This is a genomic window from Psychrobacter pacificensis (genome assembly GCF_018336615.1).
In the GTDB taxonomy this organism is placed as follows: domain Bacteria; phylum Pseudomonadota; class Gammaproteobacteria; order Pseudomonadales; family Moraxellaceae; genus Psychrobacter; species Psychrobacter pacificensis.
The window spans coordinates 1960828-2191513 of sequence record NZ_CP048752.1 but is presented as its reverse complement, the minus strand read 5'-3'; the positions used below and the strand labels follow the sequence as shown (position 1 = coordinate 2191513).

179 protein-coding genes, 6 tRNA genes, 1 other RNA gene and 2 pseudogenes (2 of these 188 running past the window's edge) are annotated in these 230686 nt (G+C 44.0%); 110 read left to right on the top strand and 78 right to left on the bottom strand.

All coding sequences use genetic code 11. The annotated features are described in order from the left end of the window. Window positions 1-836: the 5' portion of a D-alanyl-D-alanine carboxypeptidase family protein gene (locus GYK50_RS09180; RefSeq protein ID WP_212563751.1), read on the bottom strand. The gene continues 331 nt to the left of window position 1, outside the view; only the first 836 of its 1167 coding nucleotides appear in the window; it begins with the start codon at window positions 834-836; its stop codon lies beyond the left edge, outside the window. 512 nt (window positions 837-1348) lie between these two features. Next, window positions 1349-1783, bottom strand: coding sequence for an MCR_0457 family protein (locus tag GYK50_RS09175; RefSeq protein WP_058025084.1), 435 nt, complete (start codon window positions 1781-1783; stop codon window positions 1349-1351). Between the two features lie 786 nt (window positions 1784-2569). Here GYK50_RS09175 and surE point away from each other — a divergent pair. The 12 genes from surE (at window position 2570) to modB (ending at window position 13176) form a co-directional block, all read left to right on the top strand. After that, entirely contained in the window at window positions 2570-3415 is an 846-nt protein-coding gene (gene surE / locus GYK50_RS09170) for a 5'/3'-nucleotidase SurE (protein WP_212563750.1), read from the top strand. Window positions 3416-3598: 183 nt separating this feature from the next. Next, the gene (locus tag GYK50_RS09165) at window positions 3599-4378 is read left to right on the top strand and encodes a peptidoglycan DD-metalloendopeptidase family protein (protein ID WP_212563749.1); all 780 of its coding nucleotides are present in this window, start codon (window positions 3599-3601) and stop codon (window positions 4376-4378) included. A 68-nt stretch (window positions 4379-4446) separates the two neighbouring features. Next, on the top strand, window positions 4447-5745 hold the full coding sequence (locus GYK50_RS09160; RefSeq protein WP_212563748.1) for a lytic murein transglycosylase: 1299 nt from the start codon (window positions 4447-4449) through the stop codon (window positions 5743-5745). A gap of 438 nt (window positions 5746-6183) precedes the next feature. Then, window positions 6184-7479: a molybdopterin molybdotransferase MoeA gene (locus GYK50_RS09155; RefSeq protein ID WP_212563747.1), complete on the top strand. Its 1296-nt coding sequence runs from the start codon at window positions 6184-6186 to the stop codon at window positions 7477-7479. A gap of 122 nt (window positions 7480-7601) precedes the next feature. Then, window positions 7602-8702: a GTP 3',8-cyclase MoaA gene (gene moaA, locus GYK50_RS09150; RefSeq protein ID WP_071003389.1), complete on the top strand. Its 1101-nt coding sequence runs from the start codon at window positions 7602-7604 to the stop codon at window positions 8700-8702. 111 nt (window positions 8703-8813) lie between these two features. After that, window positions 8814-9344, top strand: coding sequence for a molybdenum cofactor biosynthesis protein B (gene moaB / locus GYK50_RS09145; protein WP_212563746.1), 531 nt, complete (start codon window positions 8814-8816; stop codon window positions 9342-9344). A gap of 115 nt (window positions 9345-9459) precedes the next feature. Continuing rightward, window positions 9460-10131: a molybdenum cofactor guanylyltransferase gene (gene mobA, locus GYK50_RS09140; RefSeq protein WP_286708443.1), complete on the top strand. Its 672-nt coding sequence runs from the start codon at window positions 9460-9462 to the stop codon at window positions 10129-10131. A 42-nt stretch (window positions 10132-10173) separates the two neighbouring features. Continuing rightward, window positions 10174-10680 carry a cyclic pyranopterin monophosphate synthase MoaC gene (gene moaC, locus GYK50_RS09135; RefSeq protein ID WP_212563744.1) on the top strand — a complete coding sequence of 169 codons (507 nt, stop codon included), beginning with the start codon at window positions 10174-10176 and terminating at the stop codon, window positions 10678-10680. Between the two features lie 77 nt (window positions 10681-10757). Beyond that, entirely contained in the window at window positions 10758-11039 is a 282-nt protein-coding gene (locus GYK50_RS09130; protein WP_212563743.1) for a MoaD/ThiS family protein, read from the top strand. A gap of 53 nt (window positions 11040-11092) precedes the next feature. Continuing rightward, window positions 11093-11584 carry a molybdenum cofactor biosynthesis protein MoaE gene (locus tag GYK50_RS09125; RefSeq protein WP_071003399.1) on the top strand — a complete coding sequence of 164 codons (492 nt, stop codon included), beginning with the start codon at window positions 11093-11095 and terminating at the stop codon, window positions 11582-11584. After that, on the top strand, window positions 11577-12428 hold the full coding sequence (gene modA, locus GYK50_RS09120; protein WP_212563742.1) for a molybdate ABC transporter substrate-binding protein: 852 nt from the start codon (window positions 11577-11579) through the stop codon (window positions 12426-12428). The genes GYK50_RS09125 and modA overlap by 8 nt, the downstream gene beginning before the upstream one ends. A 46-nt stretch (window positions 12429-12474) precedes the next feature. Further along, entirely contained in the window at window positions 12475-13176 is a 702-nt protein-coding gene (gene modB, locus GYK50_RS09115) for a molybdate ABC transporter permease subunit (protein WP_071003402.1), read from the top strand. 289 nt (window positions 13177-13465) lie between these two features. Here the strand turns inward: modB and GYK50_RS09110 are convergent. Both GYK50_RS09110 and GYK50_RS09105 read right to left on the bottom strand, forming a co-directional pair. Continuing rightward, window positions 13466-13542: transfer RNA gene (locus GYK50_RS09110), tRNA-Asp, on the bottom strand. 50 nt (window positions 13543-13592) lie between these two features. Next, window positions 13593-13668: transfer RNA gene (locus GYK50_RS09105), tRNA-Val, on the bottom strand. Window positions 13669-14087: 419 nt separating this feature from the next. Between GYK50_RS09105 and GYK50_RS09100 the strand changes: the two genes are divergently transcribed. The 7 genes from GYK50_RS09100 (at window position 14088) to GYK50_RS09070 (ending at window position 24720) form a co-directional block, all read left to right on the top strand. Next, window positions 14088-15728, top strand: a complete 1641-nt coding sequence (locus tag GYK50_RS09100; RefSeq protein ID WP_286708426.1) for a cardiolipin synthase — start codon at window positions 14088-14090, stop codon at window positions 15726-15728. 109 nt (window positions 15729-15837) lie between these two features. Then, window positions 15838-17337, top strand: a complete 1500-nt coding sequence (locus tag GYK50_RS09095) for a tetratricopeptide repeat protein (protein ID WP_212563741.1) — start codon at window positions 15838-15840, stop codon at window positions 17335-17337. A gap of 119 nt (window positions 17338-17456) precedes the next feature. Further along, window positions 17457-19019 carry a 3-deoxy-D-manno-octulosonic acid transferase gene (locus GYK50_RS09090; RefSeq protein ID WP_212563740.1) on the top strand — a complete coding sequence of 521 codons (1563 nt, stop codon included), beginning with the start codon at window positions 17457-17459 and terminating at the stop codon, window positions 19017-19019. Then, window positions 19016-19738, top strand: coding sequence for a 16S rRNA (uracil(1498)-N(3))-methyltransferase (locus tag GYK50_RS09085; RefSeq protein WP_212563739.1), 723 nt, complete (start codon window positions 19016-19018; stop codon window positions 19736-19738). Before GYK50_RS09090 ends, GYK50_RS09085 begins: the two co-directional genes overlap by 4 nt. Window positions 19739-20294: 556 nt before the next feature. After that, window positions 20295-21428, top strand: coding sequence for an extracellular solute-binding protein (locus GYK50_RS09080; protein ID WP_093071313.1), 1134 nt, complete (start codon window positions 20295-20297; stop codon window positions 21426-21428). Window positions 21429-21603: 175 nt separating this feature from the next. Next, on the top strand, window positions 21604-23280 hold the full coding sequence (locus GYK50_RS09075; RefSeq protein WP_212563738.1) for an ABC transporter permease: 1677 nt from the start codon (window positions 21604-21606) through the stop codon (window positions 23278-23280). Between the two features lie 114 nt (window positions 23281-23394). Then, entirely contained in the window at window positions 23395-24720 is a 1326-nt protein-coding gene (locus tag GYK50_RS09070) for an ABC transporter ATP-binding protein (RefSeq protein ID WP_071003793.1), read from the top strand. A gap of 33 nt (window positions 24721-24753) precedes the next feature. Here the strand turns inward: GYK50_RS09070 and GYK50_RS09065 are convergent, their stop codons facing one another. Both GYK50_RS09065 and GYK50_RS09060 read right to left on the bottom strand, forming a co-directional pair. Further along, on the bottom strand, window positions 24754-25605 hold the full coding sequence (locus GYK50_RS09065) for a methyltransferase domain-containing protein (protein WP_071003429.1): 852 nt from the start codon (window positions 25603-25605) through the stop codon (window positions 24754-24756). A 56-nt stretch (window positions 25606-25661) separates the two neighbouring features. After that, the gene (locus tag GYK50_RS09060; protein ID WP_058025545.1) at window positions 25662-25943 is read right to left on the bottom strand and encodes a hypothetical protein; all 282 of its coding nucleotides are present in this window, start codon (window positions 25941-25943) and stop codon (window positions 25662-25664) included. A 572-nt stretch (window positions 25944-26515) separates the two neighbouring features. Between GYK50_RS09060 and gyrA the strand changes: the two genes are divergently transcribed. The 6 genes from gyrA to GYK50_RS09030 all read left to right on the top strand — a co-directional run bounded on the left by gyrA (window position 26516) and on the right by GYK50_RS09030 (window position 33749). Then, complete coding sequence (gene gyrA / locus GYK50_RS09055; protein WP_212563737.1) at window positions 26516-29257, top strand: DNA gyrase subunit A; 2742 nt, start codon at window positions 26516-26518, stop codon at window positions 29255-29257. A gap of 141 nt (window positions 29258-29398) precedes the next feature. Further along, window positions 29399-30469 (top strand): EamA family transporter RarD, encoded by a 1071-nt coding sequence (gene rarD / locus GYK50_RS09050; RefSeq protein ID WP_212563736.1) that lies wholly within the window; start codon window positions 29399-29401, stop codon window positions 30467-30469. Window positions 30470-30706: 237 nt separating this feature from the next. After that, window positions 30707-31333, top strand: a complete 627-nt coding sequence (locus tag GYK50_RS09045; RefSeq protein ID WP_212563735.1) for a hypothetical protein — start codon at window positions 30707-30709, stop codon at window positions 31331-31333. A gap of 201 nt (window positions 31334-31534) precedes the next feature. Beyond that, window positions 31535-32203, top strand: a complete 669-nt coding sequence (locus GYK50_RS09040) for a glutathione S-transferase (protein ID WP_212563734.1) — start codon at window positions 31535-31537, stop codon at window positions 32201-32203. A 101-nt stretch (window positions 32204-32304) separates the two neighbouring features. Further along, the gene (locus tag GYK50_RS09035) at window positions 32305-32577 is read left to right on the top strand and encodes a hypothetical protein (protein ID WP_075106295.1); all 273 of its coding nucleotides are present in this window, start codon (window positions 32305-32307) and stop codon (window positions 32575-32577) included. A gap of 32 nt (window positions 32578-32609) precedes the next feature. Next, a complete protein-coding gene (locus GYK50_RS09030; protein WP_212563733.1) occupies window positions 32610-33749 on the top strand; it encodes a ribonuclease Z in 1140 nt (379 codons plus the stop codon). Window positions 33750-33808: 59 nt separating this feature from the next. Here GYK50_RS09030 and GYK50_RS09025 read toward each other — a convergent pair whose 3' ends face one another. Then, a complete protein-coding gene (locus GYK50_RS09025; protein ID WP_058025551.1) occupies window positions 33809-34753 on the bottom strand; it encodes an ATP-binding protein in 945 nt (314 codons plus the stop codon). An 81-nt stretch (window positions 34754-34834) separates the two neighbouring features. Between GYK50_RS09025 and GYK50_RS09020 the strand changes: the two genes are divergently transcribed. Further along, window positions 34835-35857 carry a serine/threonine-protein kinase gene (locus tag GYK50_RS09020; RefSeq protein WP_228724611.1) on the top strand — a complete coding sequence of 341 codons (1023 nt, stop codon included), beginning with the start codon at window positions 34835-34837 and terminating at the stop codon, window positions 35855-35857. Between the two features lie 91 nt (window positions 35858-35948). On the opposite strand, the gene GYK50_RS09015 is transcribed toward GYK50_RS09020, so the two are convergent. The 3 genes from GYK50_RS09015 to GYK50_RS09005 form a co-directional block, all read right to left on the bottom strand. Next, window positions 35949-36033: transfer RNA gene (locus tag GYK50_RS09015), tRNA-Leu, on the bottom strand. Window positions 36034-36252: 219 nt separating this feature from the next. Then, on the bottom strand, window positions 36253-38013 hold the full coding sequence (locus GYK50_RS09010) for a sigma 54-interacting transcriptional regulator (protein ID WP_212563732.1): 1761 nt from the start codon (window positions 38011-38013) through the stop codon (window positions 36253-36255). Between the two features lie 82 nt (window positions 38014-38095). Next, on the bottom strand, window positions 38096-39466 hold the full coding sequence (locus GYK50_RS09005; RefSeq protein ID WP_212563731.1) for a two-component system sensor histidine kinase NtrB: 1371 nt from the start codon (window positions 39464-39466) through the stop codon (window positions 38096-38098). 135 nt (window positions 39467-39601) lie between these two features. Here GYK50_RS09005 and rimO point away from each other — a divergent pair, with 135 nt between their 5' ends. The 12 genes from rimO to GYK50_RS08945 all read left to right on the top strand — a co-directional run bounded on the left by rimO (window position 39602) and on the right by GYK50_RS08945 (window position 54723). Next, entirely contained in the window at window positions 39602-41197 is a 1596-nt protein-coding gene (gene rimO / locus GYK50_RS09000) for a 30S ribosomal protein S12 methylthiotransferase RimO (protein WP_212563730.1), read from the top strand. Between the two features lie 172 nt (window positions 41198-41369). Further along, a complete protein-coding gene (gene pyrH, locus GYK50_RS08995; protein ID WP_071003450.1) occupies window positions 41370-42095 on the top strand; it encodes a UMP kinase in 726 nt (241 codons plus the stop codon). A gap of 111 nt (window positions 42096-42206) precedes the next feature. Next, entirely contained in the window at window positions 42207-42761 is a 555-nt protein-coding gene (gene frr, locus GYK50_RS08990) for a ribosome recycling factor (RefSeq protein WP_075106244.1), read from the top strand. Window positions 42762-43034: 273 nt separating this feature from the next. Next, window positions 43035-43793 carry a polyprenyl diphosphate synthase gene (gene uppS / locus GYK50_RS08985; protein ID WP_071003453.1) on the top strand — a complete coding sequence of 253 codons (759 nt, stop codon included), beginning with the start codon at window positions 43035-43037 and terminating at the stop codon, window positions 43791-43793. A 176-nt stretch (window positions 43794-43969) separates the two neighbouring features. Continuing rightward, a complete protein-coding gene (locus tag GYK50_RS08980; protein WP_071003455.1) occupies window positions 43970-44779 on the top strand; it encodes a phosphatidate cytidylyltransferase in 810 nt (269 codons plus the stop codon). 189 nt (window positions 44780-44968) lie between these two features. Next, complete coding sequence (gene ispC / locus GYK50_RS08975; RefSeq protein ID WP_212563729.1) at window positions 44969-46177, top strand: 1-deoxy-D-xylulose-5-phosphate reductoisomerase; 1209 nt, start codon at window positions 44969-44971, stop codon at window positions 46175-46177. Window positions 46178-46294: 117 nt separating this feature from the next. Next, a complete protein-coding gene (gene rseP / locus GYK50_RS08970; protein ID WP_093068839.1) occupies window positions 46295-47671 on the top strand; it encodes an RIP metalloprotease RseP in 1377 nt (458 codons plus the stop codon). Between the two features lie 262 nt (window positions 47672-47933). Next, window positions 47934-50348 (top strand): outer membrane protein assembly factor BamA, encoded by a 2415-nt coding sequence (bamA, locus tag GYK50_RS08965; RefSeq protein ID WP_093068841.1) that lies wholly within the window; start codon window positions 47934-47936, stop codon window positions 50346-50348. A gap of 146 nt (window positions 50349-50494) precedes the next feature. Then, window positions 50495-51511 carry a UDP-3-O-(3-hydroxymyristoyl)glucosamine N-acyltransferase gene (gene lpxD, locus GYK50_RS08960; protein WP_212563728.1) on the top strand — a complete coding sequence of 339 codons (1017 nt, stop codon included), beginning with the start codon at window positions 50495-50497 and terminating at the stop codon, window positions 51509-51511. A gap of 52 nt (window positions 51512-51563) precedes the next feature. After that, entirely contained in the window at window positions 51564-52100 is a 537-nt protein-coding gene (gene fabZ, locus GYK50_RS08955; RefSeq protein ID WP_058023665.1) for a 3-hydroxyacyl-ACP dehydratase FabZ, read from the top strand. Window positions 52101-52273: 173 nt separating this feature from the next. Beyond that, window positions 52274-53053 carry an acyl-ACP--UDP-N-acetylglucosamine O-acyltransferase gene (gene lpxA / locus GYK50_RS08950; protein WP_212563727.1) on the top strand — a complete coding sequence of 260 codons (780 nt, stop codon included), beginning with the start codon at window positions 52274-52276 and terminating at the stop codon, window positions 53051-53053. A gap of 317 nt (window positions 53054-53370) precedes the next feature. Beyond that, on the top strand, window positions 53371-54723 hold the full coding sequence (locus GYK50_RS08945; protein WP_071003465.1) for a sodium-dependent transporter: 1353 nt from the start codon (window positions 53371-53373) through the stop codon (window positions 54721-54723). 124 nt (window positions 54724-54847) lie between these two features. Here GYK50_RS08945 and tgt read toward each other — a convergent pair whose 3' ends face one another. Then, window positions 54848-55999: a tRNA guanosine(34) transglycosylase Tgt gene (gene tgt / locus GYK50_RS08940; RefSeq protein ID WP_212563726.1), complete on the bottom strand. Its 1152-nt coding sequence runs from the start codon at window positions 55997-55999 to the stop codon at window positions 54848-54850. A 99-nt stretch (window positions 56000-56098) separates the two neighbouring features. Between tgt and GYK50_RS08935 the strand changes: the two are divergent. Beyond that, window positions 56099-56410: pseudogene (locus tag GYK50_RS08935) on the top strand (SOUL family heme-binding protein). Between the two features lie 109 nt (window positions 56411-56519). Here GYK50_RS08935 and asd read toward each other — a convergent pair. Continuing rightward, a complete protein-coding gene (gene asd / locus GYK50_RS08930) occupies window positions 56520-57653 on the bottom strand; it encodes an aspartate-semialdehyde dehydrogenase (protein WP_212563725.1) in 1134 nt (377 codons plus the stop codon). A 471-nt stretch (window positions 57654-58124) separates the two neighbouring features. Here asd and GYK50_RS08925 point away from each other — a divergent pair, with 471 nt between their 5' ends. Next, window positions 58125-59255: an endonuclease/exonuclease/phosphatase family protein gene (locus GYK50_RS08925; RefSeq protein ID WP_212563724.1), complete on the top strand. Its 1131-nt coding sequence runs from the start codon at window positions 58125-58127 to the stop codon at window positions 59253-59255. Between the two features lie 534 nt (window positions 59256-59789). Here the strand turns inward: GYK50_RS08925 and GYK50_RS08920 are convergent. Then, the gene (locus GYK50_RS08920; protein ID WP_212563723.1) at window positions 59790-61184 is read right to left on the bottom strand and encodes a peptidylprolyl isomerase; all 1395 of its coding nucleotides are present in this window, start codon (window positions 61182-61184) and stop codon (window positions 59790-59792) included. A gap of 156 nt (window positions 61185-61340) precedes the next feature. Then, the gene (locus tag GYK50_RS08915; RefSeq protein WP_212563722.1) at window positions 61341-64385 is read right to left on the bottom strand and encodes an LPS-assembly protein LptD; all 3045 of its coding nucleotides are present in this window, start codon (window positions 64383-64385) and stop codon (window positions 61341-61343) included. Between the two features lie 379 nt (window positions 64386-64764). Between GYK50_RS08915 and GYK50_RS08910 the strand changes: the two genes are divergently transcribed. Beyond that, window positions 64765-65880 carry an aminoglycoside phosphotransferase family protein gene (locus GYK50_RS08910; protein WP_414706357.1) on the top strand — a complete coding sequence of 372 codons (1116 nt, stop codon included), beginning with the start codon at window positions 64765-64767 and terminating at the stop codon, window positions 65878-65880. 49 nt (window positions 65881-65929) lie between these two features. After that, window positions 65930-66673: an N-acetylmuramate alpha-1-phosphate uridylyltransferase MurU gene (murU, locus tag GYK50_RS08905; RefSeq protein WP_212563720.1), complete on the top strand. Its 744-nt coding sequence runs from the start codon at window positions 65930-65932 to the stop codon at window positions 66671-66673. A 194-nt stretch (window positions 66674-66867) separates the two neighbouring features. Here the strand turns inward: murU and GYK50_RS08900 are convergent, their stop codons facing one another. The 7 genes from GYK50_RS08900 to GYK50_RS08870 form a co-directional block, all read right to left on the bottom strand. After that, window positions 66868-67017: a hypothetical protein gene (locus tag GYK50_RS08900; protein WP_156770998.1), complete on the bottom strand. Its 150-nt coding sequence runs from the start codon at window positions 67015-67017 to the stop codon at window positions 66868-66870. 92 nt (window positions 67018-67109) lie between these two features. Beyond that, window positions 67110-68126: a cytochrome d ubiquinol oxidase subunit II gene (gene cydB, locus GYK50_RS08895; RefSeq protein WP_212563719.1), complete on the bottom strand. Its 1017-nt coding sequence runs from the start codon at window positions 68124-68126 to the stop codon at window positions 67110-67112. Continuing rightward, window positions 68126-69604: a cytochrome ubiquinol oxidase subunit I gene (locus GYK50_RS08890; protein ID WP_212564536.1), complete on the bottom strand. Its 1479-nt coding sequence runs from the start codon at window positions 69602-69604 to the stop codon at window positions 68126-68128. The genes cydB and GYK50_RS08890 overlap by 1 nt, the downstream gene beginning before the upstream one ends. A 467-nt stretch (window positions 69605-70071) precedes the next feature. Beyond that, window positions 70072-72543, bottom strand: coding sequence for an esterase/lipase family protein (locus GYK50_RS08885; protein ID WP_212563718.1), 2472 nt, complete (start codon window positions 72541-72543; stop codon window positions 70072-70074). A gap of 530 nt (window positions 72544-73073) precedes the next feature. Then, window positions 73074-74270 (bottom strand): tetratricopeptide repeat protein, encoded by a 1197-nt coding sequence (locus GYK50_RS08880; protein WP_212563717.1) that lies wholly within the window; start codon window positions 74268-74270, stop codon window positions 73074-73076. Between the two features lie 198 nt (window positions 74271-74468). Then, window positions 74469-75107 (bottom strand): 2-polyprenyl-3-methyl-6-methoxy-1,4-benzoquinone monooxygenase, encoded by a 639-nt coding sequence (gene coq7 / locus GYK50_RS08875; protein ID WP_197496799.1) that lies wholly within the window; start codon window positions 75105-75107, stop codon window positions 74469-74471. 209 nt (window positions 75108-75316) lie between these two features. Next, window positions 75317-76648, bottom strand: coding sequence for an MFS transporter (locus tag GYK50_RS08870; RefSeq protein WP_212563716.1), 1332 nt, complete (start codon window positions 76646-76648; stop codon window positions 75317-75319). A 452-nt stretch (window positions 76649-77100) separates the two neighbouring features. Here GYK50_RS08870 and GYK50_RS08865 point away from each other — a divergent pair, with 452 nt between their 5' ends. Beyond that, a complete protein-coding gene (locus GYK50_RS08865) occupies window positions 77101-80532 on the top strand; it encodes an autotransporter assembly complex protein TamA (protein WP_071003494.1) in 3432 nt (1143 codons plus the stop codon). Between the two features lie 100 nt (window positions 80533-80632). Continuing rightward, window positions 80633-85627 carry a translocation/assembly module TamB domain-containing protein gene (locus GYK50_RS08860; protein WP_212563715.1) on the top strand — a complete coding sequence of 1665 codons (4995 nt, stop codon included), beginning with the start codon at window positions 80633-80635 and terminating at the stop codon, window positions 85625-85627. A gap of 142 nt (window positions 85628-85769) precedes the next feature. On the opposite strand, the gene hemP is transcribed toward GYK50_RS08860, so the two are convergent. Continuing rightward, on the bottom strand, window positions 85770-85928 hold the full coding sequence (gene hemP / locus GYK50_RS08855; protein WP_379542873.1) for a hemin uptake protein HemP: 159 nt from the start codon (window positions 85926-85928) through the stop codon (window positions 85770-85772). A gap of 328 nt (window positions 85929-86256) precedes the next feature. Here hemP and GYK50_RS08850 point away from each other — a divergent pair, with 328 nt between their 5' ends. The 19 genes from GYK50_RS08850 to GYK50_RS08760 all read left to right on the top strand — a co-directional run bounded on the left by GYK50_RS08850 (window position 86257) and on the right by GYK50_RS08760 (window position 108992). Beyond that, on the top strand, window positions 86257-87369 hold the full coding sequence (locus tag GYK50_RS08850; RefSeq protein WP_286707766.1) for an NUDIX domain-containing protein: 1113 nt from the start codon (window positions 86257-86259) through the stop codon (window positions 87367-87369). Between the two features lie 433 nt (window positions 87370-87802). Further along, window positions 87803-88996: a lipocalin family protein gene (locus tag GYK50_RS08845; protein WP_212563714.1), complete on the top strand. Its 1194-nt coding sequence runs from the start codon at window positions 87803-87805 to the stop codon at window positions 88994-88996. A gap of 343 nt (window positions 88997-89339) precedes the next feature. Further along, a complete protein-coding gene (locus GYK50_RS08840) occupies window positions 89340-90782 on the top strand; it encodes a glyceraldehyde-3-phosphate dehydrogenase (protein ID WP_212563713.1) in 1443 nt (480 codons plus the stop codon). A gap of 288 nt (window positions 90783-91070) precedes the next feature. Beyond that, a complete protein-coding gene (cgtA, locus tag GYK50_RS08835; protein ID WP_058024205.1) occupies window positions 91071-92273 on the top strand; it encodes an Obg family GTPase CgtA in 1203 nt (400 codons plus the stop codon). A 78-nt stretch (window positions 92274-92351) separates the two neighbouring features. Beyond that, window positions 92352-93524: a glutamate 5-kinase gene (gene proB / locus GYK50_RS08830; protein ID WP_058024204.1), complete on the top strand. Its 1173-nt coding sequence runs from the start codon at window positions 92352-92354 to the stop codon at window positions 93522-93524. 129 nt (window positions 93525-93653) lie between these two features. Continuing rightward, window positions 93654-94790 carry a uroporphyrinogen decarboxylase gene (hemE, locus tag GYK50_RS08825; RefSeq protein ID WP_212563712.1) on the top strand — a complete coding sequence of 379 codons (1137 nt, stop codon included), beginning with the start codon at window positions 93654-93656 and terminating at the stop codon, window positions 94788-94790. Window positions 94791-94950: 160 nt separating this feature from the next. After that, the gene (argC, locus tag GYK50_RS08820) at window positions 94951-96018 is read left to right on the top strand and encodes an N-acetyl-gamma-glutamyl-phosphate reductase (RefSeq protein WP_071003502.1); all 1068 of its coding nucleotides are present in this window, start codon (window positions 94951-94953) and stop codon (window positions 96016-96018) included. 220 nt (window positions 96019-96238) lie between these two features. Further along, on the top strand, window positions 96239-96988 hold the full coding sequence (locus GYK50_RS08815; RefSeq protein WP_284719219.1) for a hypothetical protein: 750 nt from the start codon (window positions 96239-96241) through the stop codon (window positions 96986-96988). A 157-nt stretch (window positions 96989-97145) separates the two neighbouring features. Further along, window positions 97146-97541 carry an ATP-dependent Clp protease adaptor ClpS gene (locus GYK50_RS08810; protein ID WP_083328960.1) on the top strand — a complete coding sequence of 132 codons (396 nt, stop codon included), beginning with the start codon at window positions 97146-97148 and terminating at the stop codon, window positions 97539-97541. 627 nt (window positions 97542-98168) lie between these two features. Continuing rightward, a complete protein-coding gene (clpA, locus tag GYK50_RS08805) occupies window positions 98169-100715 on the top strand; it encodes an ATP-dependent Clp protease ATP-binding subunit ClpA (protein WP_212563710.1) in 2547 nt (848 codons plus the stop codon). Between the two features lie 167 nt (window positions 100716-100882). Continuing rightward, complete coding sequence (locus tag GYK50_RS08800) at window positions 100883-101620, top strand: uracil-DNA glycosylase (RefSeq protein WP_212563709.1); 738 nt, start codon at window positions 100883-100885, stop codon at window positions 101618-101620. A 12-nt stretch (window positions 101621-101632) separates the two neighbouring features. Continuing rightward, window positions 101633-102193 (top strand): tRNA adenosine(34) deaminase TadA, encoded by a 561-nt coding sequence (tadA, locus tag GYK50_RS08795; RefSeq protein ID WP_420070452.1) that lies wholly within the window; start codon window positions 101633-101635, stop codon window positions 102191-102193. Window positions 102194-102381: 188 nt separating this feature from the next. Further along, window positions 102382-103149: a (d)CMP kinase gene (gene cmk / locus GYK50_RS08790; RefSeq protein ID WP_212563707.1), complete on the top strand. Its 768-nt coding sequence runs from the start codon at window positions 102382-102384 to the stop codon at window positions 103147-103149. A gap of 300 nt (window positions 103150-103449) precedes the next feature. Continuing rightward, complete coding sequence (gene rpsA / locus GYK50_RS08785; RefSeq protein WP_071003507.1) at window positions 103450-105138, top strand: 30S ribosomal protein S1; 1689 nt, start codon at window positions 103450-103452, stop codon at window positions 105136-105138. 308 nt (window positions 105139-105446) lie between these two features. Continuing rightward, window positions 105447-105752, top strand: coding sequence for an integration host factor subunit beta (locus GYK50_RS08780; RefSeq protein ID WP_058024195.1), 306 nt, complete (start codon window positions 105447-105449; stop codon window positions 105750-105752). Window positions 105753-105809: 57 nt separating this feature from the next. Next, the gene (locus GYK50_RS08775) at window positions 105810-106217 is read left to right on the top strand and encodes a lipopolysaccharide assembly protein LapA domain-containing protein (RefSeq protein WP_071003508.1); all 408 of its coding nucleotides are present in this window, start codon (window positions 105810-105812) and stop codon (window positions 106215-106217) included. Window positions 106218-106290: 73 nt separating this feature from the next. Next, complete coding sequence (pyrF, locus tag GYK50_RS08770; RefSeq protein WP_093068898.1) at window positions 106291-106989, top strand: orotidine-5'-phosphate decarboxylase; 699 nt, start codon at window positions 106291-106293, stop codon at window positions 106987-106989. A 214-nt stretch (window positions 106990-107203) separates the two neighbouring features. Further along, a complete protein-coding gene (locus GYK50_RS08765; protein WP_071003510.1) occupies window positions 107204-108001 on the top strand; it encodes a metallophosphoesterase in 798 nt (265 codons plus the stop codon). 154 nt (window positions 108002-108155) lie between these two features. After that, complete coding sequence (locus GYK50_RS08760) at window positions 108156-108992, top strand: histidine phosphatase family protein (protein WP_212563706.1); 837 nt, start codon at window positions 108156-108158, stop codon at window positions 108990-108992. Between the two features lie 142 nt (window positions 108993-109134). On the opposite strand, the gene rpsT is transcribed toward GYK50_RS08760, so the two are convergent. Continuing rightward, window positions 109135-109401, bottom strand: coding sequence for a 30S ribosomal protein S20 (gene rpsT / locus GYK50_RS08755; RefSeq protein WP_071003512.1), 267 nt, complete (start codon window positions 109399-109401; stop codon window positions 109135-109137). A 464-nt stretch (window positions 109402-109865) separates the two neighbouring features. On the opposite strand from rpsT, the gene GYK50_RS08750 reads away from it, so the two are divergent. The 5 genes from GYK50_RS08750 to GYK50_RS08730 all read left to right on the top strand — a co-directional run bounded on the left by GYK50_RS08750 (window position 109866) and on the right by GYK50_RS08730 (window position 117459). Then, window positions 109866-110567: an NAD-dependent epimerase/dehydratase family protein gene (locus GYK50_RS08750; protein ID WP_212563705.1), complete on the top strand. Its 702-nt coding sequence runs from the start codon at window positions 109866-109868 to the stop codon at window positions 110565-110567. A gap of 96 nt (window positions 110568-110663) precedes the next feature. Further along, the gene (gene rraA, locus GYK50_RS08745) at window positions 110664-111179 is read left to right on the top strand and encodes a ribonuclease E activity regulator RraA (protein ID WP_212564534.1); all 516 of its coding nucleotides are present in this window, start codon (window positions 110664-110666) and stop codon (window positions 111177-111179) included. A 206-nt stretch (window positions 111180-111385) separates the two neighbouring features. Further along, entirely contained in the window at window positions 111386-115096 is a 3711-nt protein-coding gene (mfd, locus tag GYK50_RS08740) for a transcription-repair coupling factor (RefSeq protein WP_212563704.1), read from the top strand. Between the two features lie 168 nt (window positions 115097-115264). Continuing rightward, entirely contained in the window at window positions 115265-115696 is a 432-nt protein-coding gene (locus GYK50_RS08735; RefSeq protein ID WP_212563703.1) for an HIT domain-containing protein, read from the top strand. 338 nt (window positions 115697-116034) lie between these two features. Continuing rightward, window positions 116035-117459: an adenylate/guanylate cyclase domain-containing protein gene (locus tag GYK50_RS08730; RefSeq protein ID WP_212563702.1), complete on the top strand. Its 1425-nt coding sequence runs from the start codon at window positions 116035-116037 to the stop codon at window positions 117457-117459. Between the two features lie 102 nt (window positions 117460-117561). On the opposite strand, the gene fdx is transcribed toward GYK50_RS08730, so the two are convergent. The 8 genes from fdx to GYK50_RS08690 form a co-directional block, all read right to left on the bottom strand. Next, window positions 117562-117900 carry an ISC system 2Fe-2S type ferredoxin gene (gene fdx / locus GYK50_RS08725; protein ID WP_058024187.1) on the bottom strand — a complete coding sequence of 113 codons (339 nt, stop codon included), beginning with the start codon at window positions 117898-117900 and terminating at the stop codon, window positions 117562-117564. Window positions 117901-117986: 86 nt separating this feature from the next. Beyond that, on the bottom strand, window positions 117987-119867 hold the full coding sequence (hscA, locus tag GYK50_RS08720) for a Fe-S protein assembly chaperone HscA (RefSeq protein ID WP_212563701.1): 1881 nt from the start codon (window positions 119865-119867) through the stop codon (window positions 117987-117989). A 210-nt stretch (window positions 119868-120077) separates the two neighbouring features. Next, a complete protein-coding gene (hscB, locus tag GYK50_RS08715; RefSeq protein ID WP_071003518.1) occupies window positions 120078-120659 on the bottom strand; it encodes a Fe-S protein assembly co-chaperone HscB in 582 nt (193 codons plus the stop codon). A 138-nt stretch (window positions 120660-120797) separates the two neighbouring features. Further along, the gene (gene iscA / locus GYK50_RS08710; protein ID WP_071003519.1) at window positions 120798-121118 is read right to left on the bottom strand and encodes an iron-sulfur cluster assembly protein IscA; all 321 of its coding nucleotides are present in this window, start codon (window positions 121116-121118) and stop codon (window positions 120798-120800) included. Window positions 121119-121341: 223 nt separating this feature from the next. Further along, on the bottom strand, window positions 121342-121752 hold the full coding sequence (gene iscU, locus GYK50_RS08705; protein ID WP_058024183.1) for a Fe-S cluster assembly scaffold IscU: 411 nt from the start codon (window positions 121750-121752) through the stop codon (window positions 121342-121344). Window positions 121753-121920: 168 nt separating this feature from the next. After that, window positions 121921-123147, bottom strand: a complete 1227-nt coding sequence (locus GYK50_RS08700) for an IscS subfamily cysteine desulfurase (protein WP_212563700.1) — start codon at window positions 123145-123147, stop codon at window positions 121921-121923. After that, window positions 123144-123653, bottom strand: a complete 510-nt coding sequence (locus tag GYK50_RS08695) for an Rrf2 family transcriptional regulator (protein WP_212563699.1) — start codon at window positions 123651-123653, stop codon at window positions 123144-123146. The genes GYK50_RS08700 and GYK50_RS08695 overlap by 4 nt, the downstream gene beginning before the upstream one ends. A gap of 469 nt (window positions 123654-124122) precedes the next feature. Beyond that, the gene (locus tag GYK50_RS08690) at window positions 124123-124767 is read right to left on the bottom strand and encodes a hypothetical protein (RefSeq protein WP_071003522.1); all 645 of its coding nucleotides are present in this window, start codon (window positions 124765-124767) and stop codon (window positions 124123-124125) included. A 476-nt stretch (window positions 124768-125243) separates the two neighbouring features. Between GYK50_RS08690 and GYK50_RS08685 the strand changes: the two genes are divergently transcribed. Together GYK50_RS08685 and GYK50_RS08680 are read left to right on the top strand one after the other, a co-directional pair. Next, entirely contained in the window at window positions 125244-125564 is a 321-nt protein-coding gene (locus tag GYK50_RS08685) for an HU family DNA-binding protein (protein ID WP_161808411.1), read from the top strand. A gap of 344 nt (window positions 125565-125908) precedes the next feature. Then, window positions 125909-127783, top strand: coding sequence for a SurA N-terminal domain-containing protein (locus GYK50_RS08680; protein ID WP_212563698.1), 1875 nt, complete (start codon window positions 125909-125911; stop codon window positions 127781-127783). 464 nt (window positions 127784-128247) lie between these two features. Here the strand turns inward: GYK50_RS08680 and purH are convergent, their stop codons facing one another. The 6 genes from purH to mrcB form a co-directional block, all read right to left on the bottom strand. Then, a complete protein-coding gene (gene purH, locus GYK50_RS08675; RefSeq protein ID WP_212563697.1) occupies window positions 128248-129828 on the bottom strand; it encodes a bifunctional phosphoribosylaminoimidazolecarboxamide formyltransferase/IMP cyclohydrolase in 1581 nt (526 codons plus the stop codon). Between the two features lie 149 nt (window positions 129829-129977). Next, entirely contained in the window at window positions 129978-130340 is a 363-nt protein-coding gene (fis, locus tag GYK50_RS08670) for a DNA-binding transcriptional regulator Fis (RefSeq protein ID WP_212563696.1), read from the bottom strand. A 148-nt stretch (window positions 130341-130488) separates the two neighbouring features. Further along, window positions 130489-131745, bottom strand: a complete 1257-nt coding sequence (locus GYK50_RS08665) for a DUF3426 domain-containing protein (RefSeq protein ID WP_212563695.1) — start codon at window positions 131743-131745, stop codon at window positions 130489-130491. Window positions 131746-131904: 159 nt separating this feature from the next. Next, window positions 131905-132831 (bottom strand): 50S ribosomal protein L11 methyltransferase, encoded by a 927-nt coding sequence (prmA, locus tag GYK50_RS08660; RefSeq protein WP_212563694.1) that lies wholly within the window; start codon window positions 132829-132831, stop codon window positions 131905-131907. 68 nt (window positions 132832-132899) lie between these two features. Further along, entirely contained in the window at window positions 132900-133712 is an 813-nt protein-coding gene (locus GYK50_RS08655; protein ID WP_212563693.1) for a tetratricopeptide repeat protein, read from the bottom strand. A gap of 46 nt (window positions 133713-133758) precedes the next feature. Next, window positions 133759-136263, bottom strand: a complete 2505-nt coding sequence (gene mrcB / locus GYK50_RS08650) for a penicillin-binding protein 1B (protein ID WP_414706355.1) — start codon at window positions 136261-136263, stop codon at window positions 133759-133761. A 437-nt stretch (window positions 136264-136700) separates the two neighbouring features. Between mrcB and GYK50_RS08645 the strand changes: the two genes are divergently transcribed. Continuing rightward, window positions 136701-139499 (top strand): heavy metal translocating P-type ATPase, encoded by a 2799-nt coding sequence (locus GYK50_RS08645; protein WP_212563692.1) that lies wholly within the window; start codon window positions 136701-136703, stop codon window positions 139497-139499. Window positions 139500-139599: 100 nt separating this feature from the next. Here GYK50_RS08645 and GYK50_RS08640 read toward each other — a convergent pair whose 3' ends face one another. Next, a complete protein-coding gene (locus GYK50_RS08640; protein WP_071003531.1) occupies window positions 139600-140322 on the bottom strand; it encodes a Bax inhibitor-1/YccA family protein in 723 nt (240 codons plus the stop codon). A gap of 272 nt (window positions 140323-140594) precedes the next feature. Here GYK50_RS08640 and GYK50_RS08635 point away from each other — a divergent pair, with 272 nt between their 5' ends. Both GYK50_RS08635 and GYK50_RS08630 read left to right on the top strand, forming a co-directional pair. Then, the gene (locus tag GYK50_RS08635) at window positions 140595-141599 is read left to right on the top strand and encodes an NAD(+) kinase (RefSeq protein ID WP_071003532.1); all 1005 of its coding nucleotides are present in this window, start codon (window positions 140595-140597) and stop codon (window positions 141597-141599) included. Window positions 141600-141682: 83 nt separating this feature from the next. Next, window positions 141683-141994, top strand: a complete 312-nt coding sequence (locus GYK50_RS08630) for a YeaC family protein (RefSeq protein WP_071003533.1) — start codon at window positions 141683-141685, stop codon at window positions 141992-141994. Window positions 141995-142075: 81 nt separating this feature from the next. Here GYK50_RS08630 and GYK50_RS08625 read toward each other — a convergent pair whose 3' ends face one another. The 5 genes and pseudogenes from GYK50_RS08625 to GYK50_RS08605 all read right to left on the bottom strand — a co-directional run bounded on the left by GYK50_RS08625 (window position 142076) and on the right by GYK50_RS08605 (window position 149253). Next, the gene (locus GYK50_RS08625) at window positions 142076-142450 is read right to left on the bottom strand and encodes a HopJ type III effector protein (RefSeq protein ID WP_058024168.1); all 375 of its coding nucleotides are present in this window, start codon (window positions 142448-142450) and stop codon (window positions 142076-142078) included. Between the two features lie 164 nt (window positions 142451-142614). Continuing rightward, a pseudogene (gene csrA / locus GYK50_RS08620) lies at window positions 142615-142782 on the bottom strand (carbon storage regulator CsrA); the annotation flags it as partial. Between the two features lie 411 nt (window positions 142783-143193). Continuing rightward, window positions 143194-144480, bottom strand: coding sequence for an aspartate kinase (locus GYK50_RS08615; protein WP_058024167.1), 1287 nt, complete (start codon window positions 144478-144480; stop codon window positions 143194-143196). A gap of 316 nt (window positions 144481-144796) precedes the next feature. Next, window positions 144797-147469, bottom strand: coding sequence for an alanine--tRNA ligase (gene alaS, locus GYK50_RS08610; RefSeq protein WP_212563691.1), 2673 nt, complete (start codon window positions 147467-147469; stop codon window positions 144797-144799). 146 nt (window positions 147470-147615) lie between these two features. Continuing rightward, on the bottom strand, window positions 147616-149253 hold the full coding sequence (locus GYK50_RS08605) for a DUF389 domain-containing protein (RefSeq protein ID WP_420070451.1): 1638 nt from the start codon (window positions 149251-149253) through the stop codon (window positions 147616-147618). Between the two features lie 364 nt (window positions 149254-149617). Between GYK50_RS08605 and GYK50_RS08600 the strand changes: the two genes are divergently transcribed. After that, a complete protein-coding gene (locus GYK50_RS08600) occupies window positions 149618-149830 on the top strand; it encodes a hypothetical protein (RefSeq protein WP_058024164.1) in 213 nt (70 codons plus the stop codon). 159 nt (window positions 149831-149989) lie between these two features. On the opposite strand, the gene GYK50_RS08595 is transcribed toward GYK50_RS08600, so the two are convergent. Then, on the bottom strand, window positions 149990-151393 hold the full coding sequence (locus GYK50_RS08595; RefSeq protein WP_212563690.1) for a L,D-transpeptidase family protein: 1404 nt from the start codon (window positions 151391-151393) through the stop codon (window positions 149990-149992). A 341-nt stretch (window positions 151394-151734) separates the two neighbouring features. On the opposite strand from GYK50_RS08595, the gene prmB reads away from it, so the two are divergent. After that, a complete protein-coding gene (gene prmB, locus GYK50_RS08590; protein WP_212563689.1) occupies window positions 151735-152910 on the top strand; it encodes a 50S ribosomal protein L3 N(5)-glutamine methyltransferase in 1176 nt (391 codons plus the stop codon). 103 nt (window positions 152911-153013) lie between these two features. Next, complete coding sequence (aroC, locus tag GYK50_RS08585) at window positions 153014-154117, top strand: chorismate synthase (protein WP_212563688.1); 1104 nt, start codon at window positions 153014-153016, stop codon at window positions 154115-154117. Window positions 154118-154251: 134 nt separating this feature from the next. Here the strand turns inward: aroC and GYK50_RS08580 are convergent, their stop codons facing one another. The 4 genes from GYK50_RS08580 to GYK50_RS08565 form a co-directional block, all read right to left on the bottom strand. Beyond that, window positions 154252-154452 (bottom strand): hypothetical protein, encoded by a 201-nt coding sequence (locus GYK50_RS08580; protein ID WP_212563687.1) that lies wholly within the window; start codon window positions 154450-154452, stop codon window positions 154252-154254. Window positions 154453-154582: 130 nt separating this feature from the next. Further along, entirely contained in the window at window positions 154583-156358 is a 1776-nt protein-coding gene (creC, locus tag GYK50_RS08575; protein ID WP_212563686.1) for a two-component system sensor histidine kinase CreC, read from the bottom strand. Window positions 156359-156374: 16 nt separating this feature from the next. Beyond that, window positions 156375-157154 (bottom strand): response regulator, encoded by a 780-nt coding sequence (locus tag GYK50_RS08570; protein ID WP_212563685.1) that lies wholly within the window; start codon window positions 157152-157154, stop codon window positions 156375-156377. Window positions 157155-157380: 226 nt separating this feature from the next. Then, window positions 157381-158751 (bottom strand): glycerophosphodiester phosphodiesterase family protein, encoded by a 1371-nt coding sequence (locus GYK50_RS08565; protein ID WP_212563684.1) that lies wholly within the window; start codon window positions 158749-158751, stop codon window positions 157381-157383. A gap of 431 nt (window positions 158752-159182) precedes the next feature. On the opposite strand from GYK50_RS08565, the gene GYK50_RS08560 reads away from it, so the two are divergent. The 9 genes from GYK50_RS08560 (at window position 159183) to GYK50_RS08520 (ending at window position 168616) form a co-directional block, all read left to right on the top strand. After that, on the top strand, window positions 159183-159854 hold the full coding sequence (locus tag GYK50_RS08560) for an alpha/beta hydrolase (protein WP_212563683.1): 672 nt from the start codon (window positions 159183-159185) through the stop codon (window positions 159852-159854). An 85-nt stretch (window positions 159855-159939) separates the two neighbouring features. After that, window positions 159940-160298: a transfer-messenger RNA gene (ssrA, locus tag GYK50_RS08555) on the top strand. A 376-nt stretch (window positions 160299-160674) separates the two neighbouring features. Beyond that, window positions 160675-160926: a hypothetical protein gene (locus GYK50_RS08550; RefSeq protein WP_058024156.1), complete on the top strand. Its 252-nt coding sequence runs from the start codon at window positions 160675-160677 to the stop codon at window positions 160924-160926. Window positions 160927-161002: 76 nt separating this feature from the next. Next, complete coding sequence (locus tag GYK50_RS08545; RefSeq protein ID WP_212563682.1) at window positions 161003-161248, top strand: hypothetical protein; 246 nt, start codon at window positions 161003-161005, stop codon at window positions 161246-161248. A gap of 666 nt (window positions 161249-161914) precedes the next feature. After that, a complete protein-coding gene (locus tag GYK50_RS08540) occupies window positions 161915-163543 on the top strand; it encodes a long-chain fatty acid--CoA ligase (RefSeq protein WP_212563681.1) in 1629 nt (542 codons plus the stop codon). A gap of 329 nt (window positions 163544-163872) precedes the next feature. Beyond that, window positions 163873-165297, top strand: a complete 1425-nt coding sequence (locus GYK50_RS08535; protein WP_212563679.1) for an aminotransferase-like domain-containing protein — start codon at window positions 163873-163875, stop codon at window positions 165295-165297. Between the two features lie 365 nt (window positions 165298-165662). Continuing rightward, complete coding sequence (locus tag GYK50_RS08530) at window positions 165663-166952, top strand: CitMHS family transporter (RefSeq protein ID WP_212563678.1); 1290 nt, start codon at window positions 165663-165665, stop codon at window positions 166950-166952. Between the two features lie 21 nt (window positions 166953-166973). Further along, the gene (locus GYK50_RS08525) at window positions 166974-168320 is read left to right on the top strand and encodes an acyclic terpene utilization AtuA family protein (RefSeq protein ID WP_212563676.1); all 1347 of its coding nucleotides are present in this window, start codon (window positions 166974-166976) and stop codon (window positions 168318-168320) included. Then, window positions 168317-168616 (top strand): AtuA-related protein, encoded by a 300-nt coding sequence (locus GYK50_RS08520; protein ID WP_071003550.1) that lies wholly within the window; start codon window positions 168317-168319, stop codon window positions 168614-168616. Before GYK50_RS08525 ends, GYK50_RS08520 begins: the two co-directional genes overlap by 4 nt. A gap of 83 nt (window positions 168617-168699) precedes the next feature. Here the strand turns inward: GYK50_RS08520 and GYK50_RS08515 are convergent. The 10 genes from GYK50_RS08515 to GYK50_RS08470 form a co-directional block, all read right to left on the bottom strand. After that, window positions 168700-168786 (bottom strand) — tRNA-Leu (locus GYK50_RS08515). Between the two features lie 124 nt (window positions 168787-168910). Next, window positions 168911-168984: transfer RNA gene (locus tag GYK50_RS08510), tRNA-Cys, on the bottom strand. 177 nt (window positions 168985-169161) lie between these two features. After that, entirely contained in the window at window positions 169162-169296 is a 135-nt protein-coding gene (locus tag GYK50_RS08505; RefSeq protein ID WP_208855952.1) for a putative transporter small subunit, read from the bottom strand. 94 nt (window positions 169297-169390) lie between these two features. Further along, complete coding sequence (locus GYK50_RS08500; protein WP_093068989.1) at window positions 169391-171058, bottom strand: sodium:solute symporter family protein; 1668 nt, start codon at window positions 171056-171058, stop codon at window positions 169391-169393. Between the two features lie 911 nt (window positions 171059-171969). Continuing rightward, window positions 171970-172932 (bottom strand): formate dehydrogenase accessory sulfurtransferase FdhD, encoded by a 963-nt coding sequence (locus GYK50_RS08495; RefSeq protein WP_071003567.1) that lies wholly within the window; start codon window positions 172930-172932, stop codon window positions 171970-171972. Window positions 172933-173022: 90 nt separating this feature from the next. Then, on the bottom strand, window positions 173023-175353 hold the full coding sequence (locus tag GYK50_RS08490) for an FdhF/YdeP family oxidoreductase (RefSeq protein WP_212563675.1): 2331 nt from the start codon (window positions 175351-175353) through the stop codon (window positions 173023-173025). A 190-nt stretch (window positions 175354-175543) separates the two neighbouring features. Next, on the bottom strand, window positions 175544-176338 hold the full coding sequence (locus GYK50_RS08485; protein WP_071001262.1) for an ABC transporter ATP-binding protein: 795 nt from the start codon (window positions 176336-176338) through the stop codon (window positions 175544-175546). Window positions 176339-176402: 64 nt separating this feature from the next. Then, window positions 176403-177302, bottom strand: coding sequence for an ABC transporter permease (locus GYK50_RS08480; protein WP_071001263.1), 900 nt, complete (start codon window positions 177300-177302; stop codon window positions 176403-176405). 442 nt (window positions 177303-177744) lie between these two features. After that, window positions 177745-178776, bottom strand: coding sequence for an ABC transporter substrate-binding protein (locus tag GYK50_RS08475; protein WP_212563674.1), 1032 nt, complete (start codon window positions 178774-178776; stop codon window positions 177745-177747). 133 nt (window positions 178777-178909) lie between these two features. Beyond that, window positions 178910-179974, bottom strand: coding sequence for an ABC transporter substrate-binding protein (locus GYK50_RS08470; protein ID WP_071001265.1), 1065 nt, complete (start codon window positions 179972-179974; stop codon window positions 178910-178912). Window positions 179975-180711: 737 nt separating this feature from the next. Between GYK50_RS08470 and GYK50_RS08465 the strand changes: the two genes are divergently transcribed. Further along, window positions 180712-181122: a hypothetical protein gene (locus tag GYK50_RS08465; protein WP_071001267.1), complete on the top strand. Its 411-nt coding sequence runs from the start codon at window positions 180712-180714 to the stop codon at window positions 181120-181122. A 107-nt stretch (window positions 181123-181229) separates the two neighbouring features. On the opposite strand, the gene metG is transcribed toward GYK50_RS08465, so the two are convergent. Both metG and GYK50_RS08455 read right to left on the bottom strand, forming a co-directional pair. Continuing rightward, window positions 181230-183329, bottom strand: a complete 2100-nt coding sequence (gene metG / locus GYK50_RS08460) for a methionine--tRNA ligase (RefSeq protein WP_212563672.1) — start codon at window positions 183327-183329, stop codon at window positions 181230-181232. Window positions 183330-183700: 371 nt separating this feature from the next. Next, window positions 183701-185116: a GntP family permease gene (locus tag GYK50_RS08455; protein ID WP_212563671.1), complete on the bottom strand. Its 1416-nt coding sequence runs from the start codon at window positions 185114-185116 to the stop codon at window positions 183701-183703. Between the two features lie 357 nt (window positions 185117-185473). Between GYK50_RS08455 and GYK50_RS08450 the strand changes: the two genes are divergently transcribed. From GYK50_RS08450 to dcd, 7 genes are all read left to right on the top strand, one after another. Beyond that, entirely contained in the window at window positions 185474-186187 is a 714-nt protein-coding gene (locus GYK50_RS08450) for a CoA transferase subunit A (RefSeq protein WP_071001269.1), read from the top strand. Window positions 186188-186312: 125 nt separating this feature from the next. Then, window positions 186313-186942, top strand: coding sequence for a 3-oxoacid CoA-transferase subunit B (locus GYK50_RS08445; protein ID WP_093068991.1), 630 nt, complete (start codon window positions 186313-186315; stop codon window positions 186940-186942). 42 nt (window positions 186943-186984) lie between these two features. Next, window positions 186985-187785 carry a 3-hydroxybutyrate dehydrogenase gene (locus GYK50_RS08440; protein ID WP_071001271.1) on the top strand — a complete coding sequence of 267 codons (801 nt, stop codon included), beginning with the start codon at window positions 186985-186987 and terminating at the stop codon, window positions 187783-187785. Between the two features lie 209 nt (window positions 187786-187994). Further along, window positions 187995-189227 (top strand): iron-sulfur cluster carrier protein ApbC, encoded by a 1233-nt coding sequence (apbC, locus tag GYK50_RS08435; protein ID WP_212563670.1) that lies wholly within the window; start codon window positions 187995-187997, stop codon window positions 189225-189227. Between the two features lie 93 nt (window positions 189228-189320). Then, the gene (locus tag GYK50_RS08430) at window positions 189321-189746 is read left to right on the top strand and encodes a hypothetical protein (protein ID WP_212563669.1); all 426 of its coding nucleotides are present in this window, start codon (window positions 189321-189323) and stop codon (window positions 189744-189746) included. 39 nt (window positions 189747-189785) lie between these two features. After that, the gene (locus tag GYK50_RS08425) at window positions 189786-190892 is read left to right on the top strand and encodes a DUF2804 domain-containing protein (protein WP_212563668.1); all 1107 of its coding nucleotides are present in this window, start codon (window positions 189786-189788) and stop codon (window positions 190890-190892) included. Between the two features lie 112 nt (window positions 190893-191004). After that, window positions 191005-191580, top strand: coding sequence for a dCTP deaminase (gene dcd, locus GYK50_RS08420; RefSeq protein WP_058024138.1), 576 nt, complete (start codon window positions 191005-191007; stop codon window positions 191578-191580). A 104-nt stretch (window positions 191581-191684) separates the two neighbouring features. Here dcd and GYK50_RS08415 read toward each other — a convergent pair whose 3' ends face one another. From GYK50_RS08415 to GYK50_RS08390, 6 genes are all read right to left on the bottom strand, one after another. Further along, the gene (locus GYK50_RS08415) at window positions 191685-192119 is read right to left on the bottom strand and encodes a ClpXP protease specificity-enhancing factor (protein WP_212563667.1); all 435 of its coding nucleotides are present in this window, start codon (window positions 192117-192119) and stop codon (window positions 191685-191687) included. 132 nt (window positions 192120-192251) lie between these two features. Next, entirely contained in the window at window positions 192252-192866 is a 615-nt protein-coding gene (locus GYK50_RS08410) for a glutathione S-transferase N-terminal domain-containing protein (protein ID WP_071001275.1), read from the bottom strand. A 197-nt stretch (window positions 192867-193063) separates the two neighbouring features. After that, on the bottom strand, window positions 193064-193777 hold the full coding sequence (locus GYK50_RS08405) for a cytochrome c1 (RefSeq protein ID WP_071001276.1): 714 nt from the start codon (window positions 193775-193777) through the stop codon (window positions 193064-193066). Then, the gene (locus tag GYK50_RS08400) at window positions 193777-194982 is read right to left on the bottom strand and encodes a cytochrome b (RefSeq protein WP_197496753.1); all 1206 of its coding nucleotides are present in this window, start codon (window positions 194980-194982) and stop codon (window positions 193777-193779) included. The genes GYK50_RS08405 and GYK50_RS08400 overlap by 1 nt, the downstream gene beginning before the upstream one ends. Before the next feature lie 22 nt (window positions 194983-195004). After that, window positions 195005-195589, bottom strand: a complete 585-nt coding sequence (gene petA, locus GYK50_RS08395; protein ID WP_071001278.1) for a ubiquinol-cytochrome c reductase iron-sulfur subunit — start codon at window positions 195587-195589, stop codon at window positions 195005-195007. Between the two features lie 515 nt (window positions 195590-196104). Then, window positions 196105-198045, bottom strand: coding sequence for an ATP-binding cassette domain-containing protein (locus GYK50_RS08390; protein WP_071001279.1), 1941 nt, complete (start codon window positions 198043-198045; stop codon window positions 196105-196107). A gap of 240 nt (window positions 198046-198285) precedes the next feature. On the opposite strand from GYK50_RS08390, the gene GYK50_RS08385 reads away from it, so the two are divergent. The 3 genes from GYK50_RS08385 to GYK50_RS08375 all read left to right on the top strand — a co-directional run bounded on the left by GYK50_RS08385 (window position 198286) and on the right by GYK50_RS08375 (window position 201701). Next, window positions 198286-198543, top strand: coding sequence for a SlyX family protein (locus tag GYK50_RS08385; protein ID WP_058024131.1), 258 nt, complete (start codon window positions 198286-198288; stop codon window positions 198541-198543). A gap of 219 nt (window positions 198544-198762) precedes the next feature. Further along, on the top strand, window positions 198763-199974 hold the full coding sequence (locus GYK50_RS08380) for an OmpP1/FadL family transporter (protein ID WP_071001280.1): 1212 nt from the start codon (window positions 198763-198765) through the stop codon (window positions 199972-199974). A gap of 371 nt (window positions 199975-200345) precedes the next feature. Then, complete coding sequence (locus GYK50_RS08375; protein ID WP_212563665.1) at window positions 200346-201701, top strand: outer membrane protein transport protein; 1356 nt, start codon at window positions 200346-200348, stop codon at window positions 201699-201701. A gap of 464 nt (window positions 201702-202165) precedes the next feature. On the opposite strand, the gene putP is transcribed toward GYK50_RS08375, so the two are convergent. Continuing rightward, window positions 202166-203665, bottom strand: a complete 1500-nt coding sequence (gene putP, locus GYK50_RS08370) for a sodium/proline symporter PutP (protein WP_093070984.1) — start codon at window positions 203663-203665, stop codon at window positions 202166-202168. 475 nt (window positions 203666-204140) lie between these two features. After that, complete coding sequence (locus GYK50_RS08365; RefSeq protein WP_071001286.1) at window positions 204141-205013, bottom strand: LysR family transcriptional regulator; 873 nt, start codon at window positions 205011-205013, stop codon at window positions 204141-204143. Between the two features lie 472 nt (window positions 205014-205485). Here GYK50_RS08365 and leuC point away from each other — a divergent pair, with 472 nt between their 5' ends. From leuC to GYK50_RS08340, 5 genes are all read left to right on the top strand, one after another. Further along, window positions 205486-206904 carry a 3-isopropylmalate dehydratase large subunit gene (gene leuC / locus GYK50_RS08360; protein ID WP_071001287.1) on the top strand — a complete coding sequence of 473 codons (1419 nt, stop codon included), beginning with the start codon at window positions 205486-205488 and terminating at the stop codon, window positions 206902-206904. A 141-nt stretch (window positions 206905-207045) separates the two neighbouring features. After that, on the top strand, window positions 207046-207696 hold the full coding sequence (gene leuD, locus GYK50_RS08355) for a 3-isopropylmalate dehydratase small subunit (protein WP_071001288.1): 651 nt from the start codon (window positions 207046-207048) through the stop codon (window positions 207694-207696). Between the two features lie 155 nt (window positions 207697-207851). After that, entirely contained in the window at window positions 207852-208571 is a 720-nt protein-coding gene (locus GYK50_RS08350; protein WP_071001289.1) for a hypothetical protein, read from the top strand. A gap of 39 nt (window positions 208572-208610) precedes the next feature. Continuing rightward, window positions 208611-209714 (top strand): 3-isopropylmalate dehydrogenase, encoded by a 1104-nt coding sequence (gene leuB, locus GYK50_RS08345; RefSeq protein ID WP_071001290.1) that lies wholly within the window; start codon window positions 208611-208613, stop codon window positions 209712-209714. A 294-nt stretch (window positions 209715-210008) separates the two neighbouring features. Then, window positions 210009-211274: a L,D-transpeptidase family protein gene (locus GYK50_RS08340; protein WP_071001291.1), complete on the top strand. Its 1266-nt coding sequence runs from the start codon at window positions 210009-210011 to the stop codon at window positions 211272-211274. A gap of 256 nt (window positions 211275-211530) precedes the next feature. Here GYK50_RS08340 and infA read toward each other — a convergent pair whose 3' ends face one another. The 7 genes from infA to dinB form a co-directional block, all read right to left on the bottom strand. Continuing rightward, window positions 211531-211752, bottom strand: coding sequence for a translation initiation factor IF-1 (infA, locus tag GYK50_RS08335; protein ID WP_021814850.1), 222 nt, complete (start codon window positions 211750-211752; stop codon window positions 211531-211533). A gap of 111 nt (window positions 211753-211863) precedes the next feature. After that, window positions 211864-212703, bottom strand: a complete 840-nt coding sequence (gene truA, locus GYK50_RS08330) for a tRNA pseudouridine(38-40) synthase TruA (protein WP_071003569.1) — start codon at window positions 212701-212703, stop codon at window positions 211864-211866. Between the two features lie 43 nt (window positions 212704-212746). Then, window positions 212747-213832: an asparaginase gene (locus GYK50_RS08325; RefSeq protein WP_071001292.1), complete on the bottom strand. Its 1086-nt coding sequence runs from the start codon at window positions 213830-213832 to the stop codon at window positions 212747-212749. A 173-nt stretch (window positions 213833-214005) separates the two neighbouring features. Next, entirely contained in the window at window positions 214006-215688 is a 1683-nt protein-coding gene (locus GYK50_RS08320) for a FimV/HubP family polar landmark protein (protein ID WP_071001293.1), read from the bottom strand. 51 nt (window positions 215689-215739) lie between these two features. After that, window positions 215740-217524 (bottom strand): FimV/HubP-related protein, encoded by a 1785-nt coding sequence (locus tag GYK50_RS08315; RefSeq protein ID WP_212563664.1) that lies wholly within the window; start codon window positions 217522-217524, stop codon window positions 215740-215742. A gap of 113 nt (window positions 217525-217637) precedes the next feature. Continuing rightward, window positions 217638-218840, bottom strand: a complete 1203-nt coding sequence (gene queA, locus GYK50_RS08310) for a tRNA preQ1(34) S-adenosylmethionine ribosyltransferase-isomerase QueA (RefSeq protein WP_071001295.1) — start codon at window positions 218838-218840, stop codon at window positions 217638-217640. A gap of 177 nt (window positions 218841-219017) precedes the next feature. Continuing rightward, window positions 219018-220103 (bottom strand): DNA polymerase IV, encoded by a 1086-nt coding sequence (gene dinB, locus GYK50_RS08305; RefSeq protein ID WP_071001296.1) that lies wholly within the window; start codon window positions 220101-220103, stop codon window positions 219018-219020. Window positions 220104-220611: 508 nt separating this feature from the next. Between dinB and GYK50_RS08300 the strand changes: the two genes are divergently transcribed. After that, window positions 220612-220857 carry a hypothetical protein gene (locus GYK50_RS08300; RefSeq protein WP_071001297.1) on the top strand — a complete coding sequence of 82 codons (246 nt, stop codon included), beginning with the start codon at window positions 220612-220614 and terminating at the stop codon, window positions 220855-220857. Window positions 220858-220932: 75 nt separating this feature from the next. On the opposite strand, the gene GYK50_RS08295 is transcribed toward GYK50_RS08300, so the two are convergent. Together GYK50_RS08295 and GYK50_RS08290 are read right to left on the bottom strand one after the other, a co-directional pair. Then, window positions 220933-221019, bottom strand: a tRNA-Leu gene (locus GYK50_RS08295). 138 nt (window positions 221020-221157) lie between these two features. Next, window positions 221158-221931 (bottom strand): ferredoxin--NADP reductase, encoded by a 774-nt coding sequence (locus GYK50_RS08290; protein ID WP_071001298.1) that lies wholly within the window; start codon window positions 221929-221931, stop codon window positions 221158-221160. 427 nt (window positions 221932-222358) lie between these two features. Here GYK50_RS08290 and tsaA point away from each other — a divergent pair, with 427 nt between their 5' ends. From tsaA to gspK, 8 genes are all read left to right on the top strand, one after another. Continuing rightward, on the top strand, window positions 222359-223216 hold the full coding sequence (gene tsaA, locus GYK50_RS08285; RefSeq protein WP_071001299.1) for a tRNA (N6-threonylcarbamoyladenosine(37)-N6)-methyltransferase TrmO: 858 nt from the start codon (window positions 222359-222361) through the stop codon (window positions 223214-223216). Window positions 223217-223274: 58 nt separating this feature from the next. Continuing rightward, on the top strand, window positions 223275-225062 hold the full coding sequence (gene tfpB / locus GYK50_RS08280; RefSeq protein ID WP_071001300.1) for a type IV pilus assembly ATPase TfpB: 1788 nt from the start codon (window positions 223275-223277) through the stop codon (window positions 225060-225062). Window positions 225063-225236: 174 nt separating this feature from the next. Further along, window positions 225237-226025: a TatD family hydrolase gene (locus GYK50_RS08275; RefSeq protein ID WP_071001301.1), complete on the top strand. Its 789-nt coding sequence runs from the start codon at window positions 225237-225239 to the stop codon at window positions 226023-226025. 234 nt (window positions 226026-226259) lie between these two features. Further along, window positions 226260-226943, top strand: a complete 684-nt coding sequence (locus tag GYK50_RS08270) for a TetR/AcrR family transcriptional regulator (RefSeq protein WP_071001302.1) — start codon at window positions 226260-226262, stop codon at window positions 226941-226943. A 166-nt stretch (window positions 226944-227109) separates the two neighbouring features. Then, on the top strand, window positions 227110-227934 hold the full coding sequence (locus GYK50_RS08265; RefSeq protein WP_083328789.1) for a prepilin-type N-terminal cleavage/methylation domain-containing protein: 825 nt from the start codon (window positions 227110-227112) through the stop codon (window positions 227932-227934). Continuing rightward, window positions 227934-228437: a type II secretion system minor pseudopilin GspI gene (gene gspI, locus GYK50_RS08260; protein WP_227517161.1), complete on the top strand. Its 504-nt coding sequence runs from the start codon at window positions 227934-227936 to the stop codon at window positions 228435-228437. The genes GYK50_RS08265 and gspI overlap by 1 nt, the downstream gene beginning before the upstream one ends. A gap of 2 nt (window positions 228438-228439) precedes the next feature. Continuing rightward, window positions 228440-229267, top strand: a complete 828-nt coding sequence (gspJ, locus tag GYK50_RS08255) for a type II secretion system minor pseudopilin GspJ (protein ID WP_071001303.1) — start codon at window positions 228440-228442, stop codon at window positions 229265-229267. A gap of 48 nt (window positions 229268-229315) precedes the next feature. Further along, window positions 229316-230362, top strand: a complete 1047-nt coding sequence (gene gspK, locus GYK50_RS08250) for a type II secretion system minor pseudopilin GspK (RefSeq protein WP_420070450.1) — start codon at window positions 229316-229318, stop codon at window positions 230360-230362. Between the two features lie 21 nt (window positions 230363-230383). On the opposite strand, the gene GYK50_RS08245 is transcribed toward gspK, so the two are convergent. Continuing rightward, window positions 230384-230686 carry the final stretch of a TetR family transcriptional regulator gene (locus tag GYK50_RS08245; protein ID WP_058023818.1) on the bottom strand. Its footprint extends 378 nt past the window's final position, so only the last 303 of its 681 coding nucleotides appear in the window; its start codon lies beyond the right edge, outside the window; it ends in the stop codon at window positions 230384-230386.

The window sequence follows — 230686 nt, the reverse complement described above, 5'->3', positions numbered from 1 at the left end:
AAGTGGCCAAAGCCCCAGTTGAGTAGTTCACGCGACTGATCAGCACGAGCCTGCTGGCTCTTGGTGCCCATGATGACAGAGATGAGGCGCATACCGTCGCGGTTACTCGAAGCGACTAAGCAATAACCTGCCGCATCAGTATGGCCCGTTTTTAGACCATCAACGGTAGGATCGGTTGCGAGTAGGGCGTTGCGGTTGCCCTGAGTGATACCATTATAGGTAAACTCTTTTTCGGAATAAATACTGTAGTAATCACCGCTGTTTTTGACAATAGCGCGAGCAAGTTTGGCCAGATCCAGCGCTGATGCCTGATGCCCTTCAGCAGGCATGCCAGTAGAGTTGACGAAATGAGAGTTTTCCATACCAAGCTTTTGCGCTTGCTCATTCATCAATATTGCAAATGATGCTTCGCTACCCGCGATATGCTCAGCCATGGCTTTTGACGCATCATTACCTGATTGAATGATAATACCGCGTAGCATGTCGATGACGCTCGCCGTCTTATTGACTGGTACATACATGCAAGACTGACTGCTGCTACCACGGCACCATGCATTTTGGCTCATGAGTACTTGGTCGTCTTCTTTGAGGTCGCCTGATGCTAAGCGCTGTTCGATGATATAACTGGTCATCATTTTCGTCAGAGACGCTGGCGGTAATGACTCATTCGCATTTTTTTGAGCCAAGATCTCACCAGTATTATAGTCCATCAATACATAGGCGGTATTATCCATCTCAGGTGGTTGTATGGCTGCGTTTGCCATCACTGCACTCATTGAGATACTTACACCAACGACCAGCTGTACTAGCTGATTTTTTACACGCTTTACTGTCATATATCATTACACCGCATCATGGAACCAAATGTATCTATCGCTTGTATTCACTGTCAATTTTCATACATTATTTTAAGCAGCATGCCTTAAACATCATGTCTAAAATAATGTATTAATCAAAACAAGAACGACTGTACGATAGACATAAAATTAACGCCTTATCTTAGCAAAATGCCAACCGATGGGGAATCGATAAATGCAAAAAAGTAAGGCATGAATAAAAAGAAAAGCGAGTAGGTATTAAGTGTTTGCTCTTACTAACCTATAGATAGCTTTTGATCAGTATAAATTCAACGACCACAAAAAAGCCTGCTGTACCGCTTGTGGTTTATAAGCGCAATGACAGCAAGCTTTTTTGTTCATTAAACTTAATGGGTAAGTGTAGAGTATTGTTCTTAACGATGATGAGAGTAGAGCTCCAGAAAGAACAAGGCCATGGTTTATTGTCGTTAATTATGACGGGCTTTTCTAGCGCTCAAGACGGCTCTCTACGCTTACACGCTTTTTAGCGATTAATATTCTGCGTTTGCAAGATCTTCGCATAGCGCTTTATTTTCTTGCTTTGAAAAGCCCATTGTCCAGCTACGAATACCTTGCAGTATCTGACGATAGTCTTGCTGCGTTGACAGATATTGAATCGCTGCTTTTGGATCTTCTAACGAAGGCATCAGCTCATGCAATTGCACGGTATAAGACTTATAAAAACGTTGTTTTTGATTGCCGTTCAGCATTGATGGACAGATCTCTGATAGTACCTGCATCACAGCAATTTCATGCTTTGTGATATTAATGCCAGACATATCTAGCGGAATAGTAGTCGCAGGATTGTTTGCAGCATTAGACGCTTGAGACAGCATGGCAACAGACGTTATCAGTCCTGCCAGCCCGATTTTTGAGGCGGTCTTTGCTATCACAGAAGCTATAGATAATATCGATTGATTCTTCATTCAGTATTACACTCGCTTATCTTTATTTGATGGTGATATGTTAATGGGTAAAAAAACAAAAGTCACATAAAATATTGATTTATGTGTAGATATCTTGTGAGCCAAAGGCATTTTACAGCAACATATCAGTAGCATATACCAATGAAGTCACATCAGTATAAACGCATCAGTTTGTATTGTTGTACGGTGTTGCATATTGTAACGCGTTGCCTTATTTCTCTCATTTCGACTCCGTTTGAGGCAAATAATATAACAATAGACAAAAATGCCAGACAGTTTTTGGTCAAAGACTGAGTTCGGGATTATCTATTGTTCAGGTATAATCGCTCGGGCTATCAAGATAATTTAGTTTTAATGTACTGATATCACAAGGCTTTCAAGAGTAATCGCCAAATTTTTTATTTTATATACTAGGGCGTGTTGAACATTCGACCATGGCACTGACAGCGACTATTTTTTAGGCGATTCGATGTTAAAAATAATAAGTTTAGTCACTCTAAGCGCTTATTTTTAACGATGAAGCGGCAAAAAAGAGTCCTGTCCCCTGCTTTTATCGTTGGGGCTGATGCTAAAATTGCCCCATACTGCGTTACAAATCTCGCTAAGGCATCTGCATTATCGTCGCTTTGTGCCTTGTCTGGAACAATTTTAGCGATCAGCAGTGCCTATTTGCGAATGTTCAACACGCCCTAGCCTTTGGTTGCTATTTTTATACGAATAAAGATATGGTACGGTAGCAAAACTTTCTACTAGAAAGACGGTTTGACACAAACATACTGAGCTGACATGAAGATTTTAATTAGTAATGATGATGGGGTGTATGCGCCAGGATTATTGGCACTGTCTCAAGCACTATCGACCATCGGTGAGGTCGTGGTAGTCGCACCAAACGAGGAGCAGAGTGGCTATGCTAGTGCATTGAGTGTATCAAAGCCATTGCATACGCATCAATTGCCATCGGGATTTATAGCGGTTAATGGTTCACCAGCTGATTGCGTTCATTTGGCGCTGCATGAGCTATACCGTGACGTGGATTTTGACTGTGTCATTACAGGTATCAATTCAGGTGCAAACTTAGGACAGGACGTGATGTTTTCTGGTACCTTTGGCGCGGCATTGACCGCGCAGTTATTGGGCATACCTGCTATTGCCACGTCTTTGGTAGGTGGCGGCGTAAAAAATGGTGGACAAGAATCAGCCAGTGATTATCAAGTGGTGGCAAATGAAATTGTCAAATTGCTCACTGATACCTCGATTTTAGAGTTTCTCAAAAGTTTGCCCTATCATGTATTAAACGTTAATATTCCTGATATGGATAGCAGCAGTGATATCAAAGGGCGAAAGGTTACCTCGTTGGGACACAAGCAGATCGCCCGGCCCGTGCGTCATATGATTGACCCGCGCGGCCGAGATGCGTACTGGCTGTCTCTACGAAAATGTAAAAACAGCAAGCACAAAAATGAGCGACCCTTAGACAGTTCAGCTAAATCAATCAATCAAAAAAATGTTGTATTAACATCGGGCATGACGGATGATCAAGCAGTGGCGGCAGGATACATCAGTTTGTCGCCAGTACGTCTACATCATACCCCAGCGGGGGCATTGGATAAGCTTTTGGCACTAGATTTATAAGTTCGATAGGTTATGATTATCAATGACATAGGTGATAATCACCATATCGCTTGCTGTACGAGTGATATAAATCATCTGCTAGATCGCTAATTGTAGTAACAATATCTGGAGGCTTTTGAGTGATATCAAGCGCTTTTGGATGATAAAACAATAGATAAGCAACACAAAGAACAGGAACCTTGTATGAAAAGAATCATGACCGGATCGCACCTTGCTAAGGCGGCGTTGATTGGCACTATGGCAGTTGCTACCTTGTCTGTAGTCGGCTGTGCAACCAAGCCTACTTATCAATCACCAAACCAAGTAGGTCCTAAGATTATTACCAACGCACAAGGCGTCCCTAACTACCATCGCGTACAACGTGGCGATACGGTCAGCCAAATTGCGGCGCGCTATCGTCTTAACTATCGTCAGATTGGCGCACTAAATAATCTGGACAGTAAATATACGATTTATAGTGGGCAATGGCTCAAGCTATGGCAAGGTAACACGGCTAGAAGTAATAACTATAGTAGACCTGCACAGCCGCAACCAACTTATACCCCACCTGTAACCCAGTCTCGAACGCCAGCATACGAGGCAACTGCCAATTCGACCTCTGGTTATGATTATCCTACTCGCAATCCAGTCACGCGTAACATTGATCCAGCCACAGGCAACATGGGTATGTGGTTTGCTGGTAATGTCGGTGATCCAGTGCTTGCTAGCCAATCAGGAACGGTGCTTTACTCAGGCAACGGTCTACCAGAATATGGCAACTTGATTATGATCCGCCATAGTGATGATTACATCACGGCCTACGCACACAATAGCCAATTGCTGGTAAAAGAAGGGGATACGGTACAGCGTGGCCAGCGTATCGCGACGATGGGTAGCAGTGGTCAGACCAATCAAGTGGGGCTGGAGTTCCAAGTTCGCTTAAATGGCAATCCGATTGATCCACGTACGGTACTTGGGCGTTAGTATTGAGCCATGTCGCTGATGGCTGGGCGGCTTTGGTCCATTTTATTTATTTATGTTTGAGACTTTTTATGAGATTAAAAAAACAATACTTCACTCTTATGCCGGCATTAGTGATGGTCGGGTGTACAAGTCAGCAAGCCATGCAAAAAAAGCCTGTGCGTCAAGGTGGCGTTGAGATTACTCAAACCCAAACCGTACAGGTCAAGCCAACACCAGCACCAGTTATTAAGCCGCAGCCCGTCCTAAAGCCAAGCTATAGCAGCTTTTCTGATTGGAAGTCAGACTTTTCTATGCGTGCAATATCTTCAGGCTATGATGCGGGAGTCATTCGCCGATTACTCGATTCCGCTTATCTGAATCAGCAAGTTATCTCATTAGACTCAGGACAGCCTGAGTTTTCTAAGATGCCATGGGAGTATGTGGACTCTGCTGTCTCTAGTGGGCGTGTGAGCGTAGGTAAGCGCAAGTTTGCAGAGCAGCGTGCGTTTTTGTCTCAATTAGAATCGCAGTATGGTGTTGATGCAGAGATTGTCGCAGCGATATGGGGTATGGAGTCATCATATGGCGCGGTCACGGGTAGCAGCGATTTGCCAAGTTCGCTTGCCAGTCTGGCCTACGATGGGCGTCGTCAAGAATTTGCAGAAGCTCAGCTATTATCCCTAGCGACGCTACTCCAGCGTGGCGACGTATCATGGTCGCAATTAGATGGTTCTTGGGCAGGCGGCATGGGACAAACGCAGTTTATTCCTGAGACTTGGCTCAAGCAAGGCGTTGATGGTGATGGCAACGGTCACCGTAACCCTTGGGCCACAGGTGATGCACTCGCTTCTACTGCCAACTATCTGAGCAACTCAGGCTGGGTGCGCGGTCTAGCACCTTTTTATGAGGCGACTGTACCTGCTTCGTTTGATTATTCACTGATGGGGAGTAAGCAACCTGCAGCCAGATGGGCGGCGATGGGTGTCGATACGATAGATGACGTCTATTTAGATGCCAATACCGAGATGGAGCTATGGTTGCCAGCGGGTAAAGATGGTCCCGTATTGCTGCTAAGCCCAAACTTTGATGTTATCAAGGTTTACAATAACTCGTCGAGTTATGCGCTAGGGGTGAGCCTATTGGGCAAAACGATTGATGGACAAAGTGGTCTGCGAAAATCATGGCCCCGCTATGAGCGTCCGTTATCAACCACGCAAGTGATCAACTTACAGCGCCGTCTGACGAGCATGGGTTACGATACCAAAGGGGCTGATGGCATTGTAGGTACCAATACGCGCATGGCGTTTCAGCGCTGGCAAGCAGATAATGGGCAAACGCCAGATGGATTCATCACTCAAAATAGCGCCTCTTCATTGGCTGGCTGGTGAGGTAAGCTGACGGTATTTATACACCGTATGAAGGTCACGATTCATAATCGCTTTTAGCTATTATAAATCATCATTAATCATCAATTAAGCATGTTACCTTGCTCTACAAAAAGCACCTTGCCAAGGTGCTTTTTTTGCCTCAGGCTATGTCTGATTTTGCTGAAATTTATTGAATGGATAAATATTGTGATAATCATCAAATATTTGAGTTGGCTTGATCTCGCAATCTTCAAAACTTATCAGGACAAGGTTAATACAACAAAATCGATACTGTGAATGATAGACTCTAGAGAGTATGGTTTCATAAGCAGTTTTTGATGGCTGACTTTAACCATTGATGATTAATATCAGTTTTCAATAGCAACTTTTTTTAATAGCAACTGTGAATAATAGCTACTCAAGAATAAATAATTAGAACGATCAAAAGAGCATACCTTTATGATTACCATGGAAGAATTACAAGCGGCAATAAAGCTGCGTATCAATGATTATAATGATGTGGATTTTCCGCTGCACAAAAGAGCCGTCAATATCTGTGATCTATTAGACAGCCGTAACCACATACTCGCGCAAGATATTGCATCACCTTTTGATGTGCCAAGACAGAATCTATCTGCTATGGATGGTTATGCCATTGCAAAAGGAAGTGAGCTGTCAGAAGGCAAGACGATTGAAATCATTGGTGAGTCTCAAGCAGGCAGTGCCTATGCTGGTGAGACAAAAGCAGGGCAGGGTGTGCGTATTTTTACTGGCGCGGTCATCCCTGACTGTTGTGATACAATCATTATGCAAGAGAATACCAATTTTGCTGATATCAAAGCGACCATTGATAAGACTCAGCCGTACAGCATCACTCTCACGCAAACGGCCGAAACCAATGATAATATCCGTGCGCAAGGCGAAGAGGTTGAGTCTGGCGAAGCTGTGCTAAAGATAGGAAAACGAATTAATCCCGCCGATATCAGTTTACTGGCAAATTTAGGTATCAGCGAAGTGAGCGTGTTTCAACCACTCGTCGTCGGTGTGCTCGCGACAGGCGATGAGCTCGTCGCTATTGGCGATGCGCTGGAACATCTAGCCCAAATATATAATTCAAACACCCCAACGCTCAAAAGCTTACTGTCGGATTTACCTATAATCATTCGTGACTATGGCATCATTCCTGATGATTTGGATAAGACGACAGCTGCGGTCAACGAAGCCATGCAAGACTGTGATGTGCTCATATCGACAGCAGGCGTCTCAGTCGGCGATTATGATTTTCTGACGACGGTGATCGAAACGCTTGGGCAAATCAACCACTATAAAGTGGCGATGAAACCTGGTAAGCCTTTCGTATTTGGTGAATTAAATAAAGACCTCGATAAGCCTGTGTTGTATTTTGGTCTACCGGGTAATCCGCTCTCCACAGTTGTGGGCGCGCTACAGTTTGTGATACCCGCATTATGGCAGATGTCAGGTGCGAGTGTGTCCGAGCAGCCGATGGCGCTAACGATCAACGCTAAACTCACAAATGACATCAAAAAGTTCCCTGGCCGCAAAGACTTTCAGCGCGGCGTATTGTCACAAGATGAGGCGGGTCATTACCAAGTTGAATGCTTTTCAAGTCAACAATCACACAGAATAAAACAGCTGAGCCGCGCCAATTGCTTTATTGTATTAGACAAAGACAGTGGCAACGTAGTATCTGGTGGTGAGGTTACCGTACAGCCGTTTCCTTGGTTGCATCGCTAATTCACCGTTTGCCAATCTGCTATAAAATGATGGAACTAAATTAAAAAGCAATCTAGCAATGGGATGCTAAACACGAATAATAAAGTAACGCTTATGGCAAGCAATACTGATGGCAGTAATATATGAATGACAACAATATCAAAATAGACAGCCCAAAACTGTATTCTCCTGCGTCAGCACCTGTGCTGTCTGACAGCTATATACCGTCTAATTTAGTGATGCCGATTGATCAGGCAACCCAAATCCATCAGCCCTTAACGGATGGGTTTGCACGGCGTCTGACATATCTGCGTCTATCTATTACGGATTTTTGTAATTTTCGCTGTGAGTACTGCTTGCCAAATGGTTATCAGGGCAAACGTCCTGACGATGAGTTGAGCGTTTCTGAAATTGCGACATTGGTGCACGGCTTTGCCCAAGTAGGTACCAAAAAAGTGAGAATTACAGGCGGTGAGCCATCTATTCGCCGTGATGTTGTCGAGATTATCGAAACGATCAAGCAAACGGACGGTATTGAAACAGTAGCGATGACCAGCAATGCTTATAAGTTGGGTAAACACTTAGCCAGCTGGCAAGCGGCTGGACTTGATCAGCTCAATATCAGTATGGACAGTTTTGATGCGGCCACTTTTCACAAAATGACAGGTTTTGATACTTTACCGCAGATACTGGCAGATATGGATACCTTGCTAGAAACGACGGATATCAAACTTAAAATAAATAGCGTCTTGATGGCAGAGACTGCCTTTGAAAACCTGATCGCCGCGATCGACTACGTCAAAGACAGGCAAGTAACGTATCGTTTTATTGAGTTTATGCAGACCAGTGACAATAGCGACTTGTTTTTTGCCCAACATGCTCAGTCTGATATCATCACGGATTATTTGTTAGACCATGGTTGGCAGCCACACGAGCGTGGCAGTGCCGATGGTCCAGCGGTCGAGTACAGTCACCCTGATTATGTCGGCCGTGTTGGTATGATTGCCCCTTATGCGGCGCACTTTTGTGATACTTGTAACCGCTTGCGAGTCAGTAGTCAGGGCAAGGTGCATCTGTGCTTATTTGACCAAGGTAATTACGATATTCGTCCATACTTACAACAAAACGATATCCAAGGACTGGTAAACACTTTACATAGCTTTATGCCGATTAAGCCTGAGCATCATCATCTGCATGACTCGAACAGTGGTATCATGCACAATCTCTCGATAATCGGTGGTTAAGGCATTCTGAGTCTCTAATTCTGATGATAACTGATGCTGTTTTTGCTATCGCTTTTCCGACATAAGCTTTTTTTAATACATTTATAAAATTATATCTATAAAGGATCTTTTATGAGTAAGCCTGCTGCACCATTTACCCCTCTTAATATTGCGGTATTGACTGTTTCTGATAGCCGTACGCTGGCAGAAGACACGTCAGGTCAATATCTAGCCGATAGCTTGACCGAGGCTGGACATCATTTGGCAGACCGTCAGCTGATCACTGATGATATTTATCAGATTAGAGCGGTCATTAGTGGCTGGATTGCCAGTCCAGACGTGCACGCGGTCATTACAACAGGTGGTACAGGGTTCTTTATTAGAGATAGCATGCCAGAAGCTGTCAGCGTACTATTTGATAAGTCGATTGATGGTTTTGGTGAGATGTTCCGTTTGATCTCAAAAGACGAGATTGGTATGTCTACGGTGCAGTCGCGGGCAGTGGCTGGTATGGCCAATGGTACCGGTATCTTTTGTCTACCAGGTTCATCTGGCGCGTGCCGCACAGGGTGGGAAAATATCCTAAAAGAGCAGTTTGATAGCCGTACTCGTCCATGTAACTTTGTGCCGCATTTTTTGGCACAAAACCCCAGTCATGACTGATTTATAAACAATTGATGATAAATGATTGATGATAAATGATTAAGCCATAACGGCTATTTAACCAAAAATGACAGGCAATGGCATAATGATGGGTTGCTCGAATAGGCTGGACAACTTGGCAGGTATAGTTATTTTAGCTGGCGGAGCATCCAAACGTATGGGAACACCAAAGGCGACGCTCACTCTGCCGACAGGTGAGCAGCTGCTAAATTATCATGTTCGTCATGCCAGCGAGTTGCAAGTTCCTATTTTGATTGCGGATAATGGGCGAGGCTTTTATGTTGATTCAGATGCTACTTTGAACAAACCCAGTTCGCCCGTTATGCCTATTGCTGACTACGTTTCTGATTTTGACGCGGATAATGATGAGCAGATTCGTACAGGCGGTGCGTTGGTTGCTATCGAGTCAGCATTGCAAACATTGACTGGCTCGAATAATCTGTTTACAACTAACAATCAGCGCGCATCGTGGCTACTGGTGATGAGTTGTGACAGCTTAATACCTGCCACTGATCTATGGCAGAAATTGCAACAAGCAATTAATACAGCGGCTAATAGGCGCGTCATTTGCTTAAAAGATGACAGTCATTTATATCCGTTACTAGGGCTGTATCATTTAGCTATTGAACCCGATTTGAAAGCTTATATTGATAGTGGTCAGCGCCGAGTCATGCCCTTTATTCAGCCGATGGTAAAAACCTTGCCATTTACTCAGGACTGGCAGCATTTGACCAATTTTAATATGCCTCAAGAGTTTGAACAGGCGTGTGCCGCGCTACCAACATAATAAAAATACTGATAAAGAGATTACTAAGAGAAGGCGATATCAATGAGTAACAGCGTTCAGACAAATCATCAATCTGCTTTATCACACTTAGATGGTAATGGTGACATCACGATGGTTGATGTCAGTGGCAAGACCGCAACGACGCGAGAAGCGAACGCGACTGGGCAAGTTCGTTTTCCGAGCGAGATTTATGCGCAGATCAAAGCGGCTGATGGGATGACCAAAAAAGGCAGCATTACGCAAACGGCACATATTGCCGGTATTATGGCTGCCAAACGCACGCATGATATGATACCGCTTTGTCATCCGCTGCCGCTAGATAAGATCGGCCTCACCTTTGTGTATAATGATGCGCTGAGCAGTATCACCGTCAGTGCTATAGTCAAAGTCACGCACAAAACGGGGGTTGAGATGGAAGCGCTAACCGCCGTGAGCGTTGCCTGCTTGACCATCTATGATATGACTAAAGCACTATCACATGACATCGTTATAAATGATATTCACCTGATTAAAAAAACAGGTGGCAAGTCAGACTATACTCATGCTTAGTGTGATAAAAAACCTAATCAATGACTAAAGATATATTGGATATCAAGCAAGGACGCTTGCAAAGAAGGGAGAGATTTATGGGTACTATCGATGTGACAACCGATATCGAATCAACGATGGATATCAATGTCATGTATTTCGCCAGTTTGGCAGATGAGGCCAACTGTCAGCAAGAGACTGTCAAACTACCCCAAGACACCTCATTGACTGAACTATATGAACAGCTTAGCCAAAAGCATCGTTTTAGCCGTCCGCAAGCAGAGCTACGGGTGGCAGTGAACGATTATTTTGCTAAATGGACAGATCAAATCAATGACGGCGATAGCGTAGTATTTATCACGCCAGTCGCTGGTGGTTAGGTATATATTTATAAGCGGCTATAGCGCCACAATTAGTGTAAATAGAGAAAAAAATGACAGATAACATCCATAACCATTCAATGACCATCAAACGTAGTACCGATGAAGCGTATCTTATTGCTGAGCGCGACGGTTTTGCGTTACTCGATATTGCAATTGACGAAAATAAGCTCAAAAGTACATTGGACAATGACAGCTGCGGTGCGTTTGTTTGCTTTGAAGGGCGAGTGCGCAATCATAACAATGCCACGAGCGTTGATCGACTTACTTATTACGGTTATGAAGACTTAGCAATCAACCAAGGCCGCGCCATTATAGAAGAAGCCAAAAAGCGTTTTGAGATCACTCATGCCATAGCGATACACCGCATCGGAGCGCTAGAGATTGGTGATGTGGCAGTGTGGGTGGGGGTAGTGTCAGCGCATCGTTATCCAGCATTTGATGCGTGTCGCTGGATATTAGATACCATCAAAGCCGACATTCCTGTGTGGAAGCAAGAGTATTACGAAGATGCTTCATCTAAATGGCTCAGCAACAATGGGTAGGTCACTAGCTGCGATTAGTACCTCTGCGTGTTTGCTACTGGCATTAAATGCTTGTACAGCAGATAAAAGTACGAATGTAGAATCGGCGACTGCCACAACTGAGCACCAAACCTTACGGATCGCTGCGGCAGCCAACTTATCTGATGTCTTACCCAGCATTATTGACAGTTATCAGGTGGATCATAGGGTTTCTGATAGTACCTCTGACAAAAGTGACTTAGATATCGAAGTCACTTACGCGTCTTCTGGCAAGCTATATGCTCAAATCAAGGCAGGAGCCCCTTATGATATATTCTTGTCCGCCAATCAAGAGTTTCCGGCAAAGCTGTCTGATGACAAGCGTGATAAATCTGTACAACCGTTTACCTATACCAGAGGTCAGTTGGCGCTCTATAGTGTCACAAAACCTTTGAATGATTTTACGCCAGCATCGCTTCTTGACGCGTTTACAAGTGCTAGTTTCACAGATGATAGCAAGATTTCTATTGCCAATCCTGAACTTGCTCCTTATGGTGCATCTGCAAAATCCTATCTACAATCACAAAAGCTATATGACAAATTAAGCGCTCAGAAGAATCTGATACAGGCAGAAAATATTGGTCAAGTATTTCAGTACGCCCATACAGGTAGCGTGGATTATGGGTTTGTGGCGCAGTCTCAACTCGTTGCGATAAAAGCCAAACCTGAGCAGTTTATTACTGTGCCAAAAGCATCCTATCCAGCCATCTTACAAGATGGTATCGTTATCAATAATACAGTCCTAGCAGCGGCGTTTACTGATTACTTGCGCTCGGATGCAGGACAACAGCACTTCGCGCAAGCAGGCTACCTGCCCATTCAGTAATCCGTTAGCCTAGACACGCTACCTATAAAACGAGCCGTGACATTATATGATCGACCAGTCTCTTATGTCAGATATGCTCAGTCCATTTTGGGTAAGTATTAAGCTCGCTTCTATCACGACCTTGTGCTTACTGTTGTTTGCAACTCCTATGGCTTATTGGCTTGCCAAGCCAAGTCAAAAGAAGGCAGTTGGGCGTTTCAAAATTCTGCTCATGGGCATCATTGCCATGCCTCTGGTGCTCCCGCCTACGGTTATTGGCTTTTATTTATTATTACTGCTAAGTCCAAGTATGGGTATCGGTCAATGGCTGATTGAGCACAATATTAGTCCGCTTATTTTTACCTTTGAAGGTCTAGTGGTTGGGTCTATTATTTACTCACTGCCTTTTTATATACAGCCAGTGTATGCACAGTTTTTGCGTATTCCGCAAAGTGTCACAGAAGTCGCGCATCTGTTAGAACCCAGTCGCCTGCGCCGCTTCGTCAAGGTAGCCTTACCGCAAGCGCGCGTGGGTATTATTTTGGGTAGTTTGATAAGTTTTGCTCATACCATTGGTGAGTTTGGTGTGGTGTTAATGATAGGGGGGAGTATCTCAGGTGAGACCAAGGTAGTGTCGATTGCGATATATGAGCAAGTTGAAGCGCTCAACTATGAGGCAGCGCATATGATGTCTGGTATTTTGATTATCATGGGCGTAGTGATGGTGGCGTTGATTGCTAGTGTGAGTCGCATGAGTCAGCGTCCATAATACTAAAATACCTGCACGCCCGTTAGATGATTATAACTATTGCGAATACAAAATAGATGCTTATCGAGAGGTAGTTATATTAGAAGGAACATATAGTCGAACCACTATTAAAGTGTTACAGCGTTAGACTCGTTTAGCCTACCACTGTAGTACTTGCACTCGTCTGCCTTGTACCACTTTTAATATTGATTGACTATAGACAAAAAACACAGACACAAAAAAACCTCAAGTAAACTAATACTTGAGGCGAAACTTGCTTAAACTTAACCGTTTAAATTCGTTTTAAATATGGCGCAGCGGACGGGACTCGAACCCGCGACCCCCGGCGTGACAGGCCGGTATTCTAACCAACTGAACTACCGCTGCTTAGGTCGTCTTAGCTTCTTGCCTTTATAAAAGGCCCACTTGCTAGTAAGTGGTGGGTGATGACGGATTCGAACCGCCGACATTCTGCGTGTAAGGCAGACGCTCTACCAACTGAGCTAATCACCCTGAGCGAGGAGAAAACAAAGCACTGCTTCGTCCGAGCGCAAGAGAATTTACATTTTCGTAAATCCTAGGAGCTCAGTACCCAATATAAGGTATAACTTCTACTACAAGAGAAATTCTTTAAATGGAATTTCTGTATTGCTTCATTAACATTAGCTGTCACACTCAATGTTGATTTATCAGCTGGGCTTATCTAAGTAAGTCCCCTTGCTGTGGGTGTGTATTATATAGATTTACACTTGGCTGTCAAACGTTATTTTGACTATTTTATGAAATAATCGGAAATAAATTTTTAATGGTATTAAAAACAGTAGTATATGGTAGATACTTACTTGTATTTTTTAGAGGCAAGTTATGATTGTTAGCAGTTGTTTGACAGCGAAAAGCTACTATACTACGGATACTTTGTTTTTTGAGCATGATTGAGGGAGGCCAGCATAGATATTTTTACGATTGGGCAGATCTTTACCAACTGGACGTGGGGAGAGTACGCAGGTCTAGGTCTGATATTTCATATTATACTGATGATTGTTATGACGTTACGCGTTGTATCAGTGCAGCGTAATATTGGTGTATCCATTGCTTGGATTGCAGTGCTTTATACCGTGCCCGTGTTCGGTCTGATTGCATACATACTACTAGGCGAGCCGATGATTGGACGACGCTACCGTGAGCGCGTGGATCAAGCAAGCATCATGATGAATGACATGGCACGGCGCGAGCATCTGGTGTTTGATAAAGGACAAGATCTGCTACCCATCAAATACCGCGGTGTGAGCCAAATAGGAACGCGCTGGACAGGGCTAGGAGTATTTCCCGATCATCAAATGCAGTTGTTAACAGATCCTGCATCGATCTTTCAGCGTTTGATTGAGGATATCCATGCAGCGCAGCGCATTGTCTTTATGGAGTTTTATATTGTATATCCCAGAGGAAAAGTACTCGATGTGATAGAGGCGTTGTCGGTAGCCGCTCAGCGCGGCGTTGAGTGTCACGTATTGGCAGATAGTGTAGGTAGCTTTAGTTTTATTAATAGTAGTGCCCATCGTAAATTAGAAAAAGCCGGTGTGTTTGTCCATCAGTCGCTGCCAGTAGGTCTATTAAAGACACTATTTAAGCGCTCTGATTTACGTAATCACCGTAAGATGGTGGTCATTGACGAATATATTGGCTATATCGGTAGCTTTAATTTGGTTGATCCGAGGTTTTTTAAGCAAAATAAAAATGTCGGACAGTGGATTGATGTGGCGATTAGAACCACCAGCCAGCACTCTATTAGTATCAATACCGCCATGGCCAAAGTTATTGTTACTGATATCGGCGCCGAAAACAACGAAAACCTAGATGCGCTCAATCAGCGAGTCAATAACTATACGCGAAAGCTCTATGTGATGGATCCGACCATCAACGATCTGAATAGTCGAGTAAAAGTATTGAACGATCACATTGATTATCACGAGCAGCCAGATATCGGTAGCACTTCAATTGTGATACCAAAGATGCCTGTCGTAGACAAGGTGATGGCACAGCTCATACCGTCAGCACCGCAGCTGACAGCGCATGTGATTTACAATACGTTAGTGACTGTGATTCACCGTGCCAATAAGCGTATTCGTATTACCACCCCATACTTTGTACCCGATGAGTCGCTATCAGGTGCACTGACGATAGCGGCAAAGCGCGGCGTTGAGGTGACGATTATTGTTCCTGAAAAAGTCGATTCGTTTTTGGTGCAGCATGCTTCACAAGCTTATTATCAAGAGCTACTCGATGCTGGCGTGACCATTGCGCTATTTCGAGGGGGGTTGCTACATGCAAAAACCGTGGTTATCGATGACGACTATTGTCTGTTTGGTACGGTCAATATTGATATGCGCAGTTTTTATTTAAATATGGAAGTCAGCTTGGCGATTTATACGCCAGAGATGGTCGCTCAAGTGGCTGACTGTCAAGAAATATATTTACAAAGTTGCCGTATTTTGGGCAATGAAGAGTGGCAGCAGCGCCATGGATCAAAACGCTTATTTGATAATGTTGTACGCTTGTTTAGTCCTTTATTGTAGCACGCTCAATTTTAGGTTAAGGTAACCTGTCCGTGTTTTTTATGCTCATATTTTTAATCATTATCATTGTCTCTATAATCAACTTATCTAAAAAAGGACACGCCTGTCTATGTCTGCCTCGCCCTTAACACCACTTGACTATATTGCAGAAGGCTACTGGCAAGATTTTTTAGCTAGGCGTCCTATCGCAGGTGGTATCGCATATGAGACAGAGCTACATAATTGTGCGCTAGATGAGTCGCTTGAGAGTTTACAGCGTATTGATACACTATTGTCTCAGGTGCGCCGTGACATGATGAAAGGCGGTATATGGGAGGAGGCGACGTTACTGGTCGATGAGCACTATCGCAACTTTATGGTGTTTTTGGCGTTTTATGCAGGTCGCGTATTGGCACAGCAGTGGCAAAATAAGCCCCATTGGTATGGGCAGTTTGAGCTACGCAAACGCTATCCTGAGCTGTCATTGATTACCGATGACTTTTATCAGCATATGGCCGTTGGCTATGGTGATAATAATGCGGCTACTGATGCGCTGCCTTTATTTTTTCCTTTAGAGCCAATAGGGCTGCGTCTATTTGGCAATATTGATCGGCCATTTGAAGCGGTACAAGGGGGACAGGCGGAGAGTGGACTATACCAAGCAGTCAGCGCAAGATTGCCAGATTTATCGGATCAAGCGAGTAATACAGATACACTTAGTTATTTAAAGACTGAGTCAGCAACGCATAATACGACCCAAAGCATACACTCAACGATAGATTCGAGTACGACTATCAGTACAAGTCAACCTGCTAGTCATTATGAGGCATCAGAGGACGTACCGGTAAATAATGAATTGGCTGATGTTAATATAGTATCAGCCAATATCGAGCGCCCTTCTGCTGCAACTACTGTATCTAAACCATTAGTGAGTACCGCGCCGCGCCAACCAGAGCTTCAAGCAAAACCTGAGCTGACGAAGACAGAGTCGCCAGCCACCAAGCCTATGGCGCCTGTAAAAACCCCACCGACACCAGAAATGTTTACGCAGCTGCTCATAGAGTTAGACGAGATTGAGGTGCCGCAAACAGCAGGCGTGACTGAATATCAGCAAGCTTGCAAAGTCCTCGATCAGTTTGAGCAGCACATTGCCAAGCAGGACAAACCGCGTGGCCAAGTTGTGTTTTCAGACAATCATAGAGCAGCAAAAAATAAAGCATTGCTAGCATTACAGGCGGCTGCAGAAGCGGGTAATACGGCTGCCATGCTACGCTTAGCGATGTATGAGCTGCTTGGCGAAGGACTCACGGCAGATGATGAGGAAGCTAAAAAATCTGGCGTGGAATGGGTGAAGCAAGCCGCTAGCAAAAACGACAGCCGTGCCCAGCGTTTACTTAGCAAGCTGTACTATCAAGGGGTAGGCATGCCGCAAGATATTGATAGTGGTAAATACTGGCTAGAGCAAGCGGCAGATAATGGTCATATAGAGGCGGCAAACCTTGTGTCTCAATGGGAGCAAGCGCAAGCGCTGATCACGACGCAAAAACAAGAGCAGCACAGTATCAAGCGCTATCAGTTACTGTTTGGTGCAGTGATCGTGGTTGCGGTACTGATACTGATTATCGTCTAGGCGCTATTGACTCAGTAAACTTTTAAAAGTTTATGGTTACGCGCTGATTTCAGGTAGAATTGGCGCGTTTTTATATTTACCTTTCTGCTGTTTGATTCATTACTAATCTGGGCTACTCCATGCCATCATCTCATACTCCATCTGACACCTCTTCCCATTCGACTGACACTAGGTTGTCAGGTCATAATTTATTGACTGATCGTGCGGTGTATCAGACGCCATTTTATTATCAATTTCTGATCGGTGTGTTAAAACCGCTATATCGCCTGCAAGTATGGCGGCGCTCTCACAAACGTGACAATTATCAGCAAGAAGTGGCGCAGCGTTTTGGCAAGCAATATCCACCGCGTCCAGCGATTACTGGTCACAGTAATAAAGGTGTGATTTGGTGTCATGCGGTATCGTTGGGTGAGACCAATACGGTTGCACCTTTATTAGACGCATTACTGGCTAGTGGCTATCAGATATGGTTGACCAACACCACGCAGACAGGTTTTGCTCGCGGTGCCAGTCGGTTTGCAGATGCAATCGCTCAAAACCGCATGAGCCACAGTTATGTCCCTGTTGATACTCCTGCCGTGATTGAGACATTTTTGACGCACGTACAGCCTATCGCCGCGCTGTTTGTCGAAACTGAACTATGGGCGAATATCTTGACCAAGCTTGCTGAGCATCAGATACCAAGTATCTTAGTCAATGGTCGTCTCTCGGCGTCTTCTTTTAAAAGTTATCAAAAAATCGGTGCGGTGAGTACCAGCATGATGAAAAACCTTGCGCTCATCATTGCGCAAGACAGCGATTCTGCCAAACGCTTTCGTCAATTAGGGGCGGATAGCGCACAGATCCGCGTAGCAGGGTCGCTAAAGTGGGTCATCAATACGCCTAAATTTGATGTGGAAGCTATCGATTCCGATAATTTAGCTGTTGATGCAAAAGACTCAGGTGCGCAGCTGGCAAAAGCGTTTGCGATAGCAGGCCGACCAGTTTGGGTGGCAGCAAGCACTCATAATGGTGAAGAAGAGACGGCGCTATCGCTACATCAGCAGATCTTGTCGCAGACAGCACTAGCCAATACGTTACTGATCATCGTGCCTAGGCATCCTGAGCGTTTTGATGAAGTTGCAGCATTGATCGAAAAGACTGGTCTAACAATGGCACGGCGCAGTTTTGATGAGGCCATCAATGCAGACACGCAAGTCTATCTGGCGGACAGCATGGGTGAGATGATGACTTGGTATACACTGGCAAATGTCGCATTGGTTGGAGGGTCGCTAGTAGACATAGGCGGACACAATCCCGTTGAACCTGCGAGCGTGGCAACGCCTATTATCATGGGTCGTTACACCCAATCGTGCCAAAGCGTGGTCGATAAGCTGGCCGAGGTGGGCGCTTTATATCAACCAAACAATCAGTTTTATCGTCCAATGACGATAGATGGCTCAAATGAGTGCGCTAAAAGTACAGTAAATCATCAGTATGGTACTGATAGCACTGATGACATCGCACTTATTTGTCAGCAGCTAGAGGCTTGGTTAAATGATTTGCCATTAGCGACGCAGGCAGGACAGGCGGGTGAGACAATAACCGTACAACAGCAAGCGGTATTGACTCGTCAACTGGCCATGATTGAGGACGTTATTGAGCAATATTTTCCTCAAAATTTAGGGCAAGAGATATTATGAATTGTATATTACTGCCCGTTGAAAACTTCTCTGCAAACACGGTAAAGATCAATGATGCGGTGCAAGTCGACCATGTCAATAACATACTGGGCGCAAAAGTCGGTGACACGCTCAAAATTGGGCAGCTAGGTGGCAATCTTGGTACGGCTGTCATTGAGGACATTGCTGCTGATAGTATTCAGTTATACGATGTTCAGCTCGGTATTACCCCGCCAGCCAAACTGGATCTGACCGTGGTTTTGGCATTGCCACGGCCCAAAGTATTACGGCGTTTGATCATGGATATGACGGCGCTTGGCGTATGCGATATTGTGCTTGTTAACAGCTATCGCACGCAAAAAAGCTATTGGCAAAGTCCGCTGCTTGAGCGTCTTGATGAGTTTGTATTAGAAGGGTTGCAACAAGGGGTTGATACGATTGCACCTCGTATTACGCTACAAAAACGTTTTAAGCCATTTGTCGAGGATACGCTTACCAGTTTGGTGAGTAATCAAGCCATCGTTGCACACCCTTATGCTGAGCAGTCATTTTCTGAATTTCGACAATTAGATACAACATTAGAATTGCCCAGTTTGGTCTGCATCGGTGCTGAAGGCGGTTGGATCGATTATGAGATAGCGCTACTCGCCGCACACGGGTGCACGTCAGTACATATAGGGCCGCGTATATTGCGTACAGAAGCGGCGGTCAATGTTATGTTAGGGCAATGGCTGCTCTAAATTGGTGTGGTATTCGTTAATATATTTGCCATTCCCAAGAGTGCAGGAGTACAAAAACACAAGAGCCGTTTTGGGTACAACTTAGCTTTAGAAAATGACTAGGGCGTGTTGAACATTTGCAAATAGGCACTGCTGATCGCTAAAATTGTTCCAGACAAGGCACAAAGCGACGATAATGCAGATGCCTTAGCGAGATTTGTAACGCAGTATGGGGCAATTTTAGCATCAGCCCCAACGATAAAAGCAGGGGACAGGACTCTTTTTTGCCGCTTCATCGTTAAAAATAAGCGCTTAGAGTGACTAAACTTATTATTTTTAACATCGAATCGCCTAAAAAATAGTCGCTGTCAGTGCCATGGTCGAATGTTCAACACGCCCTAATAAGCCAAATAATTTCAGCATCTTGGGTTAGATAAATGTATTGATAGTTAATCTCATTTCTATTAGTATGTTGTTTCCATGATTATGGTCCAACGAATCCCAACAAATAGGGGCTTTGACCATTTTATCTCACTATCTGTCGTCTCTTTTTTATCGCATTACTATGGGGAAAACCATGCCACTGAACACCATCCGCACTAATCTAGTCACCACCAAGCCTGTATTGTCTGCTGCCATATTTGGCCTGATGTTGGGAATGGTTGGCTGTAGCAATTCTTCTACAACCGAAGACAGCGCGGAGACAGAGACAACAGCAGCTGGTACTGAAACTGAACAGCAAGCAGCTAATGATGACGGTGCGACCAGTGCAGATGGTCAAACAATTACTATTTATTCTTCACGTAATGAGCAGCTGATTAAGCCATTGCTAGACCGCTATACTGAACAGACTGGTGTCAAGATTGAACTTGTCACAGACAAAACTGGCCCACTGATGGCGCGCTTGCAAGCGGAAGGTCAAAACACTCCAGCTGACATGCTACTGACGGTGGACGCGGGTAACTTATGGCAAGCGGCTCAGCAAGGGTTGCTACAGCCAGTAGCGTCTTCCGTGCTAGAGGCCAATGTCCCTGCAAAGTATCGCGATCCAAAAGGTCAGTGGACAGGTCTATCACTGCGCGCGCGTACGATTTTTTATGACCCAAGCAAAGTTAGCGCCGATCAATTATCGACTTATGCAGATTTGGCGGATCCAAAGTGGAAAGGCAAACTATGCTTGCGTACTTCTAAAAAGGTATACAACCAGTCACTTGTGGCCAGCATGATAGAGCATTTGGGTGAAGAAAAAACAGAAGCTGTCATCCGTGGTTGGGTTGATAATCTTGCCACTGACGTGTTCAGTGATGATACCGCCATGCTAGAGGCGATTGCTGCTGGTCAGTGTGAAGTCGGTATCGCCAACAGTTATTACTATGGCCGCCTATTAGACGAAAAACCAAACTTCCCTGTGAAAATATTCTGGGCAAACCAAGGCACCACTGGCACACATGTAAACGTTTCAGGCGCGGGCGTGGTTACAGGGTCAGATAATCCAGACGGTACGCTTAAACTGATTGAATGGTTGTCATCTGATGAGGCGCAAGGCCTTTACGCTAGCTCAGACAAAGAATTCCCAGTCAAAGAAGGGGTGGATGAGTCAGAAATGCTCAGATCTTGGGGCGAGTTCAAAAAAGACGATATCAACGTACAGAAATTTGGTGAGCTACAAACTCAAGCCATTCAAATGATGGACAAAGCGGGTTATAAATAAAAGACTGCCAGTCATCGTGATACCAAGCTCAAAATCATCTTTTTTAAAGGACAGTTTTTAAAGAACAGCCTTTAAAAATAAGTCATTAAGAGTTAGTTGTTAAAGTAATGACGGTTTTGAGTTTGGTCTATGCTTAAAAAGCCTCGATGAATGAGTATGACACGGTAATGATACTATGATCACAACGCCAGATGCGTCTGTTAGCGAGCAAGATCCAATCAGTAGCAGAGCTGATGACAATCAGACGGTCAGTCAAGACTATGCCCTTCGTAAACGTATTATCTCGAAATCAGTCTTAGGGCTGATTTCGTTGTTTATGCTGGTGCCGATTTTGATCGTGTTGTTGTCGTGGACGCAACCAGTCGCAGACATTTGGACGCATATGGCAGAGTATGTCCTGCCGCAAGTGCTCAAAAATACGGCGATTTTACTGTTTATGGTGACGGTTATATCGGGCACTATCGGTACCGTTCTCGCTTGGGTAACCAGCATGTACCGCTTCCCTGGTCAGCGGTTTTTTTCGTGGGCGCTCATGTTGCCGCTTGCCATACCGGCTTACGTATTGGCGTTTGTCACCATTGGTATTGTGGATTTTAGTGGGCCGTTACAGACAGGACTGCGCGATTTTGGTATCACGACAGCGATTCCCTCAATACGCAATGTATGGGGCGCTGGCTTAATTTTATCGTTGGCATTTTATCCCTATGTGTATTTGCTGGCGCGTCAGGCGTTTTTGTCACAAGGTCGACGGGCTATTGAAGCAGGGCAGATGCTAGGTTTGAGCCGTAGCCGCGTGTTTTTTCGGTTGGCATTACCGCAAGCACTGCCTTGGATTATCGGTGGCTTATTGCTGGCAAGTATGGAGACATTGGCAGATTTTGGCGCGGTTTCGGTATTCAATGTCGATACGTTTACCACCGCTATTTATAAGGCGTGGTTTGGCTTTTTTAGTTTGACCACAGCGGCTCAGTTAGCAGCCTTGCTCATCGGTGTGATCTTTATCGTAGTACTGTTTGAGCAGTATTGGCAGGCCAAGCGCGGCAACTCGATTACGCAAGGCAGCAACCAGCGTTTCGACGCCAGTACTCCTGCCAAAATAGGGATGAGCTTGCTATGTACGTTTGTATTTTTGCTGGCTTTTCTAATACCGTTCTTGCAGCTGATTTATTGGACTGCACTGAATTTTCGCCAAGATTTTGATGCGCGCTATATTGATTTTGTGACTAACAGCCTCATGATTGCTAGTATGACCACAGTTTTTATTGCCTTTTTGGCAGTGATTATTGCGTGGATCAAGCGGCAATATCCTGATAAATCGACTAAACTGATGACCACGCTCGCTAATTTAGGCTACGTCGTGCCAGGTACAGTATTGGCAGTGGGTATTTTTATTCCTATTGCGTGGCTAGACAATCAAATGATTGCTTTTGGTATCACCTCGCAGCAGGTGCTCTCAGGCAGTGTGATCGTTATGCTATTGGCATTGTCGACGCGTTTTATGACGGTGAGTTTTCAGCCAGTGGATCGGCAGTTACAACGATTGACCGTCAATCAAGAGGCCGCAGCGAAACTGCTTAGTGACAGTGCGTACCAGCGTTGGCGTCATGTGATGCTACCTGTGCTTAGCCCTGGGGTACTAACGGCATTGTTAATGGGATTTGTCGAAGTGATGAAAGAGATGCCGATCACATTGATGACACGCAGGCAGGGCTGGGATACACTGGCGGTGCGCGTGTTTGAGATGACAAGCGAAGGCATGTGGGGGCGGGCAGCATTACCAAGTTTATTGATTGTACTGGTCGGATTGCTTCCTGTTTGGATACTATTGCGTCAAAGTGACAAACACAGCTAACCGCCATTGCTGCTTATAAATGTGTCATGTTTAATGGTGCTTGATCCAACTTATATTATCATTTTTACTGCTTTATCCAACATTGTATTTACTAATAGCGAACTGGGATTGTCTATGTACACTGATTCAATGAACGACTCGTCAGACGCTCAGTCAGTAAAGACTGGAGCACGTAGTACTCCTGTCAAAAAATCACCAGTCGTGCAAACTCGGACAACCCAGTCTCAATGTAGCAAGCCTGTAGAACAAGCCGATACTGCGCGCCAAGATACTGAGAGCACTATCGCGACCAATCCATATTTTAGTGTACAAAACCTAATTGTCGGCTATGACGATACTATTGTAGTTAATGGCATGTCGTTGATGCTTGAGCAAGGAGAGATTGGTTGCTTCTTGGGCTATAGTGGCTGCGGCAAGACCACGGCATTGCGAGCGATTGCAGGACTGGAGCAAAGCCGCGGCGGTACTATCCATTTAAACAATCAACGTCTAACGGAAAAAACAGCTCGGGACTCTTTTGCCGTGGCACCAGCCAAGCGCGGCATGGGGATGGTGTTTCAAGATTATGCGCTTTTTGGTCATTTGAGCGTGGCAAAAAACATTGCCTTTGGCCTCAATAAATGGTCAGCGGCTGACAAAAAAGCTCGTGTGGCTGAGATGCTAAGCCTGGTCGAACTGACGGAGCATGCGGATAAACGTCCAAATGAGCTGTCCGGTGGTCAGCAGCAGCGTGTGGCACTTGCAAGGGCGCTTGCACCGAAGCCTAAATTACTACTACTTGATGAGCCATTTTCTAATCTGGACGTGGTATTACGTGAATCCTTGGCAATGAATGTCCGTGACATTCTCAAACGTACCAATACTACGGCAATCTTGGTCACTCATGACCAAAACGAAGCGTTTGCGTTAGCAGATAAAGTCGGGGTAATGGATAAGGGCAGATTGGTACAGTGGGCAACACCAAGCGAGCTGTATCATGAGCCTGTCAGTCCTTTTGTCGCTGAGTTCGTCGGCGAAGGCGCGATGATAGACGGTATCATCAAAGAAGGTCGTGTAGAGACGGCGCTTGGCAATATCTATCGCCGCATGGAAGTCTATGATCAATCAGGACAACCACAGTACTGCGAATATGATTATCCAAATGGTACCCCAATCAAGGTACTCGTGCGCCCTGATGACATCATTCATGATGATGATAGTACGCAGACAGCCTTGGTGATTGGGCGAGTGTTCCGCGGTGCCAACTATTTGTACCGTCTACAGTTAGATGACGGACAGTCCATATTATCACTGGTTGCTAGCCATCATAATCATGAAATTGGTTCACATATTGGTATCTTGCCGTTATTGGAGCATGTGGTCGTGTTTGACGAAAAAGAGGTCAATGCCACCACTTGGTCAGAATATGACAGATCATCGAGAGTTGATGAAGACGTTTAGCAGCCTTCACAGCTTTTGAGCGGTTGTCTAAGTTTACCGTTTAGCCAGAATATGCAAATACCGTCCAAGCCATTTGTATGGCTCTAATTGTGAGTAGCGCAGCTCCATCCTTATCACCGCCTCTGGATCGTTATGCCCGCCACGCTTGAGCGGTGCATAGTCATGAAATACCCGTAGACCACTGCTACGTACCGTCTGATAGTCATGCGCCTTCAACCAAGACTCCACTTCTTCTTTAGCAACGGGATGATTGGGTGTGAGGCTTTTCTTATTGTCCGCCTTATAGTCCGTATTATCGAGTAAATTAAAATTTCCCATGATGAGGTTGCGATAATCAAAGCTTGCAGGGTTATAAAAGCACAAAGATAGCGCGCCATCATCGGTTAGATATTGATCAAAGAAGTCCATGACGGCAGCAGGCTCTGCCAACCATTCAAGTAGCGCGTGCGATAGGATCAAATCAAACTTATCGTTTTCTTCTTTACCTAGCGTTTCTTCAAGTGTTTGGTATGGACAGACGTACCATGTGATATCCAGCGCTTGATCGATTTGTTCAGCGTTTGCTTTTGCCTTCTCAAGCATATTTGCTGAGATATCGTTGATGACGACGCTATGACCTTGAGTAGCAAGCTCTATGGCAATTTGTGCAAGCCCTGCACCCACATCTAAGATACGCAGCGGTCGTCCAAGCGCTTCACTCATTTGTGTACTATATTCAACAATATCACGGCGTAATACCGCCAATCGGATTTCACCTTTTAAACCGCCATAGACCTTTTTTTCAAAATGATCGGCAATGGTATCGAAGCTACGATCTGCTCGTGTGTCTTCTGGTGCGGTGGCTTGGTTTAGGCCAAGTTGGTTGTTTTGATGTTCAGTGGTCATAAGGCGTTCAGATCAATAGCGGAGAGGTTGAGAGCAACAAAAATATTCAGTATAGCTTAGCGTTTCAAACGTCTATTAATGACCCATTTAAAGACGATCTTGGCTAAAACAATAATGACAAATACGACGATAACAAATACCCACATACCGTTGCCTTGTAGGTTTTCTTGATAGGCTTTTGCTAAATATGCTGACAAAGCCATGGCGACTAAAAGTGCTCCCCAACGGACATAGGGTACAGCGCGATTGTTATGGTTAGGAAAACTAGCAACATAATCGCTCGAAAAGCTATATAGCACCATTGCTAAAATCCAAACAATCGCAAGAATGATATCCATAATAAAAGTAGCCTGTTAGGTCGTTATTCGAGTTCTATAAAAGATGAGTTAGTGTAACGCTTAGGATTTTTTTGTCCAGCGTCACTAAAAAAATAGCCTCATTGACCTAATTTAAATCATCATATACTTATGAAACCCATTAGCTCATGTTAGAACAATTGGTAGGCTCTGTTCAGCTAAGATGGACGGAGTATCTCTTTGCTCAGCAGGTTGTAAGTTCGTCTGTAAAAATGGCAAAATCAGCCAATCAAAAAAAACCTGTCATTAGAATTATTTTAGAGTGTATGGGTAATTCAAAATATCACTGCAAATGAACCGCCTAGCTTGATTTTAATGGTGGTCAGAACCCCCTAAATCAGCAAATTTGTGCTAAAATAGCTTCTTTTATTAAACATTGTTTTTAACAAAAACCGTATCACTATTTTCCTATTGTTTTGCATGTGTAGCAGTGTTTTTTTATGGTATGTATTTTGATCATGACTGCCCATTTATGTGGCAGTATTTTTATATGATCTGTGGGTGCCATAAGCGATGTGTCAACGTTAGAAAAAAATGTGAGTGAAGGAGTGTATATGAGCGAATCGGTCAGTCCTATTGGCATCGTAGATGAACTAAAGCAATCCTATCTGGATTATGCGATGAGCGTGATCGTCTCGCGTGCGCTGCCTGATGTGCGTGATGGGTTCAAACCTGTACACCGCCGTGTGATGTATGCCATGCACGTGTTATCAAACGACTATAATAAGCCGTACAAAAAGTCTGCCCGTGTGGTTGGTGATGTGATCGGTAAGTACCATCCACATGGCGATAGTGCTGTCTATGATGCCATCGTCCGTATGGCGCAGGATTTTAGCTTGCGCTACCCAATGGTTGATGGTCAAGGTAACTTTGGTTCGATCGATGATGATCCTCCGGCAGCGATGCGTTATACCGAAGTACGTATGACCAAGCTGACTCATCAGATGCTGGCAGATTTGGACAAAGATACGGTCGATTGGGAAGACAACTACGACGGCTCTGAGCGCATGCCAAGCGTGATGCCAGCGCGTATCCCTAACCTATTGGTCAATGGCGCGACAGGTATTGCTGTTGGTATGGCGACCAATATGGCACCGCATAACTTGACCGAAGTGATCAATGCTTGTTTGGCGTATGCCGAAAACCCACAAGTTTCAGCCGAAGAGCTGATGTCACATATTTCAGGTCCTGATTTCCCTACAGGCGGTATTATCTATGGCCGTGCAGGTATCTTAGATGCTTACCGCACGGGTAAAGGCCGTTTGCATATTCGTGGTCGTTATCATATTGAGCCGATGAGCAATACTGGCGTCAACCGCGATCGTGAGCGCATCGTATTTACCGAAATCCCTTATCAGGCGAATAAAGCCAAATTGATTGAGCGTATCGCAGAGCTTGTTCGTGATAAAAAAATCGAGGGCATCAGTGAGATTCGTGATGAGTCTGACAAAGACGGTATGCGTATCGCTATTGACTTGCGTCGCGGCGAGACTGCCGAAGTTATTGTCAATAACTTGTTCTTGCAGACGCCGCTTGAGTCTAGCTTTAGCATCAATATGGTCGCGCTAGACAATGGTCAGCCAAAGCTATTGACCTTGCGTCAGCTTATCGCTGCATTTGTCCGTCATCGTCAAGAAGTGGTGACGCGCCGTACGATTTATGAATTGAACAAAGCCCGCGTTCGTGGTCATTTGCTAGAAGGTTTAACGGTTGCATTAGCCAACATCGATGAGATTATTGCGACGATTAAAGCGTCTGCAAACCGTGGACTCGCACGCGAAAGCTTGTTGAATAATACATGGGGTTCAGGTAGTGTCGTTGCGATGCTCACGGCTGCTGGCAGTCAATCAGTACGTCCTGAGTTTATCGAAGGCGAAGATCCTAAAGCGCCGTTTGGTCTGATCGAAGGCGAAGAGCGTTATCGCTTGTCACTTGAGCAGGTCAATGCGATTTTAGACATGCAATTACATCGTTTGACGGGTCTTGAGCAAGATAAATTGACCGAAGAATACCAAGACTTACTACGCGAAATCACTCATTTAGAGTCTATTCTGGGTGATTTTGATAAGCTTATGAGCATTATCTCTAATGAGATGATTGAGATTCGTGATAACTTTGGTGATGAGCGTCGCACCGACATCATCGATTCACGTATGGATTTCAGCCGTGAAGACCTGATTCCTGAGCAAACCGTTGTGATGACGGTGTCGCGTACTGGCTATGCCAAGACTCAGCCAATTGATGACTACGTCGCACAAAAACGTGGCGGCAAAGGTAAGTCTGCAACGGCAATGAAAGAAGATGATGTGATTGATCATCTGGTCGTGACCTCAACGCACTCTACGGTATTGTGCTTCACTGACAGTGGCCGCGTCTTTAGCTTACGTGGGTTTGAAGTGCCGATTGCCAGCCGCGGTGCTCGTGGTCGTCCGTTGGTCAATCTAATTGGTTTAAATAGCGACGAAACCGTTACGACGATATTGCCGATTCCGCAAATGTCTGAGGAAGTTAGCGGCCGCTTTGTCTTCTTTGCAACCGCCAATGGCACAGTCAAACGTGTTGAGCTTGAACAGTTCGCCAACATTCGCTCAAACGGCCTAATTGCAGTGGGTTTAGAAGAGGGTGACAAATTGGTCAGCGCTCGTATTACCAACGGCAATCAAGAAGTGATGCTATTTGCCTCTAGTGGTAAAGCGATTCGTTTTGATGAGAATGATGCTCGTGCGATGGGCCGTACAGCGAAAGGCGTCCGCGGTATGCGTTTGGCTACTGATGAATTTATCAAATCATTGGTCGTGATCGAAGATGATGTACATGAAATCCTAATTGCTTGTGAAAACGGTTTTGGTAAGCGTACCCTTATCGAAGAGTTTAATACGCAAAACCGTGGCGGTGGTGGTGTCATCGCCATTAAGACCAGTGAGCGTAATGGCGCATTGGTGCGAGCGACTAAGGTTGACGCTACCGATGATATTATTTTAATCTCTGACAAAGGAACGCTAGTACGTACGCCAGTTGAGCATGTCGCGAGCTCTGGTCGTAACACCCAAGGTGTCACGCTCATTCGTCTGCCAAAAGATGAAAAATTGGTCGCTATGGCGCGTGTTGAGCACGAAGAGGGTGATGATGAATTAGTCGATGCGATGAAAGAAGATGGCACGTTTGAGGTGGAAGGTCAGGAGCAGATAGATATCGATACCGCAACTGACAATACTGCTTTGAGCGATGCCAACGACGCTATCGATATTGCCAACGATTACACATTGGATAATGATGCAGTAGACGATGACGAGTAATAGTCTTGGTAGTTAGCTTTTCAGTCTAGTTTCTGATCATTGTCCTAGAAAAAAGCCTCTGACGTTGTCGTCGGAGGCTTTTATTTTTTATTCACTTTTTCTTAATAATGTACACAGGGTTTTACTTTTAAGGCTGTTGTTATGCTTACGACCAATCAAACTTTTCAGGGAACTGTCGCAGCGGTATCGTCGAGTTTTTTATTCTCGATGATGTTTTTGTTTGGACTGTTTATGCTGCCCTTAACGGGGACACAGGTAGCCTCATGGCGCGTGCTGATGATGTTGTTAAGTTTGGTCATCTTGCTCAGTTTGACCAAGCAATGGCAGCATGTCTTTGATTATATAAAGACGCTTAAGACCTTGAAAGAATGGCTGATATTTATATTGCCTGCTCCGATTTTGGGCGGCCAGATTTGGTTGTTTATGTGGGCACCTGTGAATGGATTTGGACTGGATGTCACCTTGGGCTATTTTTTATTGCCACTTGTGATGATTGTGCTTGGTCGGTTTTTTTATCGTGAGGATATGAGTGTCTTGCAGTATGCGGCAGCAATACTGGCAGCGCTCGGTATTGGCTACGACATTTTTCAATATGGTTCGGTGTCTTGGGTGACGCTATTTGTATGTTTGGGCTATCCGCCGTATTATCTATTGCGCCGCACACTTGCTGTACCGCCCGTTACTGGCTTGTTGTTTGATTTGACATTGCTGACGCCAGTGGTATTGATCATGCTTTATTTCACTGGTGGTTTTAGTGTGGCGGCACAAAATATGAAGTTTTGGTACCTACTGCCATTGCTGGGTGCCTTTAGTGCACTGGCAATGTCGCTAACGATGATTGCGAGTAGCAAGTTGCCGGTCTCGCTATTTGGGGCGCTGAGCTACATAGAGCCGCTACTGTTATTTGTGTTGTCCATTACCGTTCTGAGTCAAAGTCTTGATGAAGGTGGCTCGCTCTTTATGTACGGCATGATTACACTTGCCCTAGTGGTCATGATAATCGATAGTGTGATAGGCTATCTCGTTCGTCAGCGTAATAACCGCTTGCATGGCTATAGAGAGCCGCAGGTCGGCGGCTTTCCGCCGCGCCGTCATTTTATCAATCAGCGTATTGATGGTGTGCTAAAAGCGCATCGCTTTCGCAAAATCCGTCGCTATCAAAAAAAGATGGATAAGATACAGCAAAAACTCGAACAACTTGATGCAAAATAAGCACTTATATACATTAAATTTACTGGATGTAGAAATTAATGCACTAGATGCACAGTAGCATTGCTTATCTATTCCGACTTTGACATCATGCCGCCCATAATGTAGCAAGATACATTAAAAGCGTTTATCTTAGATTGTGCGACGACCTTATATGCAAAGGCCTCAGACGTTATCGTCTGAGGCTTTTGTTTTTTTAAAATTGCAAAGGATGTGCCCCAATCTCTAAAGGCTGTTGTGATGTTGACTACTAACCAAACTTCTCAGGGTGCGATCACGGCTGTGGCTGCAAACTTTTTATACTCATTGCTGTTCCTATTTGGCTTGCTGCTGCAACCGCTATCAGGAACACAAGTGGCTTCGTGGCGCGTGCTCACGATGTTTTTTGGTCTGGTGCTGCTGGTGGGTGTGCTAAAACAGTGGCAGCATATTTTTGATTATCTAAAAACCTTAAAAAATGCCAAAGAGTGGTTTTTATTCATACTACCCACACCGATTTTGGGGGCGCAAATCTGGATGTTTATGTGGGCGCCAGTCAATGGTTTGGGTCTTGAGGTGACGTTGGGCTACTTCTTATACCCGATGATCATGATCGTGGTCGGTCGCTTTCTTTATAATGAAGATATGAGCTTGCTACAGTGGGCGGCCATTATATGCGCAGGTCTCGGTATCGCTTACGATATCTTTGAATATGGTGCGATCTCTTGGGCGACTTTGTTTGTCTGTTTGGGCTATCCGCCGCGCCGCCGTCTCAAAAATCGCCATATCAAAGGCGTGCTAATTGCGCACCGCTTTCGCCAAATCAAAAAATATCAGCAAAAGATCGATAAGATGACGCGCAAGATTGAAGCACTACATGTAGAATAATGCGGATGATGACCGTGTCCTAGATATATGTAGAGCTGACTTGTCAGGCCGTACTTTCGTCACAGTTCTACAAAGTTGCAGTGTCAAAGGGGCAAAAATTACGCTATTATCGAGAACAGTGGTGTCATGTTTAATTCAAAACGTGGCGCCATATTTAAGAGATTATGGCTGATTTAAAACAATATATCACTAGGACGGTTTATGTTAACTCTGCATCATTTAAACAATTCGCGCTCGTTTCGTATTTTATGGCTACTAGAAGAGTTGGAGCTGGATTATGAGCTGACAACCTATGAGCGTACGAAGGCCTATCTTGCACCTGAGAGCTTAAAAAAAGTGCATCCGTTGGGACACACGCCGGTGCTTGAAGTCGGCGATCGCGCTTTGGCTGAGTCCGGTTTTATCATTGAATATTTGCTCAGACACTATGATAAAGAACATCAATTTAAGCCTACTGATGATAATGAAGCGGCATGGGAAGATTATACTTTTTGGTTGCATTTTGCCGAAGCCACGGCGATGCCACAATTAGTCATGCGTCTGGTATTTAGTAAAGTCGTTGAACGATCGCCTATGCTCATCAAGCCGATCAGTAAAGGTATTCGCAAACAAGTTGAAGATGGCATGATCAACAATAATATTATCAACAACCTAAATCTGATGGAGCAGCATCTCCAAGACAGTCATTGGTTTGCAGGGGAGACGTTTAGTGCCGCTGATATTCAAATGTATATTGTGGTAGCCGCCTCTAATGCGCGTGCAGGTATGGATCAATCTAAATACGCCAATCTATTAAATTGGCTCAAACGCTGTCAAGAACGCCCCGCTTTTAAGCGTGCTGAGGCAAAGGGCGGAACACCGCAGTTTTAAAAGATACTTGTATAAACACTTAAACACCTCTCAATACTTGAGGTGATATTAGATAAAAGGTTTTGTTTATTTATAAGCAAAGCCTTTTTTAGGATAAAATAATGACAGACTTGAATACATCGCATCATGCAAAAACAAAGAAAGACACAGATGCTAAGCAGTCGCTAGATCATAACTTGCAAAATAGGCAACTGGTTGATAATCAGCAAGTATCTATCAAATCTTGGTCACAGAAGCTGCTGGTTGTGATTCTGTGCGCCGCTAGTTTTTATGGTGGCTGGAAATCTTATGAATCTAATATGGTTAATGAATGTACAGCCAATGGTGGACAAATGGTTGACGGTCAAAAAACCATGATATGCCAACGGTCCTAACCCGTGCCTCTAATAAATAAAAGACATGACCTATGCTGAAATTAACCTTTTTGGGCACCTCCGCAGGCGTGCCAACTAAGCAGCGTAATGTAACGGCATTGGCAATCGAGTGCTTGAATCCTCATGCGTCTGGTTCATCAAAAGGCAACCAGCCGCATAGCAACAGTCAAAATAAAAAGTCGCGCCCGTGGCTACTCATCGATTGTGGCGAAGGCACACAGCAGCAATTACTGCATACCAAGCTCTCCTTACGTCAATTGACGGCTATTTGTATTACCCACGTCCATGGCGACCACTGTTATGGCCTGCCAGGGCTGCTGGCGAGTGCCGCGATGTCAGGTCGCCGTGAGCCATTGACGCTCATTGCACCAAAAGCCATCTCGGCGCTGCTTGATGCCTTTATCCTACATACTGAACTATATCTGCCATTTACCCTCAACTTTGTGTCGATAGAGGATCTGTTGTCGCAAGAAGTTAATAAAGGTAAAGTAAAAATCGACTTGGATAATCAACATCAGCTGATGATAGAGGTTTATCCGTTATCGCACCGCGTGCCATCTCATGGGTTTGGTATCACGCAGACCATTATCCGTCGCACGCTCAATACAGGTAAACTCATAGCGGATGGTGTTCCAGCAAGTGCGCTGTGGGGCAAGCTACAACAAGGCAAAAATGTCATCACTGAGGATGGTCAGCACTTACATTCGGCAGACTATGTTCATGATGATGTGCAGCGGACAAAAGTAGTAATAGCAGGGGACAATGACACGCCAGAGTGTTTGAGTGAAGCAGTTATGGATGCGGATTTGTTGGTGCATGAGGCCACTTATACGCATGAGGTCATGATGGCCATTCAAGCCCGCAACCCTGACTTTGATCCTATGCATAGTAGCGCGCACATAGTGGGCACATTCGCGCAAAAGATGAGCTTGAAAAACATCATTTTGACTCACTTTAGCGCTCGTTATCAGAGCTTTGATAATCCAGATAGCGAAACGCCAAATATGGCCTATATTCGCTTAGATGCGCAAAGTGTCTACCAAGGCAATATATGGCTGGCAGAAGATTTTGCTCAATATAGCGTCAATGGGGCTACCGACTTGGTAGACAATCAAGCGGGTAGTCAAAAGGAGAGTCGCGTGCAGTATGTAGGCTCTGCACGCAGCAATTAGGCATAACTGTAAAGAGATAGTTTCAAAGATATGGCTTAGCGGCTGATATGGCTTAGCAGCTATGATTTACGGTCTTCAATAGCCAATTGTGTTTTGCCACTCCAATAACGGCTGAATTGATAAGCCACCCGACCTGAGCGTCCACCGCGTTCAGATGCCCAGCGCAAGGCGTCCATTCTGATTTTGTCAGGTAGATTTTCACCGTCCACATCCATTTCAATATCAGTATCAATGCGAGCTGAAATTTTCCGTTGCTCTAAATTTAGATAATGCTGCACAATCTGTAAGTATGTCTGCTGATCCATAGGATGAAAGGTCAAGGATAAGCCAAATCGATCTGATAACGACACGGTCTCGTCAATGGTCTCGTAAGGATTGACTTCATCCGTCTGCCCATTATAAATATCAAGATTGTCCTTCATCATTTGTGGTAGCAAGCGACGGCGATTACTGGTGGCATAGACCAGTAGCTTGTCTTGCTCAGAGTCTAGCGCGCCATCAAGCACGCTTTTTAGCGCCCGATAACTCTCATCTTGACCGTTAAATGCCAAATCATCACAGTAGACGATATAGCGACAAGCGCAGTCCGCTGGCAGCGCATTAATCGCGGCACGAATCTTGTCTAGCACCTGTAGATCATCACGCGCAATCTCGATAATGCGTAACCCTTCACTGTGATAGGCTTGTAGTAATGCGCGAATCAGCGAGGATTTGCCGGCACCACGTGTCCCTGTCATCAGGACGTGATTGGCAGGATAGCCTTTGAGAAACTGGCGGGTGTTTTGTACCAGCTTTGCTTTTTGCACATCAATACCTTGCAAATCATCCAAACTCAAAAATAAATTGACAGACAAAGGCTGTAGGTGACCAGTACGTCCACCGACCCAGCGATACGCAAGCTGGCTTGGGTCAATCTCAATGGTTGGTGTGACGTGCTCTTGCAGATACTGGCTAAGCAATGCTAATAAAGGGGCGGGCAGGGCATAATTGTTAGACTGTGACATAATGACTCTAGCGGTAAAGTGGCGGTTGGGTAAAACGATAGTGCGCGATTGCGACTCTATAATATGATGAGAGATAACACTGTGAAAAATAGTGCCAGTAATTTGCCTATTAAACAAGCCTTGCAAGCGCAATCTGGACAACTATTGCCAATCATTACCCAAGTATTGTCAGAGTTACAATATGCCCAAATAGTGCATCAGCGTATCAGTCAACAACTCAGAGAGGGAAGCACAGAGCAAACCCAAGAGAGCAAAACGCAAATTACCAAACAACGCAGCAAGCAAAGCTGCTATCAAGGTATAACGCGTGCACGCCATGTAGAGTATGGTAGCGTGATAATTAAATGGGAGCTATGTGCCACTTCAGTTAGACTCCAAAGTGTCTCAGATTTAACTCATGAAATAAGCGTGTTGCAAGCGTTATATAATTCGCAGAAAATCCAAGTTAGCTCTATTACGCCACCTCTATTGGCCTATCACAATGTAGAGGTCGACACATTAGAACAGAGCCAGCAGTTAACGGTATTGGTCATGCCTTATTATGAAAGCGGCAGCTTAGCCAAGCTGTTGAATCACCATGTGTCATTAACAGACAAGCAAAAACATGATTTGATTAAAGAGTCTGCTCATTTAGTCTGCAACCTACACAACGCTGGCTGGCTTCATAATGATATTAAACCTAGTAATATTTTGCTCAGTGATAATCTAACAAGTTACGCCGATAGTGATTGTATAGTGCCTGACTTACTATTGACAGATTTTGCATTAGCCCAAAGAAATGATCGACCAAACGCAATAAATTTTTCTGGCGGAACACCAGCATATTTGGCACCTGAGCGTTGGCAAGGACAAAGAGCAACGAGACAAAGTGACATCTATGCCTTCGGTATCATGATGGTTGAGATATTGGTAGGGAAGCGACCATTTATTATAGACCCTCAAAGTAATCAGTCCATGACAGATTGGGCCATTCAGCACTGCCAGCAGCCTATTCCAAAATTACCGTTAGGGTATGTTCGCTATCAAAGTATTGTTGATAAAGCATTGGCAAAGCGAATAGAGAAAAGGTATCAGAGTATGGATGAGGTGATAGCAAATTTATAAAGGTTATAACTAGAAATGCTAAATGACAGACACAAAAAAACCTGCTAAAAAGCAGGCTTTAATATTTGGTCTAAGATGTACTATCCGAAAATGGTGGGGCTGGAGAGACTCGAACTCTCACACCTTGCGGCGCCAGAACCTAAATCTGGTGCGTCTACCAATTCCGCCACAGCCCCATTTTCCGTTACTCTATCATCAAAAGCGATTAAATTCAAACGCTATCTAGACAGTTAACTGATTCGGTAGTGCGTCTCAGTGGTTGGCTATTATATAGAGTTTGAATTTTTGGTCAACCCCTATTTGCGATTATTTTTAGTTATTTTGCATTTATTTTTACCTGATTTTATAAATAATTGATATTAATGGCTTTTTAATATTGCGTTTTAAGCCTTTATTTACTCTTTAGACGGCACTCTGGGTGCAGAGATATCTAACTGCTGTAATTTACGGGTTAGGGTATTGCGACCCCAACCAAGTAAGCTTGCTGCTTCTATCTTTTTGCCACCACTATGGTTGAGTGCTGCTGTTAGCAAGACCCGCTCAAACTCAGGCGTGGCCGTTTGTAGAATATCAGTTTCGCCTGTATTGAGAGACTGCTCAGCCCAGATAGCAAGAGCTTTTTGCCAATTTGGACTGGCAGGAGTGTGAGTGACTTGATTATTTTGGCTGTGATTATTCAAGTCATCGTTATTTTGCAGCTGAGGGTTTTCTGCATTTGCTTGTGGTGACGAGTCGTGTTCTTGGTCTAGCTCTGAGTCTAGAGGCGTGTTTTCTAATAGCTCTGGTGGCAAATCTGTCGCCATCACGGTGTCGCCCGTGGCCATCACTGTCAGCCATAGGCAGACATTCTCAAGTTGACGCACATTGCCGCGCCAGTCAAAGGTCTGCATCATCTGTAAGGCCGCAGGATGCAAATGTTTCGGTGTTGTGTTCATTTGCTCAGCTGCCGACTGCATAAAGTAGGTCGCTAATGCAGGAATGTCTTCGGGGCGTTTACGCAGTGGTGGCAGCGGTAGACGAATGACATTGAGACGATAAAACAAATCTTCACGGAAACGATTTTGTTTGACTAATTCTTCTAAGTTCTGGTGAGTAGCGGCGATGATACGGACATCTACTTGGATCGGCTGCTGTCCACCAACGCGATAAAACTCGCCATTGGCCAGTACGCGTAACAGACGTGTTTGGGTACTAAAGGGCATGTCGCCAATTTCGTCCAAAAATAACGTACCGCCATTAGCCTGCTCAAAACGTCCTTGACGAGTTGTCGTTGCACCAGTGAACGCGCCTTTTTCGTGACCAAATAATTCAGACTCAATCAAATCATGTGGTATGGCTGCCATATTAAGTGCGATAAATGGTTGCTGTTTGCGCGGTGAGTGCTGATGCAAGGCACTGGCAACCAACTCTTTACCTGTTCCTGACTCTCCAGTAATTAAGACTGAGATGGGGGACTGCGCCAATCTACCAATGGCACGAAACACAGTTTGCATGGCTTGTGACTGACCGATGATACCGCTCGGATTGCTATTAGCTTTAGAGGCAGTTGTCACCTCAGCTTTATTTTTGCTGTGTTTAGAGTGTGTACTGGTAGGTGCTTCAGGTGTTATCTCACTGTCAGCGAGCGCGTCAGTCGCGATATGGGTATCAGACTCATTCGAATAATGGGCTATCGCCATATTTGGCTGGTAGTTGATCGCTTTATAGATAGTGGCAACAGCATCATCTAGGTCAAAGGGCTTTGGCAAGTATTCAAACGCACCGGTCTGATAGCTATTAATCGCAGAGGTGAGGTCTGAGTGCGCTGTCATAATGACAATCGGCATGTCCGGAAAGTGCTGGTGTACCCAGTCACTAAATGACAATCCATCCATCATTGGCATACGAATATCAGTCAATATTACGTCTGGCAGCTGTGTGGCTGATTCTTGCTGTTTTAGCGCATCATTGAGCCGAGTCCATGCTGCCTGCGCTTGGGTAAAACTGATAACGGTCAATCCAGCATCTTCAAACGTATCGGCCAATACCATACGCAGCGCTGCATCATCGTCGATTAACCAGAGCGTTGCAGGCTGATCGCTGGGTGCATTATTGACGGTGACTATTGGAGAGTGTGCATCGCTTTTAGGGTTTTGGTTGTCACTGTATTGGGTCATGTATCGGGCCTAATGAGCAATTGTTATTGTCGGTTTGGGATTGGATGCCTTACAATTTAGCAGTTTTATGCCGCCATGTGTTCTATGATTCAGTGACGGGCTGGGTAAAAGGCAGATATAGTGTAAAGCGTGTTTGCTTGCCGTTCGCCTCCTCTGTAGAGCTCACATCAATCATACCATGATGATGGCTGATAATATCTTGTACGATAGATAAGCCAAGGCCAGTACCTGCTGCACGGCTGGTCACCATCGGAAAAAATATTTGTCCGATAAGTGCCGGATCAATGCCCGAACCATTGTCAGTGATAGTGATTTGCAGCACTTGCTTGTGCTGCTGCCCAACAATCGTATGCTGAAAGGCAACGCGCGTTTGAATGTGCAAGGTTGGCTGATAAGCAGTCTCTCTATCGGTCTGCACATCGGTTAATGGTAACTCCTTAGACGCAGAGAGCTTGTTCTGCTGTAGCGTTTGCTCAAACTCAGTCATAGACTCACACGCATTATTCATAATATTTAAAAATACCTGAATCAATTGGTCTTTGTCAGCACACAACTCAGGCAATGACAAATCATAATCCCTCTGTATCGTCACTTGTGGGTATTGACTGACTACCAAGGTCAAAACATGCTCTAGTGGTTCATGGACATTCAGCGTTTGCCAGTTTGGCAGCTGATTTGAGCCAAGCAGTTGAGCAATCAGATGTGTCAAACGGTCAGTTTCTGAGATGATAATATCGGTATAGTTACGCAGCTTTTGATTCATTTTTTGCAAATCATCGTTTGTGCCAGCGCTAGTGTCCTGTGAGATACTGAGCGCGTTAGAGTGACTGTTAGCCGCCGTCGTATTCGCATCACTGAATTTAATAAACTGTCGCTGTAATAACTGCGCTGCACCCCGAATGCCCGCAAGTGGGTTTTTGATTTCATGCGCGACCGACCGTAGCATGTGACGAGCAACCGCATATTGCTGCTGCTGGCGCTGCTCCTCTGAGATGCGACTTTGGCGGTCTTTGCCCCACATCTCGATAATAAAATACGACTGCTGCTCGTAGATAACAGGCGTCACGCTATAATCGACCGAAAGTAGTAGGTTGCCATTCAAAGGCGTCTGGATGACGTGATCATGGTCAATGAAAGGCTGTTGGTAGTTTTGTGCTTGATTGAACCGCTCTGTCAAAGAATAGAGGGGTTCATCCAGAGGTTTGTTTTCATTATCATCACTGACATTGTCGATAGAAGCATTTTCTTTTAGTTTTAATTCATCGGGTGCCAATAGCGTCAAGATAGACTGGTTAATTAACCTCCCACTACTAATAGCCAGTAATTGCTCCGCTTGAGCATTTAAACGGGTTATCGATAACTGATCATTGACCCACAAAATAGCGGTGAATAGATGCTGTGATACGAATGCTAAATCAGGGGTGGTTTTGGTGGTGATAAAATCAGCAGTCATGGATATTGCCCAGAAAAATAGGATGTTTGAATCAATATTTAACCATAAATCAAGACTATAGAGAGGCAAAACTGGTGATTTTTGCAAAAAAAACGTACAATGCGCTCAGCCAATTTATCTCTAGCAAGGTCAGCCATGTCCAAAACTTCTACCGAGTCAGTGAACACGACAACGACAGCCCCTACGTCAGCCGTAAAAGACACTGCCACTATCTTTAATCCTGCAAAGCCATCAATACCGCAAGAGCAGAGTCAGACAGATGTCAGTCAAACACATACTGACCAGCCTTATCATCATAAAGCCAACCACAATCAAAACCGCAGCATTACTCAAAGCAGCCACGCTACTTCAGCCTCGACGGCTAATGCAACTGCCACGATGCCAGTGAGTGCAGCGCCAAAGATTGGGTTTGTGTCACTAGGTTGCCCCAAGGCCTTGGTCGATAGTGAGCGTATCATCACTGAGCTTAGCCGTGATGGCTATCAAGTTGCAAGCGACTATGACGGTGCAGATTTGGTCGTGGTCAACACCTGCGGCTTTATTGAGTCAGCGGTGCAAGAGTCACTTGATGCGATCGGCGAGGCCATTAGCAAAAACGGTAAAGTAATTGTCACCGGTTGCCTGGGCAAAGAGGCGGACAAAATCCGTGAAATGCATCCCGCTGTACTCGCAGTGACAGGCGCGCATGCCTATGATGAAGTGATTACAGCCGTTGCACAACACGTGCCAAAGCCAAATCGCAGCTTGGATGCCAATTACGACCCAAAAATAGACTTGATCAATGAAGCGGGGGTCAAACTGACGCCCAGTCATTATGCGTATCTAAAAATCTCAGAAGGCTGTAACCACCGCTGTACGTTCTGTATTATCCCAAGTTTGCGCGGTGATCTCGTGTCGCGCCCGATCGATAATGTCATGAACGAAGCCATGGCGCTCAAAAAAGCGGGCGTGAAAGAGTTGCTTATCATCTCGCAAGACACCTCAGCGTATGGGCTGGACCTCAAATATAAGACCAGCTTTTGGAATGGCATGCCGCTCAAGTCTAAGTTTTATGATTTATGCCAAGCCTTGAATGATCTAGGCATTTGGGTGCGTCTGCATTATGTTTATCCATACCCACATGTAGACAAAGTCGTTGAGCTAATGGGCGAAAAGAAACTGCTGCCTTATCTCGATATTCCGTTTCAGCATGCCAGTCATCGTATTCTAAAAGCAATGAAACGTCCTGCACACAGCGAAAACACCTTGGCTCGTATCAAAGCATGGCGTGATATCTGCCCTGATATCGTGATTCGTTCAACCTTTGTGGTTGGCTTCCCGGGTGAGACTGAAGAAGATTTTCAGTGCTTGCTTGATTGGCTAGTAGAAGCGCGACTTGACCGCGTGGGTGCATTTACGTATTCAGAAGTAGAAGGTGCTGTCGCCAATGATTTGCCAAACCATGTGCCTGAAGACGTCAAGCAATCTCGCTACGAGCGTTTGATGGCGCTGCAACAAGAGATCTCAGCGCAAAAACTACAAGAAAAAGTCGGCAAAACCTTAATGGTATTGGTTGATGAGATTGATAGTGATGAGAATATCGCTATTTGCCGCAGTTATGCTGATGCGCCTGAAATTGATGGGCATGTCTATGTTGATGATATTACTGCTCAAGTCAAAGTTGGGCAGTTCCTGACCGTGACGATTGATGATGCCAGCGAATATGATCTATTTGCCAGTTATCAAGGTTAAGTGTTCGACAAGATATACGAGTGAAAATTGCCCAATGGCGGGCAGTTTTTGCTACAATTAGCGCAATTTAGCCTGTTTAATACGCTTGTCCTTAAGTGCAGCGTTACGGGCAAACTTGATTTGTGTTTTACCCATAATTTTCTTTATAATTTCATGATAATAAGGTGACCTCATGTCTGACAAAAACCCGCGTTACGCCCGTATCTTGCTAAAACTCTCTGGTGAAGCCTTGGCTGGTAGCAAAGACATGGGTATTGATACCGAAGTGCTCGATAAAATGAGCTTGTCTATCGCTCATTTGCGTGGACTAGGTGTTCAGGTTGGTATCGTGGTTGGCGGTGGCAACTTATATCGCGGCGCACAATTACAAAAAGAAGGTTTGGTTGGCCGTGTGACGGGTGATCAGATGGGTATGCTAGCCACTGTCATGAATGGTCTGGCGATGCGTGATGCGCTTGAGCGTCGTAATATCAAAACGCGTTTGATGTCTGCATTGCCAATTGGTGAGGTCACCGAAAGCTATAGCAGTCGTAATGCGATTCGCTATCTCAAAAATGGTGAAGTGTGTATCTTTGTTGCTGGAACAGGCAACCCATTCTTCACCACTGATACGGCTGCTTGTTTGCGTGGTATCGAGATTGAAGCCGGCTTGATTTTGAAAGCGACTAAGGTTGATGGCGTTTATGACAAAGACCCAAGCCTCCATACTGATGCCAAAAAATACGACGGGCTCACCTTTGATGAAGTGTTAGAGCAGAAACTTGGCGTGATGGATTTGACGGCTATCGCGCTATGCCGCGAGCATAACGTACCGCTACAAGTGTTTGATATGACCAAACCTAATGCATTGCTAAATGTCATCATGGGTGAAAACGAAGGCACACGCGTTTTTCATTAATTAATTCCCTGAATTGATGTAGCGTTGATCGGTCACTTCAGAGAGTAGCTAATAACAAATATCCCAATAGCAAATAAAAAATTTGTCGATAGCGATAAATAAGGACACACAATGATTAAAGAGATTAAGCAAGACGGCGAAGCACGCATGCAAAAAACGTTGGAAGCGCTTGAGAGCACTTTCAGTAAAGTTCGCACTGGACGTGCACACCCAGGTATGTTGTCAGGCGTGATGGTCAGCTACTACGGTGCACCAACCCCCCTAAACCAAGTCGCCAGCGTCAACGTTGAAGACTCACGTACGTTATTGGTTCAACCGTTTGACCGTACGATGGTACAAGCAGTAGACAAAGCCATTCGCGAAGCAGATTTGGGCCTAAACCCAATGACAGCGGATGTGATTCGTGTGCCCATGCCAGCGTTGACCGAAGACACCCGACGCGATATGCAAAAACTTGCTCGCGGAGAAGCAGAGAGCAGCCGTGTGTCTATCCGTAATATTCGCCGTGATATGATGAATGACATCAAAGATCTAGCAAAAGAGAAAGAAATCTCAGAAGATGATGAGCGCCGTGCTAACGATGACATTCAAAAAATCACTGACAAGTACATTGAAACTATCGATAGCCGCCTCAGCAAAAAAGAAAGCGATTTGATGGAAGTTTAATACTGATCCATTTGGTATTTATAGCAAGAATCAATTCGGTAGATTATCTGTAATTTAGCAGCCAATACCTTGTAGTTATTGGCTGTTTATTATGACATGGATAATATGATTTATTAATGTGAGTGCAGTTTACTGATATTTCTCAAATATATTGTAAGCTATAAAAATTTTCATCGCTAAATTATGATAAATTTGTGAATTATTTACATGGCGCTTTTAATCGTCACTGCACACGTTATTATTATTTTACCTTAACAATAAGCAAGTTTGCCTATGTCCACTTCAGCCGTTACGGCTCCTAACATTCTTCCTCGTCATATCGCTATTATCATGGATGGTAATAACAGATATGGCAAAGCCAATAACCTGGGTAAAGGTCAAGGTCACATAGCTGGTAAAACTGCTTTAGACCCTATCGTAGAATATTGTGTCGAGACCGGTATTGAAGTACTGACTGTTTTTGCTTTCTCTAGCGAAAATTGGCAGCGACCACCTAGTGAAGTTGCACTATTAATGCAGTTGTTGGCATCGACCATTGATGAGCAAATGCCGCGTATGAAAAAATACTGTATTCGCTTACGTTTTATCGGTGATCGCAGTCAGCTTAGTGAAGAATTACAAGCGTTAATGGCGGATGCCGAAGCAGAAACTGCAAGCTTTGATGCCATGACATTAGTCATTGCGATTAGCTACGGTGGACAATGGGATATTGCTCATGCAGCAAAACAGCTGGCACAACAAGTGCAGGCAGGTGAGTTGAGGGCTGAAGATATTAGTGCAGAAATGCTCGGTGAGCAAGTACAACTGGCAGACGCTCCAGCAGTAGACATGCTGGTTCGTACCGGTGGTGATTATCGAATATCGAATTTTTTATTATGGCAAGCGGCCTATGCAGAGTTGTTTTTCACGCCAACTTTATGGCCAGATTTTGTTCCAGAAGAGCTGGCTTCGATGATGGCTGAGTTTGCACAGCGTCAACGCCGTTTTGGTAAAACCAGCGAGCAGGTAGGGATAGAGCAGCATAGTCGCTGATGCAATAGTAGCCATAAAAATTCAGACAGTATTCTCTAGGTCGCTAATACCGCTTGCTTACGAGATGATAAACCGTTTTAATGAGGGTCAATGCTATTAATGGGCACAGGTCTATCAACTGTTATAATGCATTTTTTTTGACTGTACCTTCTTCATTATTATAAGGCTCGATAAGTATGTGGCAACGAATTAGAACGGCAATAGTTCTCGTTATTATCGTTGGTATTGCAATGTTTGCGAGCCAAACCCCTATTTTATTCGCACCGCTTTTAGCCGTTGGCGTCATTATCGCAGCTCATGAGTGGGCGAAGTTGATGCCGAAGTGGCGTCAACCTATTGTCTTTGTGCTATTAGTTTTAGTGATAACTGTCGTATCGCTTATGTTGAAGGTGACTTGGTTATTCTGGTGGACGGCCTCGCTTGTCATATGGCTGATGGCATTGTCTTGGGTACGTGCATTCCCAACACAGACAAAATGGTACGGAAAACATCTAGCGTTGTTGGGTGTGGTTATTTTGACAGCCTCTATTACTGCGATTTTTTACCTCTGGCAGCTATCAGCATGGTGGCTACTTTATGTGTTTTTATTGGTCTGGTGTGCTGATAGCGGTGCTTATTTTGTTGGTCGTAAGCTTGGCCGTCGAAAAATGGCACCCAATGTCTCACCCAATAAGAGTATGGAAGGATTGGCCGGTGGTTTGATTACAGGTCTACTGGTAGTCGTTGCGATCAGTGTGTTTAAGCTACAACTGACGGGCGCATCGCTAGTCGCCTTTGTGGCACTATCGGCGCTAACGATTCTGGCTTCTGTGCTTGGTGATCTTTTTGAATCAATGCTCAAGCGCCGCGCTGATGTCAAAGACTCTGGTACCATCTTACCAGGACATGGTGGTGTACTTGATCGTATTGATTCATTGCTATCTGCAACTCCGATATTTGCACTTGGCTTTTGGGCGATACAGCAGCTAGGTTTGATTGTGGTATAAGACTTTGATTGTGGTATAAAACAAAGTCACTTAGCTGATTTTATGATGTGATAAGTAAGCGAAGTGACCGTTTTGATTAGTCTTTTACAACGGTCTTATTTGTTACTACATAGTCTTATTATCCTTTATATTTTTTAAACCTCATTTATTCTTTTCTCCTTCTCTAAATATTAAATATCATAGGCATTAATGGTTATGACGCAACGCATCGCCGTACTAGGCGCGACAGGCTCGATTGGCGATAGCACGTTAGCAATATTAGCGGCGCAACCGCAACATTATGAAGTTTACGCATTGTCAGGCTACCACCGTTTAGATAAGCTGTTTGCGCTTTGTCAGCAGTTTTTGCCTAAGCGTGTCAGCGTGCCAACAGCCGCTGTGGATGATTTTGCCAAAAAGCTTAAAGCAGCAGGGGTTGATAGTGATGTAGTAGGGGGCGAGGAAGGTCTAGTAGATATAGCCACTGATTCACAAACTGATACGGTCGTTGCTGCCATCGTAGGCGCAGCAGGACTGCCTTCTACCTTAGCCGCAGCACGCGCAGGTAAGCGTATTTTGCTCGCCAATAAAGAAGCGCTGGTGATGGCAGGGCAGGTCATGATCAATGCGGTCAAAACACATAATGCTACGTTGTTACCCCTCGACTCTGAGCACAATGCTATTTTTCAGTGCTTACCACTCGCTATTCAGCAAGACAACACCCAAATTCATCAGCCAAATCATGGTGTACGCAAACTGTGGTTGACGGCTTCAGGTGGCCCATTTTTGCAGCAGTCTTTTGAGCAGATGCAGCAAGCAACTGTCGCAGAGGCAGTCAAGCACCCTAACTGGTCAATGGGCCAGAAGATATCTGTCGACTCAGCCACAATGATGAATAAAGGGCTTGAGTTGATCGAGGCTTGTCATTTGTTTGATCTGCCTGAAAATAAGATAAATGTGGTCATTCATCCACAAAGTATCATTCACTCAATGGTAGAATATAGCGATGGTAGCTTTTTGGCACAGCTTGGCAGTCCAGATATGAAAACCCCAATTGCCCATGCGCTCAGTTACCCGAGCCGTATTGATAGTGGCTCACAGCCATTAGATTTATATGCACTTAGTGGTTTGGAGCTCATTGAGCCTGATCTGCAAAAATTTGCCTGTCTACGCCTTGCTCGTCAAGCAATGCAAGCAGGTACGCAGGCGACTATTGTACTAAATGCAGCCAATGAAATTGCAGTGGCGGCTTTTTTGGATGGACAAATTCGTTTAACTGACATTGCTGATATCAATGAGCGTGCCTTAAACGATATACAGCTGCCACCATTAAACGAAACGGCTGACATAGAAGATATATTGGCCATTGACAAGATAGCGCGTCACCTTACTGATAAGCTTGTGGCAAAATTGGCATAATCGTAGCAATCATTAGCCATGAATAGCCTCTTGGTTAAAAAATGGTACTAATAAACGATATCAGTGAAGATGTTGATGTTGATAAAAGATACTAAGCAACAATACTGAGAAAAGATCATGACGTTTTTATTAACGCTTCTTGCGGCAATATTTGTCTTAGGTCCACTCATTGCCTTACATGAGTGGGGGCACTATATTGTGGCACGGATGTGCGGCGTCAAAGTATTAACATACTCTATCGGTTTTGGCCCTAAACTATTTGGTTGGACCAGCAAAAAAAGTGGCATCGATTATCGTATCTCAGCATTGCCACTCGGCGGCTATGTCAAAATGCTTGATGAGCGTGAAGGCAATGTCGCAAAAGATGAACAGCATCTTGCGTTTAATTATCAGCATCCGCTCAAGAAGATTGCGATTGTCGCCGCTGGGCCTATCATGAATTTCATCATTGCTATTGCGCTCTTTTGGGTGTTGTTTATGACGCCGTCTGAGCAATTGGCTACCAAAATTGGGCAAGTACTGCCAGATACCCCAGCTGCGATGGCGCAGTTACCTGTCGGTGATAAGATTGTTGCGATTGATGGGCACGATGTACAGACGTGGGAAGGTATCAATTATCGCCTTGCAGGACGGATGGGTGAGACAGACAATGTGAGTATTACACTACAGTCAGATGCTCAAACCAATCAGTCGATCAAAACCTATCAAGCACCAGTCACACAATTTATGCAGGGTGATGCACAAGGTAAAGATGCATTGACCAGCTTTGGTATGTTACCGTGGCAGCCACAGATTGCCCCGATTGTCGGTGAATTGGCGCCTGATGGTGCAGCTAGCCGTCAAGGTCTACAGGTGGGCGATCGTATTACCGCCATCAATAATCAAAACATTGACGATTGGATTAGCGCCACGCGTATTATTCGTGATAATCCCGAGGTGTTACTTGATTTTACCGTATTGCGTGATGACAAAACGGTGCAATTGCAAATTATGCCGCAAGGTAAAAAAGACAATTTGGGTAATAATTACGGTCAAATTGGCGCCATGGTTGATCAGACTGAGATTGTTATTCCTGATGCCTACAAAACCACCGTGGTTTATGGCCCTGGCGAGTCATTGGTCAAGTCGTTCGAGAAGACTGAGCAGCTAGCCGTGATGACGGTAAGCTCGATGGGAAAAATGCTCTCAGGTATGATTGGTCTGGATAACTTGTCAGGTCCGATTACCATTGCCAAAGTCGCCAAGCAAAGCTTTGATATCAGTTGGCAGATGGTATTATCGACGGCTGCATTGATTAGCCTGAGTCTTGCTGTATTGAACCTGTTACCGATTCCAGTATTGGATGGTGGTCATATCGTTTATCATTTTATCGAACTGATTCGCGGTAAACCGCTCTCTGAAGGGGTGCAAATGGTGGGGTTAAATATCGGTTTACTCTTACTGGCAGGTTTCATGGTGTTAGCAATTGGTAATGACATCAGTAGGCTGTTTTGATCGGTTAATGAGTAATATAATCAATAAAGCACAATATACTAATGGTTTAATAGCTCTTACGCTTTGATTGTTGCTATTATACGCAAGATACTTTGTGTCATAGCCTCTGTACTAATCGTAATTTTTAGTTTATTTTGTGATTCTTTTTATATAAAGTGTTCTGAGTCAGCCATGCATGGAGTTGCGACTTTGTGCAAATGGGCTGGACAACATATGCTTTTTAACTTAACTTTAGCAAGTTTTTTATTGACGGATAGTGTTTATGCGTACGCCTTTATTTATGAGCGCGGCTGGGTTGCCGTTAGTTGTAGCGATGATGAGTATGCCGGTACAGGCTGCAGAATTTGTAGTGACTGACATCGGTTTCAATGGCTTACAACGCCTAACCCCTGATAGCCTCTATCCGGTTCTACCTATTACGGTAGGAGATACGGTCAATGACAGTAGCTTAGCGGCCAGTATCAAGGCACTGTATGCCACTGAAAACTTTGCTGATATTCAAAGCCGTGTCGAAGGTGGCAATCTAAGGTTTGATGTTATTGAACGTCCGACTATTGCCGAAGTGAATTTTGAAGGTAATAAGCTCATTCCCAAAGAAGGGCTTGAGCAAGGACTTGGGAATGCTGGACTGTCTGTCGGTAATGTACTGAAGCAATCGACCCTGCAAGGCGTTGCTAATGAGCTGCAACAGCAGTATATCAGCCAAGGTTACTACAACAGTAATATTGAAGTAGATCAGACGGTACTTGATGGTAACCGCGTCAAACTTGATGTGCGCTTCATCGAAGGTAAGCCTGCCAAAGTTGTTGATATTAATGTCATTGGTAATAAGCACTTTAGCGATGAAGAGATCAAAGATGTCTTTGCGGTAAAAGAGTCTTCATGGACACGCTTGCTATCAAAATCTGATCGATATGCACAAGAAAAACTGGCCGCCAGTTTAGATAATTTAAAAGCATTGTATCAAAACGATGGTTATGTGCGTTTCGCAGTAGATAACGCGGTACTCAATATTAGTGAAGATAAACGTAGTGTGTTCATCGAAGTCAGTTTGAGTGAAGGTGAGCAGTATCAGTTTGGTGACGTCAATTTCTTAGGTAAGCCTACTTTTGATAACGACGAACTAAAAGAGTTGGTGACTTTTGCGCCTAATGAAAAATATTCACAGGCCAAACTGGATGACACCACAGCTGCGCTCAAAAGACGCTATGGTAACGAAGGGTATTATCTAGCTCAAGTTAGACCCGTACCACGCATTAATGACGACACCAAAATGGTTGACGTGGATTATTATATCGATCCTGCACGTCCTATTTATGTTCGCCGTATCAACTTCACAGGCAATCTCAAAACTCAAGATGAAGTATTGCGCCGTGAGATGCGTCAGTTAGAAGGCTCTCTTGCCTCTAGCGAAAAAATCCAGCTTTCACGTACACGTCTTATGCGTACCGGTTTCTTTAAAGCTGTTAACGTTGATGTAAAACCAGTACCCAATCAGCCAGATCAAGTAGATGTCAACTATACAGTAGAAGAGCAACCTTCTGGTAGTTCAACGATTGCAGCAGGTTACTCGCAGAGCGGCGGTGTTACTTTTCAGTTGGATTTGACCCAAAATAACTTTATGGGCACTGGTAACCGCGTTAAAGCCGCACTATCACGTTCAGAGACACGTGATTCGTATAGCTTAGGATATACCGATCCATACTTTACAGAAAATGGCGTCTCACAAGGGGTGAGTGCTTATTATCGCGAAACCAAATACGACGACAGAAACGTTAGTAAATATGTCACCGACGCTTATGGTGCCACGCTGAACTACAGCTATCCTGTTGATGAAACCAAGCGTGTCAGTGCTGGTCTAAATGTCGACAACACGACAGTACGTGGTGGTCGTTTCCTCGGCATATCAAACGCACAAGAAATCATCGATGATGGCGGTACTGTTGAAGACTTCACTGGAGATTTCGAAGGTCGTACTGGCTTTAAAAATGATTATCAGACCTACAACTTATTACTGGGCTGGGATTATAGCACCTTAGATCGCCCTGTATTTCCAAATAAAGGCATGAGCCATACGGTCGATGCGACCATTGGTCTTGGTGATGCCAGTTATCAGAAACTGGTTTATCGCGGCAATATCTACTATCCGATTTATAAAGATTGGGTGGCGCGTGGTTATACCAAGCTTGGCTATGGTAATGATTTGCCATTCTATGAAAACTTCTATGCTGGTGGTTATGGTTCGGTTCGTGGTTATAAATCATCAAGATTGGGTCCTAAGTCGCAAAGCTATAATGATGCCATCAATGATAGTGTTCGTTATAAGGACGAAAAAGTAGGTGGTAATGCGTTAGTTACTTTTGGTACCGAATTGATTTTACCGATGCCGTTTAAAGGCGATTGGGCAGACCAAGTACGTCCAGTACTATTTGCTGAAGGTGGTCAGGTATTCGATACAAGTGACAAAGAAGACCGTACCTTCGTTAATCCTGGCACTGGTGAGGATACAGGTGTACCACTATTGACCCAAGACAACGAATTCCGCTTTAGTGCAGGTGCAGGTGTGACATGGTATACACCAATTGGTCCAATTTCACTCAGTTATGCCGTACCTTTTGGTGATAAAGAAGGCGACGAAACTGAAAAGGTCCAGTTCCAGATTGGTAATACATTCTAGATCGCTAATATTATCTAAATATATCTAATCGTTCTCAAATATTTGTCTAAGTAAGTTAGAATGTCATTAGTTTCCAGTAGGTCGTCAAAACACATTGTTATTTTGACGACCGTTTTATATATAACAATAGTCTATTAATAGTCATTATGATAACGATTGAGCAACTTATCACTCGGATTGAGCAGCGTCAGCCCATTATCAATAAGGCTGATATTAGTGCTGAGCAGTTACGTCACCCATTCAACAGTGTTGGAAGTTTAACTACTGCTGACCAAAAGCAGCTAAGCTTTTTGGCAGACCCTCACTATATCTCTAGTTTGTCCGGTAGCCAAGCAGGTGCAGTATTGGTCACCCAAGCGTATCGTGACCAAGTACCTGAGTCGGCCTTAGCGTTGGTTGTCTCTGACCCATACCTAGCTTATGCCAGCGCCAGCCAACTATTTGCCCGTCAGTCACTATCTGCTGGAATCCATCCTAGTGCTGTGATCTCTGATAGCGCTGTGATTGGTGATGAGGTTAATATTGGTCCTTTTTGTGTCATTGGCGACTATGTGCAGATAGGAGCGCGTAGCTCACTTGATGCCCATGTAGTGATTGAGGCGCATTCTGAGATCGGTACTGACAGTGTTATCAAGTCGCAAGTGGTTATTGGCCATGATTGTGTCATTGGCAATTATGCAAGATTGCATATGGGTGCGAGCATTGGTGCCGAAGGGTTTGGCTTTGCTCCTACCAACAACCCTAGTGTTTCAGGCTGGGAGCGGATCGCTCAGCTAGGCCGTGTGATTATTGGTGATCATGTACGCATTGGTAGTCACACCTGTGTCGATCGCGGCGCCATTGATGATACGGTTATTGGCAATCATGTTATCATTGATAATTTGGTTCAAGTTGCTCATAACGTACGTATTGGTGACGGTACTGCCATTGCCTCCCAAACGGGTATTGCCGGTAGTACGACGATAGGTAAACGCTGCATTATTGGCGGTGCTGTTGGTATCACAGGGCATATCGAAATTACAGATGATGTGGTTTTATCAGGTATGACCATGGTTACCAAATCTATAAAAACTGCTGGTTCTTACTCTTCTGGAACTGCTGCTATGCCAACTGCTAATTGGCGCCGTGCAGCGGTACGCTTTCGTCAGCTTGGTCGTGATTAATGCGAACACATACAAACAATAAACATCCAAAACATAGCAAGGAAGCCTCATTATGAGCAATGACCATATAGATATCCCAACTGATGAAGACATCAAAAGCTTGGCTGAGCAAGGTCTTACCCTGCCACTAACGTATCATACGATTAAGCATTATTTACCACATCGTTATCCTTTTATGTTGGTCGATAGAGTGGTCGCTTGTACACCAGGAGAGTGCATTACGGGTATCAAAAATGTGACCATTAATGAAGAGTTTTTTAATGGGCATTTTCCTGACGAGCCAATCATGCCAGGGGTATTGATGGTAGAGGCAATGGCACAGGTTTCAGGCATACTTGGGTTCATTACCGCAGGTCTGACTTCAGAAGATGGCTATCTGTATTTGTTTGCTGGTGTGGATAAAGTGCGTTTTAAGCGCCGAGTCATTCCTGGTGATCAACTCACCATTCGTGCCAAGACAGTGATGCAGCGCCATGGTATTTATAAGTTTGATTGTACGGTGCATGTCGAAGACGAACTTGCTGCGAGTGCTCAAATCATGATTGCGCGTCAAGAGCAGCAAAAAATCAAAGACAGTAAAAGTGCCTAAGTTTGTAATAAGTTAGCATTCATAAAGCGCTATATCGAATCGATCTTCACAATTATAATGAGCTATTATATTGATATTTAACAAAGCAGCGGATATTGGCCTCATTCATGAAGCCAAACTGGCTGTATTTGGCTGACTATTTATTTGCATTAAATGATACAAGGGCCCACATCATGAGTCAGATTCACCCTACAGCACTCATCTCACCATCTGCACAGATTGATGAGACTGCCATCATTGGTCCCTACTGTATCATTGGTGATGAAGTGTCAATTGGACCACATACTGTGTTGCATAGGCATGTCGTTGTCACAAAGTTGACGCGTATCGGTGCACACAATCAATTCTATCAGTTTGCGAGTGTTGGAGAGGATCCTCAGGATCTAAAGTATGCAGGTGAGCGTACTTGGCTTGAGATTGGCGATCACAATACGATTCGCGAAGCTTGTAGCCTACATCGCGGTACTGCACAAGATAGTGAGCTAACCAAGATAGGTAGTCATAACTTGTTGATGGTCAATACTCATGTGGCGCATGATTGTGTGATTGGCGATCATAATGTGCTGGCAAATAATGTTGGTGTTGCAGGTCACGTGACTATCGGCAGCCATACAATCATCGGTGGCAATTCAGGTATTCATCAGTTTTGTACAATAGATGATTACAGCTTAATCGGCGGTGCTAGTTTGATTTTAAAAGACGTCGCAGCGTTTACGATGGTGTCTGGTAATCCAGCAAAAGCTCATGGTCTAAATATCGAAGGCATGCGCCGAAAAGATTGGTCGAAAGAAACCATTGATGTCCTACGCCAAGCGTATCGTACTATTTTTAGATCGGGTCTGACGACAGCGCAAGCTTTAGAGGTTCTGCAAGGTGAGCTACTATCTCAAGAGCCAAAAGTTCAATTGTTGATTGATTCACTACAAAAAAGTCGTCGCGGGGTGGTGCGTTAAACGCATATTGAGCTACGATAGAAGCTAGGCTAGATAGTCGTTTTTTACAGTTTTAATCTGCCTAAATTTTATTAATAAAAGATAATATTGCTAAAAGCCATAACCAATTGTTATGGCTTTTTATATTTATGAGTGCTTGACTTTTTTGGTCGCTTAGCAGAAACTGAGCGTTTATGATATTGTAAACAATTCTTTCTTAATGTTACGGGGCACTCCATATTGAAGTGTTTACTAAATAGTTTGATAGTAGTAGTGACTATTTATGATGATCAAGGAGGATTGTCAGTAGCGTTATTTGAAGTACGAGGACGCAAAAAATGGCTATCAATAAACAAGAACATGCGCAATGGAGCTCAAGTTTTGGCTTCGTGTTAGCGGCAGTAGGTTCAGCAGTAGGTTTGGGAAATATATGGAAGTTTCCATATATGGTGGGTGAGAGCGGTGGTTCAGCTTTCGTTATCGCTTATTTATTCTGTATCGCGCTAGTCGGTTTTCCAATATTAGTTGCTGAATGGCTCATTGGTCGCCGTGGACAAAAAAACCCAGTCAACACGTTTGCGGATGTGGCTGCTAGCGAAGGTAAATCTCGTAGCTGGACCATCGTTGGTGCTACTGGTATTTTGGGTGGCTTTTTAATTCTATCCTTCTATAGTGTGATCGGTGGTTGGGCACTTAACTATATCACCAAAGTGGCGTCAGGCAGCTTTACAGGTCAAGATAGTGATTCTGTGGCTGCGACCTTTGATGCGATGCTAGCATCAGCCGGTACATTGACGATTTGGCACACTGTATTCATGATTTTAACGGCCGTTATCGTTGGTATTGGTGTAACGAGTGGTATCGAAAAAGCAGCCAAGATTTTGATGCCACTGTTGGGTGTGATCCTTTTCGTTATCGTTGGTTATAACATAATGAATGGGGGTTTTGGTGAGGCAGTTGCTTATTTGTTCACGCCAGACATGAGCAAGCTGACGGCTGACGTTATGCTTGCAGCATTAGGTCATGCCTTCTTCACGCTATCGATTGGTATGGGCATCATGGTTGCTTATGGTTCGTATTTGGGCCGTGAAGTGAACTTGCTAAAAACTGCACGTACCGTTGTTATTTTGGATACGGTTATCGCTTTGGCGGCTGGTTTAGCCATTTTCCCAATTATCTTTAGTAACGGTCTAGATCCTGCGTCGGGTCCTGGTCTGATCTTCGTCAGCTTACCGATTGCTTTTGGTAGCATGAGTGCGGGTATTATCATTGGTGCATTGTTCTTTTTGCTTATTACCTTTGCAGCTGTCACCTCATCTATCTCATTACTAGAGCCAACGGTTGAGCTACTAGAAGAGCGTACGTCGATGAGCCGTACCGTATCGACTATCGTTGCCAGTACTGTGATTTGGCTATTAGGCATTGCCGCATTGCTATCGTTTAACCTATGGTCTGAATTTACTATTATGGGTAACGGTATCTTTGATGCCCTAGACAAGATTACCAGTAAGTTCCTGTTACCTCTAACAGGTCTTGCGGCTATCGTATTTGTTGGTTGGAAAATGGATCAGCGTAGTATTCAGCAAGAGCTTGGTTTATCTAATGCGACATGGCAGCTTTGGCAAATTGTTGCAAAATTCATCGCGCCAATCGCTGTGATCGTGGTATTTGTTACCTCACTGATGGGCTAATAGTTATTTACAATGATTTAGACATGTAAATCATTGAGTGATAAAAGCAGCACACATAAAAAGGGCTTAAGAATTATCTTAAGCCCTTTTTATGTCTAATAATATCAATAAATACTAAAATGGATTAACGCAAGTTTAACTCAGGAATGGTTTGTCCACGCTTATTATAAAATTCGCTAACGAATTCATCAAACTGGTCTTGCTCGATGGCATCTCTGATACCTTGCATCAAACGCTGGTAATAGCGTAAGTTGTGAATGGTGGCTAGCTGAGCACCCAGCATCTCTTTACATTTATTAAGATGATACAAATAAGCACGGCTAAAGTTTTGGCAAGTGTAGCAGTCACATTCAGGATCTAATGGGCCTTCATCATTGCGGTATTGGCTATTGCGGATACGTACCACACCAGCATTGTCTGCATCGCCCGTCACAAAGTAATGGCCATTACGCGCGTTACGAGTTGGCATCACACAGTCAAACATATCGACGCCGCGGCGTACGCCTTCAACTAAATCCTCAGGCTTACCAACGCCCATTAGATAGCGCGGCTTATCTGCTGGCATATCATCAGGCAGGTAGTCTAGGACGTCCATCATCTCTTCTTTTGGCTCACCAACCGAAAGACCGCCGATAGCATAACCATCAAAGCCGATATCTAGCAAACCTTCGAGTGATTGCTGGCGCAAATCGGGATACATACTGCCTTGTACGATACCGAATAATGCGTTGGTGCTACCCAGTCTATTGTGCTCATCAACGCAGCGTTGTCCCCAGCGTAGTGATAGCTCTAGAGATTTCTTTGCTTTATCATGAGTCGCTGGATAAGGGGTGCATTCATCGAACTGCATGACAATGTCTGAGTTCAAGCTGTACTGGATTTGCATGGATTTTTCAGGAGAAAGAAATACTTTGGCGCCATCGATAGGCGATTTGAAGTTAACACCTTCTTCGGTAATTTTACGCATGGCCCCCAGACTGAATACTTGGAAGCCGCCTGAATCCGTCAAAATAGGCTTGTCCCAATGCATGAACTTATGCAAGCCGCCAAATTTATCAATCACTTCCGTGCCTGGACGCAGCCATAGATGGAAGGTGTTGCCAAGGATAATATCTGCACCGATGGCTTCGATATCACGTGGCAGCATACCTTTGACGGTACCATAAGTGCCAACTGGCATAAAGGCAGGCGTCTGCACGTCGCCATGATTGAGATGAACGGTGCCGCGGCGTGCACGCGTTGCACCGCTGGCTGTTTTATGTAAGACAAATTGCATATGTTAACCGATATATGAGCTATGAAAATGGCGCTAATTATAGCATTGTTAGGGATTTTTTGGATATTGATATTCATTCTGTCAATATAGTCAGTCAGTATGCAGCAAGATGACGGAAAGTGGCGCGTACAATTCGCGATGCCCAGCAAATATACGATGGAGACGTCACCAAAACCAAATAACCCAGAAGTCGAAATCGTCGAAGTACGAGCTCAAAATGATGACATTATCAAATTCTCAGGATTTACTGGAAGTGATAAAGTAGATAAAAGGACATAAGAACTGCGAAATTGGATGCAAAGCAAACATTTAACGCCTACAGGTGAGCCAGAATTGGCACGTTACGATGAGCCATGGGCATTGCCATTTTTACGTCGTAACGAGGTAATGATTGCGTATGAGCAAAAGTAATACAAGGATACTAGGGCATATAGTCATTGTTCTTAGCCATTTAGGTTCTTGACCGCACAAAAAAGACAGCACTTGCTGTCTTTTTTATCTGATATTTTGGTTATTCCATTTAGTTATTTTGCTCACGAATGATATTCAGCATACGGCGCAATGGTTCTGCTGCGCCCCACAGTAGCTGATCACCAACGGTAAAGGCACCTAGATATTCAGGGCCCATTTTAAGCTTACGTAAGCGGCCTAATGCAACTGTTAATGTACCAGTCACTGCGACTGGCGTTAAGCGATTCATAGTGGCTTCTTTGTCGTCTTCGACCAAGTCTAACCACTCGTTGCCGCTATTTTTTAGGGCGGCTTCAATCTCTTCTAGAGGGATATCTTTTTTGAGCTTGATGGTTAGACCTTGCGCATGGCAACGCATTGCCCCGACACGTACACACATACCATCGATAGGAATCGTGCTAGCTTCGTCATTACCAAGAATCTTATTAGTCTCAACACCGCCTTTCCATTCCTCTTTTGACTGCTTATTTTCTAACTGTACATCGATATAAGGAATCAAGCTACCGGCAAGCGGCACACCAAAGTACTGTGTAGGGAAGTCTGCTGAGCGCTGAGTTTGGGCGATTTTCTTATCAATATCAAGAATGGCGCTAGCAGGGTTAGCCAGCTCATCTTGTACAGCGTCATGCAAAACACCCATACCTGAGATAAGCTCACGCATGTTATTGGCACCAGAGCCACTAGCCGCCTGATATGTCATCGCGCTGACCCATTCGACCCAGCCCTTATTGAACAGCTCACCAATAGCCATCAGCATCAAAGATACGGTACAGTTGCCACCGATAAAGTCTTTTTTGCCACTCGCTAGGGCGTCATCAATGACGCTGCGATTGACTGGATCAAGAATAATGATGCTATCGTCTTTCATTCGCAGCGTACTTGCCGCATCAACCCAATAGCCAGACCAGCCGCTATCACGTAGTGGTTGGTGAACTTTTGACGTATAATCACCACCTTGGCAAGTAATAATCACATCACAGGCAGCGAGTGCTTCAATATCATGAGCGTCTTTTAGTTGGCCAGTTTTAATACTGTCGAATTTTGGCGCATCACCACCAGCATTACTGGTTGAAAAGAAGACAGGCGTAATACCGTTAAAGTCATTTTCTTCTTGCATACGTTGAATCAATACTGATCCTACCATGCCGCGCCAGCCTACCAAGCCTACTGTTAAATTACTCATGAAATTCAGTCCTATTTACAATTATTTGTTGCATCACCAACCGATAACAATGCCGTGAATGGTACAAAAAAGCAAGGCGTTTTGGCTATTATTTACTCGTTTTCCATACACTATTAACTATGTGTACTATAACTTTACGTTATTATTAGAGTCGCGCTTAGGTATTGGCAAAATGTATTTGGTTGCCTATAAAGAATAAGGCTCTCGATAAAATAGTTATTATTTTGATTGGGTAGGTATTGTAAATTTTTATGGCAGTTGTTGCAGAATCACGACTCATATATAGGCGAAAATCTTATGAAATGCTAAAGTAAGCTTCTAGCATTCATACTTGACGTCAGTTCAGTTAGAACTCAGTTCATTTAAAACTCAGTTCAGTTAAGATAATGATGTGCGTTGTCATGGAATGAATGGCACAGCACATGTCATTATTGGCCCCATTATCATCTCAATAAACGGTTATCACATACTATGGATCTCTCACTATTATATTACAGCTTACAATGGCTAGCAGGATTCATCGCGTTTGTAACGATCTGGGGTTGGGTGCCACTGGATAATTGGTGGGTACGTGGCGTCGAATTCCCACGCATTCAGATAATGGTACTGGGCATTATTGCTTGGATTGGCATGATCATGTTTTTCTCAGAGTGGCAACTGGGACAATGGTTGTTATTTATAGTGCTTAGCATCACGTTAGCGTTCCAGTTAAGAATGGTATTGCCGTATACTAAGCTATGGAAAAAAGAAGTTCAAAAAGCGAAAAATAAGCCAGAAGGGGAAGCACATCAATTAAAAATCATGGTGTCAAATGTATTAACACCCAATAATGAAACACAAAAATTGGTTGATTTGGTCAAGCATAGACAGCCCGACATTTTAATTACGCTTGAAACTGATAAAAAATGGGAGAAAGCCTTACAGCAAATTGAGTCTGATTATCCATATACAGTGAAGGTTCCGCTGGATAATCTATACGGTATGCACCTGTACTCTAAGCTTGAGCTCATAGATCCTGAAGTGAAGTACCTAATGATTGATGACATACCTTCTATTCATACGCAGTTACGCTTGCAAGGTGGTCGAGTGATTTGGCTATACTGCTTGCATCCTATGCCTCCAAGTCCAACTGAGGCTGATAAATCTACCACGCGTGATGCTGAGCTGTTGATGGTTGGCAAACACATCAAAAAAAATAAGCAAACCGCGATATTGGCTGGTGATCTCAACGATGTGGCATGGTCAAAAACCACGCGCCGCTTTCAGCGTATTTCTGGGCTGCTAGATCCTCGTATTGGTCGACACTTTATCAACACCTTTCATGTCAAATATCCGTTTCTGCGTTGGGCATTGGATCACATTTTCCATAGTGCTTGCTTTACAGTAGTTGATATCAAACGTATGCCGTCTATAGGATCTGATCATTTTCCTGTCATGACGACTTTACAATATGAGCCAGAAGAAACGAGTAAGCAAGAAGGTAACGCTCCTACTGCAGAAGCAGAAGATGTAGCAGAAGCAGATAGCAAGATTGAAGAAGGTAAAAAAGAAGGCAAGAAAATGTCAGATGAACGCAAACAAGCGCAAGGCAGTTTTAGTTGATAAGAAGTGCGACGTATAGGTTAAAGTTTACTCTTATAACGTAAGCATATGCTTACGTCAAATAAGGTCTTTAGCTTCTATTCGTACCAAATTGATTGTCCTATAATACATTCATCAACACAAGGATACGCAAGGATGCAGTGTTGAGACGGTATCAATAAAAGAACAGGTCAGCCCGCTGTCTTATACGTTACTGTTTATGACTTAGGATGAGTCAACATGGAAGAGAGATAATAACAATAACATGAAGCACTGAAGCCCCGAACCAATCGCCCTAGGTTCGGGGCTTTTCTTTGTGCATCCTCTATCGATTTGTAATATTCTTGCTATAAACAGCTAAATAGATTGGTTTAACCGTCTGTTAAGTTAATTGTACTTAGGCGGTTTGCTATCCATTATTCTAATTAACTGGCAGTTAATTTCTAAATAAAAAAAGGGTATATGCATTGGCATATACCCTTTTTCTGTGCAAGCTAATTAGTATTATTAGCGTTCAGTGTATTAACTTATGACCAAGCAGTTGAACGTAAGTCTTTAACCGAGTACTTGGATGTAAGCACCTGCACGCAATTCTTGCAACCAGTCTTCTTGTGCTTGAGGCGCTAGGCGTTGATACAAAGCTTGGCGTGCCATATTGCGACGATATTGCTCGCTCACATCCTGCTGACGCTTACCGTCAACCTTTAAAATATGCCAGCCGAATTGAGTTTTGAATGGAGCAGAGTAGTCACCAACGGCTGTGTTTTTCATTGTGGCTTCAAATGGAGCCACCATATCTTCTTCACTGACCCAATCAAGATCACCACCGCGTCCAGCCGATCCTGGATCGTCTGAATAGGTTGATGCTAAGGCAGCAAAATCAGCGCCATTACGCAGTTGCTCATACAAATCATTAATTTTCTGTTCAGCCAGTGCATCTGTCTGTAACTCATCGACTTTTACTAAGATATGACGAGTGTGCCACTGCGGAATCAGCATGGTATCACTGGCTTTTTTATCAGCCAGCTTAACGATATCGATACCTTCAGGCGTTAGTAACGGCTCACTAACTGCACCAATATCGAGATTGGTAATTTTGCTTGATAGCTCTGTCGGCAGGGAGGCCGCTTTGTGAAAGCCCATATCGCCACCTTGAATAGGGATAGGATAGCTACCTTGGCTTGCAGCAACAGCTTCAGAGACATTGACATTTGGTTCAAGTAAACGAGTACGCAAATCCTGTGCAACTTTTAGCGCTTCCTCACGTTGAGCTGCTGACAGACGGCTGTAGTCATCTATATAAGGAACGCGTACATGCACAGTTTGGTATTCACTTTGGTTCAAACGTTTTGCTTCAGGCGACGCCAAAAATGCATCAATATCTTGCTCGCTAATGCGTACTCGGCGACTGATTTGACGCTGCTGCAGCTCTTGAATAGCAGCATCTTCGATCAGTTGAGCACGTAATGCGGCATAACTACCAAGACGCGCGGCATCTAAGCGTTGCTGTAATGCTGAGATGCTATTAAGCCCTTGAGATTGAGCAATTTGAGCAAGGCGTTGATTGATCTCGGTCTCATCAGGAGATAGGCCGACACGTTTTACCATTGATAGTTGCAATTCACGCAAGATAAGCGCGTTTAGTACCTCAGACTGTAGTTGTGCTGAGTTTGCAATTGGCTCGCCTGCCGCTTGTGCACGGGCTTGGGTTTGTGTAATGGCATCAACCAATTCGCTCTTCAAGATAGCGTTTTCATTGACCAAAGCCACGATGCCATCAGTACTATTGGCAGGTGTCAAACGATCGACGGTATTTTGTCCAGCCGGATTCGACGTTTGTGCTACTGCAGGTGCCACCGTGGCTGCTTGAGCGCTCAAAGTGAGCGTAAGGCTGACCCCTATAGACAGTAGTACAGCGCGGCTGGTTTGACGTAAAGAAAAAAATCTCATGATGCTCCTCATCAATGTCATCGCATCGGATGGTAGTTGGTCAACACGATCCAATACTTTTAATCATTAAATACCCGACAGTGTTGTCCATAATTGGATTGTAGATAGTGCTTTATACATTTTTATATAAATAATATTTTACTTCAAAAAATCTCGTTAGTCTTTCCATGCAGTTTGGACAGGTTCAAAGCCTAATATCTTATCAGAGAGCAATCGTGTTAAGCGGCTACTGCCACTACCAAGCCCATTCAACCGTATCTCTGCCATAACCGCTTGTGTTGGTTCATCTTTGACGTTTAAGTCATTATAGTAACGACGACCATAAACTGCAAAACCAAAGCAGCAATCTTCATAATCAACGCCGATAAGTGAGTCGAGCATCTTATTACTATTATAGTCATATTGACCTTGAGCCAATATCCGCCAGCTATTGTTGATAGGGAAAACAGCAGAGGCGGTAAATGCGGACAATGGCAACTGATCCGTATTTTCATCACGCTGACGCTTGACATAGCCCACATTGAACAAGCTATTGTCTGATGGCTGATAACGTAGCTCAGTCGTGATATAGCTCAAATCATAGTCGTTAGTCAGCGCACCACTCACATCAACCCAAAAATTATTGTAAGGTTGGGTGCTGGTATCCCATACCATGCCTGAGGAAGAAGAGTTGAAAACTCGTTGTTCATCATCAAGCGTGACACGACCATCATCTATATAGAACTGTTCTGCAATGCTACCATCAAAACGTGTCACACCCGTTGCATCGATGTAACGATAATTGACACCAGGCGTAATAGAGTGCAGATCCTGCAAGCGGTCATGGCCTAAAAACCAACTGTCTGAAAATAGCTGCTCATAGTTAATAGACGCAATACGAGTATTAAAGTTAGGAATATCATTTTGGTTTTTGTACGGTGAATACGTGTATTTCACCCGCGGGCTAAGCAGACGATAGCCACCCATGGTGTCATCAAAAGCGCCAAAGGGTGAGCCTGCTTGGTAGAAATTCAGACCTGCATCAATACTGGCTTGTGGCACAAATACGGATTGGCTACCATCTTCTTCACTGATGTTATTGTCTGCCAAGCTGTCTTCATCATAGGAAGTATAAAGGTGCTGTAGGCTTAGCTTCGGTCTAATATAGCCCCAAGACTTCTCCATCGGATAGACGGCACTTATTTTGTTATAAATGCGTGCGCCGCTCTTTTCATCCTCAGAGCCATCATCAATAGACTTCTTAAAATAGGCAGAATCATGTACACCAGTGATGTCAAAGTTCTTCGCCCACGGCAGTCGATAGTTGAGCTTTAGTTGTGGTAGGCGTGAATAGGGTTTGTCTTTATCCTCTAGAGCCTCACCATTATCAGTAAACGCATCTAACGTTTGAAAGGTTTCTACTTTTAACTCACCATCGACGTAATCATTATAATAATTAACTCGAGCACGCCTTGGTAGGTTGATGGTGTTATCTGATAAACCTAAGGTATCAAAATCATCAAGATAGTCTGCATCTGATACATAGCTATATTTGGCATCACCACTTAATCGCGGAATACTTTTCGATGACCAATAATGATCATAAAAAAAGCTTTTACGATCTTCGTCATTATATTCTTTGTCATTAGGCAAGTATGAACCGTTAAAAATGCCTTCTCCATAGTTTTCGGTCAAATAACGAAACTCACCTGAGAGCATAGGATTACGATCAGTATATACATGCGTATTGAGCGTGGCATCGTAGTTGGGCGCTAGGTTGAAGTAATAAGGAACATCAATCTCAACACCGCTCTTACTACTCACGCTCGCACTTGGTAATAAAAATCCGCTGCTACGACGACTGTCTATTGGGAAGTTAAAGTAGGGCAGATAAAAGACCGGTACGTCAGCAATGCGAAAAGTCGTATTATAGGCTTCACCGCGCCCTGTATCAGTATTCAAATCGATACTTTTGGCATCAAGTTGCCATTTACGGTTGGTGGGTGGACAGGTGCTAAACATCACCTCGTCCAACTCGTACTCACTATCATTGGGCTTATTCAAGCGTTTAGCGTAGCCGTGTGCTTGTAGCCCAACACTAGCAAAAGCCACATCGTTGGCTGTTGATTGTCCAGTTTCAGTATTATAATTTAAGCTGTCTGCAACCCCAATCAAACCATCTTTTTTTGCTCTTTCATTAAAGCTGGCTTGAGCGTTGCTCGGTGCATTGCTACGTTGCAGTGATTGTCCTGTCGCCTGATCGGTAAACATGACTCTACCTTGTGCAGCAGCCACGCCATTGCTTAGATCAATCACAACTTTCTCTGCTTCGATATGCTGGGTGCCCTGATCGACTTTCACATTACCTGATAGCTCAGCATAGTTGATATTATTGTAATAACCGTAGTCTGACTCTGTGAATAAAGGTGCTTGATTGTTGGGAATACTGTCGACATCAGGTACGGGTTGTCCATTTGCACCGCCAGCTTCATTCACAGCACGCTGATAATTAGGGTTGCTCTTTGGATAGACCCATTGACCTTCACAGCGTTGTGCACTATCTATAGCGTTTGGCAATAATCGTAAGTTTTTACCGACTTTTGTAATGGTCTGCGCTGTAGGCGCTAAAGTACTCTGTATGTTATCTGACTCAGCATCTTCTATATTATCCACGTCATTTGAGACAGGAGTCTCTGGTGTAAGCTCATAGAATTCTGCCAAACGCACTAGACTGTCTTGAATGCTCTCATCATTGATATCTAGCTGGCGGTTATCCGCTACGGTATTTTCAGGTGTAGCTATAGCATTAGCGCGTGTGTCGCGGCTTACCTGATCGCTATCTGGCATATTTGATGGTTGTGTCGAGGCGGTATCAGAAGACTCATTAATCTCTGTGATATTCAAAACATCATCGGAGGCGCTGTCTTCTAACTTAGCATCGCTTGCGAAACGGGTGTCATCAAAATCAGAGGCAGGAGTCGCTCTTTGAGAATTATCGAGCTGTGAGCGCGCGTCTTTATAACGGATATCGTTGTAATCACTGCTTTGAGTGACATTACTGTTATTGGTATCAGGAAGGTAGCTGCTCGTACTACCAGCACTTGATGGCTCAGTTGTCTGTGTGTCAGCATCGTTGATGGCAGCATTAACCGTTAGGCTAGATAAGCCTAAGGCACCAAATAAGATCAAACGAATGCTTTGGTAAAGCGGAGAATATAACAAGGGCACACCTATGATTGCAGAGCCTATTGGATTGCGATACTGAATTGCATAGTCGTATTATTCAACAAGACCAAGTTGTTAATGAACGGCTAAAAAATCACTCATCGATAGCGTCATCTCAAGAATTTGGCTGTTTTACATATAATGACGACTAATCATAGTCAAAAAAAACCAAATCAGCTACACTATTTACCAAAATTTATAATATAGCCAAGCTGCTTTTAAATGAGCTAAAAATTTCAGCTTATCGTTAAATTACTGAATGATATCTTGATATGTCTACTAACGCAGTTGTTGCGGCTTAAGATATGACCATTTTAGCAAGTATTTGCCTGACTTATCACTACTTTAATTATTTATGATTTATATTTAACCTGTGATGCCCATTATGACTGATAAAACCACTATAGAGCCTGACATGACCGATAACAATAACGACAATCGCCAACAACAACTCGAGCATTGGTTGCAGCAAGTATTTGTAGATAAGCCCTTTGATCTAGACAGTTTACCGGGTGACGCGAGTGCGCGCCGCTATCATCGCATTCAACTGCTAGAGGCTGACGGATCAGGAGATACGCGTCATATCGTCATGGATTCTGCTGATGAGCAAGATGCCATGCGGCAGTTCATCAATGTTGCCAAACTCATGTCGCCTGCAATCAATGTGCCGACGCTCATCGCACAAAATTTAGAAAAAGGTTTTTTGGTGCTACAAGACTTTGGTGCAGTAGAGTTTGCTCATTTGCTGAATGATGCAACACCAGAGCAAATCAATGACTACTATCAACTTGCCATGCAGACGTTAGTAGCGCTGCAAACGGTACCAGTCGAGACTGCAAAATCTCAGTATCAGCTGCCAGATTACGATACGGCGTTATTAGATCGCGAAATGAATCTGTTTAGCGAGTGGTTTATCCCTTATATCGGCGTAGAGCTGAATGAGGAGGTGTGGGAAAACTTAAAATCGGCACTCATCAATGAAATCCTGCTACAGCCACAAGTCATTGTGCATCGCGACTATCATAGTCGTAACCTCATGCAAGACCAAGCGGACACATCGCGCTTGGGTGTGATTGATTTTCAGGATGCCGTCATCGGCTCTTATACTTATGATTTAGTATCATTGGTACGCGATGCTTATGTTGAATGGCCAGAGCACCAAGTATCTGCATGGATTAACGACTTTTGGCAGCTACAAAAGCAACAATTTCTAACCACAGCCGATAATGTGGTTCAGCTTGAAAACGACGTTAATGTAATGGGCGTACAGCGTCATTTAAAAGTACTAGGGATTTTTATTCGATTATCTGAACGCGATGGCAAAGATCGCTATTTGGGTGATATTCCCAAAGTCATGCGTGATTTAATTATTGAATTAAACTGGCTGGCTGAACAAGGTAATGACGCGACCAAGCATGCCGTCCTACCTTTTAATCAATGGCTAAAAGATGCTGTTCTACCTGCATACAAAGGTAAGTTTGCTTCAGCCTAGATGATGCTTAATCAAATTGATAAACTAAATAATAAAAATAGGAGTAAGCATGTCTAACTCGACGATTACACAAGCCATGATTTTGGCTGCTGGTAAGGGCACACGTCTGCGACCATTGACACTAGATACGCCCAAGCCTTTGGTCGAAGTGGGCGGTCAGCCACTTATTGTCTGGCATATTAAAGCACTAAAAGCGGCGGGTATTACCGATATCACGATCAATGCGTCATGGCTGGCGGATAAGCTGATGGATACCTTGGGCGACGGTGCGCAATATGGAGTCAAACTACATTGGTCAGTAGAAGGTGATGAGCCGTTAGAGACGGCAGGTGGCATTTTTCAGGCATTACAGTCAGGCAAGCTGCGAGACGAGCCATTTATTCTCGTCAACTCTGATGTTTGGACGACCTATGATTTTGCTCAGTTGCGAGACTATACATTAGGCGCGGATCAGCGCGCACACCTGTTGTTGATTGACAATCCAGAGCACAATGATGGTGGTGATTTCGCTATTAATAATGGTCTTGCCAGCGAGCAGCCAGTTGGCGATGCAGTCAAGTTTACTTTCGCTGGTATTAGCGTGATGTCTCCTACGTTGGTAGAGGGATTGGTATCAGGACAACCTGCCGCATTGGCGCCACTACTTAAGCAAGCGATGATCAAATTCCAGATTACTGCTGAAGTGATTACTGATAACTGGATCGACGTCGGTACAGCCGAGCGCTTGACACAAGTGAATGAATTTATTGAAAAAAACGATATCGATAATCATCAAGGTCGAGTAAATTCATAAGATAAGCAAAAATACACTGGTAAACACAAAAAAGCAGCGTTGATCGTTCAACGCTGCTTTTTTACACAGATGATTTCTATATCTTGTTCAATCTTTACCAATAGAAATGAAGAGTGAATACAAGGGCTGGTAAATTGAGCGCGTAGCACATAGGTAACGACATTGTCTGATAACCGTATTGTCTGATAACCGTGTTAAACGCCCATTGCCAGCTTAATCAATTGGGCAATCGTAAAGATCGTCAAAAATCCTGCGGCATATAAGCCCAGAAACCAAGCCCATTGTCTTTGCTTTTTACTCAGTCTTTGCTTTTTACTCAAATGTTTTTTACTGAGATTTTTCATAAAGACCTCTTATCTGACAAATTGAGCACAGGTGCCACAAAAATGTGTAGCACCTGCTTATCTCACTACTAGCTGCTTGTCATTTACAATGACTAGTACATATGTTCGTGATCAGTTTTACCCTTGAACACATAGTACGCATAAGCAGTATAACTTAAGATGATAGGTAACATGATGACCGCACCCACCAGCATAAATGATAGTGATGTATCAGTCGCTGCCGCCTCGTAAACCGTCATCTGATACGGCACAATGTATGGGAATATGGCGATACACACACCAATATAACCCAATAAAAAGAGCAATACCGTCAATAAGAACGGACGATATTCACGCTCAGTGGTCAAGTCTTTACGCATAATAAAGAACACAATCAGCGCAATAATTGGCATCGGCGCCAGATAAGGCAAGCGTCCGAGTGTAAACCAATCTTCTAGCGCATCGATGTCTGAAAAATACATAAAGATGGTCACGACAATCATCGCAGCAACCAACGCCATCAACAGCCAGCCTGAAACCTTACGCGCCCACACTTGCAAATCGTGCTCGGTCTTTAAAATGAGCCACGTTGAGCCAAGCAGTGAGTAGCCGATAATCAAAGCTACGCCGCTGACCATAGAAAATGGGGTCAACCAATCAAATGGGCCGCCAGTATACAAGCGATTGCTCGCCTCAAGACCATGTACTAAAGAGCCGAGCATCACGCCTTGGAAGAAAGCGGCCAGCAATGAGCCAAAGAAAAAGAAGCCGTCCCAAATGTAGCGATGGGTGCTCGATTTAAAGCGAAACTCAAAGGCAATACCGCGTAAAATCAAGCCCGCCAGCATTAAGAATACAGGTAGATATAGCCCTGTCATAATGATGCCATAGGCCACAGGAAAGGCAGCAAATAAGCCGCCGCCGCCCAGTACCAGCCACGTCTCATTACCGTCCCAAAAAGGCGCGATAGAGTTCATGATACGACTGCGGTTTTTGTCTGAGCCTGCAAAAGGGAACAGCATGCCACAGCCCAAATCAAAACCGTCCAGCAAGACATAAATGAATACGGCCAAGACAATCAAGCCACCCCAAATCAGAGGCAAATCCAGTACATCACCAAAGTTAAACATTAGCGTAGGCCTCCGTCATCAACGTCATCTGCGGGTTCATCGGCATCTGTAACATGTCCTTCAGGATTGCTATCGCCACTCAGCGTGCGTCCTTGACCTTCGGTTACCGAGTGCTCATAGAAGTTATCATCACTAGGATCGGTATACGGTTTCGGCCCTTGTCCAATCAAACGCAAGATATAGAAGCTACCTGCACCAAAGACAAAGGTATAGACCACAATAAAGCCAATCAAGGTGGTGGCAACTTGCTGCGCTGCCAGTGGTGACATACTCTCAGCAGTACGGATAACACCATAAACGGTCCACGGTTGGCGCCCTGTTTCAGTCACAAACCAGCCTGCCAATAGCGCGATAAAGCCAAGCGGTGTCATCATCATCCAAGCACGGTGAAACCACACACTATCAGGATTGAATTGCTGTTTTTTGAAGTATTTATAGACACTAAATAGACCCACAAGCACCATTAACATACCAATGGCAACCATAATACGGAAGGCCCAAAATACAATAATAACGTGTGGTTGGTCTTCTGGTGCCCAGTTTTTGAGACCCTTCACTTCACCATCTAAAGAGTGAGTGAGAATCAAACCTGTGACATAAGGGATCTTGACCTCATATTTATTGGACTGCGTTTCTTGATCAGGAATCGCAAAGAGACGTAATGCTGCCCCGCGCTCATCTTCCCAAATGCCTTCCATCGCAGCAACTTTAGCAGGTTGATGCTCAAGGGTATTTAGCCCGTGCTCATCACCGATTAATACCTGCGCAGGTGCCACAAAAATCGCCATCAGCATGGCCATACCCAGCATCACGCGCCCATGCTTACGATGTTCAATATGTTTTTTGGATTGCAAGTAATACGCGCCAATCCCGCCGACGACAAAGGCCGTGGTTAAGAATGCGGCGGTCATCATGTGCGCGTAGCGGTAGGGGAATGAGGGATTAAAAATAATTTCAAGCCAGTTGGTAGGATATAGCAGACCATCAGCACCAACGATAAAGCCTTGCGGCGTCTGCATAAAGCTGTTGGCCGATAAAATCCAAAAACCTGAAATCATCGTACCAATAGCCACAATCGCTGTCGAAACAAAGTGCATGCGTTTGCTGACGCGCCCCCACCCAAACAGCATAATGCCCAAAAAGGAGGCTTCTAAGAAAAAGGCCGTCAATACTTCATAGGCAAGCAGTGGCCCTAAAACGTTACCTGCCTTGTCAGAAAAGACCGCCCAGTTGGTACCGAACTGATAGGACATGACCACGCCTGAGACCACACCCATCCCGAAGACCACGGCAAAGATTTTTACCCAGTGTTTGTACACTTCAGCAAAGATAGGATTGCCCGTTTTTAGCCAACGGAACTCAAGCACCGTCAGCCAGCTGGCAAGTCCAATAGAAAAAGCGGGAAAGACAATATGAAAGGAGACAACAAAAGCAAACTGGATACGCGCAAGCGTCAGCGCATCCATTTGATCGATCATAAACGTAGCAAACATAAATGGTTACTCTTATCTGTTAGCTTCATAGCGCTGTCTTCCGTACAACGCTCAAGTAACTGTCCGTAACGGTACATAAATCAAGGTGACAATGATTACGGGCAATGGCTCTTAGTGGCGTAAAACTTTAACGACATCAGGCATAAATTGTGGCTAAGGTTACGACTCACTGTTTAGCTGAATTGAATAATTTATGTCCCTATAAACTCATATACTACAGGTATGTGCTATGCATATATTATGCGCTTCCCTAGATATACACGCAACCCATCGTATTTGGAAGCAGTATACCTTGTGGTCAACAATATCCGTCACCCTCACCCTTAAAAATAAAATTAACTTTATGAATAACAATGACTTGGGAATAGCGAGTATTTTTTCATAAAACATCTGTTCTGTTTATTACTTGCTTGCCCATGCATTAAAATGTTCCCCAATAACAAAAACACACATCATTCTTGTAACTGTTTATGCAAAATCCGTCGCAGTGTCAAAATCGTTTGTGGATTGGTTTGAATACTATGACCGCCATTGATAACTGTTTCAGAGGCGGCGCCATCTAGGTGAGCACTGGTATAGGGAACAATGCCATCTGATAAACGTTGGGTTAGGGCCTGACTGATATTTTTATCAACAGTGACGGCAGCGACCAGTGGCTCAGGAGGCAGCTCTGATGTGTCATCTGACACGCTGACACTTGCGCGCTCGTCTTTAGCGTCTTCTTCTAGCGCTTGCGATAAATCAATTTTGGCACCGTCAGGCTGTGCTTGAGCCAGTCCTTTGGTGATATCAGCATCATTGTTGGCAATAATTGAATGATAAGTCACACGGCTATTAATCGTCAGATCTTTGGTTAATTCGATGAAAGAAGATTTGTCACTGAGCTGACTGGCACCGTTTTGCAAATACAAAGCGCCCAACGGGTTTTGTGCCAGATCGCCTTGCGTGGCAATCGTTGCCAAGTTGTCAGTCACTGTTTTTACCAAACCGACTGGCAGATAGACAATGCGGCGCAGCGCACGAGTGAACCAGCGATCGGCATAATCTGTGCCACGAAATGGCGCAGACAAAAATACGGCAGTGTCTACTTGGGGCAATGAGTGAAGCTCAAACCGTTTTCTTAATTCCTTTTCACCAAACGATTCTTTGAGGGCGTCGCGTATTTGCCGCTTTTCACTGTTTGAGAGAATGTCTTGGTCATCCAGTCGGTCTAAGTCTTCAACCAGATTTTCATCGGATAGCATCATACGCGCGATGAGCGCGCCCATACTGTGGCTGACAATCACGCTATTTTTGCTGGCGCGATTTTGTCCCGTTGGGTCTGTTTGCTCGTAAGTTGTGTTGATTAATTGCTGAATCTGATAGCGACTTTCTAAAATAGGCAAATTGGTTGGATAAAATATTTGCCAAACCTGGTAATTGTCGCGCAGTTTGGGATCATTGAGAATATCGTTGGTGAGATTGACCCACGTGGCTGGGCTAGAGGCCAAACCATGCAGCATAATGATGACACGCTTGTCAGGGTCATAAGGTTCGAGCATAAACAGTTTGGGTAGACGAGCATCTGGCTGGCGCGTGATGAGGTTCAGATAGCCCACACTATCCAACTGGTTTTCTGCCAGCCACATTCCATAACCTGCCGAGAAATTAGCGGCTAATGGATAGTTATTGTCCAAAATATTAACAGTTTCAGTGCGATACGGGTTGTATAAGTGGATGTCGAGCTGGCGACTGCTCAGCACGTCCAGTACGCTATCACCACTTGGTTTGATCAAACCAGTCAGCAGTAGATGACCAGTAGGATAAATGCGTGAGCTTGGCTCGCTATCCTTTGTATTGTCACTTTCATTGGCGAAGCGACCCGATAGTGATGATGATAATAATTGGCGAATCGTGGTGGTATAGCGATCATCCAGTGAGGCAACTAAGCTGATACCTAAACCGGGACGTTTGCTAACAGAGTTCAGCCCAGAGAGACGTAGCTCGTAAGTAGAAACTAAGTCAGCAAGCGCAGAGTCTTGCTTATGAGCATTTTGCAAATAGTTGTTTTCATTGGGCAAATAGATGCCGAGGTCATAATCATCTACTTGTACTTTCATGACCTTGACTTGGTCGATCGCTTTACCTTTTAGCGGGGCTCGGTTGGCAATCGCTGCTTGATCGCTACTATTGCGCTTGGTAGAAGGGATGGTTAAGTATTCTACTTTTTTGCCATTCATCAATTTATCTGAGTTTTCGGTCGATCGATAAAGCTGTGTGATGACATCATTGCTGGCAGCGTTATAGATATCTTGGGTCTGAATATCGTTGTCAGTTGGGATGCGGGTTTGCGTGTGAGCACTACTATAACTTTCATCAGCACCCTCAAAATCATGAGTCAGACTGTCATAAAACAAATAGGTATAGCTATATTTAACCGCATCAAACAGTCTGTCCTGATAATTGTTTAAGCAAAGGTCGGTCTCTTCTTGCTGCGTTTTGGCATCGTCGTCGCTCAAAGGCGCATTGGCGTAGTATGGGTCAAGTGGTGGGCGGGCAAGTGCATTGCGGCAGTTTTGTGAGTCAGCAAGCTGGCGCGCTTTTGCGTAGTGCAGTTCTGCAAAAATTGCCAGTGCAGGTCGATAGTGTTTATTTAAAATACTGTCCGTGAGCTGAGTCAAGCACAAATCAAACCGCTGCATACAAGCTTGCTCATCAAGACCTGCTGATAGCAAGGCAGATGCCGTATCGCTGCTTAGTTGATTATCAGTGACGATATTACCGCGCTGTGCTGAGATGGTCTTGGCCGATGCTTGTTTTTCCACCGAGACGACACTACAGGCTGGTAACAGCATTGCCGCTGTCAATAATGCGACTGAGGCGATAGGCCGCATTTTTTTATTGGCTTGCGTTACCGTGTTTTTGCTAGGGCTAGCAGAAGTCATAAGTCAGTCCGGTAAAAAAAGTAGTTATGAGAAAATCAGCAATGGAAGTACTTTTGGTTATAGTAGAGTTTAGCGTAACTTTTGATATTAGACTATTTTATTTGAAAGGTTATAACCAAGCGCTATATATCGAATGACTTCTTCAAGTGATGGTTATAGTGAATTCAGTATAAAAATGATACAGTGGGACTGGGATAAATTTTTCGCAGTCTCTGTCTGCGTAGGCACAGCACGCAAGGAAAATTTAGACCAGTTCCACCTTGATATATAATGTATCTGTTTTATTTAGGATTGACTATATTGTTTTGAGATACACTTAAATTTTTGGTTAAAAAGGGCATTTATTTAGACAAAGAAAAAAGAGGTAAAGTAGAAAAAGATGAGGCTCTGTGCAGGCAGGTTTCTATTAGGCACAAAAAAGCCAGACACAAAAAAGCGCCTTTGCTTTATATTCATAAAAACAAAGGCGCTAGGTATTCTAAGGCTACAAAATTATTTGTTTATCTTTAGCATAGACAAACAGTGCCAATTTAGGCACCTGGTTTGACATTGATATCTGGTGCAGGGATGTCCCAAATGTAGAATTTGCCATCTTCCACCAGTTTGATTTGTTGAGGAATCACGGTGTTGTTAGGGTATTTTTCTTCAAGACGACGTAGGCGCTCTAGGGCGCTGGCACGGCGATCACTGAGTAGATCTGCCTGTGCCAAGCTTTGTTCTGCTTCGGTGTAGCCAAGAGAGACCGCTCGATCTAGATATTTTTGACCTTCTTTAAACCCACCGCCCTCTGATAGCATCATGCCATACAAAAAGTTGGCTTCACCGCTATCTGGCTGGATTTTGAGCGCACGATCAACATACTGCCCGCCGCGTACTGTATAGTCTGATCCCAAGTCCAGATTACGGCCCATACCATTGAGTTTGGCTGCGCGAATTAATACATCATAAGACGCATCTGGTGATTTGGCATAAGGCTCGATCCAATCAGCCAATACTTTGATTTTTTCGCGCGTGTAATGGCGCTGAGTGCGGTTAGGGAAGTTCGGTGGATAGTGACGAGCATTCGGTGAGACGTCTGCGATAAAATCATCAAGCAAGCTTACGTCAAGTTTATCAGTACCTAGGCCTTTTTGTTGTGGGATCAAGACGGTTTTGATAAAGCTCACATCTGAAAGCTGTACTTGTGGCGTTGGAATATTTGAGAGCTGACCACTGCGCAGATCAATACCAGTCGCAGTCATCGGGCCTGGCTTATAGATGCGAGTGGTACCGCTGATCACAGGGGCGTTAGCTGGATTCATCATTTGCGATGCTGGTGGCTGAGCGGCGCTGACAGGTACACGATTTGGTTGAGTACTGTTTGATTGCATCATCTGCGCTGCCTGTGCCGTGCTCAAAGGCGTACGGTTAGGCTGAGTGTTGCTTGACGGCATCATTGGCTGAGTATTAACTGACTGAGCGCTATTAGCAGGCTGAGCGCTATTAGCAGGCGTAGCATCTGTTATGCTTTGAGCTGTGCTGGTCGTTGCACCTGGCCTTGCTAGACGAATCACGCGTTTACTGGAATCTATAGCGCTCGGTACAGCAGGTGCTGATGTAGCAGCAGTGTCAGCTTCTGCAGCATTCACAGGCGCAGAAAGCATCATTGCACAGGCGGCCGCGAGCGCGGTCAAGGTTGCAAGCTTTGGCGACTTGGAAGACGCGCTATTAGAGAGAGTTGCTTTCATAAAAATCATTACCTTATTTAGTCGTTATTTATTTATTAATCGGTTGATAGTCAGGATATATGTTTGCTGCAAAATCGTACAAATTTTTAATACCCTAGCAAATTAAGCTTTGCGCTATCTGTGGTAGGATTGTTACTCGCTTGGGCTGAGCAAATCGAGTATTGCTCGTCATCTCAGACATCAAATTGCTATTTGCCTTTATAAATGATAAGCGGTCGCCTTCATACGGTTGGCCATCCAGCGCATTGTCTGACGTACAGGTGGTGACAACGCAGCGCCGCCACTTGCCAGTGCTAGCTCGCGATGATGTTGCTCTTCGATATCCATTTGTGCCAGTATTTCTCTTGAGCGTTGATCATGTTCGGGTAGTTGATTGATATGATCTTGCAGGTGCTCGCTAACTTGTGCTTCTGTCTCCGCGACAAACCCCAAACTAAACTCATTTGAGATGGCGCCTGCGACTGCACCTAGGCCAAAAGACATCCCATACCAAAGCGGGGTAAACACACTCGCATGGCTACCCAGCTCATTTAAGCGCGTCTCGCACCAGACCAGATGATCGACTTCTTCTTCAGCAGAGTTTTGCATGGCTTGCTTGACGCCACTATCTTTGGCAGCAAATGCTTGTCCATGGTAGAGACCTTGCGCGCACACTTCACCGGTATGGTTGATACGCATCAGCCCTGCGACATGGCGCGCCTCTGTGATAGTCAGTTCAGGAATCTCGTCACTACTCACTGGCAATGGGCGCGTACTGGGGTTTGAGTTTGGCACGACAGCTCGTAATGCTTTGTCGACCCCAAGCAATAGCTGATCGATTTTGGATAAGGGACGCAGGGCCATGGTTCACTCCTGATGGCGTTAAATTCTATCAATAAAATAAGACTAGTGACTGCTCTAGGGTAATAATCCTGTGCACAGCTCTTATGTACATTACTATAACAAACAATCCAAATTATCGGCATCAATATTATTACCTTGATAACCTATCGATTGCTATCGATTGCTATCGATTGCTATCGTTATTTGAGCTCAATATGGCTCATTTATATAACCACTTCATCATTGGTTTGGATAACCGCCTGTTTGATATGCCTATTTAGCTTAAGGTACAAGAAGATACCAAAAACAATATTGAGCACACCTGTTACCAAAAATAGCTGCGGTAGACTTAGCCCTAATGCATTTAAGATGACAATCGCAAAAATCGCTGATGTGACCATAAATATCGCATTGAATATGTTGTTGGCACCCACGATACGCGCGCGATGGCTCTTCGGCGCATAGGCCTGCATTGAGGCATATAAAGGCACAATATATAAACCGCCACTGAATCCCAATAAGAACAAATCAGCAAAAACGCGCCAGCTCCCACTGACACCGAATAAATCACTGATGCCAAGCAATGTGTCATTATTCACATTTATGTTTAGGCTTGAAAGTGAAACGTACAAATCAATAGCAAAGATACTCAATCCAGCAATACCAAAAGGCAATAGGCGCAGGCTGACTTGGTTTTTGGTCAATGATTTGCATAGGAGCGAACCTATCGATACCCCTACTGAAAATAGCGTCAATAGAAAAATCACCACCGACTCATCACCGTGCAAAATGACTTTGCTGAACTCTGGCACTTGAGTCAAAAACGTCGCCCCATAGAACCAAAACCAGCTGTTGCCAAGAATGACAAAAAACAAGAATGGCAGAGAGTAGAGATAGCGTACCGTAGACAAGCTGATGGTAACGATATTCCAGTTAATCTTAAGATCAGGCTGCATGGCTGGCATGTTAGGGATATAGCGCGCTGCCAGATAACCCAGCACAGCAACGACCAATACGGTAGCGCTAATCCAATATAAGGAGTGTGACAGCTGAGTTAAGATGCCAGCGACAATCATACCAACAAGAATGGCTAGAGAAGTGCCCATTTGAAACAGACCGTTGGCACCGACCAGCTCATCTTCTTTCATCGCCTGTGGTAGATAAGCGTACTTAATTGGGCCAAAAAAGGTCGAATGCGTGCCCATCAAAAACAACGCGACAAATAAAAGGGTGTACCATTCAAAAACAAAACCAACCGCAGCGATTGCCATGATGACCAGCTCAAGCACTTTGATAAACTGCGTGAGCTTGGATTTTTCATACTTATCAGCGATTTGTCCTGCCAATGCCGAAAACAAAAAGTAGGGCAATATGAATAACATCGCGGCCAAATTATTTAAAATACTGACTTCCACACCCAATTGACTGGCAGCGGTATAAGTCAGAACCAGTATAAGTGCTTGTTTAAAGATATTGTCATTAAACGCACCCAAAAACTGAGTGAAAAACATGGCGCTAAAACGGCGGCGCTTAAATAGCTGAAACTGATTGGACATGAATGTTCCTACAGATGAGAAGCGGCTGATAAAGTAAGAAGAGGCGCTGAACGCAGCTTATAATGCGATAGCAATTATCAATATTATCAAAAACTTATCGAAATACAGCATAGGTTTTATCAATATTAAGCCGTATAATAGCAAGGCTTAGGTAAAAATACATGAAACCTGCGCTATGATTTCATAATTAACTAAGTTATGATTTGTAAATTTTATATGGTTGCATTAAAAGGTGCGAGCGACGGTAAAGGTGAAGGCTTGCTATCAATCAAGACTGTTTGTATGGTGTCACCCATCGAGTGCTGAATAATATGCACCAGAGACTTCCATCATGACAAGCAACGTAGTAAACCATTAATTTCAGCCCACTGCTATAAGTTTATTCACCGGTCAGACTTGGCGATAATCAATCGTTAATAATAGTATGCCGCGTGAAGGGATAGGACGTAAACATGACCCAGCCGCCTTCAACTCGAGCACGCAACATATTAATGAGGCAGCGTGACAGCGTGAGTATTCAGAACGATATCAGCATCCAAAGCACTCATGTCGGTACTCCCCGTATTCATTTTAAGCGCTCAGCGCTCTGTACCGCGCTAGCTACTAGTCTAGTTAGTGTCGCACCTGCGGCATTGGCTGAGACAATCAACACAAATATCACCAATGCATCGACCAGTAATCAAGTCGCTAAGACTCAATCAGCTAACAATCAAACAGCCAATAATACATCAGGCGCACTATCAGACGATGATACCCAGCTCGATGCTGCCCTAGATGCACTACGTCTAAAAAAAGCAGTGGAGCAAGGCATTATTGATCAGTCGGTCTTGGACGACTATAGCGAACAAACACTAGGTATCAAAAAATCAGGCGCTAACTCGTCATCTTCTCAGAATGACAGTGCCCGAAATAATAATCACAATAGTGGCCTGCAAGATTCAAATCGTTTCGACGAGGATATGTACGTAGAAGGCATGCAGGCAGATCTATCTAATGATGATTTGTTGCAGCAAGCAACAGCGATACAGCAGCAAGGCTATCAGATGATGACGCCTGAGCAGATTGATCGTGAGCTGGCGGCGCTCGATTTACAAAACACCCAAGATATCGACAGCATTAACAACGACAGTGCCTTTGATGCGCCAATTGCCACATTGAACGACACAGCGCCGCCCATCGGCTTAGATGTTGACTTAGATGCGACCAACTTGCCTATGCCTAGCAATCTTGACACACTGGGTAGAAGTGAGGCCGCAGCAGAACAGGCAGCCACAGCTGAAATTATGTCACGTCCCATTAACGTGAGTGACTCTGTCAGCAGTGGCAATGTCAATGCGGCAAATGGCATTAATGATGAGATAATAGCAGGTAATAGCGATATAACTGATGGCGGTAACATGCCCTCAGATGTGATTGATCCTGAAGACTACCTACCGGATTATCAGAATGATACTCAGGCCGTCAATCAAAGCATCGAGCAAGCTGACCAGTCAAAACCACTTGCACGTAATAAAAGCAACATTGTCAAGCGTCTCTATAATCGCTTTTTCAATGGTGGTGTGATGGCGTTACCAAGTGTGGAGACCACAGTTTATATACAACAAGCTGGCGCCGAAGATACGGCAAATGGTCAACCAAAACTCATCAAAGCTGACGACGATATTCAGCCAATGAAGAATATTAAAGCGGCCCTTGATGATACGACAGTACAGTCGGTCATTGATTTTACCGCAGCGCTACCACGTTTGCGTCAAACGGCATTGGATGCTGCCAAAGCAGTGGGTTACTATGATGTGACTCTCAGCCTGCGTCAGCCTACGCGTGATACGATCAATGTGGTGATCGAAGAGCTGGGCGAGCCTGTTATTGTAGACAGCCGTATCGTTGATATCCGCGGTGAGGGCGGTGAGCAAGCAGAGTTTGTCGCGCTTGAAAAAGAATTACCGCCGCAAGAAGGGGATATTTTTAACCACCGTGTCTACAAGAGTAGTAAAGCGGCGCTTGAGTCTTTGAGTAATACCTATGGGTATTTTGATCAGTATTGGTTAAACAAATCTGTCGATATTATCTTACCAGACAACAAAGCGGACATGTCTTTGGTCTACAACACAGGCGACCGCTACGAGTTTGATGATGTTGTTTTCTTTACCTATGACAAAGAAACCAACACGCTGACACAAGACCCTGACAAACTCCCAGTAGAATTGTCGTTATTGCAGCAGTTGTATGAGTTTGCGCCGGGTGACCCATTCTATCGTCCATCAGTGACAAAGTTTAGTAATGACTTATCAGCGACTCGCTATTTCAACGCTGTCAACGTTGAATCGATATTACCGCCAGATGACCGGAGTGAGGCCAGTACATTGGCATTTGATAATGCACCTACCAATAGCAATGCTATATTGGATGAGGATGTTGATAAGGATGGCATCTCAGATATGACTGGAGATAATGCTACTCTAGCAGCATCCAATAATCGTTTGGCTAGTACAGAAGATACGGGTAGTAGTACTGGCGTAGAGCGTGAAAGTGCGCTTAGCAATGGTAGTGGCGAGACGGTCAATGAAGCTGATATTGCTGCTATCGAGTTTGAGGTTGATGAAGAAACGCTTGATAAGCTACAAGCGGTTAAGCAAAAAGCAGAGCGTCTAAGCCGCCTGCCGGATGACCGCGTGCTGGATGAAAAAGACCAAGAAGCGGATAACTTATTAGGCAAAATCAGTGACTCTATCAGTAATGTGGCCCAAAAAATATTCCCTGATGATGCAGACTTCACCGTTGATGAGGATTTCGTACCGCCAACGCTCGCAGGACGTAAAACACCGCAAGACGTTGCCACAAGCAAAAAAGTACCGTTGTATGTCTTTGTATACGCTGATAAGCCGCGTGATGCTCAGGTTGGTTTGGGTTACGGTACTGACACAGGCGTGCGAGCAACCGCCAAGATCGATTATAATTTGCTTAACCGTCAGGGCTATCAAGCAGGCGCAGAAACCGAAGTGTCCAGAATCAGCAAAAACGTCGCTGTCTATGCGAGCCGCCCTTGGAATCATCCACTCAATGATAAATTAGATGGGCGTCTTACTTATGAAGAAGAAGTCATTGACCAAGGCAAAGGTAACTTTGATTTATCTACCACCACTTTAAAAGCGGCTTTGGCACGTAATATTCGCCGTGATAGTGGTTGGAATCGTAGCTACTCTATGCGTTATCGTTTAGATGAGCTAGAGACTGGCGTTGACGGCGCTGCGCGGGATGATTTACCTATCCGCTTTACCTCGTCAAACCCCAAGCAGCAAGCATTGCTGTTTGGCTATGGCATGAATAAAACCGACACGGATAGTGCGACTAATCCAACGCGCGGTATGCGTCAGTATTATTCGATTGAAGCAGGTGCTGACAAAGCGCTGAGTGATACTGATTTGGCCATCGTGCGTGCTGGTGTTAGCGGTATTTATAGCTTTGGCGATGACAAAAAACATCAAGTGCTTGGTAGTTTGAATGGTGGTTATATTTGGGCAGATGATTTCTATGATGTGCCTTATAAATTGCGCTTTTTCGCAGGTGGCGACCAAAGCATCCGTGGCTATGACTACGAGAGCTTATCGCCACTAAACGATAAAGGCTATCTGACAGGCGGGCAAGTACTAGCGGTTGGTAGTGCAGAGTATAACTATGAGTTCAAACCGGGCTTTCGCGGTGCATTCTTTACCGATGTTGGTAATGCGTACGACAAAGACTTTGATGCTGAAACCAAAGTTGGCGTCGGCGTCGGTGTGCGCTGGGCCTCTCCTGTTGGGATGGTGCGTGTCGATGTCGCCGCAGGGGTGACAGAAGACAATATTCCTGTGCGATTACATTTCTTTATTGGCTCGCCGTTGTAAAAGCTTACTTCCTACATATGAACACAGATCGCTTGAACCGTTTTATTCATTACTTATCGTACCGATTGCTGGTCATCACTTTTTAACGTAGTTGAGTGTCATGCAGACAAAAAATACCCCGCCTAACAATGCACCAGATGAAGACCCAGCACAGCGCGATGCTCGTGCCGTTAGGCGCTGGTATCCGCTATCATTTTTACTCAAGCTGCTGGTGCTGGTCATTATCGTACTAGCGATTATGTTTGCGATATTTTTTTATGCAGCAGGTACTGATGCGGGTACTAAATTCATTTTAGAAAAAATCAGTGCTGAGACGGGTATCGGTTTCAAATATGGGCGCGGTAATTTGCGTGATGGTATTTGGGTGACAGATATCGATATTGAAGCCACTGAAGACCTTGAGGTATTAGTAGACAAAGCTTATGTCAAGATAGGCTGGCGTGCGATATTTGCAAAAGAAGTACACCTGAGTGATGCCGATATACAGACCATCGAAATTCTCAATAAGAAACCACCGACTGGCGAGCCGTTTGATTATAAGACGCTAAAGCTACCAGTCAATCTACGTTTTGATCACGCAAAAATCAATAAAATTATTTATAAGCAAGTGACCAAAGAGCCTATTGTTATCAACAATACTACGGCTCGCGATCTGACATGGGTTGGCAGCACTGTGACGGTCGGTCGCGGCAGCTTGCAATATGCTGATATTGTAAAAGTCAGTGCCTTACAAGGTGAGGCAGATTTACAAGGCGACTACCCACTGGATCTGAGCGCGATTGTAGAGGTGAGTGCACTTGAAAAAGCTTATATCGATCCATTGAATATCACGGCAACTGGTACGCTAAAACGTACGGTTGGGCAGGTGCGTAGCCGCTATAACGACAGCGACGTTAGCGGCGATTTTGTGGTTCAAGGCCTAGATGCAGGCGCACCGTTTCAGGCAAAACTGAAGTGGGATGATATTTTAGTCCCTTATGCAGATGACCAAAATATTCATCTAAAAAGTGGTATGGCGACTGCATCAGGGGTTATCTCTGAGATACAACTGCGCATCAACACAGAATTGACTGCCAAAGACATTCCATCCGGTCATTATCAAGGGCGCGGCGTCATTGCAGACAGTCAATTGCGTATTGACCGCTTAGAAGCCGACGTTCCCTCTGGACGTTTGCTGCTTCAGGGCATCTTAGGCTGGAAAGAGAGCTTTAATGCGACAGTGCGTGCGGCTGGTAGTAACTTTGACATTCGACGTGCGATTCCTGATGAGTATGCTGATTTTAAAGCGTATGCTCCGCAAACGCTCAATGGTAGATTATCGTTACGCTATCAGCAGCAAAACAGTACAGGTAATACAGAGATTGATGTAGACCTACGTCAGCGTGACGGCGAATATGTCAACGCCAACCTAGTGCGCGGCAAGACGTCTGCTAAATCTCAACAGACAGCGCCTTGGTATATTGATGCAAGATGGCAAAACTTGACCCGCCGTGATGTGCCTAATATTGGTAACATCAATAGCCCGCGTGGTCAGGCCGATGTGATCGTCCGTGGCTCCAATGTCTCAGTAGATGCCAATGCAGTGATCAATGAGCTCAATGCGGCGCCCAAAGGCAACTATGATGTGCGCTTGCGTAAAGCAGGTGACGTCATTGATATCAACCGCCTCAATTATGATGGCATCGTAGGCGACCTATCAGGAACTGGGCAGATTCGGCTAGCAAATAAAAACCGCCCACTGACATGGCAGATTGATGCAGCGACCAAAGGTTTATTGCCTAAAGAGTACCGTAGTGACTTACCACTTGAGCGCCTGACGGGCCGCCTAAGTGCTCGTGGTCGCCTGTTAAATATCACCAAAAACGGCGTTAGCGGTCAACGTCACATCATCACGGTTAATAGTACAGACCTGCAAGCACAACTGGATGCCACGCAAAACGGTCGCGCAATCGGTATAACAGGTAGCGGTGATGCCAGTGTCGATATCGTGGGTGGTGAGTTGTCCGTATTTGATGCACGTTTTGATGGTCAGATCGATACAGCGGATGTACCAAAAGGTCGTCTATCAATCGACGCAGCGGGTACGCCAAAATTAATTAGTATCCGTAAATTGAATTATGATGGCGAAGCTGGTGCGGTGAATGCCAAAGGTGTCATTGACTTGCGTCGTAATATTGGCTGGACGGTCGATGGACGTTTCGATCAGTTTAATTTAGGGTATTTTTTGCCAAATAATTCAGCAATCATCACAGGTGATCTAAAAACCAGTGGCGAGTGGCAGGCTGCGCCTAAAAACAGCCCAAATACCGCAGGTAAATTACAGCGTTTTGCTGTGAATTTCGATGGGGTTTTGGATGCCGAGCAGTTACCAGCAGGTAAGCTGAATATTAACGCGAGCGGCGATAGTCAGCTGATCCGTATCAACCGTCTGCGGCATGTGGGCGCGGCAGGTAGTATTGATGCCAAAGGAGAGGTTGATGTGCGTCAAGGCATTGCATGGGACATTAGTGCCGTGATGGATCGCTTCAATATCGGATATTTCTTAAAGGATACACCAAGCCTTATCACGGGTAACATCGATACAGATGGACGTTGGGGCGATACGCAGCAAACAATCAATATCAGACAAGTCAATCTGAGCGGTATGCTGAAAGGCCAGCCACTTAGTGCTAAAGGCAGCTTGGCTGCAAAACTGCGCTTGCCAAAAGACTTAGCCAGCTATTTCAAACGTCTACAAACACAAGATGCCCAAGCACAGTATAAGCAAGTGAATGCATTGATCGATAGTTTAAACGCTGACAACTTGATACTACGCTGGGGTGACAACTATGTCACTGCTAATGGCAATGCCAAACAGCTACAGACCAAAATCAATATCATAAGCCTAGATCAACTGTCAGATAAGCTTGCTGGTAAAGTCACTGGTGGAGCGACTTTGTCTCAACCAGTAGGTCAGGCACTACCGACGATCTATATCGACTTGGTGGGTGAGCGAATTGCACTACCGGGCTTTATTTTGCGTCAAGGTCGTATACGTGGCAAGCTGGTTAATCTAGCCAATAGTCCAAGCCAGCTTATCGTCAGCGCTGAAGGTCTGGATGCTGCGGGACAAAGCTTCGATAGTGTAAAAGCCTCCTTTAATGGGACTGAGCAATCTCATATCGTTGATCTAAATGTAGCCAATCAGCAGCTTGATGTTGGCGCTAGGCTTAAAGGTGGGTTTGATCGCGACAAGCTTCGTTGGTCAGGAGTCATCGGTAAAGGCCGCGTTAAATCCAGATACGCTACCTTAAATCAATTACAGCCAGCACAGCTGATTGTGAATTTGCCCAATAATCAACAGGGCAATAATACAGATCTCAAAGTACAGTTGGCTGCACATTGTTGGCAAGCCACGGACCAAACGGGCAAGCTATGCTTACGCAAGAACTTAGTGGCTTCTCCAGCCAGTGGTGAAGTCGATGTGGCATTGCAGAATTTAGATACGTCATTATTTTCAGTATTTTTACCAAAGGATATTGATTGGCACGGCAAGATTAATGGTAAAGCCATTGTCGGTTGGCAACGTGGTCGTCCGCCAACTATTAACACGACACTATATTCAGACAATGGCAAAATTGGCTTGATTCAAGACGGGGATAGCACGCCTGTGACACTGCCTTATAAGCGTGTTTCACTAATCGCCTTGTCGGTGCCAGAAGGTATCAAGCTGCGTACCGACATCAATACGGGTCGCGGTGCTCGCGGTTATGCTGAAGTCGTTGTTGATCCTTACAAAACACCGAAACCCATCTCTGGTGCACTCGTGTTAAATGAGCTTGATTTGGCGATATTTAAGCCTTTCTTCCCAGGTATGAGAGTACTAAAAGGCAACGTTACAATGGCAGGAGGACTGGGCGGTACGCTAGATAAGCCGCAGTTCTATGGTGATGTGAAACTCTCTGATGGCCGTATCGCTATGCTGGATTTGCCAGTGAATCTGACCAATGTCAACACACAGGCCAAAATTCGCGGTACGCAGGCGACCATTGATGGTACGTTCAAAAGCGGTACAGGAACAGGCACACTGACCGGCACGGTCAATTGGCAGCAAAAGCTACAAGCCAAATTGAGTATTGTTGGTGAAGGGCTCGTGATTACGCAGCCGCCACTACTCGTGGCTGAGATCAATCCTGATATTGACATTATTGTACGTCCAGGCGATCGCTATGTGGATATTAAAGGCGCTATCAGCGTGCTAACCGCTACCATTCGTCCACCAGAAGCCAGCGAAGATATTGTGACTCAATCTGAAGATGTGGTTGTGTTGGATCGGCGTTTGATTGGTAACATCGATGAGGTATTGGCAATATCAAAACCTTGGTCTATCAATGCTGATATTGGCGTTGATTTGGGTGATGACATCAATTTCCGTGGTTTTGGTGCTGTTATTCCATTGGCTGGTGCGATTAACATCAACCAAAATGGCACGGGTATCATGCGTGCCAAAGGCGTTGTTCAAGTATCACGTCGTACCAATATCAATGCTTTTGGTCAAAGCCTAGAGCTAAATTATGGTCAAGTACGCTTTAATGGCGATGTCATGAAGCCCAACTTGAGTATTGAAGCGGCAAAAACCATTGATGGTAAAACAGTGGGTCTGCGTGTGAAAGGTACGACTGAAAGTCCAAATATCATCGTCTTTAATAATGCAGGATTGACCCAGCAGCAAGCGATGAATGCGCTGGTGACAGGGCGAATCGATAACAAGAGCGCCACTCAAATCAGTGAGCAAGGGTTCAAATCACAAGTGACCAATAACCTAGCCGCTGCTGGACTGAGCTTTGGTCTGAGTGGTACGCGCAGTCTGACCAATCAAATCGGACAGGCCTTTGGTTTACAGAGTTTGACCGTTGATGCATCGGGTAGCAGCGAAGATACCAATGTCAATGTCACCGGTTACGTGACCCCTGACTTGTATATCCGCTACGGCGTGGGTGTCTTTAATGCTCAAAATAGCTTATCTGTTCGCTATCAATTGACTCGTCGTATTTACGTAGAAGCCAGCTCGGCTGCTGAAAATGCGGTAGACGTGGTCTATAGTTGGCAATTCTAACGCTCTTACTTGACCGAGTGGGTATCTGATTAGCTTTATGGATTGTATGCATTGAGACGGATTCTTATAATTATTGCTTTACAAAAAAAACGCCTCGTAATGAAGGCGTTTTTTTTGTAAAAAATGTAGTCTACTCATACAGTTATTTGGTCAGAATCAACCGATTGTTGCGAGTGAGGCGTAAGCGATACTCTTCGCCTTGATGCTCGATACGTACTTCTTTGGTCAGGGCAAATAGATGCTGCGACTGTAGCGTTGGCAGACGGTTTTCACGGCAGTTTAGATAACGAGAGATAACCATACTCATGGTAAATTCCTTTTGATAAGAAGTGGCTTAATAAATTAGCTATGTTCTAATGAACCTTAACGATAATCATTATCATTTAGATTGAATGAATTTGCAAGGTAATTGATAAAATAAAATGCAGTTATTGTGTAAATTTATCTAAGGCTACTGTCACAAAGTGAGAATAGGGGGCTTTCTCCTTGTAGAAACACAGAATTTATAAGATGTATAAAAACGATAGGGACCATAAAGACAGTCGCCACGTTGTTATAGCTGCCAAGTTATATACGCAGAATCAGGCGATTAAAAAGTCATAATGAAGAGAGAAGTGAAAGGTAGAGTTATGCCAAATGAGATGAGTGGCCAATCAAAAACGAAAAACATCACCCCCGTCAATGTTGCAGTTGCCGTTATTTATTATAAAACCAAGTATTTGCTTGGGTTCCGAGATGCAGCTCAGCATCAAGGCAATCGCTATGAATTTGTAGGCGGCAAAATAGAGGCTGATGAGTCAGCAGAGCAGGCATTGATTCGGGAGGTTGCTGAAGAAACAGGGATCGATATTCATCAAAATATGATGGTGAAGCTTGGGCGTTTGCATCACGACTATGGTGACAAGCAGGTGAGCTTGCAGGTTTATCAGGTTGAACTGACCGCACAGCAGTATGAACAGCACAAGCATTGTGAGTATGGATTAGAAGGCCAAGCAATGACGTGGGTTGAAAAATCTAAGCTACTAGCAGGAGAGTATCATCTGCCCGCTGCCAATAAAACTATTTTGGAGTGGCTAAAGCTTCCTACAAAAATAGCGATTACGTATCCACTTGCGCATTTTTCTGCCCAGCCAAATTCAGCAGCAGCATGGGTGCACTATCATCGAGAACAGTTGGCAACAGAGTCTTGGGTTTATATCCGACTAAAAGCATCTGAGTTAGAATATATTGCCCAGCAGCTAATGGATGTGCGTCCAGATATTCTAGCGATTTTGCCGTACGACAACGACTGTCAGCGCTCCAAGACGACAAGTACCGATGCAATGGTAGAGGCAAAAACGACTGGTTCGATTGTCGCTAGACACCTGACGCATTCGGTATTAATGGCATGGTTCAATGGTACTCAAGATATTACAGAGTCTGAGCAATTGGCCCACATCTCGAGTGAGCATCCACTAATAGTCAGCTGTCATGATATTGCCAGCATTCGTGCCGCTAATAAACTTGCGAGTATGCGCATACAGCAGCAGTTGTCGCCAGTGATTGGCGCTTTTTTGTCTCCTGTACTTACAACTCAGACGCATCCTGAGACGGTGCCACTTGGCTGGGAGGCGTGGTCGGCTTTGGCACAGTTAGCTGACATGCCAGTCATTGGTCTGGGAGGTTTGGCTCCTAGTATGATAGATCAAGCATTGGCGCACGGCGGTGTCAGTGTCGCAGGCATTCGTCAGTTCCACGAATGAAAAACTAGAAAATGAGTGCTCATTAAGCAGCAATATCATTCACTTGACTATGTTTGCTTATTAAGATAGGTAAGTATAAATAACTGATTTTTAAGTTATTTATCCAGTCAGTAACTATGTGATTATGATGTGTGTGTACTAACGCATAAACCCATCGTTATTTACAAACCGTTGCGTTTCCCTACATTGCACTACTGTTTTAATAGTCCAGCTGCCCTTAATATATATTCCATATCTACAACGCATTGATTCTGGTTTTTATCAGTAAACTAAATATTAACGCATCTATCAAAACTTATAATAAAAAAGAGCGTTTGTAGCAGTAGAGTTTGGGTCGATAATTAATTCTGAAACTCAGGCTCATTATAAAATCAATTCGGATAAATGATGCAGATAAGGTATTTTAACAGTCACTATTAATAACGGTATCCCTATGAAAACCAATAAGTTACCTGATTCAGCATGGACTGACTCACAGGCAGCTGGTTCTCAATCTCAGCAGACTATACAGTCAAACAGCTATAACAATGGTCGTCATGCGCAACAAACAATAAATGCCAGTAATGATGCAAACTATAGCCATAAAAAACTGAGCAATGAAAACCTGAACGGCGAATATTCGCACCATCTGGCAGACGACATGTCTTCACAAGACAGCTATTTTGGATACAAAAGCGCCGACAAAAGCCTTACTAAGGTCAAAGAGTCCGCTATGAGTAACAGTAAAAACAGTCAACATCTGAAAAATAATGATAAAGAACAATTCAACATTGCTAATGGATACAAGCGATCAGCAACGTTGAATAAAGACGAGCCGCTAATCTCTGAGCTTGTAGATGACCAAGCAAGTAATTTGCAAGACAGCACCAAGCAAATCCTTGATACTTCATCAACCACTATCAACTCGTCATACAAAGACATACCGGAGCGTATATTTATGAATGGACTTATCAAGCATACAGGCATTGCGTTAGCGATCATCATACCGCTAGCGGCATTTTCAGCCTATGCTGCAACGCCGCCCATTAATATGGCTACTACCAGTAATATGCAAGATAATGTGATGAGCGAGAAGATTACGACCGATATGCTATCAGTTAAGCCAAACGATATTATCTATAAGCCTGCAAGCACACCAACGACAGTGGATAGTGTCGATCTCAATGAATACGCTGGGACATGGTATGAGATTGGACGTCTACCGATGTATTTCCAGCGTAAATGTGCAGGCGATGTCACGGCAAACTATACGCAAAAGACCGATGGGTCAGGCATGGTCGTCACTAACAAATGCGTGAGCGAGGATGGTTTAGGTATTACGGCAGAAGGTTTGGCTAAGCCAGTCGATGAAAGTGGTAGCAAACTAAAAGTGACGTTTTTACCGAATTGGATTCGCTGGATCCCAGTCGGTCGTGCTGATTATTGGGTACTAGCACGTGATGCAGATTATAAAACTGCGCTAGTAGGGACACCTAATAAAAAATACTTATGGCTTCTAGCACGGTCGCCGAATATCAGTCAGGAAACGTATACTAAATATCGTCAGGTTGCTCAGCAGCAAGGATATGATTTGAAAGAGTTTACATTGACGTCGCAGAGCAATCAAACAGTGAATCTAGCACCATAATAGATATAATGAAAATTATTGCTTCAATTAATTAAGCGCTATGGCAATTATCATGTAAACGACGTCCTAATAAGGCAGCATATATGGCTGCCTTTATTTTTATACTTGTTTATATATGAGTTTGTATATAACGACAAAACCTATTATGCACACTAGCTAATCGGTTATTACTGGCAAAATGAGGCATTTTAGGCTAAAATCTAGGCGATTTGAATACTCTGACGTCAAGAACTGATATTGATAGTGGTTGATTATCCTATTACAGTCACCACCTAGAGCATACACGACCTATCTTATTTATATCTCTTCATATTTTATCGATCATACATTACTGACCATAAGGATGTTTCTCGTGAGCAACGCTGATACCTTACGCCAATTACATCAAGACCACTTAAAAAACTACAACAATCAAGAGCAACAAGCCATTGAGCTTATGGGGCTATTGAGCAAGCTCTATAATGAGCAAGACGTACAAGTGACTTTGTTTGGCGAAACGCTAGACGCTACTTCAGTTGGTCAAATACTTGGACTACATCAAAAAGCAGCATTGCGCGACAACGATGCCAACGCTATCGATATCGCTGATACTCTAGCGATGGTAAAAGTTATCTCAGAAAACACTGATATCCAAGCTACTCGTATTGATGTTGGTCAATTGATTGCTAATGATACCGATGTACAAGCCGCTCTACAGTCTATCAACAACGCTGGTGCCGTGAATGGCGCAACAGACGTCGTACTATATGGCTTTGGTCGTATCGGTCGTATCTTGACCCGTCTGTTATTGTCACAAGCGTCAAGCGCAAAAGGTTTGCAGCTAAAGGCAATCGTCGTACGTCCAGCCGCTGCTGGTGACTTGGCTAAGCGTATCTCATTGCTTGAGCGCGACTCAATTCATGGTAGATTCTTAGGTGGCATCAGTATCGATGAAGACAATAACGGCATGATCGTTAATGGTCGTTTCGTACAAGTCATCTATGCCAAAGACCCAAGCGAAATCGATTATACTGCTTATGGTATTAACAATGCGCTAGTTATCGATAACACCGGTATTTGGAAAGACGAAGCGGGCCTTGGTAAGCACCTACAGTCTACTGGCGTGAAAAAAGTACTCCTAACAGCACCTGCTGGTGGCGATATCAAAAACGTCGTTTATGGTGTGAATAACGACACCGTTGGTGATGACACAATCGTGAGTGCTGCGAGCTGTACGACCAATGCGATTACACCGACGTTAAATGTACTAAACGATGAGTACGGTATCGTAAATGGTCATGTAGAGACTATTCACTCATTTACCAATGATCAGAACTTGGTTGATAACTATCACAAAGCAGACCGTCGTGGTCGTAGTGCGGTGATGAACATGGTTATCACCAGTACTGGTGCTGCAAAAGCAGTGGGCAAAGCATTACCAGAATTGAACGGTAAGCTGACGGGTAATGCTATCCGTGTACCGACACCAAATGTCAGCCTAGCAATCTTGAACTTGAATCTAAAGACCGCACCAGCAAGCGCTGATGCGTTGAATGAGTTCTTGCGTAAGATTGCTAACAGCAGCACGTGGCAGTCGCAAATTGCTTATACCGATTCTACAGAAGCCGTATCTACTGACTTTGTTGGTACGACCCATGTTGGTATCGTTGATGCCCAAGCGACTATTTTGACTGACAACCAAGCTATTGTTTATGTTTGGTATGATAATGAAGTCGGTTATAGTACTCAGGTATTGCGTTTGGCGACGCAGATGGCAGGAATCAGCTACGCTCAGATTCCAGCATAGATTACTAAATACAGTAGCGCAATAACGTTATACTAAGCCTCTCAAAGCATGGTCACTTTAAAGATTATGCTGCAATAGACTCTACTTTGCATAGCTTGGTATCACTTTAACTGTCATACTTAAACACCCGATAGTCCGATTGATTATCGGGTGTTATTGTCATAATGGGCATGACGTAACATAGCTTCTATAGATTGCTCATTTTGTCAGAACGATATAGCAAAACCTCAAAATACAACCGCTGGTTGTCACCAGTCATAGACTGGATTGTGAATTAAGGAACGTAAGATGCGATTTATTGATGAAGCCGTCGTAACGGTAAAAGCAGGTGACGGTGGTAACGGAATCGCCAGTTTTCGCCGAGAAAAATATGTCCCACGTGGTGGACCGGATGGTGGCGATGGTGGCAAGGGCGGAGATATTTATGTCATTGCAGAGGACAACACCAACACTCTAGTTGACTATCGCTATACGCGTCGTCATGATGCCATGCGCGCTGAAAACGGTCATAGCAGAAACTGCTCAGGCAAAGGATCAGATGATTTGTATTTACCAGTACCAGTTGGTACAACGGTCGTGGATACCGAAACTGATGAAGTACTCGGTGATTTGATTGAAATTGGCCAGACGCTATTGGTCGCTAAAGGTGGTGACGGTGGTCTGGGTAATACCCATTTCAAAAGCTCAACCAACCAAGCACCGCGTAAAGCCACGTCTGGTTTTGAGGGTGAGTTAAAAGTTCTTAAGTTTGAGCTAAAAGTTGTGGCTGATGTTGGCTTGATTGGTTTGCCTAACGCGGGTAAGTCGACCTTTATCCGTCAAGTCTCTGCTGCTAGACCAAAAGTGGCTGATTATCCGTTTACCACGCTAGTACCAAACTTGGGTGTGGTCGATATTGGTCGTCATCGTTCGTTCGTGATGGCAGATATCCCTGGTCTTATTGAAGGCGCATCAGAAGGCGCAGGACTTGGTATTCGCTTCTTAAAACATGTTGCGCGTACGCGTCGTCTGTTACACTTAGTCGATGTCAAGCCTGTTGATGGTAGCGACCCGGTCGAGAACGCCCGCGTTATCCTAAATGAGCTTGAGCGTTTTTCACCTGAATTGGCCAACTTACCACAAATTTTGGTATTGAACAAAATCGATCAGGTCAATGATGAAGACTTGAACGCGCTTTGTACACATATCGTGGCAGAGCTTGGTTGGACAGGTATGGTTTTCCGTACAGCAACCCTGACTGGTGAAGGTGTTGATGCAGTAAAATATCATTTAATGAATGATATTGAACTTGAGCGCGAGCGTGAAATAGAAGATCCTATATTCGCTGAAGCACAAAAAGAACGTTTTGAGCGTTTAGAAGCCGAAGTGCGTCTAAACACTGAAGCACAGCGTGAAGCATATCGTGCAGCTCGTAAAGCCGCGCGTGAAGGCTTAGATTTGTCCGATTTGGATGACGACGACGATGGTGTTGAGGTAATGTACGTTCCTTAAGCTAGTATGCTTAAGCGGTTATACTTGAATTGTGAATTTAATCCCTACAATCAATTGATATGAAAAAAAGGAGTTTATATGGCAGATGACATAGCAAACACGACCGAAGAAGCAAGATTTGTTAAACAATCTCGCAACTTTGATATTCAGCGCGTTATTGTCAAGATTGGCTCATCATTATTGACAAATAATGGTCGAGGGTTGGATCGTACTGCCATATATGAGTGGGCAAAGCAGATTGCTAAGCTGCACAAAAAAGGTGTTGAAGTGCTGCTGGTATCGTCAGGTGCCGTTGCTGAAGGTGTGGTACGTATGGACCTTGAGGAACGCCCTAAAAAACTGGCAGCATTACAAGCCTGCGCTTCTATTGGCCAAATGGGACTGATTGAAACATGGTGGTCAGCACTTATTCAGCATGGAATTCAAAGCTCACAGCTCTTATTGACTCATGATGACTTGTCCAATCGTAGCCGTTATCTCAATACCACAGGCGCGCTCACGCAACTATTAGAATGGCGTGTGCTACCGGTCATTAACGAAAATGATACCATTACCATTGATGAGATTAAATTTGGCGATAATGACACGTTGGGTGCGATGGCAGCCGCGATGGTTAATGCAGATTTGTACATCATCTTAACCGATCAAGAAGGCGTGTTCACTGATAACCCACGTGACAATCCTGATGCCAAGATGATTCGTCAAGAACGTGCCATGGCCGATTATTTATTTGATATTGCAGGTGACGGTGGTAAGCTTGGACGCGGTGGTATGTTAACCAAAATTCGTGCTGGTCGTCTTGCAGCAATGGGTGGTTGTCCAACCGTTATTGTGAGCGGTGCTATCGATGATGTGATCACTCGTGTTGTCTCAGGTGAGGCAGTCGGTACATTATTGACCACCAACGAAGAAGATAAAATCATCGCTCGGAAACAATGGCTTGCCGCGCATTTGCGTATGTCAGGTAGCTTGGTCGTTGATGCAGGTGCCGCAAAAGCATTGACTGAGCATAACAGAAGCTTACTGCCAGTAGGCGTTGTAGAAGTTCGTGGCGGCTTTGATGAAGGTGATGTGGTAGAAATTGTTCATCAAGACACTGGCGAGCGTATAGCCGTTGGGCAAGTAAACTTCTCATCGCATGAGGCGCACCGTGTTGCCCGTGAGCGTACAGAGAAGTTTGACAAAATCTTTGGTAGTAACGAAGACCGTGTGGTGATGGTGCATCGTGACAATCTTGCGATAACTGTATAACGTATTCATGATATAGCACGGCTGTTTTTTATAGCTTATAAATATTTATTGTTATTTTATTCAACCTATTTTATCCAGCACAGTATCTATTTATAAATATGGATACTATGTTGTTTTGGAGATTTGTACATGAGTGCTTCAGACAAGAGTGACTCGATTCAGCAGCAATTTGCACCACTAAAAAATGACAGGCTGCTACGTGCATTACGCTTTGAGCCCATCGATACCACGCCAGTTTGGATGATGCGCCAAGCTGGTCGTTACTTACCAGAGTACAAAGCCACTCGTGCTGAAGCCGGCGACTTTATGAGCCTGTGCAAAGATACAGATCGTGCTACTGAAGTGACGCTCCAACCGTTACGTCGTTATGACTTAGATGCCGCGATCTTATTTAGTGACATCTTGACCATTCCTGATGCCATGGGATTGGGTTTGTATTTTGAGACTGGCGAAGGTCCTAAGTTTAAGCATCCAATTCGCAAGCAGGCTGATCTTGATAGATTGCCAGTACTTGAGCCTAATGATTCTCTTGACTATGTAATGCGCGCCGTGACCAGCATTCGCAAAGCGCTAAATGGTCAAGTGCCTTTATTTGGGTTTTCTGGTAGTCCATGGACGCTTGCGACGTATATGATAGAAGGTGGTAGTTCAAAGGATTATCGTTATACCAAAGGCTTTTTGTATAGCGATCCTGATTTTTTACATCAGCTATTAGATAAGCTTGCGACTTCGGTCATTGACTATCTCGATGCACAAATTGTGGCCGGAGCTCAGATCGTACAAATATTTGACAGTTGGGGCGGGGCGCTTGGTCATCGTCAATTTATCGAGTTTTCGCACAATTACAACAAGCGTATCGTGGCTGAACTAAAGCAACGCCATCCACAAGTACCAGTGGTATTATTTACCAAAGGTGGCGGATTATGGCTTGATATTCAGGCTGATAGCGAAGCTGACGCTTTAGGTTTAGATTGGACGATGCCGCTTGACCGCGCGCGTCAAGTACTGACTGAGAGTCAGCGCGAGTTAACCAAAAAGCATAAGAAGCTACAAAGCAGCAAAGCCATTCAAGGCAATTTAGATCCGGCAACGTTATACGGATCACCCGCCACTATCCGCTCTGAAGTGAGTGCGATGCTTGATCGCGCCTATGCTAATGGCGAAAAAACTGGCTACATTGCAAACTTAGGTCATGGTATTACCCAGTGGGTGAATCCTGACAATGCCAAAGTCTTTGTTGATGCGGTACATGACTACAAGATCTAAAAGCCACGGTATTTAAAGCTATGCTATGGTATTCAAAGCCATAATATTCAGAGACGGTAGGATTGACAGACTGGTTTTATGTCTATATGGCTTTGTAAGCTAGATAAAAATATAGAATTTATTAGATATAATGAGTGCTTACTAAGAATAAGGATAATTTATGATTTCAGCAGCGATTGTCGGTGGTACAGGTTACACAGGTATTGAGCTTATTCGCTTACTATCTGCTCACCCTGAAGTGTCTATTGATTTGCTAACCTCGCGTAGCGAAGCTGGCACTCGCGCTGATGAAATCTTCCCAAGCTTACGCGGTATCTCAGATATTGTTTTCAGTGACTTAGGTGACAATACGCTTGGGGCATTGCAAAAATGTGATGTTGTATTTTTTGCGACGCCGCATGGTGTTGCGATGAAGCAAGCAGAAGCGCTGACCCAAGCTGGCGTAAAAGTCATCGATTTGGCAGCTGATTTTCGCCTGCAATCATTGACGGAGTTTGAGCACTGGTACAAACAATCTCATGCTTGCCCTGAGCTGTTGAAGACAGCAGTTTACGGGTTGCCTGAAATCAATCGTGATAAGCTTGCCAGCGCTTTATTAGTTGGCAACCCTGGCTGCTATCCGACTACTGCGATTTTGGGTTTAAAACCTGTTATCGAAGCACAAAATGAGCAAGCAGAAAGACTAGTCGAGTCTCGCATTGTCATCGATGCCAAATCTGGTGTATCAGGTGCTGGTCGTCAAGCGTCACTGGCACTTAATTATGCGGAAACAACGGATAATTTTAAAGCTTATAGCGTTGAAGGTCATCGCCACTTGCCGGAGATTGAGCAGGGTGTGGCGCAGTTACTAGACAGTCAGTTTACACATCGCATTCGCTTTTTACCGCACTTAGTGCCTATGATACGCGGTATGCTGAGCTCAATTCATATGGAGCTGACCGATGCAGGTGCGGCTATCGATTGGCAGCAAGTGTTTGAGGACAGCTATGCATCAGAAGGTTTTGTTGATGTCATGCCAAAAGGTGTTTATCCAGACACGCGCAGTGTGCGTGCTAGTAATCGTCTACGTATCGCAGTACATCAAGACAACGAGCGTGCTGAGCTGACGGTCATTGTGGTGCAAGACAATTTGGTAAAAGGTGCCGCAGGGCAAGCTGTCCAGAATATGAATGTGATGTTCGGCTTTGATGAGTCGATGGGACTCAATTTTGCACCTATCGTACCTTAATGCTGGCTTTTTTGTCGCTAAGTCATTCATATTTATGGTACTAGGTATTGATTATAAATTCCGCTATAATAACTTGCCTTTACTCTTAAGAGATACCATCTAAATGCGTGTTAAACTTGAACGACGCTTTTTTTTAAAGTCATCACGTCTATCGTGTCAAGATTCTGTTCTATATGGCTTGGCGTGCAAAACGCATTCCGATAAAAATAGTAATGGCTTTATGAGTGATATCGGTAGCACTCAACGAGGCGCGTCTACATTAGTATTGGCTTTATTTGTAGTAGTGATATTAGTGACTGCCGTGGCTGGATTGCTATTCGGACATAAGCTGGGCTATCAGCGTGGTTTTCATTCGATGGAAACGCAAGCTCAGCAAGCGATTATCGATGGTAAAGAAGCGACAAAAGCGCTAGAAGATTTGCGTCTTAGTAATAAAATCGCGACCAATCAAGCCGCGACAGCCAAGCAAGAGCTGGCCATAAGTCTCGCAAATCTAAAAGAGCTGCGTGAAAATCAACAAGCTCTGACGGTAGAAAACAGGCAGGTCTCACAGCTTAATGAGATATATGCTGATGTGATTGCTGAGAAAGGTGGCATGCCGCTACAAATATTGGGCGCTAAGATTGAACCGCTGCCCGAAAATGCTTTTGAGTATGGTTTTGATATTGGTATGCTCAGTAGCGACGGTCAAGCCAAACGACTCCAGCCAACCTTGACGTTACTCAATAATGATGACCTTGTAGAAGTTCCCTTAGATCCTGCAAGCTATGCGATCGAAGGTATTGTTCGTATACGCGGTCGTTTTATAATGCCCTCAGGTTTTAAACCTTTACAAGCAAAACTAAGCTTGCAAGCAGGTGGCCAAACAGTAGAGCAATTGTACGATTGGAAGCTCGGTGATAAGGTTGATAACATGCTACCATCACTTTTAGACTTGCCAGAAGTTGATGAAAGCCCGATTGTTCCCTAGATACAAGTCTTAATAAATACCAAACAGCGATGATATAGTTGAAAACAAAGCACCATGTCTATATATAGTCATAGTGCTTGATATTTCATCGCCTGCCTAGCTAATCTCTCTTATTCCAAACTTACCTTATAATTATACTTTGATTATGATGAAAAAAATGATATTACAAGCTACGCCAACGGTTGCTGATTGGCATTTTCCAAATATGCCTGCTCATCGCGCACAGGACGGTGATACAGAAGGTGAAACGTCACCGCAAGCAGATGTGCTGGTTGCTGAGCCAGAAATTGCTAAACCGCCTATGTATGCGGTGGTTATGTATAATGACAATTACACGCCAATGGAGTTTGTCGTCTATATTTTGCAGTCAGAGTTCCGCCATAGTATGGACTCTGCGGTCGAAATTATGCTAACGATTCACAATAGTAGCAAAGGTATTGCTGGTATTTATCCCAAAGACATCGCTGAGACCAAGGCCAAAAAAGTAAATAGTTTGGCACATCGTGAGGGCTATCCACTATTAACCCAAATTGAGCCACATCAAGGCGAGTAAAAGGATAGCAAGACACTATATCTTATTCTCACATCAGCTCTCATTGCCATACCTAATCGTTTTTTGTTCTCATCCAGTTGTTATAGCAGCTCACTCTCAAAGTGAGCTAAGCCATCTATTTTTACAGCCTCGCTTTAGATACCCGTATTTGATTAAGCATGTCAGTGATTATATCGCTCTTATAGTCTTGATTTTATTGTAATATATCCTTATATACTAACTAGGCTTCTCAATAATTTTTATAACCTTTCGATCACTCGTTATTAATATCCTCGTTCATCTACTTATTTTTTATCCACATTAGCTCTTTAAGCTTCTCGTCGCTCTCACATTCTTCGTTATGTACTCGTAGTATGCTTTGATACACTTTAGTCTGCGTTAATAGATTGACTCTGTCGAAGTATCGTGTTGATATAAAGAAAAGCGACTATGAATTATCACAATCACTGCTAACTGATAGATAGATTACAGCATTCGTCACACAGTCTATGGTCCAAATGATATATCCATGATTTTTTAATTATACGAATCTTACTCTTGAACAATCGATCTATCGCCCTGATTTACTTACTAACTCATTCATAAAACTATCAATTATAAAGATAGATATAACCGTAGGAAGTTGTTATGTTAAGTCGTCATCTTGAAGTTTCTCTACGTTTAGCAATGACGCTTGCGCGCCAAAAATCGCATGAGTATCTTACTGTTGAACATTTATTATTGGCGCTATTAGAAAATACTCACGCTGCCAATACCCTAACTGCCTGTAATGCCAATATATCGGCACTGCGTACTGAGCTTGAAGCTTATATCAATAAGCACACGCCAACTGTTGATGCAGATACAGATCAGTCACCGCAGCCAACGCAAAGCTTTGATCGTATTTTGCAACGCGCTATTTTTCATGTGCAGTCTATAGGCGGTGGTCGATTGGTAGAAGGCTCTGATATTTTGGTTTCTATGTTCTCAGAGCATGATACTTATGCCGTTTATCTGCTCAAAAAACAAGGTATTAGCCGTCTTGAGCTGACCCAATATTTATCACATGGTCAAGACAAAGAAGAGCCATCTGAGCAACGTGCTTCTATGACTGGTGAGCGCCGCAGTGCGTCTGAAAAAACCAGCAAAGATCCACTGGTTGAGTTTGCAACCAATTTAAATCAGCGTGCTGCTGAAGGCGAAACAGACCCACTCATTGGCCGCGCTTCTGAAATTGAACGTGCCGCTCAAGTTTTATGTCGCCGCCGCAAAAATAATCCATTATTGGTCGGTGAACCAGGCGTTGGTAAAACCTCTATCGCCGAAGGTTTGGCGTGGTTGATTATCAATGATAAGGCACCCAAGCCACTTAATGGTTGCGTGATTTATAGCCTTGATATCGGCTCGCTTATTGCTGGGACGAAATATCGTGGTGATTTTGAAAAGCGTATGAAATCGCTTCTTGATGCGCTGAAGAAAAAGCCCAATGCTATTTTATTTATTGATGAGATTCATATGATCATTGGTGCAGGCTCGTCAATGAGCAGCAATATGGACGTATCTAACCTTATCAAACCTGCCTTGGCTAATGGTGAGCTGCGCTGCATTGGTTCAACGACCTTTACTGAGTACCGTCAAGTGTTTGAAAAAGACCATGCACTATCACGTCGCTTCCAAAAAATCGATGTGAAAGAACCAAGTGTAGATGATGCCGTCGATATCTTGCGTGGCCTCAAGCCTCGCTACGAAGAGTTTCATAATGTGGAATACACGGATGAGGCATTAGTGACTGCTGTACAGTTATCAGCCAAGCACATTCATGAGCGTTTTTTACCCGATAAAGCCATTGATGTGATCGATGAGGCAGGTGCGTACAAACGTCTGGGTGTGGTACCTGATGTAGAGGATATTGAAGCTGAAGAGAGCTTTATTGCAGATTTAGAGCAAGACTTTGATGTACAGATTGATGCTGATGTCGAAGGTATCGATAGCGATGCAGACAGTGATAATGAGATGCAAGACGAAGCAGAGACGGCAAAGGCAAACGACCGTGCTCAGTCTGCCGATGGCCTAAAATCTGCTAAAGCGCAAAAGCCACCGATGAAAATCGATGTCGCTGATATCGAAGCCATTATCGCTAAACTGGCACGCATTCCGCCCAAGTCGGTATCGAGTGATGACAAGAGCATTCTTGAGCACTTGGATCGTGATCTTAAGCACTTAGTGTTTGGTCAAGATGAAGCGATTACCACGCTTGCTGATGCAATTAAGCTGTCTCGTGCAGGACTAAAAGCACCAGATAAACCGATTGGCTCGTTTATGTTTGCAGGGCCGACAGGGGTGGGTAAAACGGAGGTCTCTCGTCAGCTGGCCAATCTGTTGGGTGTAGAGCTGGTACGCTTTGATATGTCAGAGTACATGGAAGCGCATACGGCATCACGTCTGATCGGTGCGCCTCCAGGCTACGTTGGTTACGATCAAGGTGGATTGTTGACTGAAAAGATCAATCAACATCCGCATTGCGTACTGCTACTTGATGAGATTGAAAAAGCGCATCCTGATGTCTTCAACTTGCTATTGCAGGTGATGGATCATGGTACATTGACTGATAACAATGGCCGTGTTGCTATCTTTAAGCAAGTCATCATTATTATGACAACCAACGTTGGTGCTGATAGTATCAGTCGCTCTTCTATGGGCTTTACTCAGCAAGATCATAGCCGCGACAACACTGAGGCGCTCAAGCGCGTCTTTACGCCAGAGTTCCGAAATCGTCTAGACGCGATTATTCAGTTCAATCCACTAGATACTTCAGTGGTTGTGTCAGTTGTTGACAAGTTCTTGGTTGAGCTACAAGTACAGCTTGATGATAAGCAAGTCACATTAGAGATTGATGATGATGTGCGTGATTATCTGGCTGATAAAGGATACGATCGCCTTATGGGTGCACGTCCAATGCAGCGCCTGATTCAGGACGAGATCAAAAAGCCACTGGCAAATATGATTTTATTCGGTGACTTGGTGAATGGCGGCGTCGTTCATTTGACTTTAGCCCCTAAAGCCGACAATACGCAAGACGATGATACAGTGAAGTTAGATAAATCTTCGCAAAAAGGTTCACCGGATAGTCGGATTGTTTTGACTGTGGTCGAGACTCATGAGCCACGTTCAGACTCTGAGTCAGTGGCTAGCTAAAACATTTAGTTTGGATATAAGAGTAACGGCTATCGCAACATTACGGTAGCCGTTTTTTTGTTGCTATAATTCATCAACAAAGCTCATAAGGTTTTTTGTTACTATTAGTCTTTAAAATAAGCCAATCACTAAGCATTCATTTCATAATAAATATAAAAGGATATACCATGGAGCTGTTTGACGAGCCGACAACCAAAACACCAGAGCAAAAACAAGCCATTTTAGACAATGTCCGTCTGCCAGAGGACTGGAAGGCGGCATTAGCAGATGAGTTAACGTCCGAAAATATGGACAACCTACGCGCATTTTTGAAAGAAGCTTATCAGTCAGGGGATAGCATTTATCCGCCCGCGCCGTTGATGTTTAATGCGCTTAATCTCACGCCTTTATCGCAAGTTAAAGTGGTGATTTTAGGTCAGGACCCTTATCATGGGCCAGGGCAGGCCATGGGATTGTCATTCTCTGTTCCTAAAGCGATTCCTAAGCCGCCATCATTAAACAACTTGCTTAAGGAGATGGCAGATGACATCGGTATCGCACCCTCAAAACATGGTGACCTAACTTACTGGGCGCAGCAAGGTGTTTTGCTACTAAACAGCTCACTAACTGTGCGAGAAGGCGAACCAAACAGTCATCAAAATAGGGGCTGGGAGCAGTTTACCGATGCAGTCATTGACGCGGTCAACGAGCAGACAGAACATACCGTATTTATTTTGTGGGGCAGTAAAGCACAAAAGAAAGGTAAGTATATCGATACCGACAAACATCTTATTTTGACCGCCGTGCATCCTTCGCCGTTGGCTGCCAACCGCGGTGGATTTTTTGGGACAAAGCCATTTTCTAAAACCAATGACTACTTGGTGCAGTATGGCCGAACGCCCATTGACTGGCAGCTACCGCAATAAATGCTAAATACTATGAATACAACTTTAGCGCCTTATTTGTCAGCGGCGAGCGAACTTGAGGGTATACCATTTGCATCCCTTATGTTTTGGACACTGCAAGATGGTAAATGGATGCAAGAAGCGCTTAGACTAGCAAGCCAAGGCGCTAAACTGGGTGAAGTGCCAGTAGGCGCTATATTGGTGCATGATCAGCAGATCATTGGTCAAGGGTTCAATCAACCGATTGGCTGCCATGATGCGACGGCACATGCTGAGATAGTTGCGTTAAGAGAGGCCTGTCAGCGTCTACAAAATTATCGTCTGCCACTACAGACAACTTTGTACGTGACACTAGAGCCTTGTACGATGTGTATTGGCGCGCTTATTCATGCACGTGTTGATAGGCTAGTATATGCGGCGAGTGAGCCACGTGCTGGCATGGTAGGCAGCCAGATGGACTTATCAATGCAGCCTTTTTATAATCATAATATCCAAGTTCATAGAGGATTGTGCAGTGAGCATAGTAGTCAATTGCTAAAGACGTTTTTTCGTGAGCGTAGGCGATTAGCGAAACAGAATAAAAGCAGCGTTTAATCCAAAATGATTAATAAATAAGATATCAGTTTGGGCGCTAGTGGTAGCGATGATTTTTTGCTATAATATCGCCCTATTTGGTAGCGAATTTTTTAGCCTGCTATCAAGCATTTGATATACTAGTAAATATTGCTTCATTGCTATTGCATGACAGCTATACGGGTAACAACTATTATTGAGTAAGTATTATGACCGTCTCCGTATCTGATAACGATCTACTCAATAAAAACGATAGTGTAAACCATTCAGCACGCTATCCGGTTATCTGTATCGATGGGCCTAGTGGCGCTGGTAAAGGTACGGTCACATGGCGTTTAGCTCAAGTGTTGGGCTATCAGCTATTAGACTCTGGGGCGCTATATAGAATCGTAGGACTCAAAGCATTCGAAGCTGGATTGATCACAGCAGATGCCAGCCATCCAATCGATGAGTCGGCAGTCTTAGCGCTTACTAAGAGCTTAAAGATAGCTTTTGTCCCAAATAATGAGTCAGGGCGCGTAGATATCATCGTAAATGGACAAGCGGTAGGTGATCAGGTACGTAACGAGACCGTAGGCGGCTATGCTTCACAAATCGCGGTGTTTCCAACAGTCCGTCAAGCGCTGCTTACGTTGCAACAAGATATGGCGACACGCTCAGGGCTTGTCGCTGATGGTCGTGACATGGGAACCGTTGTATTCCCAGATGCCGATGTGAAAGTATATTTGACGGCGAGCGCGGAAGCGCGTGCTGAGCGCCGCGTGACCCAGCTAGTTAATGCTGGGCAAGCAGCAGATTTTGACTCGATTTTGGCGACGATTAAAGAACGTGATGATCGTGATGAGAACCGTAGCACCGCACCATCGAAACCTGCAGCAGATGCTTTGTTACTTGATAGCTCAATGCTCGATGCTGATGCGGTTTACGAGCAAGTAAAAAGACATTGTCAAGATAAAGGGCTGTTTTTTAATAGTTAATAAAAACAACATATTAAGTACTAAAAAATTTCCTATAGTCCCTGTTTTTAATGTAGAATTGTACAGTTGGAAGTTAGTGTTTTTTAACGATTAGTTATTTATTAGGCTAGGTTGATAAAATTTTGTTTGATAGAATAAAGTAAGACAGTTGTTGTTAGTAAGTTTAAATATGCGCTTATTAACAACAAACGTTTTTATATATGATTGCATAAGATATAAAACCAGTATTCTCGTTTTATGCAATCATAAATTTGATCCGTACTGTGCTGGACAGGATACGGCTATACAAAGGTAGACATAATGGAATCATTTGCTGAACTATTTGAAGCGAGCATCGAAGAAACAGGCCTAGATATCGAGCGTGGCTCGGTGATTAACGGTACTGTTGTGGCCATCGATAGCGATTGGATCACAGTAGATACTGGTCTAAAATCTGAAGGTATCGTCGCTCGTGAAGAGTTTTTAAGCGAAGAAGGCGAACTTGAAGTTGAAGTTGGCGATAGTGTTGATGTCGTAGTTGAAGCGGTTGATAACGGCATGGGTCAAACCTTGCTGTCACGTGAAAAAGCTAAGCGTGTTGAAACTTGGAACTTCCTTGAAAAAATCGCTGACAATGATGAGATCGTAAAAGGTATCATCTCAAGCAAAGTTAAAGGCGGTTTCACTGTAGATATCGGTTCAGTACGCGCGTTCTTACCAGGTTCATTGGTAGATGTACGTCCTATCCGTGATACAACGCATCTTGAAGGCAAAGAGCTAGAATTCAAAGTCATCAAACTTGATCAAAAGCGTAATAACGTTGTTGTTAGTCGCCGTGCAGTTATGGAAGCTGAAAACTCAGCTGAGCGCGAAGAGCTATTGAACAAGCTTGAAGAAGGCATCGAGATCGAAGGTATCGTTAAGAACCTTACTGATTACGGCGCGTTCGTTGATCTAGGTGGTATCGATGGTCTATTGCACATCACTGACATGGCATGGCGCCGTATCAAGCATCCATCTGAAGTTGTTGAAGTTGGTCAAGACCTAAAAGTTAAAGTATTGAAGTTTGACCGTGAACGCAATCGCGTAAGCCTAGGTCTAAAACAACTTGGTACTGATCCTTGGGACAACGTTAGCGGTACTTACCCAGTGGGTAGTGTTGTTAAAGCTCGCGTAACCAACTTGACTGATTATGGTTGTTTCGCTGAGATTTCTGAAGGTATCGAAGGTCTAGTACACGTATCAGAAATGGATCACACCAACAAAAACATCCACCCATCTAAAGTAGTTCAAGTGGGCGATGAAGTTGAAGTAATGATCCTTGATATCGATGAAGAACGTCGTCGTATTAGCCTAGGTATCAAACAGACTCTAGCTAACCCATGGGATGAGTTTGATAAGAAACATGAGCGCGGTGATAAAATCACTGGTACGATCAAATCAATCACTGATTTTGGTATCTTTATTGGTCTAGACGGTGGTATCGATGGTCTGGTTCATTTATCTGATATCTCTTGGAACGAAACTGGCGAAGATGCTATCCGTAATTACAACAAAGGCGACACCGTTGAAGCAATGGTATTGTCTGTAGATGCAGAAGCTAACCGTATCAGCCTAGGCATTAAGCAGTTGAGCTCTGATCCATTTAACGAATACCTAGTCGCTAATGACCGCGGTGCTATCGTTAATGGTAAAGTGAAAGAAGTAGACGCTAAAGGCGCTACTATTGAGCTTGCTGACGAAGTTGAAGCTTATCTACGCGCTTCTGAAATTCAACGTGACCGCGTTGAAGATGCAACTAAGCATCTTTCTGTCGGTGATGACGTTGAAGCAAAAATCATCAGTGTTGATCGTAAAACACGCAACATCAACTTGTCTATCAAAGCGAAAGACGAAGCTGAAGAGCGTCAAGCGATTAAAGATCTTGGTAGCACGAACACAACTGCCGCTGCAGGTTCTGATGCACAGCCAAAAACGATTGGTGATTTGATCAAAGAGCAAATGCAGTAAGTTGTAAGTTATTGATATAAAAGTAATATAAAAAAAGCGACTTCGGTCGCTTTTTTTATGATTAAGTTTTGATATTTGTATTAATAGGTAAGATTTTTGGCTAAATAAGGAAACTCTTATTCCTATTTTCCTCAATATCCGCTATCATTTGCAACATTGAGTAACGAGATGTGAGCGACAGTGTATTTAGAGTTGCGATATGACTCGTGCAAATAGACTATTCTGATATGAGCTATTAGTGTTTCTGTTGATAATACTGTTTTGACTTATTATCAGTTTATCCATCAATCAACAAGGCAAGCGTAATAATGCAGCAAGCGATTAACAAATCCGAATTTATCAGTAATTTGAGTGCGAATTGTGACAACATGGCAGATACCATCGTTGATGACGCCGTTCGCGAAATATTAAATTTGATGACCCATACTTTAGCCAATGATGGCCGAGTCGAGGTTCGTGGGTTTGGCAGTTTTTGTCTACATCATCGCCGCGCTCGTGTCGGACGCAATCCTAAAACGGGGGAGAGCGTACCAGTTCCTGCCAAAGCGATTCCACACTTTAAGCCAGGTAAAGCATTACGTGAAGCAGTCAATGATAAAGTAGCACACAGCTAATATTCATTAATGATTGACTGACCAAAAACTATCATTCCAACCTGAGGTAACTGTCTCATGCGCTTTTTATTATTCGTATTGCTGTTTTTGAGCTTTGCTTACTCGCTTGGTCTGGTATTGGCAAATAATACCGAGGTCGGGGTCAATTTACTGTTTTCGCAAGCGCCTACAATGAATTTGGGACTACTGCTCATTCTATGTCTAATACTCGGCATCATTATTGGTATTCTATTATCATTGCTTATATTCCGCGTACTACAGAATAAGTGGGAAATCTCACGTTTGCAAAAGGCAAATGCAAATCTACAAGAGCAATTGAATCAAGCCAATGTGGTGATTGACCGTCAGGCTAATGCGCCAACCGTAGATGAGGCTGTCTATGGTGCCAGATCGATTGATATGCAAGACAATACAGACACGCATCTAAATGAAGGTGGTACGTTGTCTAAGCGCAAGCGAGATTAAATTGCTCGGCCATAGAAATGGTTGTTGATTTTGAAAATACAGTGCTCGAATAATTCTGATATGCGGCAAAACCATGAATAATATGATTAACTCTCCCGTCATTGTTGCTTTAGACAATATGACTCTGCAAGCATCGTTGGCATTAGCTGATCAATTGGATCCAGCGTTATGCCGGCTCAAAGTAGGTAAAGAGCTATTTACACGCTGTGGTCCCGATATTGTAAAGGCACTGCATCAGCGTAACTTTGAGGTATTCTTAGACCTGAAGTTTCACGATATTCCTAACACTACTGCTCAAGCGGTACTAGTTGCTGCCGAGCTTGGTGTATGGATGGTCAATGTTCATGCTAGTGCAGGTCTAGAGGCTATGTCTTTGGCAAAACAGCGTTTAATAGATAATAACCTTGATACATTACTCATCGCGGTGACTGTATTGACCTCTATGGACAGTGACGCATTGATGCAAACGGGTATCACTGATAGCTTAGACGTACAGGTGAGCCGATTGGCACAATTGACCAAGCAAGCTGGGTTAGATGGGGTAGTATGCTCTGCTCAAGAAGCGAAAACGCTTAAAGCGTTATGCGGTCAAGATTTTAAATTGGTCACACCAGGCATTCGACTAGCAGACGACAATGCTGATGATCAAAAGCGTATCTGTACGCCAAGTCAAGCATTGTTAGATGGTTCTGATTATTTGGTGATTGGACGCTCAATCACTCAAGCCAAAAACCCTGCCGAGAAGCTAAATAGAATATTACAAAGCATTTAAGTTTTAATAGCAATACAATAAAAAAGACAGCCTAAATCGCTGTCTTTTTTTACTTTTTTCAGACAGAAAAAAGCTGTTACACTACCTGAGAGGTTTTATAAGTAGGCTGATCTGCAACCAATTATGCAGCCTATTAAAAGGAGTGCTGGCCTATTAAAATACGCTAACGTTACCGATTGGCTGATAATGATACTATTGGACGATATTGAATTATATGAAATTACAAATACTAAGTGACTTACATATTGATAGTTATGCACGCCAGTCACGCCCTATTGGGCATATTCCTAAAACTGACGCAGATATCGTGTTAGTAGCGGGAGACACTGCCAACAGCGATAGAGGGATGCCGTGGTTACAAGAGCAGGCAGCACGCTTACAAGTTCCTCTGATCACAATCTCAGGTAATCACGAATATTTTGACGAAGATGTGCTAAGTTTTGACCAAAAGTTGGCGACTTGGGACAATTATGATGCTGCCTCTAACAAAGGGGTTTGTGTCTTACAGTGCCAGTATATTGATATTGGTGATATACGAATCTTAGGTTGCACACTGTGGACGGATTATCAATATCATGCCAATGAAGATACTATGGCTGCTGCTAGGCATTTTATGCGTGATTATAAGCAGATATATGCAGGTAAAGAGATGTTCTCACCTGAAGTTTCCATGCAAATTCACTCAGAGCATCGTCAGTGGTTGCAGCAAGCACTAATCACTGCCAAAGCACTGGGCAAAAAAACGGTCGTCATGAGTCATCATAGTGTCAGTGCATTATCGGTGTCTGAAAAATATGCTAATTTACCAAGCAATGCTGCCTTTGTTAGTGATTTGTCTGGGTGGATGCATGAGGACTGGGCACCGACTTTGTGGGTGCATGGTCATACCCATGAAGCATTCGATTATCGAATAGGTAATACGCGAGTGATTGTCAATCCTAGGGCTTATCCTAATGAGATTAGCAGTACGGCGTTAGCATTTGCGTGGGATAAAGTTATTGATATCGGTTAGTTGAGGATCTATGTAGATAAGCCATGTTACTTATCTTCGCTTAGTTCTCTTAAAAACAAGCTCACTCCTTGTATGACAAGATATTTACAAGATATAGTGCAACTAGACTTGTCAGTTGTTCATTCCTATCAAAAAATCTGCTACGCTTGCTACTATGAGTAAATATCTTAATAGCACCTTATCAAAAGTCTCTGCTGACAAGCTTGCGAGTCACACACCAAGTGCGCCTGCGCCTTCACATCTGCCAGATAGTATGATTTCTTCGGTCAGACTATTACCTGAAAATGAGCGGCTGATTTTATTTACCAGACACTCTTTGCGTGAGCGTTCTGACGGCAATGGTTTTGCCAGCTATCAGTTGCCGCTGACGCCTAAAGGCCGCGTACTAGCTAAGTCTTGGGGTCGTTGGTTAGCAGGTCACCTCCCATACTCACTCGATGTTGATAGCATCTCAAGCCCCATTAAACGCTGTATCGATACGGCGCAGCTCATGCAGGAAGGAGCAGGTCTAAAGCGTGATATTACGCATCAGTCACTGCTGGTTGAGCCTGGTAGCCTCGTTACTGAACCTGAAATAGCGAACCCAATATTTAAAGAGATTGGTGTACTCAATTTTATCAATCGCTTTTTGCAAGGCAATCTTGAAGGCACCAAAAATGCTTATCAAGGTGGCCTTGATATTCTCTCGCTCTTTTATCAAAACCAGCCACAGCATGGGCATCTGATGCTGGCTGTCAGTCATGATACTTTGTTGTCTGCATTCTTAGCCGTGATGTTCGATGTGGAAGAGATCGATTGGAATGATTGGCCAAAAATGATGGAAGGGGTGTTCTTGTGGTTTGATGATAAACCTTTTGATCAGGCAAATGCGCATTTTATCTGGCGTGGTCAAGTATATACACGTCCGATTAGTTCATTGTTGAATGGGTATCGTGCAGCAGGGTATCACCCAAGTAAACTGCTATTACCACCAGGGGTGCAATGGACATAAGATTTCATCAAAAAATGGTAATGACGCTCCACTAGATATATATCGAGTAGGCATAAAAAAACCTTGCCCCAGTATGAGAACCAGTAGCAAGGTTTTAGTCATGACGCTATAAAAGCGTCATGCGGTCTAGACAAGACAAATCTTAAGCTTGTAGGCCTTTGATTGTTTTGTTTAGGCGGCTCTTACGACGAGCAGCTTTATTCTTATGAATAATACCTTTGTCAGCCATACGATCAATAACTGGTACCGCTCTGTTGTAAGCTTCGGTAGCCGCGTCATAATCTTTAGCTTCGATAGCCGCATCAACACGTTTTAAGTAAGTACGAACCATAGAGCGTTGTGACGCAGAGTTCTGACGACGTTTGGTGTTTTGACGGGCGCGTTTACGAGCTTGTGCAGTATTAGCCACGCGTATCTCCTTGATAAAGACAGATAAAAATATGAATGTTGATTGCAATAATGGGTTTAACAATCATCGGTGACGAGCAGCCGTCTCGTCAAACATGATGTCGATGTCTAATATTAAAGTATCTAATACAAATAGATCATCGCAAGCGCCAGAACTGTTTGGAATAATTAAACAGCGTTGACGTGTAAAGCCGGTTATCTTAGCAAATTATTGCGCTAAGGACAATATATTTGATGATTAATGCGTAAAGAAGTACTGTAAACTCATGAATTTTGGTTTATTAAGGTATCTAAATCAATAGCAGACATCAATAGGCGCAACTGATTGATAAAATCTCTTACAATATATCATACATAATAGCGTCAGTTATTCATGAACTTAGGTATGATATCCTAATGGTAGGCCTTGATATAGGTTACTTTTCATCAATATAGAACCTCTAACGTTATATAAGTGGATAGGGTATGCAGCGAAAAGCAATTGTGATTGGCGCAACAGGATTGGTAGGGCAGCATTTGGTAAAACAGCTGAGTGAGCTCTATGATACATTGATTGTGATCGCTCGGCGCCCGCCACGCTATATTAATGCCAGCATGCGTTTTTATCAGGTTAATGACTTTGATAATCTCTCTGAAGTGTTTGCGAGCGTTGGTGCGGATCGAACGACAGATGCCTTTAGTTGTCTTGGCACCACCAAAAAACAAGCGGGCAGTGATGAGGCTTTTCGAAAGATAGACCATGATTACAATGTTAACTTTGCTAAGCTATGCCGTGACAAAGGGGTAGAAAACTTTTTTCTACTTTCATCCATGAATGCCGATATTGACAGCCGCTTTTTGTACAATCGAGTCAAGGCAGAGACGGAGCAATCTATTACGGCACTAGGCTTTGGTCAACTGGTGATATTTCGACCGTCGTTATTACTAGGCAAGCATAAAGGGCGTCCACTCGAGAGCATTGGTCAAAAAGCTTTTAAGCTTATCTCGCCTTTAGTCTCAGAGTCACTCTCATTACATCCTATCTCGGCTAAGCGCGTCGCTAGTGCAATGGCGATGAGTGCTCATGAGCTCTATCATCGTCGTAAATACCGTACAGAACCCCAGATTGAACATACAGAGATCATTGAAAATAAGAAGATGCTTGCAATGACTCGCGTGAAAAAATAAAGCATTATTTTTGAGTCAAGACTACAGCCAAGTATGACCATGTATTACAAGATCAAGCAGCTTAATCACTCATAATAAGGAGTAAAAAGGATGGAGATGAATAAAGAGAACTTTGTCACATGTGATTTACTGGACGCCAATCCTGAGTCGCAAGTATGTCTACCAAATATTGAAGGTAAGGTATTTCGTCATTTTGGTGCAAAAGATAAATTCTGCGGTGAAATCGTGACGGTGAAGTGCTTTGAAGACAATAGCCGCGTCAAATCACTATTGAATAGTGATGGCAAAGACAAAGCTGGCGATGGTAAGGTGTTGGTCGTCGATGGTGGCGGCTCTATGCGCTGTGCCTTGCTCGGCGATATGATTGCACAGTCGGCCATCGACAATGGCTGGGCGGGTGTTATCGTATATGGCTGTGTCCGAGATGTTGATGACATGGCAGCGATGGATCTTGGTGTGATGGCACTTGGTTGCATCCCGCGCAAATCAACTCGCCGTGATGAAGGTCAAACGGATATCGAAATCCGCTTTGGTGATTTGATATTGAACTCGGGAATGTTTGTCTATGCTGACAACAATGGCATTATCGCTAGTGATAAACCGTTAATTTGAACTTGGTTTAACCAGTGTGAATGAGAACCTCAGCCTATCAGTTGGGGTTTTTTATGTAATGATAGTTAAAGCTTAATAACCGTTATCAATTCTCGATCATGAATGAGTGAGCTTTTACGTGACAAACCGTTACGGCATAAGTTTTGGTAATTGCTCAAATATTCGTATAATAGCTTTCTGACTCCTTAACTGTGATCCTATTCTTTATGCCTATCACTGCTTTGACTGACGCGTTTGATCCCATTAACCAGCAGTTGTTCCCTATACAAAATGCCGAGCGGCGTTGGCTTGCGCCTGTCCATGGTGCGGTCAGTAGCTTATGGCTGGCAAGCTTGTTTCAAACGCCTATGTGGAATGTTGCCAAGCGCCTAAAGGTCGTGGTGGCACGCGACCAAAATCAGCTCAATCAGATAGAAACTGAGCTGGCATTTTGCGGCGTCGATGCTTACGTATTCCCTGACTGGGAGACACTGACATATGATGAGCTGTCTCCGCACCAAGACATCGTTAGTGAACGCATCAACCTATTGACGGATATGCCGAGATCAGGCGTGCTACTCATCTCAATACAGACATTGATGCAACGCGTCGCACCGCCCAGTTGGTTGATCGGACAGCATTTTGATTTGAGCGTTGGTGATCGTTTTGATATCAATACGCAACGTGGGCTTTTGGCAAAGGCGGGTTATAGAGCGGTTGATAATGTCTTTGAGCCTGGTGAGTTCGCTGTACGTGGCAGCATTATCGATATCTTTGCTATGGGTCAGCCTTTTCCGCTGCGTTTAGACTTATTTGACGATGAAATTGAGACAATTCGTTTTTTTCATCCGCAAACCCAGCGCACGTTGACCGCTGATGACCTCAAAGCGATGTTGACAGGCAATGATACCAGCATGGGCAAAGAGTCACTGTCGCTGCTGCACAAATTGCCAGATATCTCTAAACCTATCGAACAGTTCCAAATATTACCAGCAAAGGAGTTTCCGCTGGATGAAGGGCGAGAGACATTTCGCACGAATTTTGCGGCGATGTTCCCTAATGCCAGTAGCCGCAAGTCTGAGTTGCATAAAGATGTAATGGCAGGTATCGCGAGTAGCGGACTGGAGTATTATCAGCCACTATTTTTTGACTTAAAAGATTGGCAAGAAGAAAGTACATTGTTTTCTTATTTGCCAAGCGATGCGTTGTTTATCACGGATGAGCTGATCCACGAAAAGCAGGCGGACTATTGGTCACAAATCCAGCGCCGCTATGAAGAGCGTCGCCATGATATTGACAAGCCTATCGTCGAACCTGCGCTCTTATACTTATTATCCAACGCTCTTAACGAGCAGCTCAATCAATATCCACGAGTGATATTAAGCGCACGCGATGAGCTGGCTACGACAAATGACGTAGCAGCGCTAGAAGGTAACGACCCATCTCAGCCGCAACTGCCATTAACGCCTACTAAGCAGCAAGGCTTGGTGACATTAAGTGCGCAAGAGCCGCCAGAGCTGGCAGTCAATCATCAGAAATCTGAGCCATTAACTGAATTGCTCGACTTTTTACACGTTCAACAACAAACAGCAACGCCAGTATTAGTTGTGGCAGAGACTGCTGGTCGCCGTGAGATTCTTATTGAGCTGTTTAAGGGTAAGATTGATATCAAAGCATATGATAGCTTTGAAGCATTTTTAGCAGCAGATAAGACGAGCGCTATGAATAATGCTCGACTACCACATGTCGGTCTGACTGTGGCACCGATTGAGCGCGGCGTATACGTGCCTGAACGTTTGGTGTTGATTAGTGAAACGCAGCTGTTTGGTCGTCAAGTCTTACAGACGCGTCGTCGTCGCCAAAGCGGTGTATCAGAGGAGTTCTTGGTTAAGAGCGTCACTGAGATAACAGATGGCAGCCCAGTCGTTCATATCGAGCATGGTATTGGTCGTTATAACGGCCTAATCACGCTAGATGTGGGCGATGGTGAGCAAGAGTTCATTCATTTAAAATATGACGATGATGCCAGTATCTATGTGCCAGTCGCCAATCTACAAATGATCAGTCGCTATAGTGGCGGCGATCCAGCGTTAGCGCCATTACATAAGATCGGCAGTGGCAAATGGGATAGAGCCAAGCAAAAGGCCTTGGAGCAAATTCACGATGTCGCCGCAGAGCTGCTCAATATGCAAGCGCGTCGTGAGGCCAAAGTTGGTATTCATTTTAAAATAGATCCGTCGCAATACGAGCTGTTTGCCAGTCAGTTTGCGTTTGAAGAGACCGCTGACCAAGCCAATGCCATTCATGCGGTTATGGAAGACATGAGACAAAACCAGCCAATGGATCGCCTCATCTGCGGTGATGTTGGCTTTGGTAAAACAGAAGTAGCGATGCGAGCGGCCTTTATTGCCGTCAGTGCTGGCTATCAAGTTGCTGTATTAGTGCCCACCACATTGCTCGCAGGACAGCACGAAGACAATTTCCGCGATCGATTTGCTGATTGGCCAGTGCGTATTGAGAGCCTGTCACGCTTTGGCGGCAAAAAACATCAAGACATGGTCTTGACGGACTTGGCTGATGGCAAAGTCGATATTGTGATCGGTACTCATAAACTATTGCAGCCTGACGTGAAGTTTGCCAATCTTGGGCTAATGATTGTCGATGAGGAGCACCGTTTTGGGGTGCGTCATAAAGAGCGTATCAAGGCGATTCAGACAGATGTAGACAGTATGTCTATGACCGCGACGCCCATCCCTAGAACGCTTAATATGGCGCTCTCAGGCATGCGTGATATGTCAATCATTGCCACACCGCCTGCACGCCGGTTGGCTATTAAAACCTTTGTCATGCAAAAGACAGATGCCTTGATGAAAGAAGCTATCTTGCGCGAGCTGTTACGTGGTGGGCAGGTTTATCTGCTCCACAATGATGTGGCTAGTATTGAGCGTATGGCAGAAACTATTCGTGATCTGGTACCTGAAGCGCGAGTAGGGGTCGCCCATGGGCAGATGCAAGAACGCCAGCTTGAGCAAATCATGCAGCAGTTTTATCATAAAAAATTCAACGTGTTGGTGTGCTCTACTATTATTGAGACAGGTATCGACGTACCAAATGCCAATACTATTATCATTGAGCGTGCGGATAAGTTTGGTCTGGCGCAACTGCATCAGCTACGAGGCCGCGTAGGTCGCAGTCATCATCAGGCATATTGTTACCTATTGGTGCCTTCTCTCAAAGGTCTCAAAGGCGATGCCAAGCGTCGTCTACATGCAATTGAACGCGCCAATACACTCGGCGCAGGTTTTATGCTGGCGAGTGAAGATCTAGAGATTCGCGGGGCAGGTGAGATACTGGGTAAGCAGCAAAGCGGTAATATGCAGGCGATTGGCTTTAGCTTATATATGGATATGCTGGAGCGTGCAACTAAGGCGATCAAGGCTGGTAAAGAGCCTGACTTGAATACGCCACTATCGCTGACCAGTGAGATTAACTTGCATAGCTCTGCTCTTATTCCAGAAGACTATCTACATGACGTACATCAGCGCCTATTGTTTTACAAACGTATAAGCAATACAGATGATAAAGAAGCGTTGACGGATATTCGTACCGAAATGATAGACCGTTTCGGTGCATTGCCAGACCAGACCAAGCAGCTATTTGCCATTCATGGGCTGCGCTTGCAAGCAGAACCGCTGAAGATTAACAAAATTGATGCCAATAGTAATAGTATGACGTTGGAGTTTGCACCAGATACCCCTATTGATGCTTTGGCTATTATCAAACTGATCCAGTCAGATGGACAGCACTACCGCATGAATGGGGCATCTGGTATTCGTTATCAACATAGCGAGAAGCTGGCAACGCCTCAACAGCGAGTCTCTGTTATCCAAGATCTTCTACGTTATTTTAGTGAGCATATGGTGACAGAAGCGGCCTAGAGTTGATCAGTGAGAGCCATCATCGGGGTTGCTAAGACAATCCACACAAACGCAATAGTGTATGGCGCTATTTTATCGCAAGGATAACTGATAAAATAACCGGATTGCTTTTTCTTCTATACTTTGTACCTACTTTTATTTGCATTAAACAACAAGAGAACCGTCATTATGTTCCAACTTCATCATAAACTTGCTGCTGATAGTTTCTTAGTGGGTGATTTTCCATTATCTACTTGTCGTTTGATCAATGACTGCCAGTTTCCTTGGCTGATATTAGTACCGCGCGTATCGGGTATCAAAGAGCTGTACGAATTGTCTGAGGCAGACCAAACGCAGTTCTTGCGTGAGTCAAGCTGGTTATCGAGTCAGCTAGCCAAAACCTTCCAAGCAGATAAAATGAATGTGGCCGCGCTTGGTAATCAAGTCCCGCAGCTTCATTTTCATCATATTGTTCGTTATCAAAATGATATACAATGGCCAAATCCAGTATGGGGAGTTCCTGCGGTTCCTTATACCAAAGAAGTCTTGGCACAAATGCAGCAGACGTTAATGATGGCGCTACGTGGTCATCATCAAATGCCTTTTGATTGGCAGATGTAATCCGTTTTTAACTTTGAATTGCTTTACCTCATCTATAAAGCATTATTCATGAAGCATCTTTCATAAACTATTGCGACAGAAAAAAGCCAGATACTCGTCATATCTGGCTTTTTTCTGTAACAATCAAACATTGTCAGTTGTTTATCCAGAAAATTTGTCATCTTGATAAATGATAGATGGTATTTTTTTAGCTACCACTGACCTAGGTTTCATTTAATTTAGAAAGTATAATATATTTTTGTAATTATTTATTTATCATTAAGATAGGTGATTTGCGTGTGTTGTTCTTATATATCTTTATCTCTCTGATAGCTTATCTCATTTAAGTGAAATTCAATATGCCTTTTATAGAGATGTTAAAGCCAAAACTATTGTCAAAAGGTAGTGAAATCTGTCAATTCGACTATCCAGAAGTTTTTGTTTTAATTCTTACTGTCATATTACTCGCCCCGCATTACAATTTTCGTCCTACCTCAATGGCGTTATTGGTTGTCGTTCTACTACCTAGCCTGATGATTCTGATTTATAACTATCGACGCCAAACCAGTCTTTGGACGTCTAATATGGTCGTTATTTTATTTGCGGTCGTTATTGGGTCAATACAGTTTTGTACGGTGATATCGCTCAGTTTGGCAGCCTTAATCGGCGTACGTATGATCGTCAGTGGTGTCGATAACGGTCTAAGATTATTTACTGTAGCATTGGTGACATCTATTGTCTTTTATTATGTCAGTACAATACTAGACAACGAAGGATTGAACTGTAATGAAGGTTGGGTGCCTCCCACCGTATTGCTAGCAAGCATAATGGTTATTTTGTATCAGTTTCGCAGTACGTATCAAGAGTATATTGGTTATAAAGAAAGTGCCTCTAAAGCCGGAGGACGTTTGAGTACCATGGTGTCGGTCATCAATAAGTTGACTCGCTTTGTACCGCCGCAAATTTGGGAACCAATTGTTAGATCTGATAGCCCTGTTAGTGTGTCGAATAAACGTGCCAAGCTGACTATTATGTTTTCAGATATTGTGGGCTTTACCGATCTGTCTGATAGCTTAAGTGCTGACAACGTGGCTGATATTTTGAACACTTATATGCATTGCATGACGTTAATTGCTGACAGACATGGTGCCGTACTTGATAAATTTATTGGTGATGGCATGGTGTGCTTTTTCGGTGAGCCTAATAGCCGTGGCTCACGTCAAGATGCTCTGGATTGCGTGGCAATGGCGATAGATATGCGCCGCGAGATGCGTACATTGCGTCAAAAATGGCGGCTGATGGGGTTTGAGGGGTTATATATACGTATTGGTATCACAACTGGTTATTGCCACGTGGGCAATTTTGGTAGCAACAATCGTCTTAGTTACACACTGATTGGTAAAGAGGCTAATCTGGCGTCAAGACTCGAATCGAATGCTGGCAAAGATGAGATATTGGTCAGTGAAAGCACTTATGATTATGTTTGCCATAACTATGAGTGTCAACATGTTGGAGCACTTCAGCTAAAAGGCTTTGATGACAAGGTAAATGCATGGCAAGTACTTGACCCTGATGCTAATAAAGGTCATTTGTCTAAATGGGTAGATCACACCTTGCCAGGGTTTAACTTGCATCTAAATTTTAAAGACATGAAAGACAATGACTATCAAGATATCAGGAGTCGTCTAAACTTTGCGCTTGAGCGTATCGAACAAGAAGAAGAAAAATTGGCACAGAGCATCGCTGAAGAAAGCAAACGTCATAGTGCTAACAAAAAGTCATGATTTGGGAAGTCATATCGTGAAATATTGAGTATAAAAAAAGCCAGCTATTATATTTTAATAGCTGGCTTTTTTGTAACTTATAAGTAGTTTGTACTGATCATATTAATGATTTTCTTTTGCATGATTCAATGTGTATTTTGGAACCTCGATGGTTAGATCTTCATCATCAAGCATGACCTGACAAGACAGACGTGAGTCAGGCTCTAAGCCCCAAGCACGATCAAGTAGATCAGCTTCTACATCATCCATCTCATCTAGACTATTGAACCCTTTGCGTACGACAACGTGACAAGTAGTACAAGCTTTTGACATCTCACAGGCATGCTCGATTTTGATGCCTTTTTCTAATAACGCTTTGCACAAATTCTGACCAGCTTGTAGCTCAACTTCTGCGCCCTCTGGGCAGATTTCGTGATGGGGTAGTACGGTAACTTTTGGCATAAATTATTTGTCCAATGCTAATCAATCTAAAAAATAAGAGAAAGTAGCTTAGTATCATAACTAAGCTATCATTTTGAGTATGGATTTTACCAATCTTGGGCGCTAGTGCCTGCCATGCTGGTTTGAACGCTTTGGTTCATAATGCGAGCAGCAAAGGCATCACTATGCGGCTTAAGCTGTGCTTGCTGTGCTTCGATAAGTGCCAAGTCATCAGTGCTAAGAGCAGAACGCAGGGCTTGTATGTGCTCCGCTAACGTGTGCTGCTCATCAGAAGAAAGCAGTGCTGCAAACTCGTTCAGCGCAGATTCTAGAGCCAATACTTCACGCTCGGCTTCTACTTTTGTTTCGATTAAAGAGCGTGCGTTTTTATCTTCCTCTGCATGTTTAAATCCGGCAACAAGCAACTGCTCTTTTTGCTCATCAGACAAACCATAAGAAGGCACGATCTCGATCTTGCTTTCTGTCTTGGTCGTGGTTTCTTGTGCACTAACAGTCAGCTGACCATTGGCATCGATACTAAAAGTGACCTCGATACGAGCAAACCCAGCTTTCATTGGCGGAATACCGTACAGCTCAAAGCGGCCAAGCGAGCGACAGTTTTCTACTGTTTCGCGCTCACCTTGTACCACATGAATCACCATGCCTGTTTGACCATCTTGATAGGTGGTAAACACTTGACGTTTTTTGACAGGGATAGGCGTGTTGCGTGGGATGAGTACTTCAACCAAACCACCCATGGTCTCAAGACCTAATGATAATGGCGTTACGTCCAATAACAACAAATTGTTGTTACTATCACCATTCACCAGTTGGTGAGCAGTTTGAGCAGCGCCTAAGGCAACAACCTCATCTGGATTCAGACGGCAAAGAGGCTGCTTGGCAAAAAATTCAGTCACGACTTGTTGTATGGCAGGCATACGCGTTGAGCCGCCTACTAAGATCACTTCGTCTAAATCTGTGGCAGTCAGCTTGGCATCACGCAGGACTTGTTCACATACGCTTAACGTGCGACGACTAACAGGCTCTACGATATTAAGGATGTCTTCACGGCGCAATACACCTTGATAGGTTTGTCCGTTGACAGTGACATTGATATCCAATTGCTCAGCATCAGTCAGCGCTTGCTTGTAAGCTTTAGCTTCTTGTGCGAGTACTGATTTGTTATGCAGGCTTACGTCTTTTGGATCTATATTTAACTGTTTAATAATCCAGTTGGTAATCAGACGATCAATATCATCGCCGCCCAGTGCGCTATTACCGCCAGTTGCCAATACTTCAAAGACACCATCATTCAACTTCAGAATAGATACATCAAAAGTACCGCCGCCCAAATCATAAATAAGATAGTAATTTTCTTTATTGTTGTCTTCTGATGATTGGTCAAGACCATAAGCGACCGCCGCCGCCGTTGGTTCATTCAATAGACGAAGTACGTTGATACCAGCCGCTTGCGCAGCATCTTTAGTGGCTTGGCGCTGTGCCTCATCAAAATAAGCTGGCACAGTAATGACGGCACCCTCAATGCTGTCTGCAGGCAGTGCGCTCGCTGCACGTTGCTCAAGCGCGGCTAATATACGCGCTGATACTTCGACAGGTGACACTTCACCTTGAGCCGTGACAAATGCTGGCATATCATCTGTACTACCAGACAACTCATAAGGATGCGAGAATTTGATATCTGCTTGACTGCGACCCATAAAACGCTTAGCCGAGACGATCGTATTTTTGGGATCGTCTGCTAAATGCGCTAGGGCATCATAGCCGACCGATGGATTACCTGTCGCTGGATAATAAACCACAGAAGGCAGCAAGGTATCTGATGCTGCGCCTGCTTCTAAGACTTGCGCCTTGCCTGAACGTACTACAGCGACCAGTGAGCGTGTCGTACCAAGGTCAATACCTAGGCCAAAACGATGTTGATGAGGTTGAGCGCTTTGATTGGGTTCGGCAATTTGCATTAAAGACATAAGAATAACTCAGAGATAAAATGAATAAGTGTAATGAGGCAAATATGGCATGTTCAGTATGACTGCTTAACCGCTATCTATTTATTCTCAAAATAGAGGAATTTGGCAGTTAAGCATGCTCAAAATCAGAGATTATACGGTATAGTTGATACTAATTTAACCAAATATTTAGAATCTAGCTTTCAAGTAAGATACATCATGCACAGCTATCTAGACGTATAGGTCATCGTCATCTGAATGTGCAGCAGTGGCGACGTCATCAAGCCCCGTTGTAACATCAGCATTCAATTTGACCAAAAACTTCAATTTCTGTGTCGCATCAATCGCCGTTGGCCAATCTTGCTCTTGGTAAGCAGTCTCAAAACGCTGAGACTGGTTTGCCAAGCGCGATGTAATCTGAGGATGTAGCTGCTGCAAGGCTAAAAGGTCTTTGCCTACAATAGCGTCATCTAAATCCATACGCATTTCCATCGCATCTTCTAAAAAATCCAAGTCTGCGATGGAGTGTTCTAGATTTTGCGCTTGATCAGCCATACCTAGTAGGTAACCAGCACGGCTATCAGGTGCACTCAATGTTTGGTAGGCTTGATTGATGACGGCAGAATACTGCTCTGATTGCTGCTTGGCTTGCTTAGTATCTGCTAGATTCTTTGCAACATTATCAGGATGATAGCGTTTTTGTAGCAGACGTAGATGCTGATCGAGACTGTCTTGATTGACTTCAAATTGTACAGGTTGCTCAAATAGGGCAAAGAAGTTATCAAATTGTGTTTCTGGAATCGTATCTGTCATATCTTACGCCTTGCTTTTTTATTTGTTTTTAAAGTCTTAATCTGGTGCTTCTACCAAATATATTAGTGCATTTATATCTTTTGTATTGATTCATCACAACGGGTGCATCAATCACTGAATAATCAGTTGATTGAACCATTAAACAGTAAAAGACTCACCGCAGCCACATTCACCTTTTTGGTTAGGGTTAGTGAACTTGAAACCTTCGTTTAGACCTTCTTTTTCATAATCCATCAACAGGCCATCTAAATAGACCAAGCTTTTAGGATCAATAAAAATGCTAACGCCGCGGCTTTCATAGCGCGTGTCATTTTCATCAGGTATATCTACAAACTCTAAAACATAAGCAAGGCCTGAGCAACCCGCTGTACGGATACCCACTCGAATACCTTCACCTTTGCCGCGATTGTCCAAAAAGTCTTGAACATGCTGAGCGGCGCGTTCTGTCATTTCAATCATGCCAACTCCCATTGACTATTAATCGTAAATATCAATAAATAAACTATGTAAACTGGCAAGCGAAGTTACGAGTTTGCCAAAATAATATGCTAATAGTTTTTAGAAAATAAAAGGTGACAATTACATAAGTGTCATTGTCACCTTTTTAGCGTTAGTAACCATCTGATGTATTACTACTTTAGCATTGCTAACAAAACACAGCGCAGACGCTAGCAGGTTTGGCTTAGATAGTGGCTTCTTCTGCCGCTGCTGCTACGCCATGCTTACCTTTATAGTCGCTAATAGCGGCTTTAATGGCATCTTCTGCAAGTACAGAGCAATGCACTTTTACTGGTGGTAACGCTAGTTCTTTAGCGATATCGTTATTTTTGATTTCGCCAGCTTGATCCAAGCTTTTGCCTTTTAGCCACTCAGTAACGAGCGAGCTTGAGGCAATTGCTGAACCGCAGCCATAAGTTTTAAAGCGTGCATCTTCGATAATACCGTTATCATCGACTTGGATTTGTAGACGCATTACATCGCCACAGGCTGGGGCACCGACCATACCGGTACCAACGTTTTTGGCGTTTTTGTCAAGATTACCAACGTTGCGTGGGTTTTCGTAATGATCAATAACTTGGTCACTATAGGCCATGGGGTTTTCTCCTAGTTAGATGATGAGTAGTCGTGTATTAACTTTAAATATCTAACTACTCATCGATAATTGGGGTCAAACATTTAGTTAATAAAAACTGGATTTTTAATTGTCTGATCAATCGTTTAATAAATATATTTGAAGCTGTATTACTGTCTGTGCTTGATTTTAGTGCTCAGCCCATTCGACTGAATTCAAATCAACACCTTCTTGGTACATATCCCAAAGTGGCGATAGGGCACGTAGTTTATCAACAGCTTCATGCAGTTGCTTGATAACAGTGTCGATGTCTTCTTCAGTCGTATAACGACCAAAGCTGAAGCGGATTGAGCTATGCGCCAATTCGTCTGGGCGACCGATAGCACGTAGTACATATGATGGCTCAAGCGTCGCTGATGTACAGGCTGACCCTGATGATACCGCTAAGTCTTTTAGCGACATCATCAATGACTCGCCTTCAACAAAGTTAAAGCTGATGTTCACAATGTTTGGTACGCTGTTCTCAAGATCGCCGTTCAGATAGATCTCTTCGATATCTTGTAGACCATCCCAGAGTTTTTGACGCAATTTTGCAACATGGGCATGATCTGTTTCAAAGCTCTCATTGGCTAGAGCAAATGCTGCGCCAAGACCAACGATTTGATGCGTAGGTAATGTACCTGAACGCATACCGCGCTCATGACCACCGCCGTGTTGCTCAGCTTTTAGGCGAATACGTGGCTTACGGCGAACAAACAATGCGCCGATACCTTTAGGACCGTACACTTTATGACCTGAGAAACTCATCAAATCAATCTTCATCTCTTCAAGATTGATTTTTACTTTACCAACAGACTGTGCGCCATCAACATGGAAAACCACACCGGCTTCACGAGTGATTTCACCAATGGCCGCCACATCTGTGATCGTACCAAGCTCATTGTTTACCATCATGAGCGATACCAAAATTGTATCCTCACGTAGGGCTGCTTTTACCTGCTCTGGCAAGATAAGACCTGTGCTTGGTTGCGGCTCGAGATACGTAATTTCAAAACCTTCTTGCTCAAGCTTACGGCACGTATCTAGCACGGCTTTGTGTTCAATTTTGCTGGTGATGATGTGTTTACCACGAGACTGATAAAAGTGAGCTGCGCCTTTAATGGCTAGGTTGTCAGATTCAGTTGCACCAGAAGTAAAGACGATTTCGCGTGGATCAGCGTTGATGACTTCAGCCACTTGTCCGCGAGCAGTTTCTACGGCTTCTTCTGCTTGCCAGCCATAGCCGTGAGAGCGCGAGGCTGGATTACCAAAGATGCCATCTACTGTCAGATATTCGCTCATCTTAGCCGCTACTGATTTTGCAACTGGTGTGGTGGCGGCATAATCTAAGTATATAAGGTTGTTATGTTGGCTCATGCTGGGTTTGCCTCGCTGTTCGATAGGGTAATAGTATTGATGTCTTTTATGGAAATATCTTTTGTAGAGGTGTGCTGACGTTCTGATACTGACTGCACATTTTCCATATCTAATAATTGCGCTAATGTTATATTTTTCAAGTACTGTTCAATATGATTTGATAGTGCACACCACAGGTCATGGGTCAGGCACATTGTACCACCTTGACAGTCGCCGCGTCCTTCACACTGCATCGCATTAACGGATTCATCGACAGCAGATATGATGCTCATCACATCTATCTCGTTCAATGGCTTGGCTAGGTTATAACCACCAGCTGCACCGCGAATACTGGTCACAAGGCCACGTTTGCGTAGCTTGGAGAATAACTGTTCAAGGTAGGAGATAGAAATTGACTGCCGTTTAGCGATATCAGATAGAGATACTGCGCTCTCTTGTTGATTGGTCTGTAATGCCAAGTCTAGTAAAGCAGTAACGGCATATCTGCCTCGAGTAGTTAAACGCATGTGTTATCTCCAAACTTTTAGGTCATTTTTATTTAATAACGATCTTGGAAAGGGATAGATACAGTCAATAATAGATCAATATAAAAGCTGTCAATCATATCCGTTCAAGTTGTGTCTTATCGTTATTAAACAACAGATGGTTAACCCGATGTGTGCAACGATTAAGTCAATTATACTTAATCCTGAGTAATTTGGTCAAGATTAAAGTGTGATTAAATGGTTAATCGAGCTTATCGCTATGATTGATAAAAACAATGGTGGTTAAAAAGGGGGGATAAATGGGAAAACAGGTGGGATGTGATATATAAACGACAGATGTAGGGGCGCTGAATACAAATTATAGTTATATGGTGTGACTCATATACTGTGATCCATATGAATAGTCACTAAGCGTGCAACACCTATGGTAAATGTCACACACTTATCTATGACTGGTAGCACCGTTAAATAAAACCAAATCTAGCACCAATTAATTCATTAAGAGGGCTATGATCGAGACTACCGCGACGACCAATGCCACTACGGTCACAATCATAAAGGTCTTTTGCTTACTCTGTAGCTCTTTAACTGTGGTTTCAAGTTCGCGGTTCTTGATGGTTAATGTGTTGATTTGGGCCTGCTGTTCTTTGATACGCTCTTTATAATGGTCTTTCTTTTCCGCCATTTCAGCATCAGATGGCTTGGTTTTACCTTTACCACCTTTGATTTTTCTGATCAGACCCTGAATCAGGCTACCAAGACCAAGCTGCATGATAAATTGTTTGACCAGCTGTACTTGAACAGATTCACCGCGCATCTGTAATTTTTCGGTCGTCTCTCTATCGTGAGTGGTGATGGCATTAATCACTTGAATGCTATAAGCATTGATAACGACATCAGGTTCGCTACGACCAACAGGCAACTCGGCATCCAAGAGTACACCTTTGGTACTAAAGGTGGCAAAAACCTCAACATGAGGCAAATATAAGCGCAACGCTACGACCGTACCTTGCTTGGCAAGTGGATAAGCGGCTTTACGTAGTTCAGGATCCAAACGTAACAATAGTGTCAGCGCCGACTCGATGAACACCAGAATAATATTAAGAAGAGAGTGAGACAACGTAGAACGCTTCATGTAAATAATCCATTTTTTTTATTTAGCAAATCAAAGTTATGTAATAAACTTAAGTTTATTTTTACCCGAAATTTGCAGTGGTATTTTGCTTATAGTAACGCCTTTATAATAAAAAGTAACGCTAGTTTCTGTCAGTGGTAAAATTATTACAGTACAATCTAGCAGTTGATAAAGACATTAAAATTTATGACTGGTAATGCACAGACACCAACTGACAACTGTTTTAAAGAGTAAACAAATAAGCTGATTCATTGTTTGAATGAGGACAGTTTATCTGTATATAGGTTGCAGATGTTTTGCGTAACATTGGGTGTCAAATAAAACATTGGGTGTCAAATAAGTAGTTGATGGCACAAAAAGATGTAAAATCGCTTGCACTCCTTATGCTGCCTTGATATAAAGACGATAACAAAGCGAAACCTGTTAATACGCCAGTCAGGTAGTTTTTATTGCGTAAGTACCACGAGAGCGTTACAATGCTTGGCGTGAGCGTTTATTACCCCCTTAAACTTGAAGGAAATTTTATGAATAAGTCAGAATTAATTGATAGCATCGCAGACAAAAGTGGTCTAAATAAGACTCAAGCTGGTGATGCTTTGAATGCTGTTATGGAAAGTGTTGGCGAAGCTTTAGAAGCTGGCGATAGCATCTCTTTGGTTGGTTTCGGTACTTTTAGCGTAAAAGACCGCAAAGCACGTACTGGCCGTAACCCTAAGACTGGTGAAGAGCTAAGCATCCCTGCAAGCAAAGTACCAAGCTTCAAAGCTGGTAAAAACCTAAAAGAGCGTTTGAACTAAGCCGCTCTATGGTAGATGGTCGCTTTGGCTAATGTCATAAGCTAAGCACTGAAAAAGCACCTAAATATTAGGTGCTTTTTTTGTCGCTATAGTTTATCTCATACAACGTGAATATTTTGAGTATATACGAAAAATCACGTATCATAGGGCGCGCGATACGCGATAGATGCGTTGTTTAAATAAGGTATTGTCACTGAACCTTGTTTTCCCTAATAAAATGTACACGTTCTTCCTCTTACCATTGCCGGCTTAAATAGCATTGATATTAGCAGGTCGCACTCGACAGCTCCTAACAGTATTACAATGGTTTTTCATCAATATAGGTTAATAAAGCAGAGATAACTATGGATAAATTGCGCGATTTCTTAAAAAGCTGGCCAGGTCGCATTTTATTGATTTTATGCCTATCGCCACTGGCTCTATTGGGTGTCGAAAGCTATTTTGGCGGCGGGGTTGATCCCAACCAAATCGCTCAGGTGGGTGAGGCAAGCGTAGGGTTGTCCGAGTATCAGACTGCCGTCAATAACCGTCGTAGCGAAATACTAGAGCAAGTTGATGATGCCAGTTTATTGAATGAAGATGTACTGCACGAGCAGGTACTAAAAGGTCTGATTGATCGTACATTACTAGAGCAGCAAGCAGGTAAGCTTGGTATGACAGTCTCTGATGACACGATCAATCGTTTGCTGCGTGAAGAAGAAATATTCAAAGATGCTGATGGAAACTTTTCTAACGATCAGTTTGCAAACTTTTTGCGTCAGCGTGGCATGACCAAAAATCAGCTGTTTGCAGAGTTTCGCAATCAGTTAAGCTTGGATCAGTTGAATGCGAGCATCGTTGGTACAGCCATCTATCCAATGCAGGCAGTTAGCCAATTGATCGACTTGCAACTAGAATCACGCAACGTCTGGGTACATCGTTTTGATTGGCAGGACTATGCTGATCAGGTCAAACTGAGCAAAAATGATATTCAAGCATATTATGATGCCAATAAAGACACCCTAAAAAGCGCGGCAATGGTCAACTTGGCTTATATTCAGCTTAGCCCGCAGACCATCAAAGTCGATGATGTGACAACAGAAGAGTTGCAGCAGCAGTACGAAGCGTATAAGCAAAGTCTGGCTGCTGATGATGAGCGTAGAGTGAGTCAAATACTGTTAACAGGTGATGATGCTAAGGCAAGAGCAGATAAAGTTAAAGCTCGCTTGGCTAAAGGCGAGTCTTTTGCTGCTGTGGCCAAAGCAGAATCGGATGATCCTTCAGGAGAAACGGGTGGTGACATTGGTCGCTTTAATCCGTCAGTATTTGGTGGTGACGCCGATGCTGTTGAAAAAGCACTAGAAGGCTTGAGCGTTGGAGATGTGACAGCCCCTATCAAGACCAGCTTTGGCTATCAGATATTCACAGTCACCGAAGATAATGGCAAAAAGATTCCAAGTCTCGATAGTATGCGTGCTGAGCTGACGGCTAAGGCAAAAGAGTACAAGCGTCAAGAAATCTACGCGGATAAAGTAACCTCGATTAATGATTTGGCAGCAGATGGCTTTAGTATCGAAGATATTGCGCAACAAGAGAATGTCACGCTAAAACGTATCAAAGATTATCGTAAAGAAAATAACAAATCAGTATTATCGCAACCAGCAGTGATCAAACAGGCCTTTGACGAATTTACGATTCAAGATCAGGCCGTGACGGCAGGTATAGAAGTTGGTAACGGTACGGTATGGGTACAACCAAGCAACTATCGTCCTACGACCACACTGAGCTTATCTAGTGCAACGCCAAGAATCACTCAGATATTGCGTCAGCAAAAAGCCACAGCCTTGGCGCTAAAAGAAGCGAAATCTGTCGCTGCTGGTATCAAAACGCCAGCTGATATTGCTAAGCAGTCAGTAAGTTTGCAATCTTTGGGTGAGATCAATCGTCAGACGACGTTACTCACGGATAAAGAGCGTGGATTGGCCTTTAGCAAGCAAGCTGCCAATGATGGCGTAGTCGCGCTCGCTAGTGAGACTGAAGCAGGTGCAACGCTATTGGTTGGTGATCGCATCAAGACTGAGCAGCAGTCACCACTATCTGATATGCAAAGAGCGCAAACGGCCAGCATCATTCGTGACAATTTAGGTCAAGATCAGCTGCAAGACTACTTAGATTATCTACGTATGGTCTATCAAGTTGAGATTAACGAAGCTAACATGGCAAATGCACAAGGGCGCTAAGCGTTCGCTGTATGGTTACTCTTAATTATTAAACGCAAAAAAGCCACTGTGGCGATACAGTGGCTTTTTTTATTGGGTAATACTTTAACTGTAGTGACCACGAATACGATAGAAGCTGAAAATTAGTTGCAGTAACAAATACAATTGCTGCGACTAGGGCGTGTTGAACATTCGCAAATAGGCACTGCTGATCGCTAAAATTGTTCCAGACAAGGCACAAAGCGACGATAATGCAGATGCCTTAGCGAGATCTGTAACGCAGTATGGGGCAATTTTAGCATCAGCCCCAACGATAAAAGCAGGGGACAGGACTCTTTTTTGCCGCTTCATCGTTAAAAATAAGCGCTTAGAATGACTAAACTTATTATTTTTAACATCGAATCGCCTAAAAAATAGTCGCTGTCAGTGCCATGGTCGAATGTTCAACACGCCCTAATACCAGTCTTAAACTAATAGATGATTGTTTAGTGGCGGAAATGACGCATGCCAGTGAATACCATCGCAATACCGTGCTCATTAGCGGCTGCAATGGTCTCATCATCACGCATAGAGCCACCTGGCTGGATAATAGCTGAGATACCTACTTCAGCAGCATTATCGATGCCATCACGGAATGGGAAGAAGGCATCTGAGGCCATAACGGCACCTTCAGTGGCCAGTCCAGCATGCTCTGCTTTGATAGCAGCGATACGGGCTGAGTTAACGCGGCTCATTTGACCTGCACCAACACCGATAGTACGTTGACCTTTCGCATAAACAATGGCATTCGATTTGACGTATTTTGCCACGTTCCAGCTGAACAACAGATCTGCCACTTGCGCTTCAGTTGGTTGAACGTCCGTCACGATTTTTAGATCGTTTGCCGTAATCAAACCAAGGTCTTGCTCTTGTACGAGTAGGCCGCCATTGACGCGTTTGTAATCAAGCTGACTATCACGCTGATCTGGTGCTGGTAGTTCACCACATACTAATACGCGTACGTTTTTCTTAGTAGCAGTCGCTTCAAGTACACCGTCTTCAATGCTGGGTGCAATGATGACTTCTACAAATTGATTATCGATAATGGCTTTTGCAGCAGCAAGCGTCAGTGGACGGTTGAAGGCGATAATGCCGCCAAAAGATGACTCAGGATCGGTGCTAAAAGCAGTGCGATAAGCAGCTACTTGCTCATTATCTACCGCGACACCGCAAGGATTGGCGTGCTTAACGATAACGCAAGCTGGTGCACTAAAGGCTTTAACACACTCAAGGGCTGCGTCAGTATCAGCAATATTATTGTATGATAGGGCCTTACCTTGCAGTTGCTTAGCCGTTGCAATAGAAGCTTGCTGGCTTTTTAAAGGATGATTTTCAGTGTAGAAAGCAGCGTTTTGATGTGGGTTTTCGCCATAGCGCAGATCTTGCGCTTTTTCTAGTTGTACATTAAATGTGCGTGGGAAGTTTTCTGGTTCCTGCGTCTCATTGACACGGCTGCCTAAGAAGTTGGCAATCATACCATCGTACTGCGCAGTATGCTCAAAGGCTTTAACTGCTAAATCATAGCGTAGAGCCGTTGTCAATTCAGTGCCACCATTTAAAGCAGTCAGTACGCGATCATAATCAGCAGGATCGGTCACGATGCCTACATGGGCATGATTTTTTGCTGCTGATCGTACCATGGTAGGGCCACCAATATCGATATTTTCGATAGCATCGTTCATCGTCACGTCAGCACGTGCGATCGTTTCAGCAAATGGATATAAATTCACAACAACCAAGTCAATACGCTCGATTGCGTGCTCATTCATCACAGCATCGTCCGTACCACGACGTCCCAAGATACCACCATGAATTTTAGGATGCAGGGTCTTAACACGGCCATCCATCATTTCAGGAAAGCCCGTATAGTCAGACACTTCCGTCACAGCGACATTATTTTCTGTAAGTAATCGATAGGTACCGCCAGTAGAGAGTAAGCCAAAACCTGCTTTAATAAGGCCTTGAGCAAACTCAACGATATTGGATTTATCAGAGACCGAGAGTAGGGCAAGTGGGGTTGTACTCATAAAAAATCTTCCATAAAAAAAGCCTGACGTAAACGTCTGGCAAGGTGATGATGGCAACAACGGTAGACTATATCGCGATAGATAAAGCCATGCACATTGAATTGCCATGCATGATGATTAGTAATAATGGGTGAGCACATATAACAGTGCTACATTAAGTCGTAAGTTTTGAGTTTTTTGCGTAAAGTGCCACGATTGAGGCCTAAGATTTGTGCACACTTAGTTTGATTGCCGCGAGTTTTTTCTAGAACCACTGACAATAGAGGCTCTTCGACTTGCTTTAAGATAAGCTCGTACAAGTCGGTAGGCATCTCATCACCTAGCATAGCGAAATACTGGCGAACGACGCGCTCAACATGTACACGCAAAGGCTGCTGTGCGCTACTCGCAGTACTTTCTAACGGGAACTCAACATCGTGAGCGACATGGTGATGATCTTCTTTATTATAGTCGGCAGGATGCTCAGAGCTCTTAGCAAAATGATGGGCATGATGCTGTGCATGAGGTGCCATAAGATAATATCCTTGAAATGAAAAAAGAGTCAAACCATAAGATGTCAGAATAATAGTATATCAAATTAATATCGTTTAGCGCTGACAGATTGACGGCTATCTTAAAGTCAGCGATATGTCAGGCTCATTCTATTGCTAAAAATAGCATTCAATAAAGTGGTGTCATCGTAATTTCGCGAATTTGTGCATTGTCAACAGGTATGGTAAATAGTAGTTGTCTGTTATTACTAGCAGCTAGCTGGCTTGGCTTACCCAATAAATAGTCGTTAGGCGCTGCTATAAACTCTCCAATGAGGTTGTCTGTCCCATAAACACTGACTTTTATATTTGGATAGAGCTGTGCTTTTGTGCTTTGGTTGTTCAATATCGCGCTGATATCGCTAAATGTACCTGTGGTTTTAATTTGACTTGGTCGATCACTTGGATTGGTAATAGTCAAAGCTGTCAGATCAGCGCTTGGTAAGCTACATGCCGCAATAGAGCATACCGTTTGGAGGCGCTGCGCATTGGCAGGGTTTTTGACTAACGTCTCTAGGTTAAACATAACATACTGCGCGGCAAGCAATAGTGCTAATACTAAGCATCCCAGTATCCAGAGAATAGAAGCAATTGAATGTGTTGTGGCTGTTGGCGCAAACTGTGCTTGTGCCTTGTTTGCACGTTCTGTAACAGAATTTTCTTCGTCCCTAAGAGGTACACCCATATCTATCAGTAGTTGTGATAAATCTGTGCTATCTACTGATTTGGCTTCGCGTTTATTCTGTTCCTCAAGAAGTGCTTCTAGCCATGAGTCATCAGCTGTGTCGTTGATGCTCGCATGAATGTCATTGGCAGCAGTTGAGCTCAGTACTTCTTGAGTCATTGAGGAATGTTCTGTTGTAGTATGCTCGGTAGGGGATGCTACAAATTGCTCTTGGCTTTTATTATTGGTTTTAGAAAGTGTGTTTGTCGCGTTGTCAGTCGCCGTCGCAGCATTGGTATCGCTCACTTGCGTCAACCAAGCATCCATGCTGTCTAGTGAGTCGTATTCTACAATGCTGTCTTCTGGCTCATCGATATCCATATCATCATAGATTAAGTCATCATGAATCAATATATCAGCTGAACGTTTTTTATGGAGTGAGGACTTTGCAGTATTTGATATATTAGATGCTTGATTACGACTATTGGTGGAGCTTTCAGGTCGATTACTCAGCTTGGATTGAGTCTCGTGATGTGCTGTAGCAGTATGTTGAGAGGAGGAGCTGTTGGAGGTATCAGGGGTTACGATAAGGTGTTGATTGACCGAAAAACTTTTTTGGCACTGAGTACAGTTAATAGTAGCATTGGCTTTATTTAGTTGATTCTGTTGCACTTTAAAGCAAGCTTGGCAATGAGGGCACTGGGTTTTCATTGGGGTGGTCATAGGGTCGAATCCAAAAAAGTATGGTTATCTATACCGCTTAGCCACTCACCAACAGCTACCATGCTTTTTGAAATTCTATAAATCATGAGCAACGACAGAGTGGCGCCAAACCTGTGACGTTTGACTGCCCTCTATCGTAACAGATGTAATTAAATGTTGCTAGCTAGTAAATGTACCAGATAAACGCTGCCAATGCTGGTCCTCTTGCGCGGTAAAGGCATGCTTTGGATCGAGTGCAAAATAGGGTCGATAAGCTTCCATGACTTGTTCAGTCTGTGACTCGATTAAACCGGCCAGTACGATTCGACCTTTTGGTGCAATCAGGGTTGAGAAATAAGGGGCCAAACTAATCAATGGTTTGGCCAAAATATTGGCGACAATCACTTCTACAGGCAAAACATCATGTTGTGAGCAGTAATCTGTGAACTCTTCAGGCAAGAACGCTTGCAGACGGTCACCGACATGATTACGCTCGGCATTTTGATTGGTTGCGAGTACAGCTTGTGGATCGATATCGACTGCATACACTTGGCGTGCACCTAATAATAGAGCGGCGATACCCAAGATGCCTGAGCCGCAGCCATAGTCGATGACCACTTTATCTGTCAGGTCTTGCTCTGTTAACCAGTCAAGACAAAGACGAGTCGTGGCATGATAGCCAGTACCGAAAGCTAAGCCTGGATCCATAATGATATTGGTCGCCTCTGGATTGGGCGGTGTGAGCCAGTCTGGCACAATCCACAAGTCATTAGCGCATTCGATAGGATGGTAGTTACTCATCCATTCGCGCTCCCAATCCTTGTCATCAACAGCCGTTAGCCAGATATGAGTAGCCTGTACTTGTGCGGCAATTTCATGACTCAGCTGCTCAACTGCTTGACGGCTACCATCATCAGTGGTGGCATCAAATAGCCCTGTCAGTATGACTTCATCCCATAGCGGTGACTCACCGGGAAGTGGTTCAAACAAAGGCTGATCACCTGCATCATCTAAGGCAATAGATAGTGCGCCAGCTTCTAATAAAAGCGCTTCAGCCAAATCGACGTTTGATTTTTCACATTGTAAATGCAGTTGTTGCCATGCCATAACGATAACCCTAAGCTAAAAAAAATAAATGTATGTTTTGGATAAATGATAACTGTAGTGAGCGGTTATTAGCGTAAAGCTCGTCTTGCTTCACTAACGATGCGTGAGTTACCTTGAGCTTGCCCTGATTGTAAAATGATTTGCCACAGCGCTCGTCTGCGACTGGCATTTTTAGAAACACTAAGGCCACGACGTGCCATCGCTTCTGCCTTACGAGGTTGGTTCTTTTTCAATGCCACTTGCGCCAGATAAAAATATACGGCAGACGATTTGGGTGCCAAGCGCTGTGCACGGGTAAAGCTATTTTCAGCATTCGTTAATTGTCCTGATTTCAGTTGATTAACGCCTACCTGCATCAAGTTACGAAATGCAGGCAAGTTACTGTTATTACTTGCTGATTGTTGAGAGCGTTGCTGTGAGTTTTTTCTTGCCTGCTCTAGTAGATCATTGTGTGACGGTGCTGAGGGCTCAGAGATGATATAGTCATTGCGCGATGGTATGGCAATACCCAGATTAGGCTCTGTCACCACTGGAGTAGGCGGCTCAAATACAGGCGTTTCTTGTGTCAATGGGTTCGGCGACTCGAGCTTTTCGGGTGGAGTATAAGGCTCAATAGGGTATTCGTTCTCATCATCTGCTTCAACGATGGGTGCCTGAGTCACAGTGGTGGTCGATGTCACTGGCGGCTGTGATGATGGGGTTGTTTGAATAGGTGTTGTTTTCATCGCAGCTGAGCTATCTGGCGCAGTCTGGCATGCGCTGAGACTTAGCATACTACAAACAATGCCACCTACAACTAGGGTATTCACTGACGCAAATTTTTTCTGCCGCCAAGACAATGTTTGTGTCACAGAGGCAGACTGCTGTAGAAATGAGACCATATTGAGACCTTTTTTAAATATCAGACGCTACATATTAAAAACAATGTTAAAACCATTCAATAGCACGGTCATACCATGTGTCAGCACGATTTTGACCTTCATTACTTTGTCCATTACTGTCTTCTGAATCACCAGCATCAACCGCTTCACCGTTTGGGATATCTAAACCTTCGCGACGACGTTGCTCATTGATCGCGCTCTGCTGATTTTGGAATTGAGATTGCTCGCGAGCACGGTCTTGTTGATACAAGCTAAGCGCGCAGCTACTGGCTTCCTCTGGTAAATGTGCTGACATGACAGGTAAGTAGCGAGCATTGGCACAACGTTCGTTAGACAGCTTGCCTGAGTTGTTCTCGAGCCACAACCATTCGATACCTTCTGGCTCTGGTAGCGCTACTGGAGTGAGTTTGAGGCGTTTCATATAATCGACCCAAACCGGTAGAGCACCAGTACCACCACTCAAGCCAATGGGCTTGTTGTCATCACGACCAACCCAAACAACACTGACGTAGTTGCCACTGTAGCCTGCAAACCAAGCATCACGGTAGTCGTTTGTCGTGCCCGTTTTGCCGGCGAGATTCAGATTGCTGCCAAGTGATTGAGCCCGTCTGGCGCTACCGTTTGACACCACTTGTTGTAGCGCATAGTTGGTCAAAAAGTTGGTCTCAGGTGGAATACTGCGCTGAGTATTGAGTCCGGTACGCTGCAAAATACGACCGCGATCATCAATAACCGTGCGAATACTATGAATAGGTGTGCGGAAACCGCCAGTCGCAAAGACTTGGTAAATACCTAACATGTCCATCGGGCTCAGATTGACAGACCCTAATAGCGCCGATGGGTATGCTGGTATTTCTTCTTTAACCCCCATGCGTTTTAGCTGTTTGGCAAAAGTATCAACCCCAAATTCCATACCTAAGCGTACCGCCGCTTGGTTATAAGATTGCGACAGTCCTGTGGTCAGTGGTACATAGCCATGATCACGGTTGTCATAATTCTTAGGACTCCAATCGGTACCATCATTCAGATTGACTGTGATAGGTGAGTCATCCACCGAGCTTGCTAAGTTATAACGACCACTCTCAAGCGCGGTCATATAAATGATTGGCTTCAATAAAGAGCCGACTTGACGCTTGGCATCGACGGCGCGGTTAAAGCCCGTGAACTCACTGCCACTACCAACGACAGAGACCAATTCGCCAGTCTCAGGATTGGCACTGACGAGCGCGCCTTGTAAGTCTTTAGTCTTGCTACCTCTACGGCGCAGCTCGCCCAGTTTTCTATCAACTGCCTTATCTGCTGCCAACTGAGCAATAGGGTCTAGGGTACTAATGATGATTAGACCTTCATTTTTGAGATCATCAGAGTAATAGACATCATTGAGCTCACGTTTGACGATGTCCAAGAAATCAGGGAACTGGCTCTTGCCCTCAGCAGGCTTGTCCACGATACCGAGCGGCTGTTTTAAGGCTTTGTCATAGTCCTCTTGACTTAGCGTGCCCATTGCGAACATGTTACCAAGCACCACGTCACGACGAGCTTTTGAATCATTTGGATTACGACGTGGGTTGTAAATACTTGGGCCTTTTGCCATACCAACTAGCATGGCTTGCTGATCTATACGCAGCTCGTTAAGTGGTTTATCAAAATAGAACTGTGAGGCCAAACCAAAACCATTGATAGAGCGATTGCCGTTTTGACCCAGATAAATTTCGTTCAAATAAGTCTGTAAAATTTCATCTTTACTATAATGCAGCTCAAGCAGTACCGCCATCAACGCCTCATTGGCTTTGCGTTTTAGGGTGCGATCAGAGTTGAGGTAAAAGTTTTTGATCAGCTGCTGGGTGATGGTCGAGCCACCTTGCCTAGCACCACCAGTAAAGTTATTGATTACGGCACGGGCGATACCGCGTATCGAGACGCCTTTATGCTCATAAAACGCGCGATCCTCGGTGGCAATCAATGCATCAATCAGTGGCTGAGGCACGTCATCTAAAGAGACAACCATTCGATCTTCGTTACTGTCTGGATAGATACCACCGATACTCACTGGCTCTAGACGAATGATGCCACTTTTGGCAGGTAAGGTGCTTTGAATAGAGTCAACTTTATTGCCAGCAAGGGTCATTTTGATGACTTGCTCAGCATCTATATCGCTTGAGCTATAGGTAAAGCCGCGCGTATGGATAAAATAAGTATTACCCGATCTATGATAAGTGCCAGTACGATCATAAGACTTGTTGCTTTGATAATTAAGCAACTCTAGCCACGTTTTCATCGTATCTCTATCGATATTGGCACCCTGATATAGCTCAAGTGGCTGTGAGTACACTTTAGCTGGAATGTCCCAGCGCTTGCCTTCAAACTTATGGGTAATGGTGCGATCAAGCTTGACCAAATACAGTGCAAATAGCACCATGCCAGCGATGATAGTAATTAAGAGAAGACTACTAAATACCAAGCCGCGCTGCTGTGAAGGTAAGGCATTCATAGCAGGCTTAGATGATGGTGATAGCTTGGTATTTGGTAACTTAAAATTGGATTTTTGCACGGATGTCGCACCATTTTTGGATAAAAAACTGCCTCATAATGACGCAAATTGACAAATTTTTCAATCTATCATCGTTAGCGAGGACATTCATTGGTATTAGACCATAAGCATTGGTACTGCCTAGGGTGATTGCTTGTAGTATAATCTCTACTAAAATACTGATACTTGTAATCAAGTATCAGCATCTTTCAATTGGGCTAATAAACGCCATGTAAGATAACAATCTATGATAAGTACCATGATGTATTTTGTATGAATCCGCCGTTGCTAGTTATTTGCTATTAGTCATTTGTTATCAATATTGTACTACTAACAATAGTGATATTCATGCGATGAAAAGTGGCTCTGTTGCACGACGTACAGTACAGTCAATCAGAGCAAGTTTGCCTTAAACGAATGCATTTTGAGCAAGCCTGTCAAAGGAAGTAAGCGCGACTATGTCTAGTATCCCATCATCAGTATCATCTGCTACCAATCATCCTTATAAAGACAACTCCATCACTGATGGCTTGGTGCTACCCCTTGCTGATCACTGCTTCCATTGCGGTGATCCAGTGCCCAAGCCGCCGTTTCATACTGAGATTCTAGGCAAGTCGCGTGAGATGTGTTGTATGGGCTGTCAGTTAGCAGCTCAGAGCATCGTAGAGGCTGGTCTTGAGCAATATTATCTTGACCGTTCGGAGATTAACCGTACAGCAAGCTTACCGACCCAGCTGACGCGTCTTGAGGTATATGATCATGACGAGATAAAGTCGCAGTTCGTATATGCGCAAGATGGGCTGTCGGTGGCGGAGCTGTCTGTTAATAATTTGCGCTGTGCGGCCTGTACATGGTTGATTGAGTCGCGTCTCGATGAGCTAGAAGGCATTAGTAAGTGTCAGGTGAATTTGACCAACCAGCGTATGCGGGTCATTTGGAATGAAGATAAGTTACCGATTAGCCGCATTTTAGCGGTCATCAATGAGATTGGCTATGATGCCAAGCCTTATCGGCAAGATACCCATGAAGCCATGCTGGCGCGTCATAACAACCAAATGCTATTGCGTCTTGGTATCGCGGCACTCGGTTCAATGCAGGCAATGATGTATGCCGTTGCGCTTTATTTTGGTGAATATAGCGACATGTTGATATTTCAGCGTGACTTTTTGCGTTGGGTGTCTTTATTTGTTAGTACGCCTGTTTTCTTTTATGCCGGTATTCCTTTCTTTACCTCCGCATGGTCAGCGATTCGTGCGCGCCAGGTCAATATGGATGTGCCTGTTAGCCTTGCTTTGATTATCACCTTCTTTGCCAGTTTATATGCCACCATTACTGGGCAAGGGGAGACATACTATGACTCCGTCAGTATGTTTATTTTCTTTTTGCTGGCAGGACGCTATATCGAACATAATGCCCGTCTAAAAGCTGCGACCATGGCCAATGATCTGGTCGTAGTAGAGCCAGTATTGGTACAAAAAGTGGCTGAAGACAAATCAGCAGCAGAGCGTATTTTACAACTGCTGAAAGAAAATGACTCTCAACAAGGTGACGCCATCGAAAATGAGGCAAAAAAGGCATCAGATGCGACGACAGAAATGATGCCTAACTTTATGAAGGGTGTTGATGCCAATGTTCATCAGCTCACATCGGGTATTGCTCAAGATTGGCAGCAGTCACGTCATCAACAAAATGCGTTATCACAGGTAGAGGAAAATATAGCATCAAAGCAGATGGTGACGGCTCATAGCTTGCAAGTGGGTGACATTATTTTGGTTGAAGCGGGTTCTGAGATTATCAGTGACGGTATTTTGTTAAGTCCTACTGCAACAGTCTCGCAAAGCCTACTGACAGGCGAAGGTGATTTAATCATTAAGTCCCAAGGCGATTATATTGTCGGCGGTGCGCAAAACGATAGCCAGCCGTTTGAGATGTTGGTGACGGCATTACCAAAAGACAGTCAAATAGGGCTGATTGATAGACTGATGAACCGCGCCATGAGCGAAAAGCCTAAACTTGCACAACAAGCAGATAAACTGGCACGTTGGTTTGTGGCGCGTATCTTAGTGCTATCAGTTTTAGTGTTTGTTGGCTGGTACATTGTCGATCCAAGCCAAGCTATTTGGGCAACAGTCGCCGTATTGGTTGCCACTTGTCCTTGCGCCTTGTCATTGGCGACGCCGATTGCCTTGACTGTTTCAACCAATCGTTTAGCCAGCTATGGTTTTTTGACGACGCGCGGGCATACGCTGCAAACATTGGCTGAAATTACACATGTTGCTTTTGATAAAACAGGTACGCTTACTTATGGGAAGCCAAATTTATTAAATATTGAGGTAATCGAGCCAGTAAACCAGACTGATTCTGATAACTCAGCATCAACAGCACAAAAAGATAAACTATTGGCAATCGCAGCTGCCCTAGAGGTAGGGAGTCGTCATCCGATTGCACACGCGCTGCTTACCGCTGCCTATCAGTTACATCTGCCATCGACGCAGGCCATGCAGCATTATCCCGCAGGCGGGGTAGAAGCCATGATTGATGGCATGGTATATCGCATTGGTCATGTGAATTTTGCGTTAGATAAAACCAGTGGCAGTACCAATGAGGTCAATACAAACAATGATTTGAACATTGACTTGGCGGCGCAGCGTGCCAGCTCAGTGGTTGTCTTATCGAGCCAGAAACCTGATACAAATGACTGGCAAGCGCTGGCGTGCTTTTATTTTAATGACAAGGTACGTGATAGTACCCAATCGATGCTCGATACGCTCAAAGGTCTAGGCATTGAGTCTGTGATGTTGACGGGGGACCCAAGCCCGCAAGCGCTCGTGATGGCTGAGAATTTAGGGATACAGTCAGCTTATCATGGTCTATCACCGACTGATAAAGTCAATCATATTCAGCAGTTGCAATCTAAAGGCGCTGTCGTACTGATGGTGGGTGATGGCATCAATGATGCACCAGTGTTAGCAGCGGCTGATGTGTCCACCTCGATTGCTGGTGCCGCAGATTTGGCACAAGTATCTAGCGACAGTATTATTTTGAATGGACAGATCGAAGCCATCACTGCTGCCAAACGTATCTCTGATAAAACCGAACGTATTATTAAGCAAAACTTCCGCTGGGCTTTGGCTTATAATAGTATCGTGCTGATACCAGCGGCTTTAGGGTATGTACCACCTTGGCTTGCTGCCATCGGCATGTCACTTAGCTCATTGTTTGTGGTGTTAAACGCGCTACGCCTAAAGCGAGCTTAGTTGAACTATAGCTCTCAGAGTTTGCCCATAAAAAAACCGCCTGCAACTATCAATAGCTCAGGCGGTTTTTTTTATACAGATTTACTATCGAATTATTTGATTAGTCTTGAAGATAGCTGAGCAGACGCATAAATTCGATATACATCCAGACTAGCGTGGCAAGAATACCAATGCTGAACAACCATTCGTAGTCTTCTGAGATACCCATAGCAACACCGCGATCGATATTGTCAAAATCTAATAATAGCGTAAAAGAGGCAATAACAATCACAAACAAGCTAAAGCCGATAGCGATAGCACCACCTTCAAACAAGAATGGCAAGGTTGAGCCAAATACTAAAGACAGTACCCACTGTGCTACATAAACAAGCATGATAGCGATAACGGCTGAGGTCACGATAGAACGAAACTTTTCAGTAACCTTTACCAAACCTGAGCGATACAGTCCTAGCATGACTGCTGCTGTGACGAAGGTCGCACACATTGCCGTGACTGGGACGGTTGGATACATTCTCATGAAAAATAATGAGATACCGCCCAAAAAGATACCTTCTAGCAAAGCATAAGGCACCGCCAACGTTTTTGCTTTTTGTGGTTTAAAGGTAATAAAAAGAGCAAGAACAAACGCAGCAATCATGCTACCAAAGGCTGCCATGGTAATAAAACCTTGCGATAAACCTGCCATAAGCGCATAAAAGAAAAAGCCCACACCAGTAATAGCTGATAACCCAAGTAACAGGCTGGTCTTTTGAATAACGCCTTTGACCGTCATTGGATTACCGCCGATCGCAAGTTCTGCGCGACTGACAATAGGATTGGCCATACATAAGTCCTTAATAATAAAATATAAAAATAGAGATGCTGCTACTTTAGCAAAACCGCCGTTATTGTCAACTGTGTTTGCGTGACAGCCGTTACAGCTCAACCTAGTAGTCTCAAAACCTAAGCAGACAAGCAAGCATGAGTAAGGCATCTGATATATTTTATATGGGGCCAGTTACGACAGTTAACAACGATAATTCATAAACATGCTAGTCTAAGCGCGCATTTATCGCTATTATTACCCTGTACTTCACCGTTATACCGAGTCGTTTTATGGAAAACTCAGCGCAGTCAGCAAGATTGCCACACTTACACGAGTCAGAGCTGTTCCACGCTATCAAAAATCCTGCTTTTAGGCGTATTGGTTTGATGGGCCGTGCTGGTAAACGCAGCGTCACGCGAAGTCTGGTACAGATTGCTCAAACCATCAATGAGATGAACTTGACGTTGATCATGGATGTACAAACAGCCAACTTACCAACGCTTAACCTCACAGAAGTAGAAAGAGTCAAAATCGTTAAGCGTGGCTTGATTGGTGAGATTTGCGATTTGGTCATCGTTGTTGGTGGTGATGGGTCGATATTGCATGCTGCTGAAGCATTGGCACGCTACCGTGTCCCAGTATTAGGGGTTAACCGTGGTCGTTTGGGGTTTTTGGCAGATGTAAAGCCCAACGAAGCGGCTTTTAAATTACGCCAAGTATTGATGGGCGATTATCAGCTGGATCATCGGTTTTTATTGACGATGGAGATACGAGAAGGGCGTAAAATCATTCATGAAGACATGGCGCTGAACGACATCGTATTGCACGCTGGTAAATCGGTACATATGATCGACTTTCAAATGAAGATTGATGGACATGATGTTTACAGACAGCATAGTGATGGCCTGATAGCAGCGACACCGACTGGTTCAACCGCTTATGCTCTATCTGGTGGTGGCCCCATCATTCATCCAAGTATGGATGCCATCTGTCTGGTGCCCATGCATCCGCATACGTTATCTAGTCGCCCGATTGTTGTCAGTGGTAATAGTGAGGTCTGTATTCGTATTCATGAAGACAATCGTACGCAGCCGATGGTCAGCGCAGATGGCAAACCAAGCGTACCGCTTGAGCAAGAACAGCGCTTATATATTCGTAAGCATCCTGATAAGCTCACTTTACTGCATCCGCCTGGATTTGACTTTTATGAAGCCTGTCGTACCAAGCTGCACTGGAACGTACATGCCGAAGAATTCAGTCTGGATGTCGATGATGATATTATAGATGATGAATGAGCGTATCTATTAGAGCATGTTTTCAAATCGTCCAATAGCCATCAAAAAATATGATGAAAAAATAGTAGTGGAGAGTAGGCAAGATGGATAAACAAACAATATTAGCCAGTCTAACACCGGAAGTGGTTGATAAATTCCGCATGGCGATTGAGTTAGGTAAGTGGCCTGATGGTCGTAAAATTACCGCTGAGCAGCGAGAAACTTGCATGCAAGCGGTGATGATATGGGAGCACGAGCACCTACCACTTGCCGAGCGTACGGGTTATATCCACAAACCAGTAAAAGAGGACGGTTCTATCGTGGGCGCTGAGTGTGATGTCGAGCATGAGCATCACTATCCTAATATGCCGAACCCTAAAGGGGCGGTACAACCTGTGAAGTTTCGTAATAAATAAGACTATAAACAGTCAATAAAAAAGCCACGCTCATGAGCGTGGCTTTTTTTACTTTATTAATTATTCAATCACGACACATATTTAAATTGCAGTTGTGTCGACACTAGGACGAACCGTTAGCGGATTTTTTTGCATTAAAAATCCTTGCCAGCCCCAATGCAAAAAGTTGCGAATATTAGCATGGTCAGTACCGTTAGGCGTTGCTTGCACTTTGGCATAATGTTCGCCGAATAGTTTTAGCGTGTCCAGTTGATTCAAACCGTGATGCTTAGCGAATCCAAAAATCTTTGCACTGCCTTCGTTTTCGCCCGCTGCATTATGGACCATACCGTTGACAAACGGGGCAGGCGAATAGCGATAAAAATCATCGATAAAGCTGATAACATCATTGAATCCAATGGCTTTTTTATTCAAACCATTAAGTAGAGCCGATACATCTGATTGGCGGATACTCATAAATAAATGACCTCAGAGCAGTTTAAAAAATAAAAAATATAATGCTTATGTATGCTCATTAGTCGTTGAGCATTAAGTATTATAAATTAGCGATTGAAGTAGTCTTCGTCATCGAACGACGGCGAAAAATTGCCTTGCTCAAGATGTTGCATGTGCGACTGTACAGAGCGCTCATGCTGGATACGTTGATAAATCTCTTCGCGATGTACGGCAATATCTTTAGGTGCATTCACACCGATACGTACTTGATTGCCCTTGACGCCCAATACCGTCACACTGACTTCATCGCCGATCATTAGCGTTTCGCCCACACGGCGTGTCAAAATTAACATGCGTCACACTCCTTATGTCGCATCAACAGATTATTACTCATCAGATTACTTCTCAATTGCAGAACATCACCGCAGCACTCAGTAAGTAATATATCAATAATTACCATACTCGACATTGTGCAAACCACGGCAATGATAGGTAGATTCATTTAGCCCAAATGAAAGCCCATTATAGGTGGCATAACAGATACTGTCACGGTTTTTCACAAAACTATTAGGTAAATGCTCATTTCAACTATGCTAAAAAATAAAATAGGATCTAAAAAGATCCTATTTTATTTAAGTACTGTTTTTATTTGGAGGCTATTTGTTTAAACGAAACGCTATTTATTTACATACGATGCGAAGTTTTCAATAGCGGTTAATAGATAACCATCAATGCTAAAGCTGTATTTTAACAGTTTTTTGGCATTATAGCCCAGCGATTTTGCTCTCGCCGTCTTCACGGTCAAGACCAAAGGCAGTGTGCAGTGATTTGACCGCTTTTTCTAAGTGTTGGTCTTGAATCAAAACAGATACTTTGATCTCGCTGGTCGATATCATTTGGATATTGATATTGTTCTCAGCCAATGTTTGGAACATGAGGCTGGCAACTCCTGCGTGTGAGCGCATACCAACACCAACTAGTGAGACTTTGACCACTTCGCTGTTGCCTGATATTTCTTTGGCACCAATCTCGTCTTTGACTTCTTCATTAAGCACTTTTAGCGTCTTGTCCAAGTCAGTACGATTGACCGTGAATGTAAAGTCAGTGGTACCATTATCCGAGAGGTTTTGGACAATCATATCGATTTCGATATTGGCACGACCAATTGGGCTTAAGATAGCAGAGGCGATACCAGGATGATCGGGTACACCGCGTACTAAGATTTTTGCTTCGTCTCGGTTGAATGCGATACCTGAGATGATTGCCTGTTCCATATTGTCTCCTTCGTCTATCGTAATTAGGGTGCCCACGTTGTTTTGAAACTCTTGGTCAAAGCTACCGTCAGTGTTTTCATCAAAGCTAGATAGGACGCGCAGTGGTACGCCGTATTTGCCAGCGAATTCTACTGAGCGAATCTGTAGGATTTTGGAGCCAAGACTTGCCATCTCAAGCATTTCTTCAAAGGTGATTTTTTCAAGCTTTTTGGCTTTTGAGGTTACGCGAGGGTCAGTGGTATAAACGCCATCGACATCAGTATAAATTTGACATTCATCAGCACCCAAAGCCGCTGCAATCGCAACGCCTGTCGTATCAGAACCGCCGCGACCCAATGTGGTTGCATTGCCTTCTTCATCAATACCTTGAAAGCCTGCCACAATGACGATATTGCCGGCATCTAGCTGCTCGCGTATGTTTTTATCATCGATGCTTTCGATACGGGCTTTATTATGGGCGTTATCGGTTTTGATCGCGACTTGACGACCAGTCATTGAACGCGCACCAATACCAAGCTCTTTTATCGCCATCGCGAGTAGCGAGATAGAAACCTGCTCACCGGTTGAGACCATCTGGTCGTATTCACGTGGGTCAGGGTTGTTACTGATTTGGCGTGCTAGATCAATCAAACGGTTGGTTTCGCCGCTCATGGCTGAGACCACGACCACGACTTGATGACCATTGTCATGCCAGCGTTTGACGCGTTTGGCGACGTTTTTGATGCGGTCGATACTGCCCATCGAGGTGCCGCCGTATTTCTGTACTATTAACGCCATAAAAATCTACCTATTATTCATTAATGACCTTTTATTCTCATGGATCAGTCTCAATGCGACACGTGTCCATGCGTGTATAGATAAAGCCAGATTGTAAGAGTTATGCCCTATATGTGTCATTCGTTTATTGGTACTGCATCAACTGTCATGAATGAGCAATATTGTCAAACGTTGACCTTTATACCATATCTACTGCATAACTTTAAGTATCAGTACCGCTTAGATGTATGGCGATTGGTTATAGTTGCTATAACCAATCACGTATCTTATACCCAGTAAACCAAAGTAAGGCGCTGAGTTACTGGGCTTTTTATGATTAGCTAAGCTGGTTTTCAATCCAAGCAGGCAGGGCATTGATGACCGCAGTACTGTTGTCGGACTTCGGCGCGCCGCCCTGTGCGTAGTCAGGTTTACCGCCACCTTTACCACCAAGCTCACTGGCTAAATGACGAATGATATCACCCGCTTTGATTTTAGCAGTAACAGATTTTGCGACACTCGCGGCTAGTGCTAATTGGTCATCTTTATCACCAATCAATACAATCACACTATCAGGCAGTTTTGATTTGATATCATCCATCAGCGTACGGATGGATTTACCATCGATACCGTTTAAGGTGCTGAGAAGTACGGGCGTATCTGCAATAGTCTGCACATTATCGAGTAAGTTGGCTGCTTGAGCGCTGGCGATTTTTTGCTCTAAGCGCTCAAGCTGTTTTTCAAGCTCACGTTGCTTATCTGCCATGGTGCGCACACGCTGGGCAACTTCAGGACGTTTTACTTTAAGCTGGCTTGCCAACTCGCTTAGTTGCTGCTCGCTTTGCTGAATGTTTTTGACCGCGTTCATGCCCGTGACGGCTTCAATACGGCGAATCCCCGCAGCGATACCTGACTCGCTGGTGATTTTTAGCATACCGATATCGCCAGTACGCTGTACATGTAAACCGCCGCAAAGCTCGATAGAGAAAGGCTTGCGCTGACCATCGACGATACGATCTGTACCCATGGTTAGTACGCGAACGTCAGTGCCGTACTTTTCGCCAAATAATGCCATCGCGCCTTGATTCATGGCTTCATCGATCGACATGTGTTCAATACGAGCAGGAGTGTTGGCTTGTATTTGCTCATTAACGAGACGCTCTACTCGCATGATTTCAGCAGCGCTGACAGGCTTATCATAAGCAAAGTCAAAACGTAAGACGTCGCTTGAGACTAATGAGCCTTTCTGCGTGACGGTATCACCCAAGACTTCTCTTAGTGCTGCATGTAATAGGTGAGTGGCAGAGTGGTTTTTGGTACTGGCTGCACGAATGCTTGAAAGCACGTGGGCATCCGCCGTTTGCTTGGGTTTGATATCACCCATGGTCACCACACCATAATGAATGATGGCTTGACCAGATTTTTTGGTATCTTGTACTTCAAAGACACCTGATTCGGTACGGATTTCACCAAGCTCACCCACTTGACCGCCGCCTTCAGCATAAAATGGCGTACGATCCAATACCACCACGCCTTCTGTGCCTTCCGTTAGGCTATCTGCTGGGTTGCCAGCTTGATAAAGCGCATCAATCGTTACGCCGTCTTCTTCAAGTTGCTCATAACCAACAAAGACGGTTGGCGTCTCGACTTGGATGACGCTGCTGTAATCGACATCGAACTTACCTGCATCACGAGCACGTTCACGTTGTGCTTGCATATGCTCATCAAACTCCGCTTCATCAATAGCAATACCGCGCTCACGCGTGATATCCGCGGTCAAATCGATCGGGAAGCCATAGGTGTCGTAGAGTTTAAAGGCCGCTTCGCCAGATAGCGTATCGCCATCTTTTAGACCTTCAAGCTCGCTGGCAAGCAAACGCAGACCTTGTGCCAATGTTTTGGCAAACTGCGCTTCTTCTTTTTGAATCGCATTTTCGATCACGTTTTGTTTTTCTACTAGCTCTGGATAAGCACTGCCCATTTCAGCCACGAGCGGTGCGACCATTTTATAGAAAAACTCACTATCAGCGCCAAGCTTGTTGCCATGACGTACCGCACGGCGAATGATACGGCGCAATACATAGCCACGACCTTCGTTGCTCGGTGTGACGCCATCAGCAATCAAAAAGGCCACAGCACGGATATGGTCAGCGATGACTTTTAGTGAAGACTGCTGTTCATTGTCAATCTCTAAGATCTCAGCTGCCGCATCCATTAAATGGGTAAACAGGTCGATCTCATAGTTACCATGGACGCCTTGCATGATAGCACTAATACGCTCAAGCCCCATGCCAGTATCGACACTTGGCGCAGGTAGCGGCAATAACGTGCCGTCTTTTTGGCGATTGAACTGCATAAAGACGCAGTTCCAAATCTCGATGTAGCGATCGCCATCTTCTTCTGGCGTACCGGGCAAGCCGCCTTCGATCTCAGCGCCATGGTCATAAAACACTTCGGTGCAAGGGCCACAAGGACCGGTGTCGCCCATGGTCCAAAAATTGTCTGAGGCGTACGGTGCCCCTTTGTTATCACCGATACGAATGATGCGCTCACTTGGCAGACCAATGGTTTTGTGCCAAATATCAAAGGCTTCGTCATCAGTCTCATAAATGGTGACATACAGACGATCTTTATCAATCGCGAGCCACTGATCTGAGGTCAAAAACTCCCAGATATACTCGATACCTGCTTGCTTGAAGTAATCGCCAAACGAGAAATTACCAAGCATCTCAAAAAACGTATGATGGCGGGCAGTGTAGCCAACATTGTCCAAGTCATTGTGCTTACCACCAGCGCGGACACATTTCTGCGAGGTCACAGCACGTGTATAGTCACGTGGCTCCATGCCCAAAAAGGTTTCTTTAAACTGATTCATACCGGCATTGGTGAATAACAATGTTGGATCATTATGCGGAATCAAGCTAGACGATGAAACTTGGGTGTGCTGCTTGCTTATAAAAAAATCGATAAAGGCTTGGCGAATATCGGCTGTTTGAGATGGCTGGCTCACAGCGGCTCCTTACTGACGGATAGAATTGAGTAAATGACATAAAATAATTTTGCAAGCGATTTTAGCACAAACGCCTAAGCTCTTGGTACAAGAGTTACAACTGCTCGTTATAGTCCATTCATGATTTGCCGCTCATATAGGGTGCATCATGGTGAATTGGTCAAAATTACCGCATCAGTCTCATCAAGCTTGTCTTTGATCAATGGATCAGACTCAATGACCTGCACTGGCAAGTAGCGCAATTGCAATTTAATAGGCAAGTATTTGGGGAAGTTTTCTGCCATATCTTTGGTAATCACATCCTCGATCTGCTGTACATCTTGTGAATTTGGACTGGTCTCACCGCGTACCACGGCACGAATGATTTGAAACGCATTATTCTTATCAAATTGTATGTTGGTCAGTACGTTACCTTGATCGATAAAATGTTCATTAATTGCTTCTTTGACATTGTTTTCAAAGGTCTGCTGCTTGGCATTGCTATTGAGGTTTAGAGTAAGATAAATGCCCAAGCCGACCAGTAACAATAGTGTGACGGCATTTCGACGGAAAAATATCAAATAGGTGCCCGATTCATAATCATCATCGACCAAGCGCCTGAAGCCTAAAAACCACAGTACCATGGCATTAGTAAACTGAATGGCAATGATGTTGGTCAGGGCCAATAAGGCAGCACCTAGCCCCATCTGTATCTCGCCATTGGCAAATAAAATGCCACTGGCCGCGAGTGGCGGCACCAAGGCGGTGGCCACAGCAACCCCAACAACGGCGACGGACAGGTGCGGAGACACCATCGCATATGCACCAGCCGTACCGCCAGCCAGTGCAATCATCAAGTCCATAGACGTGGGCTGGGTACGAGACAAAATCTCATTGGTCAGCGGTTGACCTTGATGCAATAGACCCACCACAAAGCCGACCAATATCACCAAAAATACCCCCGCTAACACGGTGAGCAACGACTTACGCAACAGTGGCATACGGTAGTCAATAATCGCTAGGGCGACACCTGTAATCGGACCGAGCATCATGGCGACCAACATCGCGCCAATAACCACTGCGGCTGAATTGGTCACCAAGCCATAACTGGCAATAATGGCTGATAGCGTGTTCATTACAAAGTACATTTTACTTGGTAGGGCGTTGGCCTCGATCGTGACACGGACTTCAGGATAGTCTATCTTTTGATCGCTAAACTGCTCGGCCACGAATTGCTTGTAGGATTCTAGCTTGGCTTCTTTTTCATCTTTGATCTTTTCTTCTTCTGACTGTTGCTTGTCGTCATCACTCTCCACATTTTCACCACTAGTGTTTGTCGTTGTAGACTCTGTGGTTAGATGATCATCGACGTCAGCAACGGCAGGATCATTTTCATGGATACTATGATCGATCGAAATGGGTTCGACAGGTTGGCTAACATGATTATTGGGCGCTTCGGAAGTGTCTGAATCTTCTTGTGTTTGAAGAAAAGCCTCAGACGCTGTCTCTGATGCGTGAGCGGCTGTGTCTGCGTTTGGGCTGGATAATTCAGATTGATCTGAGTCATCATCAGCCGCGTCTAGCGTGGCAATGACGACATCAGGCTCTGGTGAGGTCATGACGATTTTTGTTTCAGAGAGCGACTCCTCTTCACTGTTTTCGGTTGCATACTCCTGTTCAGTGGTCTGTTCTGGTTCATGAGCATCATCAATCTTTCTCTCAGATGTCTCTTTTGTCATATCAGATGAAATCTGAGAAGCGGTGTCTGGTTTTTTCTGTTGTGACGTATTATCAGAAGCGGTCATAGCAATTGGGCTTTATTAGTCAGATGAAATAAAACCATTATTGTAATGAAAAATAAAGGATAAGCTGTCTTTTTTTTGTGCAAAAGCAAAGTGCTAGACATGACATTGGGCAAAATAGAAAGAGGTATCGTAGTAAGGGTATGATCGAGGGGCTGAATGTAAAGTGGAATCGGAGTAAAAATTTATAGGAAATGAGTATTAATGAAGATAGCGAAATATGAGTGAGAAATACCCTTATGTTAACATGGGTTTTAGAATAAGTCAGCCAAAATGTATGAGGCTGGCGTCTATATTAAATACTTACCTTTAGTAGGGATATGGCGTATAAAGTAACTATACCCACACATAAAGTAAGGATTAAGTCATGAACTGGCCATTATTTGCTGTCATTTACATCATAGCAGGCACTGTCACCACAGGGATTGTCATCATCGGTACGCTCATTATGGGTTTCGATGAGATCGCGCATATGCAAATAGCGGTCGCAGTGGGTGCAGCGGCGTCTATTCCCATCACCATGTTCTTTGCCAAAAAAATCGGTAGCATTACTGGTAACGAAGATGGTCATAAAGTATAACGGATGATCAGATTTTGGCTTGATGCTCAGATGATGTTGGTTCTAATAGTAAAAACGCTAAAGCGTCGCCAAACGTAAAAAAGACCTCAATAGTGAGGTCTTTTTTGGTAGTAAGTGCTGACTTGGTAATAAATGCTGATAGCGATCTAGGTTAGAGCGTTATTTAAGCTCAACGGTTGCGCCATTTTCGATATTGGCATAAACCTCAAGCACATCCCAGTTGGTCAAGCGGATACAGCCATGTGAGGCTTGGCGACTGATACCTTCAGGTTTTGGTGAGCCATGTAGGCCATATGACGGTTTAGATAAGCCCATCCATACCACACCGACTGGATTGTTTGGTCCTGGTGGCAACATATGGACTTTTTTCTGAGCGCCTTCACCGACTGTGGCTTTATACCATGGCATTTTGACTTTATTGACAATCTTATAAGTACCATGTGGTGACGGCGTGTCATTACTACCAACGGTCGTTGGGTAAGTCGCTACCAGTTGGTTGCCATCATAAGCATATAACGTTTTATCAGCTTTGTTAGCGACCACGCGGTTGATTCGTTTGTTTAACGCACCACGAGTATTGAGCACTGTGATGGTCTCACCAGCTTTGTATTCTTTGTTCTTATTGAGTTTATCCAAGTAGCGCACATCCATATGGAAGCGTTCACCAAGCATCTCTTTGATGTCTTGATAATACAGTCCTTTCATTTTTGACTTGGCTTCTGCACTAGCAGGCGTGGTGGCAAAGTTGGTATTAATATCATCATCAGTCAAGGTATAAGTCACAAGCACAGGTTTGGTTGCAGGAATGTTCTTAACCAAGGCATCCCACGTTTTTTGATCCATTCTACCTGTGGTTGGCAAGCCTTTCATCGCTTGGAAGTTAGTAAGGGCTTTTTTGCTGTTCATACCCCAGCCACCGTCTATAGGACCAGGAGAGGCATGGTTCCAATCGAGCAACGCTTGCATTTTGATCGTCATTGCTGAGTTGACTTTCATGTTAGGCGACCAGACAGCGTTATTGACTTGTTGTGCGTAATTTGACAAGTTTAATGTGGTATATCTCTTACCATCTTTATCTTCGATATTTTTGATGGTTGGATCATCACTGAAGTCTTGACGCTTTTCACTCTCCGGTAACTCAAAGGCGAGTGGATCAGATGAGTCGATAGAGGAGACATCGCTGGGTGCAGCGACCGCTTGGCCTTCGCTGATATCATCAGTGCTATCTGACTGCTCATCTTTACGCGTCAACTCAGCAGCGCTCATGTTGTCAGCAGCGGGTGCTGGCGTGCTATTTTGATCGTCTTGCTTAGTGTTGATCAGCTGGTTCATGCTATCAACGGGTTTTGCGTTCTCTGTATTTAACTGTACAGTAGCAGCACCATCTGAGCGACTACGATTTTCTTGCACATTGAGGCTCACCTTTTGAGCAAGGCCTGGCATGGCGTTTGCCGTTCGTACTGGCAATGTGCGAGTATTATCGGCAGTGGCGGCAAGTGCGCCAACGCTGGCACTCATGGCAGCGATAGATATAGCAGTAATAATAGGCTTTATTTTCATCATATTGAATCACTTGTGGTTGCTACTAATGCGGCTATTATGCGCATAATTTGGTTGCTTCGCAAACTTTTGGTCTATCTTTTTGCATTTAGAGTGGGTTAAACGTCAACTGCTGACGTATTCGCTACAGTTGAGTAATATTTTAGCCAAAATGTGTACGGCGACAGGCAGGCTGCTTACGCAAACTCCTCATTATTTTCACTATTTTTTGTTTTAGTAAAAATGACAGTGATTGGCGCTATTTGGCGTTTACGTCTATAATGTATGATTAATTTTTTCATTAATAGATCGATTGTTAGCAACAAGCCATTTAACCTGCTAATAGTTAATCCATAAGGTGCCATATGTCAGAAGACCAAACAATGAGTGCAGAAGAGTTTCAAAACCAATACTTCAGTGATGATGAGTCTAAGGGCTTAGAAGGTGAGATGGAGTATGATCTAGAAACTGGACTTCTTGGTGAGGATGGCGAACTTGCTAACTTACATGCCGAGTTAGAAGAAGCACGCGAGCAGCTAGTGAGTATTCGCGACTTTATTCGTTTTTCCGTCACACAATTGCGTAACTATGATGTGGTTGTCGCGCAAGGCACGACCGATGAGTTTGCAGAAGCCTCAGCCATTGTGTTGCATTCGTTGTCTTTAGATTGGTCAGCCAATGAGCAGATTTTAGACTGTCGTTTGACCACGTCAGAGAAGCAGGCAGTGCTAGGACTATTAGAAGAGCGCATCGCTGAACGTAAGCCGCTGAGCTATCTGATTAACTTGTCGTATTTCTGTGATTTGCCTTTTTATGTGGATGAGCGCGTGCTTATCCCGCGCTCGCCAATCGCAGAGTTGATTCGTCAGCAGTTCCATCCTTATTTTGAAGTTACTGAACTCGCCAAACCACTGGGTGTTAGCCCGAATGAAAAGTCAGCAGTATTTTATGATCATGGCTTGGATGTGAAGCAGTTGTCGCAGCCTGAGCGTATCTTAGACTTGTGTACTGGCTCTGGTTGTATCGCAATCGCGCTTGCTACCCGTTTCGTTGATGCGTTGGTTGATGCTGTCGATATCGATAAAGGCGCGCTGGACGTGGCAATGGTCAATGTCGATCATCATGACCTTGGCCATCAAGTGAACGTAATCGAGTCTGATTTGTTTGCCAAGATACCTGCTGAGAACCAGTATGAGCTTATCGTCACCAATCCACCGTATGTCGATGCGGCTATCATGGCAGATTTGCCACCTGAGTTTTTATATGAGCCTGAGCATGCATTAGCCGCGGGTCAAGACGGCTTGGATTTGGTACATCGTATTTTATTTGAAGCGTCAGATTACCTGAGCCCAGATGGTTTGCTGGTCTGTGAAGTGGGCGACAGCGAATGGGCATTAAAACAAGCCTATCCTGATATTCAGTTTGATTGGTTGAAGTTTGCACATGGCGGACATGGGGTTTTTGCGATTACTTATGATGAATTGGTAGCCAATCGTCAACTGTTTGCCGCTTATGTGCAACTATTAGATAGCATGCAATAGTTGAGTGTGAGTCACAAAATCGAGCATATAAAAACTGATCAGCGATAATCATAAAAGGTTGGTCGAACAACCATCAGTCGCGTTTACTTGTTTAAGGACAATTATGGCAGGCAATAGTATTGGGCAGGTTTTTACGGTCACCACGTGCGGTGAGTCACATGGCGCAGGACTGATGGCCATCGTTGATGGCGTACCACCAGGTTTAGCATTATCTGCAGACGATTTACAAGTAGATCTGGATCGTCGCAAACCGGGTACGTCTAAGTATTCAACCCAGCGCCGTGAGTCTGATGAAGTTGAGATTATCTCTGGCGTATTTGAAGGCAAAACCACAGGGACATCCATCGGTCTATTGATTCGCAATACCAATCAAAAATCAAAAGACTATAGCGATATCAAAGATACCTTCCGTCCTGGACATGCCGATTATACTTATAGCATGAAATACGGCTTTCGTGATTATCGCGGTGGTGGTCGTTCGTCAGCGCGTGAGACGGCTATGCGAGTGGCTGCTGGTGCTATCGCTAAGAAGTACTTACAAGAACGGCTGGGCGTACAAATTCGTGGTCATGTGACCCAAATCGGCAATGAGCATAGCAATGTACTAGACCCGAACCAGATCGATTGGGAATTTGTCAATAGCAATCCGTTCTTCTGCGCAGACAAAGAAGCGATTGGCCGTTTTGAGACCTTGATTGATAACTTGCGCCGCGAAGGCACCAGTTGCGGTGCACGCCTTGATGTCATTGCGAGCGGTGTACCCGTAGGTCTGGGCGAGCCAGTATTTGATCGCCTAGATGCCGATATCGCTCATGCGATGATGAGTATCAATGCGGTCAAAGGGGTTGAGATTGGCGATGGTATGGCAGTGGCAGGTCAATTTGGACATAGCGCTCGTGATGAGCTGACCCCAGATGGGTTTGCAGCCAATCATGCGGGCGGTGTCTTAGGCGGTATCTCATCAGGCCAAGATATCCGTGTCAGTATCGCGCTTAAGCCAACGTCTAGTATTACCACCGCTGGTAAAAGTATCAATACCCAAGGTGAAGCAGTCGATATGCTCACTAAAGGCCGTCATGATCCTTGCGTCGGTGTGCGTGCCACGCCTATTGCCGAAGCGATGCTAGCGATTGTAGTGCTCGATCACTATCTGCGTCACCGTGGTCAGAACGCGGATGTAAAGCCGCCAGTACAATCGATTGCTTAGTATTTTTGCCTTAGAGAAGTCAGCCCTTTATTGTTTCCAGTAGTTTGATACTAGAAATGATAAAGGGCTTTTTTATGTCCCAATAAAATACAGGGGTTACCTAAAAACAATCAACGTGCTGAGCGAGCAAGATATCAGGCTGCCAATCGATATTCATCAATAGCTACACATTGCTGATGCCGAAAGACCAGTAATAATTGCTGACTAGGAATCGCTAGCCAATGTCCAAACTCAATACTACCGACACCTTGGCTGGATAGTATCTGCGCGCAGTGATGACGGCTGAGGCCGATTAGGTGCTTGATCATAGGATCATCAGTTAATTGACGTGACATAAATGTTCTCCTTCTAATCTGCTTTACAAATTTGATGGTTCAATAGATCTTAGTGCTATCGTAAAATAAAGAAGTAGAAATCCTGTGCAGTCATGATGGAAAATTGATGAACTGTTATCAATGCTTATTCTTAAGCCAGGGGCAGGGTAATACTAACCATCACACCAGAACGCTGATTTTTACCAGTATGATTTTTATCAGTGCCAATTTTATTATCATTAGCATGGATATTATCAATAGTTACCTGACCGCCATGATGCTCAATGACTTGCTTTACTAAAGTGAGTCCAAGACCGGTACCTTTTTTGAGAATACTATCGGACTGTTTTGAGTCAGCTTTGTGATGTGCTGAACCTGTATCTAGCGTATAGGTTGTATTCTGATTTTTCACTTGCTGAACAGAATGGCTTTGATGAGATAGGCTAAAATAACGCTCAAAAGCTTTTTCAATAGCATAATCAGGCAATAGCTTTCCATCATTAAATATATCGATGATTACCGTTCGCGCTGTGCTGTGCAACGAAATATCAACAGTGTTATCAGCAAAATGAATGGCATTATCCAGCACATTTTGTAAGACTTGTACCAACCAAAATTGGTCAGCAAACACACTGGTAGAGGCCAATAATTCTGCTGGTAAGTTTGTAGTGTTTGTCATGTGCTGATCATCGATGTATATATCGATAGGTTGTAGATTCTGCTGTTGCTGCTTAGCGGTATTGTCTTTTATTAGAGTCTGTAATAATGGCAGTAGCGGCGTTAGCTGACGACTGAGCTTAAAAGTAGGCTGTTCAACTTTCGCAAGCAACAGTAGTCGGTCAATGAGCTGCTGCATTTTTACGCTTTGCTCACCAACCGTCTCAATGAGCATCTGCCGATCATCCTGATCAAGCATATGACCATCTAGTCCATCATCTTCTAACAGCTCACTACTGGCGCGAATGGCGGTTAAAGGGCTTTTTAACTCGTGAGTAAGTGTATGCACATAATCAGTGACATAAGCACGATTCTCTAGTCGATGCTTCATAGTCTCAATGGTATCTGTCAGGCTGTTTAGCTCATGACCCAGATAAAAATAGGGTTTTTTGGTGTCTTCTGCCAGCGAACTGGTATATTGAGTCACCAAGGTAATACTTTGCTTGAGCCACCAAGCGACGAATCCTGCCAGAATGAGGGCAGCAATACTGATAAATAACGCGGTGATTAGCATACGGTTACGCGTGTCGTCCAAATAAGGTAGCACGCTGGCGACAGGTTTGCCGACGCTGACCACGCCGATGATATCGCCAGACATATTCTTTATTGGCTGTGCGACATACATGACCGAGCCATCATCACGCTGCTGGTTATCCCGCAGCGTACTTCTTGCACCGTACTGACCTCTTAATGTGAGATAGACATCATTCCAGCGCCCATAGTTTTGTCCTTCATTATTGTCAGGTTTGGGTAGCGAATCATAAATGACCCTGCCGCTGCTGTCTGTTACATATACCCGAAAGCTGCTATAGCTTTTGGCTTGATAGACGGGACCTAAATTATCGTTAATCGCTGGTATGCCTACAAAGGCTGCATCAAGTTGCGCTTGATAAGCCTCATCGTATAGTTGCCCTGTAGATAATGGTATCTGGAGACTGGCCGCAAGTAACTTACTGGTGTCTAGGAGCGTGTCTTCGATGACTTGCTGCGCGGTTGGCTTGACGTAGCCAAACAACTGGGTAAATACAACCACGCCGCAAATGATGAGTACCAAAGCAACTGCAAGCCAAATCCTAAAAAATATACTTAAATTGAGCAGTCGTTTACGTTTAGGAGTTTGCTGCACAGTACCAATGGGATGCAATTTGGCATACCAATTGTTTTGGTCGTTATGAGTATCGCTCTTAGCATTATTGGCATTATGATTCATAAATTAGCAGCTATTATTAAGCTGGACATAATGCGTAACCCAGTCCACGATGTGTATGAATGACTTCAATACTCGTATCAACAGTCGCAAGTTGCTTACGAATCGACTTGATATGGCTGTCTATCGTGCGTGCTAGGCGATGATCAGGATAATCACTAACTGCGTTAAGCAGCTGCTCACGGCTAAAGACTTGATTCGGTGCTTGTAATAATGTGAGTAAAATTTTGCGCTCAGTATTACTAAGTTCCAGCTTTTGCTCTTGCCACGTTAATGAGTAATTAAGCGGTTGATAGTGCCAAACGCCAGATTGATTTTCAAACGTTAATGCTTGTCCTGATAGATTATTCGAGGAGGTGCTTTCAGTGCTGTCATTTGAGTTTACGGTATGAGAGCCTGACTGTTGAATTAGCTGTTCACGTCGCCAAATGGCTTTTAGGCGTGCGACCAATTCACGTGGACTAAAGGGTTTGGCACAGTAATCATCGCCACCCATCTCCAACCCTAAAATACGATCGACCTCATCGCTACGTGCAGTCAAAAATATAATAGGCAAGTCTTTTAAGGCGTCGATATCAGGTGTATGACGTATTTGTTGGCACAGACTCAGACCATCACCATCTGGCAGACCGACATCCATAATGATCGCCGATAGATCTTGTGCTTCATGACTATGCAGCATGGGTAACACACTACTGGCATTATCCAGCCAAGTCATCTGCCAGCCTTCGCGCTTGCAGGTAACCTTGAGTGACATGGCAATCGCAGGATCATCTTCTACCAGTAAAATATGGGTCATAATCTCTACATCATCTTATAATCTTAGTAAATTATCGTAGCACAAAACAGCAGACTGCTCTTGCTACTAGGAACCAAATGGTGTGAAAAGTTAATGGAAAAGTAGGGTGCTCAGTAGATGGTTTGCGGTGTAATCATTTTAATGCATTTAACAAAAAGGCCAGCTCAATGGATAAGCTAGCCTCGGTAATACAAACTAAGCGTGATTATCTATTAATAGACTAAATCTATTTAAGACCTTTGCAGTTGGCGTAATAGCTTACCGTAGCGGGCCAATCCGAGAAAATGCCTTGGACACCGACATCCTGCGCTAGTACATCAATATAATTCATCATATCACCATCATTGTTGATAGCATCTCCAAGACCGCTATAGTACCAATCGCCACCGTCGGTTAATGGTCCTGAACGCTCTATCGACCAGGTAATAATTTTTAGACCATTGGCTTTGGCTTGTTTTGCGTATTCTGATGGTTGCATATTGCCTTTACCGTCAGTAGTGACTAATAACCAAAGTGCTGGAGCAATAGTGTTGATGCCGCGTGCTTTGATATCAGCCAATGAGTGCTTCCATGTACTTGCGTCGTTTTTATTAAAGGTTTTATCGTCAGCGGTCTCATTGCTGTCATCAATAAGATAGACGGCATTGGCGCCATAAGCTGGCTCGTTTTTGATCCAGTAATCCAGATCTTCTATATTGAATGACTGGGCAAATACATCACTTGCAGGCACGCCCGCTGCCTTATAAGTATCTATCAGCTGTTGGCGATAATCGTCTAAACGATAGCCATTAAACGGCATGGTCACGGCTGGTGTTTTTAGCTCAGGCGTGTGCTTCATGCCTAGCTGGCGTGCCAATGCGATATGCTCTTTTAACGTCAATACCTTACCATTTTGTGAATACAAGTCCGTTCGCCACGGTGCGGTTGCATTCATATACTCGCTAATACTGGTTGCTTTTTTATTGGCAGCATCCATCTTACCCGTCAAGGTTTTAAATTGAGCGGCACTGATATCTGAGGTGCGACATTCGATACTATCGGCATTGGTAAGTTTACCCTGAGCATCCAATACAGGCGGTACGGTACATTGCTTGGCCAGCGGCGTGGTTAGAATATTAGTCGTGGTGTGCAAATCGTTTTGGGCATGACGACAGACAAGCTCACCGTCATTGGTAAATGCAACATCACATTCTAAGATGCCAGCACCCATTTGTGCTGACGCCACGTAGCTATCATAAGTATGTTCAGGTAGCTGTAATGGCGCACCTCGATGTGCAATAGAGAAGTCCGTCTTACTTGGTAGTTGCCCCTTGCATGCTTGGAGCTCCTGTTTTAATGGTCCCTCATCCATATCCTTGATCAGATAAAACGGACGCACGCCATAGGTATATGCGACAGGTGAGGACGGTTGCGGCTGTGATTGCAGTTGCGCTGTCGATGAAGAGGCTTTTGATGTGAGCATTGAGCGGCTATCAGTAGTGCAGCCTACTATTAGTAATGAGGTGACAAGCGTTAAAGGTAAGGCGAGATGAATCTTATTGACTTTAGCCAGCGTGTGCTTACTCAGCTCAAGCGCTGATTTATTAGAAATTGTCATGTAAAATGTTCCTGCAAAATTATAAAAAATCCCATCGGACGTAGGGATAGGAATTAAAAGATTAGCGTTTGACTATTGGTTGCTATTTGCTAAAAGAAACTAAAGGTCTTGCATTCTTGTATGAGCTTAGCCTTGTAAGAACTTAACATTAATGCAGATACAATTGTAGGAAAATGTACTAAAGAGTAGACAATTGACAGTATATAAGCTTGATAGTACTGGGCTTATCGGTCATAAAATCATACGTGTCTTCTTATACTGTTCTCATTTTTGCTATTGTCCATTTAGTGCCCCACTATTGATTAGTACCTCACTATTGACCATATTCTCAAACTAACAGATGATATTGACCATATAATGACACATACATTATTTTGACAAAAAACATAGAAATGCTTAGGGCATCTCTCACTACATTATTAAGGATAACTATGAGTAACTATTTAGACGCCGTCGTCGTTGAGCACAATCCCTCTCAAAAAAAGATAGATCGCGCGGTGATTTGGCTACACGGCTTAGGTGCTAGCGGTCATGATTTTGAGCCAGTGGTACCGCAGCTTGGACTGGCTGATGATATGGCAGTACGTTTTATCTTTCCACATGCACCAAAACGCCCAGTCACAGTAAATGGCGGCATGGTAATGCCAGCATGGTACGATATCATAGAGATGAGTCTGGAGCGAAAAGTAGATGTGGCTCAGATTGAAGAGTCTGCTCAGCAGATACAAGATTTGATTAGCCGTGAGATTGAGCGCGGCGTATCACCAGAGCACATCGTTATTGCCGGATTTTCGCAGGGCGGGGCGGTGGCGTATCACGTGGCACTTGGCTACCCAGAGCGCTTAGCTGGCTTGATGACGCTCTCTACCTACTTAGCGACCAATGACAATATTGAGTATAGTGCTGCCAATACAGACATGCCGATTCTGATTGAGCATGGTACGCATGATCCAGTCGTGCCTGTCATCCTAGGTGAGCAAGCACATCAGCTATTATCAGCAAAAGACTATAATGTGTCTTATAATACGTATCCGATGGCACATCAAGTCTGTATGCCGCAGATTCAAAATATTGGTCAGTGGTTAAATACCGTCTTGGCTTAAGATGATTCGCTGTAACGTAATGTAATAAGGGTTATGTATAGGTTGAAAAACCATCAATAAATCCTATATAATAGTCAGTCTTATTGGGGATGTTCTGGCTTCGACGCTGGTGATGAAACTCAATGATGCATGTCGAGAGTGTATGTCCTCTCGTTAATCAAACATATATTGTTATAGTCGCAAACGACGAAACTTACGCTCTAGCAGCTTAAACCCTGCTTACTGCGCTGCCGATTACCTATAGTTGGTTAGCCCAGTTGAAGCGTCCGCATATAGGTTCGCCACAAGGGATTGTCTCAATCGCTTGGGTTCAAAAGTAGAGAATCGTCCAATCCATCCTGACTGTCGGATCGGTGCGGATTAAATTTAAAGACAGAAACTAAACATGTAGATTCATGAGCGTAATGCTGGCGGACGCGGGTTCAACTCCCGCCATCTCCACCAAATATTGATAAAGGGCTGACAGTCGCAGATTGTCAGCCCTTTATTTTGCGTGTTTTTTGACTTTCTCTTACCTTATAAAGGGATGGCTACCATATAGGATGTTGGGGTTATTGTTGGTATTGAAGCTTTTCCAGCTGTACAATACTAACAAGAAATACTCTGATATCCTTGTCCTATATCACGTTACGTAGCATAGATTTCACCATGAAAAATCTCGTGCTTATCATCGTCGTAATTAGCTAAAACGCTACTCAAGGCAAGCTAGAATTGCTTTTCAGTATGTCTATTTGTAACCTTCAAGTCGAAAAAATATATTGTAGAAAGTGAATTTATTTGTAAAGTATAAAAATAACAGACTAAAAATGAGGGATTAAACATGCTTATCGAACTACAGGGTAGTAGATTGACTCAGGCAATATTAGAGCGGGATGATAATCAGGTATGGTGTGCTGTGAGCAATGTCAGTGACGATCATGCTATGACAGCCATCGATAATGGGTATTACGAATTATTAGTGTCTATCGTGTCTTTGGGTGATGATGGCTTTGTTTGTGATAAAGGCCATCTATGGCAGTACGCTGTACCCGTTAAAAAGGTCGAGCTTACTCAAGATGACGTAGGCTTATAGTTGAACGAACACGGATGTAACCTGATTGTTTGCCTAAATTGCCTAAATAATCATCTTCATTGTAGGAGTCAGTGGTATGGATAGTGGAATGGTGGGGAGTAAATTGACGCGCTCAATGCTTGAAAGTGGGCATCAAGAAATATGGTGTGCCGTGAGTGATGTGAGCGATGAAGACGCTATGGAAGATCAAGTAGGGAACGACTTTACAGCGTGTATCGTAGATTTTAGGGACGGGCAGTTTTATTGCGCCGCAGATAATGGTTGGTTTCATGCAGTACCGATTGAGGTACGTGCACTAACGCAAAATGAAGTTGGTTTTTAAAAAAACTTATCAAAGTATTTAGGGCGTGTCCCTAGTTCTTGCTATCCCACCACGAACAAAAAACCGATCATTTAATTTGATCGGTTTTTTTGCATTATATGGTATTGCTCAAAGTACCTAAGAAATTTAGGGCGTGTTGAACATTCGCAAATAGGCACTGCTGATCGCTAAAATTGTTCCAGACAAGGCACAAAGCGACGATAATGCAGATGCCTTAGCGAGATTTGTAACGCAGTATGGGGCAATTTTAGCATCAGCCCCAACGATAAAAGCAGGGGACAGGACTCTTTTTTGCCGCTTCATCGTTAAAAATAAGCGCTTAGAATGACTAAACTTATTATTTTTAACATCGAATCGCCTAAAAAATAGTCGCTGTCAGTGCCATGGTCGAATGTTCAACACGCCCTAATGAGTTTAGAGCAATTCAACGATTTTTTATTGATGATTAATGTAGTTAGCTGTTTGGTAAATTAGTAGGATAAGGAAAATAGAGTATTAGCAGCAATCTATAAATAATGAACAGCCGTTTATTTTAATGGAGGGCGATCATAATATTATCTTGTCTTGGCACACAATTCTGATTATTCTTAATTGTGGTTTATTTTTAGTATTAGAGGATACATGAATAAAAATAAGCGAACTTTTAACAACGACAGGGAGTGTACTATGTTAGGAAAAATGATGTATCAGCCATTGCTGATCAGTGGTCTAATCGAACACGCTGCCCGCTATCATGGCGATACGGCAGTTTTGTCCAAAGAAGTCGATGGACAAATGACTCATACTAATTGGCTTACGATTTCGAATAATTCAAAGCGACTAGCTAATGCGTTGGCTAAACTGGGACTTAAATCATCAGAGCGCTTAGCCACATTGGCTTGGAACAATCGCCGTCACTTAGAAGCTTGGTATGCGATTTCAGGCAGTGGCATGGTTTGCCACACTATCAATCCACGTCTATTTCCTGAGCAGCTTAGTTACATTATCAATGATGCTGATGACCGCGTGCTATTTTTTGATGTCACATTCCTACCGCTTATCATGGCGATTAAAGAAGATATTAAAGGGATTGAGTACTTTATCTGCTTGAGCGCTCGAGAGGACAGTGTCGTCGCAAAACTGCCTGAGGTATTATTCTTTGATGAGTTATTAGCAGAGCATAATGCTGACTTTGATTGGCCTCAGTTTGATGAAGCCACTGCCAGCTCGCTTTGCTATACCTCAGGAACGACAGGCAATCCTAAAGGGATTTTATATACGCACCGCTCTTCTGTGCTTCATGCGATGGCACTCTGTATGCCGGACGTATCGGGTTTATCTGCGCAAGACGTCCTACTCCCTGTAGTACCGATGTTCCATGTCAACGCGTGGGGAACCCCTTATGCGGCTGCATTAACTGGCTGCTCTCTGATGCTCCCAGGTCCCAATCTGGATGGTGATAGCCTAGTATCTCTCATTGATGATTATAAGGTGACGGTTGCGTTAGGCGTTCCGACGATTTGGCAAAGCCTATTGACCGCTGCTAAAGCCAGAGGCAGTAAGCTTGATAGTATGACGCGGACCATTGTCGGTGGCGCCGCTTGTCCACCATCAGTGATTAAAACGTTTAGAGAAGATTTTAATTGTGATGCGGTACATGGCTGGGGTATGACGGAGACCAGTCCGCTTGGAACGATGAATCAAATAAAAGCTAAGCATAAATCACTGAGTAAAGATGAGATTGACGAGCTACGTAACTCTCAAGGACGTCCACCGTATGGTGTTCAGTTACGTCTCATAGACACTGATGAGCCACTTAAGCCAGTCAAAGAGGATGGAGTGTCTCAGGGTCGCTTGCAGATCAAAGGTCACTGGATTATCAACGATTATTATACAGAGAATCCTGATGCCATTACAGAAGATGGCTGGTTTGACACGGGTGATATTGCAACTATTGATGCTGATGGTTATATGAATATTCGTGACCGATCAAAAGATTTAATTAAGTCTGGTGGAGAATGGATCTCCTCAGTAGAGCTTGAAAATATCGCTGCCGGCCATCCACAGATAAAAATGGCAGCTGCTATCGCCGCAAAACATAAAAAATGGGGAGAACGTCCGGTACTGATTGTGGTAAAAGAAGAGAATGCAGAACTCGATGAGTCACAAGTGCTAAGTTTTTATGAAGATAAAATTGCTAGCTGGCAGATACCTGACAAAGTTATTTTTGTAGAGAACATCTTACTAAACGGTGCCGGAAAAATGGTGAAAAAAGACTTGCGTGATGAGTATAGTGATGCGCTATTAGAGGCGTAGCTTTCTGCTTTTAAGATACCATTCATGATATCCCTGATTGGTGTTAAAAAATCTTAGCCATCAGATACTATGATGGTAATCACGATCAAAAGGTTGTTTACGCTCATAGCGTAGACAACCTTTTTTAGTGTTTTTTTCTGAGTTACCAAAATAAGCCTTATCGCGCGATGCTCAGTGACTTGGCGACTTGGCCACTTGAGATGAAGAGATACCTTTTTCGGTCTGTTCTCTCTTTAATAATATCAATTTTGATATCCAGATTATAAACTATAGGTCTTTCAGTTATGATATTTTCCTCACATGCTACTACTCTATTTTAGAAATAGTATTTGCGAAAGCGAGTACGTACTGAGCGTGGTGGTTGCTCAACATGGAGTGTGACAGTGAAAAAGTTCGAAGAAATTTGTCTCATTGTGATTGACGATATCAAGTCTGGACGAAAAAAAGTAGGAGACAAAATACCCTCCATTCGAGCGATGGCCGAAAAACATAAGGTGTCCAAAAACACCGTAATCACGGCTTATAACAAGCTGCTTGAGCAGCACTGGATCAAAGCGCTGCCCAAATCGGGCTTTTATGCGGGAGAGGATTTGTCCAATACACCCATGCTAAACGCGACCCCGTTTTATACAGGTATTGACTTGTTGGAGCAACAAATGGTCAACCAGTCGCATCATAAGCCTGGGGCGGGCCGCTATCCCAAAGAGTACATGGACAAGCTCAACCTTGAGCGCTATTTGGGGCAGGCTAGTGACCGTTTTGGGAGTGAAAGCGCTGAGGTGGCACATTTTGATCGTGGTAATGGCGATCCTGCTGGCAATGTATTACTGCGAGGGCTGCTGGTCGACATCCTAAGCAGGCGCGCTATGACGGTTGAATCGCAAAATGTTCTATTGACCTATGGCACCAATCACAGTTTGGACTTGATCATTCGGCACTTTTTGACCAGCGGCGATCCAGTCATCGTTGAGTCTCCCGGATATTATCCGCTATTTAGTAAGCTTGAATTACATCAAGTCGCTATTAATACCATTAAGCGAACCAAATTGGGCATAGACGCTAATCATTTAGAAGCCCTTATTATTAAATCTCAGCCCAAGATTTTATTTTTGCAGCCTTTTGCACAAAATCCGATGGGTACAGATTTGACGTCTCAGAATATGGCAGAGATTCAGGCATTATGCACCCAATATAATGTGATTATTGTGGAAAACGACCCGTTTTTATTGGCAAGAGACGACGCTGCCAGTTACTTTTTTAATCAAACCTGTCCTGTGATTTATGTCAGTAGTTTTTCAAAAACCGTCTCTGCGTCGATCAGATGTGGTTTTGTCGTCGCCTCCAAATCGGTGATCAAATCACTCACACGGCTTAAGATGATTACGGTGATCAACACCTCATCCATCATGGAAAATATCCTCAACCATCTGATCACCAGTGGCGCTTTGACCAATCATTTGCAAGCGCTCAAGCATCTGTCTGCAGAGAAGTCAGCCACTGCCATCACTCAGCTAAACAAAATCGACGGCCTGACGCTGTATCCGCACAATCCCAGTGGTAATTTTTTGTGGTTTCGTATTCCGATGGACGATAAAAAGGCAGTAGAAGACGCAAAGAGTCATAATATTTTCATCGCGCCTGGTAGTCTGTTTTTTCCCTCCGATCCGACTTATTTTGCCTTAAGAGTCAATAAATTCTATATAGACAAAACCACGGTTAAGTTTATTAAAACTGCTATTTTTAACCATCATTAACGCTTATGTTTATGCGTTATATCAAAGCATACTTTTTGCTTTTGACAGTGTGGGAGATATTTTTTGTTTAATAACATGATACAAAACCTGCCAGTATTTCTTAAAAATGCATCGATAATGACCGATATTTTTGTCATTTTGTTTGATGAATCGCACCGCCCATTTTCCTAGTAACTGCCTGCCATAGCACAGAAATGTGTGCCCAAAACGGGTACAGTTTCCTATCAAAACGTTCATCTGTACCCTTGGAAGCAAGCTGTACCCGTGATATTTCTATTATAGTTAATGCCAGTGATACCCCTATGGAAAGGCGGACTGGTAGACATATCACAAGGAAGAAAGTAAGGCTTACAAGGAGAAGGACTGTGTTGGCACTATTGGGATTTTTGACGATTTTCGTATTTTTGGCGCTCATACTGACCAAAAGGGTGTCCGTCATTGTGGCATTGATTCTTGTGCCTGTCGTTTTTGCTTTAATCGGCGGCTTTGGCGCAGAGCTTGGCGGCTTTATGCTAGACGGCATCGTGGGTGTGGCACCAACGGGTATCATGCTGGGGTTTGCCATTTTGTTTTTTGGCGTGATGAACAACGCTGGTTTGTTTGATCCGCTTATCTCGCGGGTATTAACACTGGTCAAAGGCGATCCTGTCAAAATCTGTATCGGCACCGTGGTGATCGCCATGGTAGCGCATTTGGATGGCTCGGGCGCCTCGACGTTTTTAATCACCATTCCAGCCTTACTACCGCTATATGACAAACTGGGTATGAAGCGAATCATACTGGCGGGTTTTGTGGCGCTTGGCGCAGGTACGATGAACATGACGCCTTGGGGCGGCCCAACTGCACGTGCGGCGGCGGCTTTAGAGGTGAGTACCGCGCAGTTATTTAATCCGCTTATTCCTGCGTTTGTGGCAGGTGTAGTTTGGATTGTATTTGTGGCCTATCTTGTGGGCAAAAAAGAGCGCAAACGCTTGGGCGTTCAAGACATGGAGCACAGCTTGCATGATGAGCTAACGGAAGAAGCGCGCGATATGCGTCGCCCCAAGCTATTTTGGTTCAATTTGATATTGACCATAGTTACTATTGTGGCGTTGGTGCAAGTTTGGCTACCGCTGCCAATCGTCTTTATGCTGGCATTCGCCATCGCTGTGCTTATCAATTATCCCAAGCCTAATGATCAAATGGATCAGATCAAGTCGCAATCGGTTGGCATGATTACCGTGGTGTCCATCATTTTTGCGGCAGGCATCTTTACGGGCATTTTATCAGGGACAGAGATGATTTCTGCGATGGCGACGGCGCTGGTGCAGATCATTCCAGATGCGGTGGGTGGTTCGATGGGCGTCATCGTTGCCGTCTTGAGCATGCCTTTAAGCCTCGTCTTTACGCCTGATGCTTATTATTTTGGGGTGATGCCAATTTTGGCACAGACCGCGAGTGCATACGGGCTGGATCCTGTCCAAATTGGTCAAGCGTCTATGCTGGGACAAATGACCACCGGATTCCCACTCAGTCCGCTGACCGCATCGACGTTCTTGTTGATTGGCCTTGCGGGTGTGGAGCTGGGCGATCATCAAAAGTTTGTCTTTAAATGGGCGTTTGGTACCACGCTGGTCATGACCATTGTGGCGGTAGTCACAGGCGTGATCATTTAATAAAATAATCAGGAGTAAGGAATGAAAACCATCAAAATTGGGTCTGGCGCAGGTTATGCCGATGACAGATTGACGCCTGCGCTTGATGTTATGACCTACGGCGACGTGGACTATATCGTGTTTGAATGCTTGGCTGAGCGTACCATTGCCATTGCCCAGCAGCGCAAAATGCAGCAGCCAAACGAGGGTTATGACCGTTTACTTAAGTATCGTATGGCGCAAGTACTGCCGCTGTGTGTCGAAAAAAAGGTCAAAGTCATCAGCAATATGGGGGCTGCCAACCCCAAAGCTGCTGCCGAAACAATCAAACAGATCGCCGAGCAGCAAGGGTTTCATGGGTTAAAAATCGCCGCTATCACGGGCGATGATGTGTTTACAGACATTGTGCGTTATCAGAATGAGACGCTGCTGGAAAACAACCGATCTATCAAAGATTTGGGCGACTCTATCGTCTCTGCCAATGCCTATATTGGTGCCAAAGGTATCGTGCAAGCATTGAGCGCTGGCGCAGATATCGTCATCACGGGTCGCGCCGCCGATCCGTCGCTCTTTGTGGCGCCGATGGTGTATGAGTTTGGCTGGTCTTTTGACGATGCCGATTTGATGGGCAAAGGCGCGATTGGCGGTCATTTGATGGAGTGCGGCGCTCAGATCACAGGTGGTTATTTTGCAGATCCTGATTATAAGGAGGTACCTGAGCTTTGGAATGTTGGCTTTCCTATCTTGGCGGTGACAGAGGACGGAGAGTATACCGTGTCCAAGCTGCCCAATGCTGGCGGGTTGGTCTCTGAGGCGACGGTAAAAGAGCAGTTGCTGTACGAAATTCATGATCCTGCCCGCTATCTTACCCCAGATGTGATTGCTGATTTTTCTAACGTGTCTGTGAAAGCCATTGATAACGATGTGGTTCAAGTGTCTGGCGGATCAGGCAGGCCCAAAACAGGTCTATTGAAAACCAGTATCGGCTATAAAGATGGCTATATCGCAGAAGCGGAGATCAGCTACGGCGGTTCAGGGGCAGTCAAAAGGGCCGCGCTTGCCAAGCGGGTCATTGAAAACAGGCTAGCCGCTGAGCATATTAAACCGATCGAGATACGCTATGACTTTATCGGTCTCAATTCGTTATATAGCAATGAGTTTGCCAGCACGGCGGAGGCGGCCGAGGTGCGACTACGGGTGGCGGCGCGTACCCCGGATAAAATCATGGCACAAGCCATCACCCGAGAGGTCGAGACGCTGTATACCAATGGCCCCGCAGGTGGCGGCGGTATTCGTTCACACATTCAGGCTATCGTGTCCATCGGTTCTATCTTGATTCCAGAAACCGATACGGACATTACTGTCTCATATTGGGAGTCAAATAAATGAAACTACGTGAAATTGCCCATTCTCGCACTGGTGACAAAGGCAATATCTCCAATATTTCTCTGATCGCGTTTGAGGAGACTGATTACGAATTGCTCAAAGATAAAGTAACCGCAGCCGTGGTCAAAGACTGGTTCCAAGATATTGTAGCAGGAGAGGTGATTCGTTATGAGTTGCCAAACTTAAAAGCTTTTAACTTTGTTTTGTATGGGGCATTAGGCGGCGGGGTGACCAAGTCGCTGGCGCAAGATATGCATGGCAAGAGCTTAAGCTCAAAGCTGCTGGACTTGGACATATAGATAAGAGTTGCGAATCATAGATACAGCAAAGCCCTGATATCAGGGGCTTTGGCTACTCTATAAGATAGTATAGAACTATGTAATGGTACCCGGAGCCGGACTTGAACCGGCACGCTATTGCTAGCGAGGGATTTTAAATCCCTTGTGTCTACCAATTTCACCACCCGGGCAAAACTTGTGTTATCTAACATGTAAACTAGCTGATAGACTGTCTAGTTACTAGATAAGTGGTCGCTATTATAATCGGTTGGGATAATAATGCAAGCCAAAATTAACGTAAAGTTAATAAATAATTGGAGGCTGGAGTCGGAATCGAACCGGCGTTAACGGAGTTGCAGTCCGCTGCATGACCACTCTGCCATCCAGCCAATCAAGGTGGACTATATTAGCAAAAATAATTTAAATTACAAGTCATTTTTTGGCTAAAAATAGCTTATTTGCTCACTTGTGCTGATTTTAGTGCTTTTTTATTAGTTTTTTGCGTATTCAGGCTCATCAGCGAGCCGGACTCACTGATGAGAGTACTGATCATTGAGAGTGTACTTTTATAATATCTCTTCGTTATTACGTTTGGCTCGTTTGATATCGCGATAAGTCGCGGTACAAATCAATACCAGCACGCCGAGCGTAATGGCTGGCCAAATTAAAATATATAAGCCGTAGATAAAGACGTTGTCCATGATATCTCCTTATAGTATTTATGAAGGGTTGCCTGTGCAGCGGGTCATATATTGACCAACTGCCAAACCCGCAAGCGGTGCTCGCTACCTGTGTTCATGAAAGCTCAGAGGTCGATGCCTTGGCTTTTTTATCATAATCGCCGACACGTTGATTGATTAAAGCAAAATCAAAGTGTTCATCACCCATGAGGCTAACGATGATACAAGCGATGGTGCTAGCACCATAGGCCGTTAGTGAGGCCAGTAGTACCATGTACTGACGTAAGAAGCCTGTGGCAAAAATGAGCATCAGTACCAGCGTGATCGCTGCCGCTACCATGCCGATTTTACGACCCAAAAAGCCAAAGACCATCAGCCCAATCACGACTGCGGCGCCCACACTGGCCAGTATTTCAAAGAAAAGCGCAGTAAAGCCTGTCATCGGTAGCAGCTCAAAGCGTACCACACAGAATAGCAGTAGGCCGATGATGACTGCCGAGGTAAAGGCGGCATTGGTCACGCGGTTCCAAAACACACTGGCGATGACCGGAAAAACAATCGCGCCCCATAATGCACCGACGAATACGAGCATCACCAAGATATCTAGCTTAAAGCTGGCAAAGATCAGTCCGGCAGCGGTGGCGATAATCATCGTGCTACGACCAACGAGCATCATGGTTTTAGGTTTGACGCGGCCTTTGGCAATGTTTTTGCCATACACATCCGCCATCATAATGGTCGATAATGCCGACAAATCTGAGTCGGCTGTCGATGACAATGAGCCAATGACCAAGATAAAGAACAAGGCGATAAATACAGGGTGCAAGTAAGTGCTGACCATCTGCGGGATGAGGTTGTTCATATTGCCATCTAGTGGCTCGATACCGATGGTCAAAGCCATCAATCCGATCATACCAAGACCGATGACGATACCAGCATAGCCGACCGTGGCGGTAATAAAGGTCTGTTTAATCTTAGTCTTATCGATCGCAAACAAGCGCTGCGTGATGGTTTGGTTACCAATCGCATAAGCAAGTACAGCGACAAAATAGGGCGCTCCTTGCTGAAAAAACGCTTCGGATGAAAAGAAATCCTGCTGTTCAAGCGTGAGGTTAGCGAGGCCATCGACCATGACTTGTGGCCCACCCATCGCAAACAGTACCGCTGGAATAATGACAATACCGATGGCCATCAAAGCGACCAATTGCGCAAAGTCTGTAAAGACGGAAGCACGAAACCCTGAGGTTAGGGTGTAGCTTAGCACCCCGATACCTGCAATCATGACCCCCGTCTGAAACGATAATGGCGATAATACCGATACCAACGCCCCAGCTGCAGTAAAGTTGACCATCAAGCTAATTAAGCTGCCCATAAGGTTGGATATGGCTAAAATTAATTGGCTTGATGAGCCATGGCGGGCGTGGATAAGCTCACCTAAGGTATGACCATCGGGTGCAAGCTCACGAAAGCGCATACCAAAAGGATAGATGAATAAGATCATCAGCGCGCCCCAAAAGCCGTAATGTATCGGCCCTGATACGCCATACTTGTAGCCAGAGGTCGCCGCCGCATAAAACGATGCCGCCCAAATCCAAGTAGCGGTCATACTAGCAGCACCCATGCCAAAGCCGACGCCATGGCCTGCCACCATAAATCCTGAAGTGGTTTCTTTGTCTTTTTTGATCAGCAATGACAACAAATACGTGCCGCCATAAAACGCTAACAACAATAAAATAATGGTTAACGATGAAAATTGGAACAGTGACTCAGTTTTCAAATTCATACCTCGCGATTATTTTACATAAATAAAAGTTTAATAGTATAACTTTATCCAAAACTGTTAAGAATACAATAAAGCCCATAAAAGTTTTATGTAGAGGCATCACACAGTGCTAACAGTTAGCCGTCATAAAAAGCAGTCAGCGCCGACCCAAATGCCGCGCGCTGGCGCACTTGGTGTTTTAAGGGTAGATCCTGCAACCTGTAAATGACAACTGCCCATTGACATCATGCCGGTTACTCACTGTTGTACGTCATTTGAAAAAATCACATGCAACAGTGAGCCACATTTCACAAAAATCGCAGGGAGTCATCAGCATGCGTCTGTTGATGGATAGTCCATCACGCTGTCAAGTGGTCATACTTGATAATAGCTGGCTGCTATAGAGCGCTGACAAGGCAGGTATCTACAGCAAAATTATGAATAAGCACTCAGCCATCTGCTGATGACGGTGCTAAGTGTAGACAGCTTTATCGGCTAATATTATGTATAGCCGGCTGAAATACACCCAAGCATGAGCGAATTTTTGCCCATGATTAGGTAATTGACGCATTACCTGTAGTTAAGTATCAAACACGCTACAGCCCTGATGCGTTGCACCATAGGCTAAGTATTTATAAATAAAACTACAGCTATGTTAACTATGTGTAACATACTCGTGCGCTAAGAGTACCCTATTCTGCCGTGAAGCTCAAATCTATCGGTCAGTTATCTGTCATAAATGACCAAAAGTCAGAGGCAGACCTCAAGAAAAATAGCATTGACAAATGGGGTTTATGGAAAGGTGTTTGTGAGGGTATCAATAAGGCTAACATATTGAATGGTGGCAGTATTAAATGATCAATGTGAGGGTATCAAAGTAAACGAATCGATGATAACGACAGGATTTAGAAAATGTGGTTAGGCAATACTCATCAAATGCCAGTGTAGTAGGTGACTCTATTGTCACGCAAAAACCCAGCCAGTCCCAAACCATAGCGCTGGGCGACCCGTACGGCCGTACTGGTGGGCGCAGACATGCCAACGAGCCAAGGGATACGCCCCCGAATCGATTTTTGTACCAACTCAATCGATAATCGTGAGGTCATGAGTACGCAATCAACCTCTACTTTTTGTCGCAGTTGCCAACCGATTAATTTGTCGAGTGCATTGTGACGGCCTACGTCCTCAAACAAGTACAACTGCTGATTGTATATCGTCGCTGCTGCATGCACAGCTCCTGTCAGTTGGTGTGTATGCTGTGTGGCATCTACTTGCTGACGTAGTACTAATAGATACTCAAGGCTTGGCACGGTTGCCTTAGAACCATGTATGTTTGCTTGTGAGTAGTGGCTCAAGTCGGGCAATGCCTGTGTCAGCCCCGTGATGCCGCACATACCGCAGCCTGTACGCCCTGCCAGTTGGCGCTTTTGGGCTTGGATGCGCTGATGGCAGCGTTGGTTTAGCACCAGCTCTACGATATAGATATCATAATCTTGAAATTGCTCTAAGCGTTGCTCAATGGAGGCGAATTCAAGATCCCCATCGTTTAAGGATTGAGCAAACTTTTGGTAGCTGGCAATATCTGTAAGATGTGTCACTTCCCAATCAAGTAACTCATGACTGTGCTGAATCAAGCCCTCGCTAAATAAGAACCCAACAGCCAAATACTCTAGTTGGTAAGGGCTGGCCATCAGTACCGCATAATGAATCCCATTAATAACGATTGATACCGCTGCCTCTACTGCCAAACTGGTGGTTTGAGACTCAATACAGCTTTGAGGTATATCGGCTCCATGAGCCTTGTCCGATGGATAATGATGCTTCTGCGCTAAATGTTTGCGAGCGAGCATTGTCTCGGCTGCGCTATTATCATTATCCTCAGATATCTCAGTCATAATCACTCTAGTTTCAGTTGTCTCTGCCATCATAGCCATTTTGCTAGAGGACTCACTTTGCTCAAAATTACTTTCAGTGATCATTACCACTTATACAGGTTCGGCTGTCTGAACACTTGTATTCACACGCTCTAAGATCACGGTCGTCGATTTGTATGCTGGGATATGAGAGTCTGGCGCATGGGTATCCAAATCAAACAGGTCGTTACATTCAGGATAATAGGCGGCGACGGCATTGGCGGCGATATCCATCTCAGTCAATATGAGAGGCCCTAGTACGCGCGGCTTGTTTTTATGCGCTGTGTGGCTTGAGCTGCTGGCGTGCCGCGATACCATCACCTGATCTCCTTTTTGCCAGCCTAGGCGGCTGATTTCATCTGGATGCATGAATAGCACATCTCGGCGGTTGGTCTGGCGATAGCGGTCTTTGAATCCAAATATCATCGTATTGAACTGGTCATGACTACGAACGCTGGTCAGTTGCCAAACCTTTTGCGTTGTGTCCTCATGATCAATGTCATGTGTGTCCGCCATTTGGGCTGCAACGTACGTAATGGGGTAATGCGGTACTTCAAACTGAGCTTTGCCACTCTCGGTATTCCATACACGATGGCGCGCTGCATGATACAAATGAAACCCGCGCTCATTGGTACGAATGCGCTGATTGAAGTTTTCAAAACCGTTAATAGCTTGGGCGATATAGTCTCGAATGAGATCAAAATCTTCGCTCATTGCAAGCCAAGGAATAGAGGAGTCAGCACCAAGTACATGTGTCGCAAGCTCCGCTATAATCTTTGCCTCAGACTTTAAGTTATCACTCACAGGTTTAAGCTTACCTTGGGTTGGAACTATCTGACACATTGAATCTTCAATCGTTGCAAACTGCTCACCTTTTGTTGTCAGGATACGCTCAGTACGACCCAGACAAGGCAGAATGACGTTGTTTGCTCCTGGGTATAGCATGGTTTCATTGAGCTTGGTACCGACAAATACATTGAGCTGAGTGGTGGTTAATGCTTGTTGAATAGCGCTCGTATCAGGGGCTGCCACAGCATAATTACCGCCCATACCCATAAACACTTTTAATTTACCTTCGATAAGCGCTTTGGCGCCTGTGACGACATCATAGCCATGCTCTTTTGGCATAGGACGCTCAAAGACGCGCTCTAGACTGTCCAGTAAGGTTTTACTCGGGCGTTCATGGATACCCATGGTACGATCGCCCTGAACATTGGAGTGACCACGAACAGGGGAGGCGCCCGCACCATCAATACCAATCATACCCATCAATAATAATAGATTGGTAATCATCGCAACATTGTCATCGCCTTGCACATGCTGGGTGATACCCATGCCCCAAGTACAAATGGTCGCTGAACTATCAGCCACTAGTCCCGCTAAGCTGATAATATCGGACTGAGAAATACCGCAGCCAAGTGTGATATCTTCCCAAGTTTGCGCTGTTAGCCATTGTTTTAGCGGTTCAAAACCTGAGGTATGAGTGGTAATAAAATCATGGTTGATTCTATCATTTTCAATCAGCCATTTAGCAATGCCCGTCAATAGCGCGGTATCACCGCCGATTTGAATTTGAATGACATCATCGACCATATCATCACTTTGACCTGCGGCCATATGCATTGGTTTTTGCGGATTTCTAAATCTACTCAAGCCTTGCTCGCGCATCGGATTAATCGAGATGATTCGGCATCCTTGCTCATGTGCATGGGCAAGCATCTCCAGCATTCGTGGATGGTTAGTCGCTGGGTTTTGCCCAAACATCAATATCAGTTTGGCTTGCTCAAAATCCTCTAGCATGACTGTCGCTTTGCCGACGCCTAGCTGTTTACCGAGCATCACTGAGGTCGGCTCATGGCACATGTTCGAGCAGTCAGGCAGGTTGTTGGTGCCAAAGCTGCGAACAAACAGCTGATACATAAAGGCCGGCTCGTTGGTCACGCGCCCTGAGGTATAAAATAGTGCTTCATTGGGTGAATCAAGCTTTCCAAGCTGCTCAGTGATTAAGCCATAAGCCGCTTCCCAAGGAATAGGGACGTAGCGATCTTGCGCGGCATCATAGTACATCGGTTCTGACAAACGCCCGCTATGCTCAAGTTCGTAGCCAGACCATCTTTGTAACTCGGTCACGGTATGCCTTGCAAAAAATTGTGCATCTGCCTTTTTCGTCATGGTTTCGCTGGCGATGACTTTGATGCCGTTTTCGCAGACGTCGATGCGCTTATGTGACTTATGGTCTGGCCACGCGCAGCCTGGGCAGTCAAATCCGCCTTGAGGTTGATTGCTTTTTAGGACGCTGACACTACCGCGTAAAAAGGTTTGATAATCCATCAGTTTGCGTGTCGAGGAGATCAGCGCAGGCCAACCTGCAGCAGGGTGGGAGTAAACAGGAATTTTGCGCATGACAGACCTCATCGATAAATGGCGGCATAATGGTGGTATCTCATCACTATATAATGCCCGCTGTACCGTGTGTAGCAGTAGTAACCATAGATAACAAAAAACCTTCAAGAAACATCAATTTTCTTGAAGGTTTTAGAAGCAATTAGAAACAGTAATGTCTGCTTTTTGAGAGTCAATAAGTTGAGACAGTCTAGCTCAAAATTAAGCTATCGTCTTCAACCTTTTCGCCGCGTGTTTGCTCGAACATATCTAACAAATCGTGTACGGTCATGCCGCGACGAATGTCTCCAGACACGTCCAAGACCACTTGCCCTTGGTGTAGCATCACGGTGCGCGTACCATGTGCCAATGCTTGTTGCATAGAGTGGGTCACCATCATGGTGGTGAGCTTATTGTCTGTGACAATTTTATCTGTCAATTCTAAAACAAAGGCGGCAGTTTTTGGATCAAGGGCAGCAGTATGCTCATCGAGCAATAAAATCTTAGAGGGCTGTAGCGATGCCATCAGCAGGCTCACCGCTTGACGTTGACCACCAGAGAGTAGACCCATACGGTCTGTCAGGCGATTTTCTAGTCCCAGTTTTAACACAGACAGTTTTTCACGGAACAAGTCACGGTTGTTTTGATTTAGTGCAAACTTCAAACCGCGCTTGCCGCCACGTTTATAGGCCAAGGCCATGTTTTCTTCAATGGTCAGCGCTTCACAAGTACCTGCCATCGGATCCTGAAAAACACGCGCGACCCAGTGTGCACGTTGATGGGCGGATTTTTTGGTGACATCAATGCCATTTAGCAGGATTGAACCACTATCGACGCGCGTGGTACCGCTGACTGCGTTCAAAAAAGTCGATTTACCTGCACCATTGGTACCAATAACAGTGACGAACTCACCATCAGCGATATTCAAACTAATACCACGTAGGGCAGGGTTTTCGATAGGTGTGCCTGGATTAAAGGTCAACTGTAAATCGGTGGCTTGCATCATAATCGTTATTCCTTATTATCTCTTCGGGCAAAGCAAGTGCTGTTGGTACTTGCTTAAACTGTCATTAGGCGCGAACTTTGCGTGATAAAAACTTCGTTTTCGCTTTTGGTAAGACCAACGCCAATACCACGAGTAATGCTGTGATTAAGTTCAAATCTTGCGGGCCAAAGCCGATACTACGCAGCGTATCGCTCGATAGTGCGACCTGAATAAACAGCTTGTACAATACTGCACCGACCACAACCGCAAAGGTAATTAACCAAATACGCTTGGCAGGAATGATGGTCTCACCAATGATGACTGCTGCTAGACCGATGACGATGGTGCCGATACCAATAGAAATATCAGCGCCGCCTTGGGTCTGGACAAATAGCGCACCTGCCAAGGCAATCAAGCCGTTAGAGATCGCCATACCGATGATGGTCATCCATGAGGTATTAATACCTTGCGCTTGTGCCATTCTCAAGTTTGAGCCAGTAGCACGCATTGATAAACCAGTTTCGGTACTATAAAACCAGTTTAAAAATAACATGGCAATCGCCACGACCACACCGATAATCAGACAGCGCATCCAATAACCATTGCCATTAGTCACTAAGGTACTAAATACCGTCGTTTCACCAAGTAGCGGTAGGTTTGGGGCGCCCATGATGCGTAGGTTGACAGAATATAGGGCAACCATCACTAAGATACTGGCAAGCAATTGTAGGATGCCAAGTTTGACATGCAGCCATGCAGTAACGATACCAGCGATTGAGCCTGCTAGCATACCAAAAGCACAGGCGAGCCACGGATTGACACCCGCAACGATAGAGATGCCAGCGACCGCGCCGCCCAGCGGAAAGCTACCGTCAGCCGTCAAGTCAGGAAAGTCAAGCGTACGAAATGAGATCAGCACACCAAGTGCGACGAGGCCATAGATCAGACCACTTTCAAGCGCACCAAAAAAAGCAATTAAAGACATAAGAGATCAGTAAGTCATAACTCAGTGTCTAGCGTATGGAACCAAGATAAGTGAGTGGCAAGCGCCAAAACCCTCTAAATGCTAAACAGCTAAGCGGTGAATTTAACAGATTAAGCAATCTGCGGTTAGGGTAAACCAAAACAGGTCACGATTAACAACGTTCATAAGTTACCTTGGTTTAAAGCGCTGATTCAAGCAACGGCAATATCCAATACAGCAAAAATGTATTTTACTTAACAAGTATCAGATAAGCCATAAGCTAACTACAGCAATATATGAAACAAGCTATTTAAACAGGTTCTGCTGAAACAAGAAGCCCAGCCTACTGACTCATAGCTGGGTTTCTTGTCAAACATTTAGCATGACAGCACAAAAGCGCAATCACTGATTCATATTATGATTTTGCTCATGGCTGCTATGGTAAGCCAAATACAAAGGTGCGTTATTCTACCACTTCTTTTGCTTTATCGATAACTGCTTGTGACAAAGTAATGCCTTCTTCTTCAGCATGTTTTGGGCTGACATACAGGTTAAGCGCTTGTGGGGTGTAAACAGGGATAGCGCCTGCTTTTTCACCATTCAAGATACGAACAACGATCTTACCCGTTTCACGGCCAAGCTCATAATAATCTACGCCTAATGATGCAACCGCACCGCGCTCAACTGAGCTGGTATCTGAGGCGATCAGTGGAATCTTGCTTTCTTTGGCGATTTGATAGAGTGACTCGTAAGCGGATACCACGTTATTGTCTGTTGAGGTGTAGATCATATCGACCTTACCTTCTAGGCTACGTGCTGCCATTGCGATGTCATTACTACGCTGTGCTGGTGCTTCAAGCACGTTAATGCCTTGAGGGGTCAATTTCTCTTTTAGATTTTGTAAGATAATCGTTGAGTTGACTTCACCTGGACTATAGACATAACCGACATTTTTTAGTTCAGGAATGACTTGGCGCATCAATTCAATTTGCGGCTCATATGGTAGGGCATCTGAGGCTCCTGTCACGTTGGTGCCAGAGCCGTCCAAACTTGGCACCAGCTTGGCAGCGACTGGATCAGTCACCGCAGAGAATACCAGTGGAATGCTGCTCGTTGAGGCGGCCACAGACTGTGCAGATGGGGTAGCAATCGCTACGATCACATCTGGATCATCAGCGACGAACTGTTTGGCAATCTGACCGGCTGTCGCAGTGTTACCTTGTGCGCTTTGGAAGTTGACCGTTAGGTTTTCACCATCTTTGAATCCTGCTTCGTTTAACTCATCGATCACGCCTTTGCGTACATCATCAAGTGCTGGATGCTCAACGATAGCAGTGATAGCAACAGTTTTCATTTCGGTGGCAGTATCGCCAGTAGCCGCAGTATCAGTCGTGCTAGTATCTTGGGCTGATTGATTACAACCCGTTAAGATAGCAGTGCATACACCGCCTAGTAGTAACGCTTTGCCAAAATTAAAACGATTTTGATACAACATGGTTCTGACTCCTAAAAGTAATAATGTGTCCGTACATTATTTAATAGATGGGTAAAAGGGTAAAGCGAGCCACTTATGATGGCTACAGGGTATTTTTCAGTATTACTATTCAGCACTATTTATTTTATTCGTGCTATTTGTTATCAGTGCTTTGCGCTTGTTCATCAACATTGATGCCATTTTTTAGCAACTCTGCTGGCAAACTAACGCCTTGCGTTTTGGCATGCTTAGGGCTGATATATAAGGTTAGATCGTTCATGACGGCAGGTTCAATGTTATTGATCGCCTCGCCATTTAATACGCGATATACCATTTTGCCAGTGGTACGACCAAAGTCATAATCATTAACGCCAAGAGCAGCTGCCGCGCCGCGCTTCACGCTAAACTCATCAGACGCGACAATAGGGAGTTTCAACTCGTTTGCTGCTTGAGTCATGGCCTCAAAAGCAGAGGCGACGTTGTTGTCAAATGAGGTATAGATGATATCTGCGCGTCCTTGCAAGCTACGGGTTGCCATGCCGATATCGGTTGGACGATTGGCAGGGATATCTAACAATGTCAGATCTCGTGCTGGTAGCGCTTGTTTTAGGCTATCACGCAATGACACTGAGTTTGCTTCGCCTGGGCTGTAAACGTAGCCGATCGTTTTCATCTCAGGCTTTATTTGTTGTAGTAAATCTAACTGCGGCTCTAGAGGTAGCTGACTCGATAATCCTGTCAAATTGCTTTGAAAAGGCTTGCCATCTTCATTGATAAGCTTAGCGCCTAGTGGGTCTGATACGGCCGTATAAATGATAGGAATAGTAGTGGTAGCCGCGACAATCGACTGGGCCGATGGCGTCGAGATAGCGACGATGGCGTCCGGATTGTCTCCTGCAAACTGCTTAGCAATCTGTCCTGCTGTCGCTGTATTGCCCTGTGCACTTTGGAAGTTGACCGTTAGGTTTTGGCCTTCGACATAACCATTGTCTGCCAGCTCATCAATAATACCGCGGCGCATGTCATCCAATGATGGATGCTCAACGATTTGGGTAATCGCAATAGATTTGGCAGGTTTTTCTGCATCTGCAGCAGAGCTATTTTCAGTAGTGGCGGCTGTGTCAGTAGAGGAGTTCGAGCAGCCTATCAGGCCAAGTGTGCTAATGGCACTAAGAGCAACGCCATATAGGCTTAAGCGTAGAGTAGAAGCAATAGTCATTATTAGGATAACTCATAGGTTATATCAATCATAAAAACCAAGCGAGGACTGTCAGATTGATCAAGCCTACTAATAGCAATGCTCAAAGAATCTGTTTGGTTCTCTTTGGTTCTAAAAAAGATATTGGAGAATGCAGATTAGCCGAGTCAATACTACGTCTACGTCAACATAGCAGGCTAACCATTAATTAAAGTAATCGTTCCGTCGATTATTATGTTCATATTATGACAGCAATGTAAGTTATCGCAATAAAAAATTAAAGCGCATTCGTCATAGGCGTACTTAGTAAGACTATTAGGCATTGTCGTAACCACTGTCATAAGTGTGGTTTTGAGTATTTAACCATAAGAATTAGCCTCTTAAGGCATTATCTTATCCAATAAACTGATAGTCAAAAAGCATACAAGCTAGCAACGCATCTATTACCAATCCACTTCATAATTAACGTAAGCTAATGTTTATATAAAAATTTTTTATATGAGAAGTAGGGTGCGTCCAAAATCCATATCATTATTATGTTGACGTGTTGAATATATAGTAAAGCCCAAATAAAACTGATATATCATCATAAACACACTCGATTAAATACTATTTTCCTTGCTTGCTGTGACTTCGTCTCCAGAGGCTGCGAAAAATAGCCTTTAATCTCGTTGTGTCATTTTTAAATTGACTTGACTATACAACGCATTCAAATATCTCATTACTATTATTCAAACGCATATTTTAAGGATAACATTATGAATACAGCTAATTTAAAGTTATTGACCATCGCTGGCATTACGGCAAGCTCATTGATTTGCCTGCCTGCTATGGCAAAAGACAATCATGGTAATGGGCACGGTCATGGAAATGGCAAGGGTAACTCTGCTCACATTAGTAAAGATTACAACCATAACAATTATCAAAATAATGGCAATGCCCACCCTAATATTAATGCGTATCGCAATGCTAGCCCTAACGCGTCATTCAAGCGTGACCTTGATAAATACGGTTATAGAGTAGTCGGCAAGATTGATAGAAGGGATTATGATCGTTCTGTTATTTTAGATCGTTATGATGACCGTTACGTACGTATCCGTACGCCAGACAATAAGATTGTGACAGTAATTAATAACACGTTGGAAATTATTGATGTTTTGAGTAGATAACAGCGAGATTTAATCTTTTAAGTCAGCCATAAAAAAACGGTCTATTTAGACCGTTTTTTTCGTTCTTTCTTTAATTATCACTTACACCACTACTTAAGTTAATATTTTTATGCGAGTACATCACCAATGACACAGTTATCAGGTAGCGTAACGACCGTTAGCTGAGTTTTTGGATCGCCTGATGACAAAATCATGCCCTCAGAGATACCAAATTTCATCTTTCGCGGGGCAAGGTTGGTCACGCAAATGACTTTCTTACCCGTCAGTTGCTCAGGCTCATAGAACTTACGAATGCCGCTAAACACGTTGCGTGGCTTTTCTTCACCAACATCTAGGGTGAACTGTAGCAGCTTGTCCGCGCCTTCTACATGGTTACACTCTAAAACGTGTGCGACTTTCATCTCAACCTTAGCAAAGTCTTCAATACCAATATAATCCGTTTGCTCGGCATCAGTATTAGCGTCTATTGCAGGTGATTTGTCTTTTGCGGCAGGCTTGTTATTTTCGGTCACAGCAGGCGCATCAGCTTGAGCTAATGATGCTTTAGAATCTTCTACCATGGCTTCAATATCTTTTTCTTCGATACGTTGCATCAGTGGCTTGAATTTATTGATTTTATGGCCTAATAACCACTCATTACGACTGGCAAAGCTTAAATCGTCAATGTTCAAAAACTCTTTCGCATTTGCTGTCAGCTCAGGCAATACTGGTGCCAGATAGACCATCAACTGACGGAAGATGTTGATAGCGACCGAGCAGACGTCTTGAACTTCTTGCTCAGTGCCTTCCAATTTCGCGAGCGACCATGGTTTTTTGGCATCGATATATTCGTTGGCTTTATCCGCACACTGCATGATAAGGCGCATGGCACGGGAGAACTCGCGGTTTTCATAAGCAGCCGCAATCTCATCGCCCGTTTTGGTGATGTCTTCTAACAACTCAGGCTTAGCGCAGATCTCTGAGAGCATCCCGTCGTATTTTTTGACGATAAAACCGGCGCTGCGACTGGCGATATTGACTACTTTACCCACCAAGTCAGAGTTGACCTTTTGCATAAAATCTTCTAAATCAAGGTTGATGTCCTCGACCTTATCCGACAGCTTACTGGCGAAGTAATAACGCAGATACTCTGGGTGTAAGTGCTCGGCATAAGTCTCAGCTTTGATAAAGGTACCGCGTGACTTACTCATTTTTTCGCCATTGACCATTAAGAAACCATGAGCAAAAACGCCCGTTGGTGTGCGGAATTCACTACCGGCTAGCATGGCAGGCCAAAATAGTGCATGGAAATACACGATGTCTTTACCGATGAAGTGATACACCTCGGTTTTATGCTCATTTTCCTGTGCCCAATAGCGGTCAAAATCGAGCGCCTGATCGCTGCCTTCGCGTTTGTCGCATAGGTTTTTAAAGCTGGCCATGTAGCCCACTGGTGCATCGAGCCATACATAAAAGTATTTGTCTGGCTCATCGCTTGGGGTATCGGGTATCTGAAAACCAAAATACGGTGCATCGCGAGAGATATCCCAACTGGTGAGACCCGCTTCAAACCATTCTTGCAGCTTATTGGCGACCGAGACTTGCAAGCGCTCATCACTGCGGGTCCAGTCTTTTAAAAACTGCTCAAATTCTGGCAAATCAAAGAAATAATGCTTTGAGGTTTTGAGTACCGGCGTGGCATCCGACAACGTCGAATAGGGGTTTTTTAGCTCGGTGGCATCATAGGTGGTGCCGCATACTTCGCAGTTATCACCATATTGATCTGGTGAATCGCACTCAGGGCAAGTGCCTTTGACAAAACGATCGGCTAAAAACAATTGCTTTTCAGGATCAAATAGCTGCTCGACATCTTTTGTGCTGATATGACCAGCCTCATTGAGACGACGATAAATCAGCTCAGAGAACTGTTTGTTTTCTTCTGAATGAGTGCTGTGGTAGTTATCAAAATTGATCAGGAACTTTGAAAAATCTGCTTCGTGTGAGGCTTTGACTGAGGCAATTTGCTCCTCTGGCGTGACGCCATTGGCTTCTGCTTTGAGCATGATGGCTGTACCGTGCGCGTCATCGGCACAGACATAAGTGACCTGATGGCCTTGCGCCTTCATCGCACGTACCCAGATGTCTGTCTGAATATATTCTACAAGATGCCCCAAATGGATGTCGCCATTGGCGTAGGGCAGCGCACTGGTTACTAAAATCTCACGCACTTTTATCACCTATATTTTTGTATAAATGGGTTGGTTATCGAACATCTTAAGCGGCTCATCGCTCATCGATGCGACATCGTTAATGCTAAAAACTTCTAAAAATAATAAAAAATCAAAAAGTGTGCCTATGATACCGTAATTCAGATAATTTTGTGATATTCCTTAGTAATTACTTCTCATTTGACAGGCATTTATTAGCCATGAACGATAGGTTTACACCGCATGTTGATGGTCATAAACCAGCCATAAAAAACCCAACAAGCAGTGTGCTAAGTGGGTTTTTTATTTATCTATTATTCACTTAGATACCAGTAGTCAATAATAAATGGCCAAGTGACTAAATAATTAAATGATTAAATGACTAAGCTAGCTTAGAATGAACCAAACATCGTCCCTAAGATAATCACAGCAACCACAGCGACCAATGGAATGACCATCGTCACCATCGCCAAGTTCAAATAAGACTGTTTATGGGTCAAACCACAAATCGCTAGCAAGGTAATGACAGCGCCACTGTGTGGAAGCGTATCAAGACCACCTGCCGCCATAACGGCTACGCGGTGCATTAGCTCAGGGTCGATACCCGCATTGACGGCCATTCTTAGATAGTCTTCACCCAAGGTCGACAGCGCAATACTCAAACCACCAGACGATGAGCCTGTGATACCAGCAAGCGTGGTCATCGCGACGGCTTCTGAGATCAGAGGGTTGTCAGGGGTAAGGTTTAAAATGCTATCACGAATGATAAGGAAGCCTGCGAGCGACGCGATAACTGCGCCATAACCCACTTCTGATGCAGTATTAAAAATCGGCAGCATCGAGTCATAAGTACCACGGTTGATGGTTTTTTGTAGATTATTCCAATGTCCGATGCGGAGCAGAATTAACACCACACAAGCGACGACCAACGAGATGATAATGGACCATAAACCAAGCGATCCATCTATATTTAAATCGGGAAACTGAGTTTGTAGGCTACTGAAATTTATCGATGGGAAAACCACATAGGTCAATATAGCGTTCAAGCCAATGACCAATATCAGCGGAATCATGGCAACGGTAAAGGAGGTCTGATGCGTGCTTAATACGTCAGCTTCTTTAGCATTAGCGTCAATGCCGCCTATATCCTCTTCATCATGCTGACCATAACCTTCCCCCGCTGCATTTGCTTTGTTGGCACGTGACTGAAGCCACAACCAACCACCAATAAACATGATCGTACCGCCAATGATACCCAAAATAGGCGCGGCAAATACGTTGGTGTTGTAGTAAGGAATTGGAATAGCGTTTTGGATGGCTGGCGTGCCTGGCAGTGCAGTCATTGTAAAGGTAAATGACCCTAGGGCAATGGCAGCAGGAATCAAACGTTTTGGGATATCGGCTGCTCTGAACAAGTCCTTGGCAATAGGATAAATGGCAAACGCCACCACAAACAGTGATACCCCGCCATAGGTCAAAATAGCACAGACCAAAATCACCGCAAGAATGGCCTTGCTGGCACCGAGCTTTTCGACGACGGTATTGGCAATCGCGGTTGCCGCACCAGAGTCGGCCATCAAACGCCCAAACAATGCCCCTAGCAAGAATATAGGGAAGAATTTGAGTAAGAACCCACTTAACGCGCCCATAAAGACATCGGTATAAGCGGGGATGGTGTTTAAAAAATCACCTGATAGTAAGACTGCTAGCGTCGCCATAATCGGTGCTAAGATCAGCACAGAATAACCACGATAAGCAAAAAACATGAGTAATAATAGGGTGATGACAATCGCAAATGTACTAAACATGATAGCCCTCCTTGGCAAAATTAAGACAGCGTGTATGTCGCGATTATCGATGTAGGTCAATAAAATTAATCAAAATATGTAATTTTTGATTTTTTATCAAATATTAATCTTGGAATAATATGATATTGACTTGCCTCATACCTCGCTACTGTACTGTCTCATTCGTTCTTAGTGTTATTGTCTTCTCGCTGCGAGAATTATATGTTAAGTTAGCATAAGTATTTGATATATGATATATCGATATAAAATGTATTGATTTAAATTTAAAACAGTCAATGCGCTATTGATTGGCACAATAAATAAATCATGATAGATAATGGACGTTAATAACAAAAACAGACTTGCAAGGAGATAAGTATGAGTCGCTCAAAAGTATATAACAGTGCCGAAGAGGCGCTAAAAGGCATCGTCAGCGATGGGCAAACACTCGCTATCGGTGGTTTTGGTCTATGCGGCATTCCAGAAGCATTGATCGAAGCACTACGTGATAGTGGCGTTAAAGAGTTGACCTGTATCAGCAACAACGCTGGCGTCGATGATTTTGGACTTGGTCTGCTACTACAGACCCGCCAAATCAAGAAAATGATTTCATCATATGTTGGTGAAAACAAAGAGTTCGAACGCCAGTACTTGGCAGGCGAGCTTGAGGTTGAGCTAACCCCGCAAGGTACATTGGCAGAAAAGCTACGCTCAGGTGGTGCGGGTATTCCTGCATTCTATACAGCGACTGGTGTGGGCACATTAGTTGCCGAAGGTAAAGAAACGCGTGATTTTGATGGTCGTACTTATGTGTTAGAGCATTCATTACGTGCGGATGTGGCACTCATCAAAGCACAAAAAGCTGATAAAGCCGGTAACTTGATATTTAATAAGACCGCTCGCAACTTCAACCCAGACTGCGCAATGGCGGGAAAAATCACCATCGTCGAAGTCGAAGAAATCGTCGAGACAGGTTCGTTTGATCCAGATGAAGTGCATCTACCAGGTATTTTTGTGCAACGTATTGTATTGAATGCTAGCCCTGAAAAACGTATCGAAAAAACCACGACTAAAGCGGTAGAAGGCGCTTAGATAAAATCATGGTTGAGACTTATCGTCAGTTTTTAGATTGATAATAACTTAGATAGCTAATTGTTTAGATAGCTAACGATTTAGATGAATAGCAATAGAATATCGTAAAAAATAAGGAAATCAGCATGGCATGGACAAGAGAACAAATGGCGCAGCGCGCGGCAAAAGAGCTACAAGACGGCTATTATGTCAACTTAGGCATTGGTCTACCAACGCTAGTCGCTAACTATATTCCTGAAGGCGTAGACGTATGGCTACAATCAGAGAACGGCTTGCTGGGTATTGGTGAGTTTCCAACCGAAGACGCCGTTGATGCCGATCTGATCAATGCAGGCAAGCAAACCGTGACCGCAGAAGCAGGGGCCAGTTATTTTAGTAGTTCAGAGTCCTTTTCGATGATTCGCGGTGGTCATGTCAACTTAGCGATATTAGGCGCCATGGAAGTCTCAGAACAAGGTGACCTTGCTAACTGGATGATTCCTAAAAAAATGGTCAAAGGCATGGGCGGTGCGATGGATTTGGTCGCAGGCGTACAGCGTGTGATTGTATTGATGGAACAGGTCAACAAGCATGGCGAGCCAAAAATCTTAGCCAACTGTGAGCTACCATTGACGGGTAAGGGCGTGGTTGATCGTATCATCACTGAGCTTGCCGTATTAGACGTTACTGACAGTGGCCTAAAATTGGTTGAATTAGCAGATGGTGTTAGCTTTGACGAGCTACAAGAAAAAACGCCAGTTAGCATTGCTCAATAGGATTTATCTCCTAATATTTATAGATCATAATAAGGAACCTATATGTCCACCCAATTACAGCAGGATTTGACAGGTAAAGTGGCATTAATCACTGGCTCTGCAAGTGGTATCGGTCGTGATATCGCTGAGACTTATGCAAAAGCAGGCGCTTCGGTTGGTATTGCCGATATCAATCTTGAAGCAGCACAGCAAACGGTTGATGCCATTGAAGCAGGTGGCGGGCGTGCTCTTGCGATTGCGATGGATGTGACCTCTGAAGATGCGGTAAACGAAGGTGTACAGAAATTGGTTGATACCTTTGGCGCTATTGATATTTTGGTGTCTAATGCTGGTATCCAAATTATCGATCCTATCCATAAAATGACGTTTGATGACTGGAAAAAAATGCTCGCTATTCACTTAGATGGCGCTTTTTTGACCACTAAAGCCGCGATTAAGCACATGTATAAAGGCAATAAGGGCGGCACGGTCATCTACATGGGCTCAGTACACTCGCATGAAGCGTCACTTTATAAAGCACCTTACGTCACTGCCAAGCACGGCCTGCTAGGACTGTGCCGCGTACTGGCAAAAGAAGGTGCTGAGCATAATGTGCGCTCGCATGTGATCTGTCCCGGGTTTGTCAAAACGCCTTTGGTCGAAAAACAAATACCGCAGCAAGCAAGCGAGAAAGGTATTAGTGAAGAATCTGTCGTTAATGACATTATGCTAGTAAATACTGTCGATAAAGAATTTACAACGGTAGAGGATATTGCTCAGTTGGCACTATTCTTAGCGGCGTTTCCCAGTAATGTGTTTACAGGACAATCTATCGTTGCCAGTCATGGCTGGTTTATGAATTAATAGACAAATATTGCGCCTATTATAATAGAACAAACCACAATGTCAGACCTACTGGCGTTGTGGTTTTTTTATGCGTCCAATTCAGCTACACTGTCACGATAAAAGGTTTGGCTAAAATGGTCACTGGTTTTATCGTTTGCTCAATAGGAGACGATATGAATTAAGCCATGTACCAAACTCATCCACTTGTATAGGCAATAATAATAGCTATGTTCAACTTTATGAAGAAAAAAACCACCAAAACCGAAACACCGCAGCAGCAGGCAGAACGTGATAGTGCCGTTGATAAAGTATTGCTTGGGTATGAGATAGGAACAGTCAGTATTGCGACGATGGTCACAGGACTTGAGCGTGACGGCGAGGCGCTGACGCTAGACTTGCGCCTGCCACAAGACAGCAACCCTGAAGCTGTCCAACAAGAGCTTGGTCAGCTGCTGCATCCGCATGGCATTACCACGATTCATATGAATGTGCGCCTGCCTGCTCCAGAAAAAGGGTCAGGTTCAAGCTTACCAAAGCAGATGCCAAAGACAACCAATGCGATGGAGTCCCAGCCTTCATCTGGCGTTAATAACAACGTGAGTAATGCCAATAACGCTAACGCTGAGCCGCCAATTACCAAAGCAGCACCTACGCAAGCTTCATTAGCTGCGCATCCTCGTATCCGCCATATTATTGTTGTGGCATCAGGTAAGGGCGGCGTTGGCAAATCAACGACGACTGTGAACATCGCACTGGCATTACAAAAGCTGGGTAATCGCGTGGGCGTGCTTGATGCGGATATATATGGGCCTAGTATGCCGACAATGCTAGGTGTTGCCGATGTGAAGCCGCAATTAGAAAACGAGCAGTTCGTTCCGGTTGATGCGCATGGAATAGCGATGCTCTCCATCGGTAGTTTGCTCGATGGGGAGAACACACCAGTTGCGTGGCGTGGACCAAAGGCGACAGGTGCGCTGATGCAGCTTTATAATCAAACCAACTGGCCACAGCTAGATTACTTGGTGATTGACATGCCGCCAGGTACGGGCGATATACAGCTGACCTTAGCACAGCGTATCCCAGTGACAGGCGCTGTCATCGTCACGACGCCGCAGCACGTTGCACTACTTGATGCGCAGAAAGGTATTGAGATGTTTAACAAAACCAGTATTCCTGTGCTTGGTGTTGTTGAAAACATGGCGCTGCACACTTGTAGTAACTGCAACCATACCGAAGCGATTTTTGGTACTGGCGGTGGTGAGATTATCGCTGAGCAGTATCAGGTGCCGCTATTAGGGCAACTACCACTTGCCAGTGGTATCCGCGCCCAAGTCGATAAAGGGGAGCCTAGTGTATTGGCTGATGATGAGTTTGCGAATTACTATATCAATATAGCCAAAAACATCGAGACTAATATTGATAAATTTGCTAAGCCTGTTGATGATAAACGTATATTTTAATCGTTTATGATGATTGTTTATCAATAACAAATTAGCCTAAGCAAATATAAAGTTAAAAGCACTTTTATCCTAACAAAGAAGCAAGGAAGCTTTGTGAGCGTATCTATTTATCAAAGTCATTTAGAGACTGCGCCCAAGCAGTACACGTTATTAAAAATGCTGCGTCCGCCCGTGTATGAAATTGAGCTATCAAATAACCAACTGATTGGCGTTTGCTACTATAAAGATGGTAGTAGCAAGCGCTATCAAGTCAATGCAACCTTTAGTAATAGGCGAATGGTGATTGCCGATTTTTTGTCAGCAGTAGAGGCGATGGCGGCTTTATTGTTAAAGTTTCCCAAGCATCCTTTTGGGACAAATGCTTTTGCCGTAGCAAATGTGACGCAGGAGCTGGTCGATGGACTCACTGCAATAGAGGTCAAAGCCATTACAGAAGCTATTTGGGCCGCATCAAGGCAAGCAAAAAGAACAGTGATAAGTACCGAAGTAAGCTATCAAGGACAAGTGATTAGTCAGTAATAAATGCAAGACAAGGATGTCATAGCAATGTATGGACCTATGAAAAGCGACAAGGTAGATAATGTAGCTTACGCAAATATCATTTCTACCGATATAAAGCCACAAGCTATCGAACAGCTCATCCAAAATGGTCAGCCACAATTTGGGGTGTTCTCGCAAGTTAAACAAATCAATTATCTCGATTATTACAGTCCGCTAATCTCGCAAAAACCATTATCAAACTGGCGTAAAGACTTCAAGGCCAATCAATTCTGTTTTGTCCAAATCATCGAGCCGCCTTTTAGAGTATGTCTCGCACTGGCAACGATTAAGATTGCCACTAGTGCTTTTGTTTATGTTTACAACGAAAAGACTGCACAATTAGAGATTGGGGAAGCCTTGCAGCCAGTTACGCGCTGTAGTGAATTTAAAGGCGATCACTATCAAGGGCAGATGTCTTTTACCCATAGCAAGCTTAGCCTAACGTTAGGTTTTACCCCAGAGCAGGTGAGTATAGAGCTTGATAGCCAATATCTAGCAGTCCATGCAAAATTAGAGCGTCAGCAGCAGCCGCTTGCGATATGTACGCCAACAGGCAGACGCGGTTGGACGTTTACCCAAAAAGAGCCGTTGAGCGCTGCTAGCGGCGAGATAATTATCAAAGCGGGTGCACAGATAACCGCTAGTCAGCAGCAAATACTTGAATTGAGCAAGACAACAAGAGCCAATCTAGATTGGACACTGGGTTATATGCGTCATGAGACCAATTGGTTTTGGACTTGTATCAACAGCTACCTAGCAGATGGTCGGCATTTTTTATTGAATCTCTCTATGGGTGTCAATGAGACAGGTCTAAGTGAGAATGCTTGTTGGCTCGATGGCGAGATTTTTTATCTGCCACCTGTATTATTTGAGCGTAAAGATACGAATGACTCCTCTGCCAATACTTGGCACATTTATCATCGAAGCTTAGGCTGGAGCAGTGTCGATATCGATTTAACTTTCACGCCGATTAGAGTCTACAAAAAAACAGACAATTTCGGCGTTGTCGCCAGCATCTTTGAGCAGTGGCTAGGGGAGTACAGCGGCGAGATACGCTTAGCTGGGCAAGTGCTACGCTTGGATAAGGTAATGGGACTAGCGGAAGATCACTTTGCAAAATGGTAATATCTGACTCAAGCTGAATAGCGAGTGGATACTTTTATCTCGCGTAAAACCTATAAATTGAGCCATCAATTCCGTATAATCATCGCTATTAAAAATTTGCTAAGGAATAACAATGTCTATTAAGTCTGACCGCTGGATTCGTAAAATGGCCGAAGAGCACGGCATGATCGAGCCATACGAGCCAGGTCAAGTGCGCTTTAATGATGCAGGCGAGCGTTTGGTGAGCTACGGTACCTCAAGCTACGGTTACGATGTACGCTGTGCGCCTGAATTCAAAGTCTTTACCAACGTCCATTCAGTCGTTGTTGATCCTAAAAACTTCGATGATAAAAGCTTTATCGATATCGTCGGTGATGAGTGCATTATTCCACCAAACTCGTTTGCCTTAGCACGTACGATGGAATATTTCCGTATTCCACGCGACGTACTGACTATTTGCCTAGGCAAGTCGACTTACGCACGTTGCGGTATTATCGTCAACGTAACGCCGCTAGAGCCTGAGTGGGAAGGGCATGTAACGCTAGAGTTCAGTAATACCACCAATCTACCAGCTCGTATTTATGCCGGAGAAGGCGTAGCACAAATGCTGTTTTTCCAAAGCGATGCTGATGACGTGTGCGAGACCAGCTACAAAGATCGCGGCGGTAAATACCAAGGTCAGCGCGGCGTGACCTTGCCGAGAACCTAGTTAAAGATAAAGTCTCAAGTCTTTGAGCAGCCAACAAAAAAGCCAGTTATATCAAATATGACTGGCTTTTTATTATGTGAAAAATAATCAGTTTGAATGGCTGATTACTTCAGCACTTTCAACCCTGCTTTGTTATCGCGTTTAGGTCTAGTCGCAGCTTTTGGTTTATTCGCTACCGCGCTAGCCTCTTCTTCAGGCTCATAGTTATCGTACTCGTTAGGATCAAAAAACATCCCTTGCGAGTTTTCTTTAGCATAGATGCCAAGTACCGCTTGCAAGGGTACCCAAATTTCTTGCGAGACACCGCCAAAACGCGCACTAAAATGAATATAATCATTTTTCATACTCATATTGCCTGTAGCACGGCTGGCGATGTTTAATACGATACGACCATCTTGCACATGTTCGGTTGGTATCTGTACGTTATCAGCAGTAGCATCGACCATCAGATAAGGCGTCAAGGCGTTGTCTTCTATCCATTGATATAGTGCACGTACCATATAAGGACGGGTAGGTGTAATAGAGGTGGTTTCGCTCATCTAATGATTTCCTATACTAATGATGTTCAATAATGAAAAGATATTTTATTTGGCAAATTATCGCACAATAATTGCAAGTCAATTTCTGTTATATTGATACTTATTCTAAGGCAGCTTCTTATACTTGTCTAATTAACGTACGCTTTTTTGGAAGCTACTACGCTCAAACACTCTCGTTTGATATTCAAACAATGGACGGCTGATAGCACGTGGCAGCTCAATCCCCATTTCATCCAATCGCCATAATAGGGGTGCTAATAACACGTCACACCAACCAAACTTATCAGCCATAAAATAAGGCTTATGAGCGAACAGCGGCGACAGAGTAATCAATGAATCACTGAGTTGTTTTTTAGCAACGGCAGCCTGTGCTTTATTAAAACTATCTGGATGCGTGAGGAGGCGCTTGCCAAGTACGAGCCAATCACGCTGAATGCGCCAAGCCAATTGGCGAAACTGTGCACGTTCCTGCGGTGTCTCAGGGAGCAGTTTGTTTGTGTGATAACGCTCTTCAAGATATTCAAAAATAACATTAATCTCATAAAGCGCAATCTCACGCTGCTGCAATACAGGTAAGGTATGATAGGGATTAAGCTCAGTCAAATCTTCAGGGCGCTCGGAATGCAGACGAGACAAATAGTAAGCAAGCTTTTTTTCTTCAAGTAATAGGCGTACCACATGACTGTCGTAGCCGTCATCAGCATATAAAATTAGCTGACTACTTGGAATGTCATTCGCATCAATCATGAAAGCCTAATGTTAAGAGTGAAGGTTGTCATCGTAAACAAACTCGCAACGTTTATCAAGGTAGTGTACGTAAACATTAGCGCTGAGTGGCTTATTTTCCGGCTTATCTGGTATTTCAGCTTAATGTCAAAGCACAAAAAAAGGCACTACCGAAGTAGTGCCTTTTTTAATTATCAGAACTGTCTGCTAATTATTACTTATTTGACGTCTTTCCAGAATTCTTTGTTCAACAAGTAAACTGGGATGAGTAGTACTAACAAGAATAAAATAACAAAGAAACCAATGACTTGACGGTCGTGACGAGCAGGCTCACCCATCCAAGCCATAAAGTTGACTAAGTCACCAACTTCAGATTCAAATTCTTCTTGGCTTAGCTCTTCTTGCATATTATGCAATACGTGGGGCATAGCAGCATTGGCCAGTACTAAGTTGTTAGCGCCCCAAGGACGACTTGGATCTTCATAGAATGATAATAGGTATGTGTATACCCAGTCATCACCGCGCAGTCTCGTCTCAAGTGACAGATCAGGAGGTGCAGCACCAAACCAAGACGCTTGAACCTCAGGGTCTATCTCAGCAGTAATGTGGTCACCGATTTGATCGGTGGTAACCATCAAATACTTTTCAACCAACTCAGGCGGTATCTCTAAATCTTGTGCAATACGCGAGTGACGAACATACTTGGCTGAGTGGCACCCAGCACAGTAGTTCATAAAGATTTTCGCGCCGTTCTGTAGTGAGCCTTTATTGGTAAAATCAATTGGGGCTGTACTACAGGCCAAATGCTCATCAACACCTTCAGCATTAGTAAACGTACCACAACCACTGCCTTCAGCCATTGCTGTACCAGCAGTCAAGGTCAATGCCGCGCCTAAGCCTAGACCCGCTAGGGATTTGATTAGCGTGCTCATTAGTGACCTCCGGTAACGCGTTCTGGTGGCTGTTTACACTTCTCGATGGCAGTGTAAAACGGCATCAGTAAGAAGAATAAGAAATATAGAATCGTGAATACACGAGCCATAATAGTCGCAGTTGGCGTTGCAGGTGTCGCACCTAAATAGCCAAGTACGATAAAGCTAATAGCAAAGACAGTTAGTGCAATCTTAGACAAGATACCTTTGTAGCGTATTGAGCGTACAGGTGATCTGTCGAGCCACGGTATCAAGAATAGTACAGCGATGGCCGCACCCATGGCGATGACACCGCCCAGCTTACTTGGAACCGCACGCAAGATAGCGTAGAAAGGCGTGTAGTACCATACTGGTGCAATATGCGCTGGTGTTTTCAGTGAGTTCGCTGTCTCAAAGTTTGGTGGCTCAAGGAAGAAACCGCCGCCTTCAGGGAAGAAGAACACCACCGCAAAGAAACAGATAAAGAATACTACAATACCTACCATATCATGCACAGTGTAGTATGGATGGAATTCGATACCGTCTAATGGTACGCCATTTTTGTCTTTTAGCTTCTTAATATCGATACCATCAGGGTTGTTAGAACCTACATGGTGCAATGCGACAATGTGCATGAAGACCAAGCCCACAAGGACCAATGGAATAGCGACAACGTGTAGCGCAAAGAAGCGGTTTAGGGTGATACCTGAGATGATATAGTCACCACGTACCCACTCAGCAAGACCGTCACCGATTACCGGCAGCGCCGCAGGAAGGTTTAAGATAACCTGAGCACCCCAAAATGACATGTTGCCCCAAGGGAGTAGGTATCCAAAGAAACCTTCGGCCATAAGAGCCAAATAGATGCCCATACCGATGAGCCAAATAAGCTCACGAGGTTTTTGATATGAGCCGTAGAGCAGTGCTCTAAACATATGCAAATACACCACGACAAAGAACGCTGAGGCGCCAGTCGAGTGCATATAACGGATGAGCCAACCGCCTTTGACATCACGCATGATGTATTCTACAGACGCAAATGCGCCCTCGGCACTAGGATTGTACATCATCGTCAGCCAAATACCAGTCACCAACTGGTTGACCAATACGACCATTGACAATACGCCAAAGAAGTACCAAAAGTTAAAGTTCTTTGGTGCGTAGTACTTTGACATGTGGTATTCGTAGGTTTCAGTCGCTGGAAAACGCGCGTCCACCCAATGCATTAACTTTTTACCCATACTCATGTTAAGCCTCCCCAACCGTCAAAATGGTACCATCCATACCATATTCTGGAACGGGTAAATTAAGCGGTGCAGGAACGCCACTATATACGCGGCCTGCTAAGTCATATTTTGACCCGTGGCACGGACAGAAAAACCCGCCGTACCAATCATTGCCACCTAAATCCACCGCGCCCACATCAGGACGGTAGTTTGGTGCACAGCCTAAATGAGTACAAACGCCTTCCACAACCAATACGGTTGGTTCTATCGAGCGAGTAGGGTTTTTGCAATATTCTGGCTGTAGAGACGCATCAGACTCAGGATCAGATAATAAAGGCGTAACTGATTCTAGTCCTGCGACCATGTCTTCTGTGCGTTTAACGACATAAATAGGTTTGCCACGGTATTTGACAACAATCATTTGTCCATCTTCGATAGCACCAATATCTTGGGTTACTGCAGCCCCTGCAGCCTCAGCTTTAGCGCTTGGGTACCAAGAACGGACAAAAGGTGTCGCCACGGCAGCTACCCCAGCTGCACCAATCGCGGCAGTTGAGGCAATAAGAACTCTACGGCGTTGTACATTAACGCCTTCGGCTTGGCTCATTAATACTTCCTCCAGGTGAATGAAATGGGATTATCCCACACTGGGTTTGTGGCTTAGAAAATATACAATATCAAGCCACTTTAGCTGTGCCTAATTTTGCTAATTGTTACTATTCTAAGCTATTTCGGTGATAAAATAAATTATTGCGTTAAAAATAAAGCAACCTTAATAGGGCATATTAGGGGGTTGAATATGATAACCATATTAAAACAGTCGGATTATCAATGTTTAACGCCAACTTTGCTTTTATAGGGATTGTAAATGTCATGACCTTATAATTAATAAGGATTTTTCAGCAATAGCGAATGATACTTGAAATTACGAAAATGTTCACTAACTTTCACCATCTCACTACTGGATAAAACGAATATCACCACTCTATATATAATAAAGTGGTGATGCTTTCAGAATAATTAATAATGCTTTATCAGACTATCAGAAACTTGTTTATCGAAATACGCAATGCAAAGTACATATGCGATATTCTAATAAATGTGGCTAGAGAAGTGCCATTATTAGTCTTCAAGCTCGCTCCAACGCTCAAGCTTACTCATCATTTCATCTTCGATGGCCAACAAGCGCTCACTTGCGGCTGTCGCGGCATCAAAGTCGGTATTAAACCAAGAGCCATCAGCCAATTTTTCTTGTAGTTGAGTTTGTTCGGCTTCGAGTGCGGCGATTTCTTTGGGTAAGCTATCTAGCTCGCGCTGCTCATTGAAGTTGAGCTTTTTGGCGGCTTTATTTGGCTTCCCAGCGTCAGCTTTATTGGCTGATTTTGACGCTTTAGTATTGCTAACGGGTGCTTTTGCGGCGCGCGCGGCTTCCTCGCGGTTTTTTTGTATCAAGTACTCTTGATAACCGCCGACATACTCTTTGACGATGCCATTGCCATTTTCATCCGTGTCAAATACCCAGGTGGAGGTGACCACATTGTCCATAAATGAGCGGTCATGACTGATCAGCAAGATGGTACCGTTAAAGCTGCTGACCGACTCTTCTAATAGCTCAAGGGTGGCCATATCCAAATCGTTGGTTGGCTCATCAAGTACTAATATGTTGGCAGGTTTTAATAACTGCTTGGCCAGCAATACACGGTTGCGCTCACCACCTGACAAGGCTTTGACAGGGGTACGTGCACGCTCTGGTGCAAATAAGAAGTCTTGTAAATAGCTCATGATATGTGTCTTGCGACCGCCAACTTCGACAAAGTCAGAACCTTCTGAGACGTTTTGCGCGACGCTGGCTTCAAGATCTAGCTGATCACGCAGCTGATCAAAAAAGGCAATTTGCAAATTGGTGCCAAGCGTGACGCTGCCGGTCTTGGTGACCTCGTCATCCGACATATCGAGTAGGGCTTTGATAAGGGTGGTTTTACCAGCACCGTTAGGGCCGACAATACCGATTTTGTCGCCGCGCATAATAGTGGTCGTAAAGTTGTCAACCAGTACATTACCCTCATATTCAAGGTGCAGGTTTTTGACTTTACAAACGAGCTTGCCGCTTTTTTCGCCTTGACCCATCGTGATGTTTACATTACCCACTTGCTCACGGCGTTCGCGGCGCTCTTCACGCAATGCTTTTAGTTCACGGACGCGGCCCTCATTGCGGGTACGGCGAGCTTTGATGCCTTGACGAATCCAGACTTCTTCTTGCGCCAGTTTTTTATCAAAATTGGCGTTGTTCTTTTCTTCAGCCTGTAATTGTAGCTCTTTTAGCTCTTGATAACGAGCGTAGCCTTTGGCGCCTTGAGTGACGTCATAGCTGGTCAATTGACCACGGTCAAGCTCTACAATACGAGTCGCAAGCTTATCAACGAATGCTCTATCGTGGGTGACAAACAGTAGAGTTAGACCTTGCCAATCGAGCAAGAAGCGCTCTAACCACTCAATACTATCAACGTCTAGATGGTTGGTTGGCTCATCAAGTAGGAGTACATCAGGTTTGGTGACCAGCGCACGAGCAAGTAATACGCGGCGCTTACGACCACCAGAGAGTGATGACAAATCATCTTCCGGATCAAGTCCCATTGTTGTGATCAGACGCATGGCATCACGTTCTAAGTCCCAGCCATGGACGGCGTCGATATCATGCTGCAAGGTCGCCATGTGCTCGCAAGCGTCCATGTCGCCATTGGCGCACATCTCCACTTGCTTATTATAATTGATCAGCAGCTCAGCTGTGCGGCGGCTACCGCCCATGACGATATCGAGTATGCGTCCGCTCGACTCGGGGACGTCTTGCTCAAGCATCGCAACACGCATACTGCTGTTGGTGATGATCTCACCACTATCTGGCTGCAATGAGCCATTAATCAGTTTGAATAAGGTGGATTTACCTTCGCCATTGCGGCCAATCAAACACACACGCTCGCCTGAATTGATAGAAAAATCAATACCATCAAGAACAGGCGCGACGCCAAACGCTAAGTGAATGTCTTTTAAATGAATCAGTGCCATAGAGTATCTTAAGCTTATATAATAGTGAGGTAGGGGTTGTTGCAAAATTGCCAGCAGTATAACATGCCACCGCGCAACTGTAGTGCGAGTAAATCGTTTTATCAGTACTATTTATAGCTTTTATTCATAGCGGCTATTTTTTGTTTAGCATGATGGATTTAATGATGCCACTTAGGTTTTGTCACCTATTTTACTTGATAAACCTTTCAGCCTTATATTTACGATACTTTAGAGAAAAATATGAATCAATCTAATAACAAAGATGCTGCTGCGAGCATACAAGACGACTTGCAAACCCAAGTAATTGATCTGCAAATGAATGTAGCGCACCTTGAGATTACAGTAGAAAGGCTTGATGAGGTGATCGCACGTCAAGATAAAGATATTCAGACATTACAGCGTCAGCTACAACTGATTTATAAGCAAATAGAAAATCAAGACCCAGAGAGTGGTATTGCCCCATTTGATGTGATGGCGGATAGACCACCACATTACTGAAAAATAATAGCAAGTAAGATAACCAATAGTAAATAGTCGCAATATGTATATTTTTAGATAAAGGTACCCTTTGGTGACTTAATAGTCATAATATGGAAATAATGTATTTTGGCAGTTGTTTTAGTGTTAAAAAATCTTTACTATCTTCCACCTCGGATGCTGCTTACTTAAGAGAATTAAGTAAAGCAGTAAAACAATGCGGATGTTTGGAGATGTAAAATGCGCGCCACCTTTCACTTAAAAACTCTTGCAGTAGCTGTTGCTGCTCTATCTGTCGCTAGCGCTGCTAGTGCTGCTGGTCTTGACCGTTCAGGCCAAGATGTCACCGCATTCCTACAAGATGGTACTTATGCTGAAGCTGTCTATACCTATATCGATGCGGACGTGACGGGTAAAGATACTTCAGGTAATAAGATTGATGATATCGCAGAGTCTTATGACTTTTTCCGTTATGGCGTAAAAGCAGACATCAACGACACGTTTAGTGTTGGCGTCTTATATGATGAGCCTTTTGGCGCAGCCGCTGACTATACTGGTGATAATAACTTTGTAAATGCAAACGGTGAGGGTACTAACGTAGAAGTACGTACAGAGAGTATTACTGGTATCCTTGGTGCGAAGTTTGGTCAAAATAAAAACTTCCAAGTATACGGTGGCCCAGTTGCTCAGCGCGTAAAGGCAGATGTAAAGCTACGCGGTCCTGCTTATGAAGCTGCGAACGGTTACACTACGAATATTAATGCTGATCAAGATTACGGTTATATCGCAGGCGTAGCTTATAGCAAGCCTGAAATTGCGTTAAAAGCATCATTAACATACCGATCGGAAATCGAACATAACGCTCAAGCATCTGAAATTTATCCTGTTGTAGGTTCTGGTCTTATACCAGCTCCTGTGGTTTCTGCACTTGGTCTGTCAACAAACAGAGTTGATAGTATTGAAATAACTACGCCTGAATCAGTGAACTTTGATTTTCAAACTGGCATCAACCCTACAACCCTAGCGACTGCCAAAGTACGTTGGGTACCATGGAGTGATTTTGCTATCGTACCATCACTATATAACGATGTTAGCAAGATTTCGACTCAGGATGATAAGGGGTTAGCGTTAGTTAGCTATGATGACGACCAATGGCAAGTAGAGCTAGGATTGGCTAAGCGTGTCGCGCCAGCACTTGCTATCAGTGGTACTGTTGGTTGGGATAGTGGTGCAGGTGACCCAGTCACCTCATTAGGTCCTATCGAAGGCTATTATAGTGCTGGTCTTGGCGCGAAATATAATGTGACCGAAAACTGGGCGATATCTGCTGGCGGTAAATACTTATGGTTCGGTGATGCCAAAGGTCAAATCCCAACTAAGACGATCGTTAGTGATTTCGAAAGTAACGATGGTTTTGTATTGGGTGTAAAGGTATCTTACCAAGCTCAGTAAATCACAAATAAATTATGTGATACTGTTTGCTACTAATATAAAAAAGCGATCCTTTAAGGGTCGCTTTTTTATTATGTGTTTTTAAAAATCACATTTAACAGACTATAGGTAAAAATATTTATTTTCTGGCTATAGACCTTACCGTAAAAATCACATTAAAGACAAAAAGTAAACCACAGTATTTTATTTATATCTTATATGTACTGTTCAGTCATAATTGAGAAATAAAGCACTTTTAATGTTGTTTTAGTGTCAAAAAGACATTAGTATTCAACTTAGGACAAAACTTTAGTAATATCAATATCGAGCATAGCAATGCTACATAATGGTTATTAAAGTATTAATACAACAAGGATCGTTGGAGATACACAATGCGCACTACCTTTCATTTGAAAACCCTTGCAGTAGCTATTGCTACTCTTTCTTTCGCTAGCGTAACCAACGCTGCTGGTCTTGATCGTTCAGGTCAAGATGTCACTGCTTTTTTTCAAGATGGCACTTACGCTGAAGCGGTCTATACTTATATTGATGCTGATGTAAGCGGCTACGATAGTGCGAATGTCAACCCTGGTCAAAATGACTATGAGCGCGGCAATAAAACGGGCGACATTGCTGAATCTTATGACTTCTTCCGCTATGGCGTAAAAACTGATATCAACGACACGTTCAGTGTGGGTGTAATATATGATGAGCCTTTTGGTGCTGCTGCTGAATACACGCAAAGTAATTTTGTGGCAAGCAATAATCCTCAAGCTTCAGGAGGCGAATTGGTAGGTGATGGTGTAGACCCACAGACTGCAGGTGCTATAGCATTAGCTGAGTCAGCCACTGCAGGCGAGAATACTAACGTTGAAGTTCGTAGCCAAAGTTTGACTGGTATTTTGGGAATGAAATTCGGTGCCAATAAAAACTTCCAAATTTATGGTGGTCCAGTTGCTCAGCGTATCCAATCTGAAACCAAATTGCGTGGCTTAGCTTATGGGCCTGCTAGTGGTTATACCTCAAACAGCAATCCTGATATGGATTATGGTTATATCGCAGGTATTGCCTATAGCAAGCCTGAAATTGCTCTAAAAGCAGCGTTGACTTATCGTTCTGAGATTGACCATGATATAGATATCTCTGAGAATTATCCTATAGCAGGTATTTTGGCTCAAGGAGCTGCTTTGCAGCAAGGAGCGACTCCAGCACAGGCAGCGGCTATAGGGGCTGCGGCTGCTAACCGGAACAGTAATTATGAGATTACAACCCCTAAATCAGTCAACTTTGATTTCCAGACTGGTATTAATCCTACAACTCTAGCAACGGCAAAAGTACGCTGGGTACCTTGGAGCGATTTTGTCATCACACCACCATTATATAATGACGTTAGTAAACGTAATTACGGCCCTGATGGTTTGGACTTGGTTGAATACGAAGATGACCAATGGCAAGTGGAGCTTGGTCTTGCCAAGCGTGTTGCACCAGCACTTGCTATCAGTGGTACTGTGGGTTGGGATAGTGGTGCTGGTGATCCAACAACGTCGTTAGGTCCTGTCGATGGCTATTACAGCGTCGGTCTTGGTGCCAAATACAACGTGACGGAAAACTGGGCCGTGTCGGCTGGTGGTAAATACTTATGGTTCGGTGATGCAAAAGGTCGTCTACCTAGTGGAAAAATCGTTGGTGATTTCCAAGATAATGATGGTTATATTGCTGGTTTAAAGATTTCTTATCAAGGAAAGTAGCTTCCTTATATAACTGTTAGATAATAAAAAGCGGCCTATCATAGGTCGCTTTTTTATTGATTCCAATATTTTGAAGTGAATAAAAACTCTTAGATATGGAAAGATATTTAGAGTGTTTTACAGAAAGTAAATTAATAACTGATAGCTACAACCTACTTACTACTCATATGTTGTTATACGTTTGATATCTGCCTTCCAGTTGATTGAATGGTAAGCAATGTATCCATTGTCGCTACCTATATGATAGTTAGCTATCCATATAGGTAGGGGCATGTTTAGACAGATCCATTTGGTAATAGTACATAGCTATTCTATTAAGAGTAGATACTCATAATAGAAGGTTAGAGCAGCCTTCCTACTTATAATAGTAGCTACTTACATCATAATTAATAGCTACCAATAAAAAACCTCGCCATTAGTGGCGAGGTTTTTTTATAGTGATAAGGTAAAGTTACTGTATAAACCTACTTGTTCAGGTTCAATTCCATCTCTTTGTATTTAGCGGCGACTGATTCTCTTGGACCGCCCGTCATGATACTGACTACAAAAATAGCGATGGTACTTAAGATAAAGCCTGGAACAATAGCATATAACCAGCTATTTAGTGCCATACCATCTATTTGGAAAGGACCATAGATCCATAAGATAACCGTCAATGCACCTACAACCATACCGGCAACAGCGCCATTACGGTTCATGTGGCGCCATGTGAGACTGAAAATAACCAACGGCCCAAACGCTGCACCAAATCCTGCCCATGCGTTTGATACTAGGTTCAATACTGAGCTGTCTGGATCAGAAGCTAACAAGATAGCAACAATAGCGACCACGACAACTGAGATACGTCCAACCAATACTTGACGAGCTTCTGGTGCATCTCTGTCAAAGAATAGTTTATAAACGTCTTTGGTTAATGAGCTTGATACTACCAATAACTGCGATGAGATGGTACTCATGATGGCCGCTAAAATCGCTGCTAATAGGAAACCTGAAACCAACGGGTGGAATAGGAACTGAGTGAATACTAAAAAGATAGTCTCAGGATCATCTAACGTCATAGCTGTCTTTTGTACATAAGCACGACCAGCAAAACCAGTCATCAATGCGCCGATAAGACTGACAATCATCCAGCTCATACCGATATTACGTGCAGTAGGCACATCTCGTACTGAGCGGATTGCCATAAAACGCACAATAATATGCGGCTGACCAAAATATCCTAAACCCCATGCCATAAGTGAAATGATACCGATGATACTCATACCGCTAGTAATATTTAGTAGGCTTGGATCAATGTTTCTAACCGCTTCAGTCGTGGCTGAAACACCGCCAAGATCTGTAAAGGCAACGAGAGGTACAATGACCATCGCAAACAGCATGATAACACCCTGTACAAAGTCAGTCATCGATACCGCTAAGAAACCACCGAATAGCGTATAAGCAACCACTACACCAGCAGTAACCCATAGACCAGTACCATAGGATAGATTGAGTGAGCTTTCAAAGAGTTTACCACCGCCTACGAGACTTGCCGCTGTGTAGACAGTAAAGAATAAAATGATAACCAAAGCGGAGATTACACGCAGCATATGCGATTTGTCTTCAAAGCGGTTGGCAAAATAGTCAGGTAAAGTAATAGCGTTATCAGCAACTTCGGTATAAACACGAAGACGCGGTGCTACGATGAGATAGTTCAATAAGGCACCAAGGGTCAAACCAAGTGCGATCCAAATACTCACCACGCCATCTGCATACATATAGCCTGGTAGTCCGAGTAGCAACCAACCTGACATGTCCGATGCGCCTGCTGAAAGTGCAGTAACTGCTGGACCTAGATTACGTCCTCCTAAAAGATAACCCTCGGTATCATTGGCTTGCTTAAAATAAGCATAAACACCAATTCCAATCATCACTAAAAAATAGGCGCCAAGTGATATAAGCACGCCACTAGAAACTCCGTTCATATAAGTTATCCTTAACCAACATCGTTGGCTTTAATTATTTTTTAACTATAAAAGTTCTGTCTTAAAAGACGATGCCTCAAACAAAATATCTCAAACAATGTCTAAAGACAAAAAAAGCCATTAATTAAGACATAATGGCTTTTTTCAGTATCTTTTGTAGTTTTATATGATTGATGTCGTTATATGGCTAGCACTCATATAGAGATAGAGAACAATGGGAACCTCGCATTCCACTTATCTGCTGTTATTGCTCGCATCTGCTATTTATATATGAGTATTAGCAACCTACATAACCAATCAGCGAAACCATTAAACCTACTGTTAACCATCATATCTTACTAGAAGTATTCAATATATGACTATCAGTGTCCTTGTGGTAAATTTTTGTTATTAAAACAACGTCAAGCATATTATAACGTATGAGAGTCACGAATGCGAATAGCTTAAATACCTAAATTGTTGTATTGGGATGTTTTTACTCAATTGGCGCCAGCAAATCTAGTAGTGCGGTTACGCTACTAGATTGTGTTAGCTTCGGATTGATAACCACACCTAAATAGCGTTGTAACTCAATGTTGTCTGCCATATCGATACGTTCCAAATCTTGACTGACCATAGTTTGCGGAAGGACTGACCAACCCAGTCCAACAGAAACCAGCATCCGAATAGATTCAAGCGGATTGGTACTCATCGTGGCATAAGGTTTTAGGTTATGCTTAGCAAACTCAGCCAAAGTAATCTGACTGGTAAAGGTATTGGCAGACGGTAGAATAGCAGGATAGCGTGCTAACTGCTCTAAAGTGACATTAGATTTGGTCGCTAGAGGTGACAAAGTACCCGTCATAAAATACAGGGGATCTGACCAAAGCGTGTGATAGGTCAAGCGTTTATCGTATACAGGCGGTAGCGTGACAAACGCTAATGACAGATCGCCGTCCAGTACTGCTTTGTGGGCCTTTTCTGAGTCAACAAAATGAACTTCTAACTGAACAGCAGGATAAGTCTGAATAAAATGCTTAAGCACGGGTGCTAGATGATGTAAACCAATATGATGGCTTGTGCCAATTACAAGCTTGCCAGAGACGATATGCTGAGAGTGCTGCAAGTTAATCTTGAAGTTCTCATAATCTTCCAACCAGCGTTTGGCGTGTGGCAGCATCTCAATAGCAGCCTGCGTGGGTACAATCCCGCGGCCTACAGTATCAAATAAAGTAATGTTAAACTCATCTTCTAAGTTTTTGATGCGCTTACTGACGGCAGGCTGAGTAATGAACAGCTTTTCTGCGGCACCTGAAATACTGCCAGTGTGCATAACGGTAACGAATGTCGTCAAGTTTGTGGTGTTCAAACGGATTTCCTTAGCTACTTTATGAGCTATAAATAAAAGTGGGCTGAGCCAATGATAACGTATTAAAAATAAAAGTTTGCATCTGGTTAAAAATCATCAATTATTATTATAGGATTTGCCTGCTATAATCACAAGATATCAAGGCGTATTGTCACATATTTATTCTTTTAAGTTGATTATTTGCAGTCTCAAGCGTGTTTAGGCGCTGCTTATAGCCACAAATCTAAAATTATTAATGAATAATATTTATACTACACAAAATATAGCAATTCTAGAATATATATTTCAATATCATTGATTAGGTAGAAGTTATTGCAAAATGATGCTCTCACACAAATCATAAAGAGCTATCATGCAGTTAAATACGACATTATAGATAAATCTAATCGTTAATTGAACAAACAGAACCTTAGCTTGCCAACAGGTGAGCAAGCGAAAATCAAGTCAGTAGTAATTAATAAAGGATAGCATCATGGCCGGTCAAACTTTATATGACAAACTTTGGAATGCTCATGAAGTCACCAAGCGTGACGACGGTTCGAGCTTAATTTATATCGATCGCCATCTGTTGCATGAAGTGACGAGTCCACAAGCGTTTGAAGGATTGGAGCTTGCCAATAGAGCACCATGGCGTTTGTCTGCCAATATCGCCAGTCCTGATCACAATGTGCCAACAGTCACCAAAGAGCGCTCAGCAGGTGTCACTGGTATTAAAGACAAGGTATCACGTCTGCAGGTTGTCACATTGGATGAGAACTGCACCAAATTTGATATCGCAGAATTTACAATCAACGATGCGCGTCAAGGAATTTTGCATGTCGTTGGTCCTGAGCAAGGTCTTGTGTTGCCAGGTATGACCGTTGTTTGTGGTGATTCGCACACAGCGACACATGGCGCACTTGGTTGCTTAGCACATGGTATCGGCACCTCTGAAGTTGAGCACGTATTGGCAACGCAGTGCTTGATCCAAAAGAAATCAAAAAATATGCAAATCCGCGTCACTGGTCAACTTGGTGCGGGCGTGACCTCAAAAGACGTCGTGCTCGCCATTATTGCGAAGATCGGTACGGCAGGCGGAACTGGACATGCGATTGAATTTGCAGGTCAAGTGTTTGAAGACATGAGTATGGAAGGTCGTATGACTGTCTGTAACATGGCAATTGAGGCTGGTGCTCGCGTGGGTATGGTTGCCGTTGATGATACGACGATAGACTATGTTAAAGGTCGCCCGTACGCGCCAAACGAGTCACAGTGGCCACAAGCTGAAGCCTACTGGCGTACATTATATTCAGATGATGACGCAGTATTTGATACCGTGGTTGAGATCGATGGTAGCCAAATAGCACCGCAAGTATCTTGGGGTACCTCGCCTGAGATGGTCGTTGATATCACCCAATCGGTACCAACACCTGACCAAGCCATTGATGAAGCCCAAAAAGAGGGTTGGTTACGCGCATATACCTATATGGGTCTAGAAGCTGGTCAGAAAATCACGGACATTCAGCTTGATCGTATATTTATTGGCTCATGTACCAATTCGCGTATCGAAGATTTGCGGGACGCTGCAGCAGTGATCAAAGGACGCAAAGTGGCTGATAATATCAAAGAAGCCATCGTTGTTGCAGGTTCTGGACAAGTAAAACTACAAGCAGAGGCTGAAGGTTTAGATGCTTTGTTTACCGAAGCTGGTTTTGAATGGCGCGAGCCGGGTTGTTCAATGTGTCTTGCCATGAATGCAGACAAACTTGAGCCGCAAGAGCATTGTGCATCGACGTCTAATCGTAATTTCGAAGGTCGTCAGGGTAATGGTGGTCGTACGCATTTGGTCAGTCCAGCAATGGCAGCTGCAGCAGCGTTGGCAGGTCATTTTGTAGACGTTCGTACGTTTTAAGACTGATAATAAGTAGCTGACATCATGCTTATATCAACGATAAATATATGAGCATGATGTCAAAACGGTAAAAATTTATTTACTGTTTAATATGCTTATCAAGATCGTCAACCAGCAAAAATATAATTGATAGGAAATTTTATGCAAGCTTATAACACCCAAACCGGTATCGTTTGCCCACTTGATCGCGCAAACGTCGATACCGATCAAATTATCGCAAAACAGTTTTTGAAGTCTATTAAACGTACAGGCTTTGGCGTGAATTTATTTGATGATTGGCGCTATCTTGATGAAGGATATCCAGGCCAAGACCCCAGCACACGTGTTATCAATCCAGACTTTGTATTGAATAAACCCCGTTATCAAGGCGCTACTATATTGCTAGCACGCAGAAACTTTGGCTGTGGCTCTAGTCGTGAGCATGCACCTTGGGCACTTTCTGAGTATGGCTTTCGTACGGTTATCGCACCAAGCTTTGCTGATATCTTTTACAATAACTGCTTTAAAAATGGCATGTTACCGATTGTACTAGATGAAGCAATTGTGGATACTTTAATGAAGGCGACTGTTGCTAATGAAGGCTATGAGCTGACGGCAGATCTTGAGCGTCAGGTAGTCATCACGCCAACAGGCGAAGAGTATGCCTTTGAAGTGGATGCTTTTCGCAAACATTGCTTGTTAAATGGGCTAGATGATATCGGTTTAACCTTGCAGCAAAGCGATGCTATCAAAGACTACGAGCATAAAATGATGCAAAAAACGCCGTGGATCTTTAACGACGTACGCGCTTAGGTAAGGATTTTATGATGCCTTGCTCACAAAACTGCTGGCCAGTCGCAACGCATCGTTGAGTTATGGCGGTGAACTGGCTAAAATGAAGGGTAGTTTTTGACACATTTTATTATCTTCCTTATAAATTATCTTTCTGATAAACAGTAGCCGCCATTATGAATAAAAAACGTTATGCTCTATCGACAAGTACGATTGTTGCTGCAAGCTTATTTTTGTCAGGCTGCCAGCTATTGACGGGCTATCAAAAAATAGATGAGGCAGAAAGTGCGAAAGCGTGGGTAGGTAAGATCCAACCCGTTGCTGGCGAAGTAAATATCGCGTGCGTGGGTACTTACCACTGTGAAATCGTGCAAATAGATAAGACACTGGTTATTTCTCCTGATAATCATGAGCCAGTTAATCCTCAGATTGTAGAGGCTTTACCAAGTTATAAAGGTACTGCAACGCCCCAAATGAGCATAGAGATGACACCGCTCATGAGTAAAAACTCTATAAAGATATTGCCATTAGCCGCATCTGGTATGCCAGGGTTGACCAACTATTATGCACGGGTGATGCCTGCAAAACGTGAAGTCCATGTCAATTTTTATCCAGAGAATAACATGGGATACGTTGAGCGTTTTGCGATGATTCATGATTTTGCGGACGCAGGTACTTACAAGTTACGTGCTTATCAAAAGAAAAGTAGTGAAAAATCTGGCAGTTTGTTGGATACAGCGTCGCCTGAGCCTTTATGTATTGATCTATTACAAGGTAATAAGGTGCAGCGCCGATTCTGTAAACAGTTAGAGTCTGAGCACCAAGGTGAGTTTGTAGAGACAGGCATGGTCAAAGCAGTGACGTCAGCATCTAAACCTAAAACGACCACAGCGTAATAAAAATTAATTGATAAAAATATATCCAAAAGGATTAGTATGGCAACGATTTTAACATTAGCGGGCGATGGTATTGGCCCTGAAATCATGACTCAAGCCATCGACGTGCTCAAAGCCGTCAATGAGAAGTTTTCACTTGATTTGACATTAGAGTCTGGATTGATTGGTGGTGTGGCTATTGATGCCACAGGTGAGCCTTTACCTGATGAAACATTAGCGCGTGCACGTGCAGCAGATGCTGTATTATTAGGCGCTGTCGGCGGCCCTAAATGGGATACGATTGAACGTAGTAAGCGCCCTGAGCGCGGTCTGCTTAAAATCCGTGGTGAGCTGGGTTTGTTTGCCAATTTACGTGTGGCAAAGCTTTATCCGCAGCTAGCCAATGCGTCAAGTATCAAGCCTGAAATTATATCTGGTTTAGATTTGCTGATTGTTCGCGAACTGACGGGTGGCATTTATTTTGGCGAGCCACGTGGTATTCGCACACTAGAAAATGGTGAGCAGCAAGGCTATAACACGATGGTGTATAGCACCAGTGAGATTCAGCGTATCGGTAAAGTTGCTTTTGAGTTAGCAAAAACCCGTGCCCAAGCCGCAGGTACAGCTGCCAAGGTATGTTCAGTAGACAAAGCCAACGTCTTAGAAGTGACTGAGCTGTGGAAACAAACAATGATTCAGATGCAGCAAGCAGAGTATAGCGATGTGGCGTTATCCCATATGTATGCTGACAATGCTTGTATGCAGTTGATCAAAGATCCTAAGCAGTTTGATGTCATGGTAACAGGCAATATGTTTGGTGATATCTTATCTGATGAAGCGGCAATGTTGACCGGTTCTATTGGTATGCTGCCATCAGCGAGCTTGGATGAGGATGGCAAAGGTATGTATGAGCCATGTCATGGTTCTGCGCCTGATATCGCTGGGCAAGATAAAGCCAATCCATTGGCCACTATTTTGTCTGTCGCTATGATGCTGCGTTATACCTTTAAGCAAGAGGAAGCCGCACAAGCGATCGAGCAAGCAGTCAGTGATGTGCTTGATGATGGTCTGCGTACGCTTGATATTTTAGACAGCAGTGAAGCTGGACTCAAGCAAGTGGGCTGTCAAGAGATGGGGCAAGCGGTATTGGCTAAACTGGTATAAGTCAGCTAATCTAATGTAGACCATTTTAAGGTAGTTTTTACAGTTTAATCTCGTTCATTTTATACCCATAAGTTGCTGAGCAATTTATGGGTTTTTTCTGTTATATGATATTGAGTCATGCCTTATTGTAAACGGATCAGTGTGTTTGTTCACTCTCTTAACAAATGCACAGTAGGAAGAGTCGGTTATTAACATAAAGCTGTTAGGGAATAGTGGCAAGACTATGGCAATATATTTTTATAATAAATTTTTCGATATTTTTTGATATATGGTAACTATTTAGGGAGTTTTTTTATGTCTCAATTACTTAAGGTTAGCAGCCTTGTTATAGCGATGGGTACAACGTCCGCATTATTAATAGGTTGTAGTAGCAATGCTAATAATAGCGCACAAACGGCTAATGACAGCAAGTCGCCTAATAGTGGTATGACAGGTACTACAACAGATAATAATAACCATGCAGGAACCGAAGCAAAGATGAGTACTAGTAGCAACCAATCTACTAGTAACCAAACTAATAGCAACAGTATCGATGCTGATACGATGGACAGCACGATGACTGATAGTAACGATATTAGTCCAGTAACCAACGGTGTTAGTCAGCAAATAGAGGGTAATAGCAAAGCCGCAAATTCGCTAAATGAATTACTAACCAAAATTGAATACAGTACAGAAAATCTATCAGAAACTGCTAAAAAGGTAAATGAAGCAACATGGAAAGCTGATACCAAAATTGATCGTAATGTTGCTACCAAATTACAAGCGCTACTGAACTGGAATCATAGTGGTGTGGGTGCAGTGGATGGCTATTGGGGCAAAAACACGCGTAAAGCCATGCAAGCTTTTCAAAAGGCTCAAGGATTACCAGTAACTGAAGCGGTCAATGAAGAGACGTGGCAAGCATTAACTAAGAATTCTACGCTTACTTCACAGCCTGTATTGGTCAGTTATCAGCTGACAGATGCTGATGTGAATGTCAAAACTACCCAAATTCCTGCTAGTGCTGAAGCCAAGGCCAAGCTAGATGGTATGTATTATGAAAGCGTCCTTGAAGCCTTGGGCGAAAAATTTCATATCAGTCGTGATTATCTCAAATCGCTTAACCCCAATGCCAGCTTTAAAAGTGGCGAAACCATCATTGTCTATAACCCAGGTAACCCTAATACAACACCAGTGAGCCGAGTGGTCGCTGATAAAGACACGCAAACCCTATATGCATACGATGACAGTGACAATCTGGTTGCCAGCTATCCAACCACAGTAGGTAGCACAGCAACACCTTCACCAACGGGTACGCATAAAGTCAAAGTCAAAATTCACGAGCCAAATTACACCTATACTAGCGATAATGGCAAAAAATCTATTATCCCGCCAGGCCCTAACAATCCCGTTGGTGTGGTATGGATTGGCCTTAGCAAACCATCGTATGGCATTCATGGATCACCCGATCCTGAACGTATCAGTCGTCAGGCATCAGCAGGTTGTGTTCGCCTCACTAACTGGGATGCACTGAGCCTATTAGGTGTTATCAAGAACGATGCCACTGTCGAGTTCAAATAACTCATCGTTTAATTATTTCATAAAACGCAGACAAAAAAATACCGCTGAAATTTAGCGGTATTTTTTATGGTAAAACAAACAGCAAACACGAAATAGCTAAAACAGTGATAGGCAATAATGAGCAGGTTAGCGTTTTCATTATTATTATCAGTCAAACCACTCAAGCGTCTATATCAGCTATCAGCGATAAAGTAGCTATTTGGTTATTGGCTGTATTTTTATAAATACTTTTATAACCATATGAGTTGGCGAGTATTTAGTTTTTACCACGGTAAGTAATACGACCTTTAGATAGGTCATAAGGGGTCATTTCAACCTTAACTTTATCACCTGTCAAGATACGAATATAGTGCTTACGCATCTTACCTGAGATGTGTGCAATGATTTCGTGTCCGTTTTCTAAACGAACCTTGAACAAAGTGTTAGGAAGGGTATCAATGACTTCGCCTTCAAATTCGATAATATCGTCTTTTGCCATAATTTGTATCAATCAATTAAAAATAAGCCCATATTATACGTAAGTTAGCGGATTAAAGCAATACAGAACCTGGTTTTGACTTGACAGCATGTAAGTGATATGTATGCTAATTTAGTCAGGTAAGTTTAACCAAATCGGTGTGAGGGGTGCCTGCGGCAATAGTCGCTGGAAATGCTCAGGATAATAGGCATTGATGAAATACAAGCCATCCCCTGAGGCCGTAGGCGGCGCAATTGTTCGATCCTCTTTGCTCAAAATGTTTAAAAAGTCTGCTGGCTCTAACTCATGTCTGCCAATCGCGTATAGCGTACCCATCAAGTTACGAACCATGTGATGCAAAAATCCATCTGCCTGTATATCGAACACTATAAACTGACCATGAGCGAAAAGGTCGGCATGACTGACGGTACGTACTGGCTGATTGGATTGACAGGCTGCCGCACGGTAGCTGCTAAAATTGTGAGTACCAACGATATCGGCAGCTGCCTTTTGCATCGCTGCTAGGTCTAAAGGCTCATAGATATGGGTAACCTGATGATTGAGTATCGCAGGGCGCTGCGCTTGATTAAGGGTGATATAACGATAACGACGAGCAATCGCACCAAAACGCGCATGGAAGTCAGCTGGCATCGGTTGAATCCAGCGCAAAGCAATATCGTCAGGCAGTAGGCTATTGACACCGCGTAACCAGTTATGAGTAGGGCGATACGCATGCGTGGTAAAATGAGCAATCATATTGCTGGCATGGACACTGGCATCAGTACGTCCAGCGGCGATGACTTCGACGGATTCATTGGCGACCTTGCCGATAGCGGTTTCTAGTGCTTCTTGTACACCCAGCACTTCTCGTTGCCGCTGCCAACCATGATAGTGCGTACCCAAAAACTCAATCGCAATCGCCAAAGTATAGGTTGGTGAACGTTCAGGTTCGATAGTTTCAATCTTAGACATTTTGGTTTCTAAGCTTATAAAGTCGGAATTAATTAAGGAGCATTTATCGCTTTTTGATGCTTGTGCCAGGCTGACTGACATTATTCAACCAGCGCTGTCGGCGCCTTGCTGGACTGTCATAGCGCAGTAGCAACCATAACAACCGTGCATAAATAGCAGGGATGGTTAAGCGTCCACCAGCAATAACGTGGTAGTCATATTGCCAACTGCCTGCCGCGTAGCTGTCGCTCACACCGCCAAACGGACATTGACTGGCAGATATCACCATGTGTCCATGCTCGTGAACCAAATCAAGCGTCTTTGCTAGTGCAGTCGAATAGGGAATATTCCCCGCGCCAAATCCTAATAGGATAATGCCACAAGACGGCTGTGATAATAACGCTTGTAGTTGATCATTGAGCACCTGAACATCATTAGGTAAGCAGTATAAAGCATGGATTTTGGCCTGATCAGCACTTGCTTTGATATTGGGTAGTAAGTCTTGCTGATCATCAAGCCAATGCTGCCTACGGGTATCTGAGAGATTTTTTATATAACTGTTGGCTGGATACGCTGCTCGAGAGTGACCAGTAAATGCCATAAGGTCATGACTGTGAATTTTTTGCACCGTTTGTGCAGGCCACGATTCACCGCCAAAGCTGATCTTGACACCTGATTCACCAGCCGCAGCTAGCTTCAATGAGTCGTTAAGGTTGCCCCAAGCGTCGCTATGAGCATCGATATCGTAGGAGTGAATCACTTCACTATCTAATAACGGCCGCATACTTCCAGTGACCACAATACAAATATCGCTACCGGCAAACGCTTCTGCTAAAAATGCACCTAAATAACTCAACGTGTCAGTGCCACTAATCAGGACAAAGCGTTTATTACCTTGATTATAAGCATTCAGTAATAGCTGATAAAAATGTACAAAATCAACTGGCGTAAGCTGGCTACTGTCTTTGATCAGCGTGTTGTCTAGCCATGAAATTTCTGGTGAACCAGTCGTATTGCCTTGCTCAGCCAATAGTTTTTGTAGCGTAGGTAAAAAGATATCTGCCGATAGCGGCGCTAGAGGTTTGCCATAGCTACCAAAGGTACCACCAGCATAGATTAATTGAATGGGGTCAGACATAGTTTTGGTCATAAAAGAAGATGGCATAGTATCAACACAGTAAACAATTATGAAAAAAGAAGCGCCAGAGCGTTTATTAGTGACAGGTTGAGAGGTCAGTAATAGATAGTATCAGAATTAAATGCAAAAAATCAGCAAGCCTCCGATAATAAGAGATACTTGCTGATAGGCATCTAAACGACTGATTATGCTGTGCGCTCAAGTAATAGTTGTGCTTGTTGTTTCTGCTCACTATTACCCTGAGCGATCACTTCATTAAGCAAACGTTTGGCACTGTCATATTCGCCTAATTGTAAATACTGATTGGCTAAATCTAGCGTCACTTGATTGCTATCTAATGATTTTACAAAGTCAAAATCTGCGGCAAAGCGCGATGAAAAATCTTCTGCTGATTCAACCGCTTCATGACTGATATCTGTTTCAGGTTCTGCTGGTGCAACGGTAGAGGCTGGGGGAGTCGCTACGGAAGAATCTAATAAAGAGTCAGTTTCTATGATATCGAAGTCATCAGCTATAGGCGTGTCATCATCAAATCTTAACGACGTAACTGGCGTAGTATCTGATGCTTCAAAAGCATCAATGTCGGTGTCATCGTTGATCAGTTGTTCTTCAAAACTTAAGTTTGCAACGCTATCATCTTCGAGAGTACTACTGTCATTATCAGCGTTTTCAAAGTCAATATCTTCCAAAACAAAGCCATCAATATCGTTACTTACGTCAGTAGTAGATGGCTCATTAATCGCGAAAGTGTTAACGGCATCAATATCGTCTGATTCGTCCAGATCGTCTAAAGATAAAGTAAAGTCATCTTCAATGTTTTGGACAGCATTGCTAGAAGCTTCTTCTTCATTTTTATTAACAGAAGCATCTTTATCTGCATCGGCTGCTAAATCATCAAAATCTAAGATGAAGTCGTCTTCTAATACTAATGCTTCGCTTTCACTGTCTTGAACATCTGATACGTCAGAATTTTCAATTAAAGTGTTTTCTGCAGGTGATTCAAAATCGAACTCAAAGTCACTAAGGTCGTTGTCTTCTATGACCTCATCATTCTTGGCCTCGTTATTTTCGATGGTATTAGTATGGTCGCTTGTAGAAATATAAAGGCTATCATCATCCGTGGCCAATGATGTAACAGGAGTCTCATCAGTAGCATTTGACTCATTGAAATCATCTTCTAAGTCACTGAGCGTCAGATCAAAGCTATCGTCTACGTTTTCAGTAGGCTCACCTGAAAACACTGGGCTATCGATAGGTTTGTCTATTACTAAATCGTTATTATCTTCAATAACAGGACGATCAGATATGTTAGCGGTATCATCGGCTTGATTAGTAGTAGATAAATCGAAATCTAGACTATCAAAACCATCTTGATTGTTTTCTGTTGTTGCCTCGTCTGTTACCACTTCTGGTGCGGCTACTGGGCTTTGCTCTCCAATGTATAAATCTTTTAATTCATCAGCAAGCGTAATGGTTTTGGCATCGTTATGCATTTTAATGCGGTTATAGACATCATGAAAGTTTTCTGGCTGATCTAGCGTAGCGTATATGCTCAATAGCTTAATAGATAACTGACTGTCATTAGGCTTTTCGTTTAGTCCACGATTGATCGTTTCAATGGCTTTGTCGTAGCGCTGTTGATCCATGAAACGCTGGGCAATCGTAATATGATCGAACTTATTGCTATCATTTTGATTGGTTTGGGCAGCAGTGCCATAATCCGTTTTTGATGCTGGTGCAGCGGTATTTTTTACTGAGCTTGCAGGTGGTTGTACACTTTGGTTTTGTGCTTTATTTTTGCGCAATAAAAAAACAGCGACTAACAGGATAAGCACCAATCCAGCGATGATATATAGCATATTGTCCATAGTTATTCCTACTCCTAAGATCACAGCATCGTGCGTTGATCCGTTAGGCAATTATTGATTGCGTAGTTTTTTGAGACGAGCTTGTAGCTCAGCCAGTTTTTGATTTTGTAATTGAAGCTTTTTCGTATAGTTGTCCAGCGCGCTGCTGGTTTTTGACAAGCGCTGAGCTTGTGAGGCAGTCTCTTGTCTTGATGCTTTTAGCGCTGCTAATATATCGGTGCTTAGACCATTGCCTTTATCTGCCGCTGATTTCGCCTGAGTGCCATCTGCATTACCATCATGACCAGGGGCAAGGACAGAAAACTGTGCTTGCGGTAGTGTCTGGGTCTTAGTGGTTGGTTTTGTAGAGACACTTGCGGCTTGAGAGACATCAGCTGGTTTTTTAGACGTCTTTTGCGCTGGCTTTTTTGGCACAGGTGTATTCGCTCGGCGGCTATATTGTCTTTGAGCACTAATGGCTGCTTCTAAGCTTTGCTGTGACGGTATAACATCGTAGCTAGGTAAGCGAAGCTTAGCATCTGCTTTTAGTTGGTCAGCATCTTGATTAATAAAAGCATCAGGGTTCTGTGACTGAATTTGTTTCATTACAGTCGACGTGTCTAGGTTGTTTTCACGTGCGATCTGCTGCGCGATCATCCACAAACTATCATTGCGTTGCACCTGATACTGAGTTGTTGCATTCCTCGTTACTTTATTGCTAGCTGTACTTGGATTATTCATAGTTTTGGATGGTACAGGTGATGCTATATTAGCAGGTATATTGCTGTCTTGAGCTGCGGCGATAACACGATTGTCTGAGTCGATTGCACTTTTTGAGTTATCTCTCGCTTTAGTGGTTGTTGCTTTGACAGGTGAGCTTGCCATGAGGTCAGAGTCTGCTTTACTGCTTGGTTGTATTTGGCGCGTCACTTGTATGTTTAGGATATCAAGCTGCTTGTCAGTACTTGGCTTATCTGCCGCAACTACGTTGTTATGAGCGCGCGCCTCAGTACCGCCTTTATCATCAGTTGTCATGGTACCGCTACTACTTGCTACACTTAATGCACTGTTATCCGAAGTGTTCACCGAGCTTTGGCTGTTACCGATAGCAGTTGAATGACCGGTATTATTTTTTATGTCAGCATTGCTGTTTAAGCGACCATTATTGAGACGGCTAGGTGTATAAGTAAGACTGTTGACCTGTGAGGTAGCCGTCACTGTTGGCGCCTGAATATTAGGTGCTGGTGATGTAGAAGCCAACAATTCAGTCGCTGATTTGCTTGGTTTTGATAACTTGGGCGAGGATATAGCAGGGGCCGACATCAGTGGCGGCGGCGCGCCTTTTCTGACCGTCAAAGGCATGGCATTACTTACAGAAACGCTAGGCAAATTTGGCTTCTTGGCACCTGTGGCGATATTCTTACCAGTATTGATAGGTACACTATCTTTTAATGGCATCAGTAGCGTTTTTGGTACCATATTTTGCCGACCATTATCATTAATCGCTAAAACGACATCAGCAAAAGGCTTAGACACAGGCTGTGATGTGGTAATAAAAACTTGACCGCTGGTCGCCGAAGTAGGCTGAAAGCGTACCCTCATAGAGTCAGTCGAGGTCAACCCCATTTGCTGGTAAATGGTCGAGTTTGCCAAACTGGCAGAAAAGTCAGCTGATTGAATGTTACTGACGACGATGCTCGCTACTAAAGGCTCATGCTGGGCCGAAGTGACCACCGTCTTACCAATGGTTGCTGCTTGTACGCTCGGCACTAACACGGCGGACCCTACAGAACAAAATAGTGCCATCGATACCGCGCGATGTACAGTAGTCAAGCGACGAGATAGATGACAAGACATGAGCAGCCCTTTAGTATAAATAAGTTGTCTTTGCTGTTATAACAAAATACCGTTTAGTTTACCAGTTTATTTCACAACTGTTGTGTCCAATGCACAAAGTGTCTTTGTAGTGTTCACTGAGCTTTTTTATCTAGTAGCATGGCATCGCCATAACTAAAGAATCGATACTGTTTTTCGATAGCATGTTGATAGGCGTGTTCAATAGATGCCTTACCTGCGAATGCTGATACTAGCATTAGTAGTGTCGATTTAGGTAAGTGGAAATTGGTCAATAACCGATCGATAACGCCGAATTTGAACCCAGGGTAAATAAATATATCTGTATCGCCTGACCAACTAGAGAGTGCCTGACCGTCAATGGCAGTTTTTTGATAAGCCGTTTCGAGAACACGCGTCACTGTGGTACCAATCGCAATAACCTTTTTACCATTCGCGTGCGTTTGATTGATGAGGTTTGCCGTGGTCTGCGGCAAATGCGCGTATTCACTATGCATGGTGTGATTGAGTAGGTTATCTGTTTTGACGGGAGCAAAAGTACCCGCCCCAACGTGCAATGTGACAAAAGCGGTATTGATACCTTTCTCGTCAAGCTTGCTCAGTACGGATTCATCGAAGTGTAAGCTTGCCGTTGGTGCAGCCACGCTGGCGAGCTTGGCAGGATCATGAAAAACGGTTTGATAACGAGTGTTGTCAGTGTCATCAGCATGGCGCTCAAAGTAGGGCGGGATAGGCAGTTCACCATAAAGCTCTAGATGCGGCAATATCGGCGCATCAAACGCCAAAATGAATAAGTTGTCTTGGCGACCAATCATCGTAGCGCTCATATGACCATCGGCAAGTTGTAAGCGTTGACCAAGCTTGAGCGCTTTGCTGGCTTTTACATGGCAAAGGGCAATATGCTCTTGATTAACTGCTTCATCATTGGTGTCTTTTAGATGCAGTGGCACTTCATCCAAGTCCGAGATATCGACTAGGCGTTCAATCAGTACTTCAAGCTTACCGCCAGTATCCTTTTGACCAAATAAGCGTGCTTTCATCACCTTGGTATCATTAAAGACAATCAGATCTCCAGCCTCTAATAAGTGAGGCAACTCAGAAAACAAACGATCTTCTACACGAGTGTCATTTATTTGAGTACGAGCTGGCAAGTATAGAAGTTTTGAAGCAGAGCGCTGCGCTAATGGGTAGCGTGCAATCAGACTGTCTGGCAGCTCATAGTCATAATCTTCAACGCTCAGATAATCTAAGACGTCGTTTTTTTTGTCGGTATCAGTTGGCGCGTCAGTATCAGTAGAGTCAATGTGAGAGTCGGTCATAATCAGTCTTTAAATGGATAGGGATTTTGGCACAATTGTAGCAGAAATACCTTTGTGAGAGGATACTTTGCTCAGCAGTAATCATGTATAAGATATGCTTCAAACCTATAAATAGCCTAAGTAAATATTATAGGCTATGTCAACTTACAAAGAAGTTTTTATCAGTTGTAGACTAATTTACTCGAATAGATTTAGTTGAGGCAGTAACTGAGCGGCAGGTGCTAACGAAGAAAAAGTCACACCAACTAGCCGAATAGGCAGCTGGCGTGGAATATCCAAGAATAGCTTGTCTAGCCAATAATGTGCAGACTCAGCGCTATCAAACGTCGTAGAAAGCGTGTGTGAGCGAGTGATTTGAGTAAAGTCTGAATATTTGATTTTTAGAGTAATGGTATGAGCGACTAACTGCTTTTGGTGCATTTGATTAAAGGCATCGGCGTTTTGCTCATATATTTGGGTGAGTAGCGCGTCATCATCATTTAGATTATTTTTGAATGTGGTCTCTGAACCAACAGACTTGTGCGTGCGTTCAGACTTTACAGGGCGCGCATCGCGGCCATGAGCAATATCATGATAAAACTGACCACGTTTACCAAATTCTTGTACCAATACGGCAGCTGGTGTACGCCGAAGATCAGCGCCATTACTTACACCCATCGCATGTAAGCGCTTTGCCGTTGCTTTGCCTATGCCATGAAACCGCTCAATGGGTAGCGTGCTAATAAAGTGATCTGCCTCTTTTGGCGTGATGATGGCTGTACCGTTAGGCTTATTGATGTCAGAGGCAATCTTGGCGAGCATTTTATTAAATGACACGCCAGCAGACGCAGTCAATCCTGTATATTCCAATATCTGCGCACGTAACCAATTGGCCATCAATGTCGCTGAGCCTTTGTGTACAGATAACCCTGTGACATCAAGATACGCTTCATCTAATGATAGCGGCTCCACATGGGGCGTTAAACTATGCATAATGCGGCGAATATCACTACTGACCGCTCGATAAACCTCGAAACGCGGTCTTACAAATATCACTTCTGGGCAAAGTTTGCGAGCTTCATAGCATGACATTGCAGAGCGTACACCGAATTGACGCACCTCATAACTGGCAGCGGCAACCACACCTCGACCATTAGGATCGCCACCAACCACCAATGGCTTACCACGTAGTTCAGGAAAGTCACGCTGCTCCACACTGGCATAAAAAGCATCCATATCGATATGAATAATTTTACGGGAGTTCAATTGAATAGAGTCTGTCATATTCAATATTTTACCTGAATTAATGGCTTTTTCTATTATCAATTGTTAGAGACCAAAGTAGCTTTTCCGTAAATTTTTGACTAAACCGCAATAATATTTAACTATTGATATATATTGGTAATTAAATATATTGTAATGTTATGTACAGCAAACAAGACAACTTTATAAACCTTATGCTAATGTTAGCGAACAGTTGTTTTCTATCAGCATCTTTTATTAAGAGGTTTGGTAAGTTATTTTATTTTAATAAACCGTCTATCTTAATAGAGCTGCCATTCATCATAAATTTGATGGACATCTATTATAGTTGGCAGATTAAAGTTTTAAACTATAAGTATTCACAGTAATAGGTACGGTAACAAGAGTAGTTAACGCCTCATATATTTTTAGTACTGTAAAAAGACGTTGTTTGTAGCGCTCATACCAAACTTGTGCATTGAGTACTGGTAGATTAGCTCTTTAAAAAAATATCGTTGCTAGAGAGTTCAGAACGACCAAGGAGCAGAAAATGAATAACGAATTGAAAGGGAGTGATTTAACACGGGCAATGCTAGCACGCGGCGAAAAACGAGTATGGTGTGCAGTTTGCGATGACAGCGACGAGCAAGCTATGATGGATCATTGTGGTAATGACTTTACCGCGTATATTGTGTCGTTTCGTAATGGGTCTTTTTATTGCAGTGCTGGCATGCCATGGAGCTATGCCGTACCGATTAAGATAAGTGTTGTTAGAGAATCTGAAGTAGCGATGTAAACAAAGAATTCACAGATATAAAAGTAACAGACACAAAAAAACCTCCGAAAAGGGAGGTTAGATTGTACTGCTATATGGTACCAGTGGTCGGACTCGAACCGACACGCTTTTAAAGGCAACGGATTTTGAATCCGTCATGTCTACCAATTCCATCACACTGGCATGTTAGAAGATAATGTCTATTAAATAAATATTATCGAATTGGGCTACAGGGTTAACTCTGTATAGGCTGCGTATTATAGCAGCCTATTTTTGGTCGTCAAGACTTATTTAAAATAATTTTCGATCAATTCAACATTTTTATCCTACAAAGGCACGTTCAACTGCGTAATCTGCTTGCACACCCATGCGCGGTGATACAGTCAGACCAAAATCATCTAGAATGGCTGACACTTCGGCGTTGAATGGCATGCTGCCACATAACATGACGCGGTCGTCGTCTTTATTCATTGGAGGCAAACCGATGTCTTCGAATAATTTGCCAGACTTCATCAAGTCTGTGACTCGGCCTTGGTTTCTAAACTCTTCACGAGTGACAGTCGGGTAGTAGATGAACTTTTCGCGGAACCATTCACCAAAGATTTCATCATTCGGTAGCTCATTTTCGAACATATCGCGATAAGCCAAATCATCAACGTGGCGGACACCATGAACCAAAATAACTTTGTCAAAACGATCATATACTTCAGGGTCACGTGCCAATGCCAAGAAAGGGGCAAGTCCGGTACCTGTTGAGAGCATGTATAAATGTTTGCCAGGTAATAAATCATCTAATACCAACGTACCTGTTGGTTTTTTGCTGACCAATAGCTCATCGCCGACTTTGATGTGCTGCAAACGTGAGGTTAAAGGGCCGTCTTGAACTTTGATGGAGAAAAACTCTAAATGCTCTTCGTAGTTAGGACTAGCAATCGAGTAAGCACGTAGCAGTGGTCTACCATCGACAACAAGACCAATCATCGCAAATTCGCCATTACGAAAGCGTAGGCCATCGTCACGAGTGGTTTTAATGCTAAATAGAGAGTCATTCCAATGATGAACCTCTGTGACCGTTTCGGTGCGAAGTTTTGACATAAAGTCCTCGTTAATTAATAAGTGGTTATCGCTGTCGTTAGGCTTAAATACGTATTAAATCAAAATTTTCAATGATAGATTAAAAAATATAAAAACCTATCAGTATTCTAATAGTTATCGAAAAAGCTGAATGTTAAAACGTACCTACCGTAAAATTCAATAATCAGGTTTATCTATCAGCCGATAGGGCTGTAGACTATTTTTCTTGCATGTTAAATCATCAGTATTGATAAGAGGAGTTACAGATAAGCCAAATGTAAAAGACTCTCATCAAAAAATTTCTTGCACATGATATCAAACTTTAAAGTAAAAATCCGTCTAGCTGCTACCCACCAGCATGATAAAATGGAATATCGTTAGTGAGTAATTTTGTATCATTTGGCCAAATTGTCTAAAAAGAACCGTTTTTTATTACTGGAGCCGCGCTATGTCTGATGACAATATGTCTTTAGATAACTCTCACCACGCCCCAATCATTGGCTACCATCGTGCGCCGCTTTCACAAAAATTTGGGGCGCCGCGTCAGCCGAATTTGGTCGCGCTGATCAGTGCCATTGAAATGCTAGCGCCCTACGATACGCCAGCCGCGTTTGAGGGTTTAGAAGACTTTAGCCATATATGGATCAGTTGGCAGTTTCATCATAATTATCGAGATAAAGACAATCAACAAGCCAATAATGGCTTTCGAGCGCAAGTGCGGCCACCAAGACTGGGTGGCAACCAAAAGATAGGCGTATTTGCCAGTCGCAGTATGTATCGTCCATCAGAACTGGGACTGTCCGTTGTCAAACTTGAGCGTATTGAGATAGTACAAGGTCGCGTACTACTTATCATCAAGGGTGCTGATATGATAGATGGCACGCCAATTATCGATATAAAGCCGTACGTAGCTTATAGCGACGTGCTTCTAGATGCAAAAAGTGGATTTGCACCGATTGCGCCAACATTGCTAGATGTGGTCATAACAGAGGCGGCTTACGAACAATTTATGCTGCTAGCAAGCGTAGCAGAGCCTGCTGAAGTCAGTAATAATGATGCAAGCCATAGCTCTATAAAGAGTGTGCCGAAAAGTGCTACAGTTGCTTCGATGGTCGAGCACATACAAAGTCAATTGCTAATCTCTGATATCGATGCTATCAAAGCGCTAATTGCGCAAGATCCAAGGCCTGCATACCGCCGCAGAGAGAAAAAAACCTCATTTATCATGCGCTATAAGTCTGTTGATGTGAGCTTTTGGCTGATAGACTCAGGACAGTTGCAAATAACAGCGGTAGTGGCAATATAAGTGATATGAATCGATAGCATGTTTGTCAACGTACCCCAAACAATAAAAGAAGAAAAATATGGCTGCTCAGAATTATTCGATAGTGATTGATTTACGCTGGTGCCTAGATGAATTATTGGCAGATAAAGTCATCGATCAACGTGGCTATAATTTGGTAATCACCAGCCGCCGAAACAAAGCGCAGCATCCATTGCTGACGATTAGTGAGTTTGGCTTGCCCAATGGCCATGCCCTAGATGGTAACTCTGATAATAAGTTGACGCTGGCATGGCTAAATCAGTGGCTAGCGGCCAAAGCAGACATGCCACTCGTTCGTATTGATCCATTAAAAGTTGACGTCCCGGCAGTGACGCAGCTGATGTCTTTTGAATATGCACGCTCACAGTATATTTTGCCCATTGAGGTCACTTTAGATGAAGTGGTCATCGGGACAGATCAACCTTTTTATACCGATTGGCACTCAAATATCGAAAAGCTAATCAAGTCAAAAAGCTATCGCACGGTCTATATCAATCCTGAGCAAATCAATCGCTACCGCCAAGAGTTCTATCAAGTCACGCAAGCAATAGCAGGGGCAAATAGTGTTCACAAACGTGCTGCGGCTGATGTTACTAATGTCGAAGCATTGCTGCAATTGGGTGACAACACCAACCCTGATGCCAATGACCAGCATATCGTCAGAGTCGTTGATTGGCTCTTACAATATGCTTTTGAGCAGCGTGCCAGTGATATCCATTTGGAGCCGCGCCGTGAGACAGGAAAAGTGCGTTTTCGTATTGATGGCGTGCTGCATACTGTGTACGAGATGCCACTCGCGATTATCGTGGCAGTGACGGCACGTATCAAAATCTTAGGGCGTCTGAACGTTGCAGAAAAACGTAAGCCGCAAGATGGTCGACTAAAAACGCGTACGCCGAAAGGGCTAGAGACTGAGCTACGTCTCTCTACCATGCCCACTGCCTTTGGTGAAAAGCTGGTCATGCGAGTCTTTGACCCTGAAGTGCTCGTACGCTCGTTCGCGCAGCTTGGTCTGTCGGGTAAGCAGCTTGAGACGTGGCATGAGCTGACCGCAAATCCCAACGGCATTATTTTGGTCACGGGCCCAACCGGATCAGGTAAAACCACCACCCTTTATAGCACGCTCAAGCAGCTAGCCACTGAGCAGGTGAATGTTTGTACGATTGAAGACCCCATTGAGATGATCGAGCCTGCCTTTAACCAAATGCAGGTCAATCCAGGTGTCGATTTGTACTTTGCGGATGGTATTCGCTCCCTGATGCGTCAGGATCCTGACATCATTATGGTTGGGGAGATACGGGATGCAGAAACAGCAAATATGGCAGTACAAGCCTCACTGACGGGGCATTTGGTGCTCTCGACCTTGCATACCAATGACGCACCAAGTTCTATTACGCGCTTGCACGATCTGGGTATTCAGCCTTTTTTGACCTCAGCGACTATATTAGGGGTCATGGCACAGCGCCTGTTACGGACGCTATGTCCGCACTGCAAAAAAGCAGTAGAGGTGACGCCGGACAGCGAAATAGCCATTCAGTGGCAAGAGCTTGTTCAGCCTTGGCGCGCGCCAGTACCCACACAGATTTATACCGCGCAAGGCTGCGAGCACTGTCGACATACTGGCTATCAAGGACGAGTCGGACTCTATGAGATTATGCCGCTCTCTAATGAGTTAAAAAAATTGGTCGCTGCCGATGCCAATTTAGACGTACTTAAGCAACAGGCATACCGCGAAGGGGTGCAACCCTTACGTGTCTCTGGTGCAAAACGCGTGAGTGAAGGGGTGACGACGATAGAAGAGGTGATGCGTGTGGTGCCGCTACATTAGTATGAGGTATTTACAAACCAGATTATCAACAATAGCCACACCTAAATATTGCTGTGTTTGACTATAGCGATATTTTCTCGACTTGAAAATATAAGTCTTTAGAGCAATCAACACACTAACGAATGTTAAATTCCAATAACTTTTACTGATATTGTTCCAATAACGAGATTATTTATGTTTACAGATACACATTGCCACCTTAACCGCTTAGATCTAACCAAATATGATGGCCAACTGGCTGGCGCGATTGACGCCATGAAAACGGCTAATGTCACTCGCGCGATGGCGATCATGTGTGATTTTGCTGAATATGATGAGATTGCTGATATTGTCAGCACTTATAATGATGAGACTTTAAACCTAGGGATGAGCGTCGGTATTCATCCTTGTGAAGACATTGGTATATTACAATCAGCGACAGTCGAGCGTCTGATAGAAACGGCCAAAGCGGATCATGTGTGGGCAATTGGAGAGACAGGACTCGATTATTACTGGTCAACAGAAAACAAAAAAGCGCAGCAAGCCAGCCTTGCGCGTCATATTCATGCCAGTCAGCAACTAAAAAAGCCACTCGTCATCCATATGCGTGATGCCAAAGAAGACACGATTGATATTCTAAAAAGTGAAGGTGCGGAGCATGGCATCATTCATTGTTTTACTGAAGATTGGGAGACGGCGAAGCGTGCGCTAGATCTAGGGTTTTATATCTCATTCTCAGGTATCGTGAGCTTTAAGAGCGCGCAAGACATCAAGGATGCAGCTCAAAAAATGCCGAGAGACAGAATACTTATTGAAACTGACAGTCCATACTTGGCGCCAGTCCCCAAACGCGGTAGACCAAACGAGCCTGCATATGTTCCCTACGTGGCAAACTGTATCGCAGACATGTATGGATGTAGTAGCGAGGAAGTCGGTGCACTGACGGCAAAAAACTTTGAAAATTTACTGGCACAGTATCATTAAAATGGTTATGCTATGACCACTCAGTCATTTATTTGATAGTCTTGTGGTTCAATCCCCTTAGGTATGTATCACACTAAATATAGCCACCTGATTATCAATGACTATTTAGCAAACATAAGCATATTCCCTTTTGTGGTCCTCGAGCAGTCTTGGTACAGTCTCATACTTTCATTGCCGATGTACTGCCGTAAATGATGGTTGTATGCTTAATCTTGTCATGTTTTAGGAGAGATTATGAGTCGTCAGCATCAGTTTAAGGCACGAGAAGAAAATATCTTAGCGATGGCAGAGCAATTGCTACTTGAGTCAGGCGATGGTGATATTACTTTGGACAGTTTGGCAGATCAGCTCGACTTGGCTAAAGGCACGCTATATAAGCATTTTTCTAGCAAAGATGAGCTTTATCTGCGTATTATTATCCGCTACGAAGAGCAGCTATTTGATATCAACCGTATTGATGACTGTCCCTCGGCAGGCGTTGCCCGCATGATTCTTCAGCAGCTATTTAATCCACAAAAAGCCATGCTATTGAATCAAATCGAAGAGCGTCTGGCAGCATCGGTCACTGGTCTGAATCGCTTATTTGGCGAGTTGTATGATATTCGTCGCCAGCGTATGAAGCGCTTGATTGATATTATCAGTGCTTATCTGAAAGACGAGCATAGTAGTCTGAGTACTCGCGATTATTTATCTTCTATTTGGGCGATGGGTCAAGGCGGTGCGGGTCTACTAAACTCAAGCTTTTATCAGCGTTATTTGGGTCGACGTGATACCTTGCGCTACGCCTTTGTTCAGCAAATGCTAGAATTGCCGAGTCATTATCCTGCCGAAGATGAAGAGGTGATGGATGAGGATATGCAAGAGTTGGTCGAGCAGATCGATACTGAATCAGAAGAGCATCGCAATACCAATTATTAGAATGTCGACTGATTTTCGATGTCATTGATTATTTAGTGTTACGTGTTGTCATACCTGATATGGCAGCACGTCAAAATGTATCTTTCAATGTATCTTTCTTAGCGTTCATAAAAATGAACGTTATCACCCTATATACAAAACTGAATTACAGGCTTATAGGTGCAATATGCCGGTCACTGTCAAGACTCAGTCCAGCTCAGCAGCCAATTGCCCTTTAGCCATCGTCGGTCAATCGCCTTGTCCAAATCGCTTTGGTATTTTAGCTACATCGTCTGATTGTAGTTGTCTCTCTCTATCAAGTAATGCATGTCCCTCACAACATACCTCATCAATAAGCAGTCATAAGCAAAGTGGTTTTACGCTGGTTGAAATCGTGGTAGTGGTGGTGATTCTATCTATATTTGCCGGCATGATGAGTCTGTCTGTCGGCAGTAGTGACTCTCGCAAAAACCGCGCCTTTTATGAACACTTCACTGATTCGCTGAGCTACGTCCGTTTGCTATCAGTTGAGCGTATGCAGCCGATGGGCTTACGTTTGCAGGCAGATAAGCAGGGACAGGTAGCGCCTGTAATCGTTACCTTATCGAATCCTTATATTGCCTATCAAACGGCTGATATTTCAGTAGGTAACAGGGACAACCAGCCAAAGAACGCAATGGAGCTGTCTGCTGATTTGAGCAGTCTGTCAGACTCTACTGGAGAGACTCAGCCAACACCGAGCTGGGAGGTTGAATCAGAGGTTAGCTTGCCTGAGCTGCCCGCTGGCGTGAGTATCAGAGTGCAGAGCTTGGATGCTAGTAATTCAACGAGTACAGGACAGACGCAAACGCTACAGCCTTGGTTTAGTGATCAAAGCGTGCCGCAGGTACTATGGTTTGGTACGGGCCAAGCGACGCCTGTCAACATCGAAGTAATTCACGATTCGCGTCTGGTGGGTGAGGTGATTACGATAATGCCCGATGGTAGTATGATGATAGGGCAGGGATTATAGTGAATAAGTTGTCCAAATATTCGGCGACGAAGGCTCAGCCTACGTCTCTCAAATCTATATCACTTAAGTCTGGGCGCGAGAGTGGTTTTACCTTGATTGAGGTAATGGTTGCCTTAGCCATTCTGGCAGTAGTGGCCGTCGCGGCGAGCCGTGCTAGCAGTGCGTATTTGAAATCGGTTGATATATTGCGCACCCGCACGCTTGCTCATTTTGTCGCACAAAATGCCGCTGCTGATTTGCGTATTCAAGACACATGGTTGACCGCCAACCGTACCCAAACGATTAATGCTCAAGGGCGTGACTGGCAAATAGTCATGACTGTCGGTGATGCCATCACACCTGCACTAAAACAAGTAAATATCGCAGTGGCGCCTATCATAGACGGACAGGCAGGCACGTCGGTCACTGATATTAGTGTCATGCTAAGCAATGCCGACCAAGATACAGGCAGTTTAGATTTAAGTAGTGAAAGTAGTATCGGACAAGCAGGGGGCGGCTTGTGAGTATGAAACTACAGCGCGGATTCACGCTCCTTGAGCTAATGGTTGCCATGGCGATATTTGCCATGCTGGCAGTGGCAGGCTGGCAAGTATTTGATGGTGTCAACCGCGCCCGCGAGCGCGTACAACGTCATGCGGATAATTTAGCCGTACTACAGTATGCCTATCTACAATTACAGCAAGACATGGCACAAATAATCCCGTATCAAGCGCCTAATACTCAAAATACTGGGACGGCGAGTAGCGATATAAATGGCAATACGAATAATAATGCTCAAGACAATACGCCTGAGCCATTTATGAGCTTGGACGGTGAACATATCAGCTTTGTACGCTTTGCTGATCCTGATCCACGTTATCAAAGCAGCACTAGTCTCCAGCATATTGAATATATTTTTGCAGATGAGCGCCTGATACGTCGTCAATATACCAGTCTTGAAGATGGACGCGATAGCGTCAGTTTAGACAGTGTGTTATTAGAAGGTGTTACTGCTGGGCGTTGGCAAGCCTATTTGCCAGAGCTTAGCACCAAATTTCCAAGCGATGACGTCAATAATAGTAGCAATACAAATATAGCATTGGGGCAAGCAGCGGGTGCTAACCCCGATGTTGTTTTGCTACCCAAAGGGGTTGCCGTCAACTTTACTTATCAAGAGATACCAATCACTTGGCAGTGGGCCCTAGCGCCACAACCAATACCCCGTAGTAGCGCAAAGGCTGCTAATAGCAGCGATAGTAATGATAATAGCAGCGACAATAATAATGGTAGTGATAGTAACAACAGTAATAGCGGTAGTAATACAGATAATAGCAGTGTGGGACACAGTAATTGAGAAGGTAGTATTTAACATGCATCACTTGCTCAGCGACATAAGCTCTCTATGACAATGAAAGCAAACTCTCAGCGCGGTGTGGCGCTGCTTACTATCTTACTATTGGTGGTGAGTATCACGGTGGTGGCAAGCGCGATGCTTGCTAGCCAAAAAGTTGCGATTAGGCGCAGCGGATTATTGTTTGATCAAAATCAGCTATTGCAAGACATCGATGCCGGTCAGCAGCTGGCAGTGACGATGATTCGTGCTGATAGCAAGCTTAACGACACCGATAGTGAGCAAGATATCTGGGCACAGCCGATACTGCCGTACACATTAGCGAATCATAGTGTCAGCATCGAGCTGCGTGATGAGGCGGGTCGTTTTAATATCAATAACTTACATCAAGGTGGCACGGTTGATACTGCTGCGCTAGAAGTGTTCCAACGTCTCTTAACACAGTTGAATTTAGAACCAGATATTGCTATTGCCGTCCTCGATTGGCAAGATACGGACAGTGAAGTCTATCTAGATGGCGGTGATGAAAGTGCGGTATATTCTCAGCAACTAAACCGTTCAGTAGATGGCGCACTACCAAACCAGCCTTTTGTTAGCATTGATCAGTTACAAGAGGTTCGAGGGGTGAGTGCAGAGGTGTTAGCGACACTACGACCTTATCTGACGGCGGTTCCTTATTATTTACCTATCAATATTAATACTGCGAGCCCCGCATTGCTTGCCGCACTGATCGATGGTGCCACCAGTCAGCAGATGCAAGGGATAGTCGACACGCGCAGTAAGCAAGTGCTCACGTCTATCGATGAGCTATGGCAACTGCCAATTTTGAGTGGCTTAGATGAAAAGCAGCGGGCAGCATTGACGCCTTTGTTGGCAGTTGATAGCCAAGCATTTATGGCGCTTATTACCGCGAGTGATAATGCAACTGTTGGTCAGGCAAGACAGCGCTTTGCTACCGTATTAATTGGCAAAAACGCAGCGAACGACAGTCAAGCCACAAATGACACTAGTGGTAGCAGTAGCGATGTCATTAGCGGAAAGCCCAAGGAAGTCAAAGTAGTCACGCAGCGACTATGGGCGTTTCGTCCTAGCTTTTGATGAATGGTAGTGCGCTTTTTATTAATCTCTCAAGCGGGTCTCTTCACTAGATTTCCAGTTGTAAGCTCCATAAAACAACATCTGCGCTTGGCGAGTGCAGTTATGTAGCATCAACTGTTTATTTTCTTCGATGACATTTAGATCGATTTCGTCATCGTGATCTTCAGTGTAGGTCAATTCTAACCAGTCGATAATCCAAGAAAAGAACATATTTACGCCAGCCTCAGCCAATAGACGACGGTCATAATCATTGATATGGGTAAATGCTGGCTGTAATGCCAGATCATCTGCCAAACTTTGGGCATGTTTTTTAACCAGTTCATT

Bases quoted from the DNA above. Each gene is read 5' to 3' on its own strand.
- GYK50_RS09175 (WP_058025084.1), bottom strand. From the start codon at position 1,783: ATGAAGAATCAATCGATATTATCTATAGCTTCTGTGATAGCAAAGACC.
- surE (WP_212563750.1), top strand. From the start codon at position 2,570: ATGAAGATTTTAATTAGTAATGATGATGGGGTGTATGCGCCAGGATTA.
- GYK50_RS09165 (WP_212563749.1), top strand. From the start codon at position 3,599: ATGAAAAGAATCATGACCGGATCGCACCTTGCTAAGGCGGCGTTGATT.
- GYK50_RS09160 (WP_212563748.1), top strand. From the start codon at position 4,447: ATGAGATTAAAAAAACAATACTTCACTCTTATGCCGGCATTAGTGATG.
- GYK50_RS09155 (WP_212563747.1), top strand. From the start codon at position 6,184: ATGATTACCATGGAAGAATTACAAGCGGCAATAAAGCTGCGTATCAAT.
- moaA (WP_071003389.1), top strand. From the start codon at position 7,602: ATGAATGACAACAATATCAAAATAGACAGCCCAAAACTGTATTCTCCT.
- moaB (WP_212563746.1), top strand. From the start codon at position 8,814: ATGAGTAAGCCTGCTGCACCATTTACCCCTCTTAATATTGCGGTATTG.
- moaC (WP_212563744.1), top strand. From the start codon at position 10,174: ATGAGTAACAGCGTTCAGACAAATCATCAATCTGCTTTATCACACTTA.
- GYK50_RS09130 (WP_212563743.1), top strand. From the start codon at position 10,758: ATGGGTACTATCGATGTGACAACCGATATCGAATCAACGATGGATATC.
- GYK50_RS09125 (WP_071003399.1), top strand. From the start codon at position 11,093: ATGACAGATAACATCCATAACCATTCAATGACCATCAAACGTAGTACC.
- modA (WP_212563742.1), top strand. From the start codon at position 11,577: ATGGGTAGGTCACTAGCTGCGATTAGTACCTCTGCGTGTTTGCTACTG.
- modB (WP_071003402.1), top strand. From the start codon at position 12,475: ATGATCGACCAGTCTCTTATGTCAGATATGCTCAGTCCATTTTGGGTA.
- GYK50_RS09095 (WP_212563741.1), top strand. From the start codon at position 15,838: ATGTCTGCCTCGCCCTTAACACCACTTGACTATATTGCAGAAGGCTAC.
- GYK50_RS09090 (WP_212563740.1), top strand. From the start codon at position 17,457: ATGCCATCATCTCATACTCCATCTGACACCTCTTCCCATTCGACTGAC.
- GYK50_RS09085 (WP_212563739.1), top strand. From the start codon at position 19,016: ATGAATTGTATATTACTGCCCGTTGAAAACTTCTCTGCAAACACGGTA.
- GYK50_RS09080 (WP_093071313.1), top strand. From the start codon at position 20,295: ATGCCACTGAACACCATCCGCACTAATCTAGTCACCACCAAGCCTGTA.
- GYK50_RS09075 (WP_212563738.1), top strand. From the start codon at position 21,604: ATGATCACAACGCCAGATGCGTCTGTTAGCGAGCAAGATCCAATCAGT.
- GYK50_RS09070 (WP_071003793.1), top strand. From the start codon at position 23,395: ATGTACACTGATTCAATGAACGACTCGTCAGACGCTCAGTCAGTAAAG.
- GYK50_RS09065 (WP_071003429.1), bottom strand. From the start codon at position 25,605: ATGACCACTGAACATCAAAACAACCAACTTGGCCTAAACCAAGCCACC.
- GYK50_RS09060 (WP_058025545.1), bottom strand. From the start codon at position 25,943: ATGGATATCATTCTTGCGATTGTTTGGATTTTAGCAATGGTGCTATAT.
- gyrA (WP_212563737.1), top strand. From the start codon at position 26,516: ATGAGCGAATCGGTCAGTCCTATTGGCATCGTAGATGAACTAAAGCAA.
- rarD (WP_212563736.1), top strand. From the start codon at position 29,399: ATGCTTACGACCAATCAAACTTTTCAGGGAACTGTCGCAGCGGTATCG.
- GYK50_RS09045 (WP_212563735.1), top strand. From the start codon at position 30,707: ATGTTGACTACTAACCAAACTTCTCAGGGTGCGATCACGGCTGTGGCT.
- GYK50_RS09040 (WP_212563734.1), top strand. From the start codon at position 31,535: ATGTTAACTCTGCATCATTTAAACAATTCGCGCTCGTTTCGTATTTTA.
- GYK50_RS09035 (WP_075106295.1), top strand. From the start codon at position 32,305: ATGACAGACTTGAATACATCGCATCATGCAAAAACAAAGAAAGACACA.
- GYK50_RS09030 (WP_212563733.1), top strand. From the start codon at position 32,610: ATGCTGAAATTAACCTTTTTGGGCACCTCCGCAGGCGTGCCAACTAAG.
- GYK50_RS09025 (WP_058025551.1), bottom strand. From the start codon at position 34,753: ATGTCACAGTCTAACAATTATGCCCTGCCCGCCCCTTTATTAGCATTG.
- GYK50_RS09010 (WP_212563732.1), bottom strand. From the start codon at position 38,013: ATGACCCAATACAGTGACAACCAAAACCCTAAAAGCGATGCACACTCT.
- GYK50_RS09005 (WP_212563731.1), bottom strand. From the start codon at position 39,466: ATGACTGCTGATTTTATCACCACCAAAACCACCCCTGATTTAGCATTC.
- rimO (WP_212563730.1), top strand. From the start codon at position 39,602: ATGTCCAAAACTTCTACCGAGTCAGTGAACACGACAACGACAGCCCCT.
- pyrH (WP_071003450.1), top strand. From the start codon at position 41,370: ATGTCTGACAAAAACCCGCGTTACGCCCGTATCTTGCTAAAACTCTCT.
- frr (WP_075106244.1), top strand. From the start codon at position 42,207: ATGATTAAAGAGATTAAGCAAGACGGCGAAGCACGCATGCAAAAAACG.
- uppS (WP_071003453.1), top strand. From the start codon at position 43,035: ATGTCCACTTCAGCCGTTACGGCTCCTAACATTCTTCCTCGTCATATC.
- GYK50_RS08980 (WP_071003455.1), top strand. From the start codon at position 43,970: ATGTGGCAACGAATTAGAACGGCAATAGTTCTCGTTATTATCGTTGGT.
- ispC (WP_212563729.1), top strand. From the start codon at position 44,969: ATGGTTATGACGCAACGCATCGCCGTACTAGGCGCGACAGGCTCGATT.
- rseP (WP_093068839.1), top strand. From the start codon at position 46,295: ATGACGTTTTTATTAACGCTTCTTGCGGCAATATTTGTCTTAGGTCCA.
- bamA (WP_093068841.1), top strand. From the start codon at position 47,934: ATGCGTACGCCTTTATTTATGAGCGCGGCTGGGTTGCCGTTAGTTGTA.
- lpxD (WP_212563728.1), top strand. From the start codon at position 50,495: ATGATAACGATTGAGCAACTTATCACTCGGATTGAGCAGCGTCAGCCC.
- fabZ (WP_058023665.1), top strand. From the start codon at position 51,564: ATGAGCAATGACCATATAGATATCCCAACTGATGAAGACATCAAAAGC.
- lpxA (WP_212563727.1), top strand. From the start codon at position 52,274: ATGAGTCAGATTCACCCTACAGCACTCATCTCACCATCTGCACAGATT.
- GYK50_RS08945 (WP_071003465.1), top strand. From the start codon at position 53,371: ATGGCTATCAATAAACAAGAACATGCGCAATGGAGCTCAAGTTTTGGC.
- tgt (WP_212563726.1), bottom strand. From the start codon at position 55,999: ATGCAATTTGTCTTACATAAAACAGCCAGCGGTGCAACGCGTGCACGC.
- asd (WP_212563725.1), bottom strand. From the start codon at position 57,653: ATGAGTAATTTAACAGTAGGCTTGGTAGGCTGGCGCGGCATGGTAGGA.
- GYK50_RS08925 (WP_212563724.1), top strand. From the start codon at position 58,125: ATGGATCTCTCACTATTATATTACAGCTTACAATGGCTAGCAGGATTC.
- GYK50_RS08920 (WP_212563723.1), bottom strand. From the start codon at position 61,184: ATGAGATTTTTTTCTTTACGTCAAACCAGCCGCGCTGTACTACTGTCT.
- GYK50_RS08910 (WP_414706357.1), top strand. From the start codon at position 64,765: ATGCCCATTATGACTGATAAAACCACTATAGAGCCTGACATGACCGAT.
- murU (WP_212563720.1), top strand. From the start codon at position 65,930: ATGTCTAACTCGACGATTACACAAGCCATGATTTTGGCTGCTGGTAAG.
- GYK50_RS08900 (WP_156770998.1), bottom strand. From the start codon at position 67,017: ATGAAAAATCTCAGTAAAAAACATTTGAGTAAAAAGCAAAGACTGAGT.
- cydB (WP_212563719.1), bottom strand. From the start codon at position 68,126: ATGTTTAACTTTGGTGATGTACTGGATTTGCCTCTGATTTGGGGTGGC.
- GYK50_RS08890 (WP_212564536.1), bottom strand. From the start codon at position 69,604: ATGATCGATCAAATGGATGCGCTGACGCTTGCGCGTATCCAGTTTGCT.
- GYK50_RS08885 (WP_212563718.1), bottom strand. From the start codon at position 72,543: ATGACTTCTGCTAGCCCTAGCAAAAACACGGTAACGCAAGCCAATAAA.
- GYK50_RS08880 (WP_212563717.1), bottom strand. From the start codon at position 74,270: ATGAAAGCAACTCTCTCTAATAGCGCGTCTTCCAAGTCGCCAAAGCTT.
- GYK50_RS08870 (WP_212563716.1), bottom strand. From the start codon at position 76,648: ATGTCCAATCAGTTTCAGCTATTTAAGCGCCGCCGTTTTAGCGCCATG.
- GYK50_RS08865 (WP_071003494.1), top strand. From the start codon at position 77,101: ATGACCCAGCCGCCTTCAACTCGAGCACGCAACATATTAATGAGGCAG.
- GYK50_RS08860 (WP_212563715.1), top strand. From the start codon at position 80,633: ATGCAGACAAAAAATACCCCGCCTAACAATGCACCAGATGAAGACCCA.
- hemP (WP_379542873.1), bottom strand. From the start codon at position 85,928: ATGGTTATCTCTCGTTATCTAAACTGCCGTGAAAACCGTCTGCCAACG.
- GYK50_RS08850 (WP_286707766.1), top strand. From the start codon at position 86,257: ATGCCAAATGAGATGAGTGGCCAATCAAAAACGAAAAACATCACCCCC.
- GYK50_RS08845 (WP_212563714.1), top strand. From the start codon at position 87,803: ATGAAAACCAATAAGTTACCTGATTCAGCATGGACTGACTCACAGGCA.
- GYK50_RS08840 (WP_212563713.1), top strand. From the start codon at position 89,340: ATGTTTCTCGTGAGCAACGCTGATACCTTACGCCAATTACATCAAGAC.
- cgtA (WP_058024205.1), top strand. From the start codon at position 91,071: ATGCGATTTATTGATGAAGCCGTCGTAACGGTAAAAGCAGGTGACGGT.
- proB (WP_058024204.1), top strand. From the start codon at position 92,352: ATGGCAGATGACATAGCAAACACGACCGAAGAAGCAAGATTTGTTAAA.
- hemE (WP_212563712.1), top strand. From the start codon at position 93,654: ATGAGTGCTTCAGACAAGAGTGACTCGATTCAGCAGCAATTTGCACCA.
- argC (WP_071003502.1), top strand. From the start codon at position 94,951: ATGATTTCAGCAGCGATTGTCGGTGGTACAGGTTACACAGGTATTGAG.
- GYK50_RS08815 (WP_284719219.1), top strand. From the start codon at position 96,239: ATGAGTGATATCGGTAGCACTCAACGAGGCGCGTCTACATTAGTATTG.
- GYK50_RS08810 (WP_083328960.1), top strand. From the start codon at position 97,146: ATGATATTACAAGCTACGCCAACGGTTGCTGATTGGCATTTTCCAAAT.
- clpA (WP_212563710.1), top strand. From the start codon at position 98,169: ATGTTAAGTCGTCATCTTGAAGTTTCTCTACGTTTAGCAATGACGCTT.
- GYK50_RS08800 (WP_212563709.1), top strand. From the start codon at position 100,883: ATGGAGCTGTTTGACGAGCCGACAACCAAAACACCAGAGCAAAAACAA.
- tadA (WP_420070452.1), top strand. From the start codon at position 101,633: ATGAATACAACTTTAGCGCCTTATTTGTCAGCGGCGAGCGAACTTGAG.
- cmk (WP_212563707.1), top strand. From the start codon at position 102,382: ATGACCGTCTCCGTATCTGATAACGATCTACTCAATAAAAACGATAGT.
- rpsA (WP_071003507.1), top strand. From the start codon at position 103,450: ATGGAATCATTTGCTGAACTATTTGAAGCGAGCATCGAAGAAACAGGC.
- GYK50_RS08780 (WP_058024195.1), top strand. From the start codon at position 105,447: ATGCAGCAAGCGATTAACAAATCCGAATTTATCAGTAATTTGAGTGCG.
- GYK50_RS08775 (WP_071003508.1), top strand. From the start codon at position 105,810: ATGCGCTTTTTATTATTCGTATTGCTGTTTTTGAGCTTTGCTTACTCG.
- pyrF (WP_093068898.1), top strand. From the start codon at position 106,291: ATGAATAATATGATTAACTCTCCCGTCATTGTTGCTTTAGACAATATG.
- GYK50_RS08765 (WP_071003510.1), top strand. From the start codon at position 107,204: ATGAAATTACAAATACTAAGTGACTTACATATTGATAGTTATGCACGC.
- GYK50_RS08760 (WP_212563706.1), top strand. From the start codon at position 108,156: ATGAGTAAATATCTTAATAGCACCTTATCAAAAGTCTCTGCTGACAAG.
- GYK50_RS08750 (WP_212563705.1), top strand. From the start codon at position 109,866: ATGCAGCGAAAAGCAATTGTGATTGGCGCAACAGGATTGGTAGGGCAG.
- rraA (WP_212564534.1), top strand. From the start codon at position 110,664: ATGAATAAAGAGAACTTTGTCACATGTGATTTACTGGACGCCAATCCT.
- mfd (WP_212563704.1), top strand. From the start codon at position 111,386: ATGCCTATCACTGCTTTGACTGACGCGTTTGATCCCATTAACCAGCAG.
- GYK50_RS08735 (WP_212563703.1), top strand. From the start codon at position 115,265: ATGTTCCAACTTCATCATAAACTTGCTGCTGATAGTTTCTTAGTGGGT.
- GYK50_RS08730 (WP_212563702.1), top strand. From the start codon at position 116,035: ATGCCTTTTATAGAGATGTTAAAGCCAAAACTATTGTCAAAAGGTAGT.
- fdx (WP_058024187.1), bottom strand. From the start codon at position 117,900: ATGCCAAAAGTTACCGTACTACCCCATCACGAAATCTGCCCAGAGGGC.
- hscA (WP_212563701.1), bottom strand. From the start codon at position 119,867: ATGTCTTTAATGCAAATTGCCGAACCCAATCAAAGCGCTCAACCTCAT.
- hscB (WP_071003518.1), bottom strand. From the start codon at position 120,659: ATGACAGATACGATTCCAGAAACACAATTTGATAACTTCTTTGCCCTA.
- iscA (WP_071003519.1), bottom strand. From the start codon at position 121,118: ATGATTGAAATGACAGAACGCGCCGCTCAGCATGTTCAAGACTTTTTG.
- iscU (WP_058024183.1), bottom strand. From the start codon at position 121,752: ATGGCCTATAGTGACCAAGTTATTGATCATTACGAAAACCCACGCAAC.
- GYK50_RS08700 (WP_212563700.1), bottom strand. From the start codon at position 123,147: ATGAGCCAACATAACAACCTTATATACTTAGATTATGCCGCCACCACA.
- GYK50_RS08695 (WP_212563699.1), bottom strand. From the start codon at position 123,653: ATGCGTTTAACTACTCGAGGCAGATATGCCGTTACTGCTTTACTAGAC.
- GYK50_RS08690 (WP_071003522.1), bottom strand. From the start codon at position 124,767: ATGAAGCGTTCTACGTTGTCTCACTCTCTTCTTAATATTATTCTGGTG.
- GYK50_RS08685 (WP_161808411.1), top strand. From the start codon at position 125,244: ATGCTTGGCGTGAGCGTTTATTACCCCCTTAAACTTGAAGGAAATTTT.
- GYK50_RS08680 (WP_212563698.1), top strand. From the start codon at position 125,909: ATGGATAAATTGCGCGATTTCTTAAAAAGCTGGCCAGGTCGCATTTTA.
- purH (WP_212563697.1), bottom strand. From the start codon at position 129,828: ATGAGTACAACCCCACTTGCCCTACTCTCGGTCTCTGATAAATCCAAT.
- fis (WP_212563696.1), bottom strand. From the start codon at position 130,340: ATGGCACCTCATGCACAGCATCATGCCCATCATTTTGCTAAGAGCTCT.
- GYK50_RS08665 (WP_212563695.1), bottom strand. From the start codon at position 131,745: ATGACCACCCCAATGAAAACCCAGTGCCCTCATTGCCAAGCTTGCTTT.
- prmA (WP_212563694.1), bottom strand. From the start codon at position 132,831: ATGGCATGGCAACAACTGCATTTACAATGTGAAAAATCAAACGTCGAT.
- GYK50_RS08655 (WP_212563693.1), bottom strand. From the start codon at position 133,712: ATGGTCTCATTTCTACAGCAGTCTGCCTCTGTGACACAAACATTGTCT.
- GYK50_RS08645 (WP_212563692.1), top strand. From the start codon at position 136,701: ATGTCTAGTATCCCATCATCAGTATCATCTGCTACCAATCATCCTTAT.
- GYK50_RS08640 (WP_071003531.1), bottom strand. From the start codon at position 140,322: ATGGCCAATCCTATTGTCAGTCGCGCAGAACTTGCGATCGGCGGTAAT.
- GYK50_RS08635 (WP_071003532.1), top strand. From the start codon at position 140,595: ATGGAAAACTCAGCGCAGTCAGCAAGATTGCCACACTTACACGAGTCA.
- GYK50_RS08630 (WP_071003533.1), top strand. From the start codon at position 141,683: ATGGATAAACAAACAATATTAGCCAGTCTAACACCGGAAGTGGTTGAT.
- GYK50_RS08625 (WP_058024168.1), bottom strand. From the start codon at position 142,450: ATGAGTATCCGCCAATCAGATGTATCGGCTCTACTTAATGGTTTGAAT.
- GYK50_RS08615 (WP_058024167.1), bottom strand. From the start codon at position 144,480: ATGGCGTTAATAGTACAGAAATACGGCGGCACCTCGATGGGCAGTATC.
- GYK50_RS08605 (WP_420070451.1), bottom strand. From the start codon at position 149,253: ATGACCGCTTCTGATAATACGTCACAACAGAAAAAACCAGACACCGCT.
- GYK50_RS08600 (WP_058024164.1), top strand. From the start codon at position 149,618: ATGAACTGGCCATTATTTGCTGTCATTTACATCATAGCAGGCACTGTC.
- GYK50_RS08595 (WP_212563690.1), bottom strand. From the start codon at position 151,393: ATGATGAAAATAAAGCCTATTATTACTGCTATATCTATCGCTGCCATG.
- prmB (WP_212563689.1), top strand. From the start codon at position 151,735: ATGTCAGAAGACCAAACAATGAGTGCAGAAGAGTTTCAAAACCAATAC.
- aroC (WP_212563688.1), top strand. From the start codon at position 153,014: ATGGCAGGCAATAGTATTGGGCAGGTTTTTACGGTCACCACGTGCGGT.
- GYK50_RS08580 (WP_212563687.1), bottom strand. From the start codon at position 154,452: ATGTCACGTCAATTAACTGATGATCCTATGATCAAGCACCTAATCGGC.
- creC (WP_212563686.1), bottom strand. From the start codon at position 156,358: ATGAATCATAATGCCAATAATGCTAAGAGCGATACTCATAACGACCAA.
- GYK50_RS08570 (WP_212563685.1), bottom strand. From the start codon at position 157,154: ATGACCCATATTTTACTGGTAGAAGATGATCCTGCGATTGCCATGTCA.
- GYK50_RS08565 (WP_212563684.1), bottom strand. From the start codon at position 158,751: ATGACAATTTCTAATAAATCAGCGCTTGAGCTGAGTAAGCACACGCTG.
- GYK50_RS08560 (WP_212563683.1), top strand. From the start codon at position 159,183: ATGAGTAACTATTTAGACGCCGTCGTCGTTGAGCACAATCCCTCTCAA.
- GYK50_RS08550 (WP_058024156.1), top strand. From the start codon at position 160,675: ATGCTTATCGAACTACAGGGTAGTAGATTGACTCAGGCAATATTAGAG.
- GYK50_RS08545 (WP_212563682.1), top strand. From the start codon at position 161,003: ATGGATAGTGGAATGGTGGGGAGTAAATTGACGCGCTCAATGCTTGAA.
- GYK50_RS08540 (WP_212563681.1), top strand. From the start codon at position 161,915: ATGTTAGGAAAAATGATGTATCAGCCATTGCTGATCAGTGGTCTAATC.
- GYK50_RS08525 (WP_212563676.1), top strand. From the start codon at position 166,974: ATGAAAACCATCAAAATTGGGTCTGGCGCAGGTTATGCCGATGACAGA.
- GYK50_RS08520 (WP_071003550.1), top strand. From the start codon at position 168,317: ATGAAACTACGTGAAATTGCCCATTCTCGCACTGGTGACAAAGGCAAT.
- GYK50_RS08505 (WP_208855952.1), bottom strand. From the start codon at position 169,296: ATGGACAACGTCTTTATCTACGGCTTATATATTTTAATTTGGCCAGCC.
- GYK50_RS08500 (WP_093068989.1), bottom strand. From the start codon at position 171,058: ATGAATTTGAAAACTGAGTCACTGTTCCAATTTTCATCGTTAACCATT.
- GYK50_RS08495 (WP_071003567.1), bottom strand. From the start codon at position 172,932: ATGACTGAGATATCTGAGGATAATGATAATAGCGCAGCCGAGACAATG.
- GYK50_RS08490 (WP_212563675.1), bottom strand. From the start codon at position 175,353: ATGCGCAAAATTCCTGTTTACTCCCACCCTGCTGCAGGTTGGCCTGCG.
- GYK50_RS08485 (WP_071001262.1), bottom strand. From the start codon at position 176,338: ATGATGCAAGCCACCGATTTACAGTTGACCTTTAATCCAGGCACACCT.
- GYK50_RS08480 (WP_071001263.1), bottom strand. From the start codon at position 177,302: ATGTCTTTAATTGCTTTTTTTGGTGCGCTTGAAAGTGGTCTGATCTAT.
- GYK50_RS08475 (WP_212563674.1), bottom strand. From the start codon at position 178,776: ATGTTGTATCAAAATCGTTTTAATTTTGGCAAAGCGTTACTACTAGGC.
- GYK50_RS08470 (WP_071001265.1), bottom strand. From the start codon at position 179,974: ATGACTATTGCTTCTACTCTACGCTTAAGCCTATATGGCGTTGCTCTT.
- GYK50_RS08465 (WP_071001267.1), top strand. From the start codon at position 180,712: ATGAATACAGCTAATTTAAAGTTATTGACCATCGCTGGCATTACGGCA.
- GYK50_RS08455 (WP_212563671.1), bottom strand. From the start codon at position 185,116: ATGTTTAGTACATTTGCGATTGTCATCACCCTATTATTACTCATGTTT.
- GYK50_RS08450 (WP_071001269.1), top strand. From the start codon at position 185,474: ATGAGTCGCTCAAAAGTATATAACAGTGCCGAAGAGGCGCTAAAAGGC.
- GYK50_RS08445 (WP_093068991.1), top strand. From the start codon at position 186,313: ATGGCATGGACAAGAGAACAAATGGCGCAGCGCGCGGCAAAAGAGCTA.
- GYK50_RS08440 (WP_071001271.1), top strand. From the start codon at position 186,985: ATGTCCACCCAATTACAGCAGGATTTGACAGGTAAAGTGGCATTAATC.
- apbC (WP_212563670.1), top strand. From the start codon at position 187,995: ATGTTCAACTTTATGAAGAAAAAAACCACCAAAACCGAAACACCGCAG.
- GYK50_RS08425 (WP_212563668.1), top strand. From the start codon at position 189,786: ATGAAAAGCGACAAGGTAGATAATGTAGCTTACGCAAATATCATTTCT.
- dcd (WP_058024138.1), top strand. From the start codon at position 191,005: ATGTCTATTAAGTCTGACCGCTGGATTCGTAAAATGGCCGAAGAGCAC.
- GYK50_RS08415 (WP_212563667.1), bottom strand. From the start codon at position 192,119: ATGAGCGAAACCACCTCTATTACACCTACCCGTCCTTATATGGTACGT.
- GYK50_RS08410 (WP_071001275.1), bottom strand. From the start codon at position 192,866: ATGATTGATGCGAATGACATTCCAAGTAGTCAGCTAATTTTATATGCT.
- GYK50_RS08405 (WP_071001276.1), bottom strand. From the start codon at position 193,777: ATGAGCACGCTAATCAAATCCCTAGCGGGTCTAGGCTTAGGCGCGGCA.
- GYK50_RS08400 (WP_197496753.1), bottom strand. From the start codon at position 194,982: ATGCATTGGGTGGACGCGCGTTTTCCAGCGACTGAAACCTACGAATAC.
- petA (WP_071001278.1), bottom strand. From the start codon at position 195,589: ATGAGCCAAGCCGAAGGCGTTAATGTACAACGCCGTAGAGTTCTTATT.
- GYK50_RS08390 (WP_071001279.1), bottom strand. From the start codon at position 198,045: ATGGCACTGATTCATTTAAAAGACATTCACTTAGCGTTTGGCGTCGCG.
- GYK50_RS08385 (WP_058024131.1), top strand. From the start codon at position 198,286: ATGAATCAATCTAATAACAAAGATGCTGCTGCGAGCATACAAGACGAC.
- GYK50_RS08380 (WP_071001280.1), top strand. From the start codon at position 198,763: ATGCGCGCCACCTTTCACTTAAAAACTCTTGCAGTAGCTGTTGCTGCT.
- GYK50_RS08375 (WP_212563665.1), top strand. From the start codon at position 200,346: ATGCGCACTACCTTTCATTTGAAAACCCTTGCAGTAGCTATTGCTACT.
- putP (WP_093070984.1), bottom strand. From the start codon at position 203,665: ATGAACGGAGTTTCTAGTGGCGTGCTTATATCACTTGGCGCCTATTTT.
- leuC (WP_071001287.1), top strand. From the start codon at position 205,486: ATGGCCGGTCAAACTTTATATGACAAACTTTGGAATGCTCATGAAGTC.
- leuD (WP_071001288.1), top strand. From the start codon at position 207,046: ATGCAAGCTTATAACACCCAAACCGGTATCGTTTGCCCACTTGATCGC.
- GYK50_RS08350 (WP_071001289.1), top strand. From the start codon at position 207,852: ATGAATAAAAAACGTTATGCTCTATCGACAAGTACGATTGTTGCTGCA.
- leuB (WP_071001290.1), top strand. From the start codon at position 208,611: ATGGCAACGATTTTAACATTAGCGGGCGATGGTATTGGCCCTGAAATC.
- GYK50_RS08340 (WP_071001291.1), top strand. From the start codon at position 210,009: ATGTCTCAATTACTTAAGGTTAGCAGCCTTGTTATAGCGATGGGTACA.
- infA (WP_021814850.1), bottom strand. From the start codon at position 211,752: ATGGCAAAAGACGATATTATCGAATTTGAAGGCGAAGTCATTGATACC.
- truA (WP_071003569.1), bottom strand. From the start codon at position 212,703: ATGTCTAAGATTGAAACTATCGAACCTGAACGTTCACCAACCTATACT.
- GYK50_RS08325 (WP_071001292.1), bottom strand. From the start codon at position 213,832: ATGACCAAAACTATGTCTGACCCCATTCAATTAATCTATGCTGGTGGT.
- GYK50_RS08320 (WP_071001293.1), bottom strand. From the start codon at position 215,688: ATGGACAATATGCTATATATCATCGCTGGATTGGTGCTTATCCTGTTA.
- GYK50_RS08315 (WP_212563664.1), bottom strand. From the start codon at position 217,524: ATGTCTTGTCATCTATCTCGTCGCTTGACTACTGTACATCGCGCGGTA.
- queA (WP_071001295.1), bottom strand. From the start codon at position 218,840: ATGACCGACTCTCACATTGACTCTACTGATACTGACGCGCCAACTGAT.
- dinB (WP_071001296.1), bottom strand. From the start codon at position 220,103: ATGACAGACTCTATTCAATTGAACTCCCGTAAAATTATTCATATCGAT.
- GYK50_RS08300 (WP_071001297.1), top strand. From the start codon at position 220,612: ATGAATAACGAATTGAAAGGGAGTGATTTAACACGGGCAATGCTAGCA.
- GYK50_RS08290 (WP_071001298.1), bottom strand. From the start codon at position 221,931: ATGTCAAAACTTCGCACCGAAACGGTCACAGAGGTTCATCATTGGAAT.
- tsaA (WP_071001299.1), top strand. From the start codon at position 222,359: ATGTCTGATGACAATATGTCTTTAGATAACTCTCACCACGCCCCAATC.
- tfpB (WP_071001300.1), top strand. From the start codon at position 223,275: ATGGCTGCTCAGAATTATTCGATAGTGATTGATTTACGCTGGTGCCTA.
- GYK50_RS08275 (WP_071001301.1), top strand. From the start codon at position 225,237: ATGTTTACAGATACACATTGCCACCTTAACCGCTTAGATCTAACCAAA.
- GYK50_RS08270 (WP_071001302.1), top strand. From the start codon at position 226,260: ATGAGTCGTCAGCATCAGTTTAAGGCACGAGAAGAAAATATCTTAGCG.
- GYK50_RS08265 (WP_083328789.1), top strand. From the start codon at position 227,110: ATGCCGGTCACTGTCAAGACTCAGTCCAGCTCAGCAGCCAATTGCCCT.
- gspJ (WP_071001303.1), top strand. From the start codon at position 228,440: ATGAAACTACAGCGCGGATTCACGCTCCTTGAGCTAATGGTTGCCATG.
- gspK (WP_420070450.1), top strand. From the start codon at position 229,316: ATGACAATGAAAGCAAACTCTCAGCGCGGTGTGGCGCTGCTTACTATC.